Source organism: Ruegeria lacuscaerulensis, from assembly GCF_013033355.1.
GTDB lineage: Bacteria > Pseudomonadota > Alphaproteobacteria > Rhodobacterales > Rhodobacteraceae > Ruegeria > Ruegeria lacuscaerulensis_A.
Window position 1 is genome coordinate 1 of the sequence record NZ_WQDY01000010.1, and the last position, 185,694, is coordinate 185,694.

The window sequence follows — 185,694 nt, forward strand, 5'->3', positions numbered from 1 at the left end:
CTTGAGCCCGATGATCTTGGCGGTGACGACGACGATGGCAACATCGACAACACGGCGACTGCCGACAGTGCTGAGACGGAGGAAGTGTCGGATTCCGCGCAGCAGCCGATCGCCTACCAGCCTGGGATAGACCTTGTAAAGCTGGTCGATGTTGGGGATGGAAATGGCTTCCAGGATGCAAATGATCCGGCAGGGCCAGAAGCGCCAGTTTCCGATGGGGACGCAACTTTTCGTATTGAGTTAACCAATACAGGGAATGTGACGCTTACTGGCATCACTATTAGCGATTTCGACAGCGCCACTGGAGAGATCGATTTGTCTGGATTTACTCTTATCGAATCCGGCAACCAAGACGGTATTTTGGATGTAGGTGAAAGCGCATATCTGGAATACACATTGCCGCTCGTGGCGGGTCAGCACTTGAATATAGCTAGCGTTACTACAGATCAAGGCGCCGCTGATGAGGACCCCGCCTATTACTTCGGTCTTGAAAGCGAAGGCCCGGGCGTGCGTACTCCCGGCGGATGGGGAAACAGCTTCAAGCTCCTCAGTTATTGGGATGGTGTGGAAGGTAATGAGATCGAACCGGAAAAAGACGAGTTCCCAGACGGCGAACTAACGTACAACGTTCGCTACGACAGTAACGGAGACGGCGACATAGATGAGAATGACGAAATCTATAATCCAGACAACGACTTGGGTACTGTAGACGCGTTACTAATCGGAGACTACAATAAAAATGGTTATGCCGATGATGGCGAAACCGTAATCTTAATAGATCTCGATGACGCTCTTGATCTTGTCCGGAACGAAGCTGACACTCCGAAGCAAAATAAAATAGATGACGTTGGTCGGCAAGCTGTTGCTACATGGCTGAACTATCTGGCTGGAAATTCAATTACAGATGGCGACGCAGATATTGATAGCGACGACGCAGAGTACTGGATCGATCAAGCTGTGGGATGGCTGCTTGAGCATGGCGACGGAGCTCCAAAGCCCAACGGTGACTCAAAGTTTGATTTGAACGGTCCAATCGTTCGGGCCAGAAGTGAGGCTTGGAAGAGTGAAGGCAAGGATATTTTGGACGCACTGGATGAATACAACAATGAAGGCACTGTAAACGGTGCAGTTAACGCGTTGGATGCCGATGAGGCAAATTCTACGTCAGCTTCGTTACTTTCTGGTGACCAATTCGACTACTTATGATTGTTCCAACAGAAAGGGTCGTTTATGCGTGGTCATAACCAAGTGGGATGAGGAGAAAAGGCATTCCTCATCTGCCCTAACGTACAATTCATAGGCATTCGGGAGGTCTTTGGGGAGCTACAGTGTTTCGTACGCACCTGCAATAAGGCAAGGGCATCATAAGTTGATCGATTGACCAACTGCTGAGCGATGGCGACGTCGATAAAAGCCGCGTCGGTAGCCCTTTATCCTAAAACTAAAAGTTCCTCGGTCACTCCGCTTGGGTAAATCAAAAATCAAAGTTTTCCGGAAGACCAACGCCGTACAACCCTGGCGATAACGCTCAGAAGACGGATGTTGGTCCAACCTTGTCACGCTTGTAGCGATCGTATCAGTTTAAGGCCAAAAGGCATAAAAACCCGCACAGAGCGAATATAGTGAATACTCCGCCTTCGTTTTCGACTAAATTACGTATATTTTTCATTGTCTTAGGGTCTATACATGAGTTCGAAACCTTATTTGACAGGATATTGCGCATGGCATTCTCAGTAAAGATTCATATGTTAGAGTATATAGGCAAAAACTGTCATAAACTTGTCATCAAGGGGATGAATTCTAGAAAAGTTCTTTATCGAACGCCAAGGCGATTGAAGAAACTTGAGCTGGCTCAATTGGTTCGCCGAGCGGACCGGGACTGCTGATCGCACCAGTATTACTCAATAAAATATGGTTAATTTGCATGTGGTTAATGCTCTTTTCGAACACTGATCAGTTTGCGGATTTAAGCGACACTTTGGAGCCTGAGCGGCTGGCCAAAGTTATCTGTTCCTACCTATCCGAAGCGGCTGTGACATACCCGAACTGCATACCTTGCCCTAGCATTTCCAGCTGACGTGATAGCTTCGCGCGTAGACTATGAGTCGTGGTTACTTCTTCGCCACGCGCAAAGCGGAAAGCTTGCTCCTGCGTGAGCCGAGTCATCGTGCCCGCATCAACAGAAACAGACGTGTGGAGGTGAGAGTCTCCCCAAAGAGGTCGTTGCGGAAAGTTTCGACCCGCATAGGGCGAGAATGCATCCGGTGCTAGAACAACTTCCGTGTTTTCTTGCTCTGTTTGAAATTTTTGTACGGAAATGGTTGATGACCACGTCATTGAGCAACCGAGTACAATTTAAGCGATGGTACCTGCTTTTCGGCGGCATTATTGAAGGATCGGCTTTGGCATCCTTATCTCCCGAAAGTTGAAAACACGTACAATCGAGCATAGTCAACAACTCTAGTTGCTCAAATTCTATGCAGTTGAACGAACCGTTAGCACGCTGAAGCACGTTTCTCACCAAGACTGCATTGGGCTCAGTGCGGACGTTGAAACGGGTTTCTTGATTGTCACTTTTTCCGTCCAAAGCGGCCATTATTTCAAACAGACAGGGAATGCGTAGAGATGGCTTTTTAGATTAATAGTTCCGTTAACGTTCGGTATAGGCCAAATCCTGCTCCTGCAACCAATCTCTAGTGCCAGAGAACCGATACACAGCCCGAAGAGGCGTTTTTTGCGTTTGACGTGTTGGAGCGTGGTGCCACAGCGGTGCTACGCAACAGAGTAAAGAACAGCACACTAACAGAATCAAAACGAACCACTGTAGTCGCCGATTCTCCACGCTGAAGAAAAACCAACGCGCAGTTTCCGTCAGATCTGTCAGCGCCGTCAGCCGAGTGAAACTGCATTGCTCGTTGACGTTTGCGTAAGTATTTTCTGCTTGTTCGAAACAATCCACGCGACCGAACCGCGCGAGTCGGGTTATCGATGTGGCAGCCGGTCAGGATCGGCAACCGGGATCCCGCCTTAACGATTCAGAGTTAGAGGGCTCAGAATCGATTAATCACTGAGTGCTAAAAAATGAATTTCAAGCTTGGTGGAAACAATAAGTGAATAACTGGTATGTGGTTCACCAATTCATGTTCAAAAATGACCGTAGTCAGCGATGAAAGACATGTAGCTTAAAGCGTGTGACACCAAGTTTCCGTGCCCCTAATCGACTAAACCAAACAAGTAGGTTGTTTGGTTCGGAAAAATAATGCGAGCACAGCAGCATTTCAAACTTTTGAAATACAACAGAAAACTTGGCACACATACCGCTAGGATGGCATTCGCGAGTACTCGTCTCACCGGATATGACGATGCCGCAGAGTCACGGGTTTGAAGATGGTACAAGCTATCCGATTAAAAGAATGTGTCCCAAAATTGACAAAATTCGTTCATTTCCAGTTCATTTTAAGTTCATTTTGGTGTAAGTTATTAACTGCTTTTTCAAATTGTTCGCGGTTCCACCAGTTATGAGTTGTTCAGATGGGTACAGATTTTGAAGATTTGACCGAAGGAAAATCGGTCTTCATTTCGATAAAGCGAAGCCAGCAAACCAGTGATGACGCATGTGGATTGATGACCCGTTTCCGTAGCGAGTCCGAGGGTGCGGTTCTGGTTTTGGTCGCCATGATGATCATCCCGATGCTTGCATTTATTGGGTTTGCGCTGGAGCTTGCGCTGACCGAGAATGTTCGGGTCAAACTGCAAAATACGACGGATGCGGCCAGCCTTGCCTCAGCTGATCTTGAGCAGGTTTTGGATCCTGAAGATCTGGTCGAGGATTTTTTTGAAAAAGCAGGGCTTGCTGCCAACCTGAAGAATGTCTCGATAGTAAACACGCCAACTGAACGGACGGTAAGAATTACTGCGGGCGAAGAAGTTCCGGCTTATCTAACACAAGTTGTGGGTTGGGAGTCATGGGATGTACCCGTTGTTGGTGCTGCAACAGAGTCGCGCCAGGATCTGGAAATTGCAGTCGCCCTGGACAATTCCGGTTCGATGTCGTGGGCGCCAGGGGCTACCAGCGGGCCAGCTGCCACACCGTCTCGGATGGATTTGTTGATTCCAGCAGCCCAAGCATTCGTAGACGCTGTCCAACCCCGCCCGGGTCAGCCAGGTAACACAACGATTTCACTCGTTCCATTTGCAACCCAGGTTTCCGTCGGTGAAGCATTGCTTAACAACTTCACGGTCAGTTCCGAGCATTCCACTTCGAACTGCGTGACCTTCAGCAACGCTTCCGACTACCAAACGACAGCCATCCCTACAGATACGACCCTGTCCAGAACAGCGCACCATGACGCCCGAGGGCTTGGCAGCGATGTCACTCAGTTTGGCGCAGTTTGCCCAACTGACTCTACTGTACGTGACATTGTTCCATGGGCGGAGGATCCCGAAGTTCTTAAGGCGCGTATCCGAGCAATGCAGCCTTACGGTTTCACTTCGATTGAAATGGCGACGAAATGGGGCGCTGCCATGTTGGATCCGTCGTTGAGACCGGTTTTGTCATCCTTGTCAGGAACTGCCGGATTTGAATACTTAGCCGCTCCGGCCGCACGAAACGTTCCTGATGACTTCACCAGCGCCGATACGGTAAAATATCTGATCGTGATGTCAGACGGTGAGAATACGCAGAGCTACGACATCAAACCCCCCTTTCGCAGTGGCAATTCGCCGGTATTCAACGTGCCAGGAACGAACAGGTATGCCTATTTCAGGAACCGTCGCGGGCCATTTGATTACTATCACGTCCCGGGTAACTTCTGGAGCACGTCGCCAGGCGGAGGAGCCGTCCGTTTGACTTGGCCAGAGGTCTGGGCAGCTATGCCAGTACGCCGATTTGTAATCGACATACTTGCGCCAGCGGATACCCGGCGATCGGCCAACAACCATTATAATCGGATCGTCACATCAACCCTAAACACGACGAAGAACCCTCGTACCTCCGCGATTTGTCAGGCGGCCAAGGACAGTGGTATCACTGTCTTTACCATCGGCATGGATACCTATGCGCAGGGCGATGCCACTCTTTTGGACTGTGCCTCGTCCCCCGCCTTTTTCTATGACGTGAATAGCCTCGATATTGCCTCGGCCTTTGAGTCGATCGCGCGGCAGATCAACCGCTTGCGATTGACACAGTAGCGAGGGCGGAGGGTTTTGATCATGACTACCATTCGTAACGACAAAAATATGGCCGTATCGCAACAACCAGAATCCAATGCGAACGGCGGCTTTATGACCAGACTTCGAAATTGGCGAAAGAAAGAAGCTGGCGCAGTGCTGGTCGAATATGCGTTCTGCTTACCGCTGCTTTTGTTGATCTGCTATATGACGCTTGAGTTCAGCTTTCTGAAGATGCGCCAGATCTCGCTGGATCGTGTGACGGACCAGACTTTTCGCGAGCTACGCCTCGGATTGATTCCCGATCCGGATCACGAAAAGGTCAAAGATGCTATGTGTGCCAAACCCTTGGCGCGTTTCATCCTTTGGAATTGTTCGGACAACCTGTTGCTGCAGGTGCGCGAGGTAGAAAGATCGGTGTGGAACTTGGATCTGGGTCAAACCAATTGCCTCGATACGACACCGGAAGACGGTTATATGCCGCCAATTGATTTCAGTACTGGAATCGAGAACCAGTTGATGGTGGCGCGGGCCTGCCTGATTCAGGGCTCATTGTTTCCCCCGATCAACGCGCTGCGATCGCTGCCGCGGTATGACGAGTTCGGGAATTTCGCCCTTGTGTCCAAATCAGCCTTTGTGAACGAGCCTTTCTGACATGTTTAACCAGTTGAACAGTTACACCCGCGCCGTGTCTGGCGCTGTTGCCCGCTTTAAAGCAAATACAAGCGGTGCTGCGCTTGTCGAGATGGGAATGGTGTTACCGTTTCTGATCTTTTTGACGGCCGGAGGCATCGTTGTGCAGGATGCGATACGGGTTACGTATCTGCAGTCTAAGGCAGCCTATACCGTATCTGACATGGTCAGCCGGGAAGACAATTTCATCGATTCAAGTTATTTCGACGGTATGGACAGCATTTACAGGTTTCTGACAAACAACAGCTATCCAACCGAACTAAGGATGTCGACGGTCGAGTGTACGGCTGATTGCGCGGATCAGGCGCAGCGTGTTCTGGAATTCTGTTGGTCCGAGTCGACCGACGGGCTGACGGATCTTACAAATGCGCAGATGATCTTCTACGCGGACCGGATCCCGCTTTTTGCTGAGGGTGACACGTTACTCATGACCGAGGCGTTTCTGGACTATACCCCTTGGTTTGGCGATTTGATTATCTCAGCCCAAACCTTTGATTCGATTGCCTTCACTCGCCCACGTTTGGCACCGCAAATTAAGTTCGATACGGGCGCCATAGATACGGACGGTAACCAGATCATCCGGGATTGTTTTAACAACTAATTCAAAGCCCGGATGCCACCGACGACTGTATCTCGGCCGTTCGGCGTAAACGACTTCCTGTAGTAATCTCCAAGGCCGCTAAAATTTTCAGTGAAGTAAATATAAATCTTTGATTTAAAACACATTTTCAACACATGCCGTGCACCTCTACGGTCCTGATGCCGACTAGCTCTGAACCCGTGTTTCATCGGGTTGGAGAAAAGGGATGTGGAGCTGCCGAGCGAAACTACGGGTGGAAGGTCGCAAAACCAACCGGTGCCGTGCCGGTCTGGTCATGTGTCTTGCTTGGGTTGGCTTGCTGTGTCTGCCGACGGTCAGTTTGGCGGAAACGTTTAACTCCTTCATAGTTGGTAATGATCGGGGTGGATATTTACACGATCGCATTGTCGAGCTGGAGAATCTTCAAAGACATGGGGTTCAGATCGAAATTCGCGGGCGTGTCTGTTTTTCGACCTGTACAATGTTTCTGGGCTTGCCCGGTACGTGCGTTGAACCACGCACGGTTTTCGGGTTCCATGGTCCTTCACGTGGGGGGCGCCGGTTGTCGAAAGAGGATTTTGACTACTTTAGCCAAGTCATGGCGGCATATTACCCCGAACCTTTGCGATCATGGTTTATGGAGACTGGACGCAACAGAATTCATGGCGTGCACAAGATCAAAGGTGCCGAGCTGATACGCATGGGTGTGCCGCCCTGCCGACCGGCATAACACTGGACCGCTTGTAGCGGTTGGGTCGCCGCGATACTACTATGCCCAATCTTCACCTCTTTGGTTTGTGCGGCCCATTGCAAACTCTGACATCCCTGATTGGACGTTTCAGGCGCGCTGAATTTGCGACCCCAATGCCGGCCGAACCGATCTGCGTCATCGGTGATGTCCACGGATGTATATCGCAGTTAGAGCACCTTCTGGCGAAAGTTCCAGACGATCACCGCCTGGTTATGGTCGGTGACTATATCGACCGCGGCGAGCATAGCGCCGAGGTGCTAAAGCTGCTCAGCGCGCGCACCGACATTACGTGCTTGATGGGCAATCACGAAGAGATGTTGTTGAGGTTTCTGAAGGACCCCAAACGCCATGGTCACCGCTGGCTTCGGTATGGCGGATTGCAGACTTTGGCCTCGTTCGGCGTATCAGGCGTTCGACCGGAAATGAGCGGAGACGACCTGCAGGACTGCCGTAACCAGTTGCAGTTTGCCATGGGACAGCCCATTTGTTCCTGGCTGGCCGCCCTGCATAATCGGTTCTTGACTGGGACTGTACTGGTCACACACGCCGGTGCCGATCCGAGCCGTGCGCTTGATGAGCAGTCTGACAAAGCATTGATTTGGGGCCATCCTGATTTCAATAAAAAGGACAGACGTGACGGGATGTGGGTGGTTCATGGGCACACGATCGTCCCAAAAGCGAAGGCAGAACGCGGGCGTATCGCGATAGATACCGGGGCTTTCGCAACAGGCCGGCTGAGCGCGGTATGCCTGGATGGGACCGAGCCAAGATTCCTGGAAAGCTGACTGCGTGACCTGGTGGGCAACGGGCGCACTGCTTTGAGCTCGTTAACGGCCTGTTCTTAGGGTCTCGCAAACTGACAAACACAGCGAGATCTGATCCATGACAACGAATCCTTTCAACAACCGTGCCTCCAGCCTGACCGGTCCTGCCCGTGATATTGCACCCGTAATACCCTCCGACAGCGCCGATCTGGCGGCCGTGGCAATTGGCTTGTATGTCGAAACCGGCGGTACTGTGGTTGTGACGACGGTACAGGGCGAAAACCGTACTGTGAAAATGGCCGACTTTTCGATCCTGCCTGTGGGCGTATCCAAGGTTCACGCGACCGGAACCACCGCATCGGGTATTCACGCGATGTTGCTGGGATAAGCGGCGGTTCGAACGCGCCCAAAGGCGTCGATAAACGAGCCGAGCCCTGCCGATGGGCCCGGCTGCAAAATCCCTAATTTGACGCTGCAACAATCGGGGTCGTGATCAGCGATGGGGTGATCTGGCTGATTGTTCTGCTCCACCGTGTAACCGGGTTTTCGGCGATGAATATTACGTCGTTGTTTCGAAGTTCGAACTGGGCAGCCAGAGTCAGATGCGCCGCGTTGCGCGTATCGAGATGCCAGGCGGTGACAGCACCAAATTCGCGCACATCCTGAGAAGCGCGCAGTACGTAAACCTCAGACGCGTCGCCGGTTTCCTTGGCGACCCCGCCGCCAGTGTCAAACAGTGCATCGGCCAGAGTTGCGCGATGATTGAACGGCAGGGCATAACGCCCCTGAGTACGTACTTCTCCACTCAGGTAAACGTAGTCGCGATCCACGGCGTCCAGCTCGACGGATTGGATAAAGCTGTCGCGCCTTTCGTTCAGCTCGTCCCGGCGTAAGGCGACGGCGGTGGACAGTTCTTGCAACGATGTGCGTCGTCCCTCCAGAACCGTTTCACGCAGTTGAATTTGTTGTGCGAAATACCGTTCGGCGCGGTCCAGATCGTAGTCCGTGTCAACAAAGACCGAGTCATCCGCGATCAAGTTCAGGTTCTGTAGATCGGTGCGAGCGTACAGGTCCTCTAGCGGGATCTGGTACATCTGCCCATCCCGGTAGACCCGTACCGAGCTGTTGTCGATATCACTGACCGAGACTGATCCTGCGGAGGCCAGCGCCTCGCCCAGAGTCAATGGGTTAAGCGTGATCGGCTGGACACCGGGTTTTCCGACCGCGCCACCAACCGACACGCGGCGCGAGGTGAATTCGGCGATTTCCAGACTGAATGTTGGGTCGATCTGGTTTTCGACCAGCCTTTGGAACACAACAGCTTCTGCTTCGTCCACGGTCAGGCCCAGCAGACGCACCCGCCCGACATCTGGGATGTTGATCGAGCCGTCATCTTGCACGGTGTATCCGTTGCGGCTGTTCTGCGCCGCCAGAAGGCCGGACAACTCGCCTGCGCTGCCCTGTGTCGATGGGGTGGACAGCACCAGTACGTCGCCGATTCCGATCGTATAGGCACCGGGGTTGACCTGCGGTGGAGGATCCAGCCGTAACCCTGCGCGCGAACCGTCCTGAGTTGATGGCGCATCCGGCAGAGGCCCGACCCCGCGTTGGCTGGTGCCCGCGCCAGACCCGGCCGAAGCCTGAAAGACCGACGGTAGTGTCTTGGGCGCATAGGTCGAGCGGTTCGCGACCAGAACGGTTTCCGGTGTTAACGGTACAACGCGCACGCTGCCACTGTCCGAAACGCCAGCCGTTACCGAAGGGCTGCGATAGATCGTTGAACATCCTGCCGTCAGACCGATCACGGTCAGCACGCTTAGAATAATGTGTATCTTGGGCATGATGCGTCCTTTGTTATTGAAAGTCTTACGTGTCATCGGGCACCAGTTTGATGAACATGTTGCCCAGAAAATTGCCGGTCCATTGCAAGGATTGAACGACCCGTTGCGCGCTGTTTTGAACCCAGTATGTGTTGGTGAACGTATCCTCGATCCCAAAACAGTTTTCCTGCAGCTTCGTCGTGGCGACGGGGTTGCCGCTCAGTAGGACAGTTTCGGCGCCTAGATTGGCAATCTGGCAAACATAGGCGTGCAGTTCGATTTCATCATTTCCGTTGAGAAAACTGTGGAACCGCTTTGCCTGCCCCTCTTGGCCTTCAAGGATCAGCGCCGCGCTTTGGCGCACGTCAGAGCTGGACATGCCGCTCCCAAAACCCTTTGCCGAAGTCAGCATGCCGTGGTCCAAAGTGATAGCCGCCCCATCTGCCGTCAGCCAGGATTGCACCCCGTCCCGCTCGGTCTCAAGCAGCATCACACCCGCCAGATCTCGGGAGGGAAATCCAACTTCAAGCCGGGGCGGAATCGGGCGGAGAGTCGCCAAGGTGTTGGCACGCGGATGAAACCGTGGCGCGTTGGGTTGCAGAGCGCCTTTGAGCAGATCGAAATCTTCTTGCGCCTCACCGCAAGAGACCAGCAAGAGGCCAAGAATGAAGAAGCGCCGTATTTTCATCGCCAGAACCTCCCCCATCCACGGGACAAACGCTGCGCGCGGGCCTCGCGGGTGACACCGTACAGTCGGTTACGAACATTCAGCCGCGCACCGCCATCGCGCAGCACAGGGCGGATTGTCTGAGCGATCTTGTTTCGCGATGGACGTCCGGTCAGCCAACTGACGGGAACTTCCAGACGGATACCTTTGTCAAATGACCCTTCGCCGAACTCACTGAACCCGACAGTTGTCAAAGTGAAAAAGGCCCCAACCTTGAAGCCATTGGTGAACTCGCGATCCAGTGCAAACGTCGCGCCGTAGTCACCTGCCAGATATCGCCCTACATCGACTTGTGCATTGTACTCGCCCGGCAGGTCATAATAGGCCGAGATATGCCCGGTGGCGACGCTGTAATCCTGAAAGCCGAACAGCACATCAAAGTCGCGTTGGGCCACGTAATTCGCTTCGACCCCTAGGGCGAGGCGGCTTTTCACCGGGTACCACAGCAGTTCCGTCGACACGCCGCCGAACATGGTCTCGAGATACCCCATCGTCGCCCTGGCAAAGAGGTTCTCGGCTGGACGCCACATGTACTCAGCTGTCATGTGTTCGATGCGGGTATCGGATTCGCGCGCATATATTGCCCAATCCGATCGCACTCTGGGCAGCGTCGAGTCCGACACACGCGTGCTGTCATCCAGTGTTCCAATGATCGGTTGACGCAGTGCAGTCGACAGCGTGAACCCGGGTGACAGGGTATAATCCAGTCCCAATGCCGCGCCGACTTCGTAGCGCAGCGGCTCATCGGGATCAAAGAACGAAAAGTTCAGGTATGGACCGAACCGGTAGGAGAAATGGGGAAACGCATCTGTCAGAACGCTCCCCTGTACCAACGGGATCGTATCTGAGACCTGAGACCGGGCAAAACTGCGCCATGCGTTGTCGGGGTCGTTCTCAAGCTCATAAAGATCGCTGCGATTTACGCGAACCGCGCTAAGTGGCACTCCATTGGACATAAGCGCAATTTCGAAATGCTGGGTTTGAGGCGGTTGCTCGTTTGCCAGAACACGGGCCGTGCGTCCCAAGGCCTGAGCGGCCTGCCCGTAAGTGGCGTTCTCAACCCCGACACGAACGGTTTCAGGGGTCTCTGACAGGTATACAAGGCGCAAGCCTTCCTGACTGAGCGCAGTCTGCAGCCGGGTGCGGATGCCGCCCTGCTTGGCTTTGTCAGCGACCTGGCTTGGGGGCAACAGCGGCAGTGGGGACGCGCCTTGGCCCCCCGGAGTCACGGATTTGCGGGGGTCAACAAAATAGCTGTAGGTCAGCCCAAATGTGGTGCCATATAAAACCGACGCCGTCAGTTGTGTTCCATTTCGAAACCGATATTGCGCACCAAGATTGATTGGAGTTTTGACGGTAAACCCGGTACGGTCATGTTCTTCGGTGTAAAGGTCAGAAGAATACTCGGCCATCAAGGTCAGGCGCTCATTAAAAGCCCAGCTTGCACCGCCGAACAGGGCGGCATCGCCTTGAAACCAGTTTCCAGTGTCCAACTGTCCCGTGCTACCAATGCCGCCGCTTTCACGAGGGGGTCGTGTGTCCAGCCTGTCAGAAAACACCCCCAATGGGTTCGAGAAAGCGCCCCGCCCGGCCAAACGACCCCATCCAATGCCACCGGTCAGTTTGAAACGGTCCCGCACTGTTTTTGTGGCAACAAAATACTCCGCTGCGTAAATTCCTGTACCGCCGAAATCGCGCAGACCTACGACGACGGCTGGCCCGTTTTCCGTTTCTTCTCGAAGCCGGAAATGGATGTCAAAGCTGCGGTCGTAAAATGTGGAAGACCCATCAATGTTGAAGTCATCCAGAACGGAATATCGAAAGCTTCCGTGGATCCATGGCAAAAGCTGGAATGTCATCGTACCGCGCCCGGTTTTACGGAATCCGGCGGCGGTAAAAACCAATGCCCCGTCGTCAAACACTTCAGCGGTTGGAGTCTCGATCAGGCCCGGTGTGCCATAGGTCGAGACGCCCTGCGCGTGCGCGCTCGTCATCATGAATACACAGATTAACGTCAGGATAATTCGTTGCCTGAAAGAGACCGCTCGTTGTATCACGTTTGCTTTTCGCTTGTAGATTGGCCTTTGGTTAAAGGATTTTAAATGCCACGTCTTGTGTAAACGCAGCCAAGCATTATGCACGTATAGCGTGTTGTTTTTTTGCAAAAGAAACAAGCGATCGCTCAGATGTTGCGTATCCAAACGTGTTTTAAAGCGAAGGGTGTTTATGACTTTCGCGTCTTAGCGAAATTGAAATAATTATCTGAAAATTATTATTTTTATGGAAGAGATATGAATGTAGTTTCGTCTAAACTATTCTTGCCGTTCCCGTCACGTCACGAAACCGGAGCAGCATTATCCTTAGGAGATTGACTATGATCAGAACGTCCTTTTTTGTTTTCGCGATTTCAACCACAGGGGTTTTCGCACAAGAGGCGCCTGATGCCTCAACAACGGCCCAAAACGGAGGCACTGTCGCGGGCGGCGCAGCAGAGGCTGCGGCAGCAGCAGGTGTCACCGGGTTTGTTCCGCTTGTTGCGCCAGCGCTTGGCGTGGTTGCCGCGGCCGCTGGTTTGGCCGCTGCAGGCGGTGGCGGAGGATCGACCAACAGCACTACAAGCACAGTGAGTACTACGAATTAAAGGCGTGGCCTTTATTTGGTGGCACATTGAATGGTGTCTGTCTTAGGTTCGGCGATTTTTTGGCGTGAAAAGCCGAGCTCAGTTGCTGTAGTATGCGTTGCCATATCCACCATAAGAGTAGCCATAGTGTTTTGCTTTACGGGTATTGATCTGGCCCAGAACAATGCCGGTAATGCGTTGGTTGTCCGTATGGAACAGGCGCAATGTTTCCTGCACGTCCTGTTCGGTTGTCGTGTTCCACTTGACCGTCAAAAGAACAGCATCTGCATTTCGTGCAATCAGTCGCGCGTCTGATACCAATAAAGTTGGCGGTGTATCGATCAGTATAATGTCGTAGACCGCGCGCATGCCGTCCAGAAATTGACGGAACCGTTCCGAGGCAAACAGATCTGCAGCATTTGCCGAAGTTTTCTCGCCAGCAAGGATGTCACAACCAACAAGAGAGTCTTGAAAGATCGCTTCCTGCGCGGTCAAGATTCCCGAAAGAACCGAAACTATGCCGGCTTTGGGTGCGCCCTTTAATTGTGTGGTCATGGTCTGCCGCCGTATGTCTCCCTCGACCAGAAGCACTTTCTTACCGATCCCGACAAGGTTCTGAGCCAAAGCCAACGCGTTGGTTGTCTTGCCTTCGCTCGGCAACGAGGACGTCATGACGACAACCTGAGGCGGGCGATCTACATTTGACAGCATAAGCGAGGTGCGAAGGTTTCGAACCGCCTCGGCGGTCGCGGACGAAGGTTTAGCGGCCAGATATTCCAGCACTTTGCGCCGGCCGCGTGCGGGAAAAACGGGGATTTGACCCAAAACACTATAGCCAGTCTGACGCTCGACCTCCTGCGCTGACCGATAACCCGCGCGCCGGGCTTCGTTCAGCAGAACGAGGGCAATCCCCAGCATTGCGCCCAGAACCGCAGACAAGATCAGTATTAGAGGTTTCTGGGGCTTGGACGGATCGCTTGGGATCACGCCGCGAGATAATTGGCGGCTGTCGGCCTTCTGAATACCCTCTTGCGCCGAAGTCTCTTTCAAGCGGGCAAGGAAGTATTCGTACAACAACCGAACTGCCTCGGCTTCGCGCGTCAGTTGTTGCAGGGAGATCAGGTCGGCGCTGCGTTGCGCGATCTGCGCGCTCAAGTCATCAGACGACCGAGCCAAAGCCTCCACCTGATGCGCAGCTCGGTTAATGTCACGCTCAGTTCGGGTCATCAGGCGCTGAAACGCCGCGTCAAACGCCTGTGTACCAGAATTTTCAATTTGAGCGTAAAGCTGCGCCAGCTGAGGGTCCTGAGCAGCCTGGACGCGGGCGGTCCGGTCCGGAGCGCCCATCAAGGTATCATACCGAGCCTGCGCCGCAGCGCGCGTCATCTCGGCGTTTATCCGGCGTTCACGAAGATCTTTCAGTTGAACTTTCTGTAGCTGCAGGGCTTCGGGCGAGATCAAAGATGTTTCAGAGCTAAAGGCGTTTACTTTCGCCTCGGCCGTTTCCAGATCGACCTGCAGCTCGGCCAAACGATCGGTCAACCATCCAGTGGCTTGTTCGGTCGCTTGAAACTTCACGTCGATTTGGTTCAGGACGTAAAGTTCGACGATCGTATCCGCGATCAGCGCTGACTTTTGCGCTGTTTTTGTTTCGACAGTGACCTCGAAGACCAGAGTTTGCGGAACATTTCGGATGGCAGTTGCCCGAAGCAGGGCCGAGATCACGTCGTCCCGCATGACATGTTTTGCCAGTTCGTCCGAAAATGGTGGCGATGCTGGGCCATCGTTTGTCGACGGCATCAATAGCAACTTCAACCGATCAAACACGGTCTTTGGCTGAAGCTGAGTGTTGAACTCAGGGTCGGTGACAAGGTTCAGATGGTCGACCACTGTGCCCATCAGCCCACGAGACTTAAGGACTTCAAGCTCGGAATTGACCTCGACAGTTTCGCCGCCAAGCCCCCCAACGACGCTTTGCAGATCAACAACGCTGGTTTGATCCGTCTCTAACATCACAACCGCTGTGGACCTGTATACAGGGACGGCCACGACAAAAGCGTAGAACGCACCCACCAGAATTGCCGCAATTGTGACGAGAAAAACTGACCACTTGCCACGCCACAGGGTTTGAGCCAGTGCGTTGAGGTCGGTCACGCCGCTATCGAGGCGTTCTTCCACGGTGCCGCTAGCGGGGAACGGTATTTTGTGGATCGGAGTTTGCTTCATTTCGGGCGTTTTGCTCTGTTGATGCACGTATAAGGTGTGTTAACCTTCTTCGTATGACCTTTCAGGGAAAGATGAAAGCTACTAGCGCCCTGTCCCGAAAACCACTGCCGAAGCGGTGAGAGAAAGTATTTTCAAGTCGGTCGCAAAGCTGCGGTGGGCAAGGTAAACCACGTCCATCTTGACCCGTTCGTCATAACTAAGATCATTCCGGCCAGAGACTTGCCACAGGCCAGTGATACCCGGCTTCTGAGCCAGATAAGACGATGCCGCACTGCCGTATTTTATCAACTCGGCAGCCACCACAGGGCGGGGACCGACGAAACTCATCTCACCCTTCAAGACGTTCAGGATTTGTGGAAGCTCGTCCAAGCTGGTCTTCCGCAGCATATGGCCAAGCCGGTTTATCCTTGGGTCATTGGTCAGTTTCCGGTCGCGCTCCCATTCGTCAGCGGCTTCTGGGTTCGTCTTGAGTAAGGCGCGAAGGTGGCCTTCCGCGTTGACGACCATCGTACGAATCTTCCAACATGTGAAGAGCTTAGAGTTATGTCCGACGCGTGTATGGCCAAAGAATCCGGGTCCACCGTCAAGGCGGACAAGGCACCAAAGGACAGCGATAACAGGCGCAACGAAAGGCAGAAGTACCAGGGCTAATGCGATGTCGAACGCGCGTTTCCCAAAGACGGTGTACAGACCCTGCGCGACCACGTGCGAGTCATGCTGATCAATGGGATCGCCTTGTATTGGCGCTAGGGACGAAAAATCCAACATTTTTTTCTGTCCTGATCCTTGGACGAATACCCCTCGATAAAAAGGGTGCGATAAGTCAGGATTTGCGCAAACGTCTATTAATAGATGGTTAACAGCGTAAATAAACTTTAAGTAGTTTTTGCCAAATCTGGCGCTCGTCGCTCAGCACACAGGCATGGGTCAAAATTAGGAAATCAGGCAGGTACAAATTTGCAACTTATAGTGGCGTGGCCTCAAGTTGTTTAAGTGCCGTGCGGTGACATAAGCCAAAGTCAACAAAGTTCATAAACCATCTTGGCGATGACGCGTTGAGGTCACGGGAACACATGGACTGTTCCGATTGTGACGTCTGCCACCATGAAATCTGAAACGGAGACCAGGAAAATGCCTCAGGCGCTTGACTATGACGGGGCGTGTTCGCTTTGTCCGAAACGGATGTCGAAATTCAATGCCATGCCTTGCACAGGATCCGCAACATGATGGATATCAGTTTTTCGATCCCTTCGCTGGCGACCCGCAACAAACCCGTTGGAATTGGGTCTTTAAAGCCCCTATTGTGGCGCGACCCCTCTGACAGATCGTCCCTGTTTCAGGACGCGGCGGGTACGGTTCCCGTTACGTCTTCTGGCGATCCTGTGCTTCGGATGAACAACAAAGGTGCATTGGGGGGTTATTTTCTGGCACCCAGCCCGGCGGCGGCACCGATATATGCCACCGACGGAACTCACCATTGGCTGGAAAGTGACGGCGTGGATGATGTTTTGCAGTTTCAGGGAACGGTTCCGTTCTCGGTCTCTGTATTCGAAGCCGTCGCATTTCGGACGATCAGTATCCAGCGATCTTTCGCGCATATTGTCAGCAACAAGGGCAGCGCGCGGCAGCCACTTATCTCGACACCGCAATCCCAACCGAACCGGGTGACAGTTGCTTTTGGCAGCTCTCCGATCAACGTTAACACCTCGGCATCGCTTATTGGTGTGGATGTCGTTGTCACCGGGGCGAATGATCTCGCGACGCGGGTTGCAAACGTGAATGGTATCGTCGTTTCGGGCAGCGGCGCCGCCCTGACAGATTCAAGCGCGGCCCCATATCAGGTCTATGGCCCAAATGCCGCGAATATTCGGGACTATGGCGGCGTCCATATGAATCGGGTTCCCAGTGAAGATGAGTTGGCCGTGGTTCGGGCGTTCTATGCGGCACAATCTGGTGGGGTCGCATAATCGATCGTGCGTTAACAAAGATTACGCTTTAACGATCTGGCACACAGAGGCGGCGGACCATCAGCACCGCCACCTCGGTTTCTGATTGTGCCTGAACAAGCCCCCCCGATTTGAAGTAAACCGCGATGCAAAAACTCCGCTCGCAATTCTCGTCAAATCAGGCTAGAAAAACCCTGGGTAGAATACATCATATCAGATTCAACTCGTTGAGAATTTCGAATACTGCGACACGCAGAACGAGGACCGACGCACATAATGGTCGATGTTTTTGTTGATCGTCGAGACAGCGACAAAAGCACCTATATCGCACTTGGCGCAGTTGTTCTGTTTCTGCTGTTCCAATTTGCATTTCAAGCTGTGGTATTCACCTTTGAACGACGGCCGGATGAAGTCAAAGCAGTTGCCCGCTTCATAGAAATCATCTTGCCTGGTGAACATGGATCCAGTCCGGTTCCGGCTGCTGAAATCTGGATGCGACTGGTTCTGTTTGCGTTCAACATATTGGTGACCTTGACGCTTGTTTACACAGGGCTGGTGAACAGAAAGACAGCTGTGCTGGCCGCAATTTGGCCTTTGTCGATCTTTCTATTCTCGAAGATTTACTGGGAGTTTTTCTACTTCCCGTTCTGCCTGATACGTCCGGACTTGTCCGCCCGAAAAGAAGGCATTGTGATGGGACTTCTGGGTGTGATGTTATACACGACCGGAGAGGCCAATCTGGGCGTTCTTCTGACGTTCCGAGCCGCTTTGTTTCTGCAACGCTCGGGTTTTGAGAAATCGGTTCCGCTTGGTATTGTCGGTCTGGCTGTTTTTCTGGACGCCGCAATGAAAACGGGCGCCGCTTACGCGTTTCCGTGGATAGGAGGTCTGATCCAGCGATTTGACTGGACCAGAAGCGTCGCTAATCCCGATTATACACCGTTTGAAAGCCTGTCAGTTTTCTTCGCAAGCTTCCATTTTTTCAGCCTGCACACCGGAGCCTATTGGATAGACGCGCTATTTTCTGTGATTGTCGTCGTATGTTTGTATTGCTCGGCCGAGTTCCGTACCAACCTCAGACAGCATCTGTGGTTGGTTTTGTGTTTTTTCTCGGTGTATTTTTTCTATACGCACGTGACCTATGCGTTCCAGAATGCGCGCTATTTCTTCTTTTTCATTCCGGTTCTGGCAACACTGATCCCTACCAAACTGTTTCCTGGTTTGGCTTTGTTGGGGTTCTTTCACGTACTTTGCCGAAGTATGGAGTTTCTCTGACCCAAGCGCAGATGCGTCCAGCAATCGAGTGAATTCGTGGTCCGGTCAGGGCTTGGACAAGCTCTCCAAAAGCAATTGCGCCCCTGATTGGACCAGCGGAATTTGCGTTTCAATGGCGGCTGGTTTTTTCGCCCGTTTCAAGGCAACGGCATGCTCTGTAATAGTCTGTGCCTTATCGTCAAAGTTCAAAAGATTACCGCTTTCTCCGACACGGGCGAAATACCCGTCAAGCTTGGCATCCCAGCGAAACCCGATAGCGGGAGTCGCGACCGCATGTGCGGTGATGCATGCGTGCAAACGGTGAGACACGACCGTATCCATGGCCTTTATGGCGGCGACAAGCTCTCGCGGTTTTTGTGGTCGCGGCATCCGGAACAGATTTTGCTTGGATGAAAGGGACGTCCACAGTTGGTCCAGCATCTCTTCATCTTCGCCCGCCCCGTTTGTGAACAGCGTGACGGGTTCTTGTCGGGTTTGGAACTCGGCCAGGATCGACTGGTACTGAGATAGGGACTGTCGGAAGCCAATCGCGCCTTGATCGGTATGGGTTTTGATGGCCGCCGGGTGTGCGACACCCAATCCGATGGTTCCCGCAACATTGGCTGGCGGTGGAGGCAAGTCCAAATTGCCCGCGATGAGGGCCGGATCAGGAACTACGTGAATCTCGGGTGCGTTCAACCCTAGTGTTTCGTAGTGCTGACGAAGATTGTCCGCCGATGCCTGATCGCGAACAGACACAAAGCACAATTTGGTCGAGCTCAATAGATCGGCGAAAACCGCAAGACCGCGGGGTGACCAGGTCTTTGCGACGCCAACGGAATGTAGGGCGATGGGCAGGTTGCGCCGCTCTGCTTCGTGCACGACACGGGATATCTTGAGGGGGAAATTCAGGTTGGCATCGCTCAGCAACTGACCTCCGCCAATCACGACGGCCGCGGCGTCGCCAAAGCGATCGGGGATCAACGGTTCAAGCCGTTTGCGGATTTGTCGCCTGACAAGTCGGGTCGCAAGGTGTTGAGAGATGCCTTGGGGCAACCGGTTTAGCAGGGACAATAGCAAGGTCCGGGCACCCTTTGGTGGTTTGGCAAACGTCTGACGCCCCGCCAGGTCCAACCAACACATATCAAGACCTTCGTTTTGGCGACGCAACTCAGTTGTCAGACAATCGGCGATCAAACCGTCCCCGAGATTGGGGCTATGCATGACTGCGGCCAATACGATCTTCATCCCGTTCCCTTTGATACCAAAATGTTTGCCAACAGCGCCTGATCCGGTCCGAACCGGTTTTGCAGGTCTTCCAGAGTCTGCGCCTTGGGCGCGGCAGGGTTTGATCCGGCATCAGAGGTGAACAGGATCTTCGAAACCAGCGAACTGCTTTTGACCTTGGATACGACGCCGGGCAACCCAAGACGGCGGACCGCCCAACCGCTATTGCGCAATAGGCCGACAAGCATCGGACTTCGAGCGGCCTGTGCTTCGAGGATCCGGTCGTCATAGGACAGGGTGTCCATGAAACGAATGCCCAGTGCCTCGCTCATGGCGCGACCAAACCCATGTGGATCTGATCTGAGTTGCCCAAAATCCAGAACATGCACGCGATCTTTTCCAAGGTGGCGCATGGCGTTCTGAACGTGCTTGCCGAACAACGAGTGTTCGATGATCTGCGGCTGCTGGTGTAAGGCGTCTTCGAAACTAGCCGTCGTCCGGCCAATCTTTCGCAGGTATTTCCAATGAGAGACGCAGCGCGAAACCGGGTCGCGTACCGTCACCAGAAACCGGCTGTCTTGCGGCAGATCATGCGCAACCCTTTGCAACGCCACCTCGGAATAAAGATAATCGTGGCAGATCTCACCGATGCGTGTGGCGTTGGTTTCGTCGGGAAATTGACGGCGGTACCAGTCCGGACCTTTGTCGTAAAAGCGGTCGAAATAGAAAATCTCTTTCGCGGTGGCCAGAGCGACATCGGGATGCTGGTTCAAAATATGCCAAATCCAGGTCGAGCCGCATTTGTCGCCCCCCAGATACAAAAAGTTCACGGGGCTTTTTTGATCGCTCATGCCCGTGGCTCCTTTGCAAGGAAGGACAGGTTTACCAGTCCGGAAGAGATCCCTGTTTTCCGGAAAATATAAAAATAGGCAGCACAGTTCAGAGCAATCAGGTTCAGGCTTATGCAAAACGCAGCGCCCATGGTCCCCCAAGCCGAAACGGAAAAGGGCAAGGCCGCCAAGGACAGACCTGTTGTGACGGACAGCATGACAAAGTGCACCCGCTCATGTCCCGACATCTCCATGATCTGGGTCGTCGGCCCTGAAAAGGCGCTGACAAGATAGCCAAAGCTGATCACGATCAACTCGGGGTGAACCACTGCATATCCGGGGCCAAACAGCTCTAATATGTGGTCGCCCCACAGAACGAATATCAGAAAGCTGGCTAAAGTGGGCAGGCCCAGCATCAGGCTAATCCGGCGACAGGTGGTTTCCGCGCCATTGTGATCGTTCCTGCCAAACTGGGCCGCCAGCAAGGGGGCTGCGACGATGTTGATCGCCATCAGGAACAGTTCAAGCACCATGGCCGTGCGCAGGGCGGCAAAAACGGCACCGACCATAGCGGCAGGAAGCAGCCCGCCAAGGATGACAATCGCCACGTTGCGCCCAGCCGCGTTGACAACCGAGTTTCCCCACATCCCCCATGAGGCCGACAGCCATTTGCGTTTCTCACTGAAATCGGCAGGCCCGCGCAACAATCGCAACGGGTTCGTCAGGGGGAGCAGAAAGGACTGCGCCAATGTCAGCACGATCAAAAGGCCCGACATGATCAACACTGTGGTCACTGCATTCAAACCAGGCAACCATCCGGATACCGCCAGAGCGGCCACCGAGATCACGATCAGGCGGAACAGGATGTCCCTTGGAACAAGTGCGATCCAGACCGAACCCGCAGCCCTTTGTGGATTGGGCTGAAACTCGGCCAGAGCCAGCGCAACCGTCAACAGGGCCGCAGACCACAACAAACCCTGCTGGTTTGCAAAGGACGGCAGGCTGTATGCCATCAAAGCCAAGCCCAATGCCGCTATGATCGAACCGCTTAGGACAATGGCATAGCTGAACCGCAAAACGCCCCGGGCTTTGGCGTCCTCTTGTTCGTGCAAATAGAACGAAGCAAAGCGCAGAATGACACTGCGTTGCCCGATCGACCCGACAATTGCCAATATAGTCGCCAATGAAAACGCAAAGCTGAACTGTCCAAATCCCACGTCGCCAAGGCTGCGTGACAAGGCGACGAACATCAGAAATGAAAGCCCCGCCGCTCCGCATTTTATACACAGGGCGGCTAGGCTTCTAAGGGCAAACCTTCTGCCCGAGGTCTTTGTGCCCGTGTTAGTGTCGCTTTGGAGCATTATGCGCGGCGCAAGTCCGGGGCGGTCAGGTGCAGTTCTTGCCTCACCAGATCCGCGATTTTAGCCTTGAAGACCCGTTGATCGAACCGGGCCGCATGCGCGCGTATTTTCGAAGGTGCATTGGTTAGCGCCACGTCGCCCTCCAGCGTATCAATCGCGGCATTCAACGCTGTCACTGTCTGGTCGTGAAAATGCACTCCTGAAACACTCGGCAGCACTGTATCCAATGCTCCGCCGCGCCCATAGGCCACCACTGGCCGCCCCGAGGCCATCACCTCGACCGGGATGATCCCGAAATCTTCTTCCCCGGGGAAGACCAGAGCTTTGCAGGTTGCAAATTGGCGTTTCAGCTCCGCAAAGGGCAAACGCCCAAGAAACGTGATGTTGTCTTTGGCTTTTTTCGTCAGCTCTTCGCGCAGTTCGCCATCGCCGACGACAACCAGTTTACGCCCCGAAGCGTTAAAAGCATCAACGGCCAGATCCGCCCGTTTATAAGACACCATTTCCCCCGCCAGAAGATAGTGATCGCCGACGTCGTCCGAGATACTGAAGTCATCGATTTCGACAGGTGGGAAAATGACATCTGCTTCACGCCTGTAATACTTGTTTATGCGCTGGGCGACGAAGCCCGAATTTGCCATGAAACGGTCCACCCGTGCGGCGCTGGTGACATCCCATATCCGCAGCTTGTGCGCCACAAACGGCATTGCCAGACGGGCGAAGCGACCGGCAGAGGCGCGATAGATGTGATAATGGTCCCAGATATAGCGCATGGGCGAATGGCAGTAACACAGATGCACCGCGTCGGGTCGGGGGATGATACCTTTGGCCGGGCCACTTTCGCTGGACAGGATCACGTCGAACTCGGTCATATCCATAAGCTCAAGCGCCATTGGCATCAGGGACAGGTACTTCTGATAGTGCTTTCGCGCGCCGGGCAGCTTCGAGATAAAGGTTTCCCGAACCTCGTGCCGTCTGATCCTGTCACTGACCTGAGCGGGGTCGTAGACATGGGTGATTATGACCGCGTTCGGAAACAGCTCCAGAAGGCTTTCGACAACTTTTTCGCCTCCACGCATGCCCAAAAGCCAATAGTGAACAATTGCCACCCGAAGCCCCGCCAAATCGGCCGAATTCCTCTCGGAATGCTCGGTTGGAAGCGCTTTAAAATCTGTCATTCAAAAAACCTGTGAAACTGACAGCGCTTTAATACCGCGCTGCCATGAAGTTGATGCGATCAGTCCCGCGCATAAACGTCTTCGTATCGAATGATGTCATCTTCGCCGACATAGGCGCCGGTCTGAACTTCGATCAGTACCATGGGCACTTTGCCCGGATTCTCCATCCGGTGGACCGAGCCGAGAGGTACGTAAACGCTCTGGTTTTCGGTCACCAGTTTTACGTCGTCGTCGATTGTCACTTTTGCGGTGCCTTCGACCACGATCCAATGCTCAGACCGGTGGACATGGCTTTGCAGCGACAATGACGCGCCGGGATGGACAAGTATCCGCTTAACCTGAAAGCGGTCACCCACAACCAGGCTCTCAAACCACCCCCAAGGCCGATGGTCCTTGGGGAATTGGGTGGCTTGCGCCGACCCCTTGGCCTTAAGCGCGGAAACGGCTTTCTTGACATCCTGCGCGCGGGATTTGTCTGCCACCAGCACCGCATCATTCATCGCAACGGCCATAATATTGTTCAACCCGATACCCACGACCTCAAGCCTGTCGCTGTCCGACCGTAGCAGAGTGTCATGACAGTCGATGGCGGTGGCATCTCCGGTGGTCACGACTCCGTCGGCATCTGGCCCGCTTTCGCGCCATACCGCGTCCCAGCCGCCCAGATCCGACCAGGCTGCATCAAACGGAACCACGGCTAGGTTGTCCGCCTTTTCCATGACTGCATAGTCGATCGAGATATCCTCGGCCTTCGACCATGGTTCAGCTGCAAGACGCAGAAAGCCCAGGTCAGGTTTAGCGACGTCCAGCGCTTTTTGCACAGGCTCCAGCAGCGTTGGCGCATGTTTTTCGAAAGCTGCAATGATATCGGTCGCGCGGAACAGAAAGATACCGGCGTTCCATTTGAAATTTCCAGCCGCCAACATCTGAGCCGCCCGCTCGGCATCGGGCTTTTCCACGAATTGCTTCAAAGGAACAGTGGCGCCGTCTGTGCCGGGTTGTTCAGCCAGTTCCAGGTATCCATAAGCCGTTTCCGAATGTGTCGGCGTTATGCCAAATGTCACCAGTTGCCCCTGCGCCACCGCATCCAGACCCTGTGCCACAGCAGCGTGAAATGCTGCGACATCAGGAACGACGTGGTCGGACGGTGCAACCAACAGCACTGCGTCTTTGTTTTCAGCATGCGCATGAAGGGCGGCAGCCAGAACGGCTGGGGCAGTGTTGCGGCCCTCGGGCTCGATCAGGATGGCACCGGGGTCAATGCCAACGGCCTGCAATTGCTCGGTCACGATAAAGCGAAAGTCCGAGTTGGTCAGAACCATTGGTGCGGTGCATTGCAGCTGATCGTTGTCAGCGGACAATCGCAGCGCCGAGCTTTGAAACAGGGTGTTGTCCCCGATCAGGGACACGAATTGCTTTGGATAGCTTTTGCGGGAAAGCGGCCACAAGCGGGTTCCAGAGCCTCCGCACAAAAGAACGGGAGTAATCTGCATGTTGGTTTCACTCAATCAAACCTAGGTTGTCTTTGGTCCTAGAGAATGGCCTTTCCTTTGACAAGCTAAGGGGCATGTTTGCGATGTAGAATTCTCTTTTTTGATTGAGTTCGTACATTTTTGACTCACCCCTTATCCAAAAGGTGAAGCTCATGTGCCCAAGACTGCCCTATTGCCGTTTGGAAGGTACTAAGCGTTTGTTTCTAAACGCCGAAAAGAGTTTGCAGGCGATGATTAAAAAATGGTCGCCAGAGTCAAAAAACCGTGCAACCAACCCGCTACGCCAGATGAACAATTTGACTGAACAGTAAAAAAATGCTCGCATCCCAAAAAACAGGAGAGTGTCATGGCTGATCATAAATTATCGCGAAGGTTATTGCTTGCTGCCGTTGCAGCGGCGTCCACTTTGTACTCTGCCGGTCTGGCGGCGGCTGAGACGGTCAAGGTGGCCGCAATCTACACTCTGCCGGTGGAACAACAGTGGATCAGCCGCATCCACAAAGCGCTGAACGCTGCCGCCGAGCGCGGCGATATCGAATACGTATTCTCGGAGAACGTGGCCAACACGGATTACGAGCGGGTGATGCGCGAATATGCTGAACAGGGCTCGCAACTGATCGTGGGCGAGGTGTTTGGTCTGGAACGTGCGGCGCGCAAAGTGGCCAAGGATTATCCTGACACGGCATTCCTGATGGGATCGTCCTTCGGTCCTGTGGGGCCGAATTTCTCGGTCTTTGACAACTGGATTCACGAACCTTCCTATCTGACAGGCATGGTTGCCGGTGCCGCGACTGAATCGAACGTGATCGGTATGGTCGGCGGTTACGCCATCCCCGAGGTGAACCGCCTGATGAACGCCTTCATGGACGGCGCACGCGAGGTAAACCCGGATGTCAAATTCCTCGTGACCTTTATCGACAGCTGGTACGACCCGCCTAAAGCCAAGGAAAGTGCGATCGCCATGATGGATGCGGGTGCGGACATCATGTATGCCGAACGCTTTGGTGTATCGGATGCAGCGGTTGAGCGCGGCGTCAAGGCCGTCGGCAACGTCATCGACACGTCGGGCGACTATCCGGGTACGATCATGGCATCGGCCTTGTGGCATATGGAACCGACAATCGACAAAGCCATCGCCAACGTTTCCAGCGGCACGTTCGAGGCGTCGGATTACGGTCAGTACAGCTTTATGGGCTATGGCGGTGGCTCGATGGTTCTGGACGAGGAGCTGGTGCCTGCTGATGTTGTCGAAGCGGTCAATGCCCGTCAGGCGGAAATCCTTGATGGCCTGTTCCGCGTGAATGTGAATGATGATCGCCCGGTCTCGGACCAGTGATCCCTTTCGGGTCGGTCTGTGAAACCGGCCCATTTTCCAAATGACCAAATCCACAGTTTTGAAACTCAACGGGTTGAGCAAGCATTTCGGCCCGGTTATCGCCAATGACAACGTCGACCTGAGCCTGAACAAGGGTGAGGTTCTGGCATTGCTGGGCGAAAATGGCGCGGGCAAGACCACGCTGATGAATATGCTGTTTGGGCATTATTTGCCCGATTCAGGCTCTATTGACGTGGCGGATGAGGCCGGGCATCTGCACCCCTTGCCGCTGGGCTATCCGCAGGTGGCACTGGCTTCGGGCGTAGGGATGGTGCATCAGCATTTCACGCTGGCCGAGAATATTTCGGCTTTGGACAACATTACACTTGGGTCCGAGCCCTTGTTTGCCTTGCGCCGCAACCGGCGCGAAGCACGCCGCAAGATCGAGGCGATCATGGCGCAAAGCGGCCTGACCGCTCCCCTGGACACACCGGTCGGGCGTTTGTCAGTGGGTGAGCGTCAGCGTGTCGAGATTCTCAAAGCCCTCTACCGCGACGCGCGCATTCTGGTTCTGGACGAACCGACTGCCGTTCTGACCCCGCAAGAGGCTGACACGCTGTTCCAGAACATTCGACAGATGACGGACGAGGGGCTGTCAGTCATTTTCATCAGTCACAAACTGCGCGAGGTTTTGTCTTTCTCTGATCGTATCGCTGTGTTGCGCCACGGGAAGAAGGTCGGCGAGATGTTGACTGCGGATGCCGACGAGAAATCGATCGCACGCATGATGGTTGGTGCCGACACGCCCGAGCTGGCCGGGTCTGAACTGACACCGGGTGATCCCGTGCTGACCATGACCGACGTTTCGGTTCCAGGGCGGTCCAAACGGGACACATTGACCGGGGTGAACATGACTGTGCGTGCGCATGAAATTCTGGGGATTGCCGGTGTATCGGGCAACGGGCAAAGCGGTCTGGCCAATGTCATTGCGGGTCTGACACGGCCAGAACAGGGTCTAATTCGGGTGGATGGCGTCGAAATCACCTCTCCGACCCCTGCTAAAATGGTGGGTGCAGGCGTTGGCCGGATTCCCGAAGATCGGCATCACGAGGGGATCGTAGGGGCCATGAGCGTGGCCGAAAACATGGTGATAGAGCGGTTAAACGACCCCGAGGTTCAGTCCTATGGTTTGTTGCTGCGGGAAGATATCCAAGACAACGCAGAGAGGCTGTCCAAAGCCTATGACGTGCGCGGTCCGGGTGTTGATGCGCCAGCGCGCTTGTTGTCGGGGGGCAATATCCAAAAGCTAATTCTGGCGCGTGTGTTTGACCGCTCCCCGCGCCTTATTCTGGCAAACCAACCGACACGTGGTCTGGACATGGGCGCAGCGGCAGAGGTCGGCAAACGTCTGCTGAACGCACGGGCGCGTGGCGCTGGTGTGGTCCTGATTTCCGAGGACCTTGATGAATTGCTAAGCCTTGCGGACCGCATCGTTGTGATCCGTGACGGCGAATTGCATGAAGCCCCCGGTCGCGACCGCGAGCAGATCGGACTGATGATGGCAGGAGAACCGGCATGATCCGCATCGAACCGCGCCAAACCCAGTCGCGGGCTTTCACTCTGGGTGTGCCCATCCTGTCCGCCGTGATCGCGCTGGGCTTTGCTGCCATTCCCCTGCTGGCTGCGGGTGCAAATCCGATCACTGCATATGCCGAGATGTTTCGTGGCGTCTTTGGGTCGGTCTTTGCCTTCTCTGAGGTGCTGACGCGGGCGACACCGTTGATCTTTACCGGCCTCGCCGCCGCGTTGGCCTTTCGCGCAAAGCTGTGGAACATCGGGGCCGAGGGGCAGCTTTATCTGGGCGCTATGGCAGCCGTGGCTATTGGATCTGGGGTGCTGGATATCTCTGGCATCCTTCTGTTACCGCTGATCGTTCTTATGGGCGCGGCGGCGGGGGCGGCGGGGATGGTCGCTCCCACTTATTTGAAAACCCGCTTTGGTGCGGATGAGGTGGTCACGACGCTGTTGCTGAACTTCATTATCCTGATCTTCGTTCAGATGATGCTGGAAGGGCCATTGAAAGATCCGATGGGGTTGGGTTGGCCGCAATCTGCTCCGGTTTTGGATCAGGGAATGCTGCCTCCGTTGTTGGACCGGATGCGCGTTCATTCGGGGCTTATTTTGGCTCTAATACTGGCCGGATTGGCACAATTCATGTTGGCGCGATCTGTATGGGGCTTCCGGCTGCGCGCAGTCGGAGAGAACGCCGCCGCCGCGCGTCACGCAGGGATCAACGTGAACCGATCGCTGTTCGGCGTGGCCATTCTGTCGGGTGGTCTGGCCGGGCTTGCGGGTGTCAGTGAAGTCGCAGGTCTGAAAGGATACCTGACCGCTGATCTGTCGCCGGGCTTTGGCTACACGGGCATTGTCGTCGCCATGCTGGCGGGGCTGTCGCCGGTGGGGGTCGTGATTGCTGCGCTGTTTATCGCCTCAGTCTTCGTGGGCGCCGACAGTATGAGCCGGGCCATGGGGGTCTCGTCGTTCCTGGCGGATCTGGTCGTCTCAATGTCGTTGCTCTGCGTTCTGGTCGGCGGGTTCGTGGCGCGGTATCGCATCGTCCGGGCCGGCACCACGAGGGCCGCGTCATGATGGATATCCTTAACATCCTGCTCTCTGAAAGCTTTTGGGCTGCGTCCCTGCGTATTGCCACACCGCTTATCTTTGGCGTGCTGGGCGCGCTGATCTGCGAACGGGCGGGCGTTTTGAATCTTGGAATCGAGGGCATCTTTGTCGTCGGCGCCATGTGCGGCTGGATGGCCGTCTGGCTGGGTGCTGGCCTGTGGGGTGGTGTTTTGGTTGCCGCTCTGGCCGGAGGGTTCTTCGGCTTGCTTCACGCGATCCTGACGGTGCCTTTGGGGCTGTCGCAGCACGTCTCGGGGTTAGGGATCACGTTGTTTGCGACCTCGGCCAGCTATTACACCTATCGCACGGCGCTGCCGAACGTTTCATCGCCGCCAAGGATCGAGCCGTTTCAGCCGCTGGATCTGCCTGTGCTGTCAGATTTACCTTTTTTAGGGTCTGTTTTGTTCCAACAGACGGCGCTGACATGGCTTGCGCTGCTGCTGGTTGTGGTGGTCTGGTACGTGCTGAACCGCACCGCGCTGGGCGTGGCCATCAAGGCCGTGGGGGACAACCCCGACAGCGTCGATGCGCAGGGCCTTTCGGTCTATGGGCTGCGGATCGGTGCCATCGTCGTGGGTTCGGCCCTGATGGCGCTGGGCGGAGCCTTCCTGACCATGAGCGCCTTTGACGCTTTCTTTTTCGGTATGGTCAACGGGCGCGGCTGGGTCTGTATTGCGCTGGTCATTTTCGCCAGCTGGAGGCCGGGCAAGGCGCTGCTGGGCGCGCTGCTATTCGGTGCGTTCGACGCGCTACAGGTACGCTTGCAAACCGAGGTTGGTGCGTTGGTCCCCGGTCAGGTCTTCCTGATGGTACCCTATGTCCTGTCGATCATCGCCCTTGTGATTGCCGCGCGCTCGGCCGATTATCCACGAGCATTGCTTACCCCATGGTTTAAAGGTCAACGCTGATTATGGTCGATCTGCTTATCAAAAACGCCACCCTAACGGACGGTCAGACCGGCATGGATATCGCCTGCCAGGGCGGCAAGATCACGGCGGTCGAGGCCGGAATCACCGCCGACGCGGCAGAGGTGATCGACGCCCAGGGTCAGCTGGTCTCACCCCCTTTTGTCGATCCGCATTTCCACATGGATGCGACCCTATCACTGGGCAATCCACGCATGAATGTCTCGGGCACGCTACTTGAGGGGATCGCGCTGTGGGGCGAGTTAAAGCCGTTGCAATCGGTTGATGACATCGTCGCCCGCGCGTTGCGCTATTGCGAGCTTGCCGTAGCCAAGGGCATCGGCGCGATCCGCAGCCATGTGGATACTTGCGATGATGAACTGAAGGGCGTGCAGGCGCTGTTGCAGGTACGCGAGCAGGTGAAAGACTATTTGGACCTGCAATTGGTGGCCTTCCCGCAGGATGGTGTGTTACGCGACCCGACCGCGATGCAGAACACACTCCGCGCGCTGGATATGGGCGTCGATGTGGTGGGCGGTATCCCGCATTTCGAAAGGACCATGTCGGATGGGGCGGAATCCGTCCGGCTGCTGTGTGAAATCGCGGCTGAACGCGGCTTGATGGTCGATATGCACTGTGATGAGAGCGACGACCCCCATAGCCGACATATCGAGACGCTTGCCTATGAAACCCAGCGACTGGGGCTGAATGGCCGAGTGGCGGGGTCGCATCTGACGTCGATGCACTCGATGGACAATTACTACGTGTCGAAACTGATCCCGCTGATGGTCGAGGCCGGGGTGCATGCGATCCCGAACCCTCTGATCAACATCATGCTGCAAGGCCGCCATGACAGTTATCCCAAGCGACGGGGCCAGACCCGCGTACGAGAGTTGCGCGATGCGGGGATCACGGTCGGGTTTGGCTCTGACTGTGTGATGGATCCGTGGTATTCGCTGGGCAAGGCCGACATGCTGGACGTGGCCTTTATGGGGTTGCATGTGGGGCAGCTATCCAGCCGTGCAGACATGACATGGTGTTTCGAAGCGGTAACTACGAATTCCGCCCGCATCATGGGGTTGGACGGATACGGTGTGGCCAAAGGCTGTGATGCGAATTTCGTGCTGTTGCAAGCGGCAGATCCGATCGAGGCGATCCGCCTGCGCGCGCACCGGCTGGCGGTGGTGCGCAAGGGGCGGGTGATCTCGCGCTCGGCCCCGGTGACGCATGATCTGAGCCTGCCGTCCGGAAAAAGAACGCTGGACGAGACTCGTGTTCCATTTGAAGGATAGTTATCAAACCTTCGGCAGCGGCAAACATCCCGGCAGGCCCGCCGGCAGAACCAGCCGGGCTCCGCTGGCGTAGAGCGATTTGGCGAAGCCCGTAGCCTCCGAGGTTACTGTGACGCTAAACCGCGAGGCCGTCAGTACCGCTGTGTCGTCAGGAAGATTCCGAAGTAACCCGTCCTGCGGTAGCACCACAACATAGGCCGGCGCTTCGTCCGTCAGCAGGGCAACGATTACAAGCGTCGTTATCCAGCCCAGCACCACCATGGGCAAGGTGGTTAGGATCGACTTAATAGTCATGTACGTGTTCCAGCGTCAGACCCGAGCTCTCTAGCTGGCGCAGGGTTTCGAGAAGAGCCGGAACCTTTACCACGATCAGATGCCGATAATCCCCATATCCCTGACGAGGGGTACTGAATACGGAACCCGCTGTGGTTGGTTGATCCGAAATAGCGGTGAACATTATGTCGTCATTGCCCGCGATCTCGACCACTTCCAGCCCGTCGCGGGCCATCTGAGCCAGCAGGTTGGTCAGGGTACGGTAGCGGGGGGTTTCAACTTCAGTCCCTTCTGGCCGAATGGCGATGACCTTAACATCCGTATAGCCAGTGATGTCCTCATCTGCGGTCAGGATCATTCGCAGGGTCAGTTCATCGGTGCCCACCTGCGCCACGGCTTGTTCAATTGCGCCAGCATAGGCGTCTTTCGCCGTGTACTCCAACCCCAGCGCAATGGCCCGTTCGCTGTCACGCAAAGATCCGGTGGATTGTTCCAACAGGGCTTGTGCGTCTTCGGCAAATGGCCATTTGTACCATGGAACCTGCTGCAGGAATTCTGCATATGCAGAGGCTTGTCGCGCAGAAAGATCGTCAAGTGGCGCACGATCAGGTTCGCGCAGTGCGGCAAACAGGCGGCCCACCGTTTCTTCATAGGCAGCTTTCATGGCCAATTCGGCGGTAAAGCTGGTACCGATAACGTAGACCATCTGTTTGGTGGGCCAATCAATCTCACCATGGGCCGAGGCGTTTTCAGTCAGGGCACAGAGCGATGTCCAGAACCCGGTGATCCCCTGCCAGAAGCCGTAATCATGCGGGTCTCCCGTGCTGATAACCTTGGCATAGTCATCATAGGCATGAACGATATGCCATTCGGGATAGGTCATTAGCGTCCGCGTTTCCGGGCGGTGATGATCCGGGGGCAGAAGCGAAGCGTATGATTGCGGCTGTGCGGTGCCTTTGCAGCTTGTTTCGACATAGATGATGGGTGCGGCCAGTGCGATCACGACCACAACAACGAGCAGAACCAGGCGCCGAAGCCAGCGCAGAAGAAACCTCACGATGATCTCCTTGCGTCACGCAGTCCGGCCCAGGCGGCGATGCCGCCCAATGCCAGATGCGGAAGATTGGCAAAGATACGCCCCAGCGACAGGTCCATCCCGGCCGACGGATTGGTGAAGATGCCCATGTCCAGATAGCCGTAACCGGTGAAAAAGCCGAAGACGCCATCGCCCAGATAGGCCAGCCCGAACAGGATCAGGAACGTGCGCGCCGCTTTGTGCGACATGAGCCCCGCGATCAAAGCCCACAAGGCCGAAGCCACGTGCAGCGCGTCGTCATAGATATCCAGCGCGAAAATCCCGAAGGCCAGCCCGTTTTCATCAGTCAGGCCGGGCACATAGTTCAACGACGCCGCAATCATCAGCGCGACGAAATAAACGATACATAGCTTTTGAAGGTTCGTCATACTTGCCCCAGATAGCTGTCCCAAAGGTTGTTTCGCAGCACCAGTTGCGGGTCGAGCGTACGTTTGACCCGCGCGAATTCTGCTGCGCGCGGATAAGCGGCTGTCAGTTGATTCAGCGTGGCATGCGGGCGGTAGGGCAGGTAATAGGCCCCTCCGATCTCGACAATCCGGTCAATCAGAGCGCGAGTCATGCGGGCCATGTCAGCCTCGCCCCGTTGCGTCATTTCCTGGCTGAAAGACATAACAGCGGCGATCCGGGGTTCCGAGGCAAACGACAGCACTGCCTGATCATCCTGTGCAACATAGCGCAGTGTGACATTCAGGAATTCCTGATACGAGGCCGGTATTACTTCGCGGCAGGCAGTCAGGAAATCATCAAAGGCGTCGAAGCCCACGAAGTATTCGTGCAGGATATCCGTGCGATCCGGGTTGCGGTCATCCAGCGTGACGACGGGTTCGTTAATCAACGAGTTCCGTGTCGCCTCGCCACCGCCCAGGGCCGGGCCCAGTTTGGTTTCGTTCCACCAACGGAATGTCTTGAATGCCTCGCTGCCCAGTTGCGCCCGATAAAGGCGGCTGGCTGCGTGTGACATCCAGCCCGATCCCGCCGCAGGGGGCAGGTCCGACTGATCATCCGTTTCGCGATAGGTGATCAGCAGGGCGTGTTCGAAGAACGTCTCACGTTCAACATTCAGGCGACCATAGGCCATCGTGACAGCCGGATCTTCGACAGCCGTTTTGAAGCTGTCGGCAAAAGCGGTCGCCTCCATCACGTCAAAAGACGGTGCCAGGCGGGTATTCGGGACCATCTCGACCTCAAGGTCCACGATTATGCCGATCAGCCCATAGCCACCCATGCCGAGGTTGAACAGATCGGCATTTTCTGTGGGTGAACAGGTGACAAGCTCTCCGGAGGGCAACACCATGCGCAATGATCGCACCGTAGATCCCATAGGACCGAATGGCACCGGCCATCCGTGCGCATTGACCGAATAGGTCGCAGCAACGCCGAAATCATGGTTTGACTGCATGACCTTTGGCGAAAATCCTGCAGGGTCCAGCGCCGAGATCACCTGAGACCACCGCGCGCCCGCATGCGCCAGATAGGTCTGCGCGGTGCTGTCCATCTGAACGGAGCCATTGTCGAAAGTAAGGGCCGTGCCGTTGCGCGGAATGGCCTGACCGCCCATCGAGTGTCGGGCCGCGCCCACGTTGACCGGCCGCCCATCTGCCTGGGCCCGTGTCAACTCATTTCGAATTGCGGTCACAAGCGCGTCGCCGGCATCCTCGGTCATGACCAGATGTTTGTGGATCGGGGTCGGTGACAGGCCGCTGGCATCGTTCATGATCTTCGCGTCTTGGGGCGCAAAGGTGCGGTGCGTTCCGTCATAACTTGGCAAATCGGCACCAAGCCAGCGCGACAGGCCCCAACCGGCCACCCCTCCGGCGGCAAACAAGGCGGCTCTTCTGGTGAATGTGCTCATGAATCGGCCTCGTCAGGTCGTGCGTTTGAAAAGGTTTGCAATATCTCGATCAGCGCGGCCTGAAACGCCTGTGGGTCTTCAAGCTGAGGGATATGTCCCACGCCCGAAAGCGCCCTGTACTGCGCATCGGGGATCAAGGTCAGCAATTCTTCGGCCTGTTCCAACGGCGTCACGGTATCTTCGACGCCCCAGATCAGACCGACCGGCAATTGCAGCGCCTGCCAGTTCTCAGCTCGGGTGCTGAGCGCATTTTGGGGCGGAACCAGCAACTGGGGTAACCAGTCTGCCACCGCGGCAGTATATCCGATGCGGGCCATGGGTTCTTGCAAGAGCGCAGTGACATCATCCGTCGCTGCGGACTTGATGTGCAGGAAGCTGCGCAGGAAAGCTTTGGTCAAAATCGGGTTCGACACCGTGGCCGAGGCGATAAACGGGCGCACAGCATCGCTTTGCAGGTAAATGGGGGTCTCGGTTGGTGGATCATGCCTGCCAAGGGCTATCGCTCCGTTCACTACAACAAGGCCCGACACCAGATCAGGGCGGCTCATCACGGCTTCGACAACAGGGCCTGCCCCGATGGAATGTGCGACGGCTATTGGCTGGTTGTCCAATGCCTCAAGCAGGGCGATCACGCGATCGGCTTGTTTGGGGCGGCTGTAATCGCTGTCGTCAGGGTGTTGTGACCATCCATACGGGGGCATATCAAACGCGATGGCGTGAAAGCCTGCGTCCCCGACGGAATCGAGCGAAGGAAGCCACAGGCCGGACCAGGCAGCCGTGCCGTGCGCAAACAAGACCGGAACGCCAGTGTCAGGGCCACGTTCCAGCACAAAAACGGCACCTTCGGCTGTCTCGATCAATTGGCCGCCCAATGGCAGTTCTTGCCCAAAAGCGATGGTGTCGCGGTTGTTTGCAACAAGGCGCAGCCCGATCAGAACCATCGCCACAAGGACCAAACCCGTAAAAACAAATCCAAAAAACACACGCATTGAATTTATAGTTGGGCGCTTGAAGTTTTAATGCAACCGAGGAAAACCTTACCATTCCAAAGCGTGTGATTTTGGCAAAAGCTGACAGATCTCCGGCAGCTTGCTAGGGTAGTTTTACTTTTAATCGGAGTTTTTTTGCATGCTTTTCATAACCAACAGATTCCCGACCCAAAGCATTCGTACCCGACGCGGGCGCCGGTTCACTTTTGACCTCAACAACAACGCGCCGTCCAATTCGGTGTTCTATTGCGAAAAGGGTGAAGACGAACACCATACCGAAATCACAAGTGCCGAATTGTTGCGGCGGGTCCGTGACAGCGATTGCCGCCAGATTCTGCTATACCTGCATGGGTTCAACAACCTGCCTGACGATGTCTTTCGCACCACAGCCGAGGTGCAACGCCTGTGTGATTTGGCCGATCCGGGCGAAGTGATGGTGCTGCCACTGATCTGGCCCAGCGATAACGAGCATGGGATTGTTCAGAAATACTGGGACGACCAGAAATCCGCAGACCAAAGCGGGTATTCCTTTGCGCGCGTGTTAGAGCGGTTTCTGGAATGGCGCAACAGCGCCGAGAATGAACCTGACGTGGCCCCGTGTCTAAAGCGGATCAACCTGCTGGCGCATTCAATGGGCAACCGCGTGTTGAGGCAAACGCTGATCGAATGGGACCGCTATGATCTGGCCTCGGGCGTGCCGCTATTGTTTCGTAACACGTTTATGGTTGCGGCTGATGTAGTGAATGAAACGGTGCACGAAGACGAACCGGGAGTTCTGGTCAGCCATGCGTCGCGCAATGTGGTGGTTTATTTCGCGTCAGATGATCTGGCGCTGCGGGCCAGTAAGGCGGCGAACCTCAAGAACAAAGTGGCGTCGCGGCGGTTGGGGCACACAGGCCCCGAAAACATCGACCGAACGCCACGCAACGTGTTTCAGGTCGATTGCGATGACGTCAACACGCGCTACGATAGCCCGACAGGTCACAATTATTTTGGGCCGGTCACACCGGGCGGTGAGCCCGGACAGGTGTTCAAGCATATCTTTGACTGTATTCAATCCGGACGTGTCTTCCCCCATGAGGAATATCGCAGGTCCGTTATTCTGCCTTCACCCTAGACGATGAGTAGACCCTAATAAGGTCTATGGATGAATTTCATGGCTATCTATCCGTTTTGATCACAATCTGGTGTTGCAACTGTGAAAATGATCTGGATGATCAGGACCACCAAGGCCACGGAATTGGCCTGCCGCCTGGAATGGCGGCGCTAACAATAAACGGGGAGATCAAAATGATCCTGAGAAACTTGATGTTGGCTGCCAGCGCCACCGCGCTGATGGCCACGGGTGCTTCGGCTGAAACCCTGCGCTGGGCGCGCGCTGGTGACGCGCTGACGCTGGACCCGCATTCGCAGAACGAAGGTCCGTCGCACACCATTCGGCACCAGATGTATGAGCCGCTGATCATCCGCGACGTAACCGGCGCGTTTGAACCTGCACTGGCCACCGAATGGGGGCCCAAGGCCGATGACCCGAATGTCTGGGTCTTCAAGTTGCGCGAAGGTGTGAAGTTCCATGACGGTGCTGATTTCAACGCCGAAGACGTCGTGTTCAGCTTTGAGCGCGCCAAGCAGCCAAACTCGGATATGAAAGAGCTGATCGGCTCGATCACCGAAGTGCGCGCGGTTGACGATTACACCGTCGAGATCGTCACCGATGGTCCGAACCCGATCCTGCCTTCGAACCTGACCAACCTGTTCATTCTGGACAAAGGCTGGGCCGAGGCCAATGACACCGTCAATGTGCAGGATTTTGAGGGTGGCGAGATCACCTATGCCACCACCAACGCCAACGGCACGGGGCCGTATAAACTGCAAAGCCGCGAGCCTGACGTGAAAACCGTGATGGTGCGCAACGACGACTATTGGGGCATCGACCAGTTCCCGATGGAAGTGACCGAGATCATCTATACTCCGATCCAGAACGCTGCGACGCGTGTGGCAGCGATGCTGTCGGGAGAGGTGAACTTCCTTCAGGATATGCCCGTGCAGGATATCGAGCGCGTCAACGGTGCAGATGGCCTGATGGTCAAGCAGGCGCCGCAGAACCGTGTGATCTTCTTTGGTATGAACCAGGGCGCAGATGACATCGAAGCGGACAACGTGGACGGCAAGAACCCTCTGGCCGATGTGCGTGTGCGTCAGGCCATGTCGATGGCGATCAACCGTGATGCGATCAAACAGGTCGTGATGCGCGGCCAGTCGCAGCCTGCGGGCATGATCGCACCGCCTTTCGTGAACGGTTGGACCGCTGATATGGACGGCGAATCCTCGACCGATCTGGAAAAAGCCAAGGCCTTGATGGCCGAGGCAGGCTATGGCGACGGATTCTCGCTGCGGCTGGACTGCCCGAATGACCGTTACATCAATGATGAGGCGATCTGTCAGGCGGCCGTTGGTATGCTGGGTCAGATCGGCGTGACTGTGAATCTGGACGCCAAGCCCAAGGCGCAGCACTTCCCGCTGATCACCGACAGCAAGACCGACTTCTACATGCTGGGTTGGGGTGTGCCGACATATGACTCGGAATACATCTTCAACTTCCTGGTCCATGGTCGCGAAGACGATATCGGCACGTGGAACGGCACCGGCTATCAGGACGATGCGCTGGATGCGAAGATCAAGTCGCTGGCCTCGAACACCGATCTGGACGCGCGGAACGCCGACATCGCCGACATCTGGCGCGTGGTGCAGGACGAGGCGCTGTACATCCCGATCCACCACCAGGTTCTGAACTGGGGTATGGCTGATGGCGTGGGCATCGAAGTGGATGCGGAAGACCAGCCGAAAGTCAAATACTTCACCATGAACTAAATCGGTTCGATTGCGAACAAGGCAGGGCGCGGTTTTCGCGCCCTGTTTTTTGTTTCGACCTGAGATTTCCTTGCGCAGGCGAAAAAAACCAAGAAAACTTGAACGCAGAGAACAGGGAGAGATAAAAATGATCCTTAGAAACAGTGCCATTGGCCTGGCCCTGCTGGTTGCGACCAGCGTTCAGGCGGCCGAGTTCAAATGGGCCTCGACCACCGATCCGCAGACTATGGACCCGCACGCCGTCAACTCGGCCCCGGTTCTGGGTTTTCTCAACAATGTCTACGAAGGGTTGGTGCGCCGCGGCAAGGACATGACAGTCGAACCCGCGCTGGCCGTAAGCTGGGAGCCGATCGGAGAGGGTGAAGGCTGGCGATTCAAGCTGCGTGAGGGTGTGACCTTTCACGACGGCAGCACCTTCGATGCGCAAGACGTGCTGTTTAGCTATCAGCGGGCCTCGGGCGAGTCGGCGGATACGCGCAGCTGGTTTGCGCCGGTCAGTGAGGTGATCGTAGTCGATGACTATACGGTCGATATCATGACCTCGGCGCCGAACCCGCTGTTCCCGTCCTCGATCGCCAACTGGATGATCATGGATCAAGGCTGGACCGAGGCGAATGACGCCGTGGTGCCCGATAAGGAAACCGGCAACTACGCCACGATTAATGCCAACGGCACCGGCGCGTTCAAGGTGACGGCCCGCGAACCGGGGCTTAAGACCGTGTTAGAGCCGCATGGCGACTGGTGGGGCGAGGTCGAACACAACATTACTCGTGCCGAGTTCAACCCAATCCAGAACCCAGCGACTGCTGTTGCGGCGCTGCTGTCGGGTGATGTGGACATGATCAATCCTGTGCCCATTCAGGACGTTGCACGCCTCAAGGAAAACGCCGATGTGGACGTCATTCAGGGGATCGAGGCGCGTGTAATCATGCTGGGTTTCGATCATGAAGCCGAGACGCTGAAATACACCGATGACGCGGGCAAACCGAACCCTTTCCGTGATGCGCGGGTCCGTCAGGCGGTGGCGCAGGCGATCAATGTGGATGCAATTCTGGCCACGATCATGCGCGGCAATGCCGAAGCCGCCTCGCAACTGGTAAGCCCGGCTATGAGCGGCTATTCCGCGGCCAATGCAGACCGCCCCGCCTTTGATGTCGAAGGTGCCAAGGCGCTTCTGGCCGAGGCGGGCTACGGGGATGGGTTCTCGTTCGGGCTGAAGTGCCCCAATGACCGCTATCTGAATGACGAACCGGTCTGTCAGGCCGTCGTCACCATGCTGGCGCAGATTGGGATCACGGCGGAACTGGATGCTATGCCCGTCCGCAACTACTGGCCAGAGCTGCGCGAGGATAACTACGACATGTATATGTTGGGCTGGAGCCCCGGCACATTCGACGCCGAACATCCCGTTCGCTTTCTGGTAGCCACGCCCAACGAGGAAAAGAAGCTGGGCAGCTGGAATTTCGGCGGCTACTCGAACGAACGGGTGGATGAACTGTTGCCGATGATCCAATCCGAGCTGGACGCGACGAAGCGTCAGGCCATGCTGGATGAGGTGACGGCCATCTATCAGGACGATCATGTCTATGTGCCGATGTATGTGCAGCCTCTGGTTTGGGGGACCGGCAGCAATATCGACCTGACACAACGCCCGGATAACTTCTTCATCCTGCGCTGGGTTACGGTGAACTGACCGCATGGGTGTCATGATTGCCGGGGTCTACCATGTGGACGACCCCGCCCCCGACACATCGCTTGACGGCGCATACCGTCGTCAGACGTCGTCCATCCGCAACGCTCTGCCCGACGGTCCGTACGGGCCGGGGCGGTTCCACCTGTATGCCGCGTGGAATTGCCCTTGGGCGCATCGGGTCCTGCTGACGCGCGCCGTTAAGGGATTGGAGGAGTTGATCACCGTCGCCTATGCCCGCCCGCGCCGCACGCCGGACGGTTGGGTGTACGACACCGATGGTGACTATGCCGATCCTCTGTTCGGTGTCACCGCGTTGCATCAAGCCTATGCAAAGGTTGATCCTGCTTATACCGGGCGCATCACCGTGCCTTTGTTGTGGGATCGCGCCAAAAACCGCGCGGTGTCGAATGAATCCGCCGATCTCGTGCGTATGCTGGGCACGTTAGAAGGCTATGGCCCCAATCTGGCCCCGCCAGAAAAGCTGGATCAGATCAACGCCTGGAACGATAAAATCTATCCGCGCCTGAACAATGGCGTCTATCGCGCCGGGTTTGCCCGCACGCAAGAGGCGTACGAGGCCGGGTTTCACGACGTCTTCGCCATGCTGGACGAGATCGAGGCGCATCTGGCCACTAATCGATACCTGTGCGGCGACGATCTGACCGAGGCCGACCTGCGCCTGTTCCCGACACTGGCGCGGTTCGATGTGGCCTATCACTATGCCTTCCGCTGCAATTTGCAGCGTCTGGTGGACTATCCGCATCTGTGGGGTTATGCGCGGGATCTGTATGCCCGACCTGAAATAGCCCGAACAGTGAAACCCGAGATCTATAAGGCCGGATATTTCTCACCCTCCGAGTTGCGAAACCCGCTGGGGATTGTGCCATTGGGGCCACAGATAAACTGGGCTGAGCCACAGGATCGGGCCAGCTTGTCCTCTGCGACATCTTGACCATTTGGACAGGGCGTGCGTAGAGAGGCAGATCAACGGGGAAACTAAATGTTCGCATATATCGTTCGAAGGATGTTCCAATCCGTGATCGTGCTTTTGGTCGTGGGTCTGGTCGCTTTTTCCATGTTCCGATTTGTCGGCGATCCGATCGACAACATGCTGGGGCAAGAGCGCACCCAGGCCGATATCGACCGGCTTAGGGGCGAGCTTGGGTTGGATAAGCCCTTCCCGGTCCAGTATTTCAAGTTCCTGCAAGGGGCCGTTCAGGGCAATTTTGGCGTCTCTTACCGCCAGGGTCGTCCGGTTTCGACCATCATCGCAGAACGTGCACCCGCGACGCTGGAACTGGCTTTTGTGTCAGGTTTCCTGGCCATTACGATGGGCATTGCTCTGGGCGTGTTCACAGCGATCCGACGACAAGGGATCGCGGCGAATGTGATTATGACCGTCAGTTTGATCGGGGTTTCGTTGCCAACCTTCCTGATCGGGATTTTGCTGATCTATATCTTCTCGGTCGAACTTGACCTTCTTCCCAGCTTCGGGAGGGGCGAAACCGTTATGATTGGGAACTGGTCTACGGGATTTTTGACGTCGTCGGGCCTTAAGGCGTTGATCCTGCCTGCGATCACGCTGGGCCTGTATCAGATGACGCTGATCATGCGGCTTGTGCGGTCCGAGATGCTGGAAGTGTTGCGCGCCGACTACGTTCGTTTTGCCCGTGCCCGCGGATTGTCGGACCGGGTGATCAACTTCCGCCACGCGCTGAAGAACACACTGGTGCCGGTGATCACCATTACCGGTTTGCAACTAGGATCGATCATTGCGTTCGCCATCATCACCGAGACGGTGTTCCAATGGCCGGGCGTCGGTCTGCTGTTCATCAACGCGATCCAGTTCGTCGATATCCCTGTCATGGCCGCCTATCTGATGCTGATTTCGGTCATGTTCGTGACGATCAACCTGATTGTCGATCTTCTTTACTATGCTATTGACCCGCGCCTGCGTGTCGACGCGAGGGCCACATGACCGATATTCTCGATACCCCCAAAGCGCCGGAAAAGTCGCGGTTCGCCAAGTTCTGGGACGGCGACTTCGCATGGTCCTTTCGGCATTCACCTGTGGCTATTGTCGCGACTCTGGTTGTCGCCATACTTGTGCTTTCGGCGATCTTTGCGCCGCTGATCGCGCCCTATAATCCGTTCGATCCGTCCTCACTGAACCTGATGAACGGGTTTACGCCGCCCGGAACACCCAACGCCTTTACGCAGGAGACGTTCCTGCTGGGAACCGACGATCAGGGGCGCGACGTGTTCTCGACCATCCTGTACGGGATGCGCGTTTCCCTGTTCGTGGGCGCATCTGCCGTGCTGTTGGCCTTGATCATCGGCATCGTTCTTGGGCTGGTCGCGGCTTATTTCGGCGGCTGGATTGAAACGCTGATCATGCGGGTCGCCGATGTGCAGCTGACTTTCCCGGCCATTCTGGTTGCCATGTTGATCTTTGGTATCGCCAAAGGCGTCACTCCACCGGAATACCGCGATGAGATGGCGATCTACGTCCTGATCGTCGCCATTGCCCTGTCCGACTGGGTCCAGTTTGCCCGTGTTGTGCGTGGTGCGGCGTTGGTCGAGAAAAACAAGGAATACGTCCAGGCCGCCCGTCTGATCGGGCGCGGATCCTTTCCGATCATGTTCCGTCACATCCTACCCAATGTCCTCAGCCCGGTTCTTGTGATCGCCACGATCTCGCTGGCTTTGGCGATCATTGCCGAGGCGACGCTCAGCTTCCTCGGCGTGGGCGCCCCACCGACCCAGCCTTCTCTGGGGACACTGATCCGCATCGGGCAGGGTTTCCTGTTCTCGGGTGAGTGGTGGATTCTGTTCTTCCCGGCCTGCACCCTTCTGGCGTTGGCCTTGTCTGTGAACCTGCTGGGCGACTGGCTGCGCGACGCGCTAAACCCCAAGCTGCGGTGATTTCATGAGCCTTCTGACGATCAATGACCTTACGGTCGAATTCCCGACCCGCCGCAAACTGTTCACTGCCGTGGACCATGTGGACCTGTCGGTGGAACCGGGCGAAATCCACGGGCTTGTGGGCGAATCCGGGGCCGGTAAATCCACCATCGGTGCGGCAATCATGGGCCTGCTGGATCGCCCCGGCCGTATTGCCAGCGGTACCATCCGGCTTAGCGGTGATCAGATCAGCGGTCTGGACGCCGACGCGATGCGTGGGCTGCGCGGCAAAAAGATCTCTATGATCTTTCAGGACCCGCTGACCTCGCTGAACCCGCTGTTCACTGTGCGCGAGCAACTGGTCGAGACCATTCAGGCGCATCTGGGTGGTTCAGATAGTGAGGCCAACAAACGCGCCCGCGATCTGATTGACCGGGTTGGTATCCCTGACCCCGATACACGGCTAGACCAGTACCCGCACCAGTTCTCGGGCGGGATGCGGCAGCGTGTGGTGATCGCTCTGGCGTTGTGTACTGAGCCTGACGTGATCATCGCGGATGAACCGACGACGGCGCTGGACGTGTCCGTTCAGGCGCAGATTCTGGACCTGATCAAGGAACTGGCGACCGAACGTCAGGTAGGGGTTATCCTAATTACCCACGACATGGGCGTGATTGCCGACACCACCGACAAGGTGACGGTGATGTATGCGGGTAAAGTGGTCGAAAGCGGCCCTACGTCTCGGGTCATGGGCCAGCCGACCCACGAATACACCAAGTCCCTGATCGCCGCCGTACCGCGCCCAACACTCAAACTGCACCGGTTTCCGCAGATCAGCTATGGCGGGCGCGAAACCCGCTTTGCGATAGAAGATATGGCCCGCCACTGGCCCAAGGTGGACAATGACACCAGCAAGCCGGTGTTTGAAATCCGTAACCTGACCAAGAAGTTCCTGCAAAAGCGCGGACTTCTGCCGTGGGACCGCACCTATTTCACCGCTGTTGACGATGTCAGCTTTGATATCCGCGCGGGCGAGGTGTTTGGCGTGGTTGGTGAATCCGGTTCGGGCAAGTCCACCGTCGCGCGGATGATTGCCGGGCTTTACCCTGTTGATGGCGGCACGATCACCTTCGAAGGGCAGACGGTCAGCGATCTGACCAACAAGGCCGCGCTGGATGCCTATCGCAAGAACATCCAGATGATATTTCAGGACCCGTATTCCTCACTCAACCCCCGGATGCGGGTGGATGAGATTGTGGCAGAGCCGATCCGTCATCACAAACTGATGGACGGTGCTGACATCAAGCGCCGTGTGGATGAATTGCTGGATCAGGTTGGGCTGGGTCATGAGGCTGGGCTGAAGTATCCGCATGAATTCTCGGGCGGTCAGCGTCAGCGGATTTCCATTGCGCGCGCGCTTGCCACGCAGCCGCGCTTCCTGATCTGTGACGAACCAACCAGCGCGCTGGACGTGTCTATTCAGGCCCAAATCCTGAACATTCTGAAGGATTTGCAAGAGCATCTGGGTCTGACCCTGCTGTTCATCAGTCATGACCTGCCGGTCGTGCGCCAGATGTGCGACCGGGTTGCCGTGATGAAACAGGGCAAGGTGGTAGAACTGCAAGAGACCAACGATCTGTTTGCCAATCCGCAGACTGAATATGCAAGCGAACTACTTCGGCTGATGCCCAAACTGGACGATCTGTCCATCGAAGGGCTGAGCCCCGAGGCATGAACACCACAATCCGACCCGCCCGGTACATCAGACCCTGAAGGGTTTGTCGTGCCGCGGGGAGGTGTCGTGATAATAAATCACATGTCAGATTTCTGACAGCGGGCATGTCATACAAAAAAGCTATGACGCATATCCTAAAGAAGTAAATCTCAATACAGTGACCGGGCCAAACCGCTTTTCAAAAAGGCCGTGCCCGATGACTTCCTTGCCCCGCCCGCAACTTGGTGAGCCTTACTTGCTGACACCAGGTCCTCTGACGACCTCATATACCGTGAAACAAGCGATGCTGCGCGACTGGGGTAGCTGGGATAGCGACTTCCGCGCCATGACAGCCGAGTTGCGCGCGCGGCTGCTGAGCCTGCTGGGCGACGGGCACGAGGCATATGATTGCGTTCCGATGCAGGGCTCGGGCAGTTTCGCGGTCGAGGCGATGCTGACCTCATTCATCTCGCAAGATGGCAAGGCGCTGGTGCTGGCCAACGGGGCTTATGGCAAACGGGCGGCGCAGACGCTGGACTATGCCGGGCGGGCCTTTGTTGTGTTGGACAAGGGTGACTATCTGCCGCCGCGTGGGGTCGAAGTGGCACAAATTCTGGCTGATGATCCGGCGATCACCCATGTGGTTGCAATCCATTGCGAGACCAGCTCAGGTATCCTGAACCCTCTGCACGAGATTTCACAGGCCACCGAAGCGGCGGGCCGCAAGCTGTTGATCGACAGTATGTCGGCTTTTGGTGCGATCCCGCTGTCCCCCAGCGAATATACGTTCGAGGCGATGGTTTCCTCGGCCAATAAATGTATCGAAGGCGTACCGGGTTTTGGTTTTGTGTTGGCCCGCAAAACGGCGCTGGCCTCGGCCAAGGGGAATTGCCCCTCGCTCAGTCTGGACCTGTACGCGCAATGGGACGCGATGGAGAAAACCGGCCAGTGGCGCTTTACCCCACCGACTCATGTGGTTGCCGCCTTTCTGCAAGCATTGAACGAACACGCAGCCGAGGGTGGCGTGGCCGGGCGCGGCGCGCGTTATGCGGAGAACCGCGATGTGATGGTCGCGGGGATGCGCGCGCTGGGGTTTGAAACCCTGCTGCCGGATGCGTGGTTGTCGCCCATCATCGTGACATTCTTTTGCCCTGCCGATCCGCGTTTCGAATTTACGCGGTTCTATGATCTGATGAAGGAACAAGGCTTTATCATCTATCCCGGCAAACTGACCGAGGTGGACAGTTTCCGCATCGGCTGCATTGGCCGCATGGATGCCGAGGTCATGCGCGCTGTTGTGGCGGCAGCGGACCATGCGCTGAAACAGATGGGGGTGCGTAGCGCCGCACCGCCTGCAGCGGCAATCGCTTCACGGATGGCGCAAGTCGGATAAATGACGGAAGTACCGTCAAAGTGACGGAATAATCGATAATTTCGTCAAGATTGCCCCTGCGGACCGAACAGCCGTGCCTTCATACTTTCCCAAAACGAATGAGGAGGCGCGTTTTGAGCTGGAATATTTGTGTCATCGGAGCAGGCAAGATCGGTCAGATGATCGCTGCCCTGCTGAAATCATCATCCAACTACTCGGTCACAGTGGCCGACCGCGATCTGGCCGCGTTGTCGGGATTGAACCGGCAAGGTATTTCCACACGGCAGATTGACGTCACCGATGCGGTGCAACTGACCAAGGGGTTGGATGGGTTCGACGCGGTGATCTCGGCCGCGCCTTTCTTTCTGACGCCGCAGATTGCCAAGGCGGCCAAAGATGCCGGTGCGCATTACTTTGACCTGACCGAGGATGTCGCCGCCACCAATACCGTGCGTGATCTGGCCGAGGGAAGCGAAACCGCTTTCATGCCACAATGTGGTCTGGCGCCGGGTTTTGTCGGCATCGCCGGGGCGGCGCTGGCGGCCGAGTTCGATACGCTGGACAGCCTGCATATGCGGGTAGGGGCGTTGCCTCTGTTCCCGACCAACGCGCTGAAATACAACCTGACATGGTCCACCGACGGGCTGATTAACGAATACTGCAACCCTTGCGATGCGATCGTGAACGGCGCACGGGTCAAGACCGCCCCGCTGGAGGATTACGAGCGGATCGGCCATGACGGGGTGGAGTATGAGTGTTTCAACACCTCGGGTGGATTAGGTACGCTGCCCGAAACGCTGGACGGCAAGGCGCGGGCGGTGTCCTATCGCTCGATCCGGTATCCCGGACACTGCGATATCCTGAAACTGTTGCTGAATGATCTGGGGCTGGAACGTCGGCGCGATCTGCTCAAGGATGTTTTCGAGACCGCCCTTCCGCGTACGGATCAGGATGTGGTGCTGGTTTATTGCACTGCCAAAGGCCAGATCGACGGGGTACTGCGCGAGAAATCCCTGATCAACAAAAGCTATGCCCGCACCATCAAAGGCCAGACTTGGAGTGCCATTCAAGTCACCACCGCCGCCGGTGTTCTGGGTGTGGTCGATCTGATGCGCACCAGTGCGCTGCCTTCCAAGGGCTTTGTCCGGCAGGAACAAGTGGTCCTGTCCGATTTCCTAAACACCGAATTTGGCCAGCTGTACCGCGCTGGCGATGCAACCCAACAAAACAAGGCGGCCTGAGATATGAAAGACATCGTGATGACTGCGCAAACCACCCTTGCCAATCTGGACCTGACAGCGGCTGAGCTGACCGGCGGTTCGCTGGCCGTGCACTCGCCCATCGACGGCAGCCTGCTGGCCGAGGTGCATGAAACCCCGGCGGGCGACATGGAGACGGTGTTTGCCAATGCCAAAACTGCATTCAAAGCCTGGCGCACAGTGCCCGCCCCGCGCCGGGGAGAACTGATCCGCCTGCTGGGCGAGGAACTGCGCGCCGCCAAGGACGACCTGGGCGCGCTGGTCAGTTGGGAGGCGGGCAAGATCACCTCCGAAGGTTTGGGCGAAGTGCAGGAGATGATCGACATCTGCGACTTTGCCGTGGGTCTGTCGCGGCAGCTTTATGGTCTGACGATTGCGTCCGAGCGCCCTGGCCACCGGATGATGGAGACATGGCACCCGGCGGGGCCAGTCGGCGTGATTTCGGCCTTCAACTTCCCGGTTGCGGTGTGGTCGTGGAACGCGGCGATTGCGCTGGTCTGCGGCGATACGGTGATCTGGAAACCGTCGGAGAAAACACCGCTGACCGCGATGGCCTGTCAGAAGATCTTTGAACGCGCGCTGGCCCGGTTTGGCGATGCGCCCGACCATCTGCTGCAAACGCTGATCGGCGGTGCCGCGCTGGGCGAGGCGCTGGTGGCCAGCGAGGATGTGCCGGTGATCTCGGCCACCGGCTCCACCCGCATGGGCCGCGCAGTGGCGCCTGTGGTGGCGCAGCGGTTCGGCAAGTGCATTCTGGAACTGGGTGGCAATAACGCGATGATCGTCGGCCCTTCGGCCGATCTGGAAATGGCGGTGCGCGCAATTGTCTTCTCAGCCGTGGGAACAGCCGGTCAACGCTGCACCACGCTGCGCCGCCTGATCGTACACAACTCAATCCGCGAGGAACTGGTGGGCCGCCTGAAGAAAGCCTATGCCGGTCTGCCTATCGGTAACCCGCTGACTGAGGGCACGCTGATTGGCCCGCTGGTCGATGAGGCCTCGGGCGCGGCCATGACGGCCGCGCTGAAGGCCGCCGAGGCCGAAGGCGGCGCAGTTTTCGGCGGTCAGCGCGTGACCGAGGGCGTGCCCGATGGCGTCTATATGCAGCCCGCCATTGTCGAGATGCCTGGCCAGACGGCCACCGTAAAGACCGAGACCTTTGCGCCGATCCTCTATGTGATGGGCTATGATGATTTCGATAACGCCATCGAGATTCAGAACGACGTGCCACAAGGTCTGTCGTCCTGCGTATTCACCCTGAACATGCGCGAAGCGGAACAGTTTCTGACCGCAGCCGGATCGGATTGCGGCATCGCGAACGTCAATATCGGGCCGTCTGGGGCCGAGATCGGCGGAGCCTTTGGTGGAGAAAAAGAAACCGGCGGTGGGCGCGAAAGCGGCTCGGACGCCTGGAAAGCCTATATGCGGCGGCAGACCAATACGGTGAATTACTCGGCTGAATTGCCTCTGGCACAGGGCGTGAAGTTCGACATCTGAACAAGCAGCCCGGCGGCGCACAACAGCGCCGCCGGATCAATCCGCGAAAAGGTAATCCAGCTGCATGATCGCTTGCGCCTTTTCTTTCGATACACGCAGAAACCGGGCAACCGCAGCCTCGTTCTCGGCCCGCGAATTTGTCTCGCGCAAGCGTGTGTATTCATCAAGTGCGGCGTTTCTGATCAATTCAGATTCATAGGCCAAGGCATTGCGCAGCGTTGGAACTAATGGCGCAACAGTGTCCGCAGGACTATCCACCCCGGCCAATCCGACACGTCGGGCATGACCGATCAGGTAGTCGTCAGAATACTGACATTCTATCTCTAACACATGGGTTTTGGCTTGATCGGCGCAGAAATCCTTGATGATGTCCAGGTTGGCCGGATCGACGCACAAGACCAGAGCATCACTTTCAAAGCATTCAAACAGCATCCGCACGACGGCACGCCGGTGGCGCGACCGTTTCAACAATGTTGTTTCTATACCGCCCAAGTCGGGTAATTGGGTATCATCTTCGTTGAACAGGTATTCGACGCAAGGAACATCCGTTTCCGAGGCGATTTGGTCGACAAGGCGCTTGGCGACATGCCACTTTTTGCAAACGACCACGAACAGCTCGCGCTCGGACCCCAGAGTATTGCTGGCTTCCCAGAAGCGTTGCCCATGTCGACGCCCGACACGGCCACGTCCTGTCAGAAAGCTATAGAGGTTGCGGCCTTCGTTCGAGATCGGGAAATCAACGCCCTTGGTTGCATAAAGGCGGCCCAAACGTTCTTTCAACTCGTGAGCCTCGGGGCTGATTTTGCGGGCGAACAGGTAATCCTGACCCAACAACATGTCATAGTGATCGTTGTAAAACGTCACGGGCATCCCGTAGTCCGAGAACATCAGGAAAGTGGGGGTGCGGTTGTCGATCTCTTCTTTTGGCACAAGATGGCGCACAAGCGTTTGAAAAAACGTCTCGTCCGGAATCCAGGTGGTTGAGAAAAACCGTTTCACGTCCGGCCTCTTGCGCAGGAAATCCAGGATCATCTCGATCGTGCGGCGGCGCAGGCACCACCATTGGCTGCCGATCATCACCTGAATATCCGCCGGAACCTCGCGGGTCAGGCCAAAGCGTTTCTGCAATTCGTATGAGGTATAGAAGGGCCAGCTTTGCGTGCGTTCGTTGAAGAAATGGCGATAGATCAGCCGGTCTTCCTTCATCCCGGTTTTGATCCAATTGCTTTCGAAGAAATCGTGGCATTCCACGATATCCATGTCCTGCTCGGCCAGAAAAAGATGCGTGTATTCCGCAGTCTTGATGGCCATGCAATCGCCGGACAGCATGTAGAAATGCGTGGCCCGGGGAAACGCATGCACCGCAGCCTGCAAGGCGTACAGTGTCGCTTGAACCAGGGACCATTCCCCCCAACCGCACTTGATCCGCTTGCCGGCAAAGGTCACATTCGGATTGTCTTTCAGCGCATCCTGTATGCGTTGAAACACCACCGCATCGGCGCGGGCATCAAAGTGTATAGACATACAGTCACCGGCCGCAGTCAGCTGTTCGGCCTGCGCTATGATTGCGTCCGGATCTTTATGACACAGAAGGATATAGGCAATGCGCGCCATGTTGGTTCATTGTTTCCCATTTTCGCCCGGTGCCACCCGTGATACTGAGGATGAACGATTGAATAAACAGAATATTTTTGGTTTTTTGCAATGAAATGCGAGTGCGGCAAACCGCATAGGAGGCTTGCAGATGGGTTTTCCCGGAACATGGATGACCGAGAGTGAAAGCATGGTGTACCGTGTGGTACCGAAATGCGCTTGCTCGACCATCGGGCAAATCATGTATTACTCGGATCACGGTCAGTTTTTTGACGGTGACATCCATGACGCCAAGGATGGGATGCACAAATGGGCTTTTGACGGCAGTCAGGGGCCGATCTCGGACAATGTCAGGTCGCATGCGTCCTATGCGTTCACATGCGTGCGCAATCCATACACCCGGATTTTAAGTTCGTTTTTTGACAAGATCTGCGGGATTCAGCGCAACGGAAAACGGTATCGAGGGAACCTGGTACCGACGCTGATCTATAATTACGGGATCGAGGTTGGCGGCGATGACGGCAAGGGCGAGTTCGACCAGATCGCCAGTTTCCGCCGATTTCTGCTGTTTGCGCGTGATACGATCCGTTGGCGCAGGCCGATGGACCCCGATATTCACTGGTCGGCTATGTCAGGTCATGTCTCGACCTTTATCGTCAACGGCGGGCGGTATGACCGGATTTTCTGGACCGAAGCGTTTAATGACGGAATGCAGGACGTTCTAAACCATCTGGAGACGCCGCACGGTGTGGACCTGTCCCAGATCCCGCGCTTCAACGAGTCCGATGGTCACGGCCCCAAGCGCGCCCACCCGGTCGAGGATTACTTCGACGATTTGTCGATGCATCTGGTCTATGAAATCTACAAACAGGATTTCGAGCTGTTCAAATATGATTTCGAGAACCCTGCGAACAAAATGCCAATCGGCGAGATTGATCTGGACGAGGTTCACGCCAAACTGGGCGATTGAGGGGCCGCAGGCGCCCCCGGGCAGATGCATTTGTCTAAGGCATGATTTGCACATGAGCGTCTGCTTTGAGTCCACTTTGATGTACGCTGTGCATTGCACAAGCGGAGGCAATGCGCAGAAAGCGGACTTCTCGCAGTTAGGCGAATACCCTGTGCGGATAGTCATTCGGGCTTTGGTGAAGGTCGGAAAAGCAACCACAGCAGACGAAACAGATTGCGCTTAAACTTATGGAAAGCTGCTAACTGGTATCACTAATTGCGACTTGTTGACCGCAAGGAGGAGAGCACACCGACTTCTAGTCGCGTCTATGCTGCTATGCGCGAGGTTTCGTTTGTTGGACTCAAGTTTGACAGGCGCTTTCGCAGCGGCAACATTCTCAGGAGGCGCTGGTGAAAATCGGCCACTAGCACAGGAAATCCATCTTTTTCTCGGCGCAGCAAAAAGACAGAGAATCCAGTAAGCCTCGTTCTCGGATAAACTGAAGTTTCGTGCAACTAGCGACGCGTCTTCAAAAATGCCATAGCAAGCTCACTTCGGTGTTTCGCCAAAGAAACCTCCAAAATATGCGCTCATTGCCAACAACACACCAACCAGTATCACGATCACAAGCAGTGCCCCGCTACCTTTGGCAAAATATCCCAATGAAACTAAGCCAACCACGAAGATGCCGACTAGAAAGTAGAGTACCATATTGTCCATCTTTACCCCCGAATGAGTTGTCTAAACTCAACAACTACATGCTCCACAAAAAACGATCCAAAGACCGTTAAAAAAGGCGACGTCAAACCGCTTTCGGTGACTGTCGAATGCCGCTCAGCGTGGCGAACAAGACCGGGACCAGAATCATTGTGAGCATCGTACCCACCGTCAAACCGCCCATGATCGTGACAGCAAGACCGACCCAAAACACGTCTGGGAGTAGCGGTATCACACCCAAAACGGTAGTGGCGGCGGCCAGTACGACGGGGCGAAGTCTTGAGGCACCGGCATTCAAAACGGCGTCATAGCCCGGCTGACCTTCGGCCAAGTTGTCGTTGATCTGATCGATCAGAACGATTGCGTTTTTGATCATCATGCCCGCCAGGCTCATGCCCCCGAGCAATGCAACGAATCCAAACGGTGTGTTTGTAAGGAGCAGGCTCGGAACAATACCTATCAGCACAAAAGGTACTGTCAGGAAAATGACCAACGGTCTGCGGTATGAGTTAAATAGCCCAACGACAATCAGTGCCATGATCGAAAACGCGGGGATCATACCCGGAATCAAAGACGCTTGCGCAGACACTGTGTCCTCGTGCTCTCCACCCCATTCCATGCTGTAGCCCGGTGGCAAGTCAGCCTCCAAAGCTTCGAATTCGGCAAGAACTGCGGCGCGATAACTCGGCAGAGTTACGCTATCGATTGGATTGGCTTGCACAGTCAGAACACGGCGCCGGTCGCGACGATTGATCGTTGGATCTTCAGGCTGAATATTCACGCCGCGTACAACCTGTGCCAATGGGACAGGCTCAACAGAAAACGGAGACTGAAGTTGCAACAGTTCAAAGTTGTCGACGGCTGCCACATCTTCTGCGCCAGGCCGAACGATGATTGGCAGCAACTCGTCACCTTCGCGGTAGAGGCCGACCGAACGCCCGTCAAATGCACGTTTTGTCGTGTTTCCAAGATCTTCATAGGTGATACCGGTCCACCGTGCTCGGTCCTGGTCATAGTCTGGAACAGTTTTCAGGACACGGTTGCGCCAATCGGTGCGCGCCACTTTCGTCCATTGATGCTGATCCAGTATCGCAACTGCTCTGTCACCAATTTCGCGCAGAGTCTCAGGATCAGCATCCGATGGGCCGATGATGCGGTTCTCGAATGCCCAGGTGTTGCTGGGTCCCACACCGAATTGACGTGTGAAAGAGGTCGCCTCAGGCATGTTGGCTGATATCCAAAGCGATATCTCTTTGGTCATCTCGGGAATGTCGCGGTAATCCTCGACATTCACAATGACTTGCGCGTAGGACGGGTTGGTTCCCTCGGGGTCGACTGGCAGGTAGAAACGGGGCGGGCCAGCTCCGATAAAGCTGGCGATGCCGGTCACACGATCGTCCATTTCAACCTTTTCTTCGATCCGTGAGATCGCTTCTGACACGGCTTCAATCCGAGTTCCCTCGGGCGCGTAATAGTCGATCATGTATTTGGTCATCGACGAGGTCGGGAAGAACAGCTGCGTGACAGAGCCAAAACCAACCCCGGCAATGACCAAAGCACCCAAAGCCACCCCGATCGTCAGATAACGCACGCGGATCGCCGCAGCCAGAAAGCGGCGGTAAATCGCATAGAAACCGGTGTCAAAGGTCTCGCTTGCTCCACCTTTTGGCTCCGGTAGCATGGCAACGCATTGCAGTGGCGTAACCGTCATCGACAGCAACCAACTGACCAGCAGCGCGATCCCGACAACTGAGAAGAGTGTTCGGCAGTACTCCCCTGCGCTCTCGACAGATGCAAAAATCGGGTAGAAAGCCATGACCGCGACAAACGTGGCCCCAAGCAACGACATGGCAGGACGCGTTGCGGCTTCAATCGCGGCCTTTGCTCGGTCCATTCCTTGCGACATCCGTACCATCGCGCCGTCCGCTACGACGATCGAGTTATCTACCATCATGCCGAGCGCAATGATCAATGCACCCAAGGACATGCGCTGAAGATCTATGCCAAGTGCTGCCAAGGGTATGAAGGTGGCAAGGATTGTTAGAATCAGCCCACTGCCGATGATGATCCCCATCCGAACACCCATCGCCAAAGTTAAAACGACCAGGACAATTGCGACGGCTTGGGCAAGGCTCACCAGAAAACTGCTGACCGCAAGGTTTACGTCATCGGATTGCCAATGAACCCGTTCAACCTCGATGCCCATCGGCAGGCTTGCGATCAGTTCTGATACTCTCGCATCTACCGCCTCACCAACACTGACAACGTTGACCCCAGACTGGAAGGATATGGCCAACCCAATAGATGAAAGGCCATTATAGCGCATCATAGTTATCGGTGGGTCAATGTAGCCTTCTTTGACCTCAACGATGTCGCCCAGCCTTAGCAACTCTGGCCCACGACGTTGACCGCTTTGAGCCTGATCCAGACCACTCGGTCGGACGACTAGATCTGCAATGTCAGTTGGGCTTGTGAAGGTTCCGCTGGGCGCAATGCGCATGCGGTAGTCACCGACGTTTACCCGCCCTGCATCCACGATCGCATTCTGGGTCTGTAACGTGTTGAGAATTGTCTGAGCCGAGACTCCCAATGCGGCCAAGGCTTCTTCCCGTGTTTCCAGATAAATGACCCTGTCGCGTTCGCCCCAAAGATCGACGCGGCCGACACCGTCGATTAACGAGAGCTCTCGCTTGAAATCTTCGGCATACCCATCAAGCTCCTGAGCGGAGAACCCATCGGACGTCATCGCCAGCAGTAGACCGAAGACATCACCGAAATCATCGTTGATGGCAGGACGACCCGCGCCAGGGGGCAGGTCTGTTTCCACGTCTCTGACTTTCCGACGTAGTGTGTCCCAGATTTGCGGTAGCTGGTCCGACCAATAGTTCGGGCGAATTTCGACTTTAATCGTCGACACACCCGCCCTGCTTTCGCTCGAGATGTAATCAATCTCCTTAATTTCCTGGAGTTTCAGCTCGATCCGTTCTGTGATCTCTTGCTCAACTTCTTCAGGGCTGGCGCCGGGATAGAGGGTGGTCACAACCGCAGTTTTGATAGTGAACTCGGGGTCTTCTAGCTGCCCCAGACTAAAGAAAGCCGAAATGCCGCCCAACGTAAGCATGACTACCGTGAACCAAACGAATTTAGCGTTGCGGATGGAGAACGCCGCGAGACCCATTACTCTGTATCCTCGGAAAGTCGTGAAACTTTTTGGCCTTCTCGCAAAGAGTTCGCTCCGGCAGTGACGACCACATCACCAAATTCCAGACCTTCACTAACGGCCACCCCTTGTGACCGGGGCGTGCCAAGCGAAACCTTCCTTGCCGTTACGGTTTCTGAGCTGGCATCGAATACCCAGACATGCGGATCTGTTTCCCCTTCAGGCACGAAAACCGCGCTGGCAGGAACCATGATCGCATCGAATGGTTCGTGCCCCTCCTTTGGCTGGCCACGGACGCGCCCAGCCATACCGGGAAGAACAAGTGCGTCTTCCGGTTGATCCATAATCAACGTGACAGGGAAGGTTCGGGTCGTCGCCGAAGCCTCGGATCCAATCTCGCTGATTTCCGCCGGTAGAACCACATCCCCCAGAGCATCAAAAGTAACGGTGATGTCTTCAATGTGGGGGATCAGGGCGATGTATCGTTCGGGGATATCGATCACCACTTCGATGCGTTCGGCATCCAAAATGCGCAGCACCGGAGTCTGAGCGGCGACTTCTTCGAAATCTTCAATGTATTTGCCGACAACACGGCCATCGAACGGTGCTGCCAAACTCGTATAGGTTAAATCCAGAGTGGCTCTGTCCAGAGCGCCTTGAACAGAATTGATGGCCGCCTGAGCGGATGTCTCGCCAGCGATAAATCGGTCAAGTGTCGCCTGAGCTGCAACGTCCTTTTCGACCAGCGATCGTTGCCGATCTGTTTGCAACTTGGCGTTCTCAAACGTTGCCTGTGCGCTTGCTAGTTCGGCGGTAAGCCGGTCTACTTCGGCCTGGTATGGGGCTGGATCCAAGGCTGCCATAATGGCACCCTTCGTTACAAGGTCGCCAACCTGAACATCGACGCCAACAACATTGCCCGGTACGCGAAAGGCCAATGAGACTTCGCGCGCGGCCCTGGCTGTTCCGACAAAATATCGGTCATGCAAACTGGAGAGGTCGGAAATCTCGATGGCTCTGACAGGTCGAATAAGTGTTTGGGTCGCATCTTCTTCCTTCTCCCAGCAGCCGGTAAGCAACACGAAGGCAAATAGCCAACCAAAAATTCTCTTCATATCCCTCTCCCGTGCCTTCCGCGTTCCTTACTTCGTCGCTGTGAAGGTGGCCTAACTTGCGGATTTTGCGCCTAAAGCTGTTACAATTGTACGCGCTTACCAAACAAAGTCAAAAATACGAATTAGTTAAAGTGAGGCGAAGAGAAACCCGAGCACTTCTTGTCAAACTGAATAGACAACTTCGCAATACGTCGTCGTCTCGGTGCTGCTGTTTGTCTTATCGGCAGCTCAGAAGGCCGTTTTTCGAGTTAGTTTAGCTGCGTTAAAAGGTAAACGCGCGGAGGTTACACTGTGAATGAGCAAAGCCAAGGCGGTCGTTCGGACCAACGTGTGGAGCGGAAATGTCCGCTTTCTCGCGAACCGCTGCCATTGCTTACTTATTAGGTAATGGCAGCTTTGTCTGCAGAACCGTCATTCAGCCCAGGCGCGGCAAATGTCTGCTCCGAGCCTAAACCAAACGATGCTGCACGCTGACCAAACGGTTGCTCTGTGCGCATCTATGCCAGATCAGGCATCCCGCACTTCGGAAATCGATGTTTCGCTAAGCTTCTGGACAAGGCTCTGTTCGATTTCCTCAAGGACACCGGATACGCGTTTTTGCAACGCGTGCTCGACGGAACATGCAGGGGCTTCGCTGATCTCGTCAGAAGCGACCAAACGTTCATCAAGGGCAAGGTATACATCGGCCAGGGAAATTTCTTGCGGTTTGCGGGCCAGGCGCCAACCGCCTGCGTGACCCTTCTCCGAGGTCAGCAGACCCGCCTCTCGCAGCCTTCCTAGCACACGGCGGACCACAACAGGATTGGTGCCCGCGTGATCTGCGATGTCGGACGACGTTCGCACACGGTCCGGCTCTCCGGCCATATGGCTGAGTGTATGCAGAGCAAGCGACAGGCGAGAGTTTCGTTTCATGTGCGGTTTTTCTCCAAACGGATCATACATGTAACTTTTGTAGTTGCATTGGTCTAGTAACTGCGTAAGTTGCGAGAAATATTACATCAGCTTTGGAGCGGTTTATGTCAGATGAACGTCTTCCGGTCACGGTGCTTTCCGGCTTTTTGGGTGCGGGAAAAACAACTCTTCTCAACCGGGTTCTCAATAATCGGGACGGAAGAAAAGTCGCGGTTATCGTCAACGATATGTCGGAGGTGAACATTGATGCGGACCTGGTCCGGGCCGATACCGAGCTTAGTCGAACGGACGAGACGCTGGTGGAGATGTCAAACGGTTGCATTTGCTGCACCCTGCGTGATGACCTGCTTGGCGAAGTGCGCCGCTTGGCCACAGAGGGGCGCTTTGACTATCTTCTGATCGAATCCACCGGGATATCCGAACCACTGCCCGTCGCCGCCACTTTCGATTTCAGAGATGAATTCGGGGAGAGCCTGTCAGATGTGGCTCGGCTCGATACCATGGTCACGGTGGTTGATGCCGTGAACCTTCTGAACGACTACGGCAGCCACGATTTCCTGAGCGATCGCGGCGAAACCATGGGCGAAGAGGACGAACGCACCCTCGTGCATCTGCTGACAGATCAGATTGAGTTTGCCGATGTTGTCATCTTGAACAAGGTCAATGATGCAGGCCCCGAAAAGGTCGACGCGGCGCGCAAGATAATCCGAAGCCTCAATGCCGATGCGGAAATCATCGAAACCAACCAATCGCAGGTTGCAGCTGAAAAGATCCTCGATACGGGTCTTTTCGATTTCGAGCAGGCACATGAACATCCGATGTGGGCAAAGGAGCTGTATGGTTTTGCTGACCATGTGCCTGAGACAGAAGAATATGGTGTGGCCTCCTACGTTTACCGTGCAAAGGCTCCGTTTATCCCTGAAAAAATTCTTGCAGCCTTGAACGATGACATGCCGGGCGTCATCCGGGCTAAAGGTCATTTCTGGATCGCAACCCGACCAGAATGGGTGGCGGAATTTTCGCTGGCTGGATCGTTGTCGAGCATCAAGTCCATTGGAACCTGGTGGGCGAGCGTGCCCAAAGATCGCTGGCCCGAACATGTCGCGGCATCTGGCTACATGAAACAACATTGGGCAGAGCCTTGGGGAGACCGGCGGCAGGAGCTGGTTTTCATCGGTGCCGGCATTAACTGGACCGCTCTGAAGGCAAAACTGGATGCCTGCCTTGTTCCGACTGTCGTGGCAAGCGGACCAGACGCCTTGCCGCTTGACCTGCCCGATCCGTTTCCGGAGTGGCGTCGTGTTGAGGATGCAGCATGAATTTTGCCCGGAAGAACATCAAGGATGCCGCCATTGGTGTCGGTATCGCAGATGATCCAACGGCCTTGAGCACGTTCCTGAAGCCCGGCTGTGCCGCTGCGATCTGGCGTCGGCAAGCGCCGCCAGAGGTGCAATCCTGGTTGGATGGCGTTGACGTCGAAACTCTGCCTCGCGCTCGGGTTATCCTTCCGGCGCATGCAGTCGGTGAAACGGTCCAGCACCTCTTTGACATGGCCAATTTGCCCGCCGGGGCGGAACGCGACTGGCTTCAGGCGGATATCGCTGGGCTGGCCGACATGTTCTCAGACTTGATGATCGCCAGTTTCCTGCGACTGCGGTTGGACGTTGTAACAACCAACGCCTGTCGCAGGTTTCACATCGACGCCATCACTGCACGGCTTGTGTGCAACTATCGAGGCACCGGAACGCAATACGGAATATCGACCGACGGTACTGAACCGGAACGTGTGTTCACGGTTCAAACCGGCTCACCCATCCTCTTGCGCGGAACGCTTTGGCCTGCCGAGACACCTTCGGGTTTGCTACATCGATCGCCGCCCATCGAGCGAACAGGCGAAACCCGGCTCGTCCTCGTTCTCGACCCCGTGACCGATCAGGAAGACGAAATATGAGCGGCGATCTTGAACAAAGTAGCCTCCGCCGCAAACGTCGGACTGGTGATCCCATGTCAGCCTATGATGGCCTGCCAGCGCCTCTGAGACTGTGTTTGTCAGAAGCTGCCTTACCCTGGTCTCCCGTATCTGCACGCCGTTTGTGGTCGAAATCGTGCGCCAAGGGCCTGACAGAAGAAGAAACGCAGGCGTCGCTGAACGTGGCCGAGGCTAAAACGCTTGCCCGAGATCGGTATTCGACACTCTTTGATTTCAATACGCAAAACTGAAAAGTTTTACGAAGAATTGCCATTGGTGAAGTCGCAGCGAAAGCGCGGTTTTGTCCGCATGAAAGAACAAAAAACGGCCCACCCTAAAGGTGGGCCGCTTTTTTCTTGAGCGGTGTCTAACTCAAACCTGGCGCACAGCACCTTTGGCCGCGCTTGTGGTCAGCTTGGCATAGGCTTTCAGCGCCGTGGAGACTTTGCGTTTGCGCGGTGCGGCGGGCTCCCAGCCCTTCTCGTCCTGCTCGGCGCGGCGGGTTGCCAGTTCTTCGTCCGACACCGCCAGATGGATCGAGCGTTTGGGGATGTCGATCTCGATCTTGTCGCCCTGGCGTACCAGACCGATGACACCGCCCTCGGCCGCCTCCGGTGAGACATGGCCGATCGACAAGCCCGAAGTGCCGCCCGAGAACCGACCGTCGGTCAGCAGGGCACAGGCTTTGCCCAGACCTTTGGATTTCAGATACGAGGTGGGGTACAGCATCTCTTGCATCCCCGGACCGCCGCGTGGGCCTTCGTACCGGATGACGACCACGTCGCCCTCTTTCACCTTGCCGGTCAGGATGTCGTTCACCGCCTGATCCTGGCTTTCGCAGACATAGGCCGAGCCGGTGAAGGTCAGGCTGGCCGGGTCCACACCGGCGGTTTTCACGATACAGCCGTCACGGGCGATGTTTCCGAACAGAACGGCCAGACCGCCATCTTGACTGAACGCGTGCTCCTTGGACCGGATCACGCCACCTTCGCGGTCGGTGTCCAGTTCTTTGTACCGGTTGGACTGGCTGAATGCCTGCGTTGTGCGCACTCCACCGGGGGCCGCTTTGAACAGGTCTTGCGCCTTGGGGTTGTTGGCCACCTTGATGTCCCAGTTGGCAATCGCTTCGCCCATGGTGCCGGAATGTACAGTGCTGCAACCTTCGTGCAGTAGACCGGCGCGGCTGAGCTCGCCGAGGATCGAGAAGATGCCACCGGCGCGGTGAACGTCTTCCATATGCACATTCTCGGTATTGGGTGCGACTTTGCACAGACACGGCACTTTCCGGCTGAGCCGATCCATGTCGGACATGTCGAAATCCACGCCGCCCTCATGCGCGATGGCCAGCAGGTGCAGCACGGTGTTGGTCGAGCCACCCATGGCGATGTCCAGCGACATGGCGTTTTCGAACGCATCAAACGTGGCGATTTCGCGGGGCAGGAAGCCTTTTTCGTCGAGATCATAGTGGCGCTTGGTGATCTCGACGATGCGGCGACCGGCTTCAAGGAACAGCTCTTTGCGATCCGAGTGGGTGGCCAGCGTGGACCCGTTGCCCGGCAGTGCCAGACCCAGCGCCTCGGCCAGACAGTTCATCGAGTTCGCTGTGAACATGCCCGAGCACGACCCGCAGGTGGGGCAGGCATTTTCCTCGATATGCTGGACCTGCTCGTCGGTGAACCGGTCGTCGGCGGCAGCAACCATTGCATCCACAAGGTCGATTTTCTTGGCGTCCAGATCGGCGATGTCGATCTTGCCCGCCTCCATCGGCCCGCCCGAAACAAAGATCGCAGGGATGTTCAGGCGCATGGCGGCCATCAGCATACCTGGCGTGATCTTGTCACAGTTCGAGATACAGACCATCGCGTCGGCGCAATGTGCATTGACCATGTATTCTACCGAATCCGCGATTACCTCGCGCGAGGGCAGCGAATACAGCATCCCGTCATGGCCCATGGCGATGCCATCATCCACTGCGATCGTGTTGAACTCTTTGGCGACGCCACCGGCCTTTTCAACCTCGCGCGCGACCATCTGGCCAAGGTCTTTCAGGTGGACGTGACCGGGCACAAATTGCGTGAACGAGTTGACGATGGCGATGATTGGCTTGCCGAAATCGTCATCCCCCATGCCGGTTGCGCGCCACAGGCCGCGGGCGCCGGCCATGTTGCGGCCATGAGTAGAGGTTCTGGATCGGTATAGTGGCATGACGCTGTGTCCCTATTGCCTCGGGTTGCATGTCTTGGGGTTCGTACGTTATAGCGCACGTACCACATGTGCGCTATAACGCACAAGAGGATTCGAAAGACGAACGACATGACACAGGACGACATTACGCTGAAACTACGGGATGTGCGCGCAGCCTCTGGGCTGAGCCTGTCCAAGGTGGCCGAGATGACAGGCGTCAGCAAAGCCATGCTGGGCCAGATCGAGCGCGGCGAATCCAGCCCGACCATTGCGACCCTTTGGAAGATCGCCAAAGGGTTTCAGTTGCCGCTCAGCGCGCTGATAGGATCGTCGGTGTTGCGTGACCCTACGGATGAAAGCCTCTTTCGAACCGTGACTTTCCCCGGCAGCATCGAGGTCAAGATCGTCTTTCCCTATGATCCTGTTCTGGGTGCCGAGACCTTTCATGTCGATCTGGCCCCAAATCAGAGCCACGAATCCGCCGCCCACGCCGCGGGCGTTACCGAAGAGGTGTTCGTGCTGAACGGATCGCTAGAGATTCTGCGCGATGGCGAATGGGTGCCTTTGCAATCCGGGCAAGGGCTGCGCTTTGCCGCCGATCTGCCCCATGGCTATCGCGCTGGACCGCAGGGTGCCGCGTTTCTGAACATGCACCACTATGGTCAGGCCGGTTAAGCGGCCCGCTGCCCCCATCCAGTCTTGAACCTGCACCCCTGCGCGTATAGGGAAAACCCAAGCTCGCTTAGGGGAGGCTTTGATGCAGGACGATCCGAAAACCCTCGTTTCTACCGAATGGCTTGCGGCCCATATGAAAGACCCGGACCTGCGGGTTCTGGATGGGTCGTGGTATCTGCCTGCGCAGAACCGCGATGCCAAGGCCGAATATGACGCGGCCCATATCCCCGGTGCGCGGTTCTTTGATATTGATGAAATCTCCGACCGGCGCTCGGACCTGCCGCATATGGCGCCCCCGGTTGAAAAGTTCATGTCACGGATGCGGGCCATGGGCGTGGGCGACGGCCATCAGGTTGTGGTCTATGACGGTGCCGGGCTGATGTCGGCGGCACGGGTCTGGTGGCTGTTCCGTCTGATGGGGCAAGAGAACGTGGCCGTGCTGGACGGTGGCTTTCCCAAATGGCAGGCCGAGGGCCGCGAGATCGAAGACCTGCCCCCGGTGATCCGTGACCGCCACATGACTGTGCGCGTGCAGAACCATCTGGTGCGGGACGTGACGCAGGTCTCGGCCGCCGCCAAGCTGAATGACCACGAAATCATCGACGCACGCGCGGCTGCGCGCTTTGCTGGCACTGCGCCCGAACCGCGCGAGGGGCTGCGCTCGGGCCATATCCCGGGTTCGCACAACGTACCTTTTGGCGAATTATTGAACAAAAACGGCACGATGAAATCGCCCGAGGATTGCCGCGCCGTGTTCGAGGCCGCAGGCGTTGATCTGACAAAACCCGCGATCACCACTTGCGGGTCGGGCGTGACCGCCGCGATCCTTAGCCTGGCGCTGGAACGCTTGGGCAAGAAAGACCATTCGCTTTATGACGGCTCCTGGGCTGAATGGGGTGCCTTCCCGACCCTGCCCGTCGCAACCGGAGAGAACTGATGTTCGAGAACCTCAAACCGCAGCCCGCCGATAAAATCCTGGCGCTGATGCAGATGTACCGCGAAGACCCGCGCGATCAAAAGATCGACTTGGGTGTGGGCGTCTACAAGAATGCCGAAGGCGTGACCCCGGTGATGCGCGCCGTCAAGGCCGCCGAAAAGCGCATTCTGGAGGAACAGGAGAGCAAGGCTTACACAGGTCTGGCAGGTGATCCGGCCTATGCCGATGCGATGATTAACCTGATCCTTGGCGACGCCGTGCCGCGCGGCAATATCGCTGCCGTGGCAACGCCCGGTGGCACCGGTGCCTGTCGTCAAGCGTTCGAGATGATCCGCATGGCCAACCCTTCGGCGCGCGTCTTTGTGTCGAACCCAACATGGCCGAACCATCTGTCGATCCTGAACTATCTGGGGATGGAGACGGTTCCCTATCGGTACTTCGACAGTGAGACCCGTGGCGTTGATTTCGACGGTATGATTGTCGATCTGAAAACCGCCAAAGCAGGCGACGTCGTGCTGCTGCATGGCTGCTGCCACAACCCGACCGGGGCCAACCTGAACATGGTCCAATGGCAAGAGGTGGTGAACGTCATCAACGAGCTGGGCCTGGTGGCGATGGTCGACATTGCCTATCAGGGCTTTGGTGACGGGCTTGAGGAGGACGCGCAGGCAACCCGTCTGGTGGCCTCGTCGGTCAAGCGTTGCCTGATCGCGGCGTCCTGCTCGAAGAACTTCGGCGTTTATCGCGAACGGACTGGCTTGCTGATGGCGATCAGTGATGACGCAGCGCAAACGTCGCTTAACCAGTCGACGCTGGCCTTCCTGAACCGTCAGAACTATTCCTTCCCGCCCGACCACGGCGCGCGGGTTGTGACCACGATCCTGAATGACGACGCCCTGCGTGCCGACTGGGCGGCCGAGCTGGAAGAGGTCCGCCTGTCCATGCTGGGCCTGCGTCAGCAACTGGCCGATGAGCTGCAGCGCCTGACCGGATCAGACCGCTTTGGTTTTATCGCCCAGCACCGCGGCATGTTCTCGCGTCTGGGCGCAGCACCTGAATTGGTCGAGCAACTGCGCAATGATCACGGGATCTATATGGTGGGAGACAGCCGTTTGAATATCGCTGGTCTGAACTCCAACACGGTGCCGATTCTGGCCAGGGCAATTGTCGACGTAGGCGTTTAAGCCTATCTGAAACGCATATCAAAGCCGCGCCCTAGGGCGCGGTTTTTTTCATGCCTGTATGATCCAAAGAAAAAGCCGGGCGCGAACGCCCGGCTTTGGTTTGGGTATCTCAGCGATATTAACCCTTCGAGAATTCCGGGTAGGCTTCCATGCCCAGCTCGGCCATGTCGAGACCGTTGATCTCGTCTTCTTCACTGACACGGATGCCAAGGGTGGTCTTCAGGATGACCCACAGGATCAGCGCGCCGACAAAGGTGAACACACCGTAAGCTGCGATGCCCAGCAGCTGAGTGCCCAACGAGGCTTCACCATAGAAGATCACGGCGATGGTGCCCCAGATACCGGCGAACAGGTGAACCGGGATCGCACCGACAACGTCGTCCAGCTTGAACTTATCCAGCATCGGAACCGCGAAGACTACAATGACACCGCCCACGGCACCGATCCAAAGTGCACCGAATAGGGTCGGGGCCAGAGGTTCAGCCGTGATCGAGACCAGACCGGCCAGCGCGCCGTTGAGCACCATGGTCAGGTCAGGCTTTTTGTACAGCAGTTGCGTCAGGATCAGCGCGGCTACGGCACCGGATGCAGCGGCCATGTTGGTGTTGGCAAAGATGCGCGACACGTCGGAAACGTCACCCACGGTGCCCATTGCCAGCTGCGAGCCGCCGTTGAAGCCGAACCAACCCAGCCACAGGATGAACGTACCCAGGGTTGCCAGCGCCAGGTTCGAACCGGGCATCGGGTGGACTTTACCGTCTTTGTACTTGCCGATACGCGGGCCCAGAACGATCACGCCTGCCAGAGCGGCCCAGCCGCCGACCGAGTGTACAACGGTCGAACCAGCGAAGTCCGAGAAGCCAGCTTCAGACAGCCAGCCGCCGCCCCACTGCCACGAACCAGAGATCGGGTACAGGATGCCGGTCAGAACAACGACGAAGATCAGGAAGGGCCACAGCTTGATACGCTCGGCTACTGCACCTGACACGATCGAGGCCGTTGCGGCAACGAAGACCAGCTGGAAGAAAAAGTCCGATCCGATCGAGGCATAATCCAGCGCCGCATCCGCAGACGCAATGCCAACCGGATCAAGAACGGTCTGACCACCAAGGGAGAAGAAACCGTTAAAGTCGCCGGGATACATCGTGTTGAAGCCAACCAGCCAATACATGATCGCCGCAATCGAAAACAGCGCGATGTTCTTGGTCATCTGCATCGCCACGTTCTTGGAGCGCACAAGGCCACCTTCCAACATGGCAAACCCGGCCGCCATGAAGAAGACCAGGAAACCAGCCATCAGGAACAGCAGAGTGGTGAAGATATAGCCCACGTCCTCCATCGACGAAGGCGGGTCATTAGCGAAGGCAGCCGCAGGAAAGGCGACCAGCACAGCGGCTGTGGTTAGAATTCGGTTTAGTTTCATTGGATATCTGTCCTTTTGCGGGTGGGGGCGCCTTACAGCGCCTCTTCGTTCGTTTCCCCGGTCCGCACGCGCAGGGCCTGCTCGACATCAAGGACGAAAATCTTGCCGTCGCCGATCTTGCCGGTCTTGGCGGTTTTGGTGATGGTTTCGACGATCTGGTCGGCCATCGTGGCGGGCACCACGATTTCCAGCTTGATCTTGGGTACGAAGTTCACGGCGTATTCGGCGCCGCGGTAAATCTCGGTGTGACCGGACTGCGAGCCGAAGCCCTTGATTTCGGTCACCATCATGCCGCGCACACCGGCCTCGGTCAGTGCCTCGCGCACCTCCTCCAGCTTGAACGGCTTGATTGTCGCAATGATCAGTTTCACGTTGATCCCCTCTGCTTCCCGGTCTGTCCGGCTTGTTTGCACTCGCAGCAAAAAAGCCTGACTGGCCGCGTTTAGGAACGCCGAGAGCAGCCATACGCTGGGGAAATTTGCGGCGAGGTGCACAATTTTTGCACAGAATGAGGACAACGCCTAAAAATTGTGCACAATAAGGAAGCGATTTACCTGAAATTCAGACCTCAACTTCATTGGTCGGGCAAGGTATGGTGGCTCAAAACGATAACCGGGCAGAGTTCGGAAATGACAGATTCCAGGCGTCGCAAATCCCCTTTGGTTGCGGACAAAAGATACCCGTCCAAGGGTCGTAAACCCCGGGCGACCAAGCGCACCGCGAAACCTGCGGGCAAGAAGGCTGTCGCACGCAAGACCACCACCCGAAAGTCCACCCGTAAGAAAACACGTAACAAATCAGGTGGCAAAGGGGGCGGGATTTTCCGCCGCATGTTCCGTTGGCTCTGGCGTATGGTCTGGGGCGTGACCTGGCGCGTGGGGGCCGTGTGCGCGCTGTTGCTCGCGTTGGCGATCGGTGTTGTCTACACCTCACTGCCTGATGTTGATTCGCTGTTGGACGGACGCGCGCGGGGTTCCGTGACGATGCTGGACCGCGAGGGTAAGGTCTTTGCATGGCGCGGCGACCAATTCGGCGGCGTGATCACAGCAGATACCGTTTCACCGCATCTGAAACACGCGGTCATCGCGACCGAGGATAAACGGTTCTACCGTCATTTCGGTGTCAGCCCCCGTGGTGTGGCAAGTGCCGTGCGTATCAACCTTAGCGAAGGACGGGGGCCGTTGTCGGGCCATGGGGGCTCGACCATCACGCAGCAGACGGCCAAGTTGCTGTGTCTGGGTGTGCCCTATGATCCGGCCGAGTGGGAGTCAGAGGCCGCATACGAGTCCGATTGCCGACAGGGTTCGCTCTGGCGCAAGGCAAAAGAGGCCGTCTATGCGATGGCGATGGAGGTGAAATACTCCAAGGACGAGATTCTGACGATCTACCTCAACCGTGCTTTCCTTGGCGCTGGCGCCCGCGGGTTCGAAGCCGCCAGCCAGCGTTATTTCGGTATTTCAGCGGCCGAGGTTTCACCGTCCGAGGCGGCGATGCTGGCGGGCTTGCTGGTCGCCCCCACCCGCTATGCGCCGACCAACAACCTGCAACGATCGCAGGACCGGGCGCGGCTTGTTGTTGGGTTGATGGAGGATCAGGGATACCTGTCCGCCGCGCAGGCCAGCGAGGCGCGCGCACGGCCGGCACAACTGTCCGAGGCCGCGGCTGCGCGCGCAGGCGGGTATTTCGCCGATTGGGTCATGGCCAGCGGACCCGAGTTCTTTACCCGAAACACCACTGAGGATGTGGTGATCCGCACGACTCTGGATCAGCGGCTGCAGAAGTCGGCGGAAGAAGCGTTGCAATATATCTTTCAGGAAAAGGTGCGTGAAGGATCCAAGGCTCAGGCCGCGATTGTCGTGATGTCGGCGGATGGTGCGGTGCGCGCGATGGTCGGCGGGCGCAAGACCCGCGTCTCGGGTGCGTTCAATCGCGCCACACAAGCACTGCGCCAGACCGGATCATCTTTCAAACCTTTCGTTTATGCGACTGCGCTTGAGCTGGGCTATTCGCCGCTGGATACGGTGATGGACGAACCCTACTGCATCGATATTCCCGGTTCGGGACCATGGTGTCCCAAGAACTATACCAACAAGTTCTATGGCCGGGTGACATTGGCAGACGCACTGATGAACTCGCTGAATATCCCGGCGGTGAAGGTGGCCGAGATATCGGGGCTTGATAACGTACGCACTGTTGCCAGCGGTTTTGGCATCGCAAACGACCTGGCCGAGGGGCCAGCTCTGGCGCTGGGCGCGTCCGAGAGCACGCTGATCGAGATGACCGGCGCTTATGCGGGTATCCTGAACGGCGGTTCGTCTGTCGAGCCTTATGGCCTGACTGAACTGAAGCTATTGGGCGATGAAACGCCTGTCATGGTGACGACAACTGGTATCGGCGAACGTGTGATCAACGATAAGGCGGCCAAGCAGTTGACCTGGATGATGGAGCGTGTGGTGTCCGAAGGGACCGGCGGGCGCGCGAAACTGCCGGGTTGGCAGGTGGCAGGCAAGACAGGTACAACGCAGGCCGCTCGGGATGCGTGGTTTATCGGCTTCACGGCGGATTACGTGGCTGGTGTATGGATGGGGTATGATGACAACACGCCCCTATCCGGTGTTACCGGAGGTGGTTTGCCCGCCGAGATCTGGAAAGAGACAATGGTCCGCGTGACCGAGGGGATGACGCCCACACCACTGCCGATATTGGCACCGGACCCGCCCGTCAGGACCGCTCAGCCACAGCAACAGCGTCGTAAAAAGCAAACCGGTTTGGATCGGGCCATCAATAACCTGCTGAACAACATTTTCGGGAATTGACCGGCCCAAGAAAAAGGCGGTGCACTGGGCACCGCCTTTATTTGACTCGGGTCGAGGGGATTAGACGCTTTCGTCCAGCGCCGCCAGAATCGCGTCACCCATTTCAGTGGTCGACACAGGCTGTACGCCCTCTTCGGCCAGCAGGTCAGCGGTGCGGACACCATCGGCCAGCACTTTTTCAATTGCCGCTTCCAGGCGATCCGCCTCATCTCCTTGATCAAAGCTATAGCGCAGCGCCATAGCAAAGCTGAGGATACAGGCAATCGGGTTGGCCTTGCCCTGACCCGCGATATCGGGGGCCGAGCCGTGGACGGGTTCGTACATCGCCTTGGGACGACCGTTGGCCATGGGCGCACCCAACGAAGCGGATGGCAGCATACCCAACGAGCCGGTCAGCATCGCCGCACAATCCGACAGGATATCGCCGAACAGGTTATCGGTGACGATCACATCAAACTGCTTGGGCGCGCGCACCAACTGCATCGCGCCGTTGTCAGCATACATGTGGGTCAGCTCGACCTCGGGGTAATCGGCGGCCACACGGTCTACGACCTCGCGCCACAGGATGCCCGATTCCATCACGTTGGCTTTTTCCATCGAGCACAGCTTTTTGTTCCGGCGCATCGCCAGTTCAAAGGCCGAGCGCGCGGCGCGTTCGATTTCGGACTCGGTGTAACGCTGGGTGTTGATGCCCACGCGTTCATTGCCTTCGTTGAAGATGCCGCGCGGTTCGCCGAAATAGACGCCCGAGGTCAGCTCGCGCACGATCATGATGTCCAGTCCGGCCACGATGTCTTTCTTCAGCGACGAGAAATCGGCCAGCGCGTCAAAGCACTGGGCCGGGCGCAGGTTGGAAAACAGGTCCATTTCCTTTCGCAGGCGCAACAGGCCGCGTTCAGGTTTTACGCTGAAATCAAGATCGTCGTATTTCGGGCCGCCCACGGCACCCAGCAGAACCGCGTCCACCTCTTGTGCTTTGGCCATGGTTTCATCCGAAAGAGGCTTGCCATGCGCGTCATAGGCGGCACCGCCGACCAGATCCTCGCTCACGTCAAAGTGAAGGCCGCGCTTGTCGCCGAACCATCCGATGATTCTGCGCACTTCGGCCATAACTTCCGGGCCAATTCCGTCTCCGGGCAGGATGAGGAGCGAAGGGTTGGACATGAAGGATCTCCTTGCGTTTCGTCGCACAGGGCCTAGCGTCTGGACCCGAGCGGGTCAATGAGACGATCCAGCCAAATCACGAGGAAAACACATGTTAACACCGGGAAATCCTGTTCCAGGCCTGAAAATCGATACCGTCAGCCACGGAAGTTTCGATCTGGATGCCGATAAGGGTGAAAACGGCACGCTGGTGATTCAATATCGCGGGCTGCATTGCCCCATCTGCATCAAGCAGATGACCGAGGTAGAGGCCGCGCTGGACGATTTTGCCGCTCTGGGTGTCGAGGTGATCATGGTGACCACGGATACTGCTGAACGTGCTGCGGAAACTGCCGAAAAAGCCGGGGTGTCGCGTCTGCGTGTGGGTCACAGCCTGCCTTTGGCCGCCGCGCGTGAGGATTGGGGGCTGCAAATCTCAACCGCGCGCGAGGGCAGTACCGAGCCCGCGATGTTCGCCGAACCCGGCCATTTCTACATCGGGACAGACAGGACGTTATACTACGCGTGGCAGCAGACTACGCCGTTTGGCCGCCCGGCCATTTCTGATATCGTCGGCGGCCTGAAATTCACGTTAGGCAATGATTACCCGCCGCGTGGCACCTATACCGGCCCGCTCTGATTGAATTCTGTGACGCAGCCCGGATATCTGCTGGTCCGGGCTGACGTCCTGTGCAGGGTTTGTATTCCTGCTGATATCGCTTTTAGAGCCTCTATGGCTGGGTTAGGTCGACCCATACCAGACGGTGGCGACTGGCTGCTTGCGCCTCTTTTCGCCAGCCTGTGTCTGTGTCGGGCCAATGAATGCCCGCGTCCACCACACGCAAATACGTCGAGGGCAGAACGTAGTCGACCCGCATTTCCCCAACTGCTTTCCAACTGACCGTGGCCGTGTTGCCGGTTGGGTCCGCAGGCTCGGGGTCTTGCAGACGTTGGTCTTCCAACAGCATGCGAATGGCCTCTTTGCGCCCTTCGCCCCGGGACGGGTCCAGGTTTGCGTCTCCGGCAATGACGAAAGCCGCATGGGGTGGTGTGCCGATCCGATCGTCTAAAAGGGCACGCCACAACAGGATTTCATCTTTGTTACGCAGGCCATTGCGGTCTTCAGGCCCGTCGAACACTGGCGGCGCCGCGTGGAAGGTTAGTAGGTCCAATGGCCCAAAGGGCGTTTCGATCGGAACAACCCAATGCCCGACGGACGACAAGCGCTGAACGCGGTGCGCCGCGTCGGATGGGAAGGGGGCACCATCCTTGACTGGTAGCTGCGCATCGGGTGCATTGCGCCACAGCAATGGCGTGAAATCCTGAACGCCTTCACGCACAATGGGATAGCGGGACAGAACTACTATGCCCGCCTGACCAGTAAAACGACCCCAACCCTGAGCGTCTCCGGGACCATGTGTGCGACCGTCGCCATCCAGATCCAGATCGGTTTCCAAACCTGCGTTTGGTTGTGCGGAAAAGTGGTGCAGATAGTCCAGCCCAGCCAAACGCAGCTCGGACTTCAGAGCAGCAAGCACTTCGCCATTCAGGTCCCAGTCGACACCCTGTAGCGCAACGATATCGGGGCGGGTCCGAGTCAGAACCGCGACCACGGCCTGTACCTGCGGATCGCCGCGCCGAATATCGCGCAGCAGCAGGCCGGGGCCGTCACGGCTGAGCTCGGTGTTGAATGAGGCTACACGGATGGTTTCTGCCTGCGCTGCAAAGGGTAGCAGCAGCAAAAGCAAGACGCGGATCATGCGGTCTGTGTGGACTCGGTTGTTGAATATGCGCGGCGCTTTTCGACGATCAGGTTCGCAATGCGCAGGGTGGCCATACCGCGCATGATCATGCTGGCCGGCAGGAAGGCCCAGGCGCTCATGGTCCAGATCAGCGTCTGCGGGTTAGTGAGCGAGATCGGATTCGCATAGTCGGTCAGCAGTTTGATCAGCGCCGGTATCAGGAAGGGCAGCAATACTCCGATCGAGATATTCAGACGACCGTCTCGCTGCAGGCGGGTGACGACGTCTCCGCCTTTGGTGGGGTCGAACAGGGGTAGGTTGGTCCAGACATTGAACGCGCCATTGCCTGTGGGCCACCCGCGCAGTTTAACCGCATATGCAAAGCTGCCGATCGTGGCCAGCGCAGCCACATACGCAACGCTGGCTGAAATGCGAACCAGTTCGGTCAGTGGAATGCTTGCGTCAACGGGCAGCATAAGAACTATCAGCCGAACGGGCGAATACGGGAAATCGACGACATTCGCGACACCAACGCCTATCGTGTAGAATACCTCGGTCAGAGCGGTCGGCGCGTAGGCATTCTTGCAGATCAGTGTCAGGAACATGATCATCGATACAAGTCCGACGAACCTCAGGCGGTTTACAGGCGGCGCATCTCGGAATTCGATAAAGCTGGGAAAGGCCGAGTTATATTCAGCAAACGTCAGGAAAAACGCGAGAATGGCGAGAAACACGACGATCTCGGTCCCATTCGTTGACGATACGGGCAGATACAACGCGGGGGTCAGCACCATAAGTGCAACCAATATCCCCCGAATTGCCGCCCCTGTTGTGCGCGCAATCACTATCCGAACCCTTTCAAACTGGATAGGCCGATTCTTTGCCGACTTCTTTCCAACTTGTGCCCGCCGTTGATTATTCTGACGGATGCCTCTTTAGCGCCAACACTGGCCCCCTGAGGCACTTCGCTCAAGCCAAGGTGCAGAAAACACGCCATTTTGGGCAAAAAGATGGCAAAACTGGTGCGGGTTTGCATCATTCGTGTCGCAAATCCGACGCGGTATTTAAGATGCCCGCTACATGTTGTGGTTGCGTTAATCTCGACCCCAAGAATGCGAAAAGGGCCGCTGACGCGACCCCAATAAGTTGAGTGCTTGCAGAATCGAAAGAATCAGACCCAGGGGCGGGCCTGGCCTGCGTGATCCTCGAACTTGTCGATGTGGTGATCTTTCTCCATGGTCAGGCCAATGTCGTCCAGACCGTTCAGCAAGCAATGTTTGCGGTGCGGGTCGATGTCAAACGTGATCTCGACGCCGTCCGAAGTGGTGATCTTCTGCTCTTCCAGATGCACGGTCATGCGGGCGTTTGCACCTTTGTGCGCGTCATCCATCAGGATCGCATGGTGCTCGTCCTCGACCACGATGGGCAGGATACCGTTCTTGAAGCAGTTGTTGAAGAAGATGTCGGCAAAGCTGGTCGAGATCACGACCTTGATGCCGAAATCCTTGATCGCCCAGGGCGCGTGTTCGCGCGACGAACCGCAGCCGAAATTGTCGCCGGCCACCAGAATCTCGGTGTTGCGATAGGCGGGTTTGTTCAGAACGAAATCTTCGTTCTCGCCGCCGTGGTCGTGATAGCGCATCTCGTCAAACAGCACGACGCCAAGGCCGGACCGTTTGATCGTTTTCAGGTGCACTTTGGGGATGATCATATCGGTGTCGATATTGATCAGCGGCATTGGGGCGGCCACCCCGTGGACTTTTTCGAACTTTTCCATCTCTACACTCCTGCAGGGGAGGGCCGCGCCCGTGCCCTGCTTTTAAGCTTGTTTCGCTTCTGTGGTTTCGTCAGGTGATAGGGCGGCATCGGGGTTGTTCTTGACGAAGAACGCCATGAAGACCAGACCAAGCCCGTTGAACAGCATCTCGATCCCCAGCAGAATGCCCAGCAACTGGAACAGTACCGCAGGGTCGGTGGCAGCAAAGCGCCAGATCAGGACGGCCAGAACAATCGACATCACGCCCGAGATCAGCGTTGCCCAGAAATACTGTGTGCCACGCATCTGGAACGACAGGATAACCCGGGCGATACCGCCAGCCAGAAACAGGATCAGGCAGACGGTTGCCAATGTCAGCGTGCCCTCAAGCGGATGCATCCAGAAGGACCATCCAAGGAACACCATCACCACACCCATGATGAGCGACAGGATCTTGTTACCGGTGCCCTCGACCGTAAAGCCGCCGACAATCTGCAACACACCCGAAATCAGCAGTAACACACCGGTTACCACCGTTACTGCAATAGACGCCACCGCGGGCGCGCCCAGCACAAAGATGCCAAACGCGATGGACAGAAGCCCCAACAGCAGCCATTTGATCCAGTCACTCATCAGTTCAATCCCTCAAATATTCAGATATGAGGGCACCTTACATCAATTCACGGACGTCTGTCAGCCGTCCTGTGAGTGCCGCAGCGGCAGCCATGGCCGGGCTTAGCAGGTGGGTGCGGCCTCCGCGGCCCTGACGGCCTTCGAAGTTGCGGTTCGAGGTCGCAGCACAGCGCTCGCCCGGTTGCAACTGGTCAGGGTTCATCGCCAGACACATGGAGCATCCCGCCAAACGCCATTCGAAACCGGCCTCTTTGAAGATATCTGCCAGCCCTTCTTCCTCGGCCTGCAGGCGCACAAGGCCCGAGCCAGGCACGACCATGGCGCGCATTCCGTCCTTGATCTTTTTGCCCTTCAGGATTTCAGCAGCGGCGCGCAAATCTTCGATCCGGCCATTGGTGCAAGACCCGATAAAGACGGTGTCGATTTCCACATCGCTCAGCTTCTGACCGGCTTCCAGACCCATATACTCGATCGAGCGGCGGGCCGCGTCGACCTTGCCACCTTCGAAATCTTCGGGGTTCGGCACAGTTGCGGTGATCGGCAGCACGTCTTCGGGGCTGGTGCCCCAGGTGACGACGGGCGCGATGTCTTCACCGCGCAGGGTGATAACTTTGTCGAAATGCGCGCCTTCGTCGGTATAGAGCGTTTTCCACCAGTCCATCGCGGCTTCCCATTGCGCGCCTTTCGGGGCGTGGGGGCGGCCTTTGACATATTCGAACGTGGTCTCGTCGGGGGCGATCAGGCCCGCTCGGGCGCCGCCTTCGATCGCCATGTTACAGACGGTCATGCGGCCTTCCATCGACAGATCGCGGATCGCTTCACCGCAATATTCGATGACATAGCCGGTGCCGCCAGCGGTACCGGTCTCACCAATCACGGCCAGAGTGATATCCTTGGCGGTCACGCCCGGCTGCAATTTGCCGGTGATTTCCACCTTCATGTTCTTGGATTTTTTCTGGATCAGGGTCTGGGTGGCCAGAACGTGCTCAACCTCGGATGTGCCGATGCCGTGGGCCAGCGCGCCAAACGCGCCGTGGGTGGCGGTGTGGCTGTCGCCGCAGACAACGGTCATGCCGGGCAGGGTCCAGCCCTGTTCGGGGCCGACAATGTGGACGATGCCCTGACGGACGTCATGCACAGGATAGTAGTGAATGCCGAAATCCTTGGCGTTCTTGTCCAGCGCTTCGACCTGAATGCGCGATTCCGGGTTCTCGATCCCGTTCACACGGTCCGGTGTCGTCGGAACGTTGTGATCCGGCACGGCGATGGTTTTTTCCGGCGCGCGCACTTTGCGGCCCGCCATACGCAGCCCTTCAAAGGCCTGCGGGCTGGTCACTTCGTGAACCAGGTGGCGGTCAATATACAGCAGGCAGGTGCCATCATCGGCTTCGTGCGCGACATGGGCATCCCAGATCTTGTCATAGAGTGTTTTGGGGGACATCGGTCCTCTCCCGTATGTAATGAGAAATGGCTGGCGAAATGGCTCAGGCCGCGGATAGCCGCGCCAGAACCGTGCGGGCAGCGCCAAAGAACCGTTCACGCAGACGCGCGCGGTCTTCCAGGTTCTGAATTTGGGCTACAGTGAGTCTCATGGCGTCCAGATATATCGCGGCTTGCCGTCAATCAAGGTTCAAAACTGCGTCAGGCTTGCATCATGGGGCTGTGCTGTCCAAGCTGGGGGTATGAATCAAGACCTGATCCCCAGCTCGCTGTCGGACCTTTATGACAACATGGTCGCGGGCTTTTCCGTGCAATTCGAAAACCTTCTTGAACTGGTGGTCACGCCGGGCTGGCGTCAGCACCAGCTGGTGATCATTCTATTGCTATGGGCTTTGGCATTTGGCCTTAAGCTTTTCACGCAAGGCCGGTGGGATTCTTGGGCGCGGGCGCGCACTGGGTGGCCCAAATGGCGGTTGCGCGTTTTAGTACAGCTGATGCAGCGCTTGACGCTGGTCTATTTCGTAGTGTTGTCCTGGGCACTGTATCTGGTCATGCAGCAGATCACATGGCCGTCCCGCAGCTATATCATTGGCGTCATCGCGACATTGGCGACGGCGTGGTTGGCCATAGCGCTGGTGGCGCGACTGGTGCGCAACCGGACGCTGCGGCGGATCTTCAAATGGGCCATGTGGGTCTATGCAACGCTTGTTGCCCTGAATCTGACTGATGACGTGGCCGAGTTTTTGGACGGAGTCGCGATTTCTATCGGAGATCTGCATATCTCAGTGCTGGGGATCATCAAGGCGACGCTGTTGATCGGTGTTCTGCTGACGTTGGCGCGTGTGGGTACGCGCGCAGCTGAACGTGGTTTGAAAAACAACGATGACATTACGCCTTCCATGCAGGTGCTATTGGCCAAGGGCATTCAGGTGGTTCTGTATGGTGCGGTTTTCTTGGCAGCCATTCGAACGCTTGGCTTTGACCTGACCGGGATTGCGCTGTTGTCCGGTGCCATCGGTGTGGGCATCGGGTTTGGGCTGCAAAAGGTGGTATCGAACCTAATCTCGGGGATTATCATCCTGATGGATCGCTCGATCAAGCCGGGCGATGTGATATCGCTTGGCGATACGTTTGGGTGGATCAACGCGCTGGGCGCGCGTTATGTCTCGGTCGTGACTCGGGATGGGCGGGAATACCTGATCCCGAACGAAGATCTGATCACCAGTCAGGTCGTGAACTGGTCGCATTCCGACAAGTTTGTGCGGCTGGATCTTGAGTTCGGCACCAGCTACGACGACGACCCTCACCAGGTACGGGCAACGGCCATCAAATCAGTAAAAGCGGTAGGTCGGGTTCTGAGCGGCGGTCTACATGAACCGGTCTGCCATATTACCGGTTTCGGGGACAGCAGCGTCGACTATGTCTTGCGCTTTTGGATCAGCGACCCGACCAAAGGGCTGACGAACATCCGCGGCAATGTCTATTTGGCGCTTTGGGATGCGTTTAAAGCCGAGGGGATATCTCTGCCTTTCCCGCAGCGTGAAGTGCGACTTTTGTCCGACGCAGAGTAGCAACAGATCGCATTGGAGTGACCCCACGTTGCGCGGCGGTTCATTGAAATGTTGCATTCCCCTTGTTACCTTATTAGTACCCCGGCGCCGGGATTTGATGGCGTGCAGCAAAGGAGGACTATGTCCTGTCTCTACATACCCAGGCGGGTTTGCCCGCCGATGACGGGGCCAGCGTGATGGCCCACTCTCAGTCAATCAGCGACAAGCTGCTTGAGCGTATCCTTTCCTCACTTTCCGATGACAAGGCCGAAGACGTCGTGCAGATCAACCTGCAAGGTAAGTCTTCTGTTGCGGATCACATGGTGATTGCCTCGGGTCGGTCGACCCGTCAGGTGGCGGCCATGGCGGAAAAGCTGACGGATCGCATAAAGCAGGAATTCGGTTTCACCTCGAAGGTCGAAGGCAAGGATGCCGGCGACTGGGTGCTGATCGATACGGGCGACGTGATCGTCCATATCTTCCGCCCCGAAGTGCGTGAATTCTACCAGCTGGAAAAGATGTGGCTGCCTGCGGGCGGCAGCGCCTCGGCCAACTGAGGCGCCATCCCGGCCCCTGTTGAAGGGTCGGAGGCGAGAGAGATATGCGGATCAGCATAGTTGCGGTCGGGCGATTGCGCGCCGGACCCGAAAAGACCCTGCTTGACGATTACCTGACCCGATTTGACCGGACCGGCCGCGCGCTGGGCCTTGGTCCCGCGCGGGTGATTGAAGTTGAAGACAAAAAAAACGCAGGCATGGGGGCCGAGGCCGCGCTGCTACGCAACGCGCTGCCCAAGGGCGCGGTGATCTGTACGCTGGACGAACGCGGGCGAGTGATGTCCTCGCCGGATTTTGCCAAAAAGCTGGGCGGCTGGCGTGATGCCGGGCGGCAGGATTTGGCGCTGATCATCGGCGGGGCGGATGGAATAGACCCTAATCTGCGGGATGAAGCGGATTTTTCCATCTCATTCGGGTCGATGGTCTGGCCCCATATGCTGGTCCGTGTGATGCTGGCCGAGCAACTCTATCGGGCTACGACCATTCTCTCGGGCGGCCCTTATCACCGGGTCTGATATGGCGCAGCTTTTGATCGTCTACCATTCGCGTACCGGCGGGGCCCGGCAGATGGCCGAAGCCGCAGCGCAGGCCGCGCGGGATGAGACGGATGTGGTTCTGAAAACCGCGGATCAGGCCGGACCCGAAGACTTACTGAAAGCTGACGGCTATATCTTCTGCGCGCCTGAGAATCTGGCTGCTATTTCGGGTCTAATGAAAGAGTTCTTCGATCGCAGCTACTACCCGGTTCTGGGCCGCATTGAGGGCCGACCCTATGCGCAAATGGTTTGCGCCGGGTCCGATGGCGAAAACGCCGCACGCCAAACCGCCCGCATCGCAACGGGCTGGCGGTTGAAAGAGGTGCAGCCGCCTTTGATCATCTGCACCTATGCGCAAACGCCCGAGGCGATATTGGCCGAGAAAACCATCCCCGACGCCCAGTTGGACAACTGCCGCGAATTGGGCTTGGCCATGGCCGCTGGGTTGGCGATGGGGGTCTTCTGATCTCAGTGCAGATCGACCACAAAGGTCTCTTTGGCCCAGCCGTCCGTGTTGGTGCGGGCTTGCACCTGAACCTGCGCCACTCCTTCGGGAATCGCCACACCACTGAGCGATCGGGTGAAGGGTTGTTCATTCTCATGCGGGTGATGCAGTACGCGCATCCCTAGCTCTTTCCCCTCCATATCCAGCACGCGCCAGCCATCTGCGTAGTCATCCCAACCCGTTTCGGGATGGAGGACGGTGACATCGAATCGCCATGTCGCGCCGCTCTGTTTGGCAGTGACGGCCTCGATCACGGGATCATCGGCAAGGGCGGGGGTGGCCAGAAGGGCGGTTAAAACAAGATATCGCATGATGTGAACTTAACCTCATTGATGCAGAGTGGTGATCACGATCCGGTGTTAAGCAGCACCGTGCGCGAATGCGATGCGAACTCGCGCCGATACAGCATCGCCAGTGTTGCTACGGTCCCCGCAATCAAAGCTACAGGCCCTAGAATCCACGCCACGGCCGCCAGTGCGAAATACGTCGCCCGCAGGCCGCGATTAAAGGCGCGGGCGGCGGTAACGCAAATCTCGGCTGCTTGCCCAGCACGGGGATAAGCGGTGGGATCATCGGGGTCATTTGGGACTGCGGCCATCAGCACGGCGCAATAGCCAAACAATCTATGCGCCCAGACATATTTCAGAAAGGCATTGGCCAAAAACAACAGGATGATCAGGATCTTGACCTCCCACACCAACGCGGGTGCGGTCCCCAGGGCCAGATCCTGCGCCAGTCCTGCCAACCGTTCGGTATTGCCCAACAGGGCCAGCCCGCCCCCGATGGCGATCATCGTAGTCGAGGCGAAGAATGTGCTACCCTGTCGCATCGTGCCCACCACTTGCGCGTCAAACATACGCGGCTGGCGCGTGACCATTTCCTTCATCCAGTCCCGGCGATAGCCATCCATGATCATCCCAACCGAGGGTTTTTCAGGGGGCGGGTTTTCGATCCGCCAGCCGATCCACAGCCACGCGCCGATCAGCAGGGCGATGCCGACAAAATCGAGTGGCGCGAAGGGCAGAGACTGATCAATCCAGGACATAAGCGTGACACTAAGTTGTGACGTTAGAACTTGCCAGATCAGAAAATTGGTAATATTATTTTACCAAACTGGAGGGCCGCCATGGAAATGCCAAAGCCAAATCCCGACATCCTGCGTCGAAAGGACGTGGTTCTGCGCCGATTGCAGCAGGTTTTGCCAGAAGATGCGGTGATCCACGACCCGGCCGAGACGCGCGCTTATGAGTGCGACGCGCTGACGGCTTATCGCTGCCCTCCGATGTTGGCGGTACTACCGTCTACGACGTCTGAGGTCTCGGACGTGCTGCGCATCTGCAATGAAGAGGGCGTGCCGGTGGTGCCGCGCGGCTCGGGCACGTCGCTCGCAGGTGGGGCGTTGCCCACGGCGGACAGCGTCATTCTTGGCATTGCCCGAATGAATGACGTTCTGGAAACCGACTATGATAACCGCTTCATCCGCGTTCAGACCGGCCGTACTAATCTGAGTGTGACCGGTGCCGTGGAAGAAGATGATTTCTTCTATGCCCCCGACCCGTCGTCGCAGCTGGCCTGTGCGATTGCGGGCAATATCGGGATGAATTCAGGTGGTGCGCATTGCCTGAAATACGGTGTGACGACGAACAACTTGCTGGGCGTCACGATGGTGATGATGGATGGCAGTGTGGTCGAAATCGGTGGCGCGCATCTGGACGCGGGCGGGCTGGACTTGCTGGGCGTGGTCTGCGGATCCGAGGGACAGTTGGGTGTCGTGACCGAGGCGACGCTTCGCATCCTGCGCAAACCCGAAGGCGCGCGGCCCGTGCTGATGGGGTTTGATGATAACGAAGTCGCCGGGCAATGTGTTTCTGACATTATCAAATCTGGCATCCTGCCGGTGGCGATCGAGTTCATGGATACGCTGTGTATCAAGGCGTGCGAGAATTTTGCTCAGGCCGGCTACCCCGACTGCCACGCCTTGCTGATCGTCGAGGTCGAAGGCTCTGAGGCCGAAATCGACTATCAGCTGTCCAAGATCATAGAGATTGCTAAGCGTCACAACCCTGTCGAGCTGCGCGAAAGTCAGTCGGCAGAAGAAAGCGCCAAGATTTGGCTAGGGCGCAAATCGGCCTTCGGCGCGATGGGTCAGATGAACGACTATATGTGTCTGGATGGGACCATCCCGGTCTCGGCATTGCCGCAGGTTTTGCGCCGTATCGGAGAGCTGAGCGAGGAGTATGGCCTGCCCGTGGGCAACGTGTTCCACGCGGGCGACGGCAATATGCACCCGCTGATCCTGTTCGACGCCAATAAACCCGGCGATCTTGAGAAATGCGAAGCGTTCGGGGCGGATATCCTGAAGCTTTGCGTGGATGTCGGCGGATGTCTGACCGGCGAACATGGTGTGGGCATCGAAAAGCGGGATCTGATGTCGCATCAATACGCGCCTGCTGATCTTGAGGCGCAGATGGCTGTCAAGGATGTGTTTGATCCGAACTGGCTGTTGAACCCGGCCAAGGTGTTTCCATTGGATGTGTCTCAGCCCCGCCGCGATGCGCGGATCGCTGCAGAATAGGCTCTAATAAAGAAGAAATGTGATGAAACCCAGGACTGAGGCCGAGCTGGCCGAAACAGTAGCCGGGCTGCAGGACCCCGTGCGAATTTCCGGTGGCGGTACCCGCGGGATCGGTGGGCCAGAGATGACCATCGAAACCGGCGGACTTAGCGGGATCACCCTGTACGAACCGGGCGCGCTGACGATTGTGGCGCAAGCCGGCACCCCCGTGGCCGAGATCGAGGCGGCGTTGGAGGCCGAAGGGCAGCAACTGGCGTTTGAGCCGATGGATCATCGCGGTCTGTTGGGTACGAATGGTGCACCGACCATTGGCGGTGTCGTGGCCGCCAATATCTCGGGCCCGCGCCGCATTCAGGCCGGGGCATGTCGCGATTTCTTGCTGGGTGTGCGCTATGTCGATGGCAAGGGCCAAGTGGTCAAGAATGGCGGGCGGGTGATGAAGAACGTCACCGGCTATGATCTGGTCAAGCTGATGGGCGGGTCGTGGGGCACATTGGGTGTGTTGACCGAAGTTTCGCTGAAAGTGCTGCCCAAGCCACAGGCGGTGGCGACGTTGGCAGTGCGAGTTGCGGATGGATCCCGTGCGGTGGGGGCATTGTCTGCGGCCTTGAAATCCCCTTTCGAGGTCTCGGGTGCGGCCTTTGATCCGCAAGACGGTCATGCTTTGCTTAGAATTGAGGGTTTCGCTGACTCAGTGGCGTATCGCGTTGGGCAGTTAAAGTCGGTTTTGGCGGAATACGGGGATGTCGCGGAGCGCGACGGTTCGGCCGAGATTTGGCAGGCCATTCGGGACGTATCGGTGTTTCACGGGCATGAAGGAGATGTATGGCGGATCTCGGTCAAACCCTCAGATGCGCCTGGGATTGCGGCGCGGCTTGGGGCGGATCAGACTCTGTTCGATTGGGGCGGCGGGCTGATCTGGGCGCTGGTGCGCAAAGGGGACGACCTGCGGGCACGTCTTGGGGCATTTGACGGCCACGCGACCCTGGTCAGGGCAGCGGCCGAAACGGTTGAGGCCCTGGGGCGGTTCCAGCCGGAAAGTGCCGGGATTCAGGCTCTGACACAGGGCATTCGTCAGCGTTTCGACCCGCGCGGGTTGTTCAATCCGGGATTGATGGGGTAGGCCGATGCAGACGACATTCACCGAAAAACAACTGCAAGACCCGGCGATCCAGCGCTCGAACCAGATTCTGCGCAGTTGTGTGCATTGCGGCTTTTGCACCGCCACATGCCCCACCTATCAGGTGCTGGGCGACGAGTTGGACAGCCCCCGCGGGCGCATTTACCTGATCAAGGATATGCTGGAGAACGAGCGTGTACCGGATGAAAAAACGGTTAAACATATCGACCGCTGCCTGTCCTGTCTGGCCTGCATGACCACCTGTCCATCCGGTGTGCATTACATGCATTTGGTCGATCACGCGCGCGAATATATCGAGCAGAAGTACAAACGTCCCTTCACTGACCGCGCCTTACGCTGGGTGCTGGCGCAGATCCTGCCTTATCCGATGCGGTTCCGCTGGGCTTTGATCGGGGCTAAACTGGGCCGTCCGTTCAAATTCCTGATGCCGGATGCGCGGTTGCGGGCGATGCTGGATATGGCGCCAAAACATATCCCTCCGGTCAGTCGCAATGATGATCCGCAAAGCTTTGCGCCCAAGGGTGCGCGCAAAAAGCGTGTGGCGCTGATGACGGGATGCGCTCAGAAGGCGCTGAACACTGATATAAACGATGCCACCATCCGCCTGCTGACCCGGCTGGGGTGTGAGGTTGTCGTAGCCGAGGGCGCGGGTTGTTGTGGGGCGCTGACGCATCACATGGGCAAGTCCGATGACAGCCACAAAGCGGCCGCTGCCAATATCCGCGCTTGGGTGGCCGAGATGGACGGGGACGGGTTGGATGCCATCGTCATCAACACTTCGGGTTGTGGGACGACCGTGAAGGATTACGGGCATATGTTCCGCAATGACGCCTTGGCCAAGGACGCGGCGCGAGTGTCGGATATCGCCATGGACATCAGCGAGGTGCTGATGCAGTTGGACCTGTCTGAAGGCGCAGAAAAGGGCATGACCGTCGCCTACCACGCGGCCTGTTCGCTGCAGCATGGTCAAAAGATCAAGACCTATCCAAAGGATCTGCTGAAACGCGCGGGTTTTTCAGTGGTTGAACCCGCCGACAGCCATCTGTGTTGCGGCAGCGCGGGTACGTACAATCTGATGCAGCCCGAAATCTCGGGCAAGCTGAAACAACGCAAGGTTAGAACGTTGGAGGCCAAGAACCCCGACGTTATTGCCGCAGGCAATATCGGATGTATGATGCAATTAGGGTCGGCCACCGAGGTTCCGATTCTGCATACGGTCGAACTGCTTGATTGGGCGACCGGAGGTCCGCTGCCGCGGGCTATGCAGCAGGACCGCAGGCAAGACCGAGAGGTGCCGATCTTAAGGTAGGTATCTGATGCGGCAGTGCTAGACTGTCGCGATCGGATTCAACCCGACAAGCAAGCGCCCTAATTTCGCCCCACGTGGCGCGTAGGAGGAAACGTACCAAGCAACGTCGGAGAAGCGCTTGCGACACTGGTTGAAGGTTCTGACACTGGCTTTGATGCCGATGGCTGCGATGGCGCAGGATTCCAGGTTGAAAAGCCTGGATACGACTGATGCGGGCCGCGCTTGGATGGCGGTTGGACGCTTGGATATTGGCGGAACGGGGTTCTGTACAGGCACGTTGATCTCTCCGACGCTGGTCCTGACGGCCGCGCATTGCCTGTTTGACAAAGCCACAGGTCAGCGTGTGGATTTGTCTGATGTCGAGTTTCTGGCCGCATGGCGACTTGGGCGCGCATCTGCCTATCGCGCCGCGCGTCGAGCGGTTGTGCATCCGAAATACCAGTATGGCGAAGATGCGACCGCAGCCCGCATCGGCAGTGACATTGCGCTGATCGAGTTGTGGCAACCGATCCGAAACACAACGGTCATTCCTTTTGAAACAGGTGATCGCCCTGCCCGAGGCGAAGAGGTTGGTGTCGTATCCTACGCGCGAGACAGGGCCGAAGCTCCGGCTCTGCAAGAGGTGTGCTCAGTCATGAGCCGCAGGTCCGACGTTCTTGTCATGTCTTGTGACGTAGAGTTCGGGTCCTCTGGTGCGCCAGTATTTTCCTTCGAGGGTGATCGCCCTCGCATTGTGTCCGTGGTCGCCGCAAAGGCAGAATTTGACGGACAGCGCGTGGCGGTCGGAACAACGGTCGAAGATTCTCTGACCATTCTGCAAAGGGAATTGTCGGCGGGGCGTGGCTTTATCGCCAAGACCCCGCAGGGCGCCGCGCGAAATAATGTTGGCGCAAGGTTCGTCAAACCATGATCCGTGCATTGCTGACTGCTTTATGCCTTATCGGCCTAGCGACCGCATCTTTTGCGCAGAGCGCAAAGCGAAAGCTGACCGACCGGGATGATCTTTACGGTTGGGAGGCTGTGGGGCGTCTGGATATCGGCAACCGAGGGTTTTGCACCGGCACTCTGATCGCGCAGGATATTGTCCTGACCGCTGCCCATTGTGCGCTGGATCGGGGAACCGGGCAATTATATGCACCCGGCCAGTTAACATTTCGGGCTGGGCTGAGCGATGGTGAGGCACTGGCCGAGCGCAAAGTCGAACAGATCGCCATTCATCCCGACTATACCAAGCACGGTGGGCTATCGGCCGAGGCTGTTCGGATTGACGTTGCGCTGATGCGGCTGGATCAGCCGATCCCGTATTCGGTGGCCAATCCTTTCGCCCTGCACAGCGGGCGCGTTTTGGGCAATGAGGTCAGCCTTGCTTCGTACGGGCGCGGCCGGTCCGAGGCGATAACGCGGGAACGCTCTTGTCGTATTCTGCAACGCCATCAGGGATTGATCACGTTCAATTGCGATATAACCTTTGGGTCGTCCGGTTCGGCCTTGCTGGCCCGGAGCGGGTCACGCTGGCAGATTCTCTCCGTCGTATCCGCGGTCGGTAGCGACGGGCGGCAAAAGGTCGGGTTCGGGATGGAATTGTCCGGAATAGTGTCGGAATTGAAGGCCGCGCTGCGTCGGGACGCGCCGCAACCCAAAGCCGAGATCCGACGCTTGCAGGTCGGTTCGGGCAAGTCCAATTCCGGCGCGAAATTCATCAGCTCGGGCGGGGGTTGAACTCGGTCAAATCGTTACCCATCTCAACTGTATTGGGTCGCCAATGATGGGGCCTGACACAGCAAACGCCCGTCCAAACCGGAGGGCATATCGTAGATCGCTCAGATGAGGATACACCACATGCGTAGTTTTGATTTTGCACCGCTTCACCGCGCCACCATTGGTTTCGACCAGATCGCCGACATGATGGATCGCGTTCTGACCAATGACGTGGCTCAGCCCAGCTATCCGCCCTACAACATCGAAAAAACCGATGCCGACACCTATCGGATTTCCGTCGCTGTCGCCGGTTTCGCCGAGGCCGATCTGTCGGTCGAAGTAAAAGAAAACGCCCTGATCGTGGCCGGCAAGAAAGCTGCCGGGGACAAGGACCGTTCCTACCTGCACCGTGGCATTGCCACCCGTGCGTTCGAGCGCCGCTTTGCGCTGGCCGACCACGTCCGCGTGACTGGTGCCAGCCATGAGAACGGGATGCTGAACATCGACCTCAAGCGCGAGGTGCCCGAAGCGCTGAAACCGCGCCGGATTCAGATTTCGTCTGGTCAGGCCATCCAAAAGGACGTGGTTGACGCCAAAGCCGTGAACTAAGGCCGTCCGACCACCGCGATAGTCCTGCCTCTCGGGGTTATCGCAGACTGCACGCCCCGCGTTCCTCCAGACGCGGGGCGTTGTTCCCCAAACCAATATCTATCCTACGCAATAGTGCAGAGGTTGAATGTTCAACGAGCTACTTGAACCCAGCCATCTTGATCTGGGTCAGTCCCGTGGTGCGTAGGGATTCGTTGGGACTTACATGACCAAAAGTAAGGACAACTGAGTGCGAGTGAATGGAAGGAATCTGAAATGAAGAAAGTAACTATATCTTGCCTGCTTGTGGGCACGCTTGCTTTGGCGGCGTGCGGGGCGCCAACGACGCCAACACAGGCCCAGGTCCAACACGATGCGCGTTGCGCAGCAGGTATTTTGGGCGGCGCGGCTCTTGGTGGCGTTGTCGGTAATCGCTTTGGCGGCGGATCAGGCCAAACACTGGCGACTGCGGCAGGTGCTGGACTTGGAATGTATGCAGGTCAGTCGGCTTGCAACTGACTAAGAGTTACATGCTGAAAAGTTTAGCGCCGCGCAGGTAATGCGCGGCGCCAATAGTTTCGGAAGATGTGCTTCAGTTCCCAGCCGTCACCGATCCGATCGACCAGAACATCGTCTCGCCCGAGGCATCGTCGACGCCGTCATTGTCGGTCATCACAAACGCCTCGCCCGAGGGTAGGATGGCAAGACCTTCGATCTTGTCCAGAACATAGCCTCCGGTCGACGTCAGATCAGGCAGCAGGTCGCGGACCTCTTCCTTGTTGACCACGGGCAGGGGGCCGCCCAGCGGGGCAGGGGTCATTTCCGACAGTGGGACGCGGTAGACCTTTTTGGTCACGGCGCGATGGTCGTGCTGGTTGTCGCGCTCGATCACATAGACATGGTCGCCGAAGGCCACGATTTCCGACAGGCCGACCCAACCGGTATCCGGGTCCGCTTTGGGGTAGTGAACCGCGCCCCATTCCTTGGTCTCAAGGTTATAGGCCACCAGTTTCACGTGGTTTTCCGGGTCGTCCTTCCATTCACGCTGAACAGCCATCCACAGAGTGTCACCGACGCGGGTGATGCCCTCGAAGCCAAAGCGTTTCTCGACCGCCATCAACTCGGCAGGCAAGCCGATCTCGCCTTTGCGATCCTTGATCTTGCCCTTTGCTGAAACGTGGTAGATCGCGTGCGGGATCACACGGTCAGTGCGACCTTCGGATGCGACGTAGAAGCCACCCTTGCCGTCCAGCGTGATGCCCTCAAGGTCCAGCTTCTGCGCTGGGTTGCCATCCTGACGGTGGATGCGGATCACGTCCACGATGCGGGCGGGTTGCTGGCTGGGATCGATCTTGAAGATCGACGGCTGGAAGCCGTAGAAGCTGTCATTGACCGCGTAGATCATGCCGTCTTCATCCGCGACCAGACCGGACAGCGCACCCCATCCAATCAGCTCATCGGCGCCTTCTGATGTCAGGTGCGGATAGGCGGCGGGCGCATCCTGATATTCGAAGATCGACACATGTGCACGCGGCCCACCATCTTCGATCAGGTCTTTTTCATTGGCCGAGATCAGCAGGTTCCGCTCGGGGATTGCCACATAGCCTTCCGGACCAACGCCCGAGGGCAGCAGTTGTTTCAGAACCGGGCTCGCAGGGTCGGTGGCGTCATAGACCCCCACGACCGAGGCGCGCTCGGCTCCCACAAAGATCATCGGAGTACCGCCAAAGGTGGCTGCGGTCACGCTTTCCGGCTCGACCCCTTTGCTGTCCGAGCGTTTGTCAGGGTAGTGGCCAATCTGAATGATGGCCTTTTCGAAATCGGTGCCGTTTTCGTAAACAACGGTCCCGTCCTTGTGGAAGATCGTCCAGCCGCGCGAGCCACCTTCGTAGTCGCCTTCGTTGGCGGTGGCGAAGTGGTTGTCGTCGATCCATTTCACCGCGTCGGGTTCACGCAGGCGGCCCGGCTGGCTTTCGGTGAAGATCAGCGCGCCGCGCTCATCGGTGGCGTCGATGCCTTCCAGATCCACGCTGCCGGCCGAGAAATGGCTGATCACGGTGCCGTCTTTGGCAACAACCGCGATGTGGTTGTTTTCCTGCAGGGTGACGACCGTTTCGCCAAGGCCGTTGATATCCACGAACTCGGGCTCGGGATCGGTGGGCGCAACCTCGGCCAGGCCGGTTAGCGAGGCCATTTTCATGCCTGCGCAATCCAGCGCGCCATCTTTTAGCGGCACCAGCGCCAGCTCACCTGCGGGCAGCTGCGGGATGATGCCATCGTTGAGGTCTTCGTCCCGCTCATTTTCTATCGCCACAGCAACAAAGCTGGCATCGGGAGCGATGGCGACGCTGTCTGGCTGACCGCCCAGATCACAGGCGCCGGTCTGCGCCTTTCCCGCGATATCGACCGATATAAGTTTGCCCGACGGGGCGGTATAGCTGTCCGAAGTGTTCACGCCAACAAAAGCATTTGCGCCAACGATCCCGACTGAGGTTGGCTCGCCACCAACCTCCATCGCACCCAAGGGCGCAGGGTTCGCGGGATCGGTGATGTCGACCATGCCGATCACGCCCAGCGGGCTGTCGGTGTAGACCAGCGTCATGCCATCTGCGGTCGCCGCGATGATCTCGGGCGAGGTTTCGCGGGTGGTGTCCGCGCCTTCGGCCATGTTTTTCACTACGGGGAAGGAAGCAATTCGGTTGAAATTCATCTCTGCCAAGGCCTGACCAGCAGTCAGAGCAAGGGCAGATGTCAGGCAGACAGTGCGCAACGACATCGGTGGGTTTCCTCTTTTCACTCGGATGCGAGGGGGATGGACCGGGATCGTTGCGGTGTTGTGACAGTTTGGCTTCAGTTTTGTGACAAACGCGGCCACTACCGGGGCAGTGGCCGCGAAGAGTTAGACCGAAAGACAGACGTATTTCATCTCAAGGTAGTCCTCCATTCCATGATGGCTGCCTTCGCGACCCAGACCGGATTGTTTGACACCGCCAAAAGGCCCAACCTCGGTCGAGATGATGCCCGTGTTCACGCCGACTATGCCATATTCCAATGCCTCGGCCACCTTGTAGACGCGGCTTAGATCCTTGGCATAGAAGTAAGAGGCCAGACCAAAGATCGTGTCATTGGCCATGGCAATCACGTCATCTTCGTCCTCGAATTTGAACAGCGGGGCCAGCGGGCCGAAGGTTTCATCCTGCGCGACCATCATGTCCTGCGTCACGCCAGTTACGATGGTGGGCTGGAAGAAGGTGCCACCCAGATCATGCGGCAGACCCCCAGTCAAAACGGCACCGCCCTTATCGGTGACGTCCTTAATATGCTCTTCGACCTTGGCGACCGCCTCTGCGTTGATCAGCGGGCCCGTGGTCGTGCCTTCGGACAGGCCATCACCAATCTTCAGCGCCTCAACGGCGGCTTTCAGTTTAGCCGCGAAAGCGTCATAGACACCTGCCTGCACGTAGATACGGTTCGCGCAGACACAGGTCTGACCATTGTTGCGGAACTTGCACAGCATTGCGCCCTCGACCGCGGCATCCAGATCTGCGTCGTCAAACACGATGAACGGCGCGTTGCCGCCCAGCTCCATCGAGCATTTCATGACCTGATCGGCCGCTTGTTTCAGCAGGATACGGCCCACTTCGGTCGAGCCGGTAAAGGTCAGTTTGCGCACGCCGGGGTTTTCGCAGAACTCCTTGCCGATCTCGCTGGCGCTGGAGGACGGCAGCACGTTGAAAACGCCCGCCGGAATGCCAGCCTGTTCGGCCAGAACGCCCATGACCAGCGCTGACAAAGGTGTTTCCTTAGCAGGGCGCGCAACAAAGGCGCATCCGGCCGCCAGTGCCGGCGCGGCTTTACGCGTAATCATCGCGTTGGGAAAGTTCCACGGCGTGATCGAGGCTGCAACGCCTATGGGTTGCTTCAGAACCATGATCCGCTTGTCGCGCTGATGGCCCGGGATCATCTCACCGTAAACCCGCTTTGCCTCTTCGCCGAAGAATTCGATGAAGGACGCACCATAACCGATTTCGCCAATCGCTTCAGCCAGCGGTTTGCCCTGTTCGGCGGTCAGAATCTTGCCCAGATCCTCGGCGTTTTCCATCATGAGGTCGAACCAGCGGCGCAGGATAACTGCGCGTTCTTTACCAGTCAGTTTGGCCCATTCCTTTTGCGCTGCCTCGGCCTGCGCAATCGCACCTGCTACCTGCGCGCGGCTTAGGTCCGCGACCTCGGCCACGACATCTCCGCGCGCGGGGTTCGTGACGGCAAACGTGCCGTTGTCGCCGTCCACCCAATGACCGCCAATATAGGCCTTGGTTGCTAGGAGATCGGGGTTTTTCAGGATGGATTTCAGATCGGTTGTCGTGTCCAGCATAGCTTGGCCTCCGGCAGGAATTTAGAGTTGTCGCACACAAACAGGTGGGGTCTGGAATGTCTATGTCCACAACCCGGCAGGGATCAATCCAGATTTGATCAAAAGCGGCACTCGAGCGAGAAAGATCGCGCCTATCTTTTTCGGGCCGAGTTTGCCACAGTTTGCAGGAATTTTGTCTCTCGGGGGATGTAAATAGATGTAACATTCCCTATCTTATTGGGTAATTGAACAAAAAAGGGGATAGTGCAGATGTCGAACCATAGATTTGACGCGTTGATCGAAGAAACGCAGGCGAAAGTCCGCGAAAGCCAGTCGCAGATCGAAAACCTGACCTCGCGCATTGACGCCGCCCGGGCCAAGATTGGCACGGCCGAGGCCGATATCGACATCGAAAACGCTACGCTGGAAGATGTGCACGCCCATACTGAGGTGATGAACGCCAATATTGCCGAGCTGATCATGGGTCTGGATGACGTCACCAACGCGTTCTCCAAGGATTTCGACGAGATGCGCTCGAAAACCGGGTGGGAGAGTTTTGTTGGCATCTTCGCCAAGGGCAAGTCCGAATCCATGCGGCAGGAGCGGATGCGCACCGCCAATATCGACGACAAGCTGCAGGACCTGATCGCCAAATCCGACGTGATCGTGAAACTGCTGGAAGGGCAGCTGTCCGTGCTGGAGGAACAGCGCGTGAAGGTCGAGGACAACCTGACCGGCACGCTGGATGATCGTGAGGCGACAGTGGCCGAACTGGAAGCATTGCGGGCTGAAATCCAGGGCATGGACCCGACCATCATTACGCTGGAAAACAAGATCAGCGTCGAACAGGACGCCGCCGCGCGCACTCAGCTTGAAACCGAGCTGGCCGAACTGAACAAGCAATACAACGCCAAGGTTCAGGAAGAGCAGGTCAAGCTGGCTAAGTCTCAGACGCTGGAGCGTTACATTGAAAAGGGCAAGACCTGGGTCGATTCACTGCAGAACCAGGCGGCGACGCAGATGGTGCTGATCAACAAGCTGCAGACAGACACGCAGCAGCGCGTGGTGCTGTACGATGCCCTGACCAAATCGCTGAAAACCGCGCAGCAGCAGGACGTGGCCCACCGCATCAACGAGATCGGCGTGCAGACCGACCAAGAGGCGCAGACGGCCATGGCCGCCATCGGCACAGCGACCAACCAGAAAATGGCCGACATGCTTGAGGCGCACGAAGGCCACATGGTCTTTGCCCGCGACGTGCTGGAGAAAAAAGCCAAGGCGGATGAACGCTTTGCCCGCCGGTTCGCGGCGATTGTCGAGAAGCATGATAAGAATTTGTATGGTGGATAAGAAAAGGCTGGTTGCGACGAATGCCATTTTTCTTGGAGCAAGACAAAAGCAAGACATGGGTCGAGCGAAACGGTGAGCTTGTTTGGGGTGCAATTGGGCTCGCTTTTCTAATCTTTTTTCTGACGATGATGGTGAATGGATTCTACTTATTGTGCGGTGCTAGTGCTCTCGGAGCTATTTGGTCTACCTATCGGTTGGAGATGTTTCGCAGGTCGCAAGCAATTAACAGCGTACCAACCAACAACCATGGCGATGGCGGGCAGTCGCCCGGCCGGGATTTTGGTGGCTTTGGCGGTGGTGATGCATGACTAACCCCACCCGAGAGCGTGTCAGCCTGACCGGCACCTTTGCCCCTTTTGGGCTAAAAGTGGTTGTTAAGAAAAGCTTTAGGAGTTTGTGCGGCGGATGAACGATTTTGAGAAGAAAGCTCTGAGATTGTTCGTCCTCGTTGCAGCTTGTTCCAGCGGGGTCGCTTTCACGTTCGGAATCAGTTTCGCGAATAAAACTGCGATCTCGATCGGCTCGGTAGCTGCAGCGATGGGGGTGATTGTTGCGTTCCTAGGGGCCGCTCAACTCTGTTTAGAAAGTTTCAGAAACTACGGGTTGGGCGAAGGCATCGAATTTTTGTATGGCAAAGATCATGCCCGGCACATGTTTGGCGAAAACTACAAAAAGCCCCCAAATGACTAACCCCGTCCAAGACCATGTCGGCCTGACCGACACCTTCGCCTCGCGTCGCTACTTCCGCAAATTCGAGGTGATCACCGTCCACCTCCTTCGCGTGGCCGCGACGATGGAGGCCGAGGGCGCGATCAGCAAGCAAGAGGTGCGGATCGTGTCGCGCTACCTCTCCGGGTTGCTCTATACGTTCCGGGCACTGTCCATGAAATACCTGCTGGTCGGGCGTGATACGGGGCGGTTCTTTGGCAGCCTTGCCATGGACAAGCGCGACAGCGGGTTTCCGGTGGCGGCCGAGTTGCTGACCATGGCCAACGACGCGCAGCAGGCGCAGGTGCATCTGGCCAATATGCCATCAGCCGACGATCTGAAAACCGACATGGTGCGCACCATCATTGGTGACTGCGAGATACCGACCAAGCTGCAATTCGCACTGTCGCAAAGGCTCTATTACGAGGAATTGCTGAAAGGACAGCTGTTCTGGGCCCGTAACGATCCCGAATGCCATTGGCTCGGGAATGAAGGGGATCGGCGCAAGTTTCTGATCCACTGGGCGGTTTATGACAGCCAGATCAACCTGCCAGTCATCTACATGATGAAGTTGGAAGACAGCGGGCGCACGGCCCTGCCCAAGGACCAGCGTCGCTGGCCCGAGGTACAGGCGCATCTGATGGCGCAGTCTTTGGGCGGGCTGAAGCTGGTGACGATCGCCACGGGCTTCGATCAGGATTTTGACGACCTGCACCCCAAACACCTGCGCCGCATCCATGTGGGCCCGATGTATTCCTCGGCCTATACGGAACAATCCGGACCCCTGCGGCAAGTGCTGGAGGACGCGCAGGCCCCCGAAGGTCAGGATTGGGCGCTGGCCTGGACCATGGAACAGTTGGAAAGCGAGGACGTAATCGAAGAACGCGCTGGGTGGTTCTCGACCGTCGAGCGAGAGGTGTTCGCCTTGGACCCGTTCGGCGGGCAGGGGGCCGAGACCGGAGCGACGCAAACGCAGCGGTCGATCATCCTGCCCCAGCGCCCGTTTCAGGTGCTGGCCGAGCGCAGCCCGCCAGGGTTTGCTGATGTGCGCAAATTCGTTGTCAGCAAGACCGGGCAGGTGTTGAGATACTAGTTTTTTCGCATCGGGCGGAAGTATTTTTGAACAGAAGAAGCAACGGCGGTTTTTTAAATGAGTTTGACGTCAGATCAGATGGAATTGCGCGAAGACGACATTCGCAAGCATTACCCGGCAGCGACCGCTTTGCTGAACGGGTTCGAACACGCGCCGCGGATTGCCAAACCGGTTGAGGCAGCGGTTGAGCGGTCTCCGGGTGTTTCGACCGGACGGCGGTTTCGATCCACGACGCCGGGGCTGGTGACGCGGCGCACCGCGCGCGCGGACGGGGTGCATCTGGTTGAGCGGATCGAGGCTTCGGACGACGGCGATACACTGGTCTCGCCACCGCAAGCCACAACACAGCAAGCCATTCGCCGGGCGATTGCGATCGCTCTGGGCGTGGCCGAGGCTTATGCGGAACAGACCCCGCTGGCCGATCTGAAACGCGCCAACCTGGCGGGGGATCTGCCCGCCGCGCGCAAAACAGAATTCTCGGAATTGCTGACGGCTGAGGCTTTGATCACGGCCCATACCTTCGGGAATGCGCTGGCCTACCTGATGTCTTCGCATCTGGGCGAGACCACCGTCGACCTCGGCGAGATCGAAGAGGTCCTGACCGACAATGGCCAGCTTGCGTTGCATGGTGCCCTGTGGGAACTGGATCAAGTGTTGGCAAAACACGCCCCCGATGATGTGCATCTGATCGCGGCCACGAGCGCCTATGCTGAACAACTGATGGACAAGGCTGCCCTGCGCGCGCAGTCGGCGGATCATTTGGCCCCGTTCCAGAACGCCGCGTGGCATATTGAGGCCGACGACCTGACGATCCGGGGGTTCGAGCCCGCCTCCAAGGCCAAATCCACCACCCTGACCATGACGTTCAAGAAGCCGAACGAGGTGGTGGGCAACCACATCGCCAAATATCAGGCCATGAAGCTGGCCAAGATGCTGATGGCTTATGACTTTGACCGCCGCCTGAATCCGTTTGCGGAACTCGGCGGGTTCATCTTTACCTTCATGGGCGACGGCAAACCGGGCACAGGCAAGACCACCCTGATCCAAATGATGGCCGGGCTGATCAACGATTATTGCCAGAACGCGGGCTATCCGTTCCGCTATCAAAACCTGAGCACCGACAATATCGACAGCTATCAGGGCAAATCCGGCCAGAACGCCAAGGCGTTTATCAACACGATCATCGACCCCTCGGTTATCGGCTTTGGCACCATCGATGATATCGACCAATTGGCAGGCAAACGCGGCGACCGGCAGTCCTCAGCCGGGCAATTGGAAATCACCGCTGTGCTGATGGAGAGCTTTGCGGGTGCCAACACCGTTGTACGCGGCAACTGCACCTTTGGTATGTTCTCGAACTACCCTGAGAACGTGGACGATGCTCTGCGCCAGCGGGCGGGAGCGCGGTTTTTGGTGGACGGGCCGCAGACGCGCGAAGACTACATCGACATCTTGCATCTGCTGATGGGCCGCAACCATGACATCCCGCTGGGCGAGCACGAGGCTTATGCCGCGCAAGAAATCAAAAAGGCTGTTGCCGCCAGTTTCGAAAGCCATGCGCGCCCGCATGAGGATGCACTGATGCAGGTCTATGACCGGGTCTCCGGCGAGATCGGCCAGATGGATACGATCGCCAAGCTGGGCACTTATCTCAAGGCGATACAGCAAGCGGATGAGCGGTTCACGGGTCGCGCGATCAAGAACATCACCGACGCGGTCAAGGTCCGCGCAATGGATTTCGAACTACCTGATGAGTGGATGGAGAACCCCGACCTGTTCCTGTTCCGCGACTACGACACCAAAAAGGCAATGATCGAGGACCTGCGCCAGCCGATCACGGTGGACATGGTGATGCAGGAAATCAACCGCTATGCCGACAGTGAATTCCGCTATGCCGACAAGAGCGACGAGGTCGCCATCGAGAACGCCGTCCGCGAAATGGGCCGGATGGAAGAAGCCAAGCGGCGGTATCTGAAGGGGAAAACATGACCGGCGGCTGGATCCTGATCTTCGGATCGCTGATCGGCGCGTGCCTGTTTTTCGGCATCACGGTCGCGCGTCGCCGCGCAGCTGCCCGGCCCGCCTTTGCAATGATGGCGCTAATTATTTTTGCGGTTACTTACGTTTGGAGCGCGTTGTTTGAAATCTGGATCAACGGTGCCTCGGTCCTGCGCCCCGCCTCATTGGTCCACGCCTTTGGTCCGGGTCAGGCCCCTTCACATTTTCTTGCGCAGGCGTTGTTCTGGTTCGTCCCCGCAATGATCTTGGCCGGCGGAGCGTATGCAGTCACGCATCGCCGGAAAAGGACGTAATGACATGACTTTAACTCTCGCAATCTCTGGTTTGGCGCTTGTACTGGGCCTGATCCTGCCCCTGCGTTGGGGTGTGTTCGGATTTCTGGGCGCCGTTGCGGTTCTGTATCTGACTCAGTTCGGTGTGAATGCAGGCAGCGGCTTTGAAGGCGCGTCGTGGGACGAGACCCTGATCCTGTTTGAAGGCAGTGTGGTGTCTTATATCGGCTTCAACTTGCAGATCACCGCGCGGGCGTTTGCGCTGCCACTGTTGGTGCTGGCAATTGTGGTTGTTGGTCGTCTAAATAGAATGATGAGGTGACGAACTTGAGAGTGATCATCGCCGCAGTCTTATTTGCAGTCATTCTGGCTGTATTTATGACCACCACTATTTGCGGTTGGGAAGGGCTGATGCCCGAAAACTTCCGGGTCATTCGTAGTTGTGGCACAACGGATTCACCAAACGAAGTTTTTCTCAGCTTCCTAGTATTTGGGTGTTTCCTCGGCGTGATCTTATCAATTTTGCTTCTTCTGGAGCGATGGGTTTTCAAAAGGTATCTTCCATGATCCGTCTCATCGAAAAAGGCCTGATGTTTGGCAACCTCGTCCACATTTCCAGCCCGGCCTTGGTCGAGCGGTATAACCGCGCGTTGCAGCATTTGGCGGGCAAGATCACTGATCTGACAGATTTCCATGTGGATATCTCGGGCTATTCGCCCGAAGTGGGGCAGGAATTGGACGACCCGCTCTACCTCAACCCCAACGGGGTCAACCGGCAATTCATCCTGTTGACGACCGAACAGAAACGCGCGCCGTTGCTGAACGTCAAATTCTCGACCTCGCGCGATATTCTGCGCGAGTTCATCGAGATGAACGAGGCGCAGTTGTTCGCCCTGACCGCCACGGATGCGGTGGCCGGAGAGCTGGTGAACTCGGTCTTCAAACTCACCACGTCCGCCGATCTTCTGAACCTACGCAAGATTGAGATTGAAGCCGACACGGTGGGCGGTACTCTGCGCAGGGCTGAACAACTTGCAGGTATGGTCGAACAGTTCAAAACCCAAGAGGACGCTTGGTTCGACGATGTGCTGATCGCCAAAATGATCGAAACCGCCAAAGAAACCGGGGACGTCACCCGAAACCCCGTTCACCTGCGTCACACTGCGTTCGAACAGCGCAATTTCTGGACGGCGCATTTCGGCGGGCTCTACCTGTTCCCTGACCTGGACTATCCGGCGGCGATTTGCATGGGCGAGCGGGCTGATGATTTGCCGTTGAACCACGTGCTCGATCCGGTGCAACGGCACCAGATTGCGGCCTTCCTGAACGATAATTCTCTGGTCGAGACCATCATCGAGGCGCGCGGCGTGAACTCGGCTGCTGTGTTGCAGCAAAAGATGGATTTCCTGACCATCCATGCTGCAGCTGACGCAGGCGTTGACCTGACCGGGCTGGACCGCAGCGATATGCGCCGTCTGGCCCGCAACCACGCTGATCACCTGCCCGAGGCCTATCATGGCCTCGCCCAGTTGTTGCGCTGGGCCAGTGACGGAGGGCCGTGGCCGCGGATCACCTCGGACCACCCAGCTTATTTCTATACGCTGCGCGCCGCCGACACGCCGAACCGCGATCTGATCAACATGCTGTTGGCCGAATTGGCCCCGCTGGACCCGCGCCAAATGTTCATCTGCCACAAAGAGCTGTTCTACCGGACCTATTCCACCTGGCCGGACACCAAGAAAGCCTATGTTGCCGACTTCCTCGCGCGCGAGTATCAGGTGGACAAGGCCGGTGCCCGCGCCGCGCTGTTTGGCCATGAACCGGACATGAGCGGCACCGACCGGGTCAGCGACGCGGTCATCGCGCGGGTCGGCCCCTGGGGCGCGGTAGGGAGAAGCTGAATGATCGTCGCAATCCGTTTTCTGATCCCCTTACTGGTCATTCTGACAGTGATTTATGTCGGGTTGTCGATCTATTCCCGTCTGATACGCCGTCGTAAACTGATCGCACATTGGGAAAAGAAAGGGCTGCACGGCGATCGTGACGCATTTCTACAGCGGGGGATGCGGCAGTATGATAACTCGTTTCGAAAGAAACTGTTGCTGGGTGTCTATGTCATCCCGCTGGGGGGCATTGCCCTGCTGATCTATATAACAAATTTCATGTGAGGGCCGAATAGATGGTCTATATCAAATGGGCATTCATCATCGTCTTCTGGGGGCTTGTTGCCTCGGTTCTGGAATACACCCTGCCGCAGCAGGATGTGGTGCGGATCGTCAAGACCGAGGTGCGGCGCGTCGATTTCGGTGAGAACTCGATCTTCTGGGCGCAGCAGGATACCGGGCAAGAGGGCGCGCAGACCGTCAATCGCGATGTGCGCTTTGTGGAAACCTTCCGCCCCAATGGCAAACCGCGTGTTTACCGCAATGAAGATACCGGCTGGGGATGGCCACCATACTTCAAACTCGATAGTTCGAACCTGCAGGCCGAACTGACCAATTTGGTCTCGACTGCGGATAACCCGCAATGGGTGGTGCTACGCCATTACGGCTGGCGTAATCAGCTAATGTCGATCTTTCCAAATGCTGTTTCTGTTCGCCCGGTCGATAGCCCCGATGTACGGCTGATACCTTGGTTCAACATCATTTTCCTGACCGTCTTTTTCGCGATCGTCTGGGCCATATGGGTGCGTTGGCGCAGGTTCCGCGCGGCGCGGGTCGATCCCGTGATCGAAAACGTCGAAGACGGGTTATATGCCGCCGGGGATGCGATTGGAGAGCAAAGCAGCAGGTTCAGGAAGTGGCTGGATAGCTGGAAATCCAAGTAATCCCGTTCTTCTTTCGCGAAAGGCAGGATGGGGCCCATGGCCCCGCCGAACCCTTAACGCACCACGAATTCCGCGTGCAATGCCCCAGCGGCTTTGATCGTTTTCAGGATATCGATCATGTCGCGGGGGGAAACGCCTAATGCGTTCAGGCCGGCAACAACCTCAGATAAGGTTGTTGCCTCGGGGATTTCAGCCAAACCAGTCCCTTCTTCTTCTTCGATCCCGGCGATCGTTCTGGGGACAACAACTGTTTCACCACGCGCAAACGGGTTGGGTTGTACTGCAATAGGGGCTTCTTCTACCGTGAGGGTCAGGTTCCCCTGCGAGACTGCAACGCGCGAAATGCGGACTTCTTGGCCCATGACAATCGTGCCAGAGCGCTGATCCACGACGACGCGCGCTTTGGTTTCCGGCTCGACCAGAATGTTTTCGATCCGACCCAACGCATGCGCAGTCGAGATCGACTGTGTCGCGGCAATGTTCAACTCCACCGTGCCAGAATCTCGCATGATGGCAACGGGGCGATTAAATTCCGTGTTGATTGCAGACTCAATCCGGCCAGCAGTAGTAAAATCCGGCTCTCTGAGCGCCAGCCGCATTTGTGTCAGTGACGAAAGGTCAAAATCAATCTCGCGCTCGACCCTCGCCCCAGAGGGGATGACGCCAGAGGTCGGAACCCCGCGCACGACAGACGCGGCTTCGCCCTCGACAGCGGCACCACCTGCCAGAACGGTGCCTTGGGCGACCGCATAGATCTGACCGTCCGCTGCGTTCAAGGGCGTCATGATCAGGGTGCCTCCTAAAAGACTGTTGGAATCCCCGATGGCTGAAACCGTCACATCAATCTGGCCTCCGACCCTGGCAAATGGTGGCAAGCTGGCGGTTACCAACACGGCGGCCACGTTCTTGGGCCGAAAATCCTCACCGTTCACGTTCACGCCCAAACGCTCGAGGATGTTGGACATGATTTCCTCGGTGAATGGGGAATTGCGCAGCCCATCCCCTGTTCCGTTCAGGCCAACCACAAGGCCATAGCCGACAAGGTCATTTCCCCGAACACCATCAAAGTCCACGAGATCTTTCAACCGGATCGCGCCGGCCGAGGCCAGACCAGGCAGCAACATCAAAATGAAAACCAGAACTCTCATCTCAGGAAGTTCACCAGTGACAGGTTCGCGTTGCGAACGGTTACGGAATACAGGCTTTCCAATTGAAACTGGACTGTCTGCAACTGCGCAGCGGTTTGATAAGGGTCCGCGGCAATCAGTTCGTTTCGACTGAATTCAAGGCTTGTCATTGCTGCGCTGTTGCGTGTTGCCGCCTGATCAATTCGGGCTTCTGCTGCACCGACCAGAGCGCGCAGGTTTACTGTTTCATTTTGCGTGTTGGCCAGATCGACACCCAACTGCTTGAACAGCGCGGTTCGTTGATCGCGGGGTAGGTTCAATGCGTTATCCGAAACCAGAGCAGCGACAGCGATGTCCCTGATCGCGGCCTTCAGCGCCGGGTCGGTCGCAGTTACCGGTATGTTGACGCTTTCATTCTCAGAGATTTGCATCGCAGAAAGCGTTGCCGCCGAACCCTGGTAAATAACCGCGTCAAACCCCGTGGGGTCATTGAACCAGTCTTCCGCCGCCTGCTGAATATCTGTTGCCGTGACCAACCCGGTCAACTCGGCCTCAAGCGCTGTCAGAAGCGTGTCTGCGGTCGGCAAGGGTGAGACATCCGTTGCTGCGCCTGAAAACAGACTGCGCCCCCCGGCACGGGTGTTCAGTGCTGAAATGATCGTGTCCAGCTCATTCCTTGCCTGTACCGAAGCGTTTTCGTGGGTAACCGCTTGATTGGACGTGCCAAAAGACAAAAGTGCAGCGGTTATCTCTCCGACCGAGTCGTCAATCGTCGTCAGGCTTAGCTGCATGGCATCGGTGAACAAGCTGGCCTCGGCAGTTGAGACTTTGAATGCCTCAAGCTGTGACAGACTGCGATCGAGATCAAGCAGATGAGAATAGTCCCCGTCCAGACGGCCACTGACGTCCTGCACTTTGCCCGTTGACATTTCGTAGGACAGAGTTTCGATCTGGGTTTTGATTTCGGTTGCGCGGCTTTTCAGAGTGAGGCCGCGCGCCAAATCACCTATAGATGTCAAAGTCATGATCACAACCTCAGCAGTGTTTCCATCAACTCATCCACGACCGAGATAAGCCGCGCGTTCGCTGAATAGATCTGTTCAATCTGGATCAGACGCTGAAGCTCCTGATCCGTGTCCACGCCTTGTTTTGCTTCGATCTTGGTCATCTCGAGCTGGGCGCTATTGGCGAAAGCCAGACGTTGACTGGCCGTGTGCGCATTCGCACCGGTCCTGGATAGAAGCGCCTCGGTCAGGTCGGATGCGCGCATGTCTCCGGTCCCGAAAGGGGATCCGGCTACCGGTCGCGCTTGCGATAGAGCGGCCCCGAACGCCTGCAATTGCGTGGCGTTTCCGGGGTCTCCGGGGGTTATTGCCCCTAGGCCTGCGCGCAATTTCCAGCTTTGGCCGCCGTTGTCAGGATCGACAATGGAATTCAGGTTAATCCGCGAGGCCAGCCCGGCAGGCGCAGTCGGATCAAAACGATTGCCTTCATCAGTGAACAACCCTGGATCGGTGGCCAGCGCCGTAGGGTCCAGACCCGGTGTTTCAAACCGCTCGATCAGATCGAGCGCGACCGTGTCCAGATTACCCTGGGCCTCAACAGCAAGCTCATCGCGGATTTCGAACTCAGCGGCAAGAGCACCCCCTTTGATCTGCGCGTTGTCACCGCTGGTGCGAACCGGGTTTCCGTTCATCTGCAGGCCCGACAACAAGCCGTTTGCCACAGTCATATGGGGCTTGGTCTCGCCAGTTGTGGTGAACGTAAACTCGGCTGCTGTACCTTCAAGCAAGATCAACCCTCCATCCGAGTAGATGGACACCTGATCATTGGCCCGAGGCACAACATTAACTGGAATAACCTCGTTGACTTGATCGATCAGAACCTGCCTTTGGTCCAGCAAGGCTCCAATCTCACCACCGGCGTATTTGACGGCGGGAATTTTGGCATTCAATGCCTCAATGTCGGTCAACGTCTGGTTCAGCCTGTCGATGAATCGACCAATTGACCGATCTGCGTCCGACCGCAGATCACGCAGCCCTTCCGAGGCAGCATTCAGACTGTTTGCGAGATCGCGACCCGTGCGGGCAACCTGATCCAGACGCTCTGACGAGTCGGGCAGACTGGACGCGGTAATCAAAGCGCCGTCGAAATCGGCCAGACGGGCTGCAAGGGATGTGGCGTCATCCGGGGTGCCGACAAGTCCCTCCATTCTGCTGTGAAAACCTGAAACGGTCGATTGACGTGCCAGTTCGGCATCTGCGGTGCGGCGGTTGGCTGTTAGCACAGGATCCTGGTTTCGAACCACGCCGACGGTTCTAACGCCATGGCCAGAAATCGTGTTCGTCGTCAGTTCCAAACTTCTGCGTGCATAGCCGGGCGTTAGCGCGTTGGCGATGTTTTCGGACACTACCGAGGCGCCGCGGCTGGCGGCCGTAAGACCGCCAATGGCATTGTTCAGGGCCGTCGACATGTTCATGGCACGGGTCCTTTCGCTGGGTTAGCGCCGAAATCAGCGTTTGATGTTGGTGGTTTCCTGCAGCATCTCATCGACCGTCTGGATGACTTTCGCGCTTGAAGAGTAAGCCCGCTGCGTTTGGATCATCGAGGTCAGTTCGGTCGCGACATCGGTTGTGGATTCCTCGCGCGCGAAAGAAACCAGATCACCCGTCGGACCTTCGCCCGCATTCCACAAAAAGAACGTGCCGCTTTCGCGCGACGGTGCATAGGTTTGGCTGTCCAATGCCGTCAAACCGTTGGGATTTGGAACATCTGCCAACGGAATCTGGAACATACGGCGGCTGACGCCAGTGTCATAAAACGCGTAGACATAGCCGTTCTCGTCGACCTGAACACTGGTCATCGTTCCCACAGCTGACCCATCCCGAGTGATCGAAACCGGTGCAAATGTATCCGACAACTGTGTGATCCCATCTGCGTCGCCGATCTGGCCGATATTAACCTCCATCGGGCCGCCCGCTACGTTCACCACAACGCTGCCGGTGGCAGGGTCATAAGCACCGCCCGAAACTGCCGTGACGCTGGCAAGGGTGCCGCCTGCTGTCCGGCTGTCGGTAAAGGTCAAAGTATATTCCCCGATCACCGCGCCGCCCGAAGCCGAATCGCGCATGATCATGGTCCATTCATTGCTGGACCCTCTTGGGGGAACGGTGGGCACCAGTTCGATATCGATGCTTTCCGATTTGCCCAGATTGTCAAAATATTCGACGGACAGAGGTTGGCTGTCCCCAGATGCCCCTGCATCCGTTGCGGTAGCAGGCAAGTTCATCCGCAAGTTCATCCGCGTGGTTGGCGCGCCAGACAACTGATTGACACTAAGTTGAATGGGCTCCAGCGCGGCGGGCGTGTCACGTGGTACCGCCGGGATGGACCCGTCAGGATTTGCCCGCCAGCCCAGCAGAACCAAACCGGATTCGGTGACCAGATACCCCTCTTCATTGGTGCGAAACGAACCGGTTGTGGTCAACAACATCTCGTTCGAACCACCCGCGATCTGGGAACTGGGACGCACCGGTAGCATCCCACGCCCGCGTACTGCAAGATCGGTCGAGTTGTTCGTCGTTACCAGCGAGCCGCGCTGGTCGATCAGTCGCTGGCTGGTGGTGCGCACACCGCCCGCCGAATAGCTGCCGCCTTGGCCAGACGTGACCATGGAATGAAAATCAGTTTCAACCCGCTTGTACCCAAAGGTGGATGAGTTGGCGATGTTGTCGGAAATCGTTGCCAACCGATTTGCATTGGCCTTCAATGCAGCCACGCCAGCATTCAATGAAGATGAAATAGTCATGGGCACGCCCTTCTGTTGCGTCAATCCTTGATGCAACAGCTAACGCGCTGGGCCTTAACAGCGCGCTAACAGGTAAAATGCGTCCTATCCTTTTCATATCAGGAATTGCGCAGAAAGATGATCTCGATCCTGTTATTGCGCGCCGCCATCGGGTTCTCATCATGTATTTCGCGATCCGCGTGACCGGTAATCCGATCCAGTCGAACTGGTTGAACACCTTTATCCTGAAGCATCTGACGCACTTTCTGCGCGCGAGATGTCGATACTGTCCAAACCGGATTACTGGCCACCACGACCGGAGACGAGCCAACGTGGCCCTCAACCGCGATATTGTTGGTCACAAGGTCCGAAGAACGGGCAACCAATAGCGCCAGAGCACGCATGATCGCAGTCGGTGTGTCGCTGCCCGATTCGAAAAGCGGTTGATCCTCTGTGTCGAACAGTTCGACCACCAACCCTTCATCGGTCACTCGCGTGACAATGTGTTTCAGCACCTTGTCCGAGACCATGCTCTCTCCGGTTCGTCCCATAAGTCGCGCTTCAAGGGTCGAGAACTCCTCGGTGCTATGCTTGCCCCCTTCATTGGCGACACCGATCGACCCCCGTGCCTGACGGGCGGCGGTGGGGCTGCGCTGACTGGCACCCGAGCCATCCATGACCATGGTCAATTCCGAAAACATGTTGTTGCCGCCAAAGGCTCCGTCGCCTCCGCCCGAGACTGGATTCACCGGAATCGTTGGCGAGAAATAATCCGCCAGCCCTTTGCGTTGTTGTTCCGTCGTTGCATTCAGCAGCCACATCAACATGAAGAACGCCATCATGGCCGTGACAAAGTCGGCATATGCCACTTTCCACGCGCCACCGTGGTGGCCTTCGCCACCTGACACACGTTTCTTCTTGATGATGATTGGCGCCGCATTGGATTGCGCACCCATCTCCACCACCTTTTCTATCACCCGACTACAGGGGTAGCCGGGCAGGTCTTAAGGTGGGTTTAACACTTAAAACTGTTCGGATTTCACTGTCGCGCCAGCGTGGACCCGGCCCGTCGCAGGATCAGCTGCAGGTGGTTGAAGCTGTTCTTGATTCCATCTGATTCAGATTTAGCAAAGAAAGCATCCAGTTCCTCATGCACCCGCACGGCCTGATCCAGTAGCGGGTCCGCGCCCTCGGAATAGAGCCCCGCCTTGATCATCACCTCGGATTGTTCATAGCTGCCGACCAGCTTGCGGGCCTCGGCGATCATGCGGTTTTCATCCTCGGACGCGGCACCCGGCAGGCTGCGCGAGACCGAGCGGCTGAGGTCGATGGCCGGGAATCGCCCGCGCTCTGCAATTTCGCGGCTCAGGACAATATGGCCGTCCAGCACGCCGCGCAAAATATCGGCCACGGGTTCGTCCATGTCCGATCCGGCCACCAGAACACTGAACACGGCGGTGATATCGCCCTGATCCGCTGTGCCCGGTCCGGTGCGTTCGCATAGACCGGCGATCAGCGGTGTAACCGACGGAGGGAAACCGCGCAGGGACGGGGATTCGCCCATGGCGACGGCGATTTCGCGATGCGCCTCGGCAAAGCGGGTCACCGAATCGGCCAGGAACAGCACGTTCAGCCCTTGATCGCGCAGATATTCAGCCACCGCCATCGCCGACCAGGCGCAGCGTCGGCGGGCCAGCGCGGACTGGTCCGAGGTCGCGGCCACCACAACCGACCGTTTCATCCCCTCGTGCCCAAGCGCGTGTTCGACGAATTCATTCACCTCGCGCCCACGTTCCCCAACCAACGCGACGACAACGGCATCCGCCTGCATCGACTTGGCCAGCGTGGCCAGCAGCGTCGACTTACCCACGCCCGAGCCCGCAAACAGCCCAACGCGCTGTCCTTGCACCACCGGCAGCATGGTGTTGAGCATGGCCAACCCCGTCTCCATCCGCGCGCCCAGTGGTTTTCGGGCCACGGCGGGGGGCGGGGCCTGCATGATGTCGCGCTCCTGCGTACCAGAGAGCAGAGGTTTGCCATCCAGTGGTTTCCCGAACGGATCGACCACCCGCCCCAGCCAATGCATCCCCGGCGCAAACTCAGGCGTCTGCTCTAGAATCACCCGGTCGCCCAGACAAACGCCATCAGGTGCGGCGGTGGGCATCATGTGGATCAGGTCCGATTCGACATGCAGCACTTCTCCGGCCAGATCGGGGCCGTTGCGCCGCCGCAGGGTCAGGTGATTGCCGATCCGTGCTTGCCCTTCAAGTCCCTGAATTTCAACAACTCCACGCGCCACGCCGGACACACGCCCCATATGGCGCACGGCGGAAAGACGGTCGAATTCGCATTTCAGAAAGCTTGGGCCGAGATCGGACATCGTGGGTTCTCCAACGGGTTTCTGAAAACGGTTTCTAAAGGAATCGGGGTTAAGCCTTGATTGAAATTGATCGAGGGAGAAGCTCCGATGTTCTATGACCTGAACGTCTTTAAGACAGCGCACGCAATGGCAACCCATGCCGGGCAACGGCAGGCGGTAATTGCGCGCAACATGGCCAACGCGGATACGCCGGGCTACCAGCCCCGCGATCTTGAGGCCTTTCAAAAAGCATTTGAAATGACCGGGCGCGGGGCTGCGATGACCGCAACGCGCGCCGGGCATTTGAACGGCAACAACGCGTCGCAGCCCTGGGCCGAATATGACGTCGCGCCTTCGGGTGATCCCAATGGCAATGGTGTGTCCGTCGAGGAAGAGATGTTCAAGGCGGTCGAGGTCAAGCGCCAGCATGACCGCGCGCTGACCATCTACAAATCCTCGATGAACATCCTGCGCACTAGCCTCGGTCGGTCATAAGGAGGCAACCAGATGAGTGATTTTTCCCATTCCCTTGCCGCCTCGACCAGCGCCCTGCGCGCGCAATCGGCGCGTCTGCGACATGTGTCCGAGAATATTTCTAACGCCGATACGCCGGGCTATCGCCGCAAGACCGTGCCTTTTGAAACCGTGCAGAAAGACGGGCGCGAGGTGGTGCAGGCCGGGCGGGTCAAGCTGGACCGCCGCGACGCGTCGCGCGTTTACGACCCCGGTCATCCGATGGCGGATGAGACCGGCCATTATCGCGGCTCGAATGTCGATCTGATGATCGAGATCGCCGACGCCCGCGAGGCACAGCGCAGTTACGAAGCCAATCTCAAGATGTTCGACCAGACACGTCAGATGTCGTCGAGCCTGATGGAACTCCTCAGAAAATAAAGGACACCAGAATGGATATCCGAGCCCTCAATGCTGCCCAGAACTATGCTGGCGCGCGCTCTGCAACGCAGGCCGATCCCGATCACGCCGGAATGGCGCAAGGATTGCGCAGTACGTTTCAGGATTTCGCCGCGACGTTGAAACAGTCCGAGGCCATCTCGCAGACCGCGATGACCGGCCAGGCTGATCCGCACGCGCTGGTGCAGGCGCTGGCGCAGACCGAACTGGCGGTCGAGACGGCCGTGGTCGTGCGCAACAAAGTGGTCGAGGCCTATCAGGAAATCCTGCGGATGCCGGTCTGACGCGATGCTCAGCGAAGGTCTGTTCTATGACATCGTGCGTCAGGCGCTGTGGGTCGCGGTGATCACCTCGGTCCCGATCCTGGCGGTGGCGCTGGTCTCGGGCCTGATCGTGGGCCTGTTCCAGGCGCTGACCTCGGTGCAGGAGATGACGCTGACCTTCGTGCCCAAGCTGATCGCCATCGTCATCGTGTTTTGGATTTCCATGGGGTTCATGACCCAGACGCTGGTGACGTTTTTCACCACAACCCTTGTCCCGCTGATCGCCGGAGGTCGCTGATGGATACCGCCTATACCACCTTGTCCCGCCAGTCGGGGCTGATGAACGAAATGCGGCTGGTGGCGAACAATATCGCCAATGCCAACACCACCGGATACCGCGCGCAAGGCTTGGTGTTTTCCGAATTCGTGCGCGACATGCCCGGCAATCCGTCCTTGTCAATGGCGCGGGCCGAGGTGCGCAACACGTCATTGCAGCAAGGGGTTCTGACTGAGACTGGGGGCGATTTTGATTTCGCCATCGAAGGCGATGGATTCTTCATGGTCGAAACTCCGGACGGCAATCGATTGACACGGGCAGGGGCGTTCTCGCCCAGCGCCGAGGGAGATTTGGTCACGATGGATGGCCACCGTGTGCTGGATAGCAACGGCGCGCCGGTTTTTGTACCCCCCGACGCGGCCTCGATCGACGTCGGCAGTGACGGCACCCTCAGTATTGAGGGGCAATTGCTGGGACAGCTTGGTGTCTACCGGGTCGAAGATCCCAAGTCTCTGGTGCGCGAAGGCAGCACGCAGTTCCGTAGCGAAGGCGACGTAGTGCCGATCGATGAGCCGGTGATCGTTCATCGCTTTCTCGAAGGGTCCAACGTCAACGCGATCGAACAAGTGACACGGCTGGTCGAAATCCAGCGCGCCTATGAGCTGGGCCAGAGCTTTCTTGAAACCGAAGACGAACGGGTGCGGGGCGCGCTCAAAGCGCTGATGCGCTGACATTAGAACGGAGGATCTGACATGCGAGCATTGAAAATCGCAGCGACGGGCATGACCGCGCAGCAAATGCGGGTCGAGACGATCTCGAACAACCTCGCGAACATGAACACCACAGGCTACAACGCCCGCCGGGCTGAGTTTGCTGATCTGCATTATCAGCAAATGGCGCGCGCCGGATCTGTGAACGCTAATGACGGCACAGTTCTGCCTACGGGCATTCAACTTGGCCTTGGCGTGCGGCCTGCTGCCGTCACCGTACAATTGGCGCAGGGTGCTTTGTCCGCCACCGGTAGCGATCTTGATGTGGCTGTGGAGGGGCGCGGCTATCTAGAAGTCACGTTGCCCAATGGCCAATCGGCATTTACCCGCGATGGCAGTTTGAAGCGATCAGCTGAGGGGCTGATCGTCACCTCGGACGGGTTCGCTGTTGCGCCCGAAATCACCATTCCAGACGATGCAAGATCGATCTCGATTAACGCATCGGGCGAGGTCTATGCCTATTTCGACGACGCGCCAGAAGGTCAGCTGTTGGGTGAATTCACATTGGCCAGCTTTTCGAACGCCAAAGGTCTGGAGGCGATCGGCAGCAATCTGTTCAAAGAGACCGAGGCTTCGGGCGCGCCCGTAGTCGGCACTCCGGGTGAGGACGGATTGGGCACGTTGCGGCAAGGTTACCTCGAGGACAGTTCCGTCGACGCCGTGCGTGAGGTCACCGAACTGATCGAGGCCCAGCGGGGCTATGAAATGAACGCCAAAGTCATCTCTGCTGTTGATCAGATGATGGGCGCGACGACACAGGTGCGCTGATGCGGACATTTCTTTTGATCCTTGCCCTGGCGGGGCCCTCTGCGGCGCTTGCCGATATCGTCGTACCAACCCGCACAATTCGCGCGAAAGAGATCATCGCGCCCACCGACCTTGTCACCAAGGAACAGGACGTTCCCGGAGCGGTTGCGACCCCGGATATTCTGGTGGGACAGGAAGCGAGAGTGGCGCTTTATCCCGGTCGCCCCATTCGCGCGGGTGACTTCGGCCCACCCGCACTCGTGGACCGCAATGACCTGGTGGTTCTAGTTTTTGACCGCCAGCCTCTGTCAATCACTGCCGAAGGACGCGCGTTGGGGCGTGGGGCTGTTGGCGACCGGATCCGAGTGATGAATCTGTCGTCCCGAACCACCGTGACCGGTCTCATCCGGCTCGACGGTCAAATCGAGGTAAAATGATGTCAGGACTTGCCAAAACAGTTCTTTTGGGCGCGCTTGCTTTGTCGGCCTGTGGCCGCGTGGATCATCTGGGCAAACCGCCCAGTTTTACTCCGAACGAGGATTCTCCGGAACATGTCGCGATGCTCTGGCCGGGTTTGCCACTGCATACTCAACCGCAGCGGCCTGTTGACCAATCATCGCTTTGGACCGGGGGGCAGAAATCGCTTTTGGGGGATCAGCGCGCCATCAAAAAAGGCGATATCTTAACTGTTGTCATCGAACTTGACGAAAAAGCTGAAATTTCGAACGACACGAACCGGTCTCGGTCCGGGTCTGAAAACCTTGAGATACCGGGTCTGTTTGGCCTGCCGCAGAGGGCGCTGGAACAACTGCCTGAAGGGGCGTCTTTGGATGAAGCGGTTTCGATCGACTCGGCGTCGTCCAGTCGTGGGAAGGGCTCGGTTAAACGCAAGGAAAAGCTGACATTGCGGGTCGCCGCTACTGTTATCGATGCGCTTCCCAACGGTGTGCTGGCCATTTCCGGTTCACAAGAATTGCGAGTGAATTTCGAACTGCGAGAGCTGCTGGTCACAGGCTATGTGCGCCCGCAGGATATCTCGCGACAGAATGAAATTACCTATGACAAAATCGCCTCGGCGCGCGTGTCTTATGGTGGCCGTGGCCAGATTACCGACGTCCAGCAGCCCCGCTACGGGCAGCAGGTCCTTGATACACTTTTGCCGTTCTGAGGTCGCGCTTTGATTAAGAAACTTCTTCCCGTTATTTTTCTGTTGGTTGGTCTCGGTGGCGGTATCGGCGCAGGCGTCGTTCTGTCACCGTCGGACGAGGTAAAGCCAAGCGACGCGAAAAAAGCAGACAAAGCCGGCAAGACCGAAGCAAAAGAAAAAAAGAAAGACGCCAAATCCAAATCGGCTGGCAAGAAAGACAAGTCAGGTGGGATGGAGTATCTGAAGCTTTCCAAACAATTCGTAATTCCGGTTGTCGAGGCCGAACGGATCTCGGGCATGGTTACGATGTCACTGAGCCTTGAAGCGGATGGCGGGATATCCGACAGTTTTTATGCGATTGAGCCCAAGCTGAGGGATCGTTTCCTGCAGGTCTTGTTCGATCACGCCAACATGGGTGGATTTGATGGCAACTTCACCACCTCTGATAATCTTGATGTATTGCGCAAGGCTTTGCTTGAGGTGGCGCAGAAGGATCTTGGGAAAAGCGTTCAAAACGTGCTGATTACGAGCGTCAACCGACAGGACATCTGAAACCGGGCTAATAGGTCTGTTTCTTGCCGAGCGCCAAACGGCGTTCGGCTTTTTGCATTTCGGACAGTCTTTCTACGGCTTGTTGCCGCCCGAATGCCAACCGCAAGGCATCCATCGAGGCAAGCTTTTGCGCCGTGACGCGAGCAAGTTCCATGTTCAGTTGACGCCGCGCCCGGGACTCCCATCCACTCCACAAGACGTCAGTGCCGGTCACTTGGTATCCTTTGGTTTGTCCCGCGTCGACGCGCGATTTCTGGACCTGACCGTCCAGCCGTGACAGCTGTTGCTTGATCCGCGCTTCCTCTTCGAGCACAGGTTTCAGGTTTTGGTATTCCTTCTGAAAAGCGGCCTGGGTCGCCGCGCTGATATCCGCATATTTCTTTGATTTCATCTGATCTGTTCCTTCGCGCGTTTGCGCATCGTTTCGGCAAAGCGAATGGCAGCGGCGACCGGGCGGTAGAGTTCCTCCGGGATTTCCTGACCGATCTCGACGGTGGCGTGCAATGCCCTTGCGGTTGGCGGATCAGAATGGATGGGGACATCTGCCGTCCCGGCAGCCGACCGGATCGAGGCCGCAACCTCATCCACACCTTTGGCCACACAAACGGGGGCAGACCCTGTTTTGCGAGACCATTTCAACGCTACCGCAAAGTGGGTTGGGTTCACGATCACCACATCTGCCCTCGGAACGTCAGCCATCATCTGGTTTGTGGCAATGTCCTGAGCTCTCTGCCGCCGTTGTTGTTTAACATGGGGATCGCCTTCGGCATCTTTGGTTTCGTCCTGGATTTCCTTGCGCGACATGCGGTTCTTCCGGATGTGCTCGGCATATTGCCAGAAATAGTCCACGGCTCCGATCACAAGGGCGATCACTACGACGATGAAAAGGAATCGAAGCAGCAGGTTCATCATCAACAATAAGGATGATTGTACCGGTGCAGCGCTTGCCGACAGGATATCGTCCAGGTTTGCACGCAAAAACAAGGCGAGGCAGGTTCCATAAATTGTCAGTTTTACAAAGCTCTTGGCGAATTCGAACAGGCCTCCACGCCCGAACTTGTTCTTGGCGTTGGACAGCACCGAAACGCGCGACAGTTTGGGTTTGAGTTTGGTCGGTGCGAAGATCAGCGCGCGCTGGGCGATCAGGCTGAGTAGAACGGCCGCAGCAGGTAACGCAAACAGAACGGAAACTGCGGCGAGGGTGGTCTTGAGCATACCGCCGACAGGGTTGACGGAAGGGCCTTGGACTAACAGACCTGAAAGGTCGTCTGCTTGATCAATCAGAACGACAAAGACGGTCCCAAGCTGTTGCACACCGTATTGGCCCGCGGCCAACATTGCCAAAAGAAATCCGGAATATGCGGCAACGACAGACAGGTCATTGGATTTTGCAACCTCGCCCTTTTCGCGTGCCTTCTGCAGCTTTTGCGGGGTTGGTTCAAAGGACTTTTCGCTTTCGTCGTCACCAGCGCTCATCTGGTGGCCCCCAACGGGTTGGCAATGAATGCGAACAGGGCGTCCGACCACACAGACAGGATCAAGGGTGTTCCGGCAAAAAGAAGAAACAGGCCCGCAAATGTGATCGCAGGCGCACCGACGAAAGCGACCATGAGTTGGGGCATGGCGCGGTTGATGACACCAAGCGCGAGGTTATAGATCAGCGAGGCAATCACAAATGGCATTGCCAGGCTAAAGGCCAGCGCAAAACTCTGGGCGACGTTGCGAACGCCCCAGTGCGAGAGATCCGATGCCGCAGGCGCGGTGCCCAATGGAAACAGCATGTAGCTGTGGATCAGAAACTCGGCTACACGGACATGCAGACCAAGCAATACCGCAAGGGTCAACCCGGCAAGCGTCAGCATGTATCCCATGGCCGGAACAGGATCGGCTGCGGCTCCTCCGAGAATTTGGGAAAGGGAGGCGGCCTGCGCTGCAATAGATCCCGCAGTTTGCAGGGCCAGCACGAACAGACGCAGCCCCAACCCCAGAATCATCCCGACCAGAATTTCCGTTCCGATAAGTCGGACAAGAGGCAGCAAGCCTGTTCCACCTTCAGGGGACGGCGCGGCTGGGCTGACCACCAATGTAAAAGCAACCGCGATGGCAAGTTTTACGCGGGTTGGGATGCTTCGCTCTCCAAATGCTGGCAGCAAAGAGACCAGTGCCGATACCCTAAGAAACACGGCAAAAAGGTGCCAAAGCCCGCCCCCCAACTGGGGCAATAGCTCAGGCGGGAGGGCGATCACGCGGGAACCGTTCCAACAAGGGCCGGTCGCGCTTCCAGACCGATTTCTTCAAAAGACAGGACCGGGTTAGATATGCCGCGAGCGTGCATGATCGTGCGCAATAGCCTGCGTCGCCGGGTCGAGGTCACAACTGCGGGGAACAGCCCGTGATCGGCGGATTGCGCGACGCTGTCCACGACACCATCGGCCAGTTTGTTGAACAGGTTTGGCGGCAAAGCTACGTCCAGACCTGCATTGGGAGCGTCGATCTGGTAGGTGACGAATGTGTCCTCCCATTCTGGCGCCAGCTGAATCAGGGGAATCGATCCATCCTCGCGCTTTATTTCGGCGACCAGTTGAAAGCCCAAGCGTTGCCGAACCAGTTCGCAGATACCTTCGGGCTGGGTGGTGGTCAGGCGCGCCTCGGCCACGCTTTCCAAAATCAGGGCCATGTTGCGAATCGAGACCCGCTCGTCCAGCAACAACCGCAACACCGCGTGCAGCGTGTCGATGGGCACTTTATCCGGTATCAACTCATCCAGTAGTTTGCGGTTGGCCTCGGCCCGAACAGGATCACTTAGCTTGGTCATTTCAGACAGCAGGCGGCACAGGGATTTCGGCGTCAGCAGGCGCGAGAAATTCTGCTTGATGATCTCAAGCAAATGAGTCGCCAGAATCTCGGGTGGAGAGACGATGGTGGCACCACTCATTGCAGCGGCTTCTTGATCTTTGGGCAAGATCCAGCGGGCGGGTGCACCATAAACCGGCTCGGTCACGTCATTGCCGTCGGGCAACAGGTCATGTCCGTCTTGTACCAGCGCCAAAACCAGATCGGGGTTCAGAACCCCGCGTGCCTGTTCGACGCCTTGAACCTTCACCACATAGGTCCCCATGGGCAGATCCGCCCGGTCAGTCAGGCGAATGTCCGGAAGGATCAGCCCGAAGGTTGAGGCGACATAGGTCCTCATGTTGGCGATCCGTGCATCAAGACCGGTACCGGGGTTCAGAACCATGCTGACAAGGTCGGGCGCGAATTCCAGATGCACATCGTCCAGGTCGAGAATGTCCCCAATGGCCTGTGAAACGGGTGTGTCTGTATCCGGTGTCGCAGCAATCGCCGCATCGTCAGCCGCTTTTTGCTTTTGGTAGACGCTATATGCGGTGTACCCCAAGACCCCGGCACCGATGATGAAGGGCAGGAACGGTAACCCCGGCACCAGCGCAAACAGAACCATCAGAACTGCAACGGTACCAAGCGCCGCCGGGTGGCGGCCAAGCTGCGAGAACAACGCGCTGTCGGTTGCGCCCTGCGTTCCGCCACGCGCCAGCAGCAGCGCGGATGCGATCGATATGATCACGGCCGGAATCTGCGTAACCAGACCATCGCCTACGGTGAGAATCGCATAGGTTTCAAACGCCGAAGAAACCGGCATCCCATGGACGATGACCCCCATGATCAGTCCCATCACAAGGTTTAACAACGTGATCAGCAGACCCGCAACCGCGTCTCCTTTGACGAATTTCGATGCACCATCAAGTGAGCCGAAAAAGGTAGTCTCTTGCTGTTCCCGTTCGCGCCTTTCCTTGGCCTGTTGATGGTCGATGGCACCGGCGGACATGTCGCTGTCGATGGCCAGTTGCTTGCCCGGCATCCCGTCCAGCGCAAAGCGCGCGCCGACTTCGGCCATGCGGGCGGCGCCCTTGGTGATGACCATGAAATTCACGATCAGCAGCACGCCGAATACCACGAGACCCAAAAAGATGCTGCCGCCCATGACGAAGTTAGCAAACCCCTCAATCACGTCGCCCGCGGCGTTGGGACCGGTATGGCCCTGACCGATGATCAGCTTGGTCGAGGACACGTTCAGCGATAACCGCAACATAAGTGAGGCCAGCAGGATCGTCGGGAAGGATGAGAAATCCAGCGGCCGCTCGACAAACAGGGTTAGCGTAAAAATCAAAATGGCCAACGCGAATGAGGCCGCCAACCCAACGTCCAGCACCCAGGCTGGCATCGGCAGGATCATCATTACGATGACCGTCATCAGAGCCACTGCCAGCATAACGGTCGGGGAAAACAGGGAACGGGCGTCGATCTTGGGCACGCGAGGCTCCTAGTTGAAGGAAATGAAGGCAGAGGCAGATCCGGTCGCCGGCATCAGCGACCCAAGCGCGCCAGCGGGCGCTTGATCGGCCCGCAGCGGGATCAGCGGAGACGCCGATCCGGTAAACGGATCGCGTGACGCGATGGCGCGTGTTTCGTTGTAGTCCAACTCCGCCAAGACACGCTGGAACCTATCGGAATAGGTCTGTGCCAAATGGGGTGTGCGCGAGTGGTATGCCCCCGCAGCCGCGGTCCACGAGCCGAGCTCAGCATAAAGATCTTTCAGGAACCGTGCGGCGTAAGTGGCGTTTTCATCGGGGTCAAACATTGCGTCGATGGACCGGAACGCCTTGCCATGCCAGCGGTAGTTGATCTGGAAACATCCAATGTCAAAGCTGCGTTTTCCTGCCTTGAAGATATTGAAAACATAAGACTTTGCCTCAAACTCGGATTTGAACCAAAAGTCCTTTCCTTCGACATTGATGGCCCATGGCCAAGGCGAAAGCCGTCCGTCAATGGCGCGGCCTGTTTCAACGCGTGTTATGGCGTGCAACACCTCAAGCGGGACGCCTTCGGACGTAGCCGCACGCTGGGCGGCCCGATCGCATATGTCTGCGGTGTGGGGGTTGGGCATGGCGAGCGCCTGTTGACCCACGCAAAGTGCAAGCGCCAAAAGTCCAGGTATCGTTCGATGGGGCATTCTGCCGGTCCGGGATTCTGATCAATCCGGGTCAGGTTAGCTGCGGCAGGGTTTACAGAGGGTTAGCGCCCAATCATTTCCGGTCGATCCTGCGGCCAAAAACAACGCTGGTATTGGTGCGCAGAACACCGGGGATTTTAGCCAATTCGTCAACCAGAATGTCCAGGTCCTCGATTCTGGGGGCTTCGGCGGACAGAAGCAGGTCAAACTCTCCATTGATTGACAGACACCGCTTGACCTCGGGGTAAGCCTCAAGCCGTTTGATGATGCGGGTCGTCTCTTTTTGTTGGACTTCCAGCAACACCACGACCTGAACACGCGGGGTGTCTTCGTCCTTGTTGAGCACAACGGAATACCCTGCGATGACTCCGCTTTCCTCCATCCGCCTGATCCGCTCATGCACGGTTGTGCGTGCCAACCCAAGTTTGGCTGCGATCTTGGTAGTTGATTCCCGCGCGTTGTGCTGCAGGGCGGCGATGATACGGCGGTCCAGTTGATCCATAACGCCAAGGTGTAAGGCAGAGTGGGGTACAGCCTCAAGGCTTGGGCGCATCTTTACCTGCGGTCCCCTCGGGTGATTTTTCAGGCCACAGCACACTGACAATGACAAGACCAGCAAACGCAGCAATGGTCATCCAAGTCAGCGTCACTGCCGTGCATTTCGTTGTCATCAGCCAACCGGCCAATGGATAAAGCATCAGCCAGCATAGATGTGACAGTGTAAACTGCGCGGCAAAAACGGCCGGGCGGTCTTCTGGTTTCGCGGATCGGGACAGTAAGCGCCCGGACGGTGTAAGGGTGGACGAATACCCAAACCCAACGCAGGCCCAGATCAAGGCGAGTGTAGGGAGTGTCATCGGGAAATTGGCAAACAGATAAGCAGCCATGGCCATGAAAATTGTGCCTGTGGTGGCCCCGAACAGCATAACCGAGCGGTCCCGAAACCTGTTCAGCAAAGATGGCAGAGTGATGGCTGCCAGCATTGATCCCCCTCCGAATCCGGCCAAAGCCAGTGCGACTGCGCTTTCCGGTAACCCCATATCGGTGCGCACGATGACGACTGTGTTCACGATGACCATCGCGCTGAGGGCAGCAGCGGTCCACGTCAGGGCCAGCAGCGCCCGCAGACGCGGAGTGTTCAGGTAGATACGAATGCCACGGGTTGTGCGGTCGTAGATCCCGCGGGGCCGTGTCGGCATGGGCGAAGGCAAGGCAACCGAAACGACCAGCAGAGCAGAAGCGACAAAGCCCAAGGCGGTGCCCCAGAACAGGTTGTCGAAGTTGACGATAGTCAGCAAAGCTGCAGCCAAGGATGGGCTCAGGACACTTTCCATATCATAGGCCAGCCGGGACAGCGAAAGGGCCTTGGTATAATCCTGTTCGTCGGTCAACACGTCGGGGATGGTGGCCTGAAAGGCCGGAGTGAAACCAGCAGACGCCGATTGCAGGATGAAGATCAGCACATAGACCTGCCAGACTTCGGTTACGAAGGGCAGGAACACCGCGACGGCTGCGCGCACGATATCCAGCACAACAAGCATTTTGCGCCGATCGACGCGCTCGGCAAACGCCGCAGCCAGTGGTGCTACGGTGACATAGGCTACCATTTTGATTGTCAAAACAGTTCCAAGCACCAATGCTGCAGCGTCTTGTGCGAGGTCATAGGCCAGCAAACCCAAGGCAATTGTTGCCAACCCGGTTCCGGTCAAGGCCGCGACCTGCGCGGCCAGCAAGTGGCGGTAGGTTCGGTTGCGCAGCACGCTCAGCATTTGCGATACCTCGGGGTTTCCTAAGCGCGATATCAACGACATGGCGGTGGCCGCCATTTTCCAGCACTGGAACGCGAGGTCAAGAAACCCGCGCATATAGGCCGCGTTCCACGGATGGCGTTGAGTTTACGGATCAAACCGCCTATCTCGGAGGCGAAATCGCACAAAGGACAAGCTCGTTGGCCAACCATCTCTATAAAAACGACCTGCCGGACGGGTTGGACCTTGGCCCTGTCGTGGCCATCGACTGCGAAACCATGGGTCTGAACCCGCATCGGGATCGCCTGTGCGTGATCCAGATGTCGGGTGGCGACGGAAACAGCCACATCGTGCAAGTGGAAAAGGGTCAGACCAAAGCCCCGAACCTGTGTGCGATGCTTGAAAATCCCAATGTGTTGAAACTGTTCCACTTTGGCCGTTTTGACATCGCCGCGATGTTCCATGCTTTTGGTGCCCTGGCCGCGCCTGTCTATTGCACCAAGATCGCCAGTCGTCTGGTGCGCACCTATACCGACCGTCACGGATTGAAAAACCTGTGTCAGGAGCTGATCGGCGTCGACATCTCGAAACAGCAACAAATGAGCGATTGGGGCGCCGAAACCCTGACCGACGCACAGTTGGAATATGCTGCCTCGGACGTTTTGTACCTGCACCGCCTGCGCGAGGCGCTGGACGGGCGGCTGGCCCGCGAAGGCCGAACGGAAATGGCTCAGGCCTGTTTTGACTTCTTGCCGATGCGTGCGAAACTTGACCTCGCCGGTTGGCCCGAAACGGATATTTTTGCGCACTCATGACCGATACCGAAGCTTTCCTGAGAACCGCCCGACAAGTCGTCACCGACGAGGCCCGCGCGCTTGACGTGCTGGCCGATAGCCTGAACGAAGATTTCGCCGAGGCCGTGCAGCTGATCCTGCAGGCGACGGGCCGTATCATCATCAGTGGCATCGGCAAATCCGGGCATATCGGCCATAAGATAGCGGCGACATTGGCGAGCACCGGAACACCCGCTTATTTTGTTCACCCGGCCGAGGCGAGTCATGGCGATCTGGGAATGGTGTCCAAAGGGGACGTTGTTCTTGCGATCTCGAATTCGGGCGAAGCGCCGGAACTGGCAAACTTGCTGGCGTTTACCCGCCGGTTTGGGATTCCGCTGATCGGCTTGTCCAGCAAGCCTGAAAGCACGCTGATGAAACAGGCGGATGTGCACTTGCTGATCCCGTCGATGGGCGAGGCATGTGGGTTTGGGATGGTGCCGTCGATCTCGACCACGCTGACGCTGGCAATGGGGGATGCGCTTGCGATTGCGCTGATGAAGTACCGCGATTTTAAGCCTGAAAACTTTCGAGACTTCCACCCCGGTGGTAAACTCGGGGCGCAGTTGAGCAAGGTGCGCGACCTGATGCACACGGACACGCCGGTTGTTTCCTCAGGAACGTCGATGAGCGAAGCGCTATTGGTCATGAGTCAAAAAGGCTTCGGGGTGGTTGGCGTAACCGATCACGACGGGCGGCTATTGGGCATCGTGACAGATGGTGACTTGCGACGAAATATGGATGGGCTTCTAGGGTACACAGTCGATCAGGTTATGACCACCGACCCGCGCACTATTGGGCCAGATGAACTGGCCGAAGGTGCAGTTGCGTTGATGACTATGCAAACACCCAAGATTACATGCCTTTTCGTAGTTGACCCAGAGTCCGATGGACAGGCAGAAGGGATATTGCATATCCACGACTGCCTGCGCGTTGGATTGGGTTAAGAGGGCACGACCGTGGACAGCCATTCACGCATGGTGCAATTCCTCAAGGTGCTGCTGCCGTTGGTGGCCATCGTGATGCTTTCCACCGTGTTCCTTCTGTCCCGCAGTATCGAAACCGACGTCAAAGTTCCCTTCACTCAACGCGACATAGAAGAACGTCTGGCGGATCAGATCGTGACTCGGCCCAATTATCGCGGAACCACGCGCAAGGGCGAAGAAGTTCAGATTGAAGCAATCCAGGCCACACAAGGTACCGAGAACTCGGTCCCTACAGCATCCGAGTTCAGTGGGCGACTGGGGCTGTCTAACGGGGGGATTATCACTCTGGATTCGAACTCGGGCATGATCCGTCCTGACAAGAACACTGCGACCTTCATCGGGGATGTGGTGATCACGACCACTGACGGAATCGAAGTGACCACGAATATGCTGAACACCGCGCTGGACGAAATACGCGGCGACACTCCGGGTCAGGTCAATGGGACCGGGGTTATCGGAAATTTTTCAGCAGGTCGCATGACCTTTGGGACCGAAAAAAAGGACGGCCCGGTCCATATTATTTTTACAGACGGCGTGAAACTGATATACGAGCCGAAAAGAGCAGAAAGATAGCCTGTGTTCGATTTTCGAATTGCCCTTGTCGGAATTGCCTTGTTGAGCAGCACTTTTTCAGTGTCCGCTCAGGAAACACAAGTGGCGTTTGGCGCAAAAAAAGCTGACCCCAGCCTGCCAGTCGAAGTCACGTCTGAGTCGTTGAACGTGAATCAGGAAGATGGCTCGGCCGAGTTCATTGGCAATGTAATTGTCATTCAGGGTGAAATGCGCCTGACGGCCGAGCGCGTACTTGTCATCTACAATGCGGATCGGTCTGGCATCGAGCGTATGGAAGCGACCGAGGATGTGGTTCTGGTCAGCCCGCCAGATGCAGCTGAAGGGGATTGGGCCGAATATACCATCGATTCGGGTGTGATCGTCATGCGCGGCAACGTTCTGCTGACGCAGGGGCCAAGTACGATCAGCGGCGATCAGATGAACGCCAACCTGACGACAGGGACGGCGACCATGACGGGCAACGTTAAAACCATTCTGCAGCAGGGTGCCAACTGATGGCTGGACCGAACCTGAAACTGGCTCAGGGCAGTTCGGGGCTCAGGATCGAAAAGCTGCGGAAGTCTTATCGGAAAAAGACCGTCATCCGAGATGTGTCAATGACGTTGGACCGATCCGAAGTGGTCGCGTTGCTGGGGCCGAACGGGTCCGGCAAGACCACCACTTTCTATTCTGTTGCAGGGTTGGTTTTTCCCGAAGCTGGTCGCGTAACCATCGATGGGCAGGTGGTGACGACCCTTCCAATGTATCGCCGGGCGCGGCTTGGGATCGGATATTTGCCGCAAGAGATGTCGATTTTTCGCGGGATGAGCGTTGAAGACAATATCTCGGCTGTTCTGGATATCACGGTGGGGCACGCCCATCGCCGCAAAGAACGTCTGGAAGAGCTGCTGTCCGATTTCTCGATCGAGCATCTGCGCCGTGCGCCCGCGCTGGCCTTGTCGGGTGGTGAGCGCCGCCGGGTCGAGATTGCGCGTTGTCTGGCTGCCGATCCAAAGTACCTGTTGCTCGACGAACCTTTTGCCGGGGTCGACCCGATCAGCGTGGGTGACATCCGTCATCTGGTCGCTGATCTGAAAAAACGCGGGATCGGGGTTTTGATCACGGATCACAACGTGCGTGAAACGCTCGAGATCGTGGACCGCGCCTATATTTTGCATGACGGTCAGGTACTTATGTCCGGAACACCGGACGAAGTCGTTGAAAACGAAAACGTGCGGCGCGTCTACTTGGGCGAAAACTTCCGTATTTCATAGGTTTGCGCGGTATTGCGCCGAATGCATGGCGGAAATCTCGTATATACACGCCTGTTTTGATTGACTCTTCCGCCGTCTCTTGCCTCAATTGGGTCATGGCATTTTTTCGGTTCCAGTCTGGATCACGATGCCCCTTCTTGGAAGGGATCAAGTTCCGGCTACCGCGGAACATGCCGATACCCCCCACCCGATAAAAAGAAGCGCGCTGTGTTACGCAGCGTCAGAATGGGTGTGAATTGTGAAGGAGATCACATGCGTTACCAAATCAGCGGAAAACAGATCGACATCGGTGAAGCACTTCAGACCCATGTGCAGACCGAACTTGGCGAGGTTGTGGGCAAATACGCCCAGCGACCGACCGACGCCAATGTCGTCTTTTCCCGTTCTGCGCATGAATATGTGTGCGAGACCACCGTACATCTTTCCACCGGCCTGACGGCGCAGGCCAAAGCCCATGCTACCGAGATTTACGCGGCATTCGAGGGGTGCTGTGACAAGATGGAAACACAATTGCGCCGTTATAAACGCCGCCTAAAGGATCACCACAAGGATCGGGTCGAGCCGGTTGAACTCTTCGGAGCTTCCTCTTATATCCTCGCCTCTGACGAATCTGAGTCGGCAGATGAGCCAGAATCTCTGCAGCCGATGATCGTGGCTGAGATGGAAACCAAGATCCCATCGCTGAGTGTTGGTGAAGCCGTTATGCAGATGGAATTGGCTGGTGCCCCGGTGCTGGTGTTCCGGAATGAGAACAAGGATGGATTGAATGTCGTGTATCGTCGGGAAGACGGTAACATCGGCTGGATCGATCCATAACAGGCAAGATTAGAAAGGCGTGCCCCTGCATTGGCAGGGGCTTGCCATTGGAGCAAAATCATGGAGCTTTCGAGCATTCTGAAGCCCGAAGCAGTACGTGTATTGTCAGCCGCTTCCAGCAAGAAGCGGCTGTTTCAGGAAATTGGCGATGTTGCTGCGGCAACCTTGGGCCTGGACGAGCAAACTGTCGTTGATGGTCTGCTCGAACGTGAAAGCCTTGGGCCCACGGGTGTGGGCCATGGCGTTGCGCTTCCCCATGCGCGTCTGACTGAAATCGAACAGGTCGCTGGCGCGTTTGTCATGCTGGAAAAGCCCATCGATTTTGGCTCGGTTGATCGTCAGCCAGTCGATATCGCCTTCGCGCTTTTCGCACCGGAAGAAGCGGGTGTAGACCATCTGAAAGCGCTCGCGCTAGTGTCTCGTACCCTGCGTGACACAGCGGTTTGCGCCAAGCTGCGTGCCAACCCTGACCCGGTCAAGCTCTATGCGATCCTGACCGAGGCGCAATCGATGCAAGCGGCCTGATCCTGCGCTTGAAGCGTACTAACGAAAAAGCCCCCGATAATCGGGGGCTTTGTATTTCGAGGCTACGGCGGTGGTCAGCCGCCGGTGCCCATTTCCAACGTCCACCAGATTTTTCCACCCGATTCTTGATGCCAAGCAAATCCCATCTGCGTGGCTTTAGGATCCAGTATCACTGATCTTGGACCGGGTTCCTGCATCCAGGCAGCCAATGTCTCGGTTTCGGTTTCGAAGGTTTCCGAAATAGCTTCGCCCAGGAATGTGCCGAAATACCCAACGCGCGCGGCCCGATCTATTGGGGATGATCCATCGGACCCAAAATGCCATGGCCGGTTCTGGCGTGCCATATCCTTGGAATGTGTGGCAGCCGCAGCATTGAGCTGTGAATTCAGTTGCACAGGCTGCAGACCCGAAGCTTGCCGCAGTGCGTTAACCGAATCAAGCATGCGGAACTGTAGCTTTTCGGGATTGCCGCGAATCTTGTAAACAGTGGGCAGCGGACGGCCATCCGCACCAATCGTCGTGGTTGAGCTTGGGGTACAAGCCGCCACAGCAGCAAAACATAAGAACAGAAGTGTAATAATACGCGTCATGGTCGACCTGATTTTTGTGTCATCTTACGCAATAGCGCGACCAACGGGCTTGGGCAAACCTGCAATGGCTGATTCCCGCGTGATTTTGCCGGTTTGATTTGCGATTGACGTATTCAGGCAATAAAATGCGTCAAATTCCTTTTCTGGTTTAGCAAAGGACCGTCACAAATGGTCAAGAAACTCATTCCTTCCTCGCGCCGCGGATTTCTGGTCGGTGCGTCCGCCATTCTGTCTAGTCCGGCGATTGCTCAGTACATTCCGGGCGATCCTCTGCGTCCGGCACCCGAACCCGAACCGCAGGTGCGGCGAAACATTTCGGGTTTCCGTGCTTTGGACTGGCAGCCCTATTTTGACAACACGCGCAATGGCGCAATCCTGGTCGATACCGTTTCACGGGCACTGCATTATTGGTCAGACGACCAAAGCGTGTATAAACTCTACCCATCATCGGTTCCGCTGACCGAAGAACTCACGCGTCGCGGTCGCACAAGCGTCATTCGCAAGGTCGAAGGGCCCAGCTGGGCGCCGACACCTTCGATGAAGAAGCGAAACCCCGAATGGCCGGACTATATCCCGCCGGGTCCAGATAACCCGTTGGGAACGCACGCTTTGTATCTAAGCTGGAAGTACTACCGAATCCACGGAACCCACGATACGCGCAAAATAGGGCGTCGGTCTTCGAACGGATGCATCGGTCTTTTCAACGAAGATATCGCCGAGCTGTTTTCGATGGCGAAGGTTGGCACTCAAGTGTTGCTAATTTGACGACAAAACCGCGCATGAAGTCGCTTGCGAAGCAACTTCCATTTGCATTCCAGTTGGATAGCTGGTTAGAAAAAAACACGAGGTAAGTCTTGGGTGTGCGGTTTCGCTATCTGAAACCGTGCTTATTCTGGAGGTTAATATGAAGAAACTCGTTCTCGCCGCTGCACTGACTGCTGCTGCTTCGACCGCTTATGCTGGCAACCTGGAAGAGCCGGTTGTTGAAGCACCTGTTGTTGTCGAAGAAACTCAGGGTTCGTCGCAGGGCATCATCCTGCCGCTGATCCTGCTGGTTGTTGTTGCAGCAGCTGTTGCAGCAAGCTAATTCGATACGAATTATCCAAGAAAAAGGCGGTGGAGAAATCCATCGCCTTTTTTGTGTCTGTTCGCCGGCCCTGACAGAGCTGGTCAGTCCAGCCAGCCTTTCAAATTGTCCTCGATTACTTTGCCCAAAGCAGCAATGTGCGAATCGTCGTCGTTGAGGCAGGGAATATAGGTAAAGCTCTCGCCGCCGGCTTCTTCAAAGCTTTCCTTGATCTCTTCGTTGATTTCTTCCAGCGTCTCGATGCAATCGGCTGAAAACGCAGGCGCGATCACCGCGATATTCTTTTTCCCCTGACGCGCCAGTTCTGCCACGTGATCGACCGTGTAAGGCTTCAGCCATTCCTCGGGGCCGAATCGCGACTGGAAGGTTGAGACAAGCTGATCATCCGCCCAACCCAGCCGTTCTTTCAGAAGGCGAGAGGTTTTTGCACATTGGCAGTGATAGGGATCGCCCTGCTGCAGATAGCGGTCCGGCATTCCGTGATAGGAGCAGACCAGAATGTCGGGCTTGGTCTCCATCGCGGCGTAGGCCTGTTCCACCGACCCGGCCAAAGCGTCGATATAGGCAGGTTCGTCGAAATAAGCCGGAACCGTTCGGCTGGAGGGTTGCCAAGCCTCCTCCATCAGGGCGCGGAAGAATTGGTCATTGGCAGTAGCCGTCGTTGCACCTGCATATTGCGGGTAGAGCGGGAAGAACAGGATGCGATCACAACCCGCGGCCACCATCTCGCGCACTTTGGATTTGGTTGAGGGGTTGCCGTAGCGCATACAGAAATCGACCATCACCTGATCGCCATAGCGCGCCTGCATCGCATCGCGCATCTTGGCGGTTTGGTCCTTTGTGATCGTCATCAGCGGGCTTTCGCCCTTGTCGTGGTTCCAGATCGACTTGTACGCCTCGCCCGAGCTGAAGGGCCGTTTGGTCAAAATGATCCCCTGCAGGATCGGCTGCCATTTCCATTTCGGATAGTCGATGACGCGCTGATCCGACAAGAACTCGTTCAGGTAACGGCGCATGGGCCAATAGGTATAGTCGTCCGGCGTGCCCAGATTGGCCAGCAGAATGCCGACGCGGCCCATTTTCACCTTCGGGTGGTCGGCAGGGGCATGGGCGGGGCGAGTGGCGTCAAACATGAGGGGCTTCCTGAATTTCTTTGTACCGGGCTGAGATAAACGGATTTGTCCAGTCGTCAATCGGTCAGTTTGCCCTCTTTTGTGCCCAGCGCTTCAGCAAGGCGGGTTTGGGCCGATCCAGGGCGCAGGGGCTTTTGCTGACTGTCATCAGGGGACCAGCCGGTCAGGCAGATCAGTTCATAGGTGGTGTTCAGCCGCCCTTCGGGCGTTGCAAAGTGATCGGCGTATATCTGCTGGGCGCGGTCAAAGATCTGCCGCCGAGTGGGGCGTTTGATGCGATCGGTTAGGCTGTTGGTTTCACCCATGGCGCGCAAGTCCTGCATTAGGTGCCGCAGGTCGCGGTATTCCGCCGCCAGTCGCGTCGTATCTGCCACCGGCAAGGCCAGCCCGGCCCGTTGCAGCAAGCCGCCCAGATCACGCAGTTCGCCCATCGGTGCGATGCGTGGGCTGAGCCCGCCAGAGATTTCGATCTCGGCCTGACCCAATGCTGCGCGCAGTTCGTGCAGGGTTTCTCCGCCCAGACAGACCACCAGCAACAGCCCGTCAGGCTGCAGGGCCCGGTGGCATTGAATGAGTTGGCCGACAGGGTCGTTGGCCCAGTGCAGCGCCAACGCGTGGATCACCAGATCATGCGCGCCGGGGGTCAGGTTCAGCACCTCATCATCCGCCACGATCTGCGCTTTTGGCATCACATCTCGCCAGACATGGGCGAAGGGCGTCACCACAGCCGGAGCCGTAAAGGTTTTGTTAACCATGCTGAGTCGATCCTGAACCTCGTCCACGGCGGCGCGGTGCAAGAACAGCGCCTCGTCCCGCGCGCGGGCGCGATGCAGGGTCAGGGCCTTGCGGTCGAACAGAGAGGGTGCGTTGGAAGCAGGCAGTTTCATAGGGCGCAAGTATCGCATCTGGCCGCGGATTCAAACCGCCCTTCAGATGATCTATCCACCCCGCTGCATGGGGTGTGGAGAGCTGACCGAGTCCGATTTCGGCCTCTGCGGCCCCTGTTGGCGCGACACGCCCTTTATCGGAGGGGTGGTCTGCGAAAGCTGCGGAATGCCTCTGCCTGGTGAGGCAGATGGCCACCGTATTGAATGCGACGACTGTATGAAAACGCCCCGACCATGGCGGGACGGACGCTCGGCGCTGTTGTATGATGGTAAGGCACGGGGGCTGATCCTTGCGTTGAAACATGGCGACAGGCCGGAATTGGCACGTCCGTCGGCGCGGTGGATGGCGCAGGCGGGTCGAGATTTGTTCCGCGACGATATGTTGCTGGCCCCGGTGCCACTGCATTGGTCCCGATTGTTGAAACGGCGCTATAACCAGTCGGCCCTGCTGGCGCAGCATCTGGGGCGGCACACGGGGGTTGAGGTCTGCCCCGACCTGCTGATCCGACGCATTAAAACCCCGGTTCTGGATGGAAAAACCGCCGCGCAGCGGGCCAAGACGCTGGAAAACGCCATTGCGCCGCATCCCAAACGCTTAAACCGGATGCACGGGCGGGATGTGCTGTTGGTGGATGACGTGATGACCTCGGGCGCGACGCTGGCGGCTTGTGCGCGAGTCTGTCTTGCGTCGGGCGCAAATCATATTTTCGTGTTGACCCTAGCGCGCGTTGCCAAGGATACCTAATTCGCGCAGGATTACGCGAAACCCGAAGGGACGACTTATGAAACCGGTTGAGATTTACACATCGCCTCTGTGCGGCTTCTGCCACGCCGCCAAACGCCTGCTGAAACAGAAAGGCGTCGAGTTCAAAGAGGTCGACGTTCTGATGCACCCCAAGCGCAAGCCCGAGATGATCAAACGTGCGGGCGGCAAACGCACCGTGCCGCAAATCTTCATCGGCACCCAGCACGTGGGTGGCTGCGATGACCTGTACGAGCTGGACCGTCAGGGCAAGCTGGACCGTCTGCTGGCGGCATGAAGACTGCGCTGCTGCAGATCACCTCGTCGGATGATTCGTCTGACAATCTGAACATGGTGCGCGCCCTGATGGCCGAGGCCGCCGGGCAGGGCGCGCAGTTCATTCTGACGCCTGAGGTGACGAATTGCGTGTCCAATTCCACCACGCGCCAGCGCGAGGTTCTGCAGCACGAGGAAGATGACCAGACGCTGGCGGGCCTGCGCGATCAGGCCGCCGCGCTGGGCGTTTGGCTGCTGATCGGCTCGCTTGGGATCAAGACGCATGACGCCGATGGGCGCTTTGCCAACCGATCCTACATGATCGACCCGCAGGGCCAGATCGTGGCGCGCTATGACAAAATTCACATGTTCGACGTGCAGGTCTCGGAGACTGAGACCTTCCGCGAATCGAAAAACTACCGCCCCGGCGACCGGGCGGTGATTGCTGACACCGATTTCGGCAAGGTCGGCATGGCCATCTGCTACGACATCCGCTTTCCGCATCTCTTTGCCGCCTTGGCGCAGGGCGGGGCGCGGATTCTGACCGTTCCGGCGGCGTTTTCGCCGGTTACGGGCAAGGCGCATTGGGAATCGCTTCTGCGCGCACGGGCGATTGAAAACGGAGCCTGGGTGTTGGCCCCGGCGCAAACCGGCGCGCATCCGAAAACCCGTGGCAAGACCCGCCACACCCACGGTCACAGCATGGTTGTGGCCCCATGGGGAGAGGTCGTCATCGACGCAGGCACCGATCCGGGCATTCACATTTTCGATTTGGATGATAGTTCTGTGACAGAGGCACGCCGCCGCGTGCCCTCATTGACGCACCTGCGGGCTTTTGACGGCCCCTGATCCAGAGCCGGACCCAATGACGGACGACACCAATGCCCTTGCGGTCACGCTGTTCAGCGAGATCCTGACCGCCGACCAGCTATTGCGCAACCGGCTGAGCCGGGTGCTGCCCAAGGGCATGGAAATCTCGCATTTCTCGGTGCTGAACCATCTGGTGTTTGTCGGCGATGAACGCACCCCGGCGCAACTGGCCAGCACCTTCCACGTGACGCGTGGGGCGATGACCAACACTTTGGCCAAGCTGGAATGGGCCGGATACATCCACATCCGTCCCGACTGGGACGACGCCCGCCGCAAGATGGTCGCCATCAGCCCAGCCGGTCGCCGCGCCCGCGATCAGGCGATTTCCTCGATTGCGCCGCTGATCAACCGCGTGGTCGGAGAGTTAGGGTTGGAGCGGGTGCGCAGCACGTTGCCCGTGCTGCGGGATTTGAGGTTGCAGTTGGAGGGGGAGTAGCCTCACCCTGGCTTCACACTCGCCGTCACATAATTCACGCTTAGATCGCGGTCCGAGATCGACCAGCTCCACAGGATCGGGTTGAAGACGAACCCCTTGCGGTCCACTGGCTCCAGCCCGGCTTGGCGCAGCAGGTCGAACAGCTCATCGGGGGTGATGAACTTGTTCCACTCATGCGTGCCGCGCGGCAGCCAGCGCATGACGACTTCGGCCCCGAAGATGGCCATCGCATAGGATTTTGGGTTGCGGTTTATGGTCGAACATACCTGCAACCCGCCGGGTATCACCAACTGTTGTGTTGCGGTGAGATAACCCAGAGGGTCGGCCACGTGTTCGACCACCTCCATATTCAGCACCACGTCGAATTGCTCGCCCGCGGCGGCCATGTCCTCGGCGGTGGTGTGGCGATAATCGATCTCAAGCCCCGACTGCTCGGCATGAATGCGGGCGACGGGTAAATTGCGCTCGGCGGCGTCTGCGCCCACGACCGTCGCGCCCAGACGCGCCATCGGTTCGCTCAGCAGCCCGCCGCCGCAACCGATATCAAGCAGGCGCAGGCCCTCGAAAGGTTTCGTAGCCGTCAGATCGCGGTCAAATTCACCCGCAATTTGCTGTGTGATATAGTCCAGACGGCACGGATTGAGCATGTGCAAGGGTTTGAATTTCCCATGGGGGTCCCACCATTCTGCGGCCATCGCCTCGAATTTTGCGATCTCGGACGGGTCCACCGTGTTCGGATGCGCTTGCATTCCTGTCTCCGTGTGCTCTTTTACGTTTAAAGACTATATAGGGCCCTAATGGATAAGTACCCGGACCAAAAGCGCGCAGTTCAATATCTGTACCCGCCGATCGACCCGTTCGATCAGCGGATGGTCGATGTGGGCGACGGGCACCGTATTTATATGGAGCAATGCGGCAATCCCGAAGGGCTGCCAGTTGTGATCCTGCATGGCGGCCCCGGTGGCGGGTGTAGCCCGGCGATGCGGCGCTATTTCGATCCGCGTGTGTTTCGGGTGATTCTGTTTGATCAGCGCGGGTGCGGGCGGTCGCGGCCGCATGCCTCGGTGGTGGACAACACGACGTGGGATCTGGTGGATGACATCGAGCGTCTGCGGACGTTGCTGGATATCGACGACTGGACGGTGTTTGGCGGCAGCTGGGGCGCGACGCTGGCGTTGGTCTATGCGCAGGCGCATCCGGACCGGGTGAACCGGCTGGTGCTGCGCGGTGTGTTTCTGGCGACGCAGGCCGAGCTGGATTGGTTCTATGGCGGCGGCGCGGGCAAGTTCTGGCCCGAGCAATGGGCGAAATTCACCGCTCTGCTGACGGAGGATGAGCTGTCGGATACCATAGGCGCCTATCACAAACGACTGTTCTCGGGCGATCGGGCGACGGAAATCCTGTATGCGCGGGCCTGGTCGGCGTGGGAGAACGCGCTGGCTTCGATCCATTCGCACGGTTCTACAGGTGAAAGCCCCGGAGAATACGCGCGCGCCTTTGCGCGGCTTGAAAATCACTATTTCACCCATGGGGCTTTCCTTGAGAAAGACGGGCAGATTTTGGATCAGATGGACCGAATCGCCCATATCCCCGGACATATCGTGCAGGGGCGCTATGACATGATCTGCCCGCCGCAGGCCGCGTGGTCTTTGGCCGAACGCTGGCCCAATGCCGAGCTGAAGATGGTGCGCCAAGCAGGTCATGCCCTGTCCGAGCCCGGCATCAGCGCCGAGCTGGTGCGGATCATGGACCGTGTAGCGGAGGGCATCGCATGACCCGGATGGACCGTCGTGCCTTATTCGCCTCGGGTGCTGCGGCGGCTTTGCTGGCGGCCACAGGGGCCTCGCTGGCAGATACGCCCAAAAAGGGCGGGACGTTGCGACTGGCCGTGCCGCGCGATGACAGTTTGGAACAGGTGGCGCGTGGGGCTGTCTTTGATACCCTGACCGAGATCGCGCCCGATGGCACCCTGCGCGGCGAATTGGCGAGCGGGTGGCACACGGATGCGGATGCGCGGGTCTGGAGCTTTGATCTGCGGGCTGATGTGGCATTTCATGACGGTGCGGCACTGAATGTGGCGGATGTGGTGTCGGTGCTGCAACAGGTCGGGCAGGCCGAGGCTCTGACGGCAGATTCGGTGCGGCTGGAACTGACCGAGGCGAATCCCGGCTTGCCTTTCCTGTTGGCTGATACCCGTTTCGTCATCACGCGCGATGGGCAGGGCGTAACGCCCTTGCACACCGCCAATGGTACCGGATGCTACCGGGTGGAACGGGCCGAGGATGATCGGCATTTTCTTGGCCGCCGGGTGTCGGATCACTACAAGGACGGACAGGCCGGTTGGGCCGATGCGCTTGAGGTTATTGTGATCCCTGACGCCAAAGTCCGGGCCGAGGCGTTGCGTGACGGTTATGTGGACGTGGCGGCGCTGCCCGACAGCGATGGCCTGAAGGATCAGCGCGGCCTGCGGTACCACCCCAGTCAGGACGACATGGCGCTGGCCGTGGCCGGACAGGTGGGAATGCCGCGCCAGATCGGGGGGCGTGCGCTGGACGATGGGCGCATTGCAGAACGGTGGTGGCTGGCCTGACCTGATCACGTTTCACGCCGGGGGTTGCAGACTCGGCAACTCCTGCGTATATGCAGTTGCAACAGCGGCGCGTTGGACTTCTGGTCCAAGGCTCCACCGGAAAATACGACGGGCCGCGCGCCCGTTTTTTTGTGCCCGATTGAAGGGTAGAGACCTGAATGACAAACGACCTGATAGCCAAAGCAGCCATCGACCGGCGACTGGCCGAGATCATCACCCCCGTGATCGAGGATCTGGGGTATGAGCTTGTCCGTATCCGCCTGATGAGCGGCAAGACCACCACGCTGCAGATCATGGCCGATAAGCCCGATGGCGGCATCGAAGTGGATGACTGCGCCGAGATTTCCAACGCCGTCAGCGCTTCGCTGGATGTCGAGGACCCGATTCTGGACGCCTATACGCTTGAGGTGTCGAGCCCCGGTATCGACCGGCCTCTGACCCGTCTCAAGGATTTTGAGATGTTCGAAGGCTATGAGGCCAAGATCGAAACCGCCGAGCTGATCGACGGCCGTCGCCGCTTTAAGGGCGAATTGGCCGGGATCGAAGGGGATGAGGTTCTGATCAACATCCCCGAAGGGTCTGAGACGATCACAATCGGTCTGCAATTCGACTGGTTGAGCGACGCCAAGCTGGTTTTGACCGATGACCTGATCAAGGAAATGCTGCGCCAGCGCAAAGACGCCGGTGCCCTGAGCGAAAACGCTTTCGACGAGATTGAGACCGAAGGGTCCGAAGAGGAGACGAACTGATGGCAATCACCTCAGCCAACCAGCTGGAGCTGCTGCAGACCGCCGAGGCCGTGGCCCGCGAAAAGATGATCGACCCCGGTCTGGTTGTCGAAGCGATGGAAGAATCGCTCGCCCGCGCCGCCAAGAGCCGCTACGGCGCCGAGATGGACATCCGTGTCAGCATCGACCGCAAGACAGGTAAGGCGACCTTTACCCGCGTCCGCACCGTTGTTGAGGATGAAGAGCTGGAAAACTATCAGGCCGAGTTCACTGTCGAACAAGCCAAGCAATATATGGAAAACCCCGAGGTCGGTGACGTCTTCGTCGAAGAAGTTCCCCCGGTTGAAATGGGCCGTATCGCAGCTCAATCCGCCAAACAGGTGATTCTGCAGAAGGTCCGCGAAGCGGAACGTGATCGTCAGTACGAAGAATTCAAGGATCGCGCAGGCACCATCATCAACGGTGCGGTCAAGCGCGAAGAATTTGGCAATGTCATCGTCGATCTTGGCGGGGCCGAGGCCGTTCTGCGTCGCAACGACAAGATCGGCCGCGAAAGCTATCGCCCCAACGACCGCGTGCGCGCCTACATCAAAGAGGTTCGCCGCGAGGTTCGTGGTCACCAGATCTTCCTGTCGCGCACCGCGCCGGAATTCATGGCCGAGCTGTTCAAGATGGAAGTGCCGGAAATCTATGACGGCATCATTGAGGTTAAGGCTGTGGCCCGCGACCCCGGTTCGCGCGCCAAGATTGCCGTGATCTCGTATGACGGCTCGATCGACCCTGTCGGTGCCTGTGTTGGTATGCGCGGCAGCCGTGTGCAGGCGGTTGTGAACGAACTGCAGGGTGAAAAGATCGACATCATCCCGTGGAACGAAGATCAGCCGACCTTCCTTGTGAACGCGCTTCAGCCTGCCGAAGTTTCTAAGGTGGTTCTGGACGAAGAAGCCGGTAAAATCGAAGTTGTGGTGCCTGAGGAGCAGCTCTCGCTGGCAATCGGCCGCCGCGGACAGAACGTGCGTCTGGCCAGCCAGCTGACCAATCTGGACATCGACATCATGACCGAGGCCGAAGAATCGGCACGTCGCCAGAAGGAATTCGAAGCCCGCACCCAGCTGTTCATGGAGACGCTGGATCTGGATGAATTCTTCGCGCAATTGCTGGTTTCCGAAGGCTTTACGAACCTTGAAGAGGTCGCCTATGTCGAGATCGACGAGCTGCTGGTGATCGACGGCGTCGATGAAGGCACCGCGCAGGAATTGCAGACCCGCGCGCGTGAATTCCTGGAAGCACAGGCCAAGGCGGCCCTGGATGCCGCCCGCGCGCTTGGCGCTGAGGACAGCCTTATTGAATTCGAAGGCCTCACACCCCAGATGGTAGAAGCGCTGGCCAAGGATGATGTGAAGACTTTGGAAGACTTCGCCACCTGCGCCGACTGGGAACTGGCCGGTGGCTGGACCACAGTCGACGGCGAGCGCATCAAGGATGATGGTGTACTTGAGCCTTTCGGCGTGACGCTGGAAGAGGCACAGGATCTGGTCATGACGGCACGCATCATGCTGGGCTGGGTTGATCCGGCCGAGCTGGAGCAGGCGGACGAAGAAGCCGAAGTCGAAGAGGAGGCCGAGGCCTGATCTCAGGGCCTCGGGGTTGCTGACATGGGTCGCGGTGGCGTCCATAAGGATCGGTCGGACGGACCCGAACGCAAGTGCATCGCCACGGGCGAGGCTCAGCCCAAATATGGGCTGATCCGCTTTGTAATGGGTCCGGACGGTCAGGTCTTTCCCGATGTTGCGGCGAAATTGCCGGGGCGCGGGGTCTATGTGGCGGCGGATCGCGCCGCGCTGGACAAGGCCGTTGGCAAAAAGCTGTTCTCGCGCGGGTTCAAGACGCAGGCGACTGCGCAAACGGACCTGGCGGATGAGGTTGAAAAGCAAGTCGCGCGGCGGGTGATCGAGTTGATTAGCCTGGCGCGCAAGTCCGGTGACGCGGTCGCTGGGTATGAAAAGGTCAAGACGTGGCTGGACCGGGAAGAGGCTCAGGTACTGATTCAGGCCAGCGATGGATCGGGGCGCGGCAAGTCGAAACTCAGCACGCCGCACTTCGGAAAATACATCGGATGGCTGACAGCGGACGAGTTGGGGGCGGCATTTGGGCGCCAAACCGTGATTCATGCGGCGCTGGCCTCTGGCGGACTCGCCAAACGTGTTGTAGAGGAAGCGCAGCGCCTGCGTGGCTTGCGCGAAACGGATGACGGCGGCAAGGGCCGCACGGAAGGGTAAGAAGCTTTATGAGCGATAGTGACGGCAAAAAGACATTGGGTCTTCGTGGCGGGGCACGCCCCGGAAATGTGAAACAGAGTTTCAGCCACGGACGCACCAAGAATGTCGTGGTGGAAACCAAACGCAAACGCGTGGTGGTCCCCAAGCCGGGTGCCGGAAAGCCGGGTGGCGGAGCAACGCCCTCGGGCGATCCGTCGCGCCGTCCTGCCGGGATCTCCGACGCCGAAATGGCACGCCGGATGAAGGCGCTGCAGGCCGCCAAGGCGCGCGAGGCCGAAGAGGCCGCCGCCCGCGAGGCTGCTGAAAGAGCGCGTGAAGAAGAACGCGCCCGTCGCCGTGCCGAGCAGGAAGCCAAGGAACGCGAACAGCGCGAGGCCGAAGAGAAAGCCCGCGCCAAGGCCGAAGAGGAAGAGCGCAAGCGCAAAGAGGCAGAAGAAGCTGCCAAACGCGCGGCTGCCGCCCCGGCCCCGGAAGAGCCTAAAGCGGCCCGCAGCCCGGCCAGCAAGCCTGCGCCTGCGGCTGCTCCGCGCAAGCAGGACCGCGAGCGTGATCAGCGTGGTCGCGGCAAAGGCCGCGACGACAACCGCCGTTCGGGCAAGCTGACACTGGGTCAGGCCACTGGTGGCGAGGGCAACCGCCAACGCTCGATGGCTGCGATGAAGCGCAAGCAAGAGCGCGCGCGTCAGAAAGCCATGGGTGGTTCGGTTGAACGCGAAAAGGTGATCCGCGACGTTCAGTTGCCCGAGGCGATCATGGTCTCGGAACTGGCCAACCGTATGGCCGAGCGTGTGGCTGACGTTGTCAAATCGCTGATGCAGATGGGTATGATGGTCACGCAGAACCAGACCATCGACGCTGATACTGCGGAACTGATCATCGAAGAGTTTGGCCACAAGGTCACTCGTGTTTCGGACTCGGACGTTGAAGACGTCATCAAAGAGGTCGAAGACAGCGAAGACGATCTGCAGCCGCGTCCGCCGGTCATCACCATCATGGGTCACGTTGACCATGGTAAGACCTCACTGCTGGATGCAATCCGCGACGCGCGCGTTGTGGCCGGTGAGGCCGGTGGTATCACCCAGCATATCGGCGCCTATCAGGTGAAAACCGAAGGCGGCACCACGCTGACCTTCCTGGACACTCCGGGCCACGCGGCGTTTACGTCTATGCGCTCGCGCGGTGCTCAGGTCACGGATATCGTGGTTCTGGTGGTTGCGGCGGATGACGCCGTGATGCCCCAGACGATCGAGGCGATCAACCACGCCAAAGCGGCCGGCGTGCCGATGATCGTGGCGATCAACAAGGTCGACAAGCCGGATGCCAATCCGGACAAGGTGCGTACCGATCTGCTGCAGCATGAAGTGATCGTCGAGAAAATGTCGGGTGAGGTTCAGGACGTTGAAGTCTCTGCTATCACCGGTCAGGGTCTGGATGAGCTGCTGGAGGCCATCGCGCTGCAATCCGAGATTCTGGAACTGAAAGCAAACCCCGACCGCGCCGCCCAAGGTGCCGTGATCGAGGCGCAGCTGGACGTGGGCCGTGGCCCCGTCGCCACCGTTCTGGTTCAGACCGGCACGCTGCGTCAGGGCGATATCTTCGTTGTGGGTGAGCAATACGGTAAGGTCCGTGCGCTGATTAACGACAAGGGCGACCGCGTGAAGGAAGCTGGCCCCTCGGTTCCGGTCGAGGTTCTGGGTCTGAACGGCACACCCGAAGCGGGCGACGTTCTGAACGTGACCGAGACCGAAGCACAAGCCCGTGAGATCGCCGAATACCGCGAACAGGCCGCCAAGGACAAACGTGCTGCCGCTGGCGCTGCAACGACCCTTGAGCAGCTGATGCAGAAGGCCAAGGAAGACGAGAACGTCAACGAACTGCCAATTCTGATGAAAGCAGACGTTCAGGGCTCGGCTGAGGCCATCGTTCAGGCGATGGAGAAAATCGGCAACGATGAGGTACGCGTGCGCGTGCTGCACTCTGGCGTTGGTGCGATTACCGAGACTGATGTCGGCCTTGCCGAAGCATCCGGTGCACCTATCCTCGGCTTCAACGTCCGTGCGAACGCCTCGGCGCGGAACACTGCGAACCAGAAGGGTGTGGAAATCCGCTATTACTCGGTAATCTATGACCTCGTGGATGACGTGAAAGCGGCAGCCTCGGGCCTGCTGAGCGCCGAGATCCGCGAAAAGTTCATCGGTTACGCCGAGATCCGCGAAGTCTTCAAGGTCACCGGCGTCGGCAAGGTTGCTGGCTGTCTGGTCACCGAGGGTGTGGCCCGTCGTTCCGCGGGCGTCCGCCTGCTGCGCGACAACGTGGTGATTCACGAAGGCACGCTGAAGACGCTCAAGCGCTTCAAAGACGAAGTGGCCGAGGTTCAGTCGGGTCAGGAATGCGGTATGGCGTTCGAAAACTACGACGATATCCGCGCGGGCGACGTGATCGAAATCTTCGAGCGCGAAGAGGTCACGCGGACGCTAGATTGATCCGCTACGGTAAAGAAATCAGAAAACAGCGGTCCTTTGGGGCCGCTGTTTTTCTTTTGGGGGGTTACAGCGAAGAAATTCGGGGCTTTCTGGGTACATTTAGTGCACTCAAGCAAAGCATCCTTGCACTCGTTCCAATCAACACTCACCTGAATTCGACAGGGCGAGGCATAGTTGTCCTAAACATATAGACACTGGATGCTTGGGTCTGATTTGTTACGCATAAAGACCGAGAGAACGTACAACTGCTATCGGCTAGGAAGAGATCGGTTGACGTCTTTGGTTTGATATAACTCGGAGATTCAATTGATGCGTTTTCTTGCGGTATTCCTCTTCTTCATCGCGCTGTCCGTTGGGCCGTCTGCTGCGCACGAACGGTTTGCTTTGGTGATCGGCAATGCCGGTTACACAAGTGTCCCGGCGCTTGATAATCCCGTGAACGATGCGCGCCTGATGAGCGATGAGTTACGGGGCGCAGGATTTGAGGTCACGACGCTGACAGATGTGAGCCTTGATGAGATGACGGGTGAAGTTGATACGTTTGCCAGCAAGGTACGTGCGGCGGGGTCCGAGGCGCTGGCTGTGTTCTACTTCGCGGGGCACGGCGTACGCAGTGATGGTTTTAACTACCTTCTTCCCCTTGATGTAAACATTCAGTCCGAGGCCGACATTGCAGGCCAAGCTGTTCCGGCAGAATGGGTTCTGGACCGCATTCATACACCACAGGCGGTTAGCGTTATGATTTTGGATGCCTGTCGCGACAATCCGTTTGGTGGCCAATCGGACGTGAATCTGGATGTGGGGGATGGTCTTGCACGTATGACTGCGCGCACCAACAATCTGATCGCGTATGCGACAGGGCCCGGCGAAGTTGCCTTGGACGGGACCGGAACAAACAGCCCTTACACCGCCGCGATTGCGCGTGCCATCAGAACCTCGGGCCGGCCTTTGGAACAGATGTTCGAACAGGTGCGCACGGATGTGATCAGTGAAACGGATGGCATCCAGACCCCTTGGGCGCGGTCGTCGTTGAATACAACGATCGGTATGAAAGACCCGACAGCGTCGCAATAGGGAAAACGGCCGTAATCAGCACGACAGGGCAAGGCAGATAGTTACCCAATTTGTCCGAAACCCCGACCGTATCCCTAACGCGGTGCTGCCAAGAACGTTGCCGGATGCATGATGATGTCAAAATGCTGCACCCCATTTTGCAGATCGAAGCTGACCGAATGCCCGGCCTTTCGAAGCAACTCGGCATAGTCTCGGCTTTGACGGATGAATTCGGGTGTGTCGCGCTCACCCACGGTCACGCGATAGCGGGGGCCGGGGGCCGGAAGGTGCCGGATGGGCGACAGGTCGTGCACCTCAACTGGTGTCAGTTGTAAGGGTTCGTTCACAGGCGTTAGACTGATCGGTTCCAGATCATAGACGCCGCTGATCAGGATCACGTCGCGCACCCGCAGCCCCGCGCGGGCCAGCGCATCGGCTGAGGTCGCCATGACCATACTCGCCAGTTGCGCCCCTGCACTGTGGCCGGACAGGGTGACTCGTGACGGATCAAACCCCAAGTCAGGCGCGTTGGCGGCTAACCAAAGCAGGGCGTTTCGGCACTCGTCGATCATGTCACCGATCCGCGCATCTGGGGCCAGTGTGTAATTGAGAGTCGCAAAGGAGTACTCGGCTTCAACCAACGCAGGGGCCATCATTGCCGATTCGCGCTGACTTAGGGCTTGCCAATATCCTCCGTGGATGAACACATGCAGTGGCGCACCTGCGCCTTTCGCGGGGAAGAAATCCAGAACCTGTGCGGTACTGTCCCCGTATGAAACGTTGCCGATCACATCCATCTGCGCCCGGTACTGCGCACTGAGCGCGGCGTAACTGTTCAGATAGGGTGTCAAGTCGCCGCCGATCATCGACCGGGGAGAGTATTCCTGATCCAGTTCGGCCTGGGTGAAACCTCGGTACAGCATGGGCTACTCCTGATCCGCATACATCAATTCGGTGCGCACATCGTAGAGATCATGAAAGAACCGCAAATCCAAGGCTTTGCGCAGGAAGGACACGCCGCTGGACCCGCCAGTGCCGGGTTGGTTTCCAATTACACGCTCGACCGCGGTGACATGGTCAAAGCGCCAGCGCTGGAACAGCGATTCCACATCCATCAGTTTTTCGGCCAGCGCATACAGATCCCAGTGCTTATCCGTGTTGCGGAACACTTGCACCCACAGTTTCACAACACGCGGATCACCTGAATAGGGCTGCGCATAGTCGCGGTTCAGCAGGTCATCGGGAACATCAAATCCTTGCCGCGCCATCATCTGCAGCACTTCGTCATAGAGCGAAGGTTTGGTCAGCGCGGCGGTCAGCATCTGCATCACTTCGGGGTCATGTGCGTGCACTTTCAGGGTCGCGGCGTCCTTGTTGCCCAGAATGAACTCGATCTGGCGGTAGCCATAGCTTTGGAACCCCGATGAGCTGCCAAGGGCCTGCCGGAAGGTCATGTAATCGGCCGGGGTCATGGTCAGCAGGGTTTCCCACGCGGCGATCAACTGCCGCTGGATTGCCTTCACCCGGTCAAGGTTTTTCATTGCCGGGCCGAAGTCGTCCTGTTGCAGAAAGTGGCGCACCTCGACCAGTTGGTGGTGCATCAGCTTCAGCCACAACTCGCTGACCTGATGGATGATGATGAAAAGCATCTCATCGGGTTGGGCCGGGTCTTGAAAGGTTTTCTGCAGGTTCAACAGCGTCTTGAGCTGAAGGAAGTCACCATAGCTCTTGCGGTGCGTCTGGGTGAAATCGGTCACAAGGGATGCTTCGATTCCACGTTCCAGATATCTGTCAGTCTTGTCGCTCATGACGCCCCCTTGATGCGGTATTTCGCACCTGTCTAAGCCGTCATTTTGCAACTATCCAGCGCGTCAGGTCCAGTCTAGCACCACCTTGCCCGATTGGCCGGATTTCATCGCGGCGAAGCCGTCGGCAAAGTCGTCGACTTTCATTTGGTGCGTAATCACCCGGCTGACATCCAGACCGTTCTGCAGCATGGCGATCATCTTGTACCAGGTCTCGAACATCTCGCGGCCATAGACGCCCTTGATGGTGATCGCCTTGAATACAATGCGCGACCAGTCCACGGGGGATTTGCCTGGCGGAATCCCCAGCAGAGCGATCTTGCCGCCCATCACCAGCGCCTCGACCATCTGGTCCAGCGCGGCTTGCGAGCCGGACATTTCCAACCCCACATCGAACCCCTGCGTCATACCAAGATCCGTGATGACATCTTGCAGGTCTTCCTTCGAGACATCGACAGCTCGCACGGTTGGCACCACATGTTCGGCCAGTTTCAGGCGGTCGGGATTGATATCGGTGATCACCACATGGCGCGCGCCGGCATGGCGGGCCACGGCTGCGGCCATTATGCCGATGGGACCAGCGCCGGTGATCAGAACATCCTCGCCCAGCAAATCAAAGCTGAGCGCGGTGTGAACGGCATTGCCCAACGGATCGAGGATGGCCCCGATCTCATCCGGGATATCGTCGGGCAGCGGCACCACGTTAAAGGCGGGCAGCTTCAGGTATTGGGCAAAGGCACCCTGTTCGTTCACGCCAATTCCGCGCGTGCCGGGGTCCAGATGGAACTTGCCCGCGCGGCTTTGGCGACTGTCGTTGGTGATCAGATGCCCCTCGCCCGAGCATCTTTGACCGACTGCCAGACCGGTCACGTTGCGCCCCAATTCCACGATCTCACCGGCGAATTCATGGCCAGTGATCATAGGAACCGGCACCGTGGCCGAGGCCCATTCATCCCAGTTCCAGATATGAATGTCGGTGCCGCAGATGCCAGTCTTGTTGATGCGGATCAGAACTTCATCCGGGCCGATCTCGGGTACCGGGGCCTGTACCATCCACAGCCCCTCTTCGGGTTTGGATTTCTCAAGCGCTTTCATGGTGTTGGGTCGCATCGGATTACTCCCACAAATCGGTCGACAGGTATTTCAACCCGCTGTCACACATCACAATCGCAACGCAGCCGCCCTTTTCCGGGCCGCGCAGCAGCTGGATCGCGCCGGCGAGGTTCGCACCTGCCGAGTAGCCCGCGAAAATGCCTTCGGTTCGGGCCAGTAACCGCGCCCCATCCCGCGCCGCGTCGCCTGACACGGACAGATGCCCCGCCAAAGAGGTGCCGTTCAGATGAACCAGATCACCCATTGCGTATCCGCCACCCTGAATTGGGTGATCGGGGTTGGTGATGGCTTCGCCAGCGATGGCCCGTGCGCCTTCGGGTTCCACGGCATAGCAGCGTACGCCATGCGGCGTCAGATAGGCGGCGGCCCCGGCCAGAGTACCGCCAGAGCCCGCAAAATCGCAAAAGGCCGTGACGGTGCCGCCGGATTGCTCCCAGAATTCGGGTCCAGTGCCGGTTGCGTGGGATTTGGGATTGCCGGAATGGCCGAATTGATCGGCCCGGAAGGCGTTACGCTCGGCCGTGATGCGTTGCGCGGCCTCGTCCACCAACGCCAGATCCGCGCCCGAAACCTCGCCGGATTTGCTGCCCTCGGCTTGCGGCACGATCACAACTTCTGCCCCAAGGGCGCGCATCATCCGCGCCCGCTCGACCGAGTTTCCCGCGCTCATCACCGCAACAAAAGGATGCCCCAGAATACCGCAGACAATCGCCAACCCGGTGCCCATGTTGCCCGAGGTCAGCTCAACGACCGTCTGCCCCGTTGATAGGGTGCCATCTGCGCGGGCCAGTTCGATGATTGACCTTGCGGCGCGGTCCTTTTTCGAGAGCCCCGGCAACAGGTAATCCAGCTTGGCCAGAATGCGGCCATCTAGACCTAGGTGCTGACAAACCCGCGACAGGTCTACAAGCGGGGTATTCCCAATCGCGTCGATTACTGAGGGCAGGATCACGAAATCACTCCCAATTCCTTGCCGACCTTGCCAAACGCGGCCAAGGCGCGGTCCAACTCGTCGCGGGTCAACGCTGCATTCATCTGGGTTCTGATCCGCGCCTGCCCGCGAGGGACAACCGGGAAGAAAAAGCCCGAGACATAGACACCCTCGTCAAACAGCCTGTTGGCCATCTCCTGCGCTAGCGTCGCCTCACCCAGCATCACCGGGATGATCGGGTGTTCGCCGGGCAGCAGGTCAAAGCCCAGTTTTTCCAGACCTTCCCGCCAGTAATTTGCGTTTTCAAACAGCCGAGTACGCAGGTCCGCACCTTCTTCGACAAGGCGAATTGCCTCAAGCCCGGCTGCGACAATCGACGGCGGCAGCGAGTTCGAGAACAGATAGGGCCGCGCCCGCTGCCGCAGCAGGTCGATCACTGGCTGCGGCCCTGCGATATAACCGCCGATTGCCCCCCCAAGTGCCTTGCCCAAGGTTCCCGTCAGAATATCCACCTCGACACCGAAATGATCCGGCGTACCCGCCCCGTTTGGCCCCATGAAGCCGGTCGAGTGGCAGTCATCCACCATGACAATGGCGTCGTATTCCTTGGCCAGCCGTGTGATTTCGGGCAGGTTCGCCAGATAGCCGTCCATGGAGAACACGCCGTCTGTCGCGATCATGACATGGCGCGCGCCCTCGTTGCGGGCGTGTTTCAGCGTCTCTTCCAGCTCTTTCATGTCATTATTGGCATAGCGGTAGCGTTTCGCTTTGCACAGCCGCACGCCATCGATGATCGAGGCATGGTTCAAGCTGTCCGAGATAATAGCGTCCTCGGGGCCCAGCAGCGGCTCGAACAGCCCGCCATTGGCGTCAAAACAGGCGGCAAACAGGATCGCGTCATCCTTGTTGAGGAATTGCGCCAGCTTCTGCTCCAACTCGCGATGAATATCCTGCGTGCCGCAGATGAACCGGACCGAGGCCATGCCGAACCCTTTGGGCTCCATCGCGCCGATGGCCGCGTCGATCAGGGCCGGATGATCGGCCAGACCCAGATAGTTGTTGGCGCACAGGTTGATGACCTGCCGGTCGCCCACCGTAATTTCACCGCCCTGAGGCGAGGTGATCATGCGTTCGCGTTTATACAGACCCTCGGATTCGATCTGTGCAAGGGTATCCGAGATGTGAGTCAGGAATGCATCTGCCATGGCGGTCTCCGTTACTGTGAGTCGCACGTCTAACATAACGGAAAAGATTCCCAAATGGGAGAATTACAATATTTGAGAAAAAAATCCGTGAAGTCGGATTTTTCTGAGATTAGGCGTTTTTGACAATCAAAAAGACGCGGGCGGGACCGTCGGCAGCAATCGAATGCGTGACATCCGCCGCGTAGCGGGCGGTATCTCCTTGCTGCAGGTCACGGGTAGCGGTGCCCGAGGTTATGCGCACTGCACCATCCAGAACGGTCAGCTGTTCCTGCGCGCCCCGTGCATGAGGTTGGCTGTTCAAAGCACCGTCAGTGTCAAAAGCGATGTCATAAACTTCATGCCCGCCAGCCTCTTCGGGCGGAGATAGAATACGGATACGGCAGTTTTGGCCCATATTGTCGATGCTGGGCACCTCGGCCTTGCGCAGAACTTCGATATGGTCCGAGGTTTGCCCGGCATCCAGCAACCCCGCGAAATCCACCTGCAGCGCGCGGGTCAGGTTCCACAGCGTCGAGATGGTGGGGCTGCTTTCGCCGCGTTCGATCTGGCTGACCATGGATCGGGACACGCCGCTCAGATTGGCCACGGCTTCCAGAGACAGGCCCTTGGCGCGGCGGGCCTCTTTCAGGCGGGCGGGCAGGCGTGTCAGGATATCGTCTGTGTTTTCCGTCATGGCGGAATCTGATGCGCTTTTCGCGATGGGTTGTCAATTCTGCTTGTGACGGGACGTCCCATGGGACAGCCTGACGGCACAGATGCATAGTGCCGCCAAATCCAATTGGGAGAAGAGACATGAAAGATATCGTCATTCTGGATGGGGCCCGCACGGCTGTTGGGACATTTGGCGGGGCGCTGGCCTCGACCGCGCCGATTGACCTGGCGACCGTTGTGACCGAAGCCGCGATGGAGAAGTCGGGTGTTGAGGGGGCTCAGATCGGCAACGTCGTGTTCGGCCATGTGATCAACACCGAGCCGCGCGACATGTACCTGTCGCGTGCGGCGGCGAAACAGGCGGGTATCCCAGTTGAAACCCCCGCGATGAACGTGAACCGTCTGTGTGGTTCGGGAGCGCAGGCGATTGTGTCGGCGGTGCAGTCGCTGATGCTGGGCGATGCCGAATTTGCCGTGGCCGGTGGTGCTGAAAGCATGTCGCGCAGCCCCTATATCCTGCAGCAGGCGCGCTGGGGTGCAAAGATGGGCGATATCAAATCGCTAGACATGATGCTGGGTGCGCTGAACTGCCCGTTTGGCACTGGCCATATGGGTGTCACGGCTGAGAATGTCGCGGATGAGCATCAGGTCACGCGCGAGCAGATGGATGAGTTCGCAATGACCAGCCAGACTCGTGCTGCTGCGGCGATTGAGGCCGGATATTTCCAAAGCCAGATCACGCCGGTTCAGGTCAAGGTCAAGAGCGACTTGGTCGATTTCATGGTCGATGAGCATCCCAAGGTCACCTCGATCGAGGCGCTGGCGGGTCTGCGCCCTGCGTTCAAAAAGGACGGTCGGGTGACGGCGGGCAATGCCTCGGGCATCAATGACGGGGCGGCGGCGATGGTTCTGGCCACGGCTGACGCGGCTGAAAAGGCGGGTTTGAAGCCCAGGGCGCGTATTCTGGGGTACGGCCACGCCGGAGTGCGCCCCGAGGTGATGGGCATTGGTCCGGTGCCAGCGGTGCAAAACCTGTTGGCCCGCACTGGTCTGTCGGTCGAAGATTTCGATGTGATCGAAAGCAACGAAGCCTTTGCCTCGCAGGCGCTGGCCGTGAACAAAGAGCTGGGTCTGGACGCTGCCAAGGTGAATCCGAATGGTGGCGCGATTGCGTTGGGTCACCCTGTTGGGGCAACCGGGGCGATCATCACGCTGAAAGCTCTGTACGAGCTGGAGCGGATTGGTGGATCCAAAGGTTTGGTCACCATGTGCATCGGCGGTGGTCAGGGTATCGCCATTGCCTTTGAGCGTCTCTGAGTTGAGATGTTGGTGGGGGGCTGTCTGCCCCCCATCGCGCCTTTGGCGCGATTCCCCCCGAAGATATTTTTAGCCAGATGAAGAGGCGGATCAGGTCTAGCTGAGCGCCGTTAGGATCAGGACAAGACCCGCGCCTGCGGCTGCGCCGAGGGTTACGGGCAGTGCGACAGACCACAGGCGTGAACCTTTAGGCTCGTCTTTCTGGGTTTGCGCGATCAGCGCGTTTTCGACCAGAGCGGGTAGACGGGGGCCGAAACGAGCCAAGACCATTGCGGTTTTGCCGAAATCGCGCAGGGCCGCGCGCGGGCCAATGGATTTCTTGATGTAATCCTCGACCACGGGGCGGGCGACTTCCCAGATATTGATATGCGGGTCCAGTGACCGCGCGACGCCTTCAACCACAACCATTGTGCGTTGCAGAAGGATCAGCTCGGTCCGGGTTTCCATACCGAAGCGTTCGGTCACTTCGAACAGGTAATTCAGCAGGCGGCCCATCGAGATATGGGTGGCATCCATGCCGAAGATGGGTTCTCCTACAGCGCGCAGGGCGCGGGCGAATTCGTCGACGTCCTGGTTGGCGGGGACATAGCCGGCCTCGAAATGCACCTCGGCCACGCGCTTATAGTCGCGGCGAATGAAGCCAAAGAGGATCTCTGCGTATACCCGGCGGGTGTATTCGTCGATGTGGCCCATGATGCCGTAATCATAGGCGATGATATCCCCATTGGCGGCGACCTTGAGGTTGCCCTGGTGCATATCGGCGTGAAAAAAGCCATCGCGCAGCGCGTGCAGCAGGAACAGGCGCAGTACACGCTCGCCCAGATCGCGGCGGTTGTGGCTGGCTGCATCCAGCGCGTCATTGTCGCCCAGAGCAATGCCGTCGGCCCAGCTGAGTGTCATCACCCGGCGCGCGGACAGGGACCACACCACCGGCGGCAACCAGAAGCCTTCGTCATCCTTGGTGTTGGCGGCGTATTCCGAGGCTGCGGCACTTTCAAGGCGCAGGTCCAGTTCACCGCGCACGACGCCGTCGAAATGTTCGACCACCTCCATCGGGCGCAGGCGGCGGGCACCGGGGGCGCAGAGCTGTACGATGCGGGCGGCGAAATAGAACGCATCCACATCCTTGCGGAAGGCACGCTCGATGCCGGGGCGCAGGACTTTGACGGCGACGTCTTCGCCGGTGCTGGACAGTTTCGCCTTGTGGACCTGCGCGATGGAGGCGGCGGCGATCGGGTCGCTGAATTCGTCGAAAATTTCAGACACGGGCTGGCCCAGTTCCTTTTCGACCTCGGCCATTGCCTCCGCCTTGGGGAAGGGCGGCAGTTTGTCCTGCAACACCCGCAGCTGTTCCGCCAGTTCGTTCCCGACAACATCGGGACGGGTCGAAAGCACCTGACCGAATTTGATATAGGCCGGACCCAGCGCCGTCAGGGCGCGGGTGGCGGGCGGCATGTCCGGATCGCCCTTGTATCCCAGCCATTGAAACGGCTTGCCCAGAGCGTGGGCCACAAAGCGCAGCGCGCGTGGGGCTTCGAACGCGTCCAGAACCACGTTCATGGCGCCCGTGCGCTCTAGCGTGGCGCCTGTGCGGATCAGGCGAATGATGTTGTGAGGACCCCGCATTTAGATTTTCCAGCCGGAATGCAGCGCGGCGATACCCATGCTGAGATTGCGGTATTTGGCGTTTTCGAACCCGGCGATGCGAACCATGTTCAGGAACGTCTCCTGATCAGGGAATTTGCGGATTGACTCCACCAGATACTGATAGCTGTCGTAATCATTTGCGATCAGCTTTCCCATGCGCGGGATGACGTTGAAACTGTAGAGATCATAGAGCTTTTGCAGCCCGTCATTGGGCAGTTGGCTGAATTCCAGCACCATCAAGCGGCCGCCGGGCTTCAGCACGCGATAGGCTTCGTTCAACGCCTCTTGCGGGCGGGTCACATTCCGGATGCCGAACGAGATCGTGTAGACGTCAAAGGTGTTATCCTCGAAGGGCAGGGACATCGCGTCGCCCACCACCCAGTTGAGGCTGTCAGACATCTGATCAGCCTCGGCGCGCTGGCGGCCTTCGACCAGCATCGGCTCGGTCAGGTCCAGAACGGTGGCGTGGCCGTGGCCCGCGCGTTTGAGAAAGCGAAACGAGATGTCTCCGGTCCCACCTGCCACGTCCAGCAGCCGTTGACCGGGGCGCGGGGCCAGCCAGTCCATCATCGCGTCTTTCCAGACCCTGTGGATGCCCATCGACATGACATCATTCATCACGTCATATTTTGACGCGACCGAGTTGAAAACGCCCTGCACGCGGCCCGCTTTTTCCGCCTCGGGCACGGTTTCGAATCCAAAATGTGTGGTTTTGTCGTTGGAGTCGGACATGTAAGACGCCTTTGTCTGTGTTGCTCATCCTTATAGGCCGCGCGGCGGGGAAGACAATCGCGCGAAAAGGTAGCAGGTGCACGGAACCGTCCGGCGTGCCACATATTTTCCTTAGTCGCGGTGTAAGATGCAGATAGTTTTAGAAGAAGTTAGATTCAAATGTCGAATTATTCGAGTTTAGTGGCCGTATCAGGCGTGGTCCTGTCATTTGCCTTTATTATCTGGCGCGTTCGTGCCGTTTTTCAAACTTTCATGCGATTCCATCGGGCGAAAGGGTTCGGTGACAAGATGGACGCCGCAGCACGTCATTTCCCCAAGGATATATTGGAAGAATCAATGCTGCGCGCCGGCAGCGAAAGACCTGCACAACGCTCTCTGACCCGCATGACAATTCGCACGACGCCGGGCGTTATCGTTGTTACGATTTTGGTGTTGGCCGTTTTGTTCTTTATCGGGTTCATCAGGCCCGATCTGGCTCCGAACGAGATCTTCATCCCCGTCAAGGATGCTGAAACTGCGGTGCTGATCAAGCTGGGACTTGTTGGGTTGGTGATCTACACATTGATCTATCATCTGGCCAATTCAACTTCGATCGATGGGGCCGAGCTGACGACCATGAGTACGCTGTTTCAGCGTCGGACCTATGACCTGAATAAGCTCTGCCAGATCAGATTGAGGCACAATGGGAACTACGTGCTGCGTTTTTCAGATGGGAAGACAGCGCGTATTCTGAAATATGTTACCGGACATGATGAAATGGTGCAGGCGCTGGAACAAGCGCTGGCAACAAATCAGGAGAGCACATGCCGGAACTTCCCGAAGTCGAAACGGTCCGCCGTGGGCTGAGCCCCGCGATGGAAGGCGTGGTGATCGAACGGGCGGACGTGAACCGCCCGGACCTGCGCTGGCCTTTTCCGGATCGAATGGCCGAACGCTTGACAGGCCAGCGCGTGGACAGGTTGCGGCGGCGTTCAAAGTACATTCTGGCTGATCTTGGAAGTGGCGAAACCCTGTTGATCCATCTTGGCATGTCCGGGCGTATGACAGTTTCCGGAGACCCGCTTGGACAATTTGTTCACGATCATCCCATGCCGGAAAAGCACGATCATGTTGTATTTCACATGGCCAATGGCGCACGGGTGACATTTAATGACCCGCGCCGGTTCGGTGCGATGGATCTGCTGCCCACTGCAACGGCCGAGGACCACAAGTTGCTATCGGTTCTGGGGCCGGAACCCTTGGGCAATGACTTCCACGAACAGCACTTGGTTGATGCGTTCAAAGGCAAAAACACGCCGGTCAAATCAGCGCTTCTGGATCAGGGAATCGTTGCCGGATTGGGGAATATCTACGTGTGTGAGGCGCTTTATCGCGCCGGTGTGTCGCCACGTCGCAAAGCCGGGCAGATTTCGGTGCACCGAGTTGCGGCCCTTGTTCCGATCATTCGGCAGGTTCTGCAAGACGCTATCCGGGCCGGGGGGTCATCCTTGCGCGATTTCCGTCAAGCTGATGGAGAACTTGGATATTTTCAGCACAGCTTTGACGTTTATGGCCGCGAAGGCGAACCCTGCCGCACCGAAGGTTGCGGTGCTGCCATAAAAAGAATCACTCAGTCCGGTCGCTCATCCTTCTATTGCGCGCAATGCCAAAGATAACTTGATCCAGCTTTTGCGCGTGATAATGAATCGTATCTGAACGGAACAACCGGAAGCTTACACCTCATGGCTTTTGAGACGATCATCGTCGAAATCGAAGACCACGTCGCGCTTGTGAAACTCAACAGGCCGGACGCAATGAATGCGTTGAACAGCCAGTTGATTGCTGAATTGTGCGAAGCGCTGGAAGACGCCGACAAGAATGACAAGGTGCGCTGCATCGTCATTACGGGCTCGGACAAGGCTTTTGCCGCTGGCGCGGACATCAAGGAAATGTCCGAGATGAGTTTTGTGGACGTCTACACCACGAACCTTTTCGCGGATATCAACGACCGGGTCAGTGACATCCGCAAGCCTGTAATCGCGGCTGTTGCGGGCTATGCGCTGGGTGGCGGTTGCGAATTGGCGATGATCTGCGATTTCATCATCGCGGCAGATACCGCAAAGTTCGGGCAGCCCGAAATCAATCTTGGCGTTATTGCGGGCCTTGGCGGCAGCCAGCGCCTGACCCGCTTTGTGGGCAAGTCCAAGTCGATGGATATGAACCTAACCGGCCGCTTCATGGACGCAGAAGAGGCAGAGCGTGCCGGGCTTGTCAGCCGCGTCGTGCCCGCCAAAAAACTGTTGGAAGAGGCAATGGCCGCAGCCCAAAAGATCGCCGAGAAATCGCAGCTGAGCGCGATTGCCGCGAAAGAGGCGGTGAACCGCAGCTACGAAGTGTCGCTAAGCGAAGGGTTGTTGTTTGAACGCCGTGTCTTTCACTCGATGTTCGCCACGGAAGACCAGAAAGAGGGAATGGCAGCCTTTCTGGAAAAGCGCGCGGCGCAGTTCCGCGACAAGTAAGCCATCAAGGTGGGGAAAGGCGGGCGTATGCCCGCCTGTTTCATACCTGCTGTGCGCGGCCAAGAATCTGCTTGGCAAACCCCTGCAACTTGGATAATACACGCCGCTATACATGCGCGTGCGGCCCGCTTGGCCCGACTCACACTCGTGATTTCTGATCCGGTGCGGATTTTCCGTGGCGCGCTTTCGATAAAACCGTACCGAACAAAGGTCAGAGACACATGGCTAACTCGCCCCAGGCAAAGAAACGCGCACGTCAGAACGAAAAGCGTTTCGCAATCAACAAAGCACGTCGTTCGCGCATCCGCACTTATCTGCGCAAGGTTGAAGAAGCGATCGCATCCGGCGACAAAGATGCGGCAACCGCAGCTCTGCGCGCTGCCCAGCCCGAACTGATGCGCGGCGTCACCAAAGGCGTTTTCCACAAAAACACCGCATCGCGTAAAATGTCGCGTCTGTCGGCCCGCGTCAAAGCGCTTGGCTGAGTCGCGAATTGATCTTCAGTGACCCCAGGTCACGTAAGAAAGACTGAACTATTTAAGGGGCGTCGCGCAGTGCGGCGCCCTTTGTGCTGTTGCCAGAATACCGCGTCCTCACGAAACCGAGAGATTCTTTCGCGCTCAGACCCGAGTCAATATCAGAGTTTCGTTGAAGCGACCGCCGACCTCTTGTTACCACTGATTCAGCGATTCACTCGCTTGGGGGGACAGGCTGTTTCTTTGGTCAGACTGACGGGCATCAGGATGATCTGGAGGCGAATGTTGGTAACTCGGGGACAACCGATTTGCTGATCTGCTGTGGGACTTGGCACGGCCAGGATTCCAGCCCTGTCGAAAATTGAGATTGCGTTGCGCAACCTGAAAAAGGGATGCCCTGTTGTGGGGCATCTGAACGTCTGGTTATGCACGCCGTCAAGGACGAAAGCACCGAATCTATTTGATTCGGTGGGTGGGAGACCTTTGTCCGAGTGAACGCGCATACCGGGGGACCGGACATAGAAATAAGGCCGACAGGCCAATAAAGAATGGGATGCGTGAGGCGCTGAATGACACAAGAGAAATGGGGACTACTGCAAAACAAACTGCTCAAGGCGATCGGAAAGAACAATTACACCACATGGATTGAACCTCTGCAGTTCCAAGAGGTCCAGGACGGTGTCGCTGTTTTCTCGGTGCCGACCAATTTCATGGGCAATTACGTGAGCCAGAATTTTGCAGATCTCATCCTGTATGAGATGAACACTGCGGGAGAAACCGTCCAGCGACTGGCCTTTCGGGTTGCCGCCAATTCGACCGCACGGCCCGCGAATGTTGCTGAAACTAATTCGGTAGAGATCGCACAAACACCGGAACCTCGAATGTCCGTGGGATCAAGCGAGGCGCTGGAATCACTGCAAGCGGCGCCTTTGGATGCCCGATTCACCTTTGACAGCTTCGTGGTAGGTAAACCCAACGAGTTGGCGCATGCTGCGGCGCGCCGTGTCTCGGAAGGTGGGCCTGTAACTTTCAACCCGCTGGTTCTGTATGGCGGTGTCGGTCTGGGTAAGACGCACCTGATGCATGCGATTGCATGGGAACTGAAAACCAAACGCCCCGAGTTGAATGTTCTGTACCTGTCGGCGGAACAGTTCATGTACCGGTTCGTACAGGCGCTGCGTGAACGTCGAATGATGGATTTCAAACATCTGTTCCGTTCGGTCGATGTGCTCATGGTCGATGACGTTCAGTTCATCGCGGGCAAGGATTCCACGCAGGAGGAGTTCTTTCACACCTTCAATGCGTTGGTGGATCAGAACAAACAGATCATTATCTCTGCTGACCGCGCTCCGGGTGAGATCAAGGATCTGGAAGACCGCGTGAAGTCGCGTCTGCAATGTGGTCTGGTCGTTGACCTGCACCCCACCGACTATGAGCTGCGTCTGGGCATTTTGCAGAACAAGGTTCAGCATTACAGCACCACCTATCCCGATCTGCAGATCGCTGATGGCGTGCTGGAGTTTCTGGCCCACCGTATCTCGACCAATGTGCGGGTGCTTGAAGGCGCGCTGACTCGTCTGTTTGCCTTTGCCTCGCTCGTAGGGCGTGAGATCGACATGGAGCTGACGCAGGATTGCCTGGCCGACGTACTGCGCGCGTCCGAGCGCAAGATCACCGTCGAGGAAATTCAGCGTAAGGTTTCGGATTACTACAATATCCGTCTGAGCGATATTATTGGCCCCAAGCGCCTGCGGTCTTATGCTCGTCCGCGTCAGGTCGCGATGTATCTGTGTAAACAGCTGACCAGCCGGTCTCTGCCTGAGATTGGTCGTCGCTTTGGCGGGCGTGACCACACCACCGTTATGCATGGTGTGAAGCGCATCGAAGAGCTGAAAACCACCGACGGCCAGATCGCCGAAGACGTGGAAATGCTGCGCCGGTCACTCGAAGCGTAGGTTACATCTGCATGAACATCAAAACGCCCCGGATCCTCACGCCCGGGGCGTTTTCTTGTGCGAAAATCTCCACGGTCGGCCATGAACTGTGCCCACGTGGCCACGCGGCCCTTGACGCCTTGGGCAATCCGACTCAGAAATCCATAAAAAATCCTTGTGCCTCAGGGTGGAACCGCTAACGTGCCAGTCCCGCCCATTTCGGCACGCAAGTCAGAGGAATTGAGGGTATGAAGATCAGCATCGAACGCGGCACCCTTCTCAAGGCCGTCTCTCAGGCCCAATCTGTTGTTGAACGTCGCAACACCATTCCTATCCTTGCCAACGTGCTGATCGAGGCCGAAGGCGATCAAGCCATGTTCCGCGCCACCGATCTGGATATCGAGGTGGTCGATAAGGCCCCTGCACAGGTCGAACGGGCCGGTGCGACCACCGTGGCCGCTACCACTTTGCATGAAATCGTGCGCAAGCTGCCCGATGGGGCTTTGGTGACGCTGACGGCCGACAGCGCCGCAGGGCGTCTGACGGTCGAGGCCGGGCGGTCGAACTTCTCGCTGGCGACGCTGCCGAAAGAGGATTTTCCGGTGATGGCGTCCTCGGAGTATCAGTCGAACTTTACAGCCTCGGCTGCACTGCTGCGTCGGCTGTTCGACAAGTCGAAATTCGCGATCTCGACCGAAGAGACGCGCTATTATCTAAACGGCGTTTATATGCATGTGGCCGATGGGTCCGAGGGCGGCAAAGTGCTGCGCTGCGTGGCCACCGATGGGCACCGTCTGGCGCGCATCGACGCGGACCTGCCCGACGGCGCGGCAGATATGCCGGGCGTGATCGTGCCCCGCAAAACCGTGGGTGAGCTGCGCAAGCTGCTGGACGATGACGAGATGGATATCGCCGTGTCGGTCAGCGAAACCAAAGTGCGCTTTGCCACGCCCGATATCACGCTGACTTCCAAGGTGATCGACGGCACCTTCCCCGACTACACCCGCGTTATTCCGCAGGGCAACACCCGCCAGTTGGAAGTGGATGCCGCCGAGTTCGCTCAGGCTGTGGACCGGGTCGCGACCGTCTCTTCCGAACGCTCGCGCGCGGTGAAGTTGCAATTGGATGCGGATAAACTGATTTTGTCAGTCAATGCGCCCGATAGCGGTGCGGCTGAGGAAGAACTGGCCGTGGCTTATGGCGATGAGCGGCTGGAGATCGGGTTCAACGCGAAATACCTGCTGGAGATTGCGTCTCAGGTGGATCGTGAAAATGCGGTGTTCCTGTTCAATTCGGCCGGTGATCCAACCCTGATGCGCGAGGGCAATGACCAAAGCGCGGTTTATGTGGTCATGCCGATGCGCGTCTGATCGCGCTGGCGCGCGATGCCTCCGGCGGAGGTATTTCTGAACAGAAGAAGGGAGGGGTCATGGGATTGGCCCTGACCGAGCTTACGGTCTCGCATTTTCGGTCTCATAAGCTGGCGCGTTTGTCTCTGGATGGGCGGCCGGTGGCGGTCCATGGGCCGAACGGGGCCGGGAAGACCAACATTCTGGAAGCGGTGTCTCTGTTCTCGCCCGGTCGCGGCATGCGTCGGGCCAGTGCGGCTGAGATGACCCGCCGCCCCGAGGCGCTGGGGTGGAAACTGTCAGGCCTGCTGAACGCGCAGGGGCAGAATTACGAGATCGAGACATGGTCCGAAGGCGGCGCAGCGCGGCAGGTTCGGATTGATGGCAAGGCGGCCAGTCAGATTGATCTGGGCAAGCTGGCGCGGGTGGTCTGGCTGATCCCGTCGATGGACCGGCTGTGGATCGAAGGGGCCGAGGGGCGGCGACGGTTTCTGGACCGTATCGCGCTGAGTTTTGATCCCGCGCATGCCGAGGCCTCGCTGACCTATGAAAAGGCAATGCGCGAACGCAACCGCCTGCTGAAAGAACAGGTGCGCGATGCCCATTGGTATGCCGCGTTGGAAGGGCAGATGGCCGAGACCGGGCACCGCATCCACGCGGCGCGTCTGGCGGCCTTGGATCACTTGCGCGCGGCGCAGGATCAGGCCGAAACCGCGTTTCCGTCCGCTGATCTGGAGCTGGTTCAGTCCGAAGGCGCGATGCCGGACACAGTCGAGGACCTGCGCGAGGCGCTGAATGAAAGCCGGTTTCGCGATCTGGCGGCAGGCCGGACCTTGCTGGGGCCGCATCGGTCGGACCTGTACGGTGTGTTCGCAGCCAAGGGTGTTCCCGCCAAAGACTGCTCGACCGGAGAGCAAAAGGCGTTGTTGGTGTCCCTGATTCTGTCGAATGCGCGGGCACTGGCGGGGATGGTGGGCGCTCCGCCGATTGTGTTGCTGGATGAGGTGGCCGCCCATCTGGATGCCGGACGGCGGGCCGCGCTTTATGATGAGATTTGCGCGCTGGGTGCTCAGGCCTGGATGACGGGCACCGGGCCTGAGCTGTTTTCCGAATTAGGGGAACGGGCCCAGACGCTGGTCGTTACTGACAGCGGCGAGGGCTCGGTCATCGCTTAGGCGGGCTCGCTGACTTTACGTTCCCACAGGAAGCCGCGCATCACCTCGTCGACGGGGGTATGGGCCATGTGGTTGACATAGTTCGACATGGTTTTCTGGGCCAGACCCAGCACCACGTCCAGAACCGCGCGATGCGAATAGCCCGCGTCAAAGAAGGCCTGAAGCTGTTCTTCGGTCGGATTGCCACGGCTTTCCATCACTTGCAGGGTGAAGGTGCGCAGAGCCTCCAGCTTGGGTGAGGGCAAGGGGGTTTCGTTGCGCAGAGCCTCGGTGATGTCGTCCGAGATTTTCATCATCTTGGCGATTCCGGTATGGGCGGGCACGCAGTAGTGGCATTCGTTTGCAACGTTGATGGTCTGCCAGACGACGGTCTTTTCGTCATTGTCGAAATCGGTCTGCAGGAACAGGCCATGCAGAAGCTGATAGGCTTCAAGGTGCTGCGGGCTTTCGGCCATGACCTTGTGAAGGCCGGGCAGGCGTCCAAATGCGGCTTGCGACTTTTCCAGCAGCGGTTTGGACCCTTCGGGGGCGGATTCGAGGTCATGAGAGGGGAAGTTTGCCATGTCAAAGCTCCTGTTTCTGGCGAGGTGAATCACATTTAGGCTTTCTTGAGCGATCACTCAAGTATATATTTGAGCGGACGCTCAAGAATTGGTGACTGCAATGCCCCGCAAACCTTCATATGACCGCGATGCTCTGATTGCGCAGGCTCGGGACTTGTTCTGGCAGCAAGGCTGGGCGGGAACTTCGTTGAAGGATCTCGAAAGCGCGCTGAATCTGAAGCCCGGCAGTTTCTATGCGGCGTTTGGCTCCAAGGACGCTCTTTATGCGCTGACACTGGAGCGGTACGCGCAGGACGGCGTGGCGCGTCTGATGGCGATGGCGGATGAAATGGGTCCGCTGCGGGCGCTGAAGGCGCAACCCCATGTGGTGATCGACGAGCGCGAGATGCCCGCGCGGGCCTGTATGCTGGCCAAAACCTATGCCGAGCTGCAATCCAAAGGACATGATCTGGCCGATAAGGCCGGGTGCCACATGGCCGATATGAAGGCGAGTTTCGCCACTCTCTTTCGGCGCGCGCAACAGGCCGGAGAGATCGGGCCAGACCATGACCCTGACCGTCTAGCCGCGCGCTATCAGTCGGACATTCTGGGCCTGCGTTTGTCGGCCGAACGCAGGGATGTTAATGCGGTTGAAATTGCCGAGGACATAGCTGCAGATCTGGATCGGCTTTGATTAGCTGAAAACAACCCGTGACAGCACAAAATGTTGGGGGATGGCGTGACATTCCCCACCAGAAAACGTATAAGTTACCAAAATAATATAGGTACTAACCGCATGTCCGAAGACGCACAGGCACCACAGGAATATGGTGCTGATTCTATAAAGGTTCTCAAAGGCTTAGAGGCTGTCCGCAAACGTCCCGGTATGTATATCGGTGATACGGATGATGGCTCGGGTCTGCACCACATGGTGTATGAGGTCGTGGACAACGGAATTGATGAGGCGCTGGCCGGTCACGCCGACCATGTGACCGTGAAAATCCACGCCGATTCCAGTGTCTCGGTCAGCGATAACGGGCGCGGTATTCCGGTGGATATCCACCCCGAAGAGGGTGTGTCCGCCGCCGAGGTCATCATGACCCAGCTGCACGCGGGCGGTAAGTTCGACAGCAACTCGTACAAGGTGTCGGGCGGTCTGCACGGCGTGGGTGTTTCGGTTGTGAACGCCCTTTCAGATTGGCTGGAACTGCGCGTCTGGCGCAATGGCAAGGAGCACGTTGCGCGCTTTGAAGGTGGCGAGACGGCGGAACACCTGAAGGTGGTTCAGGAGTGCGGTGACCGGACCGGGACCGAGGTGCGGTTTCTGGCCTCGACCGACACGTTCTCGAACCTCGAATATTCGTTCGATACGCTGGAAAAGCGCCTGCGCGAGCTGGCCTTCCTGAACTCGGGCGTGCGGATCATCCTGATCGACGAACGCCCGGCTGAACGGCTGGAGACCGAACTGTTCTATGAGGGTGGTGTTAAGGAATTCGTCAAATACCTCGATCGTTCGAAGACGCCCGCAATGCCCGAACCGATCTATATCAAAGGTGAGCGCGACGATATCGGCGTGGAAATCGCCATGTGGTGGAATGACAGCTATCACGAGACGGTTCTGCCCTTCACGAACAACATCCCTCAGCGGGATGGCGGCACGCACGTGGCGGGCTTCCGGGGTGCTTTGACCCGGACAATCAACAACTATGCGCAGTCCAGCGGGATCGCGAAAAAGGAAAAGGTCAGCTTTACCGGCGATGATGCCCGCGAAGGTCTGACTTGTGTGTTGTCGGTCAAAGTGCCCGACCCGAAATTCTCATCCCAGACCAAGGACAAGCTGGTGTCGTCCGAAGTGCGCCCGGCGGTCGAAGGCCTGATGAACGAAAAGCTGGCCGAGTGGTTCGAGGAAAACCCGAACGAGGCCAAAGGGATCGTCGGCAAGATCATTGAGGCCGCATTGGCCCGTGAGGCGGCGCGCAAAGCCCGTGAACTGACCCGTCGTAAGACGGCGATGGATGTGAACTATCTGGCCGGGAAGCTGAAAGACTGTTCCGAGAAAGACCCGTCCAAGACCGAAGTGTTTCTGGTCGAGGGGGACTCGGCTGGTGGGTCTGCGCAGACGGGACGGGATCGTTTGACGCAAGCGGTTCTACCCCTGCGCGGGAAAATCCTGAACGTCGAACGCGCGCGGTTTGACCGGATGCTGTCCTCTCAAGAGATCGGCAATCTGGTGATGGCGCTGGGCACCGGCATTGGCCGTGATGAGTTCAACATCGAAAAGCTGCGCTACCACAAGATCGTCATCATGACGGATGCGGACGTCGATGGCGCGCATATTCGAACTCTGTTGCTGACCTTCTTCTACCGGCAGATGCCGGAACTGATCGAGGGCGGATATCTTTATATCGCACAGCCACCGCTCTATAAGGTTTCACGTGGCAAATCAGAGGTTTACCTGAAGGATCAGGCGGCGCTGGACGATTACCTGATCAATCAGGGCGTCGAGGGCGCAGTGCTGAAACTGGGCTCGGGTGAGGAAATCATCGGGCAGGACCTGACCCGTGTGGTGGACGAAGCACGCCAATTGAAACGCGTTCTGGACGCCTTCCCAACGCATTACCCGCGCCACATTCTGGAACAGGCCGCTGTTGCGGGGGCCTTTGTGCCGGGTGCGGTCGATGCCGACCTGCAAGGCGTTGCCGACAAGGTCGCCGCCCGCCTCGACCTGATCGCGCTGGAATATGAACGCGGCTGGCAGGGCCGGATCACACAGGATCACGGCATTCGTCTGGCCCGTATCCTGCGCGGCGTGGAAGAGGTCCGCACTCTGGACGGCCCCATGCTACGCTCGGGCGAGGCCCGCAAAACCGGCAGCTTCACCCAAAGCCTGCAAGAGGTCTACAACACCCCCGCCACGCTGGTACGTCGCGACCGGATGCAGGCGATCCACGGCCCGCTGGACCTGCTGCGCGCCATTCTGGAAGAGGGTGAAAAGGGCCTATCGCTACAACGCTACAAGGGACTGGGCGAAATGAACCCCGATCAGCTGTGGGAAACAACGCTCGACCCGGATGCGCGTACCCTATTGCAGGTGCGTGTGGATGACATGGTTGAAGCGGATGATCTGTTCACCAAACTGATGGGCGATGTGGTCGAACCGCGCCGCGAATTCATCCAGCAAAATGCCCTGAGCGTGGAAAATCTGGATTTCTAAAGCAGTTGTAGGTGCGCCCATAGCTTTGCATTTCGCCCAAAGAATTGCATTTTTGGCCCAAAACTTTGGGCGCATTAACCTTCAACTTTCTTGGTTCGAGGCTCCATATCTTCGGGTCTCATTCTTTGCCTGTTTCGCGCCATCGCCGTATTGCCGGGGAAGGTTTTCGGATGGCCGCTTCCAGCCCGAAGCGGATCTACAAAATCCGACTTTGCAATTCTCGTGTTGCGGACAAGTTAGGCCGCGTACTGCCAAGGTCTCAGCGTCGCTAGCCACTGAACTCTGACAGTGGCTCCGCAACTACAATTGCTTAACACAAACTTTGCGCCAAAGACTGTTGCCAAGCTCTGTTTCAGTTCACTTTGCCTGACAACGTTTGTGTCGGCAGTTGTCCAAAGAGTGCTCTGTAGTCTCGCGCGAACTGACCCATGTGCCAAAATCCGTAAGCGTTTGCGATGTCCGATATACTCTCCTCTGGCGAGCAGGACACCAGTTCATGGCGTACAGCACCGAGACGGGCTCTTAGATAAAACTGCTTGGGGCTCACCCCATATGTTTCCTGAAACGCGCGACGAAGAGTGCATGCAGATACCTGAATATCTGCACATACTTCACCGATTGAAACGTTATCCATCAAATGGGCCCGCATGAACTCAACGGCTTGTTGTGCTAAACGGGTTCTATTTTTACTGTTTCGCCGATCACTCCATTTTTCGCCTACCACCAGCATTTCCAGAAGCTCAAAGATCATATCACTCTCTTCACTATCAGAGCTTGGTCCGGCCGCTGATCCAATTAGAAAGCGCGCTTTGTTTTTGACTAAGGAATGAAGCTTTCCAGCGTCGCTAACGAAAGATCTTAAAGCGTCATTTCGCACGGTGCTGATATCAAGACCGCAATCGTCGGCGATCCGTTGAGCCCTTCGGATGTTGATGCCAAAGGTCAGGCCTGTGAGCGTTGAATTGCTCACGCCTTCAAAAGGGTCTCCGCTACCAAAAATCATCAGAGCGGTGTCTGAGGGTGAGCCGTTAAGCCAAGTCCGTACACTCCCTTTGTCTGGTAAGCCAAACGCTAGAATGTCAGGGCGAGAAACACCAGTTTGGTACACAGCCTTATCAAACGACAAATCAATCATTTGAAGGTCAAGACCTGCCCAAACGGATACCGAAGAGTTCATAGTTCCCTCCTCAATTTGGCGTAGCTCAACATCCCATTGGGACAGCTCGCGGAATTGCGAAGGGTCCTGCAAAAAAAGTGTGTTTGGGGCGCAGGTTTTTTTGGGGGCTGATCGTTTTTTGATGTCGTCCATTCCGCCCCGCAGGTAGTTTTCATGAAATGTTATTCGAATATGTAGGCTTGGACAATTGCAAGACAAAGCAGACAAATCGAGAGGGAAGAGGTTCGGACGCCCATCGTTGCCTGACGATACTGCGCGCACCGAACGCGTCGTAACGCTGCTAACCAAAAGCGAAAAAGAGTTGTTGCGCTCACAGGCTGAAGACAGCGAACTCTCCCTTTCAACCTTTTGCCATCATCTGATCCTTGAAGGTCTGAAAACAAGTAAATCATGAAACAGGGGTATCTCATGAAATCAAAACTGTTCCTCTCAGCGCTGGTCTTTACCGGCTCCGCTATCACGGCGGCAGCTCAGGACAGCAATATCGTGCATGATGCGGAATACTATGTCCTGAAGCAGCAAAACGAAGCCGTTTGGGTCGAGAACGACGCACAGGTTGACCAACTGCTGGCCGATTTTCGTGAGAAAAACGGAGGGAACCCTCCAAACATCTTCTACATCCTTATTGACGATATGGGTTTTGGCGACATGGGTATGCCCGAGATGAACGCGATACGCGGGTATTCGACGCCCAATATCAACGCGCTCGCAGAGGAAAGCATGCGGTTTGCGCGCATGTATACCGAGCCGTCCTGCACACCTTCGCGGGTCGCCTTCATGACGGGTCGCCAGCCGTATCGCAATGGGATGGGCGATACCGCCGTCGATATTTCAGGTTTTGGCCTTGCCGATGAAGAAGTCACAATTGCCGAAGTTCTGAAATCCGTAGGCTACAACACCTCGCATGTTGGCAAATGGCACATGGGCGACATTCAGGAATCCTGGCCTACTTATCAGGGCTTTGACTACGCCGCGTTCCCCATCCATCAGCAGGGCCAGTTGGCCATCTTCAACGAAGATGCAGCCAAGGAAGAAATCACCATGGCCATAGGGGAAGACAACTACAACTCCAAATACACGCTGGATGATTGGTTTCGCCCTGATCCGGGACACATGATTACCGGCCTCGAAGCTGTTATTGGCGGGGAGGTCCGCGAAGTCCATATGGAACCGGGTGAGAAATGGACCCAGGACAAATATAATGAAATGAACATCCGCTATCAGGCACAGGCGATGGAACAGTTGCGCCTGCTAGCAGAACGGGATGAACCGTTCTTCCTGCAATACTGGCCGCTTGTCCCTCTGTCGACAACGCGCACGACGAGAGCGGCGTTCACGACACCCAACGGCGGTACATTCGTTGAAAGCATGGAAGAGCTGGATGAATGGATCGGGGTCATTCTGAACGAAGTCGATGCGCTGGGGCTTAGGGACAATACCCTGATCGTTTTGATGGGCGACAACGGTCACTTCACCAAATATGCCCCCGGCAGTGGGTTTTCGCCGCTGGTCTTCCGGGGCGGCAAGGCCGATACGTCTGAAGGAGGCGTTCGGGTGGATGCGTTCGCCCGCCTGCCCGGCTTGATCGAGGGAGACTCGATTGTATCTGACATTATTCATATCTCTGATTTGTTCACGTCAATTGCGCGTATCGGCGGAGCGATGGATGCCATCCCCCGCGACCGGATCATTGACGGTGTCGATCAGACGTCCCTGATGTTTATTGGCGATACGCATGGGCGCAGGGATCATGTACTGATCTACTCGATCAATTCGCTGAAAGAGGTGGTAAAGGAACACATCAAACTCAAAGTTCCGGCCAAAGGTGAAAATGCTATCGTGGCCAAGTTCTACAACCTGTTCCGCGACCCCCGCGAAGAACAGAGCGTATCGACCGAGATCGGAGCATGGGCTGGACATGAGTTTAACCGCATTATTGCCCGCCACCTGAAATTTAAGGAAATGTACCCCGATCAACCGGCCGCGACTGGACGTCCCTATGAAGGTATCGTGAACCTTCGTCCTGAAACCGTCGCAGCGGTGGATGCCTTTGTCGCCAAGCGGGACATTCAGCCCGACTAAAAGGTGAAGCTGATAAGAGTAATGCAAGCCCCGCATCAGATAATGATATGCTTGATGTGGGGCTTGGCATCCACAACAAAAATTCTGGAAACAATATGAAAATCCAAGCGCTTGTCCTTGCATTGGCGACTGGCATTGTTGCGGCCCCAGCAATCGCCGATGAAAACGCTTCAAACCCTTTGGCCGCAGTTAATAACACGGACATCCGGTATCAGTATTTTGATTTGGGCAACGGTGCTGACAAGCAGGACGCCTTTATAGATGGCGCATACATGCTGCGGCCTGATCTGAAACTGAAATATGAGTTGCACTACAACTCAACGGATGTGACTGGAACTCGGTTCACTGACTTCGAGAAATTGAGCCTCAAAGCGATCTATTTTCCCTCTCAGAGACCGCTCAACGAAACGTGGGCCATCAAGTCGGCCATTGGTCTGGAGTGGATTCTGGACTTTGGCGACCCGGAAAAAGGGATCGGAACCGGGTCCGATCAAATTGCGCCTTTTGGCGGGTTCGCCTTTGCAAACACAAAATCAGGGCTGACGCTGATCCCACTGCTCCAGCATTTTGCTTCATACAATGGCCCGACGGACATAAACCAAACTGCGATGCGGTTGATTGCGCTACAACCGTTTGGCGATGGGTACTGGGCCAAGGCTGACATCAAAGCACCATATGACTGGGAGAACGATGCTTGGCCAGCGACCGCTGAGTTCCAGATTGGCAAGAACCTCAGTCCTGGCATCGCAATTTATGCTGATTTCCTAATCGGTATAGGTTCCGACCGCCCCTACGATAAAGGTGCCGGCTTGGGTTTGCGTTTCAACTACTAGTTCACCCACACCCAACCTCGGCGAAGATCATCTATGTCACAGTCCAGAACTCTGTTCAGCCATTTGTATTCTGCGCCTATCTTGACCCTTCCTGGAACTGCCTTGAGCCAATCCCTGCCCGCGCCGGGTTGGTAGGAAATAAATTGGCGTCACTCGCGCCGCATCATTCTACCTGGTCGCTCCGCTCTGAACTCGGGGAAGATCAACAGTCTCTAGGCGATCCGCTGAGATGGATTTGAACCTTGAAACTGAATCCGTTGTTCGCGCTTCTAATCCCCAGCCAGCGATGCTCAGGCCCAGAGTTCTGAGAAAAGAGACTTCTATTACGATCTGTACCCAAGACTTTGCAAAGTCCGGTTTCTGCGCATTGCAGACCTTCGCGCACGGCATAACACCCATCATTTAGCGAGTACATCATCCCAGAACCTTTAGATCTTTTGGTGTGAGCCGACTTTTCTCCGGCAATGTCCCAAATTTAATTCCTTCGATTTCGAGTTTGTCGCGTATCGCCACAAGTTCATTCAGTTTGTACTCAGATTGCTCAGGAACAACGTATAGTACTTGAGGAACCTTTCTCAAAAGAAGTGCTGCTCTTGCCAGTTGGTCAATCAAGTAGCCAGGATCAATTCTATTCCTTGGGCCTTTGATCTCAATCGCTGCAAAAGGCTCGGAGCCTTCGTATACGATTAAGTCTGTGGCAAGAGGCTCGAACGTTCTGCCTTCTCGAACAGTCAAATTTTCCACATTGAAGATGTCATTAGTGTTCTGTTTGAAAAGCATTTTTGCGCTTACTTCGAAGTCTCGGGCTCTTCGCTGGCCGCCAAAACCACCTCTGGCAATCACGACCGCGGGCTTCTCCGCCAATCGAGCTTCATCAAGAATAGATTTTGTATCCGCTTGAGACAACTCCCCTGAAAGGACGGCATCAGCTATCTCTTTGGATTTCTTGGGGTCATACCGATCTATCCTTGAAAGCAAAATAACTTGCATCATGGCCAGCCAGTCGGGCTTTGATTCAAAAAGATCGGGTCGGTTTTGTTCTAACCATTTCGCCGCGGACATCGGATTGCGAAGGCTTGCAGGCTTTGTGCCTCTGATCGCGGCAACGTTTTGGAGTGCATCGTCCGGAAACGCGAACCCATAGGCTTGGCTGTCTTGGACAACGCGATTCAGCCACGCTCCGAGGGCAATCCAGTTTTCGGTTTTGGCCAAATCTTGAAATTCGTCTTCAGTCATCATCAGTCGCAATCATTTTATTCGCATTGAGCCCATTGCCAATGCGAATGGATGCATGTATAGAGCTCACATGAGGATAGATCGACACGCACCCCCGACGGCCCGACGCGTTCACAAGCGCGGAATGAAAAAACGCGCTGGCAAAATGTCTGGTGTCAAGTTCCCAGGCGTCATTCAGCTCGAAAGCCAAATGGAAGCAGCACTGGTTCGTTGCATGCAGGTCGACCCTCGTGTGATCTCGCTTAAGCCACAGCCTTGCACAATCGACATGGGAACCGGAAGAGCATTCGCAAACAAAGAAGCGGCGCTAGAGGCTAATGAAGGGCGTCAGTACAGGCCTCAGCTCTATACACCAGATCTGGAAATCGAACTTGTAGACGGGCGTGTGTTATATTTGGACGCCAAACACAGTGCTCACATAAATAGGAAGCGAGAGTACCTAGACTATCCTTCACTTCTTGCTGAAGTCGGAATTCCCTTGGTCATAGTTACTGAGGCGTTGTTACAAGGGCCGATTGATCGAAATGCTTGGCTGCTATTGCAAGGACAAGCCGAAGAGACCGCCCCTCAACTTGCAAGCAAAATAGCGAGTCTCAAACAGCAACGTGTGACGTTCAAAGAACTAAGAGAGAATATTGGTATCCCCCAAGCGAAGATTCTTCGCCTTATTCTTGATGGTTACCTGGTGTTCGATTTTTCACGTGAAGCTCTTGGGCCATCCACGAACCTCAATACTGCGAACCGCGACCGAAGACATCTGGAGGTAATCGAATTTTGAAGCAGATTGTCAAAAAGCGGCACCAGAGAATCATTCAATATAGGGGAGAAACCTATGCTGTCGATGGAGCGATAGCTGGGCGGGATGCATATCAGATATCGAACTCCCAAGGTGATCCTTTTGAGATATCTGGACAAGAATATCGGGACCATGTGCACGATGGGCTAGTGAAGGAAGAAGGCTTCGACAAACGTCCTCGCAATGTAACCGCTAAAGATGCACGTGAAGCTCAGCTCAGACTACGCATTGTGGAAAATGCACTAAAGCTTGGGGAGGAAGGCGTTCATTGGGCAAAACGCATACCGATACTTCAACGCGAGTTCGCCGAAGAACCCACTTTCAAAATCAAGGGTAACCGTTTTCCGAGGCAATCGACTGTTCAGAATTGGGTCAAACTGTATCGGCGCGGCGGGCCGGACGCGCTTTTGCCCAAGCACAGCAATTCAGGAAATCGTATGCCAAGGTTTGACAGCGTTTTCCACGAGATAGTGCTCGATCTATTGGAAATGCAATATACGTCGTCGGACAGACAAAATCTAACAAGTCTGTCTAGCGACGCTTATAATCAATACCAGTTGGTTTGCCATGAGAATGGCATAAAACCTGGGTGCTGCGGACGAAAGGCAGTCGAAGCGATTGTGCACACAATCCCTCATTTTGACGTTCTAAAGTGGCAACTGGGCAGCAACGAGGCGCGCCAACACATGCGAATTGCCCAAAAATACTATGATATAACAGCACCTTACGATCAAATAGAATTGGACTGCACAAAAGCTGACATAATGCTGGTTGACGATAGCGGGGAGGTAATAGGTCGGCCGTGGATTTGTGCAGCGATTGACTGTGCTACTAGTTGGATTGTCGCATTTCAGGTCTTCCTACCAGATCCATCATCAGAACATGTGGCCAAAGCTCTAAAGGAGATGATTAGCTACCCAGAGGAAGACTTTTTCGAACAGCACGAAATTGTAAACAGGAAAAAAATCGCCGCACTGCCGAAAGTGGTTGTAATGGATCAGGGTTCAGAGAACGTGGGCGAACCCATCGATGCTTTTATCGAAGTTGCTGGTGTCCATGGCCATTGGGCGCAACCTCGAAAACCCCAGGAAAAGCCGTTTATCGAAAACTTGTTCGGGGCAGTTCGAAGCAAAGTCAGCCAGCTTCCGGGTGCGACTAAGTCAAAGGCATATCCCGACCGGGATCGAACCAAAAAAGCAATGGATGAAGCCCGTCTGACGCTAAGAGTGTTCAATTCAATAATGCAACGCTGGCGCTACGATGAATATGGAAGAACTCCGAGGAGAAAAGTCCAAGACATCTTCAAACGGGGTGAAACACCTAGCGCCGCTTGGGATAGATTGGCAGATGAACACATAGTGCCAGAACCCCCGTCTTTGGACGAGCATCACGCAGCGCTGATGATCCAATCCGAATCTCGAACTCTGTGGCACTACGGTATCGAATTCGAGAGTATGCAATACAACTCTGAAGACTTGGCAAGGCTGTACCGACGACTAGGCCCGCGCCAGCGTGTTGAAATACGCTATGCTCCACTTGATGCTAGGGAAATTTTGGTCGTGGATCCGCATACAGGCGAGTTGGTGCGCGCGTCCAACAAAGCAAAAGACTTGGCAGCACTTTCTTATCGTGAGCTAAGAGAATGCCGGTCGCCCAAGGCGAAACACAACGGACCAATCAAAACGGCTTTGGAGATCCACAAAGATATCCAAGCGCGCAGGACGTATAAGCAGGGCAAAAAAACTAAACTGCAAAGGAACCGCTCTGCGGAAATCGACAAGTTGCGGGCCGCTGACATGCAGAACAGAAGTTTGAAAGAACCACAACTAATTGACCAAATACGGTCAGAGGTTGGTCACAACAAGCTCGCAGTTACGAGATCAAAGAACTTGCCAAGGGTCGAAAAAAAAGATGCTGGACCAAACAACTAGTAGAGCTCTGCAAGGTGCATTCATCCGACATAGCCGCCACGAATGGGCTGTCTCGGAGATAAAACGTCTTTTGAAAATTGCTGCAACCGAGGGTGGACGGATCATACCAATTTTGGGGCCGACGAGATGTGGAAAGACAGAACTGACAAAGGACTTGAAGGCACAAGTTGAAAATGACCGCAACGGCCCAAGTGCTATTCTGGTATCTTCAGATGTCATTCTGGGTCGACTTCCGCCACGGCCTTCCGAGCGGGATTATTACGGTTCTTGCTTGCGAAGCATGGGCTTCGATTTTGTAGAACGAGAGCGACCTGCCCAAATTCGAGAACGTCTTTTTCGGCTCGTAGTTGAACACGGCATCCAGACAATCATTATCGACGAAGTGAACCATTGCGCCGAAACTCTGACTAGGCACTCGCGTCGACAAGCCGCTGATCACTTCAAGACTATTGTTGATGAAACCTCAGTCACTCTGATTTTAGCTGGGTTGCCAATGTTCTAAGCGGTTATGGACAGCAACGAGCAGTTTGCGGGGCGCTGTTTGAACACCATTCGAATGAACCCCTATTGGTGGACCGTTGAAGCTGATCGAATCGCGTTCTGCGATGCAATCTTTGCTGCTTTCGATTGCCTTGAGAAGTCCGGCATCCTTTTGGAGTTTGACCAAGATGATATGGTGCGGCGATTGTACGGAGTTTCCGGCGGGCGTGTGCCGGTGGCGTTGGAAGTGCTGCGCGCGCCCCTGGCGTTAGGTGGCCAAAATTTACCATACAGCACCAAAACGATTGCCAGGGCAGCGACGGATTCAGGTTTAGAGCGTGATCCGTATCAGTCGTTTTTTCAAGAAGAACCACCATCGGATACTGAGCTGATCAGGTCATACATCAGAGTCATGGCAGATGCTGGTCTCGAAGTAGAGCCTATGACGTCGCATGAGCTTGCGATTATGCGAGGTGTATGAGGTGCCGGGTTTGTTTTCAGTACCACCAATGAAAGGCGAGAGCCTTATCGGATATTTGCGCCGCCTAGCCCACGTAAATGGATACAGAGATGTCTCTGAATTTTTGACACTGTTCCAGCGGAAGTATGGGCGAATTCTAGTCGAGAACATCGAGCAATTAGAGCAGGAGATGGGCTTAGAAAATGGTTTGTTGGTTGCTATTTCCCCTTCTGCCAACCCTGAGTCACCCAGCCTGAACTGGCGCTTCGAGCGGCATCATAGCGATCCGATTTGCCCTTCATGTCTTGCCGATGGCCTACCATTTCAACCTACTTGGCGTCACTGCTTGGTGACTGCCTGTCACCATCACAAAATACGACTTCAAGATGTTTGTCCTGTCTGCAAGGCCACACTGCGTCCAACGTCCGGCGGCTTTGATAAATGCAGTTGTGGTTTTAGCTACTCCGATTTCCCGCGGGTGGCAGCAAAGGACCAAGAAGTGGTCATCTCCGCCTTGATTGCGGGAGATTCAACGGTTGGCGAGCGGTTTCTTGACCTTGCAGGAGGGCGTCAGGCCCCAAAAGACATTGGCGCTTTTATTAACTTCCTAGCGAGTGGTTTCACTCAAAACCGCACGGGCAAGTCTGGGAAAACACAAATACCAAAAAGCGTCGCAGATTCATTGGAACTAGTTAAGCCGTTGGCGACTGTATTCGAACATTGGCCACATGGGTTCGAAGAACATGTCCGAGGATTGATGCTGGCCGGAAATTCAGAATCCAACTCTGTGCCGTCCATGCTCGGAAGCTGGTATCAAAGACTTATGAAGTTCGAAGATGATGCGTACCAGCCTTTCAGAGATGCAGTGTCGCGTGCTGCTTCAACCGAGTTCAAGGGAACCTACCTGGGAAAGCTAACGCCGTTGCAAGCTCGGGAATGGGTCTCGGCTAAACAAGCGGCCAAGGAACTGGGAATTTCTGCACAGCGCTTGGTGGCTGAGGTTCAGTCAGGTCAAATTGCCGGAAAGCAAGCCCGTAGCGGGTATGGGCACCGGCATACGATGATTCCACGCTTCGAGATTTCGAACATCTATCTGGATAGGAAGCGGTATTGGGATGGGTTGCAGGCCAGAGACTACCTTGGTGTTACAAGAAAGCAATTTGATCTGCTTCGCGCGTCAGAATTGATCCACGAGGTTGCTGCTGAATACCGTCCTCCACTTGTTGATGGTTGCATTGACAGTGAAAGCCTAAAAGAGCTCACAACAAACATTCGAAACTGCACTCAAGTTCAAGCGGGAGAAACTATACCGTTCAATCAGCTCAACCTGAGGCGCACAACTGATCGAGCTGCTTTGATGCATGTTCTTCAGAAAATCTCCACAGGCGTTATCAAACCTGTTGTTGCGGAAGAAAACATGCGACTTGGGGAGTTTCATTTTTCAGTTTCCGACATCGACCGCGAACTTGGGACGCAGCGATTATCAAAAGACTGGACCGCAAATGATGTCGCAAAGTTGACGGGTTGGAAGGCCCAGGCTGTAACTCACTGGTGCAAGCTGGGCCTACTCGGATCTCGCACCGTTCCGCATGGCCCAAGCGAGTCTTTCTTGGTCAAGCCGCAGCAGCTTGCGATCTTTCAAAGCGAGTACATGCCCGTTGCGACACTGGCTAGGTCAAGAGGAACAACGTCCCGAAAGCTCCTGTCGGATTTTGAGAGCAAAGGAATTGAGACCCATGGGGCGCAAATGGAAGGTAAGACGACGCGAGGACACTTGGTAAAGCTGAGTGATCTGGCTTCGCTGCTGTCTAAGGCCGCCTAGTGCTTGCCTGCACCATCGGAAAAGAACACCACTGAAATGCGCTGTCCAATTGCGGGTTCGTGGTCGCGTGAAACCTGCTCAGCTTCGTCGATGAAACCGGCCGTGGCGGTGTGGCCTATTTGGATTGTGGATTTTGCCCCCGATCCAAAGACTGATTGGGATTTAACATAAGTCGCGATTATGCAGCATTCGCAGTTTCGCGATCTGAAGCAGGCATCCGATCAGAAAACGACACATTTTCGGATTGAGCTCATTCCCACAGAGTGCCGCACCATAGCCAATAGCCTATTTGCGGCAATATCGTTGACTCTGCGCTCTTGGGTGCCTTATCGCTGACCTCATGGTGAAATCGTTCTTCGCATCGCAGGACTATTATCCTCAGCTTCGATAGCTGCGGGCAATTTACCATTGGTTTTCCGCTGCCCCTGACAGCGGTCAACATGCAAAAGACCTTGTGCCGGGCGGCAAATTCAAAGGTCGCAAAATGAACAACAACAGCAGAAGTCAAAAAACGTCGCTAGGCATCGTGGGGTTTGGTGCGTTCGGACAACTTGCAGCCCTTCATCTCGGACAGCACTTCGAGATATCGGCCTATGATCCGTCGCTGGACCTTGCCAAGATCGCAAAGAAACTCGACGTGCGTCTGTCATCCTTGCACTCAGTATCGCAGGCTGATGTGATCCTCATTGCGGCACCAGTGTCCTCTTTCGAGCCGGTTGTCAGCGAGATCGCGGATGCTTGTAAACCCGGCGCGCTGATCGTCGATGTCGGCTCAGTCAAAGTCGTTCCCGCGGAAATCATGCGGCGGCGGCTGCCGAACCATGTAGACATCGTCGCAACCCACCCCTTGTTCGGTCCTCAGAGTGCCGCGACGGGTATTGAAGGTCTAAAGATCGCGGTCTGCCCCATTCAGGGAAACCGACATTCAAGGCTGGCTGCGTTTTTACGGAAAGCGCTTGGTCTGACCGTCATCATGACGACACCAGAAGATCACGACCAAGAAGCAGCCGTTGTCCAGGGCCTCACGCACCTCATTGCCAAAGTGCTACTGAGAATGGGACCGCTGCCAACGCGCATGACAACGAAGAGCTTTGACTTGTTATCTGAAGCGATTTCCATGGTTCAGCACGATGCGCCAGAAGTATTCGAAGCGATTGAGAAGGCCAATCCTTACGCCGAGACCATGCGACGACATTTTTTTGATTTGGCCGCAAGTTTGAGTGTCGAGCTGGAAACAGCATCGAGGACGCTACCGCACAATGAAAACGGAAATTGAAGGAGCGGCATCCAAGGACAGGTTTGTCCGCAACCCGGTCATAGGTGTTTTCTACCAGTGTCAGCTCTGGATCAAAGCAGCCGTTTACGCTCTGACCTGTTAATAGGTCCAGAGCCTAGGCATCAAAACACGTAGTCCCCGTCTGAAATCCGCTATCATGAAAAAGTCTCGACACAATCAAATAGTTGATTTTGTTTCGCATCTTTGGCCAAGTATTAGTTGGAACCATAGAGGGAACGACAATGAAGAAGTTTTTGGCGCCCACCGCTGTACTATTTGGGGCTCTGACTGTTGCAGCATGTGAAGATACTGGCAGCTCGACTGCGTCATCGGAACTGACTCCAGCACAGCAAGCATGTTTGCGGGACGTAGCCAACACGACGAACAATTCGCAAGTCGTGGTGCTCTCATCCGCGTTTAGCGAGGCGGGAACACAGGTCACAGTCGGCGTTGGCGAGGATCGAGCTCCTTGGAATTGTATTGCTTACAGTGATGGCGCGACAGCTGGTATCGAGTTCCTGGGCGACGAAGGCGCATTGTGACCCGTCTGCTGCGTAGCTGAAAACGGCTTCGCAGCACTGGCTTGATCTGCTGAGGCTCGACTTGGTTTGTAGAATAACCACCATCGTATTCACGATCTTTTACCTTCTGGCTTTGTTTCTGTTCCTGACGGGTACATTTGGCTGGTTGGGACAAGAAAGAGACCCGTTGTCCGGGGTGTTCCTATTGCCATTGGGATTGCCGTGGATACTCGTAGCGGAGTGGGTTTCAGAGACGGCCAAACCGTGGTTCGCGGCGCTTGCACCGGTTCTCAACCTTTTGGTGCTGGTTTTGATTTGCAGATGGGCACGCGGTTCGCGGCAGTAGTGAAGGCTGAGCTCGTTCTCACCAACAGGGAGGAAATCATGGGAAAAATAATCTTGGGAATCGTGATCGGACTCATTCTCGGCGTGGTTGGGGCGATGACCTTGGGTAGCGGGGCTGCGGTTGGTGTCGGCGTTGCGACAGGCTTGTCCGCCGGGGTCTGCTCCACATTGAAAGGAGCACAAGCCGAGAACCTGATCACCGCCGAGCAAGCGGATCAGATCCTCAATCGCGTAAATTCCGAGATGGCGTCTCTGCAAGGAATTGAAACGACAGGCGAGATCGTCGGCAGCGCACAGGCATGCGATGAATTTCTGTCAAAGCTACGAGAAGCGAAGTGAGGTTCCGCTTAGTAAGGAACAAATCTATTAGGACAAGCCAACAGGGAACCATCTGATGAAACTCGTTTTACTCAAACTCCTCACGCCCATGTTCGCAATCGCGGGCGCGGCTGCCTTTGCAATGTCTGAAGCAGACGACGCGTGTATCGATCATTTGCGACAGGTTGGAGGGCCAGACGGTCAAGCAGGTACGATTGAAAGCTCTCAGTTCTCGGAAGCTGGTACGCTCGTCATGCTACGTGACGCAGGCGGAACGCTTTGGCGCTGCATCGCGTACAAGGATGGAAGCATCGGCGAGATGTCGGTTGTCGAAGCGATGGATGATGGAGGAGGAGCCATGGCAGGCGCAGCCGGGTCTACTGGAAGCCAACGTGTCAAATTTGATTCTGGTTCCACTGGCGCAGAACTCGTCGGTGAGCTCGCGCCCGGAGCGTCGCAGCAATATGTTCTCGGTGCCAAAAACGAACAGTTTCTTTACGTCCGCGTTGCTCCGCGAAATGGCTCCTTGGACTACGTTATTCGCAACCCCGATGGTTCTGAACTGTTGGGATTGATGTCGGCGGACAAGGAGTATCGAGGGCAACTTTGGCAATCCGGTGATCATGTTGTGGAGGTTATCAATCGCGGCAATTCTTCCGTCGATTACAACGTAATTTTCGGAATTGAATAGGTGATCGACCGGAAGCCCTTGAACACGTTCCCAAAACAGCTAGGAAAAACACATGAGAACCAATGTCCTAATGGTGATCGGCGCGGTATGTATTTCTGCACTGGCAGCATGCGATGAGAGTGGCGGATCGGTGGATGCAAGTGCACCAACTGTGGGCAGCTCTAGCGATCTTTCGTCATTTGAAGGGGCAAGAGCGGGCCAAGCTGAAATGGGCATCCAAAGTCTCGGATTTGAACTCATCCGCAGCGAAGGGCTGACCTCGTATTGGTTTAACAAAGATACTGGTGCATGTGCTCGGATCACGACGTCTGAGGGAAGGTACACAGATGTCACTATGCTCCCATCAGGTGACTGCTGACAAATTTCCATCAATCCCAAATCTGAAAGAAGGAGCTCAAACTTGCATTTCGACCTGGCACACGCGGCGGTCATCGTTGTCGCCTTAATCATCACTAACCTGGCATTGAAATCGGCTGGCGTGATCAACGAAGAAAACAAGCACCAATGGAACTGGAAAGTTGTTCTAGCCTACTTCGTAGTCGTCGTTATCATCAATCTGGTGTGGCCCATTTAAAGCTTCACAGCGGAAAGCTAACCGCCCACTTGATATGGTTATCGTGACCTGGCCCTTCCGAGAGACTATCAGGTCAGAAGAGTGTGAACATCAAGGGCTCAAAAAGAAAGGAGCTGGCATGCGGTTTTGGGCGTCCCTCATATTCATTGGTGTTCTGGCAACCGCTGCGAATGCTGACGTTACCAGTCGAAATGGCGGTCCAAGCAACAGTCAAATGCTCTCAAAGGGTGGTGACGGAGGCGTCGATGGTGTCGCTTTCTTTCGACCAGTCTTAAGCGGCGTGTTGTATCGATCCGGTTTCAAAGGCGGTGACAAGGATCGAACTGGCCTAAGTAACGGTCAACGCGAAACTCTGTGCGGTGAAGGTTTTTCAACCGGGTTTTACGCCGACTTTGGCAAAAATACTGAATACGGTCGCACCAGCTGCGGAAACGGATCCTTTGACTATCAGAGCGCCAGATCATCCCGACCCGGTGCTGTCATGGCGTCCATACACGAGGTGATTGAAAACCCTGGAAAGGGCCCCGTCCTGGTGCACTGCATGTGGGGCGTTCATTCCTCGGGTGCATTGTCTGCAATGGCGCTCGTTCAGTTCTGCGGATGGACGGAAGAAAGGGCCAAGGAATATTGGAATGATGCCCGAAACGGGGCCCCATGTTCAGGCGGATGCGACAAGTGGATTGACGCAAAATTCTCCAACTTCCGTGTCGACCCAAAGTTGAAGATCTCCACCGAACAACAGGCAGCGATTTGCCCTAAATGATACCAGGAGGACTATCCAAATGAAGTTGAATCTTCTGGGGTCACTTGCTTTCATTGCACCCACTGCCTTGTGGGCGAGCGACGATGTTCTCGGTGAAGCCATGACATTTGTTAGTCCCAATGGTGTTACGGAACGCTGCATTCGGATCGAAAAAGTTCCAACGGGCGAGTATCGAAAAAGCGATCTTGAGGAAGAAACGGCCTATTGCGAGATCGATTTCTATGCCTCCGAAATTGCCATTTGCCCAAAAACCTGGAGCACCAGTCCAGGAATGGCCGTCTACGATATTTCGGCAGGACCTTACACGGGGAACCGTTCTGAGTTCGAGAGAAACGCTTGCAAAGAGGGGAAGGCCGCGAAAGATCTGGCCAAGGACAGGGTGGCCAAATTCAAATCCACCATGAACCAAAAGGGCACCAGTGGAACCTTTTCCACCTCGTCGCTGCTTTACTATCATTTCTCCAGATATTTCGACACGACTGTAAAAGTTCCAGTCGCCGTTTGGCGAAGCATGGACGCCCGGGCGCATTTTTCCGAGGTTGCAGAGCCTGGCCTTGCGATTTCTGGTGGCTCTCGCGGCGGGCGCATGAACCACGAAGGCTGGCGGGTCTTCGCAGCTGCGGATGCTGACCCGAACTCATACCAGCCAACCGACGATCTGTTCACCGCAGATCGAACGCAAATATATGGTGTGCTGCTTGATAGCCCTGGGCATCGATACGGCTCGGAAATCAACGGCACCCGTAAATCTGGTTGGGGGAAAGGTCAGAACCGCGATTTTCAGGAAACTCCTGCTTTCTTGGCTTTGCGTTCTTCAAAACCCTTGCCAGAGGCCATTGCAGAGGGCGTTAAAGAAGGCCGAAAAGACCGGATCATCAACAAGGATCTCGGCCCCGATGTCAGTGACCAACAGATGGCATTTTGGATGCAAGAACTTACCGAAATTGTTCTACTCGACTTCATCTTCAGCCAGCAGGACCGTGTAGGAAACATAGACTTCACACCCTATTGGTATTGGGTCGAAGACGGAAAGCTGAAGCATAAGAAAGCCAATCACCATCAGCCGAACGATGGAGATATTCCCGCCGAGGCATTATTGATCCGTCGCAGCAATCTAAACGACAACGATGCTGGTGGGCGGGTCGAGTATGCTAACTTCGCGAAATCTACTCAAATGCTGGAAAAAATGCGGCACTTCTCTCCAAGCACCTACCGGCGCTTGGTTGCTTTGAATAGTGATCTTCAATCTCAAGGTCCCGTCTATGGCTGGTTGTCGCAAAGCTTTGGGTTGTCAGACAGTCAGATTGCCCAAGTTGTGAAAAACACCGAGCTGGCAACGTCCATTCTCCAGGACAATTGTTCTAATGGTGATTTAATGTTCGACTTGGATCCTGTCGCAATCTTTTTGAGAAACGACACCGAGGTAGAGGCAGTGGACTGTAATGCCCCGTAAGCTTTCCACCCTTTTTACGGCGTTCATTTGGACCGCTCTGATCGCCTGCAAAGCGGTGGCATTGGATGTTATCGTCATATCGGATCTGAACGGAAGCTATGGTTCGGTAAGATACGATGCCCGCGTCGACAAAGCGATTGAGCGGATAGTCGAGATTGATCCCGATTTGGTTATTTCGACCGGAGATATGGTTGCGGGACAGCGCATCCCCAACTTATCCGACAAACAGGTCAGGGAGATGTGGAAGGCGTTTCACGAGGCTGTATCAGACCCTTTAGAGGCTGCCGGCATTCCATTTGCGGTCACGCCTGGGAACCATGATGCCTCTGCGTACCGTGGGTTCGAGCGTGAAAGAAAAATATACGCAGAAGAATGGGAACCAAGAAAACCAGACGTCGACTTCCTGGTTTCGGATGACTACCCGTTCTTCTACGCGTTTGAGATGCAGGGCGTAACGTTTGCATCTTTGGATGCTACGACCTTAGGGCCGCTATCCGGTGATCAACAGGACCGACTTGTGGAACTGGGTGCAAATGGAGACCCGATTGTGACTTTCAGTCATCTTCCGCTTTGGCCCTTCGCGATCCAGCGCGAACGCGAAATCATCGGTGACTCAACACTTGAGAAAATCTACCTGGAAAGCGGTGTCGTTCTGCATCTGTCAGGCCACCATCATGCTTTCTATCCCGGTTGGAAAGACGGTGTAGCTTACGTCTCCCAAGCTTGTTTGGGAGGTGGCCCGCGACGGCTTATCGGCTCAAAAGCCAGATCACCTCACAGCTTCACTCATATTACGTTCCAGCCAAACGGAGAGTTTGGGATAGCAGTATATCGAGGGCCTGATTTCGAAAGGTCGGTAAACTTCAAGTCGCTCCCGAAAGAGATCAGATCTCCGAATGCTGTTTTGAAACGATTAGACCTTGTCAAATGACTAGAGGTTGAGTTTCAGTTCGACTTTTTCTGGGACCAGATCGTTTACCATCTCTTCTATCCGGGCTTCTGAAAGTCCTCCCGAGGTGATGAAAAGCAACGAAACGCGAGATTTTCCAGGGACGTGGTGTTTTCTGACAAGCTTCCAGCCAGCGTCTGCGGCCATGGTTTCAATGTCTCGGCTGACTTTCAATGAGTGTTCTTCATCCGAAGCCTTGAGCGAAACTTCCACGCCCTTGTTTCGCCCTCCGAGCCAAATGAAGCACCAACACACAATCGCCACCAGAGTGGCCATCAGCGGTAAGCCCAAACCGACGGCAAGACCAAGAACCGTTACGATTATCATTTCGACTGTATCGACCGGATCATCCAGATTGGAGCGGAACCTGAGCAACGCGCCGATGCCAAAAATAACGAACCCAATCATTGACCCGTGCTGGACTACCAGGAATCCCACAGCCATTCCAATTAGCGCGTAAAGGAAGAACAGTCTGGGCATAACCAGATCGCTGACACTTCGGCGTGCTTTACGTCGAACGGGATGATAAACAATCAAAGCGGTCAAAATGATCGTTACAATGACGTCTAGCGTGAAAAAGTAGAGTTCCTGCTTGCCGCGGAACTGAGTCCAGCCTCTTTCAATCACTATCTCTGATTCGGACGTTCCTGCGAGCAAGGAAGCAGGATCAATTTGAGAATAGCCAATACTAGGCAAAAGCACGGCCGAAAGGACCGATGCTATTGAAAACAGCTTACTCAAAAGTCTTTCCCTCCCGCTGTACCGTCGAATAGTCGCTCCAAAGTGCGTAACTTGAAGCAATCACTCCACACCTCTCGACCAAGTCGCACGCCCATAAACTAATTCAACCCTATGAATTTACATTCGGTAAAGCCTTGCGGGATCAAACATCATACTTCCGCAAAATACTGTGTTAGGTTGGACAACATCGATTTTTGATCGAATATGAACCAGATCCACACAAGCGCAGATTTATCTCGAATGAACCAGTCAAATGACCGGCACAAACGAAGAGTAGCGAAGGTAATTTGCGCGAGCCTTGCTGTGGTCGCCAACACTTTGGCGTTAACCAGCCCAGTGAGAGCGCAGACTGATATGTTGGAACTTATTGAGTCTTACAAAGTGGCAGACAAATCAGAGGGCTTTTCTGAGCCATCCGGATTGTCGCTTTCCAGTGTTCATGGATTCTTGTGGGCAGTAAGCGATGAAGCATCGAAGCTGCACCTTCTGGGAGTAGATGGAGAGCTAAAGAATTCGTTCAAACTTCCAGAACATCTAGGTGCAGACTTGGAAGGTGTCGCTGGAAGAAATGATGGGTCTGTATTGCTGTTACAAGAAACTGACCGATCTATTGTAACGGTCCAACCTACGGACCCAATCAAAGTCAATTCTACTCCACTTTCTTCACTCAGGGGCTACGGCAAAGTTGCGGAAATGCTTGCTGAGAACCCTTTGAACAAGGGACCGGAAGGGATCACTGTAGATCAAGACTCTGGGCAAGTATTCGTAGTCATTGAGGGCCAGCCAAGGCTTCTGCTCGTCATTTCCTCGGAAATTGATGAAATTATTGGAGTAGTTCCATTAACGACTGAAGCTGGTTTTGTTTCATCTCGTGCCGACGATGACGAATTAGACATCAGCGGGATCGCCTGGTCCGGCGAGACCAAGTCTTTATGGATACTCAGCGATGAAGGGCGCCGAATATTCGTTTTTGATCCTGAAGTTCTGACGGTCAAAACTATCGACTTAATTTACTCCAAAAAGGATGAAGTAAAGGAAGTGAAGAACCCTGAGGGGATAGCTTTGGATGAAAGTGGTGGCGTTCTATACATCTTGACCGATGATGGAAAAAAGTCACGCCTCTACGCATTTGTCTTACCGCAAGTTTGATTCCCGAAACAAACTCGCATTGGCTTGTCGCATTCAATTGTACAAAAAGGAAATGGCCGCTTTTTCCGCAGCGCCGTCATTCAGGCCTGGTGCAGCTAAGGTCCGCTTTGAGCCCATTTTGACCGATGCTGCGCGATGTCCCAATGACAGCAATGCGCAGAAAGCAGACTTTGCAAAGATCAGTGAGTAGTCCAAGGTTGTTGGTTAATTTAGCAAGTATCCTAAGCAAATATTTCTACAACTAGGCGCCCCAACATAGGTCGCAGTCGCGAACCGGCGACAGTAAGATTCAGGATGTAGTCGTCCATGCGCCCAAGCTTGAATGGCTCTGGTTGGATACGGCCACAAGAACTTCGACTGGGCCAATATCCTTCTCGATTTGCGACTTCATTTGAAGACTAATTCGATCAACATCTTCGGCAGTCACTGGAGCGCTAGGACGATAGTAAACAACTGCGTCTAGCTTTCGACCAACTCTTACGAGTGCGACGTCCAATACTTCTCCGCCGTTGTCTTTCGCGATAGGTTTTATCGCGTGGCGTACGGCTAATTGGTCCTTTGCATTTGCTGGAACACCAGCCAACTGAGCAACGCCTTTCCAGAAGGCGCGCAAGTAGCCGAAAACCGCAATGCTGCACAAAAAGAGCACGACGATAGAATCCATTACCGGCGTTAAGGGTTCAAAAATCGTGTCGGCTAGAAGTGGCGTCGACAATAGTGCGACCCCTGCGAATAAAGTGATGACTCCGTCGTAGATAGAAGCCGTTGCTTCCAGCTTCAGCATATCACTTTGTTTTCCCGTTCGGATCCAAGCGCGTTTGTGGACATAGGCCAGCCAGAAGCACGCGACGGTCACTATCACGGCGTAAATGGCGACTGGTAAGAGGCGAACCTCTTCTACATCACCTCCAAGCACATAATCGGCTATTCCCAAAACGGCTTGAAAGACACCGAATACCACTAGGCCAATCAAAGCGAGGGAACGGAAGGTTGCGTACAACGCTTCATCGCTTGCATGTCCGAATGGTCGTAACCTATCCGGACCTAGATGAGCGGTTTGGCTTATGCGCATAGCAAAGACCGCAGAGATGTATCCGATCAGTGAGAACAATCCATCGATCAAAAGTGCTTGAGAATTCGAAGCCCATGCCGCTAGCGCACCGGCCAACCCCATTCCGAGGTTTGCCCATCGCGTTAGATCCATCGCCCGATGCTCCACCGCGATGTCGGCGTCTAATTCTTTGGCCTGTTCAGACATGGGTCAACGAATTTTAGACTGGATGCCTTAACAACGCCGCGAGGGGTTCACTCTCCGGCAAATCGTCCTGCCTGACGCTGAGCACGCGACCACCCGTTTGAAGCACCCTACAAGCCAGCTCTGACAGTATGTCGTACGTCTCAGGCCCTTCTGCATCGTAGGTTACGGTCCCGACCTCTTCATCAATCCGTCCAGGCAAGGTCGCGTCCATATTGACAAGCAACGTGTCTACGCCACCAAAAGTGCTGGCTTTCGCGATATCTGTGACCCTGTTGGTTGCGCGGCGAACACCTGCTCGGGCGCGGTAAAGGCCTAGCAAATCTTGGATCTCCGTCGCATAGTGTTCGTCGATCAAAAGCCTAGCAGCCTTTGCGATTTCATTGTCGGAGCTTTCTTCGCCCACACCGACCGGTTGACCATCGATCACGTCCTCAAAGCTACAGATCGAAAGATAGATCGAGCGCAATGGTTCGTTGGCAACGACGATCATGGGTGTATCGCGGCCCGTCAAATACGGACGCATGGCTTCGTCGACTCGGCGAGAATAGGCAAGCAGGTGCACTTTCTGACCTTCGCTTCCTTGCAGCCTTCCTTTCGGTGCGCGCCCACTGATGCTCGCTTTGCCGGCCACGGATGCAGCGTCTTTCGGCATTTCGTGAAGCTTCACCTCTCCAACAGGTCGGTTCCCGGTAATTTCCAAAACTCGCACCCCACCTTGCCCGAGTACCAAAACAGTCGCGCTATGTGGGAACGCCAACGCCCGCAAAAGTGGCGGCAAGTGGAAGCGGTCGGATACTTGGAAATCGTCAGTCAAATGATTTGGAAGTCGAAAAGTGCGTGTTCGTTCAGGTGTCGCAAAAACAACTAGGCTTTCGGACTGATGCTGCCAGAAATCATCGTCATCGTGTATGTCCGCAAGGTTCGCCTCCAGTTCGAGTTTTACCTTTTTGTGCAAGATGTCGTCGCTAATTTCTGCCAGCGCATCATGGGCAAGGTTTCCAAATGCCGTGCGGGATTGTTGTACCTCCTGTGTCACAGGCGTGGTTCTCAACGAAATACTCACGCAAGCCGGGCCACGGTATTTGGCTAGGCTACGAACATCGCGAATTGTCGGAATGTCGACGTGTTGCATAGAGTATCTCCTTACTGGGTTCTGCTTTTCGCAAAAGAAGTGAAAACTTGAACGGAATCGGATTTAACAAAACGAGTATTGGCCGCCGCGATTTCATAAGCAAGAATACGAGAAAACCACCCTGAATACCTAAGCAGGCCATCGATTGTAAGCTCATCAAAGTGCACAGGAGAAACTCAGAATGAGGAAGGCAACGCTACTTGGAGCTACTACCGCCTTATTCTGCGGCACGGTTTCAACGGCCCAAGATGTCCGGATCCAGCCTGAGGATACGCAGTTTGGCAAACAGCACTATTCGCCATTTGTAGATCAGGCTTTTCCGAACAGAGTATTTTGGGGCGACACACACCTGCACACCTCGTTTTCTGCGGACGCGGGTATGATCGGCAATGTCCTTGGACCGGACGAAGCGTTTCAGTTTGCGAGAGGAGAGAAGGTTCGCGCCACAATGGGTGAATTTGCTCAACTCGTGCGCCCGCTGGACTTCCTCGTCGTCGCTGATCACGCAGAAAACCTCGGTTTGGCTCCAATGATCTCAGAGTCTGATCAGCAGCTCTTGCGATCAAAGTGGGGCCGCCAGGTACATGATCTTGTAAAGGGCGGAGACCCCATTTCGGGCTACCTCATGTATATCGAGGCCATTAGTTCCAATACTGACCCCCTTAACGATGATGAACTCGCAAAGACGTATTGGAACCGCATCGTAGACTCAGCAGAACGCCACAACGAACCAGGTGTCTTCACCGCTCTGCATGGTTTCGAATGGACGTCAGCCAACAATCTGAACAATTTGCATCGTGTCGTCATGTTCCGGGATGGGGCTGATCGGGTACAGGATCTGGTTCCTTTCTCTTCTTACGATTCATCGGACCCAGAAGATCTGTGGACTTGGATGGAGGCATACGAAGACAGGACCGGCGGCAAGGTCATGGCCTTTGCGCATAACGGGAACATGTCGAACGGCGAAATGTTCGCTGACGTTCGCCACAACGGCCAACCCATTGACGCAGAATACGCCGAGCGTCGCGCTCGCTGGGAGCCAGTATATGAAGTGACGCAAATGAAAGGCGACGGTGAGACGCACCCTTTGCTCTCACCAGACGATGAATATGCCGATTATTACACTTGGGACCGCGGCAACTTCGGATCGGAATTGAAGACAGAGGAAATGCTGCCTCGTGAGTACGCCCGAACTACCTTGGCTCGCGGACTGAGATATCAGGAAGAACTTGGGGCCAATCCCTTCAAGATAGGCTTAATCGGCTCCACCGACAGCCACACCTCGCTCGCGACAGCGCGTGAAGATAATTTCTTCGCAAAAGTGAGCTTAGTAGAGCCGGGCACCGGAAGTGATCGCTATTTTGAGTACGCAGTGCAGCCAGGATCCATTGGGGAAGCCATAAGTGTACAGGCGTATGAAACTGCTGCATCCGGCCTGACAGCCGCATGGGCACGTGAAAACACCCGTGAGGCCATTTGGGACGCGTTCAAGCGTAAGGAGGTCTATGCCACCACAGGTTCGCGCATGACCGTGCGTGTTTTCGCCGGCTGGGACTTTGAACCCGATGAGGTTTTTAGGCCGGATTTCGCATCTGAAGGATATGCTCGCGGCGTTCCAATGGGTGGCGATCTATTTTTGGGTTCTGAGGGTCAGTCCCCGACTCTGATGGTTAGAGCTTTGCGTGATCCAGACGGTGCTAACTTGGATCGCATTCAAATAGTCAAAGGTTGGATCAATGCGAACAGTGAACCCAAAACTAAGGTTTTTGACGCGGCTTGGGCCGGTGATCGCGAACTTAGTGAAACAGGTGTTCTGCCACCGGTTGGCAGCACTGTAGACGGTTCCGAGTATACCAATACAATCGGTGAAGCCATGTTGAGTGCCCACTGGAAAGACCCGGAATTCGATCCGGCTCAACAGGCTTACTACTACGTTCGTGTTCTTGAAATCCCAACACCGTCATGGCTTGCATATGACCAAGACTATTTTGGCGACCTAAACTTGCCTGAAGATGCCGTGATGGTTCAGCAGGATCGCGCCTACACGTCACCAATTTGGTACTCGCCCAAAGATTAGACACATTGCCGTAACCGCCGCAGTTTATTCGCGTTGTAGACACTGCGCGCACTTAACTGGATGTCTGCATTGAGCTTAACGGATTATTTCTAACCTCTTGGTAGGACGATCTGCGGCTGTAACCGAACCCTCATACCTTCTGGGCCATTGTCAGGTGAGCTGGCCCAGTACCCGACACCCAATTGCCAATTGATTGGAATATCTGCGACAGGAGCCAGTTTCGCGATATTGACATTCACCGGGATGGACCACTCGCTGGAAATCCAGTCGTAGGTGCTTTCTGACGTAACGCTGAAGGTCCATGCAGTGGCGGTTGAATAAGCGACGAAAGGTTGCACAAAGCTGCTGCTGGTTGGTGTAGTGGGGTTGCTCTCCAAATCCCAGATGTGGTTGGCAAGTGCTCCGTACGTCCAAGGACCTTCAGTTTTTAGGGCAATTCCCGTTACGCCCGCAGCCCAAGTCTCAGTTGAAACGTCAGAACCAGTTGGAATGCGAAGCACTGGGCCAACACCCCATGTAAGGTTCTGCGCAGTGGTCTTTGAGTACCATGCGCTAAACAAGATATCGCCAAACCCGCTTTGAGATGTTCCCGGAACAATATCGTCCTGCCAGATGTATGGAACAATCGTTCTGGTGACGACATTGGCACCATTTTCGAGTGCAAATGGTACAACTGGCTGGAAGTTGAAGGTGGTACGTGATCCTTGATCGCTAGGCCCGATATTCTCGTCAAAGTTCAACTGGAACGGCACCGAGACAATTGCAGCGATTGGATTGGCAAGCTGCTGCGCGAGTTCCGCTTCATCCTGGGCTGCTGCTGTTGTGCCGATGCAGATTAAGCACAATGATAGTACGCGATGCATTCTTAACTCCGGTGCTAGAGTTTAGTTTGGTAGGTAAGGGTCCGGTGTACCCTCCGGAAAGGGCTTACCCAGAGGAATGCTGGAACAATACGTCAGGAAGCACCGTAGCACTGCTTTATTCAGGGCCCAAAGGCAATTGGCGAAAAGGCCGCTTTGTCCGCGGAGCGACCAATCGTGTCTAAAGCGGTGAAGGACCGTTTTGAGCCTAAACCTGTCATGTTATTTTTGAACCTCGCGGCGAATTGCTTGGCCTGAGTTAGCGTCAAAAACCAGGAGACCATCGTCAACAACTAACGTGCCGTTTACGAGAACGGTTTGTACACCTACGGCGGGTTGGTTCGCGTTTTCGTAGGTGGCTAGATCCGCCACTGTCTTGGGGTCAAAGACGACAATGTCAGCATCCATTCCAACTTGCAGCCGCCCCTTCTTTTTCATTTGTGGAACAAAATCCTCGAGCGTTTGAGCTGGCATCAAGGACATCTTGAGAATTGCTTCCTCGAGGGACAATAAGCCTCGTTCCCGCACATAAGATCGAAGGATTTTGGTAAACGCCCCAGCCGAACGTGGGTGACTGAACACATTGTCGGGAAGTGGCCAATCACTACCTTCATAATTCAGAACTGCCCCGCTTTCGTCAAAGTAAGACCAGAACACTGCATCCGACGCAATCATGACTGCTGGGTGGGTAACGGATGCATCCAATAGCGCGAGCGCATCAGGATCGTTCTCGTCCAGAAAATGCCACGTAACAAAGGTGCCAGGCTCGTTGTCCTGGTAATCGGCCAGCTCCTGTTCTGTCATGCGATCTGCGCCCAATTGAAAGTTCTGAGCCGTTGAGCTCATGCGTTCTCGCCATCCGTCACCTGAGAACATCGCGGCTCCTACAACGGTGTTTGCGGCACCATAAGGATAGGCTTCTACTGTGACGTTAATGCCTTGAGCCTGCGCACGTTCAACCAAATCAAGGGTGGCGTGGATGTCTTCCAATGAAGAACTGTTGATATGACAGATATGCATGTGTGCGCCTGTAAGCGCGGCGTTCGCAATCAATTCTTTTATTGCCTCAAAAGACCCCTGCGGTTCCAAATTCGATGCGTACCGCACGTGCGTATAGGTGGCCACGCCATAGTCGGCAGCCATATTTGCCAAAGCGAAGTACTCTTTTTGACCGTAACCAGGCGCGTATCCTGCGTTAACGCCTATACCCAATGCCCCCTCTTTCAATCCTTGCTCGACTAAGTCCAACAACTCCGCCATGCGAAGCGGATCGGCGATTTCTGTTTTCCAATCGTCGAACCTCTGCGCATCTTGAAAATAGGATAGTTCCGCAACAGGCCCTTCACCTGTGAATGCAGCTATTCGGCCAAACGTCCAAGCCGCAGACGCCCCATAGTTCAGCGGCGTTTGCTGCCATTCCATTTCGGCATACCAGTCTGCAATAGGGAGGATACCGGACTCCAACTCCAGAACGGTTGTTACGCCTTGCATCGCTTGCATACGCATGTCGCCCAAGTTCATTCCGTGTGCATGCAAATCGATGAACCCCGGCGCTACAACAAGATCAGTTGCATCGATCTCTACTGAACCGTCCATGGCGAACTCGGAGATCGCGGATATCTCGCCGCCGTTGATCCCGAGATTTCGGATGGCGTCCAATCCTGTCTCAGGATCGATGACCCGCCCGTTCGTTATGACTATATCGTAATCCTGCGCAGAGCAGGTCGTGGCAATGGCCACAAAAATTGCAGAAACGAATGTGCGGTACATGACCTGATCCTCCGTGTCTCCAGCGTACGGCGATCAAGGAACAGATCAATTCAATACTTTGCCTAGGTCTGTTTTGTCCGCATTGCGGTTGTTCGCAACAATTTGGTGAACCTCTGCATCGATTCCAGACCTAAAATGCAAAGTTAAAGGCATGCTGCACTTGCATCCGGCAACTCGCCGTCCAAAGCGTACATCGTCATTTTGCTCATCGAGCACAAAGCGCAAGATGAAAAGTTGGCCAATCGGTATCGGGTTTCTATTGTGGTTTCCAAACAGCGGCTACTCAATTGCGGTTTGAAATGTTGAGGTAAGTCGTTTGTTCAAACCGTGATGAGGCTCGGCTGAGGAACCGTAGTGCAACTCTGCCAAGGCAGCGATGTCATTGAAAATGACTACGGAGCCGCCCTCTTCATTCGCATAGACCAGTAGTTTTTGGCAAAAGGCATCCAAACCAATTGCTGGAAAGCCCGTCATTGCCACGCCACCGGGTGCTGGTCCGCCAAACAGTAAGAGAACTGCATCCGGTAGTTCCACCCCCAGTTGGGACGCTTCGGTCGCAAAATCGATTTCGCCAAACCACACAGTATCGTCCTGCCCCATCACAGCTGTCCTGAGACGTTCTACTGCCTCTGGTACGCTGAGCAGAGATCGCAGTTCGATGACCCCATAGTCGGCAAACAATCCGCTGATTGGCGCTGGTGCTGCATCCAAGCCGTTCAGAACTTCGAGCAGCTTGCTTTCAAATGTATTTAACGCTTGGGGGTCATTCAGACCATGCCGCACTTTGAGAAACTGAGAGTCTGTATAGGCGATCTGCGGGCGATCATCCTGATCGAAGGAAAGAGCGCGAAAAGGAAGGTCCAAACCTGCTCGTATGTTCTCTTCCAGAATGGGCGTGTTTATCTCTGGATCAGAGAAAATGAGTACACGTGATGCTGGCATTTCTACGCCTTCAGCTTTGGCCAAGCGCGCGTGATCTATCGATGCGATTGGAGCAGCTCCCGCTTCGACAACGGCAGTCTCAAGCTCTAAAAAGTTTTTGTCCACCGCAGTCTGGACAGATGACGATTGTGCCAGACCGGATGTCGAAACCGACGCAGTTGTAATGATCGAGAGAACAAAGAAAAACCTCAGCACTTTAACTCTTCCTGTTTCATTATACTTTTCTCAGGGAAACCGCCGCCAGAGCTGCAAAAGCTATCTCGGCCGCAAGATAAAATAGAAGTAACCCGTTTGGAACTCCATCGATAAGAATGCTTAGCATGCGTCCAACAGCCAGTCCCGACATAAACAAAAACAGAACCCAAAGCGCAGGGCGTTGTAATTCTGGTTTCGAAGCAGCCGCCAACCAAAACAACGCGTTTGCCAGGTAAAGACCCATAATCGCTCGGAACACGTGGGTTTGGTTCGTCCCTTCCACCGGAAATTCCAGCAAAACTGGGATCAAACTGCCGGGCATCAGACCGTATGATAACGCAATTGGCACGAGGCCGGTGGCAGCAAGCACAAGGACTATTCTAGCACTCATGGAGGATTCCTTTTCGTAGAAGTTTCGCTTTGTTTGCAAAGCTCCTGATCAATCTATTGGGGCATCCGATGATCAGAATCGGATGCCCACGCCACGATCTGAAAGGTGTATCCGACAGGCCAAGTCGAGCTTTCCAAAGAGCGAGCCAGTGCTGCGCAGCCGTTTTCAGCTACGCACCAAACAGGTCACAATGCGCCTTCGTCGCCCAGGAATTCGATACCAGCTGTCGCGCCATCACTGTA

Annotated in this window: 180 protein-coding genes; 110 read left to right on the forward strand and 70 right to left on the reverse strand. The window is 56.6% G+C overall.

Features of this window, described 5'->3' with window-relative positions:
* A partial coding sequence (locus GOW48_RS16370) for a DUF11 domain-containing protein (protein WP_214648673.1) occupies positions 1 to 1,206 on the forward strand: 1,206 nt, incomplete at its 5' end.
* 807 nt (positions 1,207 to 2,013) lie between these two features.
* On the opposite strand, the gene GOW48_RS22795 is transcribed toward GOW48_RS16370, so the two are convergent.
* On the reverse strand, positions 2,014 to 2,337 hold the full coding sequence (locus GOW48_RS22795; protein ID WP_170755286.1) for a DUF3604 domain-containing protein: 324 nt from the start codon (positions 2,335 to 2,337) through the stop codon (positions 2,014 to 2,016).
* A 1,194-nt stretch (positions 2,338 to 3,531) separates the two neighbouring features.
* Between GOW48_RS22795 and GOW48_RS16380 the strand changes: the two genes are divergently transcribed.
* The 5 genes from GOW48_RS16380 (at position 3,532) to GOW48_RS16400 (ending at position 8,345) form a co-directional block, all read left to right on the forward strand.
* Positions 3,532 to 5,190, forward strand: a complete 1,659-nt coding sequence (locus GOW48_RS16380) for a TadE/TadG family type IV pilus assembly protein (RefSeq protein WP_170755287.1) — start codon at positions 3,532 to 3,534, stop codon at positions 5,188 to 5,190.
* 21 nt (positions 5,191 to 5,211) lie between these two features.
* The gene (locus GOW48_RS16385) at positions 5,212 to 5,823 is read left to right on the forward strand and encodes a TadE/TadG family type IV pilus assembly protein (protein WP_170755288.1); all 612 of its coding nucleotides are present in this window, start codon (positions 5,212 to 5,214) and stop codon (positions 5,821 to 5,823) included.
* Between the two features lies 1 nt (position 5,824).
* Positions 5,825 to 6,463, forward strand: coding sequence for a TadE/TadG family type IV pilus assembly protein (locus GOW48_RS16390; protein ID WP_170755289.1), 639 nt, complete (start codon positions 5,825 to 5,827; stop codon positions 6,461 to 6,463).
* Positions 6,464 to 7,306: 843 nt separating this feature from the next.
* A complete protein-coding gene (locus tag GOW48_RS16395; protein ID WP_234899437.1) occupies positions 7,307 to 7,978 on the forward strand; it encodes a metallophosphoesterase family protein in 672 nt (223 codons plus the stop codon).
* A gap of 97 nt (positions 7,979 to 8,075) precedes the next feature.
* Positions 8,076 to 8,345, forward strand: coding sequence for a spike base protein, RCAP_Rcc01079 family (locus tag GOW48_RS16400; protein ID WP_170755291.1), 270 nt, complete (start codon positions 8,076 to 8,078; stop codon positions 8,343 to 8,345).
* Positions 8,346 to 8,418: 73 nt separating this feature from the next.
* On the opposite strand, the gene GOW48_RS16405 is transcribed toward GOW48_RS16400, so the two are convergent.
* The 3 genes from GOW48_RS16405 to GOW48_RS16415 are packed head-to-tail and all read right to left on the reverse strand — an operon-like array spanning position 8,419 to position 12,501.
* Complete coding sequence (locus GOW48_RS16405) at positions 8,419 to 9,798, reverse strand: polysaccharide biosynthesis/export family protein (RefSeq protein ID WP_170755292.1); 1,380 nt, start codon at positions 9,796 to 9,798, stop codon at positions 8,419 to 8,421.
* Between the two features lie 25 nt (positions 9,799 to 9,823).
* Positions 9,824 to 10,465, reverse strand: coding sequence for a YjbF family lipoprotein (locus tag GOW48_RS16410; RefSeq protein ID WP_170353909.1), 642 nt, complete (start codon positions 10,463 to 10,465; stop codon positions 9,824 to 9,826).
* Positions 10,462 to 12,501 carry a YjbH domain-containing protein gene (locus GOW48_RS16415; protein ID WP_170755293.1) on the reverse strand — a complete coding sequence of 680 codons (2,040 nt, stop codon included), beginning with the start codon at positions 12,499 to 12,501 and terminating at the stop codon, positions 10,462 to 10,464. Before GOW48_RS16415 ends, GOW48_RS16410 begins: the two co-directional genes overlap by 4 nt.
* Positions 12,502 to 12,878: 377 nt before the next feature.
* Between GOW48_RS16415 and GOW48_RS16420 the strand changes: the two genes are divergently transcribed.
* A complete protein-coding gene (locus GOW48_RS16420; RefSeq protein WP_170755294.1) occupies positions 12,879 to 13,145 on the forward strand; it encodes a hypothetical protein in 267 nt (88 codons plus the stop codon).
* Positions 13,146 to 13,223: 78 nt separating this feature from the next.
* Here GOW48_RS16420 and GOW48_RS16425 read toward each other — a convergent pair whose 3' ends face one another.
* Both GOW48_RS16425 and GOW48_RS16430 read right to left on the reverse strand, forming a co-directional pair.
* Complete coding sequence (locus GOW48_RS16425) at positions 13,224 to 15,350, reverse strand: polysaccharide biosynthesis tyrosine autokinase (RefSeq protein ID WP_170755295.1); 2,127 nt, start codon at positions 15,348 to 15,350, stop codon at positions 13,224 to 13,226.
* A gap of 81 nt (positions 15,351 to 15,431) precedes the next feature.
* Positions 15,432 to 16,118, reverse strand: a complete 687-nt coding sequence (locus GOW48_RS16430) for a sugar transferase (RefSeq protein WP_170755296.1) — start codon at positions 16,116 to 16,118, stop codon at positions 15,432 to 15,434.
* A 455-nt stretch (positions 16,119 to 16,573) separates the two neighbouring features.
* On the opposite strand from GOW48_RS16430, the gene GOW48_RS16435 reads away from it, so the two are divergent.
* A complete protein-coding gene (locus tag GOW48_RS16435; RefSeq protein ID WP_170755297.1) occupies positions 16,574 to 17,317 on the forward strand; it encodes a hypothetical protein in 744 nt (247 codons plus the stop codon).
* Between the two features lie 255 nt (positions 17,318 to 17,572).
* Complete coding sequence (locus tag GOW48_RS16440) at positions 17,573 to 18,571, forward strand: hypothetical protein (protein ID WP_170755298.1); 999 nt, start codon at positions 17,573 to 17,575, stop codon at positions 18,569 to 18,571.
* Between the two features lie 45 nt (positions 18,572 to 18,616).
* Here GOW48_RS16440 and GOW48_RS16445 read toward each other — a convergent pair whose 3' ends face one another.
* The 5 genes from GOW48_RS16445 to GOW48_RS16465 are packed head-to-tail and all read right to left on the reverse strand — an operon-like array spanning position 18,617 to position 24,639.
* Complete coding sequence (locus GOW48_RS16445; RefSeq protein WP_170755299.1) at positions 18,617 to 19,798, reverse strand: polysaccharide pyruvyl transferase family protein; 1,182 nt, start codon at positions 19,796 to 19,798, stop codon at positions 18,617 to 18,619.
* A complete protein-coding gene (locus GOW48_RS16450) occupies positions 19,795 to 20,628 on the reverse strand; it encodes a sulfotransferase family protein (RefSeq protein WP_170755300.1) in 834 nt (277 codons plus the stop codon). Before GOW48_RS16450 ends, GOW48_RS16445 begins: the two co-directional genes overlap by 4 nt.
* A complete protein-coding gene (locus GOW48_RS16455; protein WP_170353895.1) occupies positions 20,625 to 21,968 on the reverse strand; it encodes a lipopolysaccharide biosynthesis protein in 1,344 nt (447 codons plus the stop codon). The genes GOW48_RS16450 and GOW48_RS16455 overlap by 4 nt, the downstream gene beginning before the upstream one ends.
* Positions 21,968 to 23,146 carry a glycosyltransferase gene (locus GOW48_RS16460; RefSeq protein WP_170755301.1) on the reverse strand — a complete coding sequence of 393 codons (1,179 nt, stop codon included), beginning with the start codon at positions 23,144 to 23,146 and terminating at the stop codon, positions 21,968 to 21,970. Before GOW48_RS16460 ends, GOW48_RS16455 begins: the two co-directional genes overlap by 1 nt.
* Before the next feature lie 59 nt (positions 23,147 to 23,205).
* Positions 23,206 to 24,639: a mannose-1-phosphate guanylyltransferase/mannose-6-phosphate isomerase gene (locus tag GOW48_RS16465; RefSeq protein ID WP_170755302.1), complete on the reverse strand. Its 1,434-nt coding sequence runs from the start codon at positions 24,637 to 24,639 to the stop codon at positions 23,206 to 23,208.
* A 346-nt stretch (positions 24,640 to 24,985) separates the two neighbouring features.
* On the opposite strand from GOW48_RS16465, the gene GOW48_RS16470 reads away from it, so the two are divergent.
* From GOW48_RS16470 to GOW48_RS16490, 5 genes are read left to right on the forward strand one after another with little or no spacing between them, the layout of a single operon-like run.
* Positions 24,986 to 25,975 carry a BMP family protein gene (locus tag GOW48_RS16470; RefSeq protein ID WP_170353890.1) on the forward strand — a complete coding sequence of 330 codons (990 nt, stop codon included), beginning with the start codon at positions 24,986 to 24,988 and terminating at the stop codon, positions 25,973 to 25,975.
* Between the two features lie 40 nt (positions 25,976 to 26,015).
* Positions 26,016 to 27,533, forward strand: coding sequence for an ABC transporter ATP-binding protein (locus GOW48_RS16475; RefSeq protein ID WP_170755303.1), 1,518 nt, complete (start codon positions 26,016 to 26,018; stop codon positions 27,531 to 27,533).
* The gene (locus tag GOW48_RS16480) at positions 27,533 to 28,603 is read left to right on the forward strand and encodes an ABC transporter permease (RefSeq protein ID WP_414478921.1); all 1,071 of its coding nucleotides are present in this window, start codon (positions 27,533 to 27,535) and stop codon (positions 28,601 to 28,603) included. Before GOW48_RS16475 ends, GOW48_RS16480 begins: the two co-directional genes overlap by 1 nt.
* A complete protein-coding gene (locus GOW48_RS16485) occupies positions 28,603 to 29,544 on the forward strand; it encodes an ABC transporter permease (protein ID WP_170755424.1) in 942 nt (313 codons plus the stop codon). Before GOW48_RS16480 ends, GOW48_RS16485 begins: the two co-directional genes overlap by 1 nt.
* Before the next feature lie 2 nt (positions 29,545 to 29,546).
* Positions 29,547 to 30,833 (forward strand): amidohydrolase family protein, encoded by a 1,287-nt coding sequence (locus GOW48_RS16490; RefSeq protein WP_174821926.1) that lies wholly within the window; start codon positions 29,547 to 29,549, stop codon positions 30,831 to 30,833.
* 3 nt (positions 30,834 to 30,836) lie between these two features.
* Here GOW48_RS16490 and GOW48_RS16495 read toward each other — a convergent pair whose 3' ends face one another.
* Genes GOW48_RS16495 through GOW48_RS16515 form a run of 5 tightly spaced genes read right to left on the reverse strand, consistent with a single transcriptional unit; the run spans position 30,837 to position 35,043 of the window.
* Complete coding sequence (locus GOW48_RS16495; protein ID WP_170755305.1) at positions 30,837 to 31,127, reverse strand: hypothetical protein; 291 nt, start codon at positions 31,125 to 31,127, stop codon at positions 30,837 to 30,839.
* Positions 31,117 to 32,163 (reverse strand): hypothetical protein, encoded by a 1,047-nt coding sequence (locus GOW48_RS16500; RefSeq protein WP_170755306.1) that lies wholly within the window; start codon positions 32,161 to 32,163, stop codon positions 31,117 to 31,119. The genes GOW48_RS16495 and GOW48_RS16500 overlap by 11 nt, the downstream gene beginning before the upstream one ends.
* Entirely contained in the window at positions 32,160 to 32,570 is a 411-nt protein-coding gene (locus GOW48_RS16505) for a DUF4383 domain-containing protein (protein WP_170755307.1), read from the reverse strand. Before GOW48_RS16505 ends, GOW48_RS16500 begins: the two co-directional genes overlap by 4 nt.
* Entirely contained in the window at positions 32,567 to 34,054 is a 1,488-nt protein-coding gene (locus tag GOW48_RS16510) for an FAD-binding oxidoreductase (RefSeq protein ID WP_170755308.1), read from the reverse strand. Before GOW48_RS16510 ends, GOW48_RS16505 begins: the two co-directional genes overlap by 4 nt.
* On the reverse strand, positions 34,051 to 35,043 hold the full coding sequence (locus GOW48_RS16515) for an alpha/beta fold hydrolase (RefSeq protein ID WP_170755309.1): 993 nt from the start codon (positions 35,041 to 35,043) through the stop codon (positions 34,051 to 34,053). The genes GOW48_RS16510 and GOW48_RS16515 overlap by 4 nt, the downstream gene beginning before the upstream one ends.
* A gap of 139 nt (positions 35,044 to 35,182) precedes the next feature.
* Between GOW48_RS16515 and GOW48_RS16520 the strand changes: the two genes are divergently transcribed.
* The 10 genes from GOW48_RS16520 (at position 35,183) to amaB (ending at position 48,353) form a co-directional block, all read left to right on the forward strand.
* Positions 35,183 to 36,160 (forward strand): alpha/beta hydrolase, encoded by a 978-nt coding sequence (locus GOW48_RS16520; RefSeq protein ID WP_170755310.1) that lies wholly within the window; start codon positions 35,183 to 35,185, stop codon positions 36,158 to 36,160.
* A gap of 173 nt (positions 36,161 to 36,333) precedes the next feature.
* Positions 36,334 to 37,914 carry an ABC transporter substrate-binding protein gene (locus GOW48_RS16525; RefSeq protein WP_170755311.1) on the forward strand — a complete coding sequence of 527 codons (1,581 nt, stop codon included), beginning with the start codon at positions 36,334 to 36,336 and terminating at the stop codon, positions 37,912 to 37,914.
* A 127-nt stretch (positions 37,915 to 38,041) separates the two neighbouring features.
* Positions 38,042 to 39,607: an ABC transporter substrate-binding protein gene (locus tag GOW48_RS16530; RefSeq protein ID WP_170755312.1), complete on the forward strand. Its 1,566-nt coding sequence runs from the start codon at positions 38,042 to 38,044 to the stop codon at positions 39,605 to 39,607.
* A gap of 4 nt (positions 39,608 to 39,611) precedes the next feature.
* Positions 39,612 to 40,559 (forward strand): glutathione S-transferase family protein, encoded by a 948-nt coding sequence (locus GOW48_RS16535; protein ID WP_170755313.1) that lies wholly within the window; start codon positions 39,612 to 39,614, stop codon positions 40,557 to 40,559.
* A gap of 48 nt (positions 40,560 to 40,607) precedes the next feature.
* A complete protein-coding gene (locus tag GOW48_RS16540) occupies positions 40,608 to 41,585 on the forward strand; it encodes an ABC transporter permease (protein WP_170353866.1) in 978 nt (325 codons plus the stop codon).
* Positions 41,582 to 42,532, forward strand: coding sequence for an ABC transporter permease (locus GOW48_RS16545; RefSeq protein WP_170353864.1), 951 nt, complete (start codon positions 41,582 to 41,584; stop codon positions 42,530 to 42,532). The genes GOW48_RS16540 and GOW48_RS16545 overlap by 4 nt, the downstream gene beginning before the upstream one ends.
* Positions 42,533 to 42,536: 4 nt before the next feature.
* Positions 42,537 to 44,246: an ABC transporter ATP-binding protein gene (locus tag GOW48_RS16550; protein ID WP_170755314.1), complete on the forward strand. Its 1,710-nt coding sequence runs from the start codon at positions 42,537 to 42,539 to the stop codon at positions 44,244 to 44,246.
* 196 nt (positions 44,247 to 44,442) lie between these two features.
* Positions 44,443 to 45,618, forward strand: a complete 1,176-nt coding sequence (locus tag GOW48_RS16555; RefSeq protein WP_170755315.1) for a 2-aminoethylphosphonate--pyruvate transaminase — start codon at positions 44,443 to 44,445, stop codon at positions 45,616 to 45,618.
* Between the two features lie 113 nt (positions 45,619 to 45,731).
* Positions 45,732 to 46,838 carry a saccharopine dehydrogenase family protein gene (locus tag GOW48_RS16560; protein WP_170755316.1) on the forward strand — a complete coding sequence of 369 codons (1,107 nt, stop codon included), beginning with the start codon at positions 45,732 to 45,734 and terminating at the stop codon, positions 46,836 to 46,838.
* Between the two features lie 18 nt (positions 46,839 to 46,856).
* Complete coding sequence (gene amaB / locus GOW48_RS16565; protein ID WP_170755426.1) at positions 46,857 to 48,353, forward strand: L-piperidine-6-carboxylate dehydrogenase; 1,497 nt, start codon at positions 46,857 to 46,859, stop codon at positions 48,351 to 48,353.
* Between the two features lie 36 nt (positions 48,354 to 48,389).
* Here amaB and GOW48_RS16570 read toward each other — a convergent pair whose 3' ends face one another.
* Complete coding sequence (locus GOW48_RS16570) at positions 48,390 to 49,967, reverse strand: DUF5928 domain-containing protein (RefSeq protein WP_170755317.1); 1,578 nt, start codon at positions 49,965 to 49,967, stop codon at positions 48,390 to 48,392.
* A gap of 130 nt (positions 49,968 to 50,097) precedes the next feature.
* Between GOW48_RS16570 and GOW48_RS16575 the strand changes: the two genes are divergently transcribed.
* Complete coding sequence (locus tag GOW48_RS16575) at positions 50,098 to 50,916, forward strand: sulfotransferase family protein (protein ID WP_170755318.1); 819 nt, start codon at positions 50,098 to 50,100, stop codon at positions 50,914 to 50,916.
* A gap of 528 nt (positions 50,917 to 51,444) precedes the next feature.
* Here the strand turns inward: GOW48_RS16575 and GOW48_RS16580 are convergent.
* From GOW48_RS16580 to GOW48_RS16595, 4 genes are all read right to left on the reverse strand, one after another.
* On the reverse strand, positions 51,445 to 51,615 hold the full coding sequence (locus GOW48_RS16580; protein WP_170755319.1) for a hypothetical protein: 171 nt from the start codon (positions 51,613 to 51,615) through the stop codon (positions 51,445 to 51,447).
* Between the two features lie 82 nt (positions 51,616 to 51,697).
* Positions 51,698 to 54,790, reverse strand: coding sequence for an efflux RND transporter permease subunit (locus GOW48_RS16585; RefSeq protein ID WP_170755320.1), 3,093 nt, complete (start codon positions 54,788 to 54,790; stop codon positions 51,698 to 51,700).
* Complete coding sequence (locus GOW48_RS16590) at positions 54,790 to 55,887, reverse strand: efflux RND transporter periplasmic adaptor subunit (protein ID WP_170755321.1); 1,098 nt, start codon at positions 55,885 to 55,887, stop codon at positions 54,790 to 54,792. Before GOW48_RS16590 ends, GOW48_RS16585 begins: the two co-directional genes overlap by 1 nt.
* 507 nt (positions 55,888 to 56,394) lie before the next feature.
* Positions 56,395 to 56,799 (reverse strand): RrF2 family transcriptional regulator, encoded by a 405-nt coding sequence (locus GOW48_RS16595; RefSeq protein WP_170755322.1) that lies wholly within the window; start codon positions 56,797 to 56,799, stop codon positions 56,395 to 56,397.
* A gap of 104 nt (positions 56,800 to 56,903) precedes the next feature.
* On the opposite strand from GOW48_RS16595, the gene GOW48_RS16600 reads away from it, so the two are divergent.
* The 3 genes from GOW48_RS16600 to GOW48_RS16610 are packed head-to-tail and all read left to right on the forward strand — an operon-like array spanning position 56,904 to position 59,019.
* The gene (locus GOW48_RS16600) at positions 56,904 to 58,118 is read left to right on the forward strand and encodes a GTP-binding protein (RefSeq protein WP_170755323.1); all 1,215 of its coding nucleotides are present in this window, start codon (positions 56,904 to 56,906) and stop codon (positions 58,116 to 58,118) included.
* Entirely contained in the window at positions 58,115 to 58,750 is a 636-nt protein-coding gene (locus tag GOW48_RS16605; RefSeq protein WP_170755324.1) for a DUF1826 domain-containing protein, read from the forward strand. Before GOW48_RS16600 ends, GOW48_RS16605 begins: the two co-directional genes overlap by 4 nt.
* Positions 58,747 to 59,019 (forward strand): DUF6525 family protein, encoded by a 273-nt coding sequence (locus tag GOW48_RS16610; RefSeq protein ID WP_170755325.1) that lies wholly within the window; start codon positions 58,747 to 58,749, stop codon positions 59,017 to 59,019. The genes GOW48_RS16605 and GOW48_RS16610 overlap by 4 nt, the downstream gene beginning before the upstream one ends.
* Positions 59,020 to 59,140: 121 nt before the next feature.
* Here the strand turns inward: GOW48_RS16610 and ilvD are convergent, their stop codons facing one another.
* The gene (ilvD, locus tag GOW48_RS16615) at positions 59,141 to 60,973 is read right to left on the reverse strand and encodes a dihydroxy-acid dehydratase (RefSeq protein ID WP_170353840.1); all 1,833 of its coding nucleotides are present in this window, start codon (positions 60,971 to 60,973) and stop codon (positions 59,141 to 59,143) included.
* A 108-nt stretch (positions 60,974 to 61,081) separates the two neighbouring features.
* Between ilvD and GOW48_RS16620 the strand changes: the two genes are divergently transcribed.
* From GOW48_RS16620 to GOW48_RS16630, 3 genes are all read left to right on the forward strand, one after another.
* A complete protein-coding gene (locus tag GOW48_RS16620; RefSeq protein ID WP_170755326.1) occupies positions 61,082 to 61,627 on the forward strand; it encodes a helix-turn-helix domain-containing protein in 546 nt (181 codons plus the stop codon).
* Between the two features lie 82 nt (positions 61,628 to 61,709).
* Positions 61,710 to 62,564 carry a 3-mercaptopyruvate sulfurtransferase gene (sseA, locus tag GOW48_RS16625; RefSeq protein WP_170353836.1) on the forward strand — a complete coding sequence of 285 codons (855 nt, stop codon included), beginning with the start codon at positions 61,710 to 61,712 and terminating at the stop codon, positions 62,562 to 62,564.
* Positions 62,564 to 63,748, forward strand: coding sequence for an amino acid aminotransferase (locus GOW48_RS16630; protein WP_170755327.1), 1,185 nt, complete (start codon positions 62,564 to 62,566; stop codon positions 63,746 to 63,748). The genes sseA and GOW48_RS16630 overlap by 1 nt, the downstream gene beginning before the upstream one ends.
* Positions 63,749 to 63,866: 118 nt before the next feature.
* Here the strand turns inward: GOW48_RS16630 and GOW48_RS16635 are convergent, their stop codons facing one another.
* Both GOW48_RS16635 and GOW48_RS16640 read right to left on the reverse strand, forming a co-directional pair.
* Complete coding sequence (locus GOW48_RS16635; protein WP_170353832.1) at positions 63,867 to 65,171, reverse strand: ammonium transporter; 1,305 nt, start codon at positions 65,169 to 65,171, stop codon at positions 63,867 to 63,869.
* Between the two features lie 32 nt (positions 65,172 to 65,203).
* The gene (locus GOW48_RS16640) at positions 65,204 to 65,542 is read right to left on the reverse strand and encodes a P-II family nitrogen regulator (protein WP_058273036.1); all 339 of its coding nucleotides are present in this window, start codon (positions 65,540 to 65,542) and stop codon (positions 65,204 to 65,206) included.
* 258 nt (positions 65,543 to 65,800) lie between these two features.
* Between GOW48_RS16640 and GOW48_RS16645 the strand changes: the two genes are divergently transcribed.
* Positions 65,801 to 67,987, forward strand: a complete 2,187-nt coding sequence (locus GOW48_RS16645; protein WP_170755328.1) for a transglycosylase domain-containing protein — start codon at positions 65,801 to 65,803, stop codon at positions 67,985 to 67,987.
* 60 nt (positions 67,988 to 68,047) lie between these two features.
* On the opposite strand, the gene leuB is transcribed toward GOW48_RS16645, so the two are convergent.
* A complete protein-coding gene (gene leuB / locus GOW48_RS16650; protein WP_170755329.1) occupies positions 68,048 to 69,151 on the reverse strand; it encodes a 3-isopropylmalate dehydrogenase in 1,104 nt (367 codons plus the stop codon).
* Between the two features lie 91 nt (positions 69,152 to 69,242).
* Between leuB and GOW48_RS16655 the strand changes: the two genes are divergently transcribed.
* A complete protein-coding gene (locus GOW48_RS16655; RefSeq protein WP_170755330.1) occupies positions 69,243 to 69,770 on the forward strand; it encodes a redoxin domain-containing protein in 528 nt (175 codons plus the stop codon).
* A gap of 91 nt (positions 69,771 to 69,861) precedes the next feature.
* Here GOW48_RS16655 and GOW48_RS16660 read toward each other — a convergent pair whose 3' ends face one another.
* From GOW48_RS16660 to GOW48_RS16685, 6 genes are all read right to left on the reverse strand, one after another.
* The gene (locus GOW48_RS16660) at positions 69,862 to 70,890 is read right to left on the reverse strand and encodes an endonuclease/exonuclease/phosphatase family protein (protein ID WP_170755331.1); all 1,029 of its coding nucleotides are present in this window, start codon (positions 70,888 to 70,890) and stop codon (positions 69,862 to 69,864) included.
* Positions 70,887 to 71,717 (reverse strand): hypothetical protein, encoded by an 831-nt coding sequence (locus tag GOW48_RS16665; protein WP_170755332.1) that lies wholly within the window; start codon positions 71,715 to 71,717, stop codon positions 70,887 to 70,889. Before GOW48_RS16665 ends, GOW48_RS16660 begins: the two co-directional genes overlap by 4 nt.
* Positions 71,718 to 72,043: 326 nt before the next feature.
* On the reverse strand, positions 72,044 to 72,649 hold the full coding sequence (leuD, locus tag GOW48_RS16670) for a 3-isopropylmalate dehydratase small subunit (RefSeq protein ID WP_170755333.1): 606 nt from the start codon (positions 72,647 to 72,649) through the stop codon (positions 72,044 to 72,046).
* Positions 72,650 to 72,691: 42 nt separating this feature from the next.
* The gene (locus GOW48_RS16675; protein ID WP_170755334.1) at positions 72,692 to 73,261 is read right to left on the reverse strand and encodes an HdeD family acid-resistance protein; all 570 of its coding nucleotides are present in this window, start codon (positions 73,259 to 73,261) and stop codon (positions 72,692 to 72,694) included.
* 37 nt (positions 73,262 to 73,298) lie between these two features.
* The gene (gene leuC, locus GOW48_RS16680) at positions 73,299 to 74,702 is read right to left on the reverse strand and encodes a 3-isopropylmalate dehydratase large subunit (RefSeq protein WP_170353822.1); all 1,404 of its coding nucleotides are present in this window, start codon (positions 74,700 to 74,702) and stop codon (positions 73,299 to 73,301) included.
* 43 nt (positions 74,703 to 74,745) lie between these two features.
* Positions 74,746 to 74,853 carry an isopropylmalate isomerase gene (locus tag GOW48_RS16685; RefSeq protein WP_170675431.1) on the reverse strand — a complete coding sequence of 36 codons (108 nt, stop codon included), beginning with the start codon at positions 74,851 to 74,853 and terminating at the stop codon, positions 74,746 to 74,748.
* Between the two features lie 90 nt (positions 74,854 to 74,943).
* Between GOW48_RS16685 and GOW48_RS16690 the strand changes: the two genes are divergently transcribed.
* The 4 genes from GOW48_RS16690 (at position 74,944) to GOW48_RS16705 (ending at position 77,810) form a co-directional block, all read left to right on the forward strand.
* Positions 74,944 to 76,272 (forward strand): mechanosensitive ion channel family protein, encoded by a 1,329-nt coding sequence (locus GOW48_RS16690; RefSeq protein ID WP_170755335.1) that lies wholly within the window; start codon positions 74,944 to 74,946, stop codon positions 76,270 to 76,272.
* Between the two features lie 176 nt (positions 76,273 to 76,448).
* Positions 76,449 to 76,808: a ribosome silencing factor gene (rsfS, locus tag GOW48_RS16695; RefSeq protein ID WP_170353820.1), complete on the forward strand. Its 360-nt coding sequence runs from the start codon at positions 76,449 to 76,451 to the stop codon at positions 76,806 to 76,808.
* A 44-nt stretch (positions 76,809 to 76,852) separates the two neighbouring features.
* A complete protein-coding gene (gene rlmH / locus GOW48_RS16700; RefSeq protein WP_170755336.1) occupies positions 76,853 to 77,323 on the forward strand; it encodes a 23S rRNA (pseudouridine(1915)-N(3))-methyltransferase RlmH in 471 nt (156 codons plus the stop codon).
* Between the two features lies 1 nt (position 77,324).
* Positions 77,325 to 77,810 (forward strand): flavodoxin family protein, encoded by a 486-nt coding sequence (locus tag GOW48_RS16705; protein ID WP_170755337.1) that lies wholly within the window; start codon positions 77,325 to 77,327, stop codon positions 77,808 to 77,810.
* Between the two features lie 2 nt (positions 77,811 to 77,812).
* On the opposite strand, the gene GOW48_RS16710 is transcribed toward GOW48_RS16705, so the two are convergent.
* Both GOW48_RS16710 and GOW48_RS16715 read right to left on the reverse strand, forming a co-directional pair.
* On the reverse strand, positions 77,813 to 78,160 hold the full coding sequence (locus GOW48_RS16710; RefSeq protein ID WP_170353817.1) for a hypothetical protein: 348 nt from the start codon (positions 78,158 to 78,160) through the stop codon (positions 77,813 to 77,815).
* Between the two features lie 35 nt (positions 78,161 to 78,195).
* Complete coding sequence (locus GOW48_RS16715; protein ID WP_170755338.1) at positions 78,196 to 78,894, reverse strand: DUF599 domain-containing protein; 699 nt, start codon at positions 78,892 to 78,894, stop codon at positions 78,196 to 78,198.
* 81 nt (positions 78,895 to 78,975) lie between these two features.
* Between GOW48_RS16715 and GOW48_RS16720 the strand changes: the two genes are divergently transcribed.
* The 7 genes from GOW48_RS16720 to GOW48_RS22660 all read left to right on the forward strand — a co-directional run bounded on the left by GOW48_RS16720 (position 78,976) and on the right by GOW48_RS22660 (position 85,679).
* On the forward strand, positions 78,976 to 80,424 hold the full coding sequence (locus tag GOW48_RS16720; RefSeq protein ID WP_170755339.1) for an FAD-linked oxidase C-terminal domain-containing protein: 1,449 nt from the start codon (positions 78,976 to 78,978) through the stop codon (positions 80,422 to 80,424).
* Between the two features lie 22 nt (positions 80,425 to 80,446).
* Positions 80,447 to 81,547 carry an FAD-binding protein gene (locus GOW48_RS16725; RefSeq protein WP_170755340.1) on the forward strand — a complete coding sequence of 367 codons (1,101 nt, stop codon included), beginning with the start codon at positions 80,447 to 80,449 and terminating at the stop codon, positions 81,545 to 81,547.
* Positions 81,548 to 81,551: 4 nt separating this feature from the next.
* Positions 81,552 to 82,874, forward strand: a complete 1,323-nt coding sequence (gene glcF / locus GOW48_RS16730) for a glycolate oxidase subunit GlcF (RefSeq protein ID WP_170755341.1) — start codon at positions 81,552 to 81,554, stop codon at positions 82,872 to 82,874.
* 118 nt (positions 82,875 to 82,992) lie between these two features.
* Positions 82,993 to 83,784 (forward strand): trypsin-like serine peptidase, encoded by a 792-nt coding sequence (locus GOW48_RS16735; RefSeq protein WP_234899436.1) that lies wholly within the window; start codon positions 82,993 to 82,995, stop codon positions 83,782 to 83,784.
* Positions 83,781 to 84,593, forward strand: a complete 813-nt coding sequence (locus tag GOW48_RS16740) for a trypsin-like serine peptidase (RefSeq protein WP_170353812.1) — start codon at positions 83,781 to 83,783, stop codon at positions 84,591 to 84,593. Before GOW48_RS16735 ends, GOW48_RS16740 begins: the two co-directional genes overlap by 4 nt.
* A gap of 120 nt (positions 84,594 to 84,713) precedes the next feature.
* Positions 84,714 to 85,181: an Hsp20 family protein gene (locus GOW48_RS16745; RefSeq protein ID WP_170755342.1), complete on the forward strand. Its 468-nt coding sequence runs from the start codon at positions 84,714 to 84,716 to the stop codon at positions 85,179 to 85,181.
* A gap of 255 nt (positions 85,182 to 85,436) precedes the next feature.
* Positions 85,437 to 85,679: a glycine zipper 2TM domain-containing protein gene (locus tag GOW48_RS22660; protein ID WP_170755343.1), complete on the forward strand. Its 243-nt coding sequence runs from the start codon at positions 85,437 to 85,439 to the stop codon at positions 85,677 to 85,679.
* Between the two features lie 73 nt (positions 85,680 to 85,752).
* Here GOW48_RS22660 and GOW48_RS16755 read toward each other — a convergent pair whose 3' ends face one another.
* Both GOW48_RS16755 and GOW48_RS16760 read right to left on the reverse strand, forming a co-directional pair.
* Positions 85,753 to 87,936, reverse strand: coding sequence for an esterase-like activity of phytase family protein (locus GOW48_RS16755; RefSeq protein WP_170755344.1), 2,184 nt, complete (start codon positions 87,934 to 87,936; stop codon positions 85,753 to 85,755).
* A 123-nt stretch (positions 87,937 to 88,059) separates the two neighbouring features.
* Complete coding sequence (locus GOW48_RS16760) at positions 88,060 to 89,535, reverse strand: NAD-dependent succinate-semialdehyde dehydrogenase (protein ID WP_170755345.1); 1,476 nt, start codon at positions 89,533 to 89,535, stop codon at positions 88,060 to 88,062.
* Between the two features lie 249 nt (positions 89,536 to 89,784).
* On the opposite strand from GOW48_RS16760, the gene GOW48_RS16765 reads away from it, so the two are divergent.
* The 9 genes from GOW48_RS16765 (at position 89,785) to GOW48_RS16810 (ending at position 97,783) form a co-directional block, all read left to right on the forward strand.
* The gene (locus GOW48_RS16765; RefSeq protein ID WP_170755346.1) at positions 89,785 to 90,864 is read left to right on the forward strand and encodes a coiled-coil domain-containing protein; all 1,080 of its coding nucleotides are present in this window, start codon (positions 89,785 to 89,787) and stop codon (positions 90,862 to 90,864) included.
* 405 nt (positions 90,865 to 91,269) lie between these two features.
* Positions 91,270 to 91,554 (forward strand): hypothetical protein, encoded by a 285-nt coding sequence (locus GOW48_RS16775; protein WP_170755348.1) that lies wholly within the window; start codon positions 91,270 to 91,272, stop codon positions 91,552 to 91,554.
* Complete coding sequence (locus GOW48_RS16780) at positions 91,547 to 92,665, forward strand: hypothetical protein (RefSeq protein ID WP_170755349.1); 1,119 nt, start codon at positions 91,547 to 91,549, stop codon at positions 92,663 to 92,665. The genes GOW48_RS16775 and GOW48_RS16780 overlap by 8 nt, the downstream gene beginning before the upstream one ends.
* 57 nt (positions 92,666 to 92,722) lie before the next feature.
* Positions 92,723 to 94,654, forward strand: coding sequence for an AAA family ATPase (locus GOW48_RS16785; RefSeq protein ID WP_170755350.1), 1,932 nt, complete (start codon positions 92,723 to 92,725; stop codon positions 94,652 to 94,654).
* Complete coding sequence (locus GOW48_RS16790; RefSeq protein WP_170755351.1) at positions 94,651 to 94,977, forward strand: hypothetical protein; 327 nt, start codon at positions 94,651 to 94,653, stop codon at positions 94,975 to 94,977. Before GOW48_RS16785 ends, GOW48_RS16790 begins: the two co-directional genes overlap by 4 nt.
* Positions 94,978 to 94,981: 4 nt before the next feature.
* Positions 94,982 to 95,278, forward strand: a complete 297-nt coding sequence (locus GOW48_RS16795; RefSeq protein ID WP_170755352.1) for a hypothetical protein — start codon at positions 94,982 to 94,984, stop codon at positions 95,276 to 95,278.
* Between the two features lie 241 nt (positions 95,279 to 95,519).
* Positions 95,520 to 96,857: a DUF6638 family protein gene (locus tag GOW48_RS16800; protein ID WP_170755353.1), complete on the forward strand. Its 1,338-nt coding sequence runs from the start codon at positions 95,520 to 95,522 to the stop codon at positions 96,855 to 96,857.
* Positions 96,858 to 97,124: a hypothetical protein gene (locus GOW48_RS16805; RefSeq protein WP_170353799.1), complete on the forward strand. Its 267-nt coding sequence runs from the start codon at positions 96,858 to 96,860 to the stop codon at positions 97,122 to 97,124. It begins immediately after the preceding gene.
* Between the two features lie 11 nt (positions 97,125 to 97,135).
* Positions 97,136 to 97,783, forward strand: coding sequence for a DUF1523 family protein (locus GOW48_RS16810; protein ID WP_170353798.1), 648 nt, complete (start codon positions 97,136 to 97,138; stop codon positions 97,781 to 97,783).
* 53 nt (positions 97,784 to 97,836) lie between these two features.
* Here GOW48_RS16810 and GOW48_RS16815 read toward each other — a convergent pair whose 3' ends face one another.
* The 6 genes from GOW48_RS16815 to GOW48_RS16840 form a co-directional block, all read right to left on the reverse strand.
* Positions 97,837 to 98,931 (reverse strand): flagellar basal body P-ring protein FlgI, encoded by a 1,095-nt coding sequence (locus GOW48_RS16815; RefSeq protein WP_170755354.1) that lies wholly within the window; start codon positions 98,929 to 98,931, stop codon positions 97,837 to 97,839.
* The gene (locus GOW48_RS16820) at positions 98,928 to 99,935 is read right to left on the reverse strand and encodes a flagellin (protein WP_170755355.1); all 1,008 of its coding nucleotides are present in this window, start codon (positions 99,933 to 99,935) and stop codon (positions 98,928 to 98,930) included. The genes GOW48_RS16815 and GOW48_RS16820 overlap by 4 nt, the downstream gene beginning before the upstream one ends.
* A 2-nt stretch (positions 99,936 to 99,937) precedes the next feature.
* On the reverse strand, positions 99,938 to 101,389 hold the full coding sequence (gene flgK, locus GOW48_RS16825; RefSeq protein ID WP_170755356.1) for a flagellar hook-associated protein FlgK: 1,452 nt from the start codon (positions 101,387 to 101,389) through the stop codon (positions 99,938 to 99,940).
* A gap of 33 nt (positions 101,390 to 101,422) precedes the next feature.
* The gene (locus GOW48_RS16830; protein ID WP_170755357.1) at positions 101,423 to 102,718 is read right to left on the reverse strand and encodes a flagellar hook protein FlgE; all 1,296 of its coding nucleotides are present in this window, start codon (positions 102,716 to 102,718) and stop codon (positions 101,423 to 101,425) included.
* A 98-nt stretch (positions 102,719 to 102,816) separates the two neighbouring features.
* Positions 102,817 to 103,653: a flagellar motor protein MotB gene (locus GOW48_RS16835; protein WP_170755358.1), complete on the reverse strand. Its 837-nt coding sequence runs from the start codon at positions 103,651 to 103,653 to the stop codon at positions 102,817 to 102,819.
* Positions 103,654 to 103,736: 83 nt separating this feature from the next.
* Complete coding sequence (locus GOW48_RS16840; RefSeq protein ID WP_170755359.1) at positions 103,737 to 105,077, reverse strand: FliI/YscN family ATPase; 1,341 nt, start codon at positions 105,075 to 105,077, stop codon at positions 103,737 to 103,739.
* 87 nt (positions 105,078 to 105,164) lie between these two features.
* On the opposite strand from GOW48_RS16840, the gene GOW48_RS16845 reads away from it, so the two are divergent.
* From GOW48_RS16845 to GOW48_RS16885, 9 genes are read left to right on the forward strand one after another with little or no spacing between them, the layout of a single operon-like run.
* Positions 105,165 to 105,551 carry a FlgB family protein gene (locus GOW48_RS16845; RefSeq protein WP_170755360.1) on the forward strand — a complete coding sequence of 129 codons (387 nt, stop codon included), beginning with the start codon at positions 105,165 to 105,167 and terminating at the stop codon, positions 105,549 to 105,551.
* 12 nt (positions 105,552 to 105,563) lie between these two features.
* Complete coding sequence (gene flgC / locus GOW48_RS16850) at positions 105,564 to 105,950, forward strand: flagellar basal body rod protein FlgC (RefSeq protein WP_170353790.1); 387 nt, start codon at positions 105,564 to 105,566, stop codon at positions 105,948 to 105,950.
* 11 nt (positions 105,951 to 105,961) lie between these two features.
* Positions 105,962 to 106,252, forward strand: coding sequence for a flagellar hook-basal body complex protein FliE (gene fliE / locus GOW48_RS16855; protein WP_170755361.1), 291 nt, complete (start codon positions 105,962 to 105,964; stop codon positions 106,250 to 106,252).
* Positions 106,253 to 106,256: 4 nt separating this feature from the next.
* On the forward strand, positions 106,257 to 106,529 hold the full coding sequence (locus GOW48_RS16860; protein WP_170353788.1) for a flagellar biosynthetic protein FliQ: 273 nt from the start codon (positions 106,257 to 106,259) through the stop codon (positions 106,527 to 106,529).
* On the forward strand, positions 106,529 to 107,239 hold the full coding sequence (locus GOW48_RS16865) for a flagellar hook-basal body complex protein (RefSeq protein WP_170755362.1): 711 nt from the start codon (positions 106,529 to 106,531) through the stop codon (positions 107,237 to 107,239). Before GOW48_RS16860 ends, GOW48_RS16865 begins: the two co-directional genes overlap by 1 nt.
* Before the next feature lie 21 nt (positions 107,240 to 107,260).
* Positions 107,261 to 108,046 carry a flagellar basal-body rod protein FlgG gene (flgG, locus tag GOW48_RS16870; RefSeq protein WP_170755363.1) on the forward strand — a complete coding sequence of 262 codons (786 nt, stop codon included), beginning with the start codon at positions 107,261 to 107,263 and terminating at the stop codon, positions 108,044 to 108,046.
* Entirely contained in the window at positions 108,046 to 108,462 is a 417-nt protein-coding gene (gene flgA / locus GOW48_RS16875; RefSeq protein ID WP_170755364.1) for a flagellar basal body P-ring formation chaperone FlgA, read from the forward strand. The genes flgG and flgA overlap by 1 nt, the downstream gene beginning before the upstream one ends.
* Entirely contained in the window at positions 108,462 to 109,193 is a 732-nt protein-coding gene (gene flgH, locus GOW48_RS16880; RefSeq protein WP_170755365.1) for a flagellar basal body L-ring protein FlgH, read from the forward strand. The genes flgA and flgH overlap by 1 nt, the downstream gene beginning before the upstream one ends.
* Before the next feature lie 9 nt (positions 109,194 to 109,202).
* Positions 109,203 to 109,724, forward strand: coding sequence for a flagellar basal body-associated FliL family protein (locus tag GOW48_RS16885; protein WP_170755366.1), 522 nt, complete (start codon positions 109,203 to 109,205; stop codon positions 109,722 to 109,724).
* A 7-nt stretch (positions 109,725 to 109,731) separates the two neighbouring features.
* Here GOW48_RS16885 and GOW48_RS16890 read toward each other — a convergent pair whose 3' ends face one another.
* The 7 genes from GOW48_RS16890 to GOW48_RS16920 form a co-directional block, all read right to left on the reverse strand.
* Positions 109,732 to 110,115, reverse strand: coding sequence for a hypothetical protein (locus GOW48_RS16890; RefSeq protein WP_170755367.1), 384 nt, complete (start codon positions 110,113 to 110,115; stop codon positions 109,732 to 109,734).
* On the reverse strand, positions 110,112 to 111,200 hold the full coding sequence (flhB, locus tag GOW48_RS16895) for a flagellar type III secretion system protein FlhB (RefSeq protein WP_170755368.1): 1,089 nt from the start codon (positions 111,198 to 111,200) through the stop codon (positions 110,112 to 110,114). Before flhB ends, GOW48_RS16890 begins: the two co-directional genes overlap by 4 nt.
* Positions 111,197 to 111,970 (reverse strand): flagellar biosynthetic protein FliR, encoded by a 774-nt coding sequence (locus GOW48_RS16900; RefSeq protein WP_170755369.1) that lies wholly within the window; start codon positions 111,968 to 111,970, stop codon positions 111,197 to 111,199. Before GOW48_RS16900 ends, flhB begins: the two co-directional genes overlap by 4 nt.
* Positions 111,967 to 114,054 carry a flagellar biosynthesis protein FlhA gene (gene flhA / locus GOW48_RS16905; RefSeq protein ID WP_170755370.1) on the reverse strand — a complete coding sequence of 696 codons (2,088 nt, stop codon included), beginning with the start codon at positions 114,052 to 114,054 and terminating at the stop codon, positions 111,967 to 111,969. The genes GOW48_RS16900 and flhA overlap by 4 nt, the downstream gene beginning before the upstream one ends.
* 9 nt (positions 114,055 to 114,063) lie before the next feature.
* On the reverse strand, positions 114,064 to 114,687 hold the full coding sequence (locus GOW48_RS16910; protein WP_170755371.1) for a lytic transglycosylase domain-containing protein: 624 nt from the start codon (positions 114,685 to 114,687) through the stop codon (positions 114,064 to 114,066).
* Positions 114,688 to 114,826: 139 nt separating this feature from the next.
* Positions 114,827 to 115,306, reverse strand: coding sequence for an Lrp/AsnC family transcriptional regulator (locus GOW48_RS16915; RefSeq protein WP_234899435.1), 480 nt, complete (start codon positions 115,304 to 115,306; stop codon positions 114,827 to 114,829).
* Entirely contained in the window at positions 115,290 to 116,522 is a 1,233-nt protein-coding gene (locus tag GOW48_RS16920; RefSeq protein WP_170755429.1) for an MFS transporter, read from the reverse strand. The genes GOW48_RS16915 and GOW48_RS16920 overlap by 17 nt, the downstream gene beginning before the upstream one ends.
* 179 nt (positions 116,523 to 116,701) lie before the next feature.
* Between GOW48_RS16920 and GOW48_RS16925 the strand changes: the two genes are divergently transcribed.
* The 7 genes from GOW48_RS16925 to GOW48_RS16955 all read left to right on the forward strand — a co-directional run bounded on the left by GOW48_RS16925 (position 116,702) and on the right by GOW48_RS16955 (position 121,487).
* Positions 116,702 to 117,316 carry a ribonuclease D gene (locus GOW48_RS16925; RefSeq protein WP_170755372.1) on the forward strand — a complete coding sequence of 205 codons (615 nt, stop codon included), beginning with the start codon at positions 116,702 to 116,704 and terminating at the stop codon, positions 117,314 to 117,316.
* Positions 117,313 to 118,281, forward strand: a complete 969-nt coding sequence (locus GOW48_RS16930; protein ID WP_170755373.1) for a KpsF/GutQ family sugar-phosphate isomerase — start codon at positions 117,313 to 117,315, stop codon at positions 118,279 to 118,281. Before GOW48_RS16925 ends, GOW48_RS16930 begins: the two co-directional genes overlap by 4 nt.
* 12 nt (positions 118,282 to 118,293) lie before the next feature.
* Positions 118,294 to 118,893 carry an LPS export ABC transporter periplasmic protein LptC gene (gene lptC / locus GOW48_RS16935; RefSeq protein ID WP_170755374.1) on the forward strand — a complete coding sequence of 200 codons (600 nt, stop codon included), beginning with the start codon at positions 118,294 to 118,296 and terminating at the stop codon, positions 118,891 to 118,893.
* Positions 118,894 to 118,974: 81 nt separating this feature from the next.
* Complete coding sequence (locus tag GOW48_RS16940) at positions 118,975 to 119,388, forward strand: LptA/OstA family protein (RefSeq protein ID WP_170755375.1); 414 nt, start codon at positions 118,975 to 118,977, stop codon at positions 119,386 to 119,388.
* Positions 119,388 to 120,146, forward strand: a complete 759-nt coding sequence (lptB, locus tag GOW48_RS16945) for an LPS export ABC transporter ATP-binding protein (protein WP_170755376.1) — start codon at positions 119,388 to 119,390, stop codon at positions 120,144 to 120,146. The genes GOW48_RS16940 and lptB overlap by 1 nt, the downstream gene beginning before the upstream one ends.
* A gap of 252 nt (positions 120,147 to 120,398) precedes the next feature.
* Positions 120,399 to 120,962, forward strand: a complete 564-nt coding sequence (gene hpf, locus GOW48_RS16950) for a ribosome hibernation-promoting factor, HPF/YfiA family (RefSeq protein WP_170353773.1) — start codon at positions 120,399 to 120,401, stop codon at positions 120,960 to 120,962.
* 60 nt (positions 120,963 to 121,022) lie between these two features.
* Entirely contained in the window at positions 121,023 to 121,487 is a 465-nt protein-coding gene (locus GOW48_RS16955; RefSeq protein WP_170353772.1) for a PTS sugar transporter subunit IIA, read from the forward strand.
* 74 nt (positions 121,488 to 121,561) lie between these two features.
* Here the strand turns inward: GOW48_RS16955 and dalA are convergent, their stop codons facing one another.
* Complete coding sequence (gene dalA, locus GOW48_RS16960; RefSeq protein WP_170755377.1) at positions 121,562 to 122,077, reverse strand: divisome-associated lipoprotein DalA; 516 nt, start codon at positions 122,075 to 122,077, stop codon at positions 121,562 to 121,564.
* A 168-nt stretch (positions 122,078 to 122,245) separates the two neighbouring features.
* On the opposite strand from dalA, the gene GOW48_RS16965 reads away from it, so the two are divergent.
* Together GOW48_RS16965 and GOW48_RS16970 are read left to right on the forward strand one after the other, a co-directional pair.
* On the forward strand, positions 122,246 to 122,842 hold the full coding sequence (locus GOW48_RS16965) for a L,D-transpeptidase (RefSeq protein ID WP_170755378.1): 597 nt from the start codon (positions 122,246 to 122,248) through the stop codon (positions 122,840 to 122,842).
* A gap of 139 nt (positions 122,843 to 122,981) precedes the next feature.
* On the forward strand, positions 122,982 to 123,164 hold the full coding sequence (locus GOW48_RS16970) for a hypothetical protein (RefSeq protein WP_010442520.1): 183 nt from the start codon (positions 122,982 to 122,984) through the stop codon (positions 123,162 to 123,164).
* 83 nt (positions 123,165 to 123,247) lie between these two features.
* Here the strand turns inward: GOW48_RS16970 and hemH are convergent, their stop codons facing one another.
* Both hemH and GOW48_RS16980 read right to left on the reverse strand, forming a co-directional pair.
* Positions 123,248 to 124,297 (reverse strand): ferrochelatase, encoded by a 1,050-nt coding sequence (hemH, locus tag GOW48_RS16975; RefSeq protein WP_170755379.1) that lies wholly within the window; start codon positions 124,295 to 124,297, stop codon positions 123,248 to 123,250.
* A 56-nt stretch (positions 124,298 to 124,353) separates the two neighbouring features.
* Complete coding sequence (locus GOW48_RS16980; protein WP_170755380.1) at positions 124,354 to 125,184, reverse strand: methyltransferase domain-containing protein; 831 nt, start codon at positions 125,182 to 125,184, stop codon at positions 124,354 to 124,356.
* Positions 125,185 to 125,230: 46 nt separating this feature from the next.
* Between GOW48_RS16980 and GOW48_RS16985 the strand changes: the two genes are divergently transcribed.
* The 4 genes from GOW48_RS16985 to GOW48_RS17000 are packed head-to-tail and all read left to right on the forward strand — an operon-like array spanning position 125,231 to position 127,508.
* Positions 125,231 to 125,929, forward strand: coding sequence for a ComF family protein (locus GOW48_RS16985; RefSeq protein ID WP_170755381.1), 699 nt, complete (start codon positions 125,231 to 125,233; stop codon positions 125,927 to 125,929).
* Between the two features lie 37 nt (positions 125,930 to 125,966).
* On the forward strand, positions 125,967 to 126,224 hold the full coding sequence (gene grxC, locus GOW48_RS16990) for a glutaredoxin 3 (RefSeq protein ID WP_170353766.1): 258 nt from the start codon (positions 125,967 to 125,969) through the stop codon (positions 126,222 to 126,224).
* Positions 126,221 to 127,051 (forward strand): carbon-nitrogen hydrolase family protein, encoded by an 831-nt coding sequence (locus tag GOW48_RS16995; protein WP_170755382.1) that lies wholly within the window; start codon positions 126,221 to 126,223, stop codon positions 127,049 to 127,051. Before grxC ends, GOW48_RS16995 begins: the two co-directional genes overlap by 4 nt.
* Before the next feature lie 16 nt (positions 127,052 to 127,067).
* On the forward strand, positions 127,068 to 127,508 hold the full coding sequence (locus GOW48_RS17000; protein WP_170353764.1) for a MarR family winged helix-turn-helix transcriptional regulator: 441 nt from the start codon (positions 127,068 to 127,070) through the stop codon (positions 127,506 to 127,508).
* Between the two features lie 2 nt (positions 127,509 to 127,510).
* On the opposite strand, the gene ubiG is transcribed toward GOW48_RS17000, so the two are convergent.
* A complete protein-coding gene (ubiG, locus tag GOW48_RS17005; protein WP_170755383.1) occupies positions 127,511 to 128,257 on the reverse strand; it encodes a bifunctional 2-polyprenyl-6-hydroxyphenol methylase/3-demethylubiquinol 3-O-methyltransferase UbiG in 747 nt (248 codons plus the stop codon).
* A gap of 48 nt (positions 128,258 to 128,305) precedes the next feature.
* On the opposite strand from ubiG, the gene pip reads away from it, so the two are divergent.
* From pip to GOW48_RS17040, 7 genes are all read left to right on the forward strand, one after another.
* A complete protein-coding gene (gene pip, locus GOW48_RS17010; RefSeq protein WP_170755384.1) occupies positions 128,306 to 129,283 on the forward strand; it encodes a prolyl aminopeptidase in 978 nt (325 codons plus the stop codon).
* Positions 129,280 to 130,098 (forward strand): ABC transporter substrate-binding protein, encoded by an 819-nt coding sequence (locus GOW48_RS17015; protein ID WP_170755385.1) that lies wholly within the window; start codon positions 129,280 to 129,282, stop codon positions 130,096 to 130,098. Before pip ends, GOW48_RS17015 begins: the two co-directional genes overlap by 4 nt.
* A gap of 158 nt (positions 130,099 to 130,256) precedes the next feature.
* On the forward strand, positions 130,257 to 130,847 hold the full coding sequence (rimP, locus tag GOW48_RS17020; protein WP_170755386.1) for a ribosome maturation factor RimP: 591 nt from the start codon (positions 130,257 to 130,259) through the stop codon (positions 130,845 to 130,847).
* Positions 130,847 to 132,457 carry a transcription termination factor NusA gene (gene nusA / locus GOW48_RS17025; RefSeq protein WP_170755387.1) on the forward strand — a complete coding sequence of 537 codons (1,611 nt, stop codon included), beginning with the start codon at positions 130,847 to 130,849 and terminating at the stop codon, positions 132,455 to 132,457. Before rimP ends, nusA begins: the two co-directional genes overlap by 1 nt.
* A gap of 24 nt (positions 132,458 to 132,481) precedes the next feature.
* Entirely contained in the window at positions 132,482 to 133,105 is a 624-nt protein-coding gene (locus GOW48_RS17030) for an RNA-binding protein (protein WP_170755388.1), read from the forward strand.
* Between the two features lie 8 nt (positions 133,106 to 133,113).
* Positions 133,114 to 135,588 (forward strand): translation initiation factor IF-2, encoded by a 2,475-nt coding sequence (gene infB, locus GOW48_RS17035; protein ID WP_170353757.1) that lies wholly within the window; start codon positions 133,114 to 133,116, stop codon positions 135,586 to 135,588.
* 309 nt (positions 135,589 to 135,897) lie between these two features.
* Positions 135,898 to 136,662: a caspase family protein gene (locus GOW48_RS17040; protein ID WP_170755389.1), complete on the forward strand. Its 765-nt coding sequence runs from the start codon at positions 135,898 to 135,900 to the stop codon at positions 136,660 to 136,662.
* Positions 136,663 to 136,736: 74 nt separating this feature from the next.
* On the opposite strand, the gene GOW48_RS17045 is transcribed toward GOW48_RS17040, so the two are convergent.
* The 6 genes from GOW48_RS17045 to GOW48_RS17070 all read right to left on the reverse strand — a co-directional run bounded on the left by GOW48_RS17045 (position 136,737) and on the right by GOW48_RS17070 (position 142,368).
* Entirely contained in the window at positions 136,737 to 137,564 is an 828-nt protein-coding gene (locus tag GOW48_RS17045) for an alpha/beta hydrolase (RefSeq protein WP_170755390.1), read from the reverse strand.
* A gap of 3 nt (positions 137,565 to 137,567) precedes the next feature.
* Positions 137,568 to 138,449: a tryptophan 2,3-dioxygenase gene (locus GOW48_RS17050; protein WP_170353754.1), complete on the reverse strand. Its 882-nt coding sequence runs from the start codon at positions 138,447 to 138,449 to the stop codon at positions 137,568 to 137,570.
* A gap of 63 nt (positions 138,450 to 138,512) precedes the next feature.
* On the reverse strand, positions 138,513 to 139,541 hold the full coding sequence (tdh, locus tag GOW48_RS17055) for an L-threonine 3-dehydrogenase (protein ID WP_170755430.1): 1,029 nt from the start codon (positions 139,539 to 139,541) through the stop codon (positions 138,513 to 138,515).
* Positions 139,542 to 139,560: 19 nt separating this feature from the next.
* The gene (locus GOW48_RS17060; RefSeq protein WP_170755391.1) at positions 139,561 to 140,511 is read right to left on the reverse strand and encodes a PLP-dependent cysteine synthase family protein; all 951 of its coding nucleotides are present in this window, start codon (positions 140,509 to 140,511) and stop codon (positions 139,561 to 139,563) included.
* On the reverse strand, positions 140,508 to 141,695 hold the full coding sequence (locus GOW48_RS17065; protein WP_170755392.1) for a glycine C-acetyltransferase: 1,188 nt from the start codon (positions 141,693 to 141,695) through the stop codon (positions 140,508 to 140,510). The genes GOW48_RS17060 and GOW48_RS17065 overlap by 4 nt, the downstream gene beginning before the upstream one ends.
* Before the next feature lie 109 nt (positions 141,696 to 141,804).
* Positions 141,805 to 142,368: a helix-turn-helix domain-containing protein gene (locus GOW48_RS17070; RefSeq protein WP_170755393.1), complete on the reverse strand. Its 564-nt coding sequence runs from the start codon at positions 142,366 to 142,368 to the stop codon at positions 141,805 to 141,807.
* 119 nt (positions 142,369 to 142,487) lie between these two features.
* Between GOW48_RS17070 and GOW48_RS17075 the strand changes: the two genes are divergently transcribed.
* The gene (locus tag GOW48_RS17075; RefSeq protein ID WP_170755394.1) at positions 142,488 to 143,663 is read left to right on the forward strand and encodes an acetyl-CoA C-acyltransferase family protein; all 1,176 of its coding nucleotides are present in this window, start codon (positions 142,488 to 142,490) and stop codon (positions 143,661 to 143,663) included.
* A 96-nt stretch (positions 143,664 to 143,759) separates the two neighbouring features.
* Here the strand turns inward: GOW48_RS17075 and ubiB are convergent, their stop codons facing one another.
* Both ubiB and ubiE read right to left on the reverse strand, forming a co-directional pair.
* Positions 143,760 to 145,289 (reverse strand): 2-polyprenylphenol 6-hydroxylase, encoded by a 1,530-nt coding sequence (gene ubiB, locus GOW48_RS17080; protein ID WP_170755395.1) that lies wholly within the window; start codon positions 145,287 to 145,289, stop codon positions 143,760 to 143,762.
* Entirely contained in the window at positions 145,290 to 146,042 is a 753-nt protein-coding gene (ubiE, locus tag GOW48_RS17085; RefSeq protein WP_170353748.1) for a bifunctional demethylmenaquinone methyltransferase/2-methoxy-6-polyprenyl-1,4-benzoquinol methylase UbiE, read from the reverse strand.
* A 159-nt stretch (positions 146,043 to 146,201) separates the two neighbouring features.
* On the opposite strand from ubiE, the gene GOW48_RS17090 reads away from it, so the two are divergent.
* From GOW48_RS17090 to recF, 7 genes are all read left to right on the forward strand, one after another.
* Entirely contained in the window at positions 146,202 to 146,888 is a 687-nt protein-coding gene (locus tag GOW48_RS17090) for a hypothetical protein (RefSeq protein ID WP_170756462.1), read from the forward strand.
* The gene (gene mutM, locus GOW48_RS17095) at positions 146,846 to 147,697 is read left to right on the forward strand and encodes a bifunctional DNA-formamidopyrimidine glycosylase/DNA-(apurinic or apyrimidinic site) lyase (protein WP_170755397.1); all 852 of its coding nucleotides are present in this window, start codon (positions 146,846 to 146,848) and stop codon (positions 147,695 to 147,697) included. The genes GOW48_RS17090 and mutM overlap by 43 nt, the downstream gene beginning before the upstream one ends.
* A 66-nt stretch (positions 147,698 to 147,763) precedes the next feature.
* Positions 147,764 to 148,540 carry an enoyl-CoA hydratase gene (locus tag GOW48_RS17100; protein ID WP_170353745.1) on the forward strand — a complete coding sequence of 259 codons (777 nt, stop codon included), beginning with the start codon at positions 147,764 to 147,766 and terminating at the stop codon, positions 148,538 to 148,540.
* A gap of 221 nt (positions 148,541 to 148,761) precedes the next feature.
* Positions 148,762 to 149,025 carry a 30S ribosomal protein S20 gene (gene rpsT, locus GOW48_RS17105; protein ID WP_170351928.1) on the forward strand — a complete coding sequence of 88 codons (264 nt, stop codon included), beginning with the start codon at positions 148,762 to 148,764 and terminating at the stop codon, positions 149,023 to 149,025.
* Between the two features lie 560 nt (positions 149,026 to 149,585).
* The gene (dnaA, locus tag GOW48_RS17110; RefSeq protein WP_170353743.1) at positions 149,586 to 150,971 is read left to right on the forward strand and encodes a chromosomal replication initiator protein DnaA; all 1,386 of its coding nucleotides are present in this window, start codon (positions 149,586 to 149,588) and stop codon (positions 150,969 to 150,971) included.
* A 227-nt stretch (positions 150,972 to 151,198) separates the two neighbouring features.
* Positions 151,199 to 152,320: a DNA polymerase III subunit beta gene (dnaN, locus tag GOW48_RS17115; protein ID WP_170755398.1), complete on the forward strand. Its 1,122-nt coding sequence runs from the start codon at positions 151,199 to 151,201 to the stop codon at positions 152,318 to 152,320.
* A 59-nt stretch (positions 152,321 to 152,379) separates the two neighbouring features.
* The gene (gene recF / locus GOW48_RS17120) at positions 152,380 to 153,474 is read left to right on the forward strand and encodes a DNA replication/repair protein RecF (RefSeq protein WP_170755399.1); all 1,095 of its coding nucleotides are present in this window, start codon (positions 152,380 to 152,382) and stop codon (positions 153,472 to 153,474) included.
* On the opposite strand, the gene GOW48_RS17125 is transcribed toward recF, so the two are convergent.
* Positions 153,471 to 154,037: a carboxymuconolactone decarboxylase family protein gene (locus GOW48_RS17125; RefSeq protein WP_170353740.1), complete on the reverse strand. Its 567-nt coding sequence runs from the start codon at positions 154,035 to 154,037 to the stop codon at positions 153,471 to 153,473. The genes recF and GOW48_RS17125 overlap by 4 nt on opposite strands.
* 100 nt (positions 154,038 to 154,137) lie before the next feature.
* On the opposite strand from GOW48_RS17125, the gene GOW48_RS17130 reads away from it, so the two are divergent.
* Both GOW48_RS17130 and gyrB read left to right on the forward strand, forming a co-directional pair.
* Positions 154,138 to 154,710: a TetR/AcrR family transcriptional regulator gene (locus GOW48_RS17130; RefSeq protein WP_170755400.1), complete on the forward strand. Its 573-nt coding sequence runs from the start codon at positions 154,138 to 154,140 to the stop codon at positions 154,708 to 154,710.
* Between the two features lie 102 nt (positions 154,711 to 154,812).
* Positions 154,813 to 157,230 carry a DNA topoisomerase (ATP-hydrolyzing) subunit B gene (gyrB, locus tag GOW48_RS17135; RefSeq protein WP_170353738.1) on the forward strand — a complete coding sequence of 806 codons (2,418 nt, stop codon included), beginning with the start codon at positions 154,813 to 154,815 and terminating at the stop codon, positions 157,228 to 157,230.
* Between the two features lie 352 nt (positions 157,231 to 157,582).
* Here gyrB and GOW48_RS17140 read toward each other — a convergent pair whose 3' ends face one another.
* A complete protein-coding gene (locus GOW48_RS17140; protein WP_170755401.1) occupies positions 157,583 to 158,539 on the reverse strand; it encodes a helix-turn-helix domain-containing protein in 957 nt (318 codons plus the stop codon).
* 106 nt (positions 158,540 to 158,645) lie between these two features.
* Here GOW48_RS17140 and GOW48_RS17145 point away from each other — a divergent pair, with 106 nt between their 5' ends.
* From GOW48_RS17145 to GOW48_RS17155, 3 genes are all read left to right on the forward strand, one after another.
* Entirely contained in the window at positions 158,646 to 158,801 is a 156-nt protein-coding gene (locus tag GOW48_RS17145; RefSeq protein WP_170380012.1) for a hypothetical protein, read from the forward strand.
* A gap of 14 nt (positions 158,802 to 158,815) precedes the next feature.
* Positions 158,816 to 160,489: a sulfatase-like hydrolase/transferase gene (locus GOW48_RS17150; protein ID WP_170644975.1), complete on the forward strand. Its 1,674-nt coding sequence runs from the start codon at positions 158,816 to 158,818 to the stop codon at positions 160,487 to 160,489.
* 95 nt (positions 160,490 to 160,584) lie between these two features.
* On the forward strand, positions 160,585 to 161,322 hold the full coding sequence (locus GOW48_RS17155; RefSeq protein ID WP_170477049.1) for a hypothetical protein: 738 nt from the start codon (positions 160,585 to 160,587) through the stop codon (positions 161,320 to 161,322).
* 414 nt (positions 161,323 to 161,736) lie between these two features.
* Here GOW48_RS17155 and GOW48_RS17160 read toward each other — a convergent pair whose 3' ends face one another.
* The gene (locus tag GOW48_RS17160) at positions 161,737 to 162,561 is read right to left on the reverse strand and encodes a hypothetical protein (protein WP_170756461.1); all 825 of its coding nucleotides are present in this window, start codon (positions 162,559 to 162,561) and stop codon (positions 161,737 to 161,739) included.
* A 121-nt stretch (positions 162,562 to 162,682) separates the two neighbouring features.
* On the opposite strand from GOW48_RS17160, the gene GOW48_RS17165 reads away from it, so the two are divergent.
* The 13 genes from GOW48_RS17165 to GOW48_RS17225 all read left to right on the forward strand — a co-directional run bounded on the left by GOW48_RS17165 (position 162,683) and on the right by GOW48_RS17225 (position 174,919).
* On the forward strand, positions 162,683 to 163,336 hold the full coding sequence (locus tag GOW48_RS17165) for a hypothetical protein (protein ID WP_170755403.1): 654 nt from the start codon (positions 162,683 to 162,685) through the stop codon (positions 163,334 to 163,336).
* A complete protein-coding gene (locus tag GOW48_RS17170; protein WP_170755404.1) occupies positions 163,333 to 165,285 on the forward strand; it encodes a Mu transposase C-terminal domain-containing protein in 1,953 nt (650 codons plus the stop codon). Before GOW48_RS17165 ends, GOW48_RS17170 begins: the two co-directional genes overlap by 4 nt.
* Positions 165,266 to 165,787 carry a TniB family NTP-binding protein gene (locus GOW48_RS17175; RefSeq protein WP_170755405.1) on the forward strand — a complete coding sequence of 174 codons (522 nt, stop codon included), beginning with the start codon at positions 165,266 to 165,268 and terminating at the stop codon, positions 165,785 to 165,787. The genes GOW48_RS17170 and GOW48_RS17175 overlap by 20 nt, the downstream gene beginning before the upstream one ends.
* A 6-nt stretch (positions 165,788 to 165,793) precedes the next feature.
* Positions 165,794 to 166,246 carry a hypothetical protein gene (locus GOW48_RS17180; protein WP_170755406.1) on the forward strand — a complete coding sequence of 151 codons (453 nt, stop codon included), beginning with the start codon at positions 165,794 to 165,796 and terminating at the stop codon, positions 166,244 to 166,246.
* On the forward strand, positions 166,218 to 168,047 hold the full coding sequence (locus tag GOW48_RS17185; RefSeq protein ID WP_170755407.1) for a TniQ family protein: 1,830 nt from the start codon (positions 166,218 to 166,220) through the stop codon (positions 168,045 to 168,047). The genes GOW48_RS17180 and GOW48_RS17185 overlap by 29 nt, the downstream gene beginning before the upstream one ends.
* Before the next feature lie 454 nt (positions 168,048 to 168,501).
* The gene (locus GOW48_RS17190) at positions 168,502 to 169,323 is read left to right on the forward strand and encodes a prephenate dehydrogenase (RefSeq protein ID WP_331251828.1); all 822 of its coding nucleotides are present in this window, start codon (positions 168,502 to 168,504) and stop codon (positions 169,321 to 169,323) included.
* Positions 169,324 to 169,565: 242 nt separating this feature from the next.
* Positions 169,566 to 169,865, forward strand: a complete 300-nt coding sequence (locus GOW48_RS17195; protein ID WP_170646515.1) for a hypothetical protein — start codon at positions 169,566 to 169,568, stop codon at positions 169,863 to 169,865.
* Between the two features lie 201 nt (positions 169,866 to 170,066).
* Positions 170,067 to 170,528 (forward strand): hypothetical protein, encoded by a 462-nt coding sequence (locus GOW48_RS17200; RefSeq protein ID WP_170756460.1) that lies wholly within the window; start codon positions 170,067 to 170,069, stop codon positions 170,526 to 170,528.
* Positions 170,529 to 170,583: 55 nt separating this feature from the next.
* On the forward strand, positions 170,584 to 171,198 hold the full coding sequence (locus tag GOW48_RS17205) for a hypothetical protein (RefSeq protein WP_170755410.1): 615 nt from the start codon (positions 170,584 to 170,586) through the stop codon (positions 171,196 to 171,198).
* A 52-nt stretch (positions 171,199 to 171,250) separates the two neighbouring features.
* Complete coding sequence (locus GOW48_RS17210; RefSeq protein WP_170755411.1) at positions 171,251 to 171,556, forward strand: hypothetical protein; 306 nt, start codon at positions 171,251 to 171,253, stop codon at positions 171,554 to 171,556.
* A 42-nt stretch (positions 171,557 to 171,598) separates the two neighbouring features.
* Complete coding sequence (locus GOW48_RS17215; RefSeq protein ID WP_170755412.1) at positions 171,599 to 171,772, forward strand: hypothetical protein; 174 nt, start codon at positions 171,599 to 171,601, stop codon at positions 171,770 to 171,772.
* 782 nt (positions 171,773 to 172,554) lie between these two features.
* A complete protein-coding gene (locus tag GOW48_RS17220) occupies positions 172,555 to 173,988 on the forward strand; it encodes a hypothetical protein (RefSeq protein WP_170755413.1) in 1,434 nt (477 codons plus the stop codon).
* On the forward strand, positions 173,978 to 174,919 hold the full coding sequence (locus GOW48_RS17225; RefSeq protein WP_170755414.1) for a metallophosphoesterase family protein: 942 nt from the start codon (positions 173,978 to 173,980) through the stop codon (positions 174,917 to 174,919). The genes GOW48_RS17220 and GOW48_RS17225 overlap by 11 nt, the downstream gene beginning before the upstream one ends.
* Here the strand turns inward: GOW48_RS17225 and GOW48_RS17230 are convergent, their stop codons facing one another.
* On the reverse strand, positions 174,920 to 175,678 hold the full coding sequence (locus GOW48_RS17230) for a DUF4956 domain-containing protein (protein ID WP_170755415.1): 759 nt from the start codon (positions 175,676 to 175,678) through the stop codon (positions 174,920 to 174,922).
* A gap of 354 nt (positions 175,679 to 176,032) precedes the next feature.
* On the opposite strand from GOW48_RS17230, the gene GOW48_RS17235 reads away from it, so the two are divergent.
* Positions 176,033 to 176,827 (forward strand): SdiA-regulated domain-containing protein, encoded by a 795-nt coding sequence (locus GOW48_RS17235; RefSeq protein ID WP_170755416.1) that lies wholly within the window; start codon positions 176,033 to 176,035, stop codon positions 176,825 to 176,827.
* A gap of 289 nt (positions 176,828 to 177,116) precedes the next feature.
* Here GOW48_RS17235 and GOW48_RS17240 read toward each other — a convergent pair whose 3' ends face one another.
* The gene (locus GOW48_RS17240; RefSeq protein ID WP_170755417.1) at positions 177,117 to 178,085 is read right to left on the reverse strand and encodes a cation transporter; all 969 of its coding nucleotides are present in this window, start codon (positions 178,083 to 178,085) and stop codon (positions 177,117 to 177,119) included.
* Between the two features lie 13 nt (positions 178,086 to 178,098).
* Positions 178,099 to 179,217: a baeRF11 domain-containing protein gene (locus GOW48_RS17245; protein ID WP_170755418.1), complete on the reverse strand. Its 1,119-nt coding sequence runs from the start codon at positions 179,215 to 179,217 to the stop codon at positions 178,099 to 178,101.
* 181 nt (positions 179,218 to 179,398) lie between these two features.
* Here GOW48_RS17245 and GOW48_RS17250 point away from each other — a divergent pair, with 181 nt between their 5' ends.
* A complete protein-coding gene (locus tag GOW48_RS17250) occupies positions 179,399 to 181,294 on the forward strand; it encodes a DUF3604 domain-containing protein (protein ID WP_170755419.1) in 1,896 nt (631 codons plus the stop codon).
* 89 nt (positions 181,295 to 181,383) lie between these two features.
* Here the strand turns inward: GOW48_RS17250 and GOW48_RS17255 are convergent, their stop codons facing one another.
* The 4 genes from GOW48_RS17255 to GOW48_RS17270 all read right to left on the reverse strand — a co-directional run bounded on the left by GOW48_RS17255 (position 181,384) and on the right by GOW48_RS17270 (position 185,452).
* On the reverse strand, positions 181,384 to 182,157 hold the full coding sequence (locus tag GOW48_RS17255) for a transporter (RefSeq protein ID WP_170755420.1): 774 nt from the start codon (positions 182,155 to 182,157) through the stop codon (positions 181,384 to 181,386).
* Between the two features lie 219 nt (positions 182,158 to 182,376).
* Positions 182,377 to 183,924, reverse strand: a complete 1,548-nt coding sequence (locus GOW48_RS17260; protein WP_170755421.1) for an amidohydrolase family protein — start codon at positions 183,922 to 183,924, stop codon at positions 182,377 to 182,379.
* Positions 183,925 to 184,203: 279 nt separating this feature from the next.
* Positions 184,204 to 185,061: a DUF302 domain-containing protein gene (locus GOW48_RS17265; protein WP_170755422.1), complete on the reverse strand. Its 858-nt coding sequence runs from the start codon at positions 185,059 to 185,061 to the stop codon at positions 184,204 to 184,206.
* 19 nt (positions 185,062 to 185,080) lie between these two features.
* Positions 185,081 to 185,452 (reverse strand): DUF4345 domain-containing protein, encoded by a 372-nt coding sequence (locus tag GOW48_RS17270; protein ID WP_170755423.1) that lies wholly within the window; start codon positions 185,450 to 185,452, stop codon positions 185,081 to 185,083.
* Positions 185,453 to 185,694 lie beyond the last annotated feature (242 nt).

Excerpts from the sequence above, each read along its gene's own strand:
- GOW48_RS22795 (WP_170755286.1), bottom strand. The coding sequence starts at position 2,337 with ATGACGTGGTCATCAACCATTTCCGTACAAAAATTTCAAACAGAGCAA.
- GOW48_RS16380 (WP_170755287.1), top strand. The coding sequence starts at position 3,532 with ATGGGTACAGATTTTGAAGATTTGACCGAAGGAAAATCGGTCTTCATT.
- GOW48_RS16385 (WP_170755288.1), top strand. The coding sequence starts at position 5,212 with ATGACTACCATTCGTAACGACAAAAATATGGCCGTATCGCAACAACCA.
- GOW48_RS16390 (WP_170755289.1), top strand. The coding sequence starts at position 5,825 with ATGTTTAACCAGTTGAACAGTTACACCCGCGCCGTGTCTGGCGCTGTT.
- GOW48_RS16395 (WP_234899437.1), top strand. The coding sequence starts at position 7,307 with ATGCCGGCCGAACCGATCTGCGTCATCGGTGATGTCCACGGATGTATA.
- GOW48_RS16400 (WP_170755291.1), top strand. The coding sequence starts at position 8,076 with ATGACAACGAATCCTTTCAACAACCGTGCCTCCAGCCTGACCGGTCCT.
- GOW48_RS16405 (WP_170755292.1), bottom strand. The coding sequence starts at position 9,798 with ATGCCCAAGATACACATTATTCTAAGCGTGCTGACCGTGATCGGTCTG.
- GOW48_RS16410 (WP_170353909.1), bottom strand. The coding sequence starts at position 10,465 with ATGAAAATACGGCGCTTCTTCATTCTTGGCCTCTTGCTGGTCTCTTGC.
- GOW48_RS16415 (WP_170755293.1), bottom strand. The coding sequence starts at position 12,501 with ATGATGACGAGCGCGCACGCGCAGGGCGTCTCGACCTATGGCACACCG.
- GOW48_RS16420 (WP_170755294.1), top strand. The coding sequence starts at position 12,879 with ATGATCAGAACGTCCTTTTTTGTTTTCGCGATTTCAACCACAGGGGTT.
- GOW48_RS16425 (WP_170755295.1), bottom strand. The coding sequence starts at position 15,350 with ATGAAGCAAACTCCGATCCACAAAATACCGTTCCCCGCTAGCGGCACC.
- GOW48_RS16430 (WP_170755296.1), bottom strand. The coding sequence starts at position 16,118 with ATGTTGGATTTTTCGTCCCTAGCGCCAATACAAGGCGATCCCATTGAT.
- GOW48_RS16435 (WP_170755297.1), top strand. The coding sequence starts at position 16,574 with ATGATGGATATCAGTTTTTCGATCCCTTCGCTGGCGACCCGCAACAAA.
- GOW48_RS16440 (WP_170755298.1), top strand. The coding sequence starts at position 17,573 with ATGGTCGATGTTTTTGTTGATCGTCGAGACAGCGACAAAAGCACCTAT.
- GOW48_RS16445 (WP_170755299.1), bottom strand. The coding sequence starts at position 19,798 with ATGAAGATCGTATTGGCCGCAGTCATGCATAGCCCCAATCTCGGGGAC.
- GOW48_RS16450 (WP_170755300.1), bottom strand. The coding sequence starts at position 20,628 with ATGAGCGATCAAAAAAGCCCCGTGAACTTTTTGTATCTGGGGGGCGAC.
- GOW48_RS16455 (WP_170353895.1), bottom strand. The coding sequence starts at position 21,968 with ATGCTCCAAAGCGACACTAACACGGGCACAAAGACCTCGGGCAGAAGG.
- GOW48_RS16460 (WP_170755301.1), bottom strand. The coding sequence starts at position 23,146 with ATGACAGATTTTAAAGCGCTTCCAACCGAGCATTCCGAGAGGAATTCG.
- GOW48_RS16465 (WP_170755302.1), bottom strand. The coding sequence starts at position 24,639 with ATGCAGATTACTCCCGTTCTTTTGTGCGGAGGCTCTGGAACCCGCTTG.
- GOW48_RS16470 (WP_170353890.1), top strand. The coding sequence starts at position 24,986 with ATGGCTGATCATAAATTATCGCGAAGGTTATTGCTTGCTGCCGTTGCA.
- GOW48_RS16475 (WP_170755303.1), top strand. The coding sequence starts at position 26,016 with ATGACCAAATCCACAGTTTTGAAACTCAACGGGTTGAGCAAGCATTTC.
- GOW48_RS16485 (WP_170755424.1), top strand. The coding sequence starts at position 28,603 with ATGGATATCCTTAACATCCTGCTCTCTGAAAGCTTTTGGGCTGCGTCC.
- GOW48_RS16490 (WP_174821926.1), top strand. The coding sequence starts at position 29,547 with ATGGTCGATCTGCTTATCAAAAACGCCACCCTAACGGACGGTCAGACC.
- GOW48_RS16495 (WP_170755305.1), bottom strand. The coding sequence starts at position 31,127 with ATGACTATTAAGTCGATCCTAACCACCTTGCCCATGGTGGTGCTGGGC.
- GOW48_RS16505 (WP_170755307.1), bottom strand. The coding sequence starts at position 32,570 with ATGACGAACCTTCAAAAGCTATGTATCGTTTATTTCGTCGCGCTGATG.
- GOW48_RS16510 (WP_170755308.1), bottom strand. The coding sequence starts at position 34,054 with ATGAGCACATTCACCAGAAGAGCCGCCTTGTTTGCCGCCGGAGGGGTG.
- GOW48_RS16515 (WP_170755309.1), bottom strand. The coding sequence starts at position 35,043 with ATGCGTGTGTTTTTTGGATTTGTTTTTACGGGTTTGGTCCTTGTGGCG.
- GOW48_RS16520 (WP_170755310.1), top strand. The coding sequence starts at position 35,183 with ATGCTTTTCATAACCAACAGATTCCCGACCCAAAGCATTCGTACCCGA.
- GOW48_RS16525 (WP_170755311.1), top strand. The coding sequence starts at position 36,334 with ATGATCCTGAGAAACTTGATGTTGGCTGCCAGCGCCACCGCGCTGATG.
- GOW48_RS16530 (WP_170755312.1), top strand. The coding sequence starts at position 38,042 with ATGATCCTTAGAAACAGTGCCATTGGCCTGGCCCTGCTGGTTGCGACC.
- GOW48_RS16535 (WP_170755313.1), top strand. The coding sequence starts at position 39,612 with ATGGGTGTCATGATTGCCGGGGTCTACCATGTGGACGACCCCGCCCCC.
- GOW48_RS16540 (WP_170353866.1), top strand. The coding sequence starts at position 40,608 with ATGTTCGCATATATCGTTCGAAGGATGTTCCAATCCGTGATCGTGCTT.
- GOW48_RS16545 (WP_170353864.1), top strand. The coding sequence starts at position 41,582 with ATGACCGATATTCTCGATACCCCCAAAGCGCCGGAAAAGTCGCGGTTC.
- GOW48_RS16550 (WP_170755314.1), top strand. The coding sequence starts at position 42,537 with ATGAGCCTTCTGACGATCAATGACCTTACGGTCGAATTCCCGACCCGC.
- GOW48_RS16555 (WP_170755315.1), top strand. The coding sequence starts at position 44,443 with ATGACTTCCTTGCCCCGCCCGCAACTTGGTGAGCCTTACTTGCTGACA.
- amaB (WP_170755426.1), top strand. The coding sequence starts at position 46,857 with ATGACTGCGCAAACCACCCTTGCCAATCTGGACCTGACAGCGGCTGAG.
- GOW48_RS16570 (WP_170755317.1), bottom strand. The coding sequence starts at position 49,967 with ATGGCGCGCATTGCCTATATCCTTCTGTGTCATAAAGATCCGGACGCA.
- GOW48_RS16575 (WP_170755318.1), top strand. The coding sequence starts at position 50,098 with ATGGGTTTTCCCGGAACATGGATGACCGAGAGTGAAAGCATGGTGTAC.
- GOW48_RS16580 (WP_170755319.1), bottom strand. The coding sequence starts at position 51,615 with ATGGACAATATGGTACTCTACTTTCTAGTCGGCATCTTCGTGGTTGGC.
- GOW48_RS16585 (WP_170755320.1), bottom strand. The coding sequence starts at position 54,790 with ATGGGTCTCGCGGCGTTCTCCATCCGCAACGCTAAATTCGTTTGGTTC.
- GOW48_RS16590 (WP_170755321.1), bottom strand. The coding sequence starts at position 55,887 with ATGAAGAGAATTTTTGGTTGGCTATTTGCCTTCGTGTTGCTTACCGGC.
- GOW48_RS16595 (WP_170755322.1), bottom strand. The coding sequence starts at position 56,799 with ATGAAACGAAACTCTCGCCTGTCGCTTGCTCTGCATACACTCAGCCAT.
- GOW48_RS16600 (WP_170755323.1), top strand. The coding sequence starts at position 56,904 with ATGTCAGATGAACGTCTTCCGGTCACGGTGCTTTCCGGCTTTTTGGGT.
- GOW48_RS16605 (WP_170755324.1), top strand. The coding sequence starts at position 58,115 with ATGAATTTTGCCCGGAAGAACATCAAGGATGCCGCCATTGGTGTCGGT.
- GOW48_RS16610 (WP_170755325.1), top strand. The coding sequence starts at position 58,747 with ATGAGCGGCGATCTTGAACAAAGTAGCCTCCGCCGCAAACGTCGGACT.
- ilvD (WP_170353840.1), bottom strand. The coding sequence starts at position 60,973 with ATGCCACTATACCGATCCAGAACCTCTACTCATGGCCGCAACATGGCC.
- GOW48_RS16620 (WP_170755326.1), top strand. The coding sequence starts at position 61,082 with ATGACACAGGACGACATTACGCTGAAACTACGGGATGTGCGCGCAGCC.
- sseA (WP_170353836.1), top strand. The coding sequence starts at position 61,710 with ATGCAGGACGATCCGAAAACCCTCGTTTCTACCGAATGGCTTGCGGCC.
- GOW48_RS16630 (WP_170755327.1), top strand. The coding sequence starts at position 62,564 with ATGTTCGAGAACCTCAAACCGCAGCCCGCCGATAAAATCCTGGCGCTG.
- GOW48_RS16635 (WP_170353832.1), bottom strand. The coding sequence starts at position 65,171 with ATGAAACTAAACCGAATTCTAACCACAGCCGCTGTGCTGGTCGCCTTT.
- GOW48_RS16645 (WP_170755328.1), top strand. The coding sequence starts at position 65,801 with ATGACAGATTCCAGGCGTCGCAAATCCCCTTTGGTTGCGGACAAAAGA.
- leuB (WP_170755329.1), bottom strand. The coding sequence starts at position 69,151 with ATGTCCAACCCTTCGCTCCTCATCCTGCCCGGAGACGGAATTGGCCCG.
- GOW48_RS16655 (WP_170755330.1), top strand. The coding sequence starts at position 69,243 with ATGTTAACACCGGGAAATCCTGTTCCAGGCCTGAAAATCGATACCGTC.
- GOW48_RS16660 (WP_170755331.1), bottom strand. The coding sequence starts at position 70,890 with ATGATCCGCGTCTTGCTTTTGCTGCTGCTACCCTTTGCAGCGCAGGCA.
- leuD (WP_170755333.1), bottom strand. The coding sequence starts at position 72,649 with ATGGAAAAGTTCGAAAAAGTCCACGGGGTGGCCGCCCCAATGCCGCTG.
- GOW48_RS16675 (WP_170755334.1), bottom strand. The coding sequence starts at position 73,261 with ATGAGTGACTGGATCAAATGGCTGCTGTTGGGGCTTCTGTCCATCGCG.
- leuC (WP_170353822.1), bottom strand. The coding sequence starts at position 74,702 with ATGTCCCCCAAAACACTCTATGACAAGATCTGGGATGCCCATGTCGCG.
- GOW48_RS16685 (WP_170675431.1), bottom strand. The coding sequence starts at position 74,853 with ATGAGACTCACTGTAGCCCAAATTCAGAACCTGGAAGACCGCGCGCGT.
- GOW48_RS16690 (WP_170755335.1), top strand. The coding sequence starts at position 74,944 with ATGAATCAAGACCTGATCCCCAGCTCGCTGTCGGACCTTTATGACAAC.
- rsfS (WP_170353820.1), top strand. The coding sequence starts at position 76,449 with ATGGCCCACTCTCAGTCAATCAGCGACAAGCTGCTTGAGCGTATCCTT.
- rlmH (WP_170755336.1), top strand. The coding sequence starts at position 76,853 with ATGCGGATCAGCATAGTTGCGGTCGGGCGATTGCGCGCCGGACCCGAA.
- GOW48_RS16705 (WP_170755337.1), top strand. The coding sequence starts at position 77,325 with ATGGCGCAGCTTTTGATCGTCTACCATTCGCGTACCGGCGGGGCCCGG.
- GOW48_RS16710 (WP_170353817.1), bottom strand. The coding sequence starts at position 78,160 with ATGCGATATCTTGTTTTAACCGCCCTTCTGGCCACCCCCGCCCTTGCC.
- GOW48_RS16715 (WP_170755338.1), bottom strand. The coding sequence starts at position 78,894 with ATGTCCTGGATTGATCAGTCTCTGCCCTTCGCGCCACTCGATTTTGTC.
- GOW48_RS16720 (WP_170755339.1), top strand. The coding sequence starts at position 78,976 with ATGGAAATGCCAAAGCCAAATCCCGACATCCTGCGTCGAAAGGACGTG.
- GOW48_RS16725 (WP_170755340.1), top strand. The coding sequence starts at position 80,447 with ATGAAACCCAGGACTGAGGCCGAGCTGGCCGAAACAGTAGCCGGGCTG.
- glcF (WP_170755341.1), top strand. The coding sequence starts at position 81,552 with ATGCAGACGACATTCACCGAAAAACAACTGCAAGACCCGGCGATCCAG.
- GOW48_RS16740 (WP_170353812.1), top strand. The coding sequence starts at position 83,781 with ATGATCCGTGCATTGCTGACTGCTTTATGCCTTATCGGCCTAGCGACC.
- GOW48_RS16745 (WP_170755342.1), top strand. The coding sequence starts at position 84,714 with ATGCGTAGTTTTGATTTTGCACCGCTTCACCGCGCCACCATTGGTTTC.
- GOW48_RS22660 (WP_170755343.1), top strand. The coding sequence starts at position 85,437 with ATGAAGAAAGTAACTATATCTTGCCTGCTTGTGGGCACGCTTGCTTTG.
- GOW48_RS16755 (WP_170755344.1), bottom strand. The coding sequence starts at position 87,936 with ATGTCGTTGCGCACTGTCTGCCTGACATCTGCCCTTGCTCTGACTGCT.
- GOW48_RS16760 (WP_170755345.1), bottom strand. The coding sequence starts at position 89,535 with ATGCTGGACACGACAACCGATCTGAAATCCATCCTGAAAAACCCCGAT.
- GOW48_RS16765 (WP_170755346.1), top strand. The coding sequence starts at position 89,785 with ATGTCGAACCATAGATTTGACGCGTTGATCGAAGAAACGCAGGCGAAA.
- GOW48_RS16775 (WP_170755348.1), top strand. The coding sequence starts at position 91,270 with ATGAACGATTTTGAGAAGAAAGCTCTGAGATTGTTCGTCCTCGTTGCA.
- GOW48_RS16780 (WP_170755349.1), top strand. The coding sequence starts at position 91,547 with ATGACTAACCCCGTCCAAGACCATGTCGGCCTGACCGACACCTTCGCC.
- GOW48_RS16785 (WP_170755350.1), top strand. The coding sequence starts at position 92,723 with ATGAGTTTGACGTCAGATCAGATGGAATTGCGCGAAGACGACATTCGC.
- GOW48_RS16790 (WP_170755351.1), top strand. The coding sequence starts at position 94,651 with ATGACCGGCGGCTGGATCCTGATCTTCGGATCGCTGATCGGCGCGTGC.
- GOW48_RS16795 (WP_170755352.1), top strand. The coding sequence starts at position 94,982 with ATGACTTTAACTCTCGCAATCTCTGGTTTGGCGCTTGTACTGGGCCTG.
- GOW48_RS16800 (WP_170755353.1), top strand. The coding sequence starts at position 95,520 with ATGATCCGTCTCATCGAAAAAGGCCTGATGTTTGGCAACCTCGTCCAC.
- GOW48_RS16805 (WP_170353799.1), top strand. The coding sequence starts at position 96,858 with ATGATCGTCGCAATCCGTTTTCTGATCCCCTTACTGGTCATTCTGACA.
- GOW48_RS16810 (WP_170353798.1), top strand. The coding sequence starts at position 97,136 with ATGGTCTATATCAAATGGGCATTCATCATCGTCTTCTGGGGGCTTGTT.
- GOW48_RS16815 (WP_170755354.1), bottom strand. The coding sequence starts at position 98,931 with ATGAGAGTTCTGGTTTTCATTTTGATGTTGCTGCCTGGTCTGGCCTCG.
- GOW48_RS16820 (WP_170755355.1), bottom strand. The coding sequence starts at position 99,935 with ATGACTTTGACATCTATAGGTGATTTGGCGCGCGGCCTCACTCTGAAA.
- flgK (WP_170755356.1), bottom strand. The coding sequence starts at position 101,389 with ATGAACATGTCGACGGCCCTGAACAATGCCATTGGCGGTCTTACGGCC.
- GOW48_RS16830 (WP_170755357.1), bottom strand. The coding sequence starts at position 102,718 with ATGACTATTTCATCTTCATTGAATGCTGGCGTGGCTGCATTGAAGGCC.
- GOW48_RS16835 (WP_170755358.1), bottom strand. The coding sequence starts at position 103,653 with ATGGGTGCGCAATCCAATGCGGCGCCAATCATCATCAAGAAGAAACGT.
- GOW48_RS16840 (WP_170755359.1), bottom strand. The coding sequence starts at position 105,077 with ATGTCCGATCTCGGCCCAAGCTTTCTGAAATGCGAATTCGACCGTCTT.
- GOW48_RS16845 (WP_170755360.1), top strand. The coding sequence starts at position 105,165 with ATGTTCTATGACCTGAACGTCTTTAAGACAGCGCACGCAATGGCAACC.
- flgC (WP_170353790.1), top strand. The coding sequence starts at position 105,564 with ATGAGTGATTTTTCCCATTCCCTTGCCGCCTCGACCAGCGCCCTGCGC.
- fliE (WP_170755361.1), top strand. The coding sequence starts at position 105,962 with ATGGATATCCGAGCCCTCAATGCTGCCCAGAACTATGCTGGCGCGCGC.
- GOW48_RS16860 (WP_170353788.1), top strand. The coding sequence starts at position 106,257 with ATGCTCAGCGAAGGTCTGTTCTATGACATCGTGCGTCAGGCGCTGTGG.
- GOW48_RS16865 (WP_170755362.1), top strand. The coding sequence starts at position 106,529 with ATGGATACCGCCTATACCACCTTGTCCCGCCAGTCGGGGCTGATGAAC.
- flgG (WP_170755363.1), top strand. The coding sequence starts at position 107,261 with ATGCGAGCATTGAAAATCGCAGCGACGGGCATGACCGCGCAGCAAATG.
- flgA (WP_170755364.1), top strand. The coding sequence starts at position 108,046 with ATGCGGACATTTCTTTTGATCCTTGCCCTGGCGGGGCCCTCTGCGGCG.
- flgH (WP_170755365.1), top strand. The coding sequence starts at position 108,462 with ATGTCAGGACTTGCCAAAACAGTTCTTTTGGGCGCGCTTGCTTTGTCG.
- GOW48_RS16890 (WP_170755367.1), bottom strand. The coding sequence starts at position 110,115 with ATGAAATCAAAGAAATATGCGGATATCAGCGCGGCGACCCAGGCCGCT.
- flhB (WP_170755368.1), bottom strand. The coding sequence starts at position 111,200 with ATGAGCGCTGGTGACGACGAAAGCGAAAAGTCCTTTGAACCAACCCCG.
- GOW48_RS16910 (WP_170755371.1), bottom strand. The coding sequence starts at position 114,687 with ATGCCCAACCCCCACACCGCAGACATATGCGATCGGGCCGCCCAGCGT.
- GOW48_RS16915 (WP_234899435.1), bottom strand. The coding sequence starts at position 115,306 with ATGCGCCCAAGCCTTGAGGCTGTACCCCACTCTGCCTTACACCTTGGC.
- GOW48_RS16920 (WP_170755429.1), bottom strand. The coding sequence starts at position 116,522 with ATGCTGAGCGTGCTGCGCAACCGAACCTACCGCCACTTGCTGGCCGCG.
- GOW48_RS16930 (WP_170755373.1), top strand. The coding sequence starts at position 117,313 with ATGACCGATACCGAAGCTTTCCTGAGAACCGCCCGACAAGTCGTCACC.
- lptB (WP_170755376.1), top strand. The coding sequence starts at position 119,388 with ATGGCTGGACCGAACCTGAAACTGGCTCAGGGCAGTTCGGGGCTCAGG.
- hpf (WP_170353773.1), top strand. The coding sequence starts at position 120,399 with ATGCGTTACCAAATCAGCGGAAAACAGATCGACATCGGTGAAGCACTT.
- GOW48_RS16955 (WP_170353772.1), top strand. The coding sequence starts at position 121,023 with ATGGAGCTTTCGAGCATTCTGAAGCCCGAAGCAGTACGTGTATTGTCA.
- dalA (WP_170755377.1), bottom strand. The coding sequence starts at position 122,077 with ATGACGCGTATTATTACACTTCTGTTCTTATGTTTTGCTGCTGTGGCG.
- GOW48_RS16965 (WP_170755378.1), top strand. The coding sequence starts at position 122,246 with ATGGTCAAGAAACTCATTCCTTCCTCGCGCCGCGGATTTCTGGTCGGT.
- GOW48_RS16970 (WP_010442520.1), top strand. The coding sequence starts at position 122,982 with ATGAAGAAACTCGTTCTCGCCGCTGCACTGACTGCTGCTGCTTCGACC.
- hemH (WP_170755379.1), bottom strand. The coding sequence starts at position 124,297 with ATGTTTGACGCCACTCGCCCCGCCCATGCCCCTGCCGACCACCCGAAG.
- GOW48_RS16980 (WP_170755380.1), bottom strand. The coding sequence starts at position 125,184 with ATGAAACTGCCTGCTTCCAACGCACCCTCTCTGTTCGACCGCAAGGCC.
- GOW48_RS16985 (WP_170755381.1), top strand. The coding sequence starts at position 125,231 with ATGATCTATCCACCCCGCTGCATGGGGTGTGGAGAGCTGACCGAGTCC.
- grxC (WP_170353766.1), top strand. The coding sequence starts at position 125,967 with ATGAAACCGGTTGAGATTTACACATCGCCTCTGTGCGGCTTCTGCCAC.
- GOW48_RS16995 (WP_170755382.1), top strand. The coding sequence starts at position 126,221 with ATGAAGACTGCGCTGCTGCAGATCACCTCGTCGGATGATTCGTCTGAC.
- GOW48_RS17000 (WP_170353764.1), top strand. The coding sequence starts at position 127,068 with ATGACGGACGACACCAATGCCCTTGCGGTCACGCTGTTCAGCGAGATC.
- ubiG (WP_170755383.1), bottom strand. The coding sequence starts at position 128,257 with ATGCAAGCGCATCCGAACACGGTGGACCCGTCCGAGATCGCAAAATTC.
- pip (WP_170755384.1), top strand. The coding sequence starts at position 128,306 with ATGGATAAGTACCCGGACCAAAAGCGCGCAGTTCAATATCTGTACCCG.
- GOW48_RS17015 (WP_170755385.1), top strand. The coding sequence starts at position 129,280 with ATGACCCGGATGGACCGTCGTGCCTTATTCGCCTCGGGTGCTGCGGCG.
- rimP (WP_170755386.1), top strand. The coding sequence starts at position 130,257 with ATGACAAACGACCTGATAGCCAAAGCAGCCATCGACCGGCGACTGGCC.
- nusA (WP_170755387.1), top strand. The coding sequence starts at position 130,847 with ATGGCAATCACCTCAGCCAACCAGCTGGAGCTGCTGCAGACCGCCGAG.
- GOW48_RS17030 (WP_170755388.1), top strand. The coding sequence starts at position 132,482 with ATGGGTCGCGGTGGCGTCCATAAGGATCGGTCGGACGGACCCGAACGC.
- infB (WP_170353757.1), top strand. The coding sequence starts at position 133,114 with ATGAGCGATAGTGACGGCAAAAAGACATTGGGTCTTCGTGGCGGGGCA.
- GOW48_RS17040 (WP_170755389.1), top strand. The coding sequence starts at position 135,898 with ATGCGTTTTCTTGCGGTATTCCTCTTCTTCATCGCGCTGTCCGTTGGG.
- GOW48_RS17045 (WP_170755390.1), bottom strand. The coding sequence starts at position 137,564 with ATGCTGTACCGAGGTTTCACCCAGGCCGAACTGGATCAGGAATACTCT.
- GOW48_RS17050 (WP_170353754.1), bottom strand. The coding sequence starts at position 138,449 with ATGAGCGACAAGACTGACAGATATCTGGAACGTGGAATCGAAGCATCC.
- tdh (WP_170755430.1), bottom strand. The coding sequence starts at position 139,541 with ATGAAAGCGCTTGAGAAATCCAAACCCGAAGAGGGGCTGTGGATGGTA.
- GOW48_RS17065 (WP_170755392.1), bottom strand. The coding sequence starts at position 141,695 with ATGGCAGATGCATTCCTGACTCACATCTCGGATACCCTTGCACAGATC.
- GOW48_RS17070 (WP_170755393.1), bottom strand. The coding sequence starts at position 142,368 with ATGACGGAAAACACAGACGATATCCTGACACGCCTGCCCGCCCGCCTG.
- GOW48_RS17075 (WP_170755394.1), top strand. The coding sequence starts at position 142,488 with ATGAAAGATATCGTCATTCTGGATGGGGCCCGCACGGCTGTTGGGACA.
- ubiB (WP_170755395.1), bottom strand. The coding sequence starts at position 145,289 with ATGCGGGGTCCTCACAACATCATTCGCCTGATCCGCACAGGCGCCACG.
- ubiE (WP_170353748.1), bottom strand. The coding sequence starts at position 146,042 with ATGTCCGACTCCAACGACAAAACCACACATTTTGGATTCGAAACCGTG.
- GOW48_RS17090 (WP_170756462.1), top strand. The coding sequence starts at position 146,202 with ATGTCGAATTATTCGAGTTTAGTGGCCGTATCAGGCGTGGTCCTGTCA.
- mutM (WP_170755397.1), top strand. The coding sequence starts at position 146,846 with ATGCCGGAACTTCCCGAAGTCGAAACGGTCCGCCGTGGGCTGAGCCCC.
- GOW48_RS17100 (WP_170353745.1), top strand. The coding sequence starts at position 147,764 with ATGGCTTTTGAGACGATCATCGTCGAAATCGAAGACCACGTCGCGCTT.
- rpsT (WP_170351928.1), top strand. The coding sequence starts at position 148,762 with ATGGCTAACTCGCCCCAGGCAAAGAAACGCGCACGTCAGAACGAAAAG.
- dnaA (WP_170353743.1), top strand. The coding sequence starts at position 149,586 with ATGACACAAGAGAAATGGGGACTACTGCAAAACAAACTGCTCAAGGCG.
- dnaN (WP_170755398.1), top strand. The coding sequence starts at position 151,199 with ATGAAGATCAGCATCGAACGCGGCACCCTTCTCAAGGCCGTCTCTCAG.
- recF (WP_170755399.1), top strand. The coding sequence starts at position 152,380 with ATGGGATTGGCCCTGACCGAGCTTACGGTCTCGCATTTTCGGTCTCAT.
- GOW48_RS17125 (WP_170353740.1), bottom strand. The coding sequence starts at position 154,037 with ATGGCAAACTTCCCCTCTCATGACCTCGAATCCGCCCCCGAAGGGTCC.
- GOW48_RS17130 (WP_170755400.1), top strand. The coding sequence starts at position 154,138 with ATGCCCCGCAAACCTTCATATGACCGCGATGCTCTGATTGCGCAGGCT.
- gyrB (WP_170353738.1), top strand. The coding sequence starts at position 154,813 with ATGTCCGAAGACGCACAGGCACCACAGGAATATGGTGCTGATTCTATA.
- GOW48_RS17140 (WP_170755401.1), bottom strand. The coding sequence starts at position 158,539 with ATGGACGACATCAAAAAACGATCAGCCCCCAAAAAAACCTGCGCCCCA.
- GOW48_RS17150 (WP_170644975.1), top strand. The coding sequence starts at position 158,816 with ATGAAATCAAAACTGTTCCTCTCAGCGCTGGTCTTTACCGGCTCCGCT.
- GOW48_RS17155 (WP_170477049.1), top strand. The coding sequence starts at position 160,585 with ATGAAAATCCAAGCGCTTGTCCTTGCATTGGCGACTGGCATTGTTGCG.
- GOW48_RS17160 (WP_170756461.1), bottom strand. The coding sequence starts at position 162,561 with ATGATGACTGAAGACGAATTTCAAGATTTGGCCAAAACCGAAAACTGG.
- GOW48_RS17165 (WP_170755403.1), top strand. The coding sequence starts at position 162,683 with ATGAAAAAACGCGCTGGCAAAATGTCTGGTGTCAAGTTCCCAGGCGTC.
- GOW48_RS17175 (WP_170755405.1), top strand. The coding sequence starts at position 165,266 with ATGCTGGACCAAACAACTAGTAGAGCTCTGCAAGGTGCATTCATCCGA.
- GOW48_RS17180 (WP_170755406.1), top strand. The coding sequence starts at position 165,794 with ATGGACAGCAACGAGCAGTTTGCGGGGCGCTGTTTGAACACCATTCGA.
- GOW48_RS17185 (WP_170755407.1), top strand. The coding sequence starts at position 166,218 with ATGAGCTTGCGATTATGCGAGGTGTATGAGGTGCCGGGTTTGTTTTCA.
- GOW48_RS17195 (WP_170646515.1), top strand. The coding sequence starts at position 169,566 with ATGAAGAAGTTTTTGGCGCCCACCGCTGTACTATTTGGGGCTCTGACT.
- GOW48_RS17205 (WP_170755410.1), top strand. The coding sequence starts at position 170,584 with ATGAAACTCGTTTTACTCAAACTCCTCACGCCCATGTTCGCAATCGCG.
- GOW48_RS17210 (WP_170755411.1), top strand. The coding sequence starts at position 171,251 with ATGAGAACCAATGTCCTAATGGTGATCGGCGCGGTATGTATTTCTGCA.
- GOW48_RS17220 (WP_170755413.1), top strand. The coding sequence starts at position 172,555 with ATGAAGTTGAATCTTCTGGGGTCACTTGCTTTCATTGCACCCACTGCC.
- GOW48_RS17225 (WP_170755414.1), top strand. The coding sequence starts at position 173,978 with ATGCCCCGTAAGCTTTCCACCCTTTTTACGGCGTTCATTTGGACCGCT.
- GOW48_RS17235 (WP_170755416.1), top strand. The coding sequence starts at position 176,033 with ATGTTGGAACTTATTGAGTCTTACAAAGTGGCAGACAAATCAGAGGGC.
- GOW48_RS17240 (WP_170755417.1), bottom strand. The coding sequence starts at position 178,085 with ATGTCTGAACAGGCCAAAGAATTAGACGCCGACATCGCGGTGGAGCAT.
- GOW48_RS17245 (WP_170755418.1), bottom strand. The coding sequence starts at position 179,217 with ATGCAACACGTCGACATTCCGACAATTCGCGATGTTCGTAGCCTAGCC.
- GOW48_RS17250 (WP_170755419.1), top strand. The coding sequence starts at position 179,399 with ATGAGGAAGGCAACGCTACTTGGAGCTACTACCGCCTTATTCTGCGGC.
- GOW48_RS17255 (WP_170755420.1), bottom strand. The coding sequence starts at position 182,157 with ATGCATCGCGTACTATCATTGTGCTTAATCTGCATCGGCACAACAGCA.
- GOW48_RS17260 (WP_170755421.1), bottom strand. The coding sequence starts at position 183,924 with ATGTACCGCACATTCGTTTCTGCAATTTTTGTGGCCATTGCCACGACC.
- GOW48_RS17270 (WP_170755423.1), bottom strand. The coding sequence starts at position 185,452 with ATGAGTGCTAGAATAGTCCTTGTGCTTGCTGCCACCGGCCTCGTGCCA.